The sequence below is a fragment of the Streptomyces sp. NBC_01571 genome, assembly GCF_026339875.1.
Classification (GTDB): Bacteria; Actinomycetota; Actinomycetes; order Streptomycetales; family Streptomycetaceae; genus Streptomyces.
Window position 1 is genome coordinate 1,655,610 of the sequence record NZ_JAPEPZ010000001.1, and the last position, 230,686, is coordinate 1,886,295.

Sequence of the window (230,686 nt, forward strand, 5' to 3'; positions counted from 1 at the left end):
CCCGCACCCGGCGACGCACGCGAGGGGCCGTGCCGGTACGTCGCAGCCCGTCGCTTACGCCCGGATCGAGCAGCGGCTCCCGCCCGGCCCACGCCTGATCCAGCGGCGACGGGCTCGACGTACCGGCACGGCCCCGCCCCAACACCGCCCACACCGGCCCGGCACGGCCCACACCGGCCCACACCGGCCCGGCCCGGCCCAGCCCAGCCCGGCCCAGCCCAGCCCGGCCCAGCCCGGCTCCGCCCCGACCGCGTCCCGCCCGCGTCCCGAAAGCGTTGGGCTGCCCCCGTCACTGAAAGTCGGGGCCCGCTCGGCGGGTCCGTTCCGCGCCCCCGGGAGCCGGGCGCGACCCGGGTCCCGGACTGCGTGGTCGCGAGTTCACCGGGGTGCCCGGCGCCCGGGGTGAGCGTGATCCCGGCGGCGCGGGCGGTGACCGTGTCGGGCCCGGAGGGCGTGTCACGGGACGCGTTGGTCCTGCTCCCACAGGGCGTGCCAGAAGGCCGTCTCGTAGGTCTGGAGCATTCGGCCGTGGCGGTGTGCCCGGTCCTCGTCGACCCGGTCGGCCCCCAGCCCCTCCTGCACGGCGGCCAGCGCCCGCCGCCGCAGCTCCGGCGCGGGCCCGGCGAAGTGGTCGAAGAAACCGCAGGCCTCGTCGTCGAAACCGTAGTGGCGGCGCAGGGCCTCGGCGATCGTCGCGCAATAGCCACCCCAGGCGGCGAAGTTGGCGGTCAGGGCGAGGACCGCGTCGGCGGGCGAACCGTTCATGGCGAGCCAGGCGACGTACGCGGGATAGCTCTGACAGCCCGCGAGCGGCTCGTACGCCGCCCCGAGCGCCTCGTCCGCCCCGCAGGCGTCCGCATAGGCGGCCAGCCGGTCCAGGGCGAGCGCCTCACCCTCCGCGAGCTCGGTGAAGAAGGCCGCCGCCTCGGGTCCGGTGTCCGGCCGTTCGGCCAGATGCAGGAACGCCCGGCGGTCCGCGGGGATCACATGGCCCTGTTCCAGGGCGAGGGCGGCGAGGGTGGAGCGCTGTGCCGCGCCCCGGGCGATCAGCGGCAGCAGCCGGTTGGCATGGGGGTCCGGGGCGAGTTTCCCTGCGGTGCTCTCCAGCAGTTCCCTGGCCGTGCGCGCCATGACGTACTCCTTCGATTCGCCTGTCCGGGGGACCTTCCATAAGGATCCCACTTCGTCCAGAAATTCCCCGCAATGGAGTAGTTCGACGCGATATCCCCACGCTTCCGGGTGATCGTGGAGGGACCACCCCTTCGCATCGTGGGTGATCCATCCTTCCGCCGGGGGACGCGAGTTCCCCGGAAGGCGAAAGAAGGCGCGCTCAATGGCGACTTTGTGCAAACCCTCGGTCTCCGTCCCGGAACACGTGATCACGATGGAGGAGACGCTGGAACTGGCGAGCTCCCGCCACCCGGACCACCCCCAACTGCCGCTGGCACTTCGGCTGATCGAGAACACCGGTGTCAAGACCCGGCACATCGTGCAGCCCATCGAAGAGACGCTCAAGCACCCCGGCTTCGAGGACCGCAACAAGATCTACGAGAGTGAGGCGAAGGCCCGCGTCCCCGCGGTCGTGCAGCGTGCGCTGGACGACGCCGAACTCCTCACCACCGACATCGACATGATCATCTACGTGTCGTGCACCGGGTTCATGATGCCCTCGCTCACGGCCTGGCTGATCAACACGATGGACTTCAACAGCGACACCCGGCAGATGCCCATAGCGCAGCTGGGCTGTGCCGCCGGCGGCGCCGCGATCAACCGCGCGCACGACTTCTGCACCGCTTATCCCGAGGGCAACGCCCTCATCGTGGCCTGCGAGTTCTGCTCGCTCTGCTACCAGCCGACCGACCTCGGCGTCGGCTCCCTGCTGTCCAACGGACTGTTCGGCGACGGCATCGCCGCGGCCGTCGTCCGGGGCCGCGGCGGCACCGGGATCAAGCTCGAACGCAACGGCTCGTACCTGATCCCCAAGACCGAAGAGTGGATCATGTACGACGTCCGGGCCACCGGTTTCCACTTCCTGCTGGACAAGCGGGTGCCGGGAACGATGGAGCCGCTGGCTCCCGCCCTCCACTCGCTCGCCCGGCAGCACGGCTGGGACGCCTCCGACCTGGACTTCTACATCATCCACGCGGGCGGCCCGCGCATCCTCGACGACCTCAGCAAGTTCCTCGAAGTCCCGCCGGACGCCTTCCGGTTCAGCCGGGCCACGCTCACCGAGTACGGCAACATCGCCAGTGCCGTCGTCCTGGACGCCGCGCGCCGGCTGTTCGACGAGGGCGGCGCCGAGCACGCCTCGCGCGGACTGCTCGCGGGCTTCGGACCCGGCATCACGGCGGAGATGTCTCTGGGCCGCTGGCAGAACCACGACGGGGAGCCGGCATGAGCGGCATGACCGAAGAGACGATCACCGAGGCGGTGCCGGCGGTCCGCGACTGGCCCGCCGTCGACCTGACCGGCGTGGAGTTCGACCCCGTGCTGGCCGAGCTGATGCGTGAGGGCCCCGTCACCCGGGTCAAGCTGCCCAACGGCGAGGGCTGGGCCTGGCTGGTGACCCGCCACGACGACGTGCGCATGGTTGCCAACGACCCCCGGTTCAGCCGTGAGGCCGTCATGGACCATCCGGTCACCCGGCTCGCCCCGCACTTCATCCCGGCCCGGGGAGCGGTGGGCTTCCTCGACCCGCCCGACCACACCCGGCTGCGCCGGTCGGTGGCCGCCGCCTTCACGGCGCGCGGGGTGGAGCGGGTCCGCGACAAGTCCCGGCGGATGCTCGACGAGCTGATCGACGAACTGCTCCAGGAGGGTCCGCCCACCGATCTCACCGAGAGGGTCCTCGGCCCCTTCCCCATCGCGGTCATCTGCGAGCTGATGGGTGTGCCGCCCATGGACCGGCAGAGCATGCACACCTGGACCCAGTTCATCCTGTCCTCCTCGCACGGCGCCGACGTCAGCGAGAAGGCCAAGAACGAGATGGGGTCCTACTTCGCGAAACTCATCGGCGACCGCGGGGGCAGTACCGACGAGGACGTCACCTCGCTGCTCGGCGCGGCCGTGGGCCGGGACGAGATCACCCTGGAGGAGGCCGTCGGACTCGCCGTCCTCCTCCAGATCGGCGGCGAGGCGGTCACCAACAACTGCGGGCAGTTGTTCTTCCTCCTCCTGACCCGCCCCGACCTGGCCGAACGGCTGCGGGCGGAGCCGGACATCCGCCCCCGGGCCATCGACGAACTGCTGCGCTACATCCCGCACCGCAGCGCGGTGGGCCTCTCCCGCATCGCTACCGAGGACGTGGACATCAAGGGCGTACGGATCCGGGCGGGCGAGGCGATCTACGTGTCGTACCTGGCCGCGAACCGCGATCCGGAGGTCTTCTCCGACCCGGAGACCATCGACTTCTCCCGCAGTCCCAACCCGCACGTGGCGTTCGGCTTCGGCCCGCACTACTGCCCGGGCGGAATGCTGGCGAGGCTGGAGTCGGAACTCCTGGTCGACGCGTTCCTCGACCGGATGCCGGGCCTGCGGCTCGCCGTGGCGCCGGAGCAGGTCCCGTTCAGAAAGGGAGCGTTGATCCGCGGCCCCGAGGCCCTGCCCGTCAGGTGGTGAGCGGACGATGACCGTGCCCGAAGGGCTCCTCGTACCGCCCGGTCACGGCCGGGTCGTGCGCACGCCCGCCCAGCACGTGACGTTCAAGGTGACCGGCTCGCACTCCCGCATGGCGTCCACCTTCGAGGTGGTGGTGCCGCCCGGATTCGACGTGGGCGCCCATGTGCACACGCGCAGCGAGGAACTGTTCTACGTACTCGAAGGCGAGCTGGACGTGCTCGCCTTCGAACCCCGGATCCGCACCCCCGACAACTGGCAGAAGTGGGAGTCGAGTTCGGGCACCCGGGTGGTCAGGGCGACACCCGGCACGGTCATCGTCGTCCCGCCGGGCTGCCCGCACGCCTTCTCCAACCCCACCGAGACGCCGGCGAAGATGTTCTTCCAGGCGTCACCGCCGCCGGACCACGAGCGCTACTTCGAGGAACTGCTGGAGATCCTGGGCAACGGCGGCCCACCGGATCACGCGGCGATCGAGGAACTGCGCTCGCGGTACGACATCGAGCAGCTCACCCCTCTGAAGCACCGGTGAGGCCGGTGCCCTGCCGCTACCGGATCGGCATGCCGGAGAGCGTCCGGGCGATCACCAGCCGCTGGATCTCGCTCGTGCCCTCGAAGATGGTGTAAATAGCGGCATCCCGGTGCATCCGCTCCACCGGGTACTCACGGGTGTAGCCGTTGCCCCCCAGGATCTGGATCGCCTGGCCGGTGACCTTCTTCGCCGTCTCGCTGGCGAAGAGCTTGGACATCGATCCCTCCGCCGCCGTGAACGGCCTGCCGTTGACCGCCATCCACGAAGCGCGCCACACCAGCAGACGCGCCGCATCGATGGAGGTACGCATATCGGCGAGCTGGAACGCGACACCCTGGTTGTCGATGATCGGCCGCCCGAACTGCTCACGGGTCGTCGCATAGTCGAGGGCGACCTCGTACGCGGCACGGGCGGTGCCCACCGCCATCGCGCCGACGGCCGGACGGGACGCCTCGAACGTGGCCATCGCGGCGTTCTTCACGCGCTCACCGCCACCCGCCCTGGCCCGCTCACGGGCGCGGGCGAGACGCTCGTCCAGCTTCTCCTTGCCGCCGAGCAGGCAGGAACCGGGGACACGGACGTCCTCCAGGACGACCTCGGCGGTGTGCGAGGCACGGATACCGTGCTTCTTGAACTTCTGGCCCTGCGAGAGGCCGGGGGTGTTCGGCGGCACGATGAAGGAGGCATGGCCCTTGGAACCGAGGTCCGCGTCGACGACCGCGACGACGACGTGGACGTTGGCGATGCCGCCGTTGGTCGCCCAGGTCTTGGTGCCGTTGAGGACCCATTCGTCCTTGGCCTCGTCGTACACGGCCCGGGTGCGCATGGAGGCGACGTCGGAGCCGGCGTCGGGCTCGGAGGAACAGAAGGCCGCGACCTTGACATCGTTGGCATCCCCGTACATCTGGGGGATCCAGGTACCGATCTGCTCCTCGGTGCCGTTGGCGAGGACACCCACGGCGGCGAGGCCGGTGCCCACGATGGAGAGGGCTATGCCCGCGTCACCCCAGAACAGTTCCTCCATGGCCATCGGTATACCGAGGCCGGTGGAGTCGAAGTACTGCTGGGCGTAGAAGTCCAGGGAATAGATGCCGACCTTCGCGGCTTCCTGGATGACCGGCCAGGGAGTCTCCTCGCGCTCGTCCCACTCGGCGGCCGCGGGGCGGATCACATCGGCGGCGAACCCGTGGAGCCAGTCGCGGACCTCCTTCTGTTCGTCGTTGAGCTCCATGGTGAACTCGGCCATGTCCCCTCCAGCGGTGCACTAAAATGTTACTTGCGGTAACTGGAGTCTGTTACCGACCAGTAGAGAAAGTCAACTCCCGAAGCCCGCTCGGCAGCCCGTTCGATGTGCATGGGCTGATGAGTGTTAGTTTGCGCAGGCGTCACCGAATCACCATGGGTGGGGAGAGATCATGGACACCACACAGCGGACCGATCAGCAGAGGTCCGCCGACCGCCGCCGGCGAGAGCTGCTGGAGGCCGCGGACAGAGTGGTGCTCCGCGACGGCCCCGGCGCCTCGATGAACGCCATCGCCGCCGAGGCGGGCATCACCAAGCCGATCCTGTACCGGCACTTCGGTGACAAGGGTGGTCTCTACGCGGCGCTCGCCAAGCGGCACACCGACGCACTCCTCGGTGCGCTGCGGGCCGCGCTGGACGCGCCCGCCGAGCGCCGGGAACGGGTGGAGTCGACCCTCGACACGTATCTGGCGGCCATCGAGGCACGCCCCCAGGTCTACCGCTTCCTGATGCACCCCTCCGAGGGCGGACAGCCGGGCGACCCCGGCTTCGACGTCGGCAAGCACTCCGCGCCGCTGCTGCGCCGCATGGGCGAGGAACTGGCCGAGGTCATCGAGGAACGGGTGGATCTCGGCCCGGGCAGTCAGCAGCTGGCGCGGGTGTGGGGCCACGGGATCGTCGGCATGATGCATGCCGCCGGGGACTGGTGGCTGGGCGAACGGCCGTGCACGCGCGCCGAATTGGTGCGGAGCCTCGCCGATCTGCTGTGGGGCCGGCTGGCCGCGGCGGGAGATCGCGTCGGCGGCCCCGGGTTCTGAGGGCGGCGGTCCGGGTTCCGAGGCCGGATGCCCGCTGCCGGCCGGTCTCGGCCGAGCGCGCCCCTACCGGGCGTCCAGATCGGCGGACCTTCGGGAGCGCGGGAACCGTCCGGCCGGTCGCGACACTTCCGCGCCGGCCGGCGGAACTCAGCGCCCCCAGGACGCCCGCGCCGCCTGCCGCATCACCCGGCGCCGGCGCCACCCGCTCAGCCGGTCCACGTACAGGCCGCCCTCCAGGTGGTCGTACTCGTGCTGCAGGCACCGGGCGAACCATCCCGTGCCGTGCACACGCACGGGCTCCCCGTCCGCGGTGAATCCCTCGACGACGGCGTGGTCGTACCGTTCGGTACCCGCCTCCAGGCCCGGCAGCGAGAGACAGCCCTCCGGACCACGCAGGACCACGCCGTCCGCCTCGACGAGACGTGGGTTCACCACATGTCCCAGATGGCGGACCTCGTCGTCGTCCGGGCAGTCGTACACGAACACCCGCAGCGCCGCACCGACCTGGTTGGCGGCGAGGCCGACGCCCCGCGCCGCGTACATCGTCGCGAACATGTCCTCGACGAGCCGGGCGAGTTCGGGACCGAAGTCGGTGACCTCCTCGCACGCCGTGTGCAGAACGGGGTCGCCGAGCAGGGTCACCGGGCGGATGCGCCCTCGGGAGCCGGGGATGGAGCCGTGTCGCATGGCGGCAAGGGTACGGTCCTTACTGGCGCGCGAACGTCGCGCGGGCACCGTCGTGGTGCCGCGATTCGGGCACGTGAGTGGATCTCGATAGGCTGAGGCCCACACGGTGCCGGGGGCAGAGGCGCGGCGCGTACGCAAGGAGGATCGAGAAACGATGTCAGGCAACTCGGACCCGCTGACGCCGCGGGCCAAGCTGGCCGTGACGGCGGGCAAGGCGGCGGCGGCCGTCTCGCGGGCCGCCGGACGCGGCAGCGGATCGGTGATCGGCGGCCGGGTGGCACTCAAGCTCGACCCCGACCTGCTGGCCAGGCTCGCCACGCACCTGGACGTGATCCTGGTGTCGGCGACCAACGGCAAGACCACGACCACCCGGCTGATCGCGGAGGCGCTGCGCGCCGCGGGCCCGGTCGTGTCCAACGCGCTCGGCGCCAACATGCCCGCGGGCATCACCTCGGCACTGGCCGGCGGCTCGGACGCCAAGTTCGCGGTCATCGAGGTCGACGAGAAGTACCTCTCCGGTGTGGCGCGCGACACCGACCCGAAGTGCATCGCGCTGCTCAACCTCTCCCGCGACCAGCTCGACCGCGCCGCCGAGACCCGGATGATGGCCGAGCACTGGCGCGAGGGACTGGCCGGCTCCAAGGCCGTCGTGGTCGCCAACGCCGACGACCCCCTGGTCGTGTGGGCCGCCTCCTCCTCGCCGAACGTCATGTGGGTGGCGGCCGGTCAGATGTGGAAGGACGACGCCTGGTCCTGCCCGTCCTGCGGCGGTGTGATGCAGCGCCCCGGCGACGACTGGTTCTGCGGCGACTGCGGTTTCCGCCGCCCGACGCCGACCTGGGCGCTCTCCGGCGACCACGTGCTCGACCCGCACGGCTCCGCCTGGCCGATCCACCTCCAGCTGCCCGGCCGCGCCAACAAGGCGAACGCCGCCTCGTCGGCCGCCGTCGCCGCCGTCTTCGGGGTGCCCCCGCAGGTCGCCCTGGAGCGCATGTACCAGGTGCAGGCGGTGGCCGGACGCTACGACGTGGTGCAGTTCATGCAGCGCGACCTGCGTCTGCTGCTCGCCAAGAACCCCGCGGGCTGGCTGGAGACGTTCTCCCTGATCGACCCGCCGCCCACCCCGGTCATCCTGTCCGTGAACGCCCGGGGAGCCGACGGCACAGACACGTCCTGGCTGTGGGACGTCGACTACACCCGGCTGACCGGGCACCCGATCTTCGTCCTCGGTGATCGAAAGCTCGACCTCGCGGTGCGCCTCGAGGTCGCGAACCAGTCCTTCCAGGTCTGCGAGACCCTCGACCAGGCCGTGCAGCTCGCGCCGCCCGGCCGCATCGAGGTCATCGCGAACTACACCGCGTTCCAGGATTTGAGGCGTCGTGTCGGCAACTGAGCCACGGAGGACGAAGAGAATGAGTGACAACAGCCTGCGTCTGGTGTGGATCTACCCGGACCTGCTGAGCACCTACGGTGACCAGGGCAACGCGCTCGTCGTGGAACGCCGGGCCCGCCAGCGCGGACTCGACGTCGCCCGCCTCGACGTGCGCAGCGACCAGCCGATCCCCACCTCCGGCGACATCTACCTGATCGGTGGCGGCGAGGACCGGCCGCAGCGCCTCGCCGCGGAGCGCCTGCGCCGCGACGGAGGCCTGCACCGCGCGGTCGGCAACGGCGCGATCGTGTTCTCGGTGTGCGCCGGCTACCAGATCCTCGGCCACGAGTTCATCAACGACCTCGGGCAGCGCGAGCCGGGCCTCGGCCTGCTCGACGTGGTCTCGACGCGCGGCGAGGGAGAGCGGTGCGTCGGTGACGTGCTCGGAGACATCGACCCGCGCCTGGGCCTGCCGCAGCTGACCGGTTTCGAGAACCACCAGGGCGTCACCCACCTCGGTCCCACCGCGCGCCCGTTCGCGCAGGTGCGGCTCGGCAAGGGCAACGGCACGGGCGACGGCACCGAAGGCGCGTACAACGACACGGTCTTCGGTACGTACATGCACGGTCCCGTGCTCGCCCGTAACCCGCAGATCGCCGACCTGCTGCTGAAGCTGGCGCTCGACGTGAACGCGCTGCCGCCGATCGACGACCGCTGGTACGAGGCGCTTCGGGGCGAGCGCATCGCCGCCGCCCAGCAGCCGGCCTGAGCCGACACGCCACCACCGGGACGCGCACGCCACCGCGTGACCGGTGCACCGGCGGTCCGGGCACGACGTCCACAGGGCGCGCTTGAGGCATACCTCAAGCGCGCCCAAGGTGTTTGCGGCACGGTGTGCACGAGAGCCCGCCTGACAGCTTGTCCGCTCACTTGTGCGGCCGAGTCCACCAGGCGGACGCCTGCTACGGCACGACCCCGTCCCGCCGGTAGGGTGATCGGGATTCCAGCCGGACAACGTGGTCCGGTCCCCGGCCCACGTTGAGAAGGTATTTCGGGCTATGCGCATTGGTGTCCTCACGTCCGGCGGCGACTGCCCCGGCCTGAACGCCGTCATCCGGTCCGTCGTGCACCGCGCCGTCGTCGACCACGGCGACGAGGTCATCGGCTTCCGGGACGGCTGGAAGGGGCTTCTGGAGTGCGACTACCTGAAGCTCGACCTCGACGCGGTGAGCGGCATCCTGGCCCGCGGCGGCACGATGCTCGGCTCCTCCCGGGTCCAGCCCGCGCATCTGCGTGACGGCGTGGAGCGGGCCAGGGGCCATGTCGAGGAGCTCGGCCTCGACGCCATCATCCCGATCGGCGGCGAGGGCACCCTGAAGGCGGCCCGGCTGCTCTCGGACCGCGGTCTGCCGATCGTCGGCGTGCCGAAGACCATCGACAACGACATCGCCGTCACGGACGTGACCTTCGGCTTCGACACGGCCGTCGGCGTCGCGACCGAGGCCCTGGACCGGCTGAAGACCACCGCCGAGTCCCACCAGCGGGTGCTGATCGTGGAGGTCATGGGCCGCCACACCGGCTGGATCGCGCTGCACTCCGGCATGGCGGCCGGCGCGCACGCCATCGTCGTACCGGAGCGCCCCTTCGACATCGAGGAGCTGGCGGCCAAGGTGGGCGAGCGGTTCGAGGCGGGCAAGCGGTTCGCGATCGTCGTGGCCGCCGAGGGCGCCAAGCCGCGCGCGGGCACGATGCCGTTCGACGAGGGTGTGAAGGACGTCTACGGGCACGAGCGCTTCGCCGGCATCGCCCGGCAGCTCTCGCTCGAACTGGAGGAGCGCCTCGGCAAGGAGGCCCGTCCGGTGATCCTCGGACACGTGCAGCGCGGCGGGACGCCGACCGCGTACGACCGCGTGCTCGCGACGCGTTTCGGCTGGCACGCCGTGGAGGCGGCGCACCGGGGTGAGTTCGGCATGATGACCGCGCTGCGCGGGACCGACATCGTGATGGTGTCCCTCGCGGAGGCGGTGGAGACGCTGAAGACCGTGCCCGACGAGCGGTACGCCGAAGCGGAGTGCGTGCTCTGAGACCCTGAGGCGCCCGTCCGGCCGCGGGTTCGTGGTGCCTTGTCCGCCGGTTCCCCGCGCCCCCTGCCGGGGCGCGGATGCCGACCCCGGCCATAGCGGCGACCGGGGCCGGTTCTACTCTGGTGCGGACAGACAGCACAACCCGTACTAATCAGGAGCCGGCGGATGGAACACAGCGGGCACGGCATGACCATGGATCTGCCGCCGTTCACGCTGGGGCGGGGGCTCGAATGGTCCGCGGACCCGTTCTTCCTCATCGCCTGCCTGGTGGGGCTCGGGCTGTACGGCTGGGGGGTGGTGCGGCTCGTCCGCCGCGGTGACAAGTGGTCGGCGGGACGGACCGTCTCGTTCGTCGTCGGTGTGCTGACCGTGCTGCTGATGATGTGCACGAGGCTGAACGACTACGGCATGGTCATGTTCAGCGTGCACATGGTGCAGCACATGGTGATCAGCATGCTGTCGCCCATCCTGATCCTGCTCGGGGCACCGATCACGCTCGCGCTGCGGGCCCTTCCGGTGGCGGCCAGGCGGGGCACCAAGGGGCCGCGTGAACTGCTGCTGATGTTCCTGCACAGCCGTTACATGAGGATCATCACGCACCCCGCGTTCACGATCCCGCTGTTCATCGCGAGCCTCTACGGCCTGTACTTCTCCCCTCTCTTCGACTTCCTGATGGGATCGAAGTCGGGGCACACCCTGATGATGTGCCACTTCCTCGCCGTCGGCCTGGTCTTCTTCTGGCCGATCATGGGCGTGGACCCCGGACCGCACCGGCCGGGCTACCTGATGCGGATGCTGGAACTGTTCGCCGGCATGCCGTTCCACGCGTTCTTCGGTATCGCGCTGATGATGGCGTCCACGCCGATGGTCGACACGTACAAGAACCCGCCCGCCTCGCTCGCCATCGACGCGCTCACCGACCAGAACGCGGCGGGCGGCATCGCCTGGGCCTTCAGCGAGATCCCCTCCGTCCTCGTGCTGCTCGCGCTGCTCTTCCAGTGGTACGGCTCCGAGCAGCGGCAGGCCCGCCGCACGGACCGGGCGGCGGACCGCGACGGCGACAAGGAACTCGAGGCGTACAACGCCTATCTGGCCTCGCTCAACGCCCGCAGTCACTGAATCACCTTCCGACCACTGAACCAGCCCTGGCGAACCGTCTCCCGCCGGGTGAAAATGGCCGCAGGCCACGGCCCGCGTAGCGGACCCGCCGGGAGAAGGGTGTGCCGCGATGCCCGGTTCGACGAAGACCATGGGGGTGCTCACCGTCGGTGGGCTGGTTGTCGTGACGGCCTATACGGTCGCGCTCGGCAGCAACGGCTGGCTGTGGTTCGGCTGGGTGGTGCTCGGCCTGATCATGATCGCGATGGTCGCCGCCCGCGGAGCGTGACGGGCGTCGCGCTCACTGCCGGGGCAGCCGTCCCGCCGAGTGCACGCCCGGCTGGTACTTGGGCAGCCGGGCCGTGATCCTCATCCCCGCCCCGACGGCGGTCTCGATGACGAGGCCGTAGTCGTCCCCGTAGACCTGCCGCAGCCGGTCGTCGACGTTGGACAGACCGATGCCGTCCGAGGGGCTGACCTCGCCGGTGAGGATGCGGCGCAGCCGTTCGGGGTCCATCCCGGTGCCGTTGTCCTCGATGACGACCAGCGCCTCGGCGCCCGCGTCCTGCGCGGTGATGCTGATGTGGCTCTTGTTCGACTTGCCGGTCTTGCCCTCCAGGCCGTGTTTGACGGCGTTCTCCACCAGGGGCTGGAGACAGAGGAAGGGCAGCGCGACCGGCAGCACCTCGGGCGCGATCTGCAGGGTCACCGAGAGCCGGTCCCCGAAGCGGGCCCGCACGAGCGCCAGGTAGTGGTCGATGGCGTGCAGCTCGTCGGCGAGGGTGGTGAAGTCGCCGTGCCTGCGGAACGAGTAGCGCGTGAAGTCCGCGAACTCCAGCAGCAGTTCGCGGGCACGCTCCGGATCGGTGCGGACGAACGAGGCGATCACCGCGAGCGAGTTGAAGATGAAGTGCGGGGAGATCTGGGCGCGCAGGGCCTTGATCTCGGCCTCGATCAGGCGGGTACGGGACCGGTCGAGGTCGGCGAGTTCCAGTTGCACCGAGACCCAGCGGGCGACCTCGCCGGCGGCCCGGACGAGCACGGCGGACTCGCGGGGCGCGCAGGCCACGAGCGCTCCGTGCACCCGGTCGTCCACGGTCAGCGGCGCGACCACGGCCCAGCGCAGCGCGCAGTCCGGCTCGTCGCACCGGAGCCGGAAGGCCTCACCGCGGCCGGTCTCCAGCGGGCCGCCGAGCCGGTCCATGATCTCGGTGCGGTGGTGCTCCCCCGCGCCGTCCCAGGCCAGGACGGTGTCCTGGTCGGTGAGGCAGAGCGCGTCGGTGCCGAGCAGGGTGCGCAGCCGGCGCGCGGACCTGCGGGCGGTCTCGCCGGTGAGGCCCGCGCGCAGCGGGGGTGCGGCGAGCGAGGCGGTGTGCAGGGTCTCGAAGGTGGCGTGCTCGACGGGGGTGCCGAGTCCGCCGAGGTTCTCGGGCCGCGCGGTCCGCCTGCCGAGCCAGAACCCGGCGGCGAGCAGGGGGAGCACGGCCACGCACAATCCGGCCAGGAATCCGCTCACGCCTCGGCCTCCTTCGTGTGGGCGGCCGCGCGCACCTGGCCGTCGGACAGTTCCTCGGGAAGGTGGAACCGGGCCAGGATGGCCGCCGTGCCCGCCGGTACCCGGCCGGGCGTCGCCAGCGACACCAGGATCATGGTGAGGAATCCGAGGGGAACCGACCAGAGCGCGGGCCAGGCGAGCAGCGCGTGCAGCGCTCCGGAGCGCGGGTAGCCCGCCATGGTCGCGGCGACCGCCACGAAGGCCGCGCCGCCGCCGACGAGCATGCCCGCGCCCGCGCCCGGCGGTGTCAGCCGTCGCCACCAGATGCCGAGGACGAGCAGGGGGCAGAAGGAGGAGGCGGACACGGCGAAGGCGAGTCCCACGGCGTCGGCGACCGGCAGTCCGCCCACGATCACGCTGGCGGCGAGTGGCACCGCCATGGCGAGCACGGTGCCGAGCCTGAAGTGGCGCACGCCGCGCGAGGGCAGTACGTCCTGGGTGAGGACCCCGGCCACCGCCATGGTCAGTCCGGACGCGGTGGACAGGAACGCCGCGAAGGCGCCGCCCGCCACCAGCGCGCCCAGGAGGTCCGCGCCGAGTCCCCCGATCACCCGGTCCGGGAGCAGCAGCACGGCGGCGTCCGCGTTCCCGGTGAGGCTGAGTTCGGGGGCGTACAGCCGGCCCAGCGCCCCGTAGACGGGCGGCAGGAGGTAGAAGGCGCCGATCAGGCCGAGGACGGCGACGGTGGTGCGGCGGGCGGCGACTCCGTGCGGGCTGGTGTAGAAGCGGACGACCACGTGCGGGAGTCCCATGGTGCCGAGGAAGGTGGCGAGGATCAGTCCGTAGGTGGCGTAGAGGGGGCGTTCCTCGCGGCCGGCCGCGAGCGAGGTCGACATGCCGCCGTTGTCGGCGCGGTCGGCGGCCGGTACCGGGTCCCCCTTCTGGAAGGTCAGCCGGGTGCCGCGCGCGATGCGGTGGACGCCGGCCGGGAGCCGGACCCGCTCGCTCCGGTAGTGGTGGCCGTCCACGGTTCCCGTCGCGGTGACGGCCAGTGGGTCCGACAGTTTCAGGTCGAGGGTGCCGTCGATACGGACGACCCGCTGCGCGCGGAAGGCCGCCGGTTCGTCGAAGGCGTCGCGCGGGGCGCCGTCGCTCTGCCAGGCGAGGACCAGGAAGATCGCCGGGACCAGCAGGGCGGTGAGCTTCAGCCAGTACTGGAAGGCCTGGACGAAGGTGATGCTGCGCATGCCGCCGGCCGCGACCGTGGCGACCACGACGACCGCGACGAGCACACCGCCGAACCAGCCGGGCGCGTCGGTCAGTACCGCCAGCGTGAGTCCCGCGCCCTGGAGCTGGGGCAGCAGGTAGAGCCAGCCCACGCCGACGACGAAGGCCCCGGCGAGCCGTCGGACCGCCTGGGAGCCGAGCCGCGCCTCGGCGAAGTCGGGCAGTGTGTAGGCCCCGGAGCGGCGCAGCGGGGCCGCGACGAACAGGAGGAGTACCAGGTAGCCCGCCGTGTATCCGACGGGGTACCAGAGCATGTCGGGGCCCTGGACGAGCACCAGGCCCGCGATGCCGAGGAAGGAGGCGGCGGAGAGGTACTCCCCGCTGATCGCGGCCGCGTTCAGCCGTGGGCCGACGGTGCGCGAGGCGACGTAGAAGTCGGAGGTGGTCCGGGATATGCGCAGGCCGAACGCCCCGACCAGGACGGTCGCGACGACGACGAGGGCGACGGCGGGCACGGCGTAGTTCTGGTTCACCGGGCGGGACCTCTCGCGCCACGATCACCGGGAGCCGTCGTCGCGCGTCCCGCGAATCCCCTCACGCCACGCCCCTCGACGGTCCGCGACCGTGCTTCGCCGGCCTTCGACGGTCCTCGCCGCACGTCGGTGGTCCAGTTCTTCAACGGTCCTCGACCAGACGCACGAAGTCCCTCTCGTTGCGCTCCGCGCGGCGCACGTACCAGCGGGCCAGCAGGACCAGGGGCGGGTAGACGCAGAACCCGAGCACGGCCCATTCCAGGCCGGCGCCGTCCGGGATCGCGGCGAAGACCAGGGGCAGCGGTCCGACCAGGAGGACCAGGACGGCGAACACCACTAGAGCGACGCGGAGTTGACTGCGCATCAGCGAACGGACGTAGGTGTGGCCGAGCGTGGTCTGTTCGTCGATCTCGGTCCTGGGCCGGTAGTAGCCGGACGTCCTGCGGGTGCGCCGGGGCGCTCCGGTGACGACCACGCGGCGTTCGGTCGGATCCTGCGGCACGCCGTTCCCTCTCAGCTGGTGGTCCGGCGCATCAGCAGGTCACGCAGTTCGCGCGTGTGCCGACGGCTGACCTGGAGTTCGACGGAGTCCACGAGAACACTCACCGTACCCGCGTCCAGGCGGAGTTCGCCTATGTGGCGCAGGGCGACGAGGTGGCGCCGGTGGATGCGGACGAAGCCGCGGGACCGCCAGCGTTCCTCCAGGGTGGACAGCGGTATGCGGACCAGGTGGCTGCCCTGCGCGGTGTGCAGGCGCGCGTAGTCGCCGTGCGCCTCGACGTGGGTGATGTCCTCCACGGCCACGAAGCGTGTCACCCCGCCGAGTTCGACGGAGATGTGGTCCGGGTCGGGTTCGTGGACGGGGATCAGCGGTGCGGTGCGCCGGAGTTGGTCCGCCCGCCGGACGGCCTCCGCGAGCCGCTCCCGGCGCACCGGCTTCAGCACGTAGTCGACGGCCTTGAGGTCAAAGGCCTGGACCGCGAAGCCCTCGTGCGCCGTGACGAAGACGACGAGCGGCGGATGGGCGAATCCGGTGAGCAGCCGGGCCAGGTCGAGTCCGTCGAGTCCGGGCATGTGGATGTCGAGGAAGACGACGTCGATCGCCTCGGGCCCGTCGGGTCCCAAGGCGAGGGCCCGGTTGATCCGGCGCAGCGCCTCGGTCGAGTCGCTCGCGCCCTCGGCGCCGGCGACCCGGGGATCGGCGTTGAGGAGATAGAGAAGCTCCTCCAGGGACGGTTGTTCGTCGTCGACGGCGAGCACGCGCAGCATGGAAGTGGAGTGTAAGAGCGAATCGTACGTCTGGACATGTGCGGGGCATGGACGTTCCCGCTGGATACAGTGCCGCCATGAACAGCAAGTCCGGGATGTTCGACGAACTCGACCGCAAGATCATCACAGCCCTGATGGCCAATGCCCGGACGAGCTTCGCCGAGATCGGCGCGGCGATCGGGCTGTCGGCGACCGCCGTCAAGCGGCGTGTGGACCGGCTCCGCGAGACCGGCGTGATCACCGGGTTCACGGCGACGGTGAAGCCGACGGCGCTCGGCTGGCGCACGGAGGCGTATGTCGAGGTGTACTGCGAGGGCGCTGCGCCGCCCCGGCGGCTCGCGGAGGTGGTGCGCAACCATCCGGAGATCACCGCCGCCATGACCGTGACCGGGGGCGCCGACGCGCTGCTGCATGTGCGTGCCACCGATGTGGACCACTTCGAGGAGGTCTTGGAGCGGATCCGCACCGAACCCTTCATCCGGAAGACGATCAGCTACATGGTGCTGTCCCATCTGCTGCCGGAGGCCCCCGAGGCGGGCGCGACCCATGCCGCCCCGGAAGAGGCCCAGGACGCATCAAACGTGCGCTGACCACCGCAATTGCGCAGCGATACTGCGTACACACGCAGCTCTCCTCGCTTGTCGCCCGTATCCCCCGTTTCCTACCTTTGAGGCACCCCCGTCAACACCGCAGGAAGCGGAGGAACCTCTCTGTGCCTGACAGCCGTGTGCCGCGTCCCCGGCGCTTCCTCGTCTGCGAACCCAGACACTTCGCCGTGCAGTACGCGATCAACCCCTGGATGCACCCCGACACCCGGGTGGACGTCGATCTGGCCCATGGCCAGTGGAAGGCGCTGATCAGCGCCTATCGTGCCCATGGGCACACCGTGGACACCGTGGAGCCGGTGGCGGATCTCCCCGACATGGTGTTCGCGGCGAACTCCGCGCTCGTCCTCGCGGGCCGTGTCTTCGGTTCGCTCTTCCACGCGCCCCAGCGCCGCCCGGAGTCCATCGCCTACGAGACCTGGTTCAAGGCCGCCGGCTTCGACGTCTACCGTCCCGAATCCGTGTGTGAGGGCGAGGGCGACCTCGTCCCGGTGGGCCGCTACCTCCTGGCGGGCACCGGCTTCCGTACGACCCCGGAGGCACACCGCGAGGTCCAGGAGTTCTTCGGTGTCCCGGTGATCACCCTCCAGCTGGTGGACGCGCGCTTCTACCATCTGGACACGGCCCTGTTCGTTCTGGAGGAGGGGCCGCGGGCGAACATCGCCTACTACCCGGAGGCGTTCTCGCCCGGCAGCCGCGAGGTGCTGGCACGGCTCTTCCCGGACGCGGTGGTCGCGACCCGCGAGGACGCGATGACCTTCGGTCTGAACTCCGTCTCCGACGGCCGTCACGTCTTCATCTCGCCACGTGCCGAGGCCCTCGCCGACCAGCTCGCCCGGCACGGCTACGTCCCCGTCCCCGTCGACCTCTCCGAGTTCCACAAGGCCGGCGGCGGCATCAAGTGCTGCACCCAGGAGATCCGCTCATGACCGCTCCCGCCCGTACGCGTACCTCCGCCGAACTGATCCGCGCCGAGGCCCCGGTCCTCGCGCACAACTACCACCCGCTCCCCGTCGTCGTCGCCCGCGCCGAGGGCACCTGGGTCGAGGACGTCGAGGGCCGCCGCTACCTCGACATGCTGGCGGGTTACTCGGCCCTCAACTTCGGCCACCGCAACCCCGTGCTGATCGAGGCGGCGCACCGCCAGCTCGACCGGCTCACCCTGACCTCCCGCGCCTTCCACAACGACCAGCTGGCCCACTTCGCCGCGTCCCTGGCCGGGCTGACGGGTCTCGACATGGTCCTGCCGATGAACACCGGCGCCGAGGCGGTGGAGAGCGCCGTCAAGGTCGCCCGCAAGTGGGCGTACGAGGTGAAGGGCGTCGCCCCGGACCAGGCCACGATCGTCGTGGCCGCGGACAACTTCCACGGCCGTACGACCACGATCGTCAGCTTCTCCACGGACGAGACGGCCCGGAGCGGCTTCGGCCCCTTCACCCCGGGCTTCCGGATCGTTCCGTACAACGATCTCGCGGCGCTCGAAGCGGCCGTCGACGAGACGACCGCGGCCGTGCTGATCGAGCCCATCCAGGGCGAGGCGGGCGTCGTCATCCCCGACGACGGCTATCTCGCCGGGGTGCGCGAGCTGACCAGCCGGGCCGGCTGTCTGTTCGTCGCGGACGAGATCCAGTCGGGTCTGGGGCGGACGGGCACCACCCTCGCCGTCGACCACGAGGGCGTCGTCCCGGACATGCTGCTGCTCGGCAAGGCGCTCGGCGGCGGCATCGTGCCGGTCTCGGCGGTGGTGGCGCGCCGCGACGTGCTCGGCGTACTGCGGCCCGGTGAGCACGGCTCCACGTTCGGCGGCAACCCGCTCGCCGCGGCGGTCGGCTCGGCGGTCGTCGAGCTGCTGGAGACGGGTGAGTTCCAGCGCCGGGCGGCCGAGCTGGGCATGGTCCTGGAAGGCGGCCTCAAGGGGCTCGTGGGCAGAGGAGTGGACGGCTTCCGCTCGCGCGGGCTGTGGGCGGGCGTCGACATCGACCCGGCCATCGGGACGGGCCGCGAGATCAGCGAGGGCCTCATGCGCGAGGGGATCCTGGTCAAGGACACCCACGGTTCGACCATCCGGCTGGCCCCGCCGCTGACCATCACCGCCGACGAACTCCGCTCCGCTCTCGCGGCCCTGGAGAAGGTGGTGACGCAAGGGGTCTGATACCGGCCACGGGGCCACAGAGAGTGATACCCGAACGGTTACCCCCGGCGACGGGCACGCCTAAACTGATCGCTCCCCGGGGAGGACCCGGAGGAACAGAGGAGCGCCTCAGGTGTTTTATTACGTGCTCAAACATGTGCTTCTGGGTCCGCTGTTGAGGCTGGTGTTCCGGCCTCGGATCGAGGGCCTTGAGCACATACCGCCGTCGGGGGGCGCCATCGTGGCGGGCAACCACCTGTCCTTCTCGGACCACTTCCTGATGCCCGCGATCCTCAAGCGGCGGATCACCTTCCTCGCGAAGGCGGAGTACTTCACCGGGCCGGGCATCAAGGGCCGTCTGACAGCCGCGTTCTTCCGCAGCGCCGGGCAGATCCCGGTGGACCGCTCCGGCAAGGAGGCGGGACAGGCCGCGATCCGGGAGGGGCTCGGTGTGCTGCGCCAGGGCCAGCTGCTCGGCATCTACCCGGAGGGCACCCGCTCGCACGACGGGCGCCTCTACAAGGGGAAGGTCGGCGTCGCGGCCATGGCCCTCAAGGCCCGGGTGCCGGTCGTCCCCTGCGCGATGATCGGCACCTTCGAGGCGCAGCCGCCGGGCCAGAAGATCCCGAACCTCCACCCCGTGGTGATCCGCTTCGGCGAGCCCCTCGACTTCTCCCGCTACGCCGGTATGGAGAACGAGAAGGTCATCCTGCGTGCCGTCACCGACGAGATCATGTACGCCATCCTCGCCCTCTCCGGGCAGGAGTACGTCGACCGGTACGCGGCCGACGTCAAGGCCGAGGCGGCCGCCGAGAGCGCGGACAAGGCGCGCAGGTTCCCGCGGATGCCGCTGAGCTGACGGTCCGGTGGGACCGGTGGGACGCGGGTGGGAGCGCCACCGACGCGCCACCGACGCGAAAGGGGCGGCCGGAGGACCGGCCGCCCCTTCGTGTGCGGTGTGTTACGGCGCCGGCGTGGCGTGCGGCGCGCACGTCACATCGGCCTTGTCCGTCCTGCCGGTGAGCAGGTAGGTGTCCACCCGCGTGTTGATGCACGGGTTGACCAGGCCGGTCACACCGTGCGAGCCCGCGCCGTTCTCGGTGATGAGACGGGAGCCCTTGAAGCGCTTGTGCAGTTCGACCGCGCCCGGGTAGGGGGTGGCGGCGTCACGCGTGGACTGCACGATCAGGACGGCCGGCAGCCCCTTGCCGGTCCTGACCTCGACCGGGGTCTGCTGCTTGACCGGCCAGGTGGCACACGGCAGGTTCATCCACGCGTTGGCCCACGTCATGAACGGGTAGTCCTTGTTGAGCCGCGTGTTGTCCTTGTCCCACTTGTTCCAGCTGGTGGGCCACTTGGCGTCGGTGCACTCGACCGCGGTGTAGACCGCGTTGCCGTTCTCCGAGCTGATGTTGCCCGCGGTGTCGGACAGGTCCGGAGCCGCGGCGTCCACCAGCGCCTGGGTGTCACCGGCGACGTACTTGCTGAACACCGACGCGACCGGTACCCACGAGGAGTCGTAGTACGGGGCGCTCTGGAAGAAGGAGATCAGCTCGGCGGGTCCGACGACCCCGCCCAGCGGGCTCTTCTTCGCCGCGGCGCGCAGCTTCAGCCACTGGTCCTGCACCTTGGCGCGGGTGTCGCCGAGGTGGAAGGCCGCGTCGTTCTTCGCGACCCAGTCCTCCCAGTCCTTCCAGCGGCCCTCGAAGGCCACGTCCTGGCCCAGGTTGGCCTCGTACCAGATGTTCTCCCGCGCCGGGTTGACGACGCTGTCCACGATCATGCGGCGGACGTGCCCCGGGAAGAGCGTGCCGTAGACGGCGCCGAGGTAGGTGCCGTACGAGACGCCCAGGTAGTTGAGCTTCTTCTCACCGAGTGCGGCGCGGATGACATCCAGGTCGCGGGCGGTGTTGGGCGTGGTCATCTGCTGCAGGACGGCCTTGCCGCTGCGCTCGGCGCAGCCGTCCGCGTACTCGGCGGCGAGCTTGCGCTGGGCGCGCTTGTCGGCCTCGGAGCCCGGGACCGGGTCGGCCTTGGGCGCCTTCACGAACTCCTGCGGGTCGATGCAGGAGATGGGTGCCGAGTGGCCGACACCGCGCGGGTCGAAGCCCACGAAGTCGTAGGCCTTCGCGGTGTTGGTCCAGAGCGGGTTCTTGCCGGTGACCCGGGTCGGGAAGCGCATGCCGGAGCCGCCGGGGCCGCCCGGGTTGTAGACGAGGGCGCCCTGACGCTCGGCCTTCGTCCCGGTGCTCGCGATGCGGTCAACGGCGAGCTTGAGCTTCTTGCCGTTCGGGTGGGCGTAGTCCAGCGGAACGCTGACCCAGCCGCACTGGATGGGCTTCACGAAGCCCCAGTCGGCCGGGCACTCCTGCCAGTCGATCCCCGCCTTGGCGGCCCGGTCCGCGGCGACCGCGGCACCGCGCTGCTCGCGGCTCTGCCCATGGCTCCGGCCCTGACGTGAGTCGGCGGTGGCCGACGGGGCCGCCACGGCTCCGGCTATCAGGGTCGCCGTGACGAGCACGCCGGCCGAACCGAGCGCCGTCACCCGCTTCGTCGGTCTCTTGGACCTCAAGTGGGACCTCCCCGTACATCGTTGCGATTGGTACGGGGATCCTTTCGGCTGTGAGGTCCCTGAGAACAGGGGTGACCGGGCTTCTTTACTAATCCGATAAGCGGTGTGCAGCGCCCCGTTGAGCGGATACTCAGCCGAACGACACCAACGCGTCGTCCAGAACCCGCCTCAGTTTGAGCGCATCCGGCGCCAGCGCGCTCACCAGAACAGCCGGTCCGGCCAGCGGATGGACGGCCACGCACTCCCCCAGCAACCGCGCCGACGGCATCTGCTCCGCGAACTCCGGCCGCACGACGAGAAGTTGTCCGAGGGCACGGTGGCCCCCAAGGACTGCCGGCCCGTCCCAGCCGCCCGGCGCACCGGGGCCGCACGCCAACTCCTGGTCCAGCAGCGTCCGTCCGCCGAGCCGCAGGGTAAGACGGCTGGTGAGCCGCCCCGGTTGCTCTCCCGCACGCCCGAGTACCTGCTCCTCACGGAACACGAGTCGCGCGCCGCGCTCCAGGTCGATTTCCGAGGCGACGTGAAGGTCACTCCCGTTCGCCGAGATCAACTGCTCCGGGAGCCACCGCAGTTCGCCTCCGGAGGCGACGCGCAGCCGTACGTCGTAGCGAGCCTCACCCTTGGCCTGCCCCGGGAGGGCGATGGTCGCGGCGGCCGAACCGACGTGCAGGCATGCTCCTTCGCCGACGGTCGCCTCCACGGCGAAACGGTCGTTGCCGAGCGGGCCGCTCATCGCGCCGACGAGCATCACCCGTGCCTCGTCGCCGTGTCCCCGGGTGCGGCGCGGCGCGATCGGTCCCTCGCCGTCCAGCACGGGCAGCGAGGTGCCGCCCCGGCCGTCGGCGCGTGCCCCGATCCGCGCGGTGGCCCGCACGCCCGTTGCCGTCATGCCGTCCACGCGGCGAGCCGTTCCCGCACCCAGTCCGCGACGGCCGTGACGCCGGCCTCGGTCCTCAACGACTGCAGGACGACGGGAAGTTCGGCTCGCTGCGCCTTGGCGTCGGCGGCCATCCGCCCCAGGTCGGACCCCACGTAGGGGGCGAGGTCGGTCTTGTTGACGACGAGCAGATCGGCGGTGGTGACTCCCGGGCCGCCCTTGCGCGGGATGTCGTCGCCGCCCGCCACATCGATCACGAAGGTCTGCGCGTCGACCAGCCCTCTGGAGAACGTCGCCGTGAGGTTGTCGCCCCCTGACTCGACCAGGATCAGGTCCAGCGGCCCGACCTCGTCCTCCAGGTCCTCCACCGCTTCGAGGTTCGCCGAGATGTCGTCCCGGATCGCGGTGTGCGGGCAGGCCCCCGTCTCGACGGCGGTGATCCGCTCGGGTGGCAGGACCGCCTCCCGCAGCAGGAACTCGGCGTCCTCGCGCGTGTAGATGTCGTTCGTCACCACCGCGAGCGACAACTCGTCGCGCAGGGCCCGGCAGAGCGCCGCGACGGTCGCGGTCTTGCCGGATCCCACGGGTCCGCCGAGCCCGATCCGCAGGGCCCGACGCGAGCCGTCGGGACGCCGGGCGTCGGCGCTCACGGCGGACGCCCCGTCGTGACCGTGACGATGGTCGAGATGCATGATTGCGGCTCCGTTTCCCGGCCGAGACCGAATTCTCCGACGTTTTCGAACCTTCCGGCGCCCGGGCCATCCGGACGCCTCGGGCCTTCTCCTGTGCGTGGGGGTTCCCTTGTCGTGGGCCTTCCGGCTCCGGCCCGCACACCCAGCCCGCCCGGCGTTCGAGGACGAGCCCTTCGGGCGACCGGGGGTCCGGGACCCGGGGGCGGAGCCCCCGGGGGACGCGGACGGCAACGCCCACCCCGAACCCATTACGACGCGAACAACCGCACAGCCCAAGCGGCATGCGCCTCCGCACTGATCTCCAGCAGCGGAGCACCCCCCGCGGGCAACGCGTCGACACCCTCGACCACCACGCGCCGCGCCGCCTCGGCCGCCTGGTGAGCCACCTGGTCCAACTCCGGTGCCAGCCGGGCCAGTACCGCCGTGGCGTCGAAGGGGTCCAGGCTGAGCAACCGCACGGTCGCCGTCGCCGGCCCGCTGACACACTCGTACACGGAGCAGTACGCGGCGTCCTCGGGCCCGAGCCCGGCACCCCGTGCCGCCACCCCGAGCACCACGGGCTGGTGGGCACCCTTGGGGAACTCCCTGGCCAGCGCGTCGAGTTCTCCGGACGGCCAGGCCGCCCGTGCCGCCCGCGTCAACTGCCGCCCGAGCCGCCGCGCGGCCCCGCGCAGGGCGGGCGAGGGCGTCCGGGCGTCCGCGGCCGAGTCCAGTGCCACCGGGTCGACGCCGAGCGCCGCCGCCGCGGCGAGGGCGGCGGACACCAGCCCCGTCGTGTGCAACCGCCCCAGGCAGAAATCCTCCAGGCTCGCCGCCCCGGTGATCCGCCCCGCCTTGACCGCCGCCTCGGCGCCGCCGGAGTGGGCGTGCCCTCCGGCGGGGAAGCGGCCGTCCGCCAGGACGAGAAGTGCCGCGCGGGACATCAGAAGAGGAAGTAACGCTGGGCCATGGGCAGTTCCGCAGCCGGGGTCGCCTCGACCAGTTCTCCGTCGATGTGCACGGCGAAACTGTCGGGATCGACCCGTACGCGCGGCCGGGCGTCGTTCTCCCGCATGTCGGCCTTGGTCACGCCTCGGGTCGAGTCGATCGCCATGAACCTCTTGCTCAGCGAGAGCCGTTCCGGCAGCCCGTCCTCGATCGCGAGCGGTGCGACGAAGTTGAACGAGTTCGCGGCGGGCGCCCGCCCGATCGCCCCGAACATCGGCCGGGGCAGAATCGGCTGCGGTGTCGGAATGGACGCGTTGGCGTCGCCCATCTGCGCGTACGCGATCTGGCCGCCCTTGATGACGAGTTGCGGCTTGACGCCGAAGAACGCGGGCTCCCACAGCACGAGGTCGGCGAGCTTGCCGGTCTCGACGGAGCCGATCTCGCGGGCGAGGCCCTGCGCGAGCGCCGGGTTGATCGTGTATTTGGCGACATAGCGACGTACACGGTGGTTGTCGGCGCGTCCGTCGCCCGGCAGGGCCCCGCGCCGCCGCTTCATCACGTGGGCCGTCTGCCAGGTCCGCAGGACGACCTCGCCGACCCGGCCCATCGCCTGGGAATCGGAGGAGATGATCGAGATCGCCCCCAGGTCGTGCAGGATGTCCTCGGCCCCGATGGTGGACGGCCGGATACGCGACTCGGCGAAGGCCAGGTCCTCGGGGACGGCCGCGTTGAGGTGGTGGCAGACCATCAGCATGTCGAGGTGTTCCTCGGCGGTGTTGACGGTGTACGGGCGGGTCGGGTTGGTGGAGCTCGGCAGCACGTGCGGCTCGGAGACCACCGTCATGATGTCCGGTGCGTGCCCGCCGCCGGCGCCCTCCGTGTGGTACGCGTGGATGCCGCGCCCACCGATCGCGGCGAGCGTGTCGCCGACGAACCCGGCCTCGTTCAGCGTGTCGGTGTGGACGGCGACCTGGATGCCGGTGCGGTCGGCGACGGTCAGCGCGGCGTCGATGACGGCGGGCGTGGACCCCCAGTCCTCGTGCAGTTTCAGTCCGAGGGCGCCACCGCGGATCTGCGACAGCATCGCGTCGTGCGAGACGGTGTTGCCCTTGCCGAGCAGCCCGAGGTTGAGCGGATACCCCTCCATCGACTCCAGCATCCGGGCCAGATGCCAGGGGCCGGGCGTGACGGTGGTGGCCTTGGAACCCTCGGCGGGACCGGTGCCACCGCCCACCAGGGTCGTGATGCCGGAGGCGAGTGCCTCGTCGGCGATCTGGGGGCAGATCAGGTGGACGTGCGCGTCGATGGCACCCGCGGTGACGATCCGTCCGTTGCCCGCGATGACCTCGGTCTCCGGACCGATGACGAGGTCGGGGTGGACACCGTCCATGGTGTCGGGGTTGCCGGCCTTGCCGATGCCGGTGATCCGGCCGTCGCGGATGCCGATGTCGGCCTTGACGATCCCCCAGTGGTCGATGATCACGGCGCCGGTGATGACCGTGTCCGGAGTGCCCTCCGCGCGCGTGGCGCGCGACTGGCCCATGGACTCGCGGATGACCTTGCCGCCGCCGAACACGGCCTCGTCACCGGCGAGCCCGGGGCCGCCGGAGCGGTCCTCCTCGATCTCGACGAGCAGGTCGGTGTCGGCGAGCCGGATACGGTCGCCGGTGGTGGGGCCGAACAGATCGGCGTACGCGCCGCGCGAGAGCTCAGGCATCGAGGGCACCTCCGGTCTCGCCGCGCAGGCCGGGTACGACCCGGGCACCGGCGAGCGGTACGAGTTCGACGTCGACGGGGATCCCGGGTTCGAAGCGCACGGCGGTGCCGGCGGCGACGTTGAGCCGCTTGCCGCGGGCGCCGGCGCGGTCGAACTCCAGGCCGGGGTTGGCCTCCGCGAAGTGATAGTGGGAGCCGACCTGCACGGGTCGGTCGGCGGCGTTGAGGACGGTCAGCCGGGTGACTTCGCGGCCTTCGTTGAAGGTGACGGGTCCCTCGGCGAAGAGGATCTCTCCGGGAATCACGGTGCTCGCTCCCCCGTCAGACGATCGGGTCGTGGACGGTGACGAGTTTGGTGCCGTCCGGGAAGGTCGCCTCGACCTGGACGTCGTGAATCATTTCGGGGATGCCCTCCATGACGTCGTCGCGGGTGAGGATCTTGCGCCCGGAGGACATCAGCTCGGCCACGGTGCGGCCGTCCCGGGCGCCTTCGAGGATGTGCGACGTGATGAGGGCGACGGCCTCGGGGTGGTTCAGTCTCACTCCACGGGCCCGGCGCTTCCCGGCCACGTCGGCGGCCACGTGGATCAGCAGCCTCTCTTGCTCGTGCGGGGTCAGTTGCACGGCGTCCCACCTCACAGTCCTCGCTCCGGACCGTGCGGGGTCCGGTGGCCGCAGCCACCAAAACCCCTGGTGGCATGGATGCGCACGCTAGTTGGCCGTCGTTTCGTGGACGTTAACCGGCCTGTGGTCCACACGTGCCGACCCGATGGGCGCCCCCGGGCCCGCCCGGGGGTCCGGTGACCGGTGGACCCCGACGATCTTCACTCGGACCGCCCGCACCTCGGCGGAGCGGCACGCCGGGTCACGGCGGGCGCCGTGCCGCCCGGCGTTCCGGCTCACCTCGCGACGAGCGGCCGGCCGCCTCGGGGGCCGGAGCGGCCCGCCCTGGACACCCTCGGGAACCGGACCGTATACGGCGCGCCCTCGGTTCGCGATACGGCGCGCCCTCGGTTCGCGCGGGTCGACGCCGGGCACGACAGGCCGCACCGGGCTTCACCACGCACGAGACACCCTCGGGCCCTTCGCCACGCACGGCATACCCCCGGTCCTTCGCCACGCACGGCATACCCCCGGTCCTTCGCCACGCACGGTATGCCCCGGGGCCTCCCACCGCGTGCGGCACTCGCCGGGAGATCGCGGCGCCCGGCCCGCGGCTGTCGGCTGTCGGCTGTCGGCCGGCGTGCCCGATCGCCCTTCCGCTACGAGACGTTGGGCCCCCGGTGCTCCGCGGCGATGCCGAAGCGCTGGCGCTCCCGCGGCGCGGACGTGACCTCGCGGACGCTGGAGAGGGAGCTGACCACCTGCTCCTCTGCGGACTCCCGGAGCTCTTCGAGCCGCTCCAGGTCGGCGGCGGAGACGAGGGCGACGAGAGGCTTCCCGTGACGCGTCACGACGACACGCTCGCCCCCGTACACCACCCGGTTGATCAGATCGGCGAGCTCAGCCCTGGCTTGCGTCACCGGAATCTCGTAGGCCATGCCCACCAGCTTAGACCGGTCCCCCCGCACTCTCCCGAAACGGATGATCTCCGCCGGATCCTCCGAAAGCGACCCCCCACCCCCGTACGGCACCCGCCCGCGCGACCGGCCCGCACCGCCGGTGCCGCCCTCGCGGAGCAGCTCCCTCCTCTTCTTCGCGGGGTTTTTCGCTGTCGGCCGATTCCCTCGACATGATCTGTACGTCCTGTACATTTTTTACAAGGGGCGGCACACTGGGGAGTCGCCCGGAGGAGGCGCCAGCCATGTACGAACCGTCCGCCCGCCACGTCCTGCCCGAGTTCACCGAGCGCACGACCACGGCACACCGGACCCTCGACCCGTACTCCAAGCTGTTCGACGAGCGCATCGTGTTTCTCGGGACACCGATCGACGACACGTCGGCGAACGACGTGATGGCCCAGTTCATGCACCTCGAACACCTGGCGCCGGAGCGGGACATCTCGCTCTATGTCAACTCCCCGGGCGGCTCGTTCAGCGCGATGACGGCGATCTACGACACGATGCGGTTCGTCACCTGCGACGTGGAGACCGTGTGCCTGGGGCAGGCCGCTTCGGTCGCCGCCGTCCTGCTGGCCGGCGGCACTCCGGGCAAGCGGTTCGCCCTGCCGGGCGCCCGGGTGCTGATCCGTCAGCCCTCGCTCCCGGGACCGGTCCAGGGGCAGGCGAGCGATCTGGCCCTCCAGGCAGCGGAGTTGACGCGCACTCGGAAGCTGCTGGAGGACATGCTCGTACGGCACACGGGGCAAAATCCCGAACAAGTCGCCGCCGACATCGAGCGGGACACGATTCTGGACGCGCAGGCCGCGCTGGCGTACGGGCTGGTGGACGGGATCATCCCGAGCCGCAAGAACTCGCGCACCGCGCCCGGTGCGGGGAACGCCACACCCGACGCGAGGTGATCCGCCGATGGTGCCCGAACTGCCTCCGCTGCCCGCACTGACACACGCCGAGGCCGAGCTGATAGACCGCTACCTCGACGTGGTCGACCTGGTCGGCCGTATCAACCCGGCCCGCCCGGGAGACACCTATCGCGGGCTGCGCGCCGCCCAGGCACTCGTCGGCAAGGCGACCGCGCTGCGTGACGCCCTGGCCCTGATGCACCAGCGGGGCGAGAGCGAGGTGCACGCGCCGACCCTGGCGCAGGCCCTGCGAGTTCTGGACGGCGAGCGGCGGGCCGCCCGCGTCACCCTGCCGCCCGACTCCGGCAGTTGAGGCGTCCACGCCCGGGCCGACGCTCACGCCGATCTGCGGAGCGCCCGGCCCGGGTTTCAAACGGACCAGTCGGCGTACCCCCCAATGGCGTAGACGCGCGTCCTTCCGGGTGGCCCCGGAAGTTGCGCAACACGCGTAGCCAAAAGGCGGAATGAAACGTTCCGTTGCTGGTAAGGGCGTTGCCGACGTCCCCAAAACCCCTCGAACAGAGGAGTGTCCACCCGAACGGGTGAGTGGTGAGTAACCCCACAAATCACCGGTTCCGCTCGGATTTTCCGACACCCATGCGTGAAGATCCCTTCCGACGACAAGCCCCCGCCACACCGGCGGGGCGGTCCGGGCGGACGCCGAGTCCTGCCGCCGCCCGGATGACCGGTCGACAGATGTGCATCGGCAGGAGTGGAGGACCCAGCAAGACGGGCCGCCGGAGAGATCCGGGCGGTCCTTGGGGTGAAGCCGCGTACGCGGCCGGGCTACTTCGCCAGCCCGAATCCGACAGGTCATCCTTCACAGGCGGTTGACGAAGGGTTGCGCATGACTGCGCTGAATCGTGTCCCGTCGCTGTTGACCCGGGCCGGTACGGCCTCGGCTCTGACCATCGCCGCCGTGGGCGGCAGCCTGGTGGTCCCTGGCGTCGCAGCCGACGCCGAGGCGGCCACACCGGCCACGAGGGCACTCCAGGTCGCGGCATCCAAGAAGGGCGCCCCGTACAAGTACGGTGCCACCGGGCCGCGCCGCTTCGACTGCTCCGGGCTCACCCTGTACTCGTACAAGAAGGCGGGCAAGAAACTGCCTCGTACGGCCGCGGGGCAGTACAACAAGAGCCACCACATCTCCGCCTCGCACCGCAAGGCCGGTGACCTCGTGTTCTTCCACTCGGGCCGGAACGTGTACCACGTCGGCATCTACGCCGGGAAGGGAAAGATCTGGCACTCCCCGAAGAGCGGGGAGGTCGTGAAGCTCCAGAAGATCTGGACGAGGAGCGTCTGGTACGGCCGGATCAGCTGAACCTGACCGGGTGGGGCGGCGGCGCCGGGGCCGCCGCCCCCGGGGGCACGAACCCTGGAGGCCCTCAGGCCGTCAGGGGCTCCAGGAGGAGCACCAGGCCGAGCACCGCGAGCGCGCTCCCGGTGACCGCCTCCACGGCGCGGGCGGCCCGCGGCCCGCGCAGCCACCGGCCGAGCCGGTCGACCAGCAGGGTGACCGCCGGGAACCACACCAGGGCGAGGGCCACCACGATCAGGGCCAGCACCAGGGTGCGGGGCATCGCGGGGCTGCCCGCGGGCACGAACTGCGGCAGCAGGCTCAGGAACGTGATCGGCGCCTTCGGGTTGAGCGCGTTGGTGACGAAGCCCTGCCGCAGCGGCCGGCTCCCCTCCCCCGGCACGCCGGGCCCGGCCTCGCCGGGCGGCGTCCCGCCGGACACCGCCGAGCGCTCCCGGTCCGGCTCCCGGTCGCGCCGCCGTCGCAGACCGCCCAGAGCCCGCGCACCGAGGTACAGCACGTAGCCGCCGCCGAGGAGCTGCAGCGTCCGGAACAGCGCGGGCACGGCCGCGAGGACGGCGGCGACGCCGGCGACGGCCAGCGCCGTGTGCAGGAGCAGGCCGCCCGCGACCCCGAGCGCGCACGCCACTCCGGCCCGGCGGGAGACGAGGGCGTTGCGTACGACGACGGTGAAGTCCGCGCCGGGCATGGCGACCATTCCCGCGGCCACTCCGGTGAAGGCGATGAGCTGTGCGTCCATGGCACCAGCCTGTCTGTATCAGGCCTTCAGCAGGTATGCCGAATATCCTGGGTCCGCCTTAAGCAACCGTTTAGACCTGGGCTCCCCCGCGGGCCCCGGACCTGGGGAGCCGTTCCATGTACGACCCGACCCGGCTGGCGGCCCTGGTAGCGGTGGCCGAGGCGGGATCCATCACCCGGGCGGCCGAACGGCTCGGCTACAGCCCGCCCGCGCTCTCCCAGCAGCTCGCCAAACTGGAACGGGAGGCGGGCGCGCCGCTGCTGGTGCGGTCCCATCGCGGGGCGCGGCTGACGGACGCGGGCGAGCTGCTCGTGGCACGGGCCCGCCGGGTGCTCGACGAGATGGAGCGGGCCCGGCACGAACTGGCCCGCCTGACCGGCCTGTCGGGCGGCACCCTGCGGCTCGGCACCTTCCAGACGGCGGGCATCCATCTGCTGCCGCCGGTGCTCAGCGCTTTTCGGCGGGCCCACCCGGACGTGGAACTCACGGTCGCGAACTACGAGCCCCCGGACGGCGTCGCGGCGGTCGCGGCGGGCGAGGTGGACCTCGCGCTGACCCACACCTACGAGCCCGCGGACCCGGTGCCCCTCCCGTCGTCGGTACGCGCGGAGCCGGTGCTGGTCGAGGAGCTGGTGCTGGTGACCGCCCCGGGACACGTCCTCGCGGACGGCGCGGCCCGGCTGCCGCTGGACGGACTCGCCGGGCAGCCGCTGATCAGCATGGCCCCGGACCATCCGCCCCGGCAGGGTGTGGAGGCCGCGCTGGCCCGGGTCGGGGCCACTCCGGCCGTGCGGGTCGAGAGCCCCGGGTACGCCCTGGTGTGCGCGCTGGTCAGTGCGGGGCTCGGGGTCGCCGTGGTGCCGGAGATGGTGGCCAGGACGGCGGCGACCCCGGTGGGACTGAGGCTGCTGGAACCAGGAGATCTGCGCCGTACGATCTCCGTCGTCCACCGGACCGACCGGCAGGCACCCGCGGCCGAGGCCTTCCGGGCCCTGCTGCGCGGCGTGTTCGGACGTGCCACGCGGTAGGGAGACGCGGGAGGGAATCGCGGCAGAGGCGCGGCAACTGATCGTTTCCTCACGGCTCTTGCGGGCCGCCGGCCGCCACCGGCTGGGCCGACACCGTCCACGGCAACTCGATGGAGACCGTCTTGCCGCCCTCCCGGGTGGGCCGCACGAGGACCCTGCCGCCGCACTCGGCGGTCAGCCAACGGATGATCACCATCCCTCGGCCGTTGTCCTGTTGGACGGCGGCGGGCAGACGCTTCGGGAAGCGCGGATGGCTGTCGGTGACGCCGATGCGCAGTTGTTCGTCCCGGACGAGCCGGACGTCCACCGTGAAGGTGGGCGACTGACCGAAGGTGTGCTGGACGGCGTTGGTGGCTAGTTCGGACACGATCAGGCGTACGGTGTCCGCGACTTCGGCGTCACACGGCAGGCCCCATTCGGCCAGCACGTCGACGACGAACTTCCGGGCCGCGGAGACCGAGGCGGGATCGCTCGGCAGGGTGACGGATGCTTCCTGGTGATCTGCCATGGCGACGTCGTCCCTTTCCCACGGGACCGGAGTCCGACACGGAGCGGATGGTTCGAGTACGGTCCCGGACTGGTGCTTCGCGCCAGACTGCCATCACTGGGCCGGTCACGGGCGCGATCCACCAGGATATGCATATATCTGTCGCTCGAAGCGGTGAACTCTGCGGAGCAGGCCGTATTTGGGCGGCTCGGAAGGAGTAAGGAGTACGGCCATGCAGCACGGTCCCGCGGTACGCCGCCGCAAACTCGGTGCCGAACTGCGCGCGCTGCGCGCCGGTGCGGGCCTGACCAGTGGTGAGGCGGCCCGTCTCGTCGGCTGGCACCAGTCGAAGGTGAGCCGGATCGAGACGGGGATCAGCGGGGTGAAACCGGCCGACGTGGAGCACCTGCTGGACGCGTACGGCGTCCGGGAAGCCGGGTTACGGGAGCTCCTGCTCGGGCTGGCCGGATCCGAGGGCAACGGGCGCCACCACTGGTGGCACGCCTACCGGGGGGTCCTGCCGCCCGCCTACCGGGACTTCATCAGTCTGGAGTCCCAGGCCAGCGGTATGCGCACGCTGGAGACGTCCGTGGTGCCGGGTCTGCTCCAGACCCCCGAGTACGCCCGGGCAGTGACACGGGCGGCCGTGGGCGGACTCGAGGACGACAAGCTGGACGCGCTCGTCGAGGTGCGCCTCGCCCGGCAGGACGTGCTGCGTTCGCATCCGCCGCTGGAACTGACCGCCGTCCTGGACGAGGCCGTGCTGCGTCGTGAGGTCGGGGGACCCGAGGTCATGGCACGGCAGCTGGCCCGGTTGCGGGAGGCCGCCGTCCTCCCCCAAGTGCGCCTCCAAGTGCTTCCGTTCGCCGCCGGAGCGCACGCCGGAGTGACCGGGCCTTTCGTTATTTTCTCATTTCCGAACACAACTGATCTGGACGTGGTTGTTCTCGACCACTTGACGAGTAGCCTCTACCTCGAGCGGAAAGAAGACCTTCAGGCCTACACCGAGGCCTTCAACACCCTTCGGTTTAACGCCCTTTCACCCGAGGACTCGTTGGACTACATCGCCGCGATAGGTGACGGCGTGTAAGGAGGCACCCCCATGACCGCACTGCCTCGGTACGTACCTTCCAGTACTTCACTCCGTGATGTGCGCTGGCTGCGCAGCAGCCGCAGTACGGGAATGAACAACTGCGTCGAGACCGCACGACCGGGCCCCGGCCCCTGGGCCGGACTCGTCGCGGTGCGCGATTCCAAGAACAAGGCAGGCCCCGCCCTGCTGTTCACCCCTGCCAGCTGGGAGGGGTTCATCGCCGGACTGAGCTGACCGCCGCCTCGTTCACCGGTTCTCGGAGATCACCCGTACGGCCTGCTCGATCTGGGCGTCGGTGAGATCCGCGCGGGCGGTCAGCCGCAGCCGGGAGATGCCGTCGGGCACGGACGGGGGGCGGAAGCAGCCTACGGCGAGCCCCGCCTCCCGGCAGTCCGCCGCCCACCGCACGGCCCGCTCGGGGGACGGCGCGCGCACGGAGACCACGGCGGCGTCCGGCCGTACGGCCTCCAGGCCCTCGGCGGTCAGCCGGGTGTGCAGCGCCGTCGCCACCGCGCGGGCCCGGTCGGCGCGCGCCGGCTCGCGGCGCAGCAGTCTGAGCGCCGCGAGGGCCGCTCCCACCGCCGCCGGTGCCAGACCGGTGTCGAAGATGAAGGTGCGCGCCGCGTTGACCAGGTGGTCGATGACCGGTGCGGGCCCGAGGACGGCACCGCCCTGGCTGCCGAACGACTTGGAGAGCGTGACGGTCACGACGACGTCCGGAGCGCCGGCGAGCCCCGCGGCGTGCGGAGCGCCCCGGCCACCGTTGCCCAGCACCCCGAGTCCGTGCGCGTCGTCGACGAGCAGCGCCGCCCCGTGCGCGCGGCAGGCGGTGGCCAGTGCGGCCAGCGGTGCCGCGTCGCCGTCCACCGAGAAGACCGTGTCGGAGACGACGACAGCGGGGCCCTGGTGCGTCCCGAGCGCCTTGCGCACGGCGTCGGGGTCGGCGTGCGCGACGACCTGCGTGGCGCCGCGGGCGAGCCGGCAGCCGTCGATGAGCGAGGCGTGGTTGCCCGCGTCCGAGACGACGAGCGAGCCGTGCGGCGCGAGCGCGGTGACCGCGGCGAGATTGGCCGCGTACCCGGAGGAGAGGACGAGCGCGGCCTCGAAGCCGCAGAAGTCGGCGAGCTCGCGTTCGAGTTCGCCGTGAAGTTCGGTAGTGCCGGACACGAGCCGCGATCCGGTGGCACCCGCTCCCCAGCGGTGGGCGGCGTCCGCGGCGGCGGCCGTGATCTCGGGGTGGCGGGCGAGGCCGAGATAGTCGTTGCTCGCCAGATCGAGCAGGGCCGAGTCGGCCGGGCGCGGGCGCAGGGTGCGGACGAGTCCGGCCTGTCGGCGCTGGTGCGCCTGCTCGTCGATCCATGCGAACGGCGATCCGGCCATGCTGGCGCCTCCGGGCCCTGAGGGTGGTGGTTTTGTAGGCAGTGCACAGACCCTAGCGGGACTGCCCGGCACCCAGGATGTGGCAATACCCACACGTCGAACCGACTCTCTTGTGCGATCTCTCCTTGGCCGCACCCGCCCGGATACGTCAGGATCGGATCTCATGGACCTGCTGAACACGCTGGTGGACAAGGGGCTTCGGCGCGAGCTGCCGACCCGTGACGAGGCGCTGGCCGTGCTGGCCACGTCCGACGACGACGTGCTCGACGTGGTGGCCGCGGCCGGGAAAGTCCGCCGGCACTGGTTCGGCCGTCGAGTGAAGCTCAACTATCTGGTCAACCTGAAGTCCGGGCTGTGCCCCGAGGACTGCTCGTACTGCTCGCAGCGGCTCGGCTCCAAGGCCGAGATCCTGAAGTACAGCTGGCTCAAGCCCGACCAGGCCTCGCAGGCCGCGGCGGCGGGGCTGGCCGGGGGCGCCAAGCGGGTCTGTCTGGTGGCCAGCGGCCGCGGTCCGAGCGACCGCGACGTGGACCGGGTCTCCGACACCATCAAGGCGATCAAGGACCAGCACGAGAACGTCGAGGTGTGCGCCTGCCTCGGCCTGCTCTCCGACGGTCAGGCCGAGCGGCTGCGCCAGGCGGGCGCGGACGCCTACAACCACAACCTCAACACGTCCGAGGGGACGTACGGGGACATCACGACCACGCACACGTACGCCGACCGGGTGGACACCGTGCAGAAGGCGCACGCGGCGGGTCTGTCCGCCTGCTCCGGTCTGATCGCGGGCATGGGCGAGAGCGACGAGGACCTCGTGGACGTCGTCTACGCGCTGCGCGAGCTCGATCCCGACTCCGTTCCGGTGAACTTCCTGATCCCCTTCGAGGGAACCCCGCTCGCCAAGGAGTGGAACCTGACACCCCAGCGGTGTCTGCGCATCCTGGCGATGGTCCGCTTCGTCTGCCCGGACGCCGAGGTCCGCATCGCGGGCGGCCGTGAGGTCCATCTGCGCACGATGCAGCCGCTCGCCCTCAACCTGGCCAACTCGATCTTCCTCGGCGACTACCTGACGAGCGAGGGCCAGGCCGGCAAGGCCGACCTGGAGATGATCGCTGACGCCGGGTTCGAGGTGGAGGGCGCGGGCGAGGTGACGCTGCCGGAGCACCGGGCGACGGCGGGCGCGGGCTGTGGCGCGCACGCGGACGCCGGGTGCGGGTCGCACGAGGGCGGTGGGTGCGGGTCGCACGCGGGTGGTGGTGTGTGCGGTTCGGCCCCGGCCGAGGCGCCCGCCGAGGCCCGTACGGATCTGGTGGCCGTGCGCCGCCGAGGTGCCGGAACGGATCTCGCGCCCAATGCCTGACCTGTCCCTGCGGGAGCTGCTCGACCTGGACCGGCGCCACGTCTGGCATCCGTACGGGCCGATGCCGGGCCGGCAGGAACCGCTCGTCGTCGAGTCGGCCAGCGGGGTGCGGCTGCGGATGGCGGACGGCTCGGGTGATCTGGTCGACGGGATGTCGTCCTGGTGGTCGGCCATCCACGGCTACAACCACCCGGTGCTGAACGACGCGGCGCGCGAGCAGTTGGAGCGGATGAGCCATGTGATGTTCGGCGGGCTCACGCACGAGCCCGCCGTGCGGCTGGCCAAGCGCCTGGTCGACATCTCCCCCGAGGGACTGGAGCACGTCTTCCTCGCCGACTCCGGTTCGGTGTCGGTCGAGGTCGCCGTCAAGATGTGCCTCCAGCACTGGCGTTCGCTCGGACGACCGGCCAAGCAGCGGCTGCTGACCTGGCGGGGCGGCTACCACGGGGACACCTGGCAGCCGATGTCGGTGTGCGACCCCGAGGGCGGGATGCACGAGCTGTGGCAGGGCGTGCTGCAGCGCCAGGTGTTCGCCGACGCCCCGCCGCCCGGCTACGAGGAGTCGTACGCCGCGCACCTGCGCGAACTGATCGGGCGCCACGCCGACGAACTGGCGGCGGTGATCGTGGAGCCGGTGGTACAGGGCGCGGGCGGGATGCGCTTCCACTCCCCCGCGTATCTGCGGGTGCTGCGGGAGGCGTGCGACGCGCACGACGTGTTGCTGGTGTTCGACGAGATCGCGACCGGCTTCGGCCGTACGGGCACGCTGTTCGCGGCGGAGCACGCGGGCGTGACGCCGGACGTGATGTGCGTGGGCAAGGCGCTGACCGGCGGGTACCTGACCATGGCGGCGACGCTGTGCACGACCCGGGTGGCCGAGGGCATCTCACGCGGCGAGGTCCCGGTGCTCGCGCACGGCCCGACGTTCATGGGCAATCCGCTCGCCGCCGCGGTGGCCTGCGCCTCGATCGACCTGCTGCTCGGGCAGGACTGGCAGACCGAGGTCAAGCGGGTCGGGGCGGGACTGCGGCAGGGACTGGCGGAGGCCTCCTCGATGCCGGGGGTCCGGGACGTACGCGTGCTGGGCGCGATCGGTGTCGTCCAGCTCGACCACGAGGTGGACATGGCGGCGGCGACGGCAGCCGCCGTCCGCGAGGGCGTGTGGCTGCGGCCGTTCCGCGACCTCGTCTACACGATGCCGCCGTACGTCACGGGCGACGAGGACGTGGCGCGGATCGCCCGCGCGGTCCTCGCGGCGGCGCGGGAGGGATGACATGGCTGTCCTGGTGATCACGGGGACGGGCACGGAGGTGGGCAAGACGGTCACCACGGCCGCCGTCGCCGCCGCCGCCGTCGCCGCCGGACGGTCCGTGGCCGTCCTCAAGCCCGCGCAGACGGGGGTGGGTCCGCACGAGCGCGGGGACGCCGACGAGGTGGCCCGGCTCGCGGGGGACGTGACCACGCGCGAACTCGGCCGCTACCCCGAGCCCTTGGCGCCCGCCACGGCCGCGCGGCGGGCCCGGCTGGCTCCGGTGCGGCCCCGTGAGGTGGCGGAGGCGGCGGCCAAGCTGGCCACCGACCACGACCTCGTGCTGATCGAGGGGGCGGGCGGTCTGCTCGTCCGCTTCGACGACGAGGGCGGCACGCTGGCGGACGTGGCGACGCTGTTGGACGCTCCGGTGCTGCTCGTCGTGGCGGCGGGACTCGGCACGCTGAACACGACCGAGCTGACCGCGCGTGAGATCCGGCGCCGGGGACTGGACCTGGCCGGGCTCGTCATCGGCAGCTGGCCCGACTCCGCGGACCTCGCGTCCCGTTGCAACCTCGCCGACCTGCCGGTGGTGGCCGAGGCCCCGCTGCTGGGAGCGCTGCCCGCGGGGGCCGGCGCCCGTCCGCCCGCCGAGTTCCGGGCCGGGGCGCCGGGTTGGCTGGCACCGGGGCTGGACGGCACCTGGGACGCGGACACCTTCGCGGTCTCCTGCTGAGAGGTTTCCGAAGGGTGTGGCGGGCCTCCACGGGGGACAATCACGGTAGGTCCCGTCCTCCTGGGAGGTCCGTCATGGCGTTCAGGTCGGCCGACTCCGGCAAGGTGCCACGGGATCCGGTGCACCACCCGCTGTTCGCCCGCTACTACGCCCGCGTCAGCGTGGCCGCCGAGACCCGGATGGGCATGGGCGGCGTACGCGACCGGCTGCTCTCCGGGCTCTCCGGCCGGGTCATCGAGATCGGCGCGGGCAACGGCCTGAACTTCGCGCACTATCCGGGTGCCGTCTCGGAGGTCGTCGCGATCGAACCGGAGCGGCGGCTGCGGCAGCTGGCCGTTCGGGCGGCGCTGCGCGCGGAGGTCCCGGTCGACGTGGCACCGGGCGCGGCGGAGGCGCTGCCGGTCAAGAGCGAGGCCTTCGACGCGGCGGTGGTCTCGCTGGTGCTGTGCAGCGTGCGCGATGTGCCACGGACCCTGGCGGAGCTCCGGCGCGTGCTGCGTCCCGGTGGCACCCTGCGGTTCTTCGAGCACGGCACGGGCGGCGGTCGCGTGATGGCGGCCGCCCAGCGCGGCCTGGACCGTACGGTGTGGCCGACGCTCAACGGCGGCTGCCATCTGGCCCGTGACCCGGTCGCCGCGCTGCGCGACGCCGGGTTCGAACTCGGCCCGTACCAGCGGCTGCTGATGCCCGAGAAGGGGCCGCGGCTGCCCACCTCGTACTGCGTGCTGGGCTCCGCGCGCCGGCCCGGCGTGCGGGAGGCCGGCGCGCCGTAGAGACCGGCGCGTCACGAGGGGTCGGCGCGTCACGAGGGCGGCACGTCACAGGGCCCGGCGCGTCACAGGCTCCACTGGCGCAGTTCCTGCGCGATGTCGTGCACGGTCGCCTCGCCGCCCTTCACCAGGCGGGCGAGTTCGCGCACCTGCTCGGGGGAGGTGACGACCTTGAGGCCGCTGGCGACGAGATAGGCGTACGCGACGGCCGAGGCGAACATCGCGTTGGAACGTTCGAGCGCCGGGACGTGCAGCAGGAGCTGGAGCAGTGCGGCGGCGCGGGCGTGCGGACTGTCGTAGACGGGAATGCCGAATATCTCCGCCTCGTGCCGGCTGACGGCGGCGACGAGGGCTCCCCAGTCGGTGACCTGGGGGTCTCCGGGCGTCTTCTGTTCGGCGATCATGAGAAGCCAGGCAAGGTCGACTCTGAGACTGCTCAAGGGATCAACGACGACCTTCGCGGGAGCCTTCACGGGCGCCTTCGCGGTCCGCGCCGAATTCCTCGGCGAAGACGGACTCGTACTGCTTCATGAAGTCGGAGGCGGCGTCGACGAAGGTGTGGCCCACCTCCCCGGTGTCCTGTCTGACCAGCTCCTCGATGTAGCGGTTCACGCTCATGCCGCGCGCCAGGGCCCGCTCGCGGGCGGCCCGGGCCGTGCCCTCGTCCACCCGCACGTTCAGTTGAGTCTTCGCCATACCTCGAAGCTAGCGCCGAAGTGCTAGCACCCGCAAGGGCCCAAGGACGTCCGACCCAATAACCCGGAGGGATACCCCCTGTGGGCGGGATCACATTACGCTCGGCCGGGACACGGATGCCGGGACACCGACCACCCAGGAGGCGGCCTTGCCCACATCAGCTGCGGAGCACGCCGTCGGCCACGGGGAGGCCGACGGGATCGCGGCCCGCGCCCGCGGCCTGACGAAGGCGTACGGCTCGGGCGAGACGACCGTCCTCGCCCTCGACTCGGTCGACGTGGCCATCGCGCGCGGCCGCTTCACCGCGGTCATGGGCCCTTCGGGCTCCGGCAAGTCCACGTTGATGCACTGTCTGGCGGGGCTCGACACCGTTTCGGCCGGACAGGTCTGGCTCGGCGACACCGAGATCACGGGGCTCAGGGACCGCGAGCTGACCCGGTTGCGCCGGGACCGGATCGGGTTCATGTTCCAGTCGTTCAACCTGATCCCGACGCTCGACGCGGCCGAGAACATCACGCTGCCGATGGACATCGCGGGCCAGAAGCCGGACCAGAAGTGGCTGGACCAGGTCATCGACACGCTCGGGCTGCGCGACCGGCTCAAGCACCGTCCCGCACAGCTCTCCGGTGGTCAGCAGCAGCGCGTCGCCTGCGCGCGGGCGCTCGCCTCGCGCCCCGAGCTGATCTTCGCGGACGAGCCGACCGGCAATCTCGACTCCCGCGCGGGCCTTGAGGTCCTCGGCTTCCTGCGCGAGGCGGTCGACGAGCTCGGCCAGACCGTCGTCATGGTCACGCACGACCCCGGCGCGGCCGCCCACTCGGACCTGGTGCTCTTCCTCGGGGACGGGCGGATCGTGGACGAGATGGAACGGCCGACGGCGGAAGCGGTGCTGGAGCGCATGAAACAATTCGACACGGTCCGGGCGAGCTTCGAGGGCTCCGCACCTCGCGAGGAGGGCTCCCACCCGCGGCAGGGCGAGGCGGGTGCCGTACCTCCGCAGGCGAGCGCCGACCGCGCCGCGCCCCCCGGGGCGGACTCCGCGGCCGATTCCGGGGCGGACTCCGCGGCCGGCTCCGAGGCCGGCTCCGGCGGTGTGACGGCCGACGGCGGCGCCGGCCACGTCCCCCACGACAAGGACTGAGGCGGCCGTGCTCAAGGCGACTCTGCGCAGCTTCCTCGCCCACAAGGGGCGGCTGCTCCTCTCCGCGCTGGCCGTCGTGCTGTCCGTGGCGTTCGTCGCCGGCAGCCTCATCTTCTCGGACACGGTCACCCGTACCTTCGACCGGCTCTTCGCCTCCACCTCGGCGGATGTGACCGTGTCGCCCAGGAACGATCTCGGCTCACGGATTCCGACCGGCGCCACCCCGACCCTGCCCGCCTCCCTCGCGGCCCGGCTGGCCGAGGTCGACGGTGTCGCGGCCGCCCACGTCGACGCGGCCGTCGAGAACCTCACCATCGTCGACCGCGGGAACGAGTCGGTCGGGCCGACCTCGGGCGCACCGACCATCGCCACCAACTGGCAGCCCAGCGAACGCAGTCCGGTGAAATTGACCTCCGGCCACGCCCCGCACGGCGCCGGTGAGGCACTGCTCGACGCGGACACCGCCGAGCACAAGCACGTCCGCATCGGCGACACCCTGACGGTGCAGGCGCAGCCCGGCACGTTCAAGGTGCGGATCGTGGGCATCGCCACCTTCACCACCACCAACCCCGGTGCCGCGCTGCTGTTCCTCGACACCCCGACCGCGCAGACCAGGCTGCTGGGCAGCACCGCCGCCGCCACGAGCATCTCGCTGGACGCGGCGCCCGGCGTCGACGACGCCCTGCTCAAGCAGCGCGTCGCGGCCGAACTCGGCACCAGGGCGTACGACTTGAAGACGGCCGACGAGCAGGCCAAGGACGCGGCCGCACAGCTCGGCGGCTTCCTGGACGTCATCAAGTACGTGATGCTCGGCTTCGCCGGGATCGCCGTGCTCGTCGGCGTCTTCCTCATCGTCAACACCTTCTCGATGCTCATCGCCCAACGCACCCGCGAGCTGGGCCTGTTGCGTGCGCTGGGCGCCGACCGGCGGCAGGTAAGACGGTCCGTGCTGACCGAGGCGCTGCTGCTCGGGCTGGTCGGCTCGACACTCGGTCTGGCCGCGGGCATCGGGCTCGCGCTCGGGCTGATCAAGCTGATGACCGCGTTCGGGATGAACCTGAAGTCGACGGAGATGGTGATCAGTTGGGGAACCCCCGTCGCGTCGTACGTCGTCGGGGTCGGCGTCACCTTCGTGGCCGCGTACCTCCCCGCCCGGCGCGCGGCCGGCGTCTCCCCGATGGCGGCCCTCTCGGATGCCGAGGTCGCGGGCCTGGGACGGCCGTTGCGGGTACGGGCCGTCGCGGGCTCGGTCGTGGGGCTGGCGGGCGTCGCCGCGCTCGGCGGGTGCGTCGCGGCGTCGAAGACCTCGACGGCCGGCTCGCTGCTGGGACTCGGGGTCGTACTGACCCTCGTGGCGACGGTGATCGCGGGCCCGCTCCTGGTCCGACCGGTGATCAAGGTCCTGGGCGGGGCCTTCCCGGCCCTGTTCGGGTCGGTCGGCCGGATGAGCCAGCGCAACGCGCTGCGCAATCCCCGGCGTACCGGTGCCACTGCCTCCGCCCTGATGGTGGGCCTGGCCCTGGTCGGCGGGATGTCCGTGGCGAGTGCCTCCATGAGCAAGTCCTTCGACCAGCAGATCGACAAGACACTGGGCGCCGACTTCGTCATCCAGAACAGCAACTTCGTGCCGTTCTCCCCGGAGGTCACCGACAAGGTACGGGGCACGGAGGGCGTCGCCCTCGTCGTCCGCCAGCGGTTCACCCCGGTCGCGGTGCGGCTGCCGGACGGCAAGCGGATCGAGACGACCGCCGCGGGCTACGATCCGCGGCTCGACGACGTCGCCCACCTCGCGTACGCCCAGGGGGACACCGCGGCGGCGCTGGGCGCCGGGCATCTCGCCATGGACGCGAAGTTCGCGCGGGAGCACGACGTGCGGGTGGGCAGCACGGTCCCCGTCGAGTTCCCCGCCGGGCGCCACGCCGAGCTGACGGTGGCGGCCCTCACCGACCAGGAGTCCGCCGAGGGGTTCGGCATGCAGGGCGGCCTGTACATGGGCTTCGGCACCATCGAGAAGTACGTCCCGGGCGGACAGGACTCCACGCTCTACGTGAACGCGGCTTCGGGCACGGACGCCGACCAGCTGCGCCCACGGCTGGAGAAGACGCTCGAGCCGTATCCGCAGGTGCAGGTACGCGATCAGGCCGACTACAAGAAGCTGGTCCACGACCAGATCGCGGTACTCCTCTATCTCGTGTACGCCCTGCTCGGACTCGCGATCGTCATCGCGGTGCTCGGCGTGGTCAACACCCTGGCCCTGTCGGTCGTCGAGCGCACCCGGGAGATCGGACTGCTCCGCGCGATCGGCCTCGGACGCCGCCAGCTGCGCCGGATGATCCGTCTGGAGTCGGTGGTGATCGCCGTGTTCGGCGCGATCCTCGGACTCGTGCTGGGGCTGGTCTGGGGCGTCTGTGTACAGCAGGTGCTCGCCCTGCAGGGCCTGACGGCGTTCGCGGTTCCCTGGGCCACCATCGTCGCGGTGGTGGTGGGTTCGGCCGTCGTGGGCATCGTCGCGGCGCTGCTGCCGGCGCTGCGGGCGTCGCGCATGAACGTACTGGCGGCGATCGCGCACGAGTGAGGTGCGCGGGCCCGCTCCGCGCCGTTGAACCCAAGTCGCCCGTGAGTGAGGAGAGTTCGTGTCATCGTCCGCGCGCCCCTTCCGTTTCGGCGTCAACCTGCTCTCCCCCGCGCCCGCCGACGCGTGGCGCGCGAAGTGCCGCCGGGCCGAGGAACTCGGCTACGACGTGATCCTGGTCCCCGACCATCTGGGCACGCCCGCCCCGTTCCCGTCCCTGGTGGCCGCGGCGGAGGCCACCGAGTGCCCCCGCCTGGGCACCTTCGTGCTCAACACCGGCTTCTGGAACCCCACGCTGCTGGCGCGCGAGGTGGCCGGCGCGGACGCCCTCACGGGCGGCCGCCTCGAACTCGGGCTCGGCACCGGGTACATCCGGGCGGAACACGACACAGCGGGCCTGCCCTGGGGCTCCGCGGGAGAGCGCGTCGCCCATCTCCTGCGCACGGTCGAGGAGATCGACCGGCTCCTCGGTTCGGACGACCACCAGCCGCGGGCCGTGCAGAAACCGCGCGTTCCCCTGCTGATCGGCGCGAACGGCGACCGGATGCTGCGGCTGGCCGCCGAGCACGCGGACATCGTCGCGTTCACCGGAGCGCGCACCACGCCGGGCGGGGCGCTGGAACCGCTGACCGCCGAGGAGCTCGACGAACGCGTCGCCGTGTACCGGGAGCACGCCGCGGGACGCGAGGAGCCCGCCGAGTGCAACCTGCTGATCCAGATCGTCGCCGTCACCGACGATCCCGGCGCCGCGATCCGGCCCTGGCTCTCCCGCCTTCCGGGGCTGACCGAGGACCGGGTCCTGGAACTGCCGATCGTCCTGGTGGGCACGTCGGAGCAGGTCGTGGAGCGGGTGCGGGCGCTGCGGGAGCGGTACGGGGTCTCCTACCTGACGGTGCTGGAGCCGGACATGGAGGTGTTCGCGCCTGTCGTGGAGGCGCTGCGCGGAACGTGAGACCGGCGGTCGGCGCCCGCCGGGGCGCGTCCGCGGCCATGTCCCGCGGCCTGCCCTCGGGCCGGTCCCGACGGACATGTCCCCGGGCGCGGCCGAGACATGTCCTTGCCCGCGCCCCGAGGCACGTCCTCGACAGGCCGCCCGGACCCTGCGTCCCAGATCGTGGAATTCCGGGTGGCCCCGCGGGGCGCGTGATGGGATCGGCGCATGACCGACCTGCTGATCCGGGCCGCGGCGCCCGAGGACCTCGACACCGTGCTGGCCTTCTGGAAGGCCGCCGCCGAGGGCACGAGCATCAGTGACGACCGGGACGGTGTGGAGCGGCTGATCGCCCGTGACCCCGAGGCGCTGATCCTGGCCGAGCGCGAGGGGGAGCTCGTGGGCACGGTGATCGCGGGCTTCGACGGCTGGCGCTGCCATCTGTACCGGCTGGCGGTCCATCCCGGGCGGCGGCGTCTCGGCATCGGCTCGGCGCTGCTCACCGCCGCCGAGGAACGGTTCGTACGGCTCGGGGGGCGGCGCGGGGACGCGATGGTGCTGCGACGGAACGAGACCGCGCAGCATGCGTGGCGGGCGGCCGGGTACGCGCCCGAGGAGGCATGGCGTCGGTGGGTGAAACCGCTCACCGGCTAGCCCCCACCGGAGGGACGCTTTGCTCATCCTTTACCATTGGAGGATCGTCAGATCACCACATCCTCCAACGGCTCAGTCGGTCCGCCGGCTCAGTCGGTCCAGTGAAAGGTGTGAGCGTCCGCCCATGGGCGAGCCTCCCAGTACCCGGCATCCCGGAGCCCGACATCGCGCGATCCCCCCGCCCCTGGCCGATCATGGGACGGAGGTGACCCGATGACCGAAGTGCTCCTCCTCCTGGTGGCAGTACTGCTCTCCCTGGCCTGCGGTGCCTTCGTCGCGGCGGAATTCTCGCTGACCACGGTCGAGCGCAGCGAGCTGCAGCGTGCCGTCGAACGCGGCGAGCGCGGCGCCTCGGGCGCCCTCAAGGCCGTACGGAACCTCACCTTCCAGCTCTCCGGCGCCCAGCTCGGCATCACCGTCACCAACCTGGTCGTCGGCATGCTCTCCGAGTCGTCGATCGCCAAGCTCATCTCGGGGCCCCTGGAGTCGGCCGGTATCTCCCCCTCCACGTCGATGTCGGTGGCCCTGGTCATCGGTACGGCGCTGTCGACCCTCTTCCTGATGGTCGTCGGCGAGCTGGTGCCCAAGAACTGGGCGATCTCCGCGCCGCTCGCCATGGCCAGGCGGGTGGCGACGCCGCAGCGCTGGTTCAGCGCCGCGTTCCGCCCGTTCATCACGCATCTCAACAACACCGCGAACCGTGTCGTACGCCGTTTCGGCCTCGAGCCCGCCGAGGAGCTGGCCTCCGCGCGCGGGCCCCAGGAGCTGGCGGCCCTCGCCCGGCACTCCGCCAAGCAGGGCGCCCTGGAGGCGGACACCGCGGAGCTCTTCGTGCGCACGCTGAACCTCGCCGACCTGTCCGCGGAGAACGTGATGACCCCGCGCGTCCAGGTCATCGCGCTGGACATCCAGGCGACCTGCGAGGACGTGGCGAACGCGACGCGGGCGACCGGCCTGTCCCGCTTCCCGGTCCACCGCGGCAGCCTCGACGCCGTCGTGGGCGTCGCGCACATCAAGGACGTACTGGCGCTGCCCGCCGAGCGCAGGGCCCGCACCGCCGTCTCCCAGATCATGCGCGAGCCCCTGTTCGTACCGGAGTCGCTGACCGTCGACCGGCTGCTCGACCGGCTCTCCGGCAAGCGCACCATGGCTGTGGTCATCGACGAGTACGGCGGCACGGCCGGGGTCGCCACCCTGGAGGACATCGTCGAGGAGGTCGTCGGCGAGGTCCGCGACGAGCACGACCCCCACGAGACCCCCGACCTGGCCCCGGCCGACACCGACAGCGAGGGGCGCAGCCTCTACTCGGCAGACGGGGCCGCCCGCACGGACCAGCTGGCCCGCCTCGGGCTGCGGGTCCCGGACGGCCCGTACGAGACGCTCGCCGGCTTCCTCGCGACCGAACTGGGCCGCATTCCGGCCGTCGGGGACAGCGTGGAGGTCGACGGGTGGTGGCTCCAGGTGGTGGACGCCTCGGGGCGGCGGGCCGCACGGGTGCTGCTGCACGCACCGCTCGACCGGCACGAGGAAGGGACGCGATGACCGCCGTACAACTGCTGATCGGCCTGGCGACGCTGGTCGTGAACGCCTTCTTCGTCGGCGCCGAGTTCGCGCTGATCTCGGTGCGCCGCAGCCAGATCGAACCCCATGCCGAGCAGGGCGACCGCAGGGCGCGCAGTGTGCTGTGGGGGCTGGAGCACGTGTCCGCGCTGCTGGCGGCCGCGCAACTGGGCATCACCCTGTGCACGCTGGTCCTCGGCATCGTGGCCGAACCCGCGATCGCGCACCTGCTGGAGCCGGTGTTCCACGCCGTGGGCGTGTCGCAGGGCGCGGGCCACGTGGTCTCGTTCGTGATCGCGCTCACCCTGGCGACGTATCTGCACATGCTGTTCGGCGAGATGGTCCCGAAGAACATCGCGCTCGCGGAGCCGGTGCGCACCGCGCTGCTGCTCGGTCCGCCGCTGGTCGCGCTCTCCCGCGCCCTGCGTCCGGTGATCTTCACCGTCAACGCCTTCGCCAACGGCCTGCTGAAGCTGCTGCGGGTCGAGACGAAGGACGAGGTCGCCGCGGCCTTCTCCGACGACGAACTGGCCCGGCTGGTCAAGGACTCCGGAGCGGCCGGGCTCATCGACGACCGCGCCCAGGAGCGGCTGCACGACGTCCTGGAGCTCGGACGCCGGCCCGTGCGCGATGTCGTCCTCCCGCTGGAGCGCGTCGTGTACGCGAGCGTGGGCGTCACCCCCGAGGGGCTGGAGCGGCTGTCCGCCGAGTCCGGGTTCTCGCGCTTCCCCGTGGTGGACGAGGGGCGCCGCATCGTCGGCTATCTGCACGTCAAGGACGCGCTGGACGCGATGCCGCGCGATGTGCCGTTCCGGGTGCAGGACATGCGGCCCATCGCGCGTGTCCGGGAGAGCACCCCCCTGGACGACGTGCTCACCGCGATGCGGCGCAGCCGGACGCATCTCGCGGGGGTCATGGGCAGCGACGGACGTCTGGCGGGGCTGGTGACGATGGAGGACGTGCTGCGGGAGCTGTTCGATCAGGTGGTGTGACCCGTCGGTCGGTGCGGGGCGGCCGAGAGGCCGGCCCGCACGCCGGGCGTCTCATACCGGGCGCCAAGCGCCGTGAGGCCCGACCGACCGACGAGTATGCGTGCGGGTTACCATCTTTTCCGCCATGCAGACGAATGCCACCTACACCAGTCTTGTCGCGGTCGGCGACTCCTTCACCGAGGGCATGTCGGACCTGTTGCCCGACGGCTCGTACCGCGGCTGGGCCGACATCCTGGCCGGCCGGATGGCCGCCCTGGCCCCCGGCTTCCGCTATGCCAACCTCGCGGTGCGCGGCAAACTCATCGGGCAGATCGTGGCCGAGCAGGTGGACGTGGCGGTCGCGATGCGTCCCGACGTGATCACCCTGGTCGGCGGCCTCAACGACACCCTGCGTCCCAAGGTCGACATGGGGCGGGTCCGCGGGCTGCTGGAGGAGGCCGTGGAGCGTCTCGCCCCCGCCTGCGAGCAGCTCGTCCTGATGCGCAGCCCGGGCCGCAACGGTCCGGTGCTCGAACGGTTCCGGCCGCGCATGGAGGAGCTCTTCGGCGTCGTCGACGACCTGGCGAAGCGGCACGGCGCGCTGGTGGTCGACCTGTACGGGGCACCGTCGCTCTCCGATCCCCGGATGTGGGACGTGGACCGGCTGCATCTGACGGCCGACGGGCACCGCCGGGTCGCGGAGGCCGTCTGGCAGACGCTCGGCCTCGCGCCGGAGGACCCCGACTGGCACGCGCCGGTGCCGCCCACGGCACCGCCCGGCTGGACGGCCCGCCGCACCGCCGACGTCCGCTTCGCCAAGCAGCACCTGCTGCCGTGGATAGGCCGCCGGCTCACGGGCCGCTCGTCGGGGGACGGACGCCCGGCCAAACGGCCGGAGCTGCTGCCGTACGAGGGCCCGCTGGGGTAGGCATGCCGTTGCCGTACGACGGCCCGCCGACGTAGACATACCGTTGCCCTACGAAGGCCCGCCGACGTAGACATACCGTTGCCCTACGAAGGCCCGCCGACGTAGTCCGTCGTCGTACGGAGGCCGGCGGGCGTGGGTGTACCCCGTGCCCCACGAAGATCCGCCGGGGCGGAATCCCGCTCGGGCCGGCCGGAGCGCCGCCCAGGGCGGAAGGGAGTCCCGTGCCCACCACCGTGATCAGTCTCAAGGGCCGCATCCACGAATTCGGCCCCCGGCTCGAACACGCCCCCGCCGACCTCGTCCATGTCGGCCGCCGCTGGACCATGGGCCACTGGGACCTCCCGCGGCACCCGCTCGCCAACCCGTTCGTCTACGACACCGCCACCCGCAGGCGCGACGGAACCCGCGCCGAGGTCATGGAGAAGTACCGGGCCCATCTGCTCGGACACCCGGAGCTCCTCGACCGGGTGAGCGCCCTGCGCGGCATGATCCTGGCATGCTGGTGCGCGCCCGAACTGTGCCACGGCGACGTCCTCGCGGAGCTGGCCGACGCCCGGTAGCACCGCGCGGCCGGCCCGGCCCAAGGCGCTCTCGTAGCTTCCGCCAACAAACCCCCCGGCGCTGGCCTGCAGGAATCGCCAGTAGAATCCATCCACTGTTCTACAGGCTCAGTCATGTGTGCAGGTCAGACGTGGTGCTATTGCCCTTCCGGAAGATCAAATCTCACAGATTCTCACAACAGGGCTTTTTGATCTCCGGTATGGAACACGTCGAGCGCATTGGCCGCAGCCCGCATGTCCTCCGGGGCGATGTGCACGTACTTCTTCTTCGTGAAGGCCGCGTTCGTGTGGCCGGCCCACGCGGCGAGGATGACGTCAGGCACCCCTGACACGGCCAGTGCCGTGAGGACGGAGTGCCGCGCGTCGTACAGCCGCACTCTTCTGAGGTCGTGCTCCCGCATCAGCCGGTAGGCGTGCTCACGCAGCTGCCGCGTGTTGAGCGGCATCCCGAGTTCGTTGACGACGACGTAGCCGGTATCCGTGTACGCCTCGCCGGCCGCCAGCTTCTCCGCAGCCTGCCGGGCGCGCAACTGCCGCAGCGCCTCCCATGGACCGTTCGGCAACGGCAGGGCCCGCTCCCCGGAAGCCGTCTTCGTGTCCTTCTCCAGCACGATGTGATTGCCGATCATCGTCCGCGTGTTCTCGATCGACAGCAGCCCGTCGACCAGGTTCACGTCCGTCCACCGCTGGCCGCACACCTCGGCCGGGCGCAGCCCCATCAGGCTGAGCAGCAGCGGGGCGAACAGTCGGTCGCCGGAGATCCCGCGGATGAACGTCTGCACCTCGGCCACAGACCAGGGCTTCGGCTTGTCGCGCTCCCGCTTGTCGGTCTTCTTGTCGGCGAGCGACGGCCGCACCGCGGCGGCCACGTTCACGCTGACCAGCCTGCGGACCACAGCCCGACCGAGGGCGCCCCGTAGCCGGATCAGGATCCCCTCGACGGTCGAAACCGCCAGACGCGTACCCGGCTCCCCACCCTTCCGACGTCCGGCCGCGACCAGCTCGTCGACGAAGTCGCGCACGTGATCCTCAGTCAGCTCCTGCAGCCGGATGTGCCCGAGGTCGTCGTAGACGTGGATGAGGGCGAGCCGGTACGCCCGGATCGTCGTCTCCTCGACGTCACGCCGCTTGAACTCCAGCCACTGATCCAGCCACTCCCCCAGCGTGATTTTGCTGGGGGTGACGAACGAGCCGGCCTTCCGCTCGTGGGCGATCCGGTCCCGCTCCTCACGGCACGCCTTCGCCGTGTCCCGCGTGACGGTGAGCTGCACCCGCTTGCCGTTCTCGTCGCGGCCCGCGTCGACCATCAGGCGATAACGGACCTTGCCGTTCGCCAGGACGATCCGCTTCGGCTCAGCCATCGGTACCCCTGTTGGGCGGGTACTTCCACACCGGCTCGCCCTTCTCATCCCAACTGAAGGAGCCGCGCACGTTCCCCTCTTCGCGGTAGGCCTTCATCTGCTCGGGGCTGTACTGCTCACCTCCGGGACGGAGCGGACGCAGCCACGCCGGACGGCCGTACAGGTTGTACTCCATCCACTGATCCTCGGGGTGCCGCCCCGGCGCGAACTTCAGGGGCGTTCGGCCGTCCGCCCACTCCCACGCCGCGAGCGCTGGCACCTGGCCGGCACCGCTGACAGCGACAGGGGTGTCGGGCTTCTCGGTGAAGGGCAGCAGGAGCGCGGAAGGGCTCACGCCGAAAACCACCGCCAGGGCAACCAATTCATCTGCGGTGACAAGCCGTTCCCCTTTCTCCATCCGGGTGACCCCAGAGGCAGGGATGGCACGGCCGGCACGCTCAAGGGCGCCGGACAGCTGACGGGTGGTGAGGCCTCGACGCTCCCTCAGACGCGCGATGTTCGCGGCCACGGTCTGGCCGGTGGGTCCTACCTCGATGGCGCGTCGACCGCGCTGCTGCTCTGCCATGGAAGACAGATTAAGCAACAAGCGTGACCTTGTTGTGGGCCCGGTGTCGGGTGCTACAGTCTCCATAGATCCAGCATAGGATCATTTGGTCCCAGTAAGCAACACACGTTCTTAGAAGGGAGTAGACGGTGCAGGAAGAGTTCCTGTCTCCCAAGGAAGTCAGCGAGCGCTACCCCGTCCTCGGAGGCGTGCACGCGCTCGCGGAACGACGGTGGCGCGGTGAAGGCCCCGCCTACATCAAGACCGGCAAGGGCCGAGGAGGTCGCGTCTTCTACCGGATCAGCACCATCGAGGACTTCCTCACGGAGTGCACGGTCAGCCCGAGGAGTGCCGCATGAGGAAGACACAGCCCACCCTCGCCGACGTCCGGAAGTGGCCTGCCACGGTGAGCCTGCCCAAGGCGGCCAGTGCGCTCGGCTGCAGCCCCCGGCATCTGCAAGAGCGCGTCCGTCGAGGCGACAGCCCCGTCAAGACGCTGCCCTTCGGCAACCGAAACGTAGTCATCACAGCCGACCTGATCAGGCTGCTGTCCGGGGAGGCCAGGGAAGCCGCATGAACCCGGAAAACAACGAACCCCGACACGTCGCAGGTGCCGGGGGTCGTAGAAGCAACGCGGTCGTCGCTGACGACAGCATGCCACAGGGCACCGACAGGTCGCGACAGGCCGGCAAGGGTCCGCAGAAAGTGCGTACCCCTGGAACAGGCCGACAGACTGTCGGCCTGTCGGCCTGGCCCGTACTGATCATCCCGTCAGGCCGCAAGATCCCAGACCCGACTGGAGAGACCTTCGGTCTGTTGACGGTCGTCGCCTATGCGGGCCACAACGCTGCACACAGAGCCATGTGGGACTGCGCCTGCGAATGCGGCGAGAAGGTGACCGTCCGCTGGGATCACCTTCGCGACGGCGGTACCCAGTCCTGCGGGTGCCTGTCGAAGCGTCGGATGGCTGTCCTCAACCGCACGCACGGCAAGTCGGGTACGCCCCTGTACCGGGTGTGGCGCGGCATGATCGACCGCTGCGAGAACAAGAATAATGCGAACTTCCAGCACTACGGAGGCCGCGGGATAGTGGTCTGCGCCGAGTGGCGGAAATCCTTCGAGGCGTTCGAGCGGGACATGGGGCCGGGATACCGCGCCGGCCTGTCGATCGACCGGATCAACAACTCCCTCGGCTACTTCGCGAGCAACTGCCGCTGGGCAACGGACACCGAGCAGAACCGAAACCGGCGCTTCAACCGGCTGATCACGTTCGAGGGAGAGACGCGCTGCCTGGCCGAGTGGGCAGAGCTGGCCGGGATCAAGTACAGCACCCTCTCGCAACGCCTCAACCGGGGTTGGTCCGTGGATCGTGCATTCGCAGAGCTCCAGCCGCGACGAGCGAAGGGTGCGCACTCTGTACGCACCCCTGCCGGAAAGGGGTGATCAGGTTGGGAGTTCGCCTGATCGTCGAGATCCTCGACCACTGGCAGGACGTCGGCCTGACGCCTGGCGAGCGCGGCGACCTGATCGTGCTGGCCGAGAACGCCAACGACTCCAGCCGCGAGACCTGGGGTGCCGTCCACGCCCCGCACATCCTGAAGCGCGCCGGCAAGACAGCTCCGTCCTGGCGGATCTCCGTCAACCGACTGATGAAGAAGAAGGCCCTGGAGTTCGCCAAGCGCGACGGCAAGGAGGTGCGCGGCTACACCGGCCAGCACGCCGTGTACCGGCTCGTCGAGCTGTGCCCCGACCCCCCGCACAGCGGCTACAAGGGCCACTGCACCAAGCCCGTTGCGGGGTCCTCCGAGGACCTTGCAAACGGCGACAGAGGTCCTGACGGGACCTCTGTGGAGGACAGCCCGCCCTCCCCGGAAGAGGGTTATCCCTCAGCTAACGCAGTCGGTGAAGATCCAGAAGAGGGTTATCTGACAGCTAACCCTGAGGGTTATCTGACAGCTAACGCAGTCGACGGACTGGGTTATCTGACAGCTACAGAGAGGGTTAGCGGACAGCTAACCCCTACTCCTCTTGTCTCCTCTTTTGATCTCTCCTCTAAAGACTCCCCCTCCTCCTCCGCGGCTGAGGAGTCCGGAGACGTGACCGACACGGTCACGACCGAGGAGGGAGGCGGAGGCGGGAATCTCTCTTCTTCAGAAGATCAAGAACAAGACAAGCCGATCGCCCGCGCCGAGTCCTTCGTCGACAGCCTCGACTACCGAGGCAAGCAGCCAGGACAGACACGGCGAGCCAAGCTCTCCATGCGCGTCGTTGCCGCCTTCAAGGACGGATGGACCGAGAGCGGGCTCCGCCGCTACCTCGACATCAGCGACGACCCCACCGTCCGTTCGCCTGCCTCCGTGTACCTGCACCGGCTGTCCGACGAGGAACTGCCGGACGCAGCCGTGGGCGTATCCCAACAGCTACCGCCCGCCTGCTGGGACTGCCTCGGCCGCAACCCGGCAGCAGCCACCGATCTGGCCCTGCGCGTCAACCCAATCACGTGCGACCCGTGCACCAACTGCCACCCGGCAGCGACCGAGCAGGCTGCCGAGGTGCCGGACGCCTGCCAGCCCTGCCTCGAAGAGAACCCGGCCGCCAGGACCAACGTCCGCATGCGCTACCGGATCATCGACGGCACCCACCAGGCCTGCCCCGACTGCAACCCGAAGCGGATCGCGATCCTTGCCGCCCAGAACGGCCAGCAGGACGGCGCCGACGGCGGCATGTGGGACCGGGCCATGGACCGAGCCCAGCAGCGCATGCAGACCGGCCAGACGCTCACCGGCACCGACGCGAAGGTCGCCGGCTGGATGGCCATCAGCCGCCAGCTGGCGGCTGAGGAGAAGCGGCCGAAGCTCGGCCGCAACTACGACAACAGCGTCTGGCGGCAACCCGCCGACCCCGTCAAGGCGGCGAAGATCCCGCACTGCGGCAACCCCAACTGCGACCCCGTCACACGCCTGAAGACCGAACCCGACTGGACCGGCGAGGAGCACACCGCCATCTGCGGCAAATGCCACCCCGCCATGCAGATCTGAACGGAGCACCAGTGACCAGCCACGTCGAGCAGCAGGTGCAGGCCCGTATCGCCGCGGCCAAGCAGCGGCAGGAGGACATGCGGCGCCGGCGTGCCGAGCTGGATGCAACGCGGCGCCGCGGGCTGGCGGCACGCCACGCTCAGAAGCTCCGCAACCTCAGTCGTGTCGATACGGCCACGACTGCCGACTCCAACCGTGGCGATATGAACACGGTTGACGAGGGCCAGCTGTGAGCGCCCGGTCCCGCCACCGGTGCGTGGTGTGCGACCGCCCGCTCAAGGCCGGCAAGGGCAGGCCGTGCGTGCGTGGGTGTGGTGCCCGCCTATGCCGTGCCCCGCACCTACCCCAGTGCAGTGACGTACACGGGGGCCAGTGCCCCAACCACGACATCCCCCAGGAGGTAGCAGCATGACCAACCAGGAGCGCATGCGTGCCCTGCTCGACCAGCGCGCCCAGCAGGCAGGAAGGCGCAGCGAGCAGCAGCACAGCAAGCAGGCCAACGCCCTTGCCCGAGACATGTGGTGGGCGACCAGGCGCAGCAGCAAGATGCGCAGCCGTCAGCGGAGGTGCGCGTGAGCCGGCCTCGCGTCGTCGACGTCCCGATGAGCCAGCCGGGCCAGCTCGCCGCGTTCGTCGCCCGGTTCGCGGTGGACCCGACGTGCCCGGAGTGCGGAGGACCCGCCGAGCTGGACTCTGGACCGGACGGCACTGTCGACGTGGCCATCGAGCACCGCGACGGCTGCAAGCTGCTCGGTAAGCGGTAAAACCGCAGGTCAGGGGCATGATCGCTAGAAAAAGTGGATCTTTGAGTGGATCATGAACGACCCCGCCCACCGTGAACTCAATCTATCCCCCCGCAAAAACCACAAGGGCCCCAAGATGATCTTGGGGCCCCGAATTAAGGCGAAAGGTTCCGAGTTATGCCCGACTCCGAGCGTTACCCCTACGGGGCCGGTCACCGCAAGGCCCGCACGAAGGCGCTGGGTCAGTTGCAGGAGGGGGAGCCGTGTCCGTTCTGCTCTCGTCCGATGTACTTGGACCAGGATCTCGACTTCGACCACATGGTACCGCTGGTGGAGGGCGGTGCACAGGGGCCGCGCAGGTTGACTCATGCTTCGTGTAACCGTGCTGCGGGGGCGAGGTTGGGGAATCGGCGCCGGAGGCAGGGGAAGCGGCCTGTAGCGGCTCCCGTGACCCCCGTGGCTCCTGCGGCCCGCACGACGGATCCTCCGGTGCCTGGCGCTCTCTGCTATCGCTGCGGGCAGCCGTTGTTGGCTGGGCAGCCGTTGCGGTCGGGAGCGGCTGCCTATGGCGACGCCGCGGTGTGGTGGCACACCCGTTGCACCGTCTGGGGCGTGTCGGTTCCCGTGGATCGCCTGTAGCACTTCCGTGCTAGCACATTCCGGCGTACCGTGATCGATAGCTCCATCTGGCGCGGCCTCTGGCACTGAGGCTTGACGCTGGCGGCCTGGCACTGGCCCCGCAGATGAGATGCAAGTCCTGGCACTGGACGACACCACGTCAACCAGCGACGCCTTCGCCCCTGGCACTGGAGCGCGCGACGCGCACACCCACCAGGGGAAACCTGTGTCTTCCACGTCCAATTCGCAGACGGCTGCGATGTTCCAGCGGCTGATCGGCAAGCGCGAGCAGACCGCGAGGGATCGCGAGAACGTCATCGCCAGGCGCGCCGCCATAACGGCCGTTGCCGAAGAAGAGGCCCGCGACTACCTGCATCCGGAAGAGGATGCGGAGTTCCGCGAGCTCACCGGCTACGTCAAGCGCCTCGACGAGGATCTGAAGCGCCTCGATCAGCGGATCGCCGAGCTTTCCGACGAGGCGGAGCGGTCCGCGACCATCTCTGACGGCGCGGCAGCTGTGCAGCGGGCCCGTACCCGCGTCGAGACTGTTCGTGAGGGCCGCACCTACGAGCAGGGCAACGGCCGCTCGTATCTCCAGGACATGATGCGTGTCCAGCTGAACATGGACGTTGACGGCGGTTCTCGCGAGCGTCTGCAGCGTCACGCGCGGGACGTCGCGGAGGCTGCCGCGAGTCCCGAGTACCGGGATCTCACACGCACCGATGGGGCCGGCGGTTTCGCGGTCCCGCCGCTGTGGCTGATGTCGCAGTACGTCGACCTCGCCCGTGCCGGCCGCGCCTACGCGAACGTCTGCAACACGCAGCCCCTGCCCGCGGGTACGGACTCCATCAACATCCCGAAGATGTCGACGGGTACGGCCACCGCGGTGCAGACCGCGGACAACGGCGCGGTCCAGGAGACCGATCTGACGGACACGTCCGTGACGGCGCCGGTTCGCACGATCGCCGGCCAGCAGGACGTCGCGATCCAGTTGCTGGATCAGTCGCCGGTCAGCTTCGATCAGATCGTGTTCCGGGACCTGGTCGCCGACTTCGCGACGAAGCTGGACGTGCAGGTCATCGCCGGTACCGGAACGTCCGGGCAGGTGACCGGGATCCGGTCGACAGCGGGCATCACGACGATCGCGTACACGTCGGCGACGCCGACCGTGGCCCAGCTGTACTCGAAGCTCGCGGACGCGGTGCAGCGCGTGCACACCCTGCGGTTCATGCCGCCGACCGTGATCGTGATGCATCCGCGCCGGTGGGCGTGGTTCCTGGCCGCTTCCGACTCCGCGGGCCGCCCTCTGGTCGTTCCGGACGCGGGCAACCCGCAGAACGCTGTGGCGACGCTCGGCGCGGTCGCGGCCGAGCAGGTGGTGGGCCAGATGCACGGCTTGCCCGTGGTGACGGACCCGTCGATGCCGACGACGCTCGGCGCGGGCACGAACGAGGACGTCATCCACATCGTCCGCGCTTCGGATCTGCTGCTGTTCGAGTCGGGCATCCGCTCGCGGGTCCTCCCCGACGTCGGCTCCGGCAACCTCACGGTCCGCCTCCAGGTGTACGGCTACCTCGCGTTCACTGCCGGCCGGTACCCGACTTCTGTGGTCGAGCTGGGCGGAAGCGGCCTCGCGGCACCATCGTTCTGAGCCCCTGAGCTGCGGGTTTGGGTGTCGAGGACTGACGGGCCTCGGGCCGCTGGAGTGCCACCCGGTCCTAGACCGGGTCCGGCGGCAACACCCGCTCGCATGGCCGCGCCGCCTGTCGCGCGGCCCCTGCTGGCCGGGGGTCCCTGAGGGTCGATCCCCGGCCAGCTCATAACTGCATTTGCGCATGTTGTCGGAGTGACGTTGCGTGTTACCGTCATTTCAGGTAGGCGTTCTCGGTCTTGGACCGCGTAGCCGGACTGTCACGGCGTTGACTTGGGGGCACCCGGTCGGCGAACCGCTCTGGGTTCGGTGAAGCACACAACGGACTGTGGCGTAACGCGGAAGTTGACATTGCTCGGCCGCCGGTCGCGAGAAGGCGCCGGTCCCGGGCAGGTGTCTGAATTTCAGACACCTGTGGTGGCGAGCGAACTCCCGTCGAGACAACAGCGCAGCAGCGCGGTCTTCGATGAGGAGCCTTCCCTATGTCCGATCCATCCCGTACCGCAGCGGCCAGGGCCGCCACGAAGCGCTACGCGGCCGAACGCAACGCCTCCGACCCGGTGAAGCTGGGGAAGGCTGTGCGCGTCGTACAGGCCGCCCTGGAACGCCGCACGCTCGATCTGACGGACCTACTGCCGTGGGACGGTGCGGCGCCCGTCGAGACGCGTTCCGGTGGCGGTGAGCGCCGATGAACTGGAACGAGTACCTGGAAGCGTGCAAAGCGTGGGAGGCGGGCCGCCGCGAGGCGGTGATCGAAGCCCACATGGCTATGCGCAGGAAAGCGGGCAACACCAACCATGTCCTGCAGTACGAGGACTTGGGGTACCGAGCCGGCATTGCTGCCGGCGCTGAGTATGAGCGGCAGGTTCTCCGTCCGGCGTGGGAGGGCGTTCCCGGGTTCTGCAACACCGCCCGTCTCCTGTACATACGCGAGGCGGATCTTCCGCTCGCCGCACGATCGGATCTCGTCTCGTGAGCCGGGTCGAGTACGCGGCGGGCGACGATCCGCTGTACGGGCCGAACCCGCTCACGGTGCGTGGAGTGTTCCCTCCGAGCTGGGGCGAGATGCCCGACGGCGATGTGGCCCTCCGGCGGTGGGTTGAGGCGAACGCGCTGCGGGACGGGGCCGCCAAGGGCTGCCTGTCGTCGATCCGGATCGTCTTGGAGCGGCGCCGCGAGGATCCGGCGGCTGTCCGGGAGCGGGCCGCGGTCGAGGCGGCGATCCGGCTTCGGCGTGAGCATCTGGCGGCAAGGATGCTGCCCGCTTCTGACGGTCGGGGGTGATCCGGCGTGGCCACAACGAGCATCAAGTACGACCTGATCGCCCGCGATAGTGCGTCTCGCACGTTCGACAAGATCGGCCGCTCGGCGTCGACGACGGAGAAGGTCTTCGGGAGGCTCGGTAAGGCCGCGATGGTCGCCGGTGCGGCAGTCGCAGGTGGCCTTGCCGCGGGCCTCGCCAAGGGAACCAAGGACGCGATCCGCTTCCAGGCGGAGATGACCCGCATCTCCACGCAGGCCGGCGGCACCGCGAAGGACGTGAAAGTCCTCTCGGACCAGGTGTTGAAGCTGGGCACGAGCACCCAGCAGGGCCCCCAGCATCTCGCCGAGTCGCTGTACCACCTGAAGAGCGTCGGCATGGACAACGTCCAGGCGATGAAGGCCCTGAAGGAGAGCTCTGACCTCGCGGCGGTCGGTCACGCGAACCTCGAAGAGACCACGAACGCGCTCGCGGGTGCGTGGCGGACCGGAATCAAGGGCGCCACCTCGTTCCATGAGGCCGTCTCTACGGTGAACGCGATCATCGGCGCGGGCAACATGTCGATGGACCAGTTCAACGCGGCCATCGGTACCGGCATCCTCCCGTCGGCGAAGACGTTCGGCCTGTCGATGAAGCAGGTCGGTGCCGCCCTGGCGCTGATGACGGATGAGGGCATCGACTCCGCGTCGGCTGCGACCCGCCTGCGCATGAGCTTCTCGCTGCTGGGCGCCCCGTCGAAGGCGGCAGAGAAGCAGCTCGGGAAGATCCATCTCACCGGTTTGCAGCTCGCCGACGCCATGCGCGGCCCCAAGGGTCTGATCGGCGCCATCGGACTGTTGAAGGAGCACCTCGACAAGTCGGGGATGTCCGCCTCGAAGCAGTCCCAGCTGCTGTCCCGTGCGTTCGGTGGCGGCCGGTCCTCCAGCGGCATCCTGCTCATGCTCAACAACTTGGACGTGCTGGAGAAGAAGCAGGAGCAGATCAACCACAGCGCCGGCAAGTTCGACGACGCGGTCAAGATGCAGCGGAAGACCGCCGAAGCGCAGTGGCACCTGCTCACCTCCAACCTGGAGGTCATGGGCATCCGGGTCGGCACGAAGGTGCTACCTGTTGTGACGGACTTCGTGCATTTCCTGGCGACGACCGCTATGCCGGCGGCGGCCGGCTTCGGCAAGGTGATGCGGGATCTGATCCCGGTCGGGGCGATCAAGCGGAGTGTCGGTGAGGCGCAGTCGACGCTGTCCGGGTTCTTCTCCGGGCTGACGGGCGGCAAGTCGCCGACCGCGATGCTCGGCGACTTCATGGACGGCTTGTCCGGCGGCGGGAAGAAGGGCCCTGCAAGTCCGAAGGGGCCTCTAGTGGCGCTGACGGTCCCGCAAGCGCCACGGCTGCTCGCGAAGCCGCAGAAGGCCGTGTCTCTCGCCCCCAAGGCTCCCGCGCTGTTCAAGCAGAAGTCCGACCCCGGAATGCTGGCCATACCGAAGGCCGCGAAGGCTGCGATGTCGCCGGCCGAGAAGTTGGGCAAGCAACTCCGTGACGCGGTCTCCAGCGGCATCGGCAACGCCGACTTCTCGAAGATGGGCGCCCAGCTGGGCACCGCCCTCGGCAAGGCATTCCAGTGGATCGCGAAGAACGCGGGGAAGCTCACCAAGCAGCTCGCCGACGCGCTCGGCGGCCTCGACTGGGTGGACATCGGCAAGCAGGTCGGCGGGAAGTCGCTGGGCTTCGCGATCGGCTTCATAACCAGCTTCGGCACGGAGCTGCTGAGCCCCAGCTTCTGGAAGAAGCACTGGTGGGACACGGTGCTCGCCGCGCTCTCCTTCATCGGCATCGGGAAGTTGGCCGGCCCGCTCGAAAAGGTCATCAGCAAGATCCCGATCCTGAAGATTTTTGCCCCCGTCCTCCGGGGCCTCGACAAGCTCGGCGGTCCGTTCTCGCGGGCTTTCGACCGGGTCGCGAAGTTCTTCGGCAGCCACGCGTGGGCGGGGTTCGCGAAGGTCTTCCCCGAGGGCGCGAAGGTCATCGAAGAGGAAGCCGGGGTGATCACGACCCGCATCGGTGTGTGGGGCATCAAGTTGATGGAGAAGGGCAAGGGCGCCGCCCACCTTCTCGGTACCGGCATCAGCAAGGGGTTCGGCTGGGTCACCTCGAAGGCTGCTGAACTGGCCGCGCTCGTGCTGAAGCCGTTCGTGAAGGCGTCCGGCTGGCTGGTCGGCAAGGGCCGCGGTATCGCGATCGGCCTGAAGGACGGTGTCGTCAGGGGCGCGAAGGGGCTCGGCGGCTGGATCGTTGACCATATGGTCACGCCGGTGACGTCCAGGTTCAGTCGGGCGGGCTCCTGGCTCGTCGGCAAGGGGTCGGCGCTGGTGTCCGGCTTCAAGTCCGGTGCCGTCGGCGGGGCCAAGGCGATTGGCTCGTGGACGAGCTCGCACATCATCAGCCCCGTGACGAGCCGCTTCTCGAAGGCCGGCACCTGGCTGACGAGCAAGGGCTCCGCCCTGATTTCCGGCTTCAAGTCCGGGGTCGTCGGGACGATGAAGGGGATCGGCGGCTGGATCAAGAAGACGATCGTCGATCCTGTCGTCGGCGCCGTGAAGAAGTTCTTCGGGATCCGCTCGCCCTCGCGCGTCTTCATGAGCATCGGCGGCCACCTGGTCTCCGGCCTGATCAAGGGCATGGCCAAGACCAACGGCACGAGCATCGCGAAAAGGATTTTCGGTTCGCTGCCGAAGGCCCTCGGGTCGATCGTCAAGAAGGGCCTGGTCAGCGTCACTAAGCTGCCCGGCAAGGCGCTGAAGGCGCTCGGTGGGCTCGGTGGCGACCTGCTCGGTCTCCTCGGGCTCGGCGGTAGCGGCGGTGGCTCGTCGGCCAACCAGAAGATCGGACAGGCGTTGGCTGCGGCCCGCGGCTGGTCCGGCCCGCAGTGGGCTGCCCTGAAGAACCTGTGGAACGGCGAGTCCGGTTGGAACGAACGCGCCCTGAACAAGTCCTCGGGCGCCTACGGCATCCCGCAGTCGCTGCCAGCGAGCAAGATGGCGTCGGCCGGCGGCGACTGGAAGACAAACGCTTCCACGCAGATCAAGTGGGGCATGTCCTACATCGCGTCCCGGTACGGCAACCCGGTCAACGCGTACTCGCAGTGGCTCGCCCGCTCGCCGCACTGGTACGCGAAGGGCACGGGCGGCGCCGCCAGGGGTCTGGCGTGGGTCGGCGAAAAGGGCCCGGAGCTGGTCAACTTCAAGGGCGGCGAGGACGTCCTGTCCAACCCGCAGTCGATGGCGTTCGCCAAGGCCAACGGCATCAAGCTCCCCGGGTACGCGTCCGGCACCATCCTCAACGCAGCGGACCGGGTGCACCGAGACCGGCAGCGCGTCGAGGACGCGAAGAACGCAGTCGCCTCGGCCAAGCGCCGGCACAAGGGTGTCGCCGCGGCCGAGACGCGGCTCCGGGCTGCTCAGAAGGAACTCGCCGCAGCGAACATCGCGCTGAAGAACGCCCAGCGGTCGGCGAAGACGTCGATCGCGAACACGATCGCGACGGGACTCTCGAAGACGCTGTCGACGGGCACGTCGGCGGCGATCGCCTCGGCGGTCAAGTCGCTGGCCACGAAACTGCTGAACGCGGGCTTCAAGGGCACCGCGGCGAACGTCCAGAAGAAGGGGGGCCAGCTCCAGTCCCTCGCCACGAAGAAGGCCAGCATCGCCAGCCAGATCGCGGCGGCCAACCAGTACGCCACCGACCAGGCCGGCGGCATCAAGGACTTCCTGGCGATCTCCGGCACGTCGGCGATGAACATCGGCGACCTCATCTCGCAATCGACTGCCCAGCAGAAGACGGCGGGCAATTTCGTCGCGCTGTCGAAGTCGTTGAAGGCGCGCGGCGCATCGAAGGATCTGCTTCAGCAGCTGTCCGATGCCGGGCCGGGCAGCCAGCTCGCGTCAATCCTCGGCGCGAAGAACGTGACCACCGCCGACATCGGCAAGCTGAACAGCCTGATGGCGTCCGGCGGAAAGCTCGCGACGAGCTTCGGCCGGGACATGGCCGACCTGATGTACGACTCCGGGAAGGACGCCTCGAAGGGCTTCCTGGCCGGGCTGAAGTCGCAGGAGGCCGCGCTCGCCAAGCAGATGGCGAAGCTCGCCAAGGACCTGATCACGCAGATCAAGAAGGCCCTGAAGATCAAATCCCCGTCGGGGGTCATGCGCGACGAGGTCGGCAAGAACGTCGTCCTCGGCATGGTCCACGGCATGGACATGCACGGCCACCTCGTCGGTAGCGCCGCCCAGCGGCTCGCTGACACGGCATCCGGCGTGTCCGTGCGCCGCCGCTACGTCCCGACCCAGGCCGGGCAGGGCCGGGGCGGGCCGAGCCAGGACGAGATCTGGGCGCGGCTGTCGGCGGCCATCGAGGCGTCCGGCAGCGAGGTCCACGTCCGCTTCAACGACGACCGGCTCCGCGACCTCATCGAAGTCACGGTCCAGCCGAAGATCAAGGCTGCGACGGACAGGCAGGCGCACCGGGCCAACGTCGGACGGAGGAGCGCCAACTGACGGAACGCAAAGAAGCCCCGACCGGAGACGATCCGGCCGGGGCTTCACGCGCTTCTGCCTGTCAGCTGCCCGGATAGTCCGGGTCGTCCTCGGCCCGCGGAAGGGTCGTGGACCCCTGCGACCAGTGGTTGACCCAGCCGCACAGCGGGCAGGCGTAGCGCCCGTTCAGGCCGTGCACCTCGGCTCCGCAGTCACGGCACTCAGTCACCGTGATCTCCGAGTCGGCCAGCCTCGCGGCCGGATCAGTGCCTGGTGCGGCTTCCGGTGGCCATTCCTGCTTCATGCGCCGAGGGTACCCGCGGGGCGGGCGTGTACCCGCTCGACCATCCGCAGTTACCACAGGACCAGGCCCCGCCAGGTCCCTGCGAGGTTTGTGCACCACAGTTCGGACAGTTCATTTCTGCCTCCTATCCCCGGGCTGATCCCGGTTTCCCAGCCGCATCTGTTGGAGCAGATCCAACGGCCGAGGTTGTCCTGGAAGGTCGAGGCTCCGCAGTTCGAGCAGTTCATTGCACAGTCCTCCGTCACTGTCATTGCACGGTCCGGCCGGCGCCCCGCTCGAGGTCTGTAGCGATCGCTACTCGCCTCGAGCGGGGTCCCTGCCGCTTCAGGCGGGCGTGTCCTTCACCCAGTCGACGAACCCTTGCCAGGCGGCCGGCCCGACCGGTACGTGAGCCCGCTCCCGGCACTTCGTATCCCGGACCAGGGCGCCCGCCGCGGGTCGCGCCCACTCCACGCACGATCCGCTGTCGGTGTACGTCGACGTCGTCCAGATCAAGGCTTCGTTCTGAGCCTTCTGCACAGCGCCCCCTTCGTGCCGTCGATCAACTCCAGTGACTGGCGCGGCGACAGGGCCAGGCCCTCGAGCCGCTCCCACGCAGAAACATAGGCGGCGACATCATCGGGGCGAGTGGTGATCTCGGAAGACGTCAACGACTCGACGAACACGGCCCGCTGCCCGGCCGCCCGGTACAGCGTGAACGGCCCGGCGAGACCCGGGTGGGCCTCGGCGCCCTGCGGCAGGATCCGCAGCGTCAGACGCGGCTGTAGCGCCTCGACGGCGAGGAGCCGCTCCAGCTGGTCGACGAGCGCCGCGGTCCCGCCCACGGGCCGGTACAGGGCGCCCTCGTCGATGATGAACGTGGAGGCCGCGCGCAGCTGGTCGATGCGCCCGCGGCGGACGTCCGCCCGCTCGCCGACCGTCTCCAGCGGCAGGGCCGGGCTCGTCGACCGGATCGCGCCGCACGCGTAGGCGTAGCCCTGCAGCGCGCCCGGGATCAGCAGCGGCTGCCAGGTGTGCACGGTCTCGGCCGCGGCCTCGATGGCGGTCAGGCGTTGGATGTGCTCGCCGAGCGTCTCGCCCGGCGGCTCCCAGATGGTCGTCACGATGTCCTTTCGAAGAGGGGGAGGGAGGCGGCAGGAGGGAGGCCTAGCCCCCAAATCCGGGGGGCTGAGCGCTCCTTCGCCCCTGCCTCCCTCGCCTCCCTGACTGGCCATTTCCGCAGGTCATGTACAGGGAGGCGGGTTAGGGAGGCGGTGAGGGAGAACTCCCTCGGTCCTCGCGGCTCCCTCTACGCGGCTTCTCGCCGGGCGAGGGCGGCACGGACCTTCTCGCGGTCGACGACCATCACGCCACTCTTGTGCGGGGCGGCCTCGAACTGCTCGAGGTACTCCTTCAGCGTGCTGTGGTTCCACTCCCGGTAGACGGGCTCGTTCAGCTGGTACAGCCGGTGCAGCACCTCCGTGGTCGGCACCCGCGGCTCGAGCCCGAGAACGTGCGCGATGTCGGCGAGGTGGTCGACGTCGCGGACCGGCGCCAGCTGCCGGACAGCCGCGCGGCCGTTGCGAGACTCCAACGCGCGGGCGGCGACCTCCTTCGCCGGGTCGGTGTCGATGAAGTACGTCCGGACCGTGATGGACGGCTCCCCGTCCGGGATCCGGATTCCGTCCGAGGCGACAACGACCGTGCCCTTGTCCTTGCCCTGCCGCAGCAGGTGCGGGGCGGCGCCGGCCTCGACCGGCGCGTCACCGAGCGCCATCTTCGCCTGCGACTCCGTGCCCAGGACCAGGGAGGCGCGGGTGTGGGCACCCTCGCGGACCAGCTTCGGCAGGTTCTCGTCGGTCGGGTCCTGGGTGCCCTGCCACAGGGTGACGTTCACCGCGCGGCCCTGGTTGTGGATGCGACGGCACGCCATGAAGTACCGGGACGTCGCCTTCTTCCCGCCATACGGCCGGCCGTCGAGCCCCTTGAGCGGGTTCATGAACGCCACCTGCGCCTCGTCGACGATGATGACGAGCGGGTGGTGGTCACCGGTCGGGTCCTGCAGACGGCGCTCCATCTCCTGCACTCCGGCCTCGACCATCTCCGTGACCGCCGCGGCGTGCTCGTCGGTCGGACCGTAGATGTACACCGAGGCCAGGCCCTCGAACATCCCCCAGTCGCCGATGCCCTTCAGGTCGCCGATCCAGAACTCGACGGACGCATCGAACGCCAGCCACAGGGCGATAGATCGCAGGCTGGCAGTCTTGCCCTGGTTGGACAGACCGGTGATGAGCAGGTGCCGCTGGTAGACGCTCAGTTCGGCCTCGTCGCCGCGCAGGGACTGGCCCCACGGGGCACGGCCGAGCTTGTAGTCGGCGCGCACGTCCTCGCTGGTGAGCAGCGGAGACATGCCGATCGGCTCGTCGAGCGCACCGGAGTCGGCGATCCACAGGCGGACGGTACGGGCGGCCTCCGGGATGGAAATGAACACCTCGTGCTCGTGCCTGCCCAGGTTCTCGGCCAGCTTCCGGCGACGGTTCTGGATCTCCTCGGTCGACACCCCGGACGGCAGGGTGACGTCGACCTCGACACCGCAGCCCGCCATGGTGATCGGCGACAGCAGGGCCGCGCCGGCGTCGCCCATGTCCTCGATGGCCTTCCGCAGCGCGGACACCCCGAGATCCCGGAAGGCGACCACAACGACCGAGGGCGTGATCGCAACCTCGTCCCGCTGCGATGCGGGCAGCGCCCACTGCGGAGCGGCGTGCCGGCTGCGGCCAACCGACCAGGCACCGGCGAGAGCGAGCCAGGGAGCGGCGTACAGCAGCGGGCCCCAGATGAGACCCGCGAGGACGGCCGCCCAGCGGACGGCTTCCACTGCGGCTTCGAGCGGGACGAGAACATCCCGAACATCCTTGTTCGCCCAGGCCAGAAGGATTCCGACGAACAGCAGCAGGCCCGTTCCGGCGAGGGCCGCGGAGCCGATCGCCTTCGGCAGCGCGAGCATCGCCTGCAGCGTGTCCATCCGCCTGCGGTGGCGGGCCATGCGGAAGGCGTGCCCGCGCTGCTCCCACTCGGCGACCTTGTCCATCAGGCCCGCGGCTTCGGCGGCACGGATCATCCGCTCGTACCGGGCGGCGCTGCGGCCGTCCCAGGTCCGGCGGGCGAGGACCCGGGCGCCACCGACCGTGTAAGAGGAGTGCCGGACGGCCAGGCGGCCCACGGACCGTACCCGCTCGTCGGCGAGGGCCGCACGGGCAGCTGTACGGAAGCGGGCCCGGCGCCGCTCCTGCTGGCTGCCGTCGCCCTGTGGCGGCTTGATCAGGGTCACTGTCATGCTGGTAGTTCCTTCTCTCTGATGAGGGTTGGGAGGCCCGGGGACGGCCGTTCTGCTTGGCGGCGGGATGCCGTCCCCGGGGCGTGGCTACTGGTAGCGGCGGAGCTCGCGTTCGATGCGGCGGGCGGCCTGCTCGTGGTCGCTCATCTCGCGGCGGGCGGCGGCACGTTCGGGCCCGCGGCTGGTGCGCATGGTGACCTTGGCGTTCGCGGCGGCCTGGCGGGTCTCGGAGAGGCGGCGCTGCAGGGCGTCGACCTCGCGAGCGCCGCGCTCCTCGGCCCGCTGCTCGATACGGTCGGCCTCCCGCTTGATCCGGTCGTCGATGGTGTCGACGTCCCGCGGGCCAGCCATGGACTGCTTGCCGGCCTTCAGGGCGAGCCAGGTCAGACGGCGCTTCTCGGCTCCGGTGTACGAGGTGGGCATGGTCAGTCCTCCTGTGATGCGTCGACCTGCGCCTGCATGAGGGCGGCCTCGACTGCGGCGGCGCCCTGGATCTCGCCGCGCTCGTATGCCTCGCGGACGGCCTCAGCGCCCATGAACATGCGGTCCTGGAACGTGTCGCTCATGTCGTCGTCCTCGCTCACAGGTAGGGACCGGACTGGCGGTCATCGAGACGGCCGGCCTCGCGGCGGATGGTGGCCTTTACGGACTCCGTCTTGGCCTCCGGGACCAGCCGCAGGATTGCGTCGAACGCTTCCGTCTTGGAGGCGCCAGCCGTGAGCTGCTGCCGTGCGAGCTCGGAAATGTTCGCCACCGGTTCGACGTCCTTCCGAACCGTGTTCGGCCTGGCCAGAGGCGGGATCTCGACGCCTTGGATAACATCCAAGGCAGGCTGTTCGGCCGTGTTCGCGGTCAGTTCGCCGATCTCCCCGAGGGCCTGCTCCGCGGCGAGCAGCTGCAGACGGGCGTGGACCTCGGCAGCTGCGGCCTGGCGACGGACACCGGCCACAGCGAGCTTCGCGTTGGCCTTCGAGATCTCCGCCTGAACCCACTGGCGGTCATCCTCGGACAACGGCTTCTCAACATGCTTGAAGATCGCCAGCCACAGGGCCTTCGCGACGACCGACACCGCAGCACCGACCACAGCGAGCGCGGTCGAGCCGAGCAGCATCCCGTGCCAGAAGATCGCCCCGGCCGTCAGGGCGACGAGGACGAAGCCCATGTTGCGGGCGAACGCCCGCTTGTTCGGGTCGAAGCGGCCCAACCACTCCAGGATCAGAACGGTCAGCCACGAGATGTCGAAGACGACGGCCGCCGCGTACCCGGCGCCGCCGTGCAGCAGCGAGCCGATGGAGACGGTGCTCCACACGATCGCGACGACCGTGAGAGCGAGGACCAGGCCGGACGCGGCCTTGATGGCGCGGGCGTCCCAGTCGGCCGGCAGGATCGGCGTCCGCACGCTGTACGGCCGCTCGACCTGGTGCGTGACTCCCTCGACCGTGTGGTCGACGAGCCGCTTACGGATCTCTTCCTTGAACTTCACTTCGTGCCGTCCTCTCGGAAGGTGGCGTAGTCGCCGGGCGGATAGACGTAGTTGGACAGGGCGCATTCGGCAGCCACGGCCGCGACGCCAAGCCCGGTGATGACAGCGGCGGTGCCGTTGTGTCCGTGCTCGGAGGCGGCGTTGGCGAGGGTCGACGCGACCTGGCTGGCGCGCCGGGCGGACGCGGGCGAGCCGTCGTCCGTGTGCATCGCCCCGTACAGGGCTTCGCGGGCTCGGTCTCGGAGGCTCACGGCTGGACCACCTCCGGGGCGGCGGCCCGCACCACGCGGTGCGAGGCCAGGCAGATGCCTTCTCGGTCGTGGCGGTCGACTGCTTCGACCAGCGCGGCCATCAGGGCGGGTACAGGGGGAAGCCGGCGGGTGCTGCGGTCGCAGGCCCTCAGCGCGGCATGCTCGGTCGGGCGGGGGATCGGCCATTTCGCGGTCACGACTCACCCCGCAGGCGGATCGCCTCGGCCGCGACGAACGCGACGACGCGCTCGACGGACCGGAACGCCTCGAACAACTGGGGGACGTCATCGGCACGCAGGTCGCCGTTGTAGTCCAGCTGCACGGAGACGACCGGATACGGCTCCGGAGAGCCGACCAGGTACGGGGCCTGGCTGAGGTGGACCGTGAGCATCCCCGCGGCGCGGGCCGTCACGCTGCGGTGCGTGACGTCCGTGTACCGCTGCGGCGGCTCACCCTCGTGCCCCCGGCACCAACCCGGCTCCAGGATCGTGACCGTGCCGCGGTCGACCGTCTCCAGCGTGACCGTGCGCGCGCTCACCGGTCCTCACCGGCCTTCCAGGTACGGCCGAGCAGGTCCCGGTGGTCGACGTGCGCCGACCGGTTCCAGATGCAGGGAAAGGCGGGCTGGTCGGGCTGCGGGGCCCCGCACACCGCGGGGTCGCCCTCGATGGCGCCCTGATGCCAGGCCAGCACCTCCGGGTCGACCGGCCGCTCCCGCTCCTCGGCAAGGAACGCCGCGACCACAGGGAAGGCGCGGTCGACGGAACGCTGTACGTCGGCCTGCTCGGCGACCGCGAGGGCCGCGCGCATCGTGGCCCGCAGCTCACCGATCCGGCCGGCCAAGTCGCGGACGTAGGTGGTGGGGTGGCCGGGCTGACCCAGGGCCTCCGTGAGGAGACCCCGGATCAGCTCCAGCGCTTCGCGCTCATTCACGCAGCACGCCCCTTACGGCGGGCCTCGCGGTTGATGCGACGGACGGTCTGGGTGGTGAGGTCACCCAGGAGGTCGGGGCGCCTGTCGGCAGCCACGTTGCGGTTACGGCGCGGCATCAGCGCACACCACCCTCGCGGGCGTCGTGCCAGGCGAGGAGCGCGCGGCGGGTCTCGTCCTCCCGCAGCTGCTGCGAGACGTCCGGGTAGACGCGGACCTCCATGGCGCCCGGCTCGCCGTACAGGGCGAGGACCGCCCGGCGGCCGGTGTCCTCCGTCTCGACGACCGTGATGCCGAAGACCTTCAGCAGGTAGGCGATCGGCAGCGTCGCCAGCTCGTCGGAGCCGAGGGACAGCCACGGCTCGTGCGCGAACTGCGTGTTGGTCGCGTGGTCGGCCGCCTGTGCGTCGGAGAGCCGGTCGCCCAGCCGGACCAGGGCGCCCAAGTGGGCGCGGACCCGGCGGATCTGGTCGTTGAGCTCCAGCCGGCTGCGGCAGATCATGCTCTCGCCGGTGCTGGCCTCCGGCACGAAGTCGATGTGCGGGGCCGAGTCGCCCTCCGGGGCGAACGGCCACTGCACCAGGCGGGCTTCGAGGATGGTGTCGCGTCCCCCGTCGACGTCGAAGCCGAGGTTGATCGCGTCGCCCATGTGCTGCAGATCCTCGGGGGACGTGAGGCCCACCTCGGCCTCGTCGCTGTGGTCGAAGGTGCACCAGGCGGGGCAGGCGTGGGCGAGGAAGCCGCCCGAGCGCAGCCGGTAGGTCACCGTCCGGTCCGACTCGGCGGCCGGCTTCTGCGTGGGGATGCCGGCGAGCGCGGCAGCGTGCTGAGCGATGGCATGATTCGCCATAGCGGTTCTCCTGTGCAGTCAGGTGATCCGTCAGGCCCCGTTCCGGCGCTACCAACGCCGGGATGGGGCCGCTCCCTTTTCCGGGAGCCGATGGGACTATTTAACACCACGTGGTCCTACTTAGCAACAGACCGCAGGACTCGCTTCGCCGCGTATCTGTCTCACATTCGTCTCACGCGCCCGGCGACTCGGGCCCCGAGGCAGTACGTCTGACCTGCACTTCGACCGTGCTCGTGCGCGGAACGGACCCCCTGTGCGCGTGCACTAAACTCCATCCACGTGACTGCCGCGCCCGCAAAGCCCCGTATCCCCAACGTCCTCGCCGGACGCTACGCCTCCGCCGAGCTCGCCACGCTCTGGTCCCCCGAGCAGAAGGTGAGGCTGGAGCGTCAGCTCTGGCTCGCCGTTCTGCGGGCGCAGAAGGACCTCGGGATCGAGGTGCCGGACGCCGCCCTCGCCGACTACGAGCGTGTCCTCGACCAGGTCGACCTGGCCTCGATCGCCGAGCGCGAGAAGGTCACCCGGCACGACGTGAAGGCGCGGATCGAGGAGTTCAACGACCTCGCCGGGCACGAGCAGGTGCACAAGGGCATGACGTCCCGGGACCTCACCGAGAACGTCGAGCAGCTGCAGATCCGGCTCTCGCTCGAGCTGATGCGCGACCGCACGGTGGCCGTGCTGGCGCGGCTCGGCAAGCTCGCGGGCGAATACGCCGAGCTGGTCATGGCGGGCCGCTCGCACAACGTCGCGGCGCAGGCGACCACCCTCGGCAAGCGTTTCGCCACCGCCGCGGACGAGCTCCTCGTCGCGCACGGCCGGGTCGAGGAACTGCTCGGCCGCTACCCGCTGCGCGGTATCAAGGGCCCGGTCGGCACGGCGCAGGACATGCTGGACCTGCTGGACGGGGACGCGGCGAAGCTCGCGGACCTGGAGCAGCGCGTCGCCGGACACCTCGGGTTCTCGCAGGCCTTCACCTCCGTGGGCCAGGTCTACCCGCGCTCGCTGGACTACGAGGTCGTCACCGCGCTGGTGCAACTGGCGGCGGCTCCGTCGTCGACGGCCAAGACGATCCGGCTGATGGCCGGGCACGAGCTGGTCACCGAGGGCTTCAAGCCGGGCCAGGTCGGCTCGTCCGCCATGCCGCACAAGATGAACACCCGCTCCTGCGAGCGCGTCAACGGTCTGATGGTCGTCCTGCGCGGCTACGCCTCGATGACCGGCGAGCTGGCGGGCGACCAGTGGAACGAGGGCGACGTCTCCTGCTCGGTGGTGCGCCGGGTCGCGCTGCCCGACGCGTTCTTCGCGCTCGACGGTCTGCTGGAGACCTTCCTCACCGTCCTCGACGAGTTCGGCGCGTTCCCGGCCGTCGTCGCCCGCGAGCTCGACCGCTACCTGCCGTTCCTCGCCACCACCAAGGTCCTGATGGGCGCGGTGCGCGCGGGCGTCGGCCGCGAGGTCGCGCACGAGGCGATCAAGGAGAACGCGGTCGCCTCGGCCCTCGCGATGCGCGAGCAGGGCGCCGAGCGCAACGAGCTGCTGGACAAGCTCGCCGCGGACGAGCGCATCCCGCTCGACCGCGCGCAGCTCGACGAGCTGATGGCCGACAAGCTGTCCTTCACGGGTGCCGCCGCCGACCAGGTCGCCGCCGTCGTCGCCCGTGTCGAGGAGATCGTGAAGCAGCACCCGGAGGCCGCGGGCTACACGCCGGGGGCGATCCTCTGACGCGGCTGACCCCCGCGGACCTGGAGGCCGCCCGCGACCGGCTCGTGCCGGATGTCGTCGCGGACGGCCTCCACGTTCTGTTCTGCGGTATCAACCCCTCTTTGATGACGGCCGCCACGGGCCATCACTTCGCGCGCCCCGGCAACCGGTTCTGGCCCGTGCTCCACCTGTCGGGCTTCACACCCCGCCTGTTGAAGCCCTCCGAGCAGGACGAACTGCTGTCGTACGGGCTCGGCATCACGAACGTGGTGGCGCGGGCGACGGCACGGGCCGACGAGCTGACCCCGGACGAGTACCGGGAGGGCGGCCGGCTGCTCAGGGCGAAGGTGGAGCGGCTGCGGCCGCGCCGGCTCGCGGTGGTGGGGGTGACCGCGTACCGGTCGGCGTTCGGCGAACGCGGTGCGGTGATCGGCCCGCAGGAGCGGATGATCGGGTCCAGCCGGGTGTGGGTGCTGCCGAATCCCAGTGGGCTCAACGCGCACTGGACGGCCGCGACGATGGCGGAGGAGTTCGGACGCCTGCGGTCGGCCGCCGCCGAGGACCGGCAGAGTTAGTTCCCGGGCTCACGCGTCCCGGCGGCGCACACTCCACGCGCCCGCGAGCAGTGCGCCGGCGGTCCACAGCGCCGTCACCCCGAGTCCGGCCCAGGGCCCCGGACCGCCGTCCGGCGATTCGTGCAGCACCGCCTGTCCCGCCTTGTCCGGCAGGAAGTCGGCCACGGTGCCCGAGGCTCCCCCGACGACGAAGGACACGATCAGGAGGAACGGGACGAGGATGCTCAAGGTGGCGACTCCGCTGCGCAGAACGGCCGCGAGTCCCACCGCGAACAGCGCCATCAGCGTCAGATAGACGGCGCAGCCGACGACTCCGCGCAGTTCCTCCTTCCCACTCAGCCCGCTCGCCCTGTCGCCCAGCACCGAGGTGCCCACGACCAGGCTCGCACCGCCCGTGACCAGACCGGTCACCAGCACCGGTCCCGCGACGGCCACCGCCTTGGCGAGGAACCACCGCACCCGGTCGGGGACCGCGGCGAGCGAGACGCGCAGGGCGCCGCCCTGGAACTCGGCCGAGACCGCCTGCGCGCCGAAGGTGATCGCCGCGATCTGCCCGAAGCTGACGCCGAAGAACACCGAGAACAGCGGGTCGAAGTCCTGGTCCCCCGAGTCGTCGAGGCCCGCGAGCGCGGAGAAGGCCGTGGTGGCCAGGAGGACGGCGACCAGTCCCCCGACGAGCGACCGCAGCGTACGGATCTTGATCCACTCGGCGCGGAGTGCGGGTACGAACGTCATGGTCAGGCCTCCTGAGACTGCGTCAGGGTCGGCGTGGCGGCGAACTCGGTCTCGTCCGTCGTCAGATCCAGGTAGGCCTGTTCCAACGTCGCCTCCTCCGCCGCGAGTTCGAGGATCGGCAGGTTCGCGGCCGCCGCGAGACGCCCGATGTCCTCCACGCGGGCGTCGAAGGCGGTCCAGCGTCCGTCCTCCCCCGGCACGGCCTCGATGCCGTGCCGGGCGAGCAGGCTGCCCAGCGCGGCCCCCTCCGTGGTGCGCACCCGCACGCGGGGCTGTACGCGCGCGTCGATGAACTCGCGCATGGGGGTGTCGGCGAGGAGCCGGCCCCGGCCGAGGACGACGAGGTGGTCGGCGAAGGACGCGGTCTCGTTCATGAGGTGGCTGGAGACGAGGACCGTGCGGCCCTCCCGGGCGAGCCCGCGCATCAACTCCCGGATCCAGATGATCCCTTCGGGGTCTAGCCCGTTCGACGGCTCGTCCAGCAGCACCACGGGCGGGTCGCCGAGGAGCGCGGCGGCGATGCCCAGACGCTGGCGCATGCCCAGGGAGTACGTCTTCACCCGGCGCCGCGCGACCGACGCGAGTCCCGCCTCCTCGAGGACCTCGTCCACACGCCGTTCGGGGACGCGGTTGCTCGCGGCGAGCGCGCGCAGATGATCGCGGGCGGTCCGCGAGCCGTGCGCGGCCCCCGCGTCGAGCAGGGCACCCACGCGCCGCAGCGGCTCGTGGAGGCCGGCGTAGGCGCGGCCCCCGATGCGGGCGCTGCCGGACGTGGGCCGGTCCAGGCCCAGGACGAGCCGCATGGTGGTCGACTTTCCGGCGCCGTTGGGGCCGAGGAATCCGGTGACGCGGCCCGGGAGAACACGGAAGGTGAGGTGGTCCACGGCGCGCCTGCCGCCGTACTCCTTGGTCAGGTCCTGGACGTCGATGCTGGTCATGTGCTCAGCGTGGCCGCCCCTGACCGGACGTCACCTCCCCCGCGGGTGGAGATCGTCTCCCCCGCCCGGGGGAGGCCGACGGCCGGTGCCGCCTGGCACGATGGCGCGATGGCCCGCCTTCTGCGCCCGCTGTGCCGGGGGACGACGTACACACGCCTGCTGCATCTGTGGGTGCCCATGCTGTTCGTCAGCGTGTGGCTGTTCATCGACATGTCGAAGCCCTGGGTGCCCGCGGCACTGCTGATCCCGCTGGGGCTCATCCCGGCCGTGCGGCGCGGCGAGGGGGTGCAGGCGCGCCACATGCTGGCGCGCGACAGCGAGGACACGGCGCTCTCGGTCACGCCCTCGGCCACGTGGCGGGACAGATGGCGGACCGTGCTGTGGCTGGAGGCACGGATGGCCATGGGTGCGGCGGCCTGCGTGCTGACCGTCTGGTTGCCGGTGATCGCCATCGACGTGCTCAGGGCTGCGTGGAGCCCGGTCGACGGCCCGGTCGTGTCGGTGTCCCATCCGCACTGGGCCTACGCACTCCTCGTCCCGCTGCCCCTGCTCGCTCTCTACGGCGGCGTGGTCGGCCTCGGCGAACTGACCACGGCCGTCGCGCGCCGTCTTCTCGGTCCGTCCCCCGCCGAGCGGCTCTCCGCCCTGGAGGAGCGCACCGAGCAGCTTCTGGAGCGCACGCGCATCGCCCGTGAGCTGCACGACTCGATCGGTCACGCGCTGACGGTGGCTGTGGTGCAGGCGGGCGCCGCGCGGGCGGCCGGCGATCCCGCGTTCACCGACCGGGCCCTCGGTGCCATCGAGGACACCGGCCGGGCCGCCCTGGAGGATCTCGAACGGGTGCTCGGTGTGCTGCGCGAGCCGGGGCGGCCGGCGAGCGGCAGACCGACGCTGACCGAGGCCGACCGGCTCCTGGACTCGGCGCGCGCCTCGGGGGCGAAGGTCGACGCCGAGGTGACGGGTCCGCTGGAGACCGTGCCGGGGCCTGTGTCCCGCGAGGGGTACCGCATCCTCCAGGAGTCCCTCACCAATGTGCTGCGGCACGCGGGCGGGGTGCCGGTCCGGGTGCGCATCGCGGTCGACGGCGGCAGCCTCGGCCTGGAGGTCCGCAGTCCGCTGAACGGGGAGGTCCCGGGGCCCGGCCGGGGCAGCGGTCTGCGCGGCATACGCGAGCGGGCGGCGCTGCTCGGCGGACGGGCGCGCACCGGACCCGACGAGGGCGACTGGCAGGTGCGCGTGGACCTGCCGCTGCGCTGACCCGTGCCGGTCCGCGTCCACGGACCCGTGCCGCTCGGCCACCAGCCGATCCGTGCATGGACATAGGCATAGGCATACACATACACATACACATCGGCATCGGCATCGGCATCGGCATCGGCTGCGCACGGTGGTCCGGACCGGTGCCGGGCTACGCCCCTGACGGTCCGTAGGACGTGATCTACGCTGGGCCGATGCCGGTCACCGTTCTCCTCGTCGACGACGAACCCCTCGTACGAGCCGGGCTGCGCGCCGTACTGGAGTCGCAGCCGGACATCGAGGTCGTCGGAGAGGCGGCCGACGGTGCCGCGGTGATCCCGCTGGTACGGCGGTTGCGACCGGACGTGGTCGCGATGGACGTCCGTATGCCCCTCATGGACGGCATCGACGCCACCCGCGCGGTGCTGCGGACCGTCAGCGATCCACCGAAGATCCTCGTGGTGACGACGTTCGAGAACGACGAGTACGTCTACGAGGCGCTGCGCGCGGGTGCCGACGGATTCCTGCTGAAGCGGGCACGGCCCGCCGAGATCGTGCACGCCGTACGGCTGGTCGCCGCGGGCGAGTCACTGCTCTTCCCCGCTTCCGTACGGCAGTTGGCCGCCGCCTACGGCAACGACGCGGGCAGTCCCGCGGCACGGGCGGCCATGGAGCGGGCCGCGCTGACCGAGCGCGAGGCGGACGTGCTGCGGCTGATGACACGGGGGCTGTCGAACGCGGAGATCGCGGCGCGGCTGGTTGTCGGCACGGAGACGGTGAAGTCGCACGTCAGCGCCGTACTGGCGAAACTGGGCGCCCGGGACCGCACGCAGGCGGTCATCGCGGCGTACGAGTCGGGGTTCGTGACCCCGGGCTGAGAACGACCGGCCGGTGGCGAAGAGGTCCCCGGCCCTCGCCGGAGCGCGCCGCGCCGAGTACGATCCGGCCAACACGCGCGCTAGCTGGGAGGACGGACGTTGGGGCGGTTGACCGGCGGGGACCCTTCTCTGCTGCGACGGATCAATTCGGCGGTGGTGCTGCACGCGCTGCGGGCCACTGAGTGCGCGACCCTCACCGAGATCACCCGGGTGACCGGGCTGTCGCGGCCGACGGTCGAGGGTGTCGTCGAGGGGCTGATCGAGGCCGGGCTCGTGGTCGAGAAGGCTGCCGAGGAGGGCGCCGCACGGCGCCAGGGCCGCCCGGCACGCCGGTTCAGGTTCCGGGCGGAGGCGGGGCATCTGCTGGGTCTGGAGATCGGTCCGCACCGGGTCGCCGTGCTCCTCGCCGATCTGGACGGGCGCGTACTGGGCGCGCTCTCCAAGGAGGTCGACGAGACAGCGCCCGCGGACGAGCGGCTCGACCGGCTGCGCACCGCGGTCGCCGAGCTGCTGCGCCGGGCCGGCGTCGCCCGCAGCTCCCTGCGCGCGGTGGGCGTCGGAAGCCCCGGGATCGTCGAGGCGGACGGCACCGTACGGCTGGGCACGGCGCTGCCGGAATGGACGGGGCTGCGGTTGGGCGAGCGGCTGAGCCGTTCCTTCAAGTGCCCGGTGCTGGTGGAGAACGACGCCAACGCGGCGGCGGTCGCCGAGCACTGGAAGGGTTCGGCGACCGAGTCGGACGACGTGGTGTTCGTGCTGGCCGGGTTGAGCCCCGGCGCGGGTTCGCTGATCGGCGGGCGGCTGCACCGGGGATACGGAGGCGCCGCCGGAGAGATCGGGGCGCTGCATCTGCTGGGCAGCGAGGCGACCCCCGAGACGCTGCTGTCGACCACGGACGAGCCCCTGCACCCGCTCGACGAGCAGGCCGTCGCCGAGGTCTTCGCGCTCGCCAAGGGCGGCGACCAGCGGGCCCGCGCGGCGGTCGACCGCTTCATCCAGCGGCTCGTGCACGACGTGGCGGCCCTGGCCCTCGCCCTCGATCCCGAACTCGTCGTGATCGGCGGCTGGGCGGCCGGTCTGGACGGTGTACTGGAGCCGCTGCGACGCGAGTTGGCCCGCTACTGTCTGCGGCCGCCCAAGGTGACGCTCTCCCTCCTCGGCGAGGCCGCCATCGCGACGGGTGCCCTGCGGCTGGCCCTTGACCATGTGGAGGAGCAGCTGTTCGCGGTGGAGGGGACCGTGACGGCGCGCCGCTGAACGACGGTCGACGCCGGTCCGGCTCGACGCCGGGGACCGCGCACCAGTGGCCGGGCGTCGGCTCCGCACGCCGATGACCGCACGCCAAGAGCCGGTCGCCGAGGCCCGGTTGGCGAAAAGCCGTCGCGCCCCGGAGTGTCCGGGGCGCGACGGCTACGGCTCGGCGGCGGCCCGAGCTTCAGGGCTTCGGACTTCAGGGCCTCATGAGGCCCGGCGTTCGGGATCGTGGTGGATCTCCACGCGGCCGGAGTCCCCGAAGGTCAGCCGGCAGGTGTCGGCACGGTACGTGGCCACGGAGACCGCCGCGGTGCGTCCCCGGGCATAGAACCGGGTCGTGACGACGAGGACGGGCGCCCCTGGCAGCCGGTCCAGCTCCTTGGCATCGTCCGCGCGGGCCGAGCCGAGCTCGACGGCGCGGTCCTGGCCGTCCAGGTCGAGGCGCTGCAGTTCGCGCAGCACGGCACGGGCGCGTGCCGCCCCCGCGGGCGCGTCTATCGCCGAGAGGTCGGGCACCGACGCCGCCGGCACGTAGAGCAGCTCGGCGGCGACCGGCTGGCCGTGCGTGCCCCGCGAGCGTCGGATGGTGTGCACCGCGACGCCGTGGCCCGTCTCCAGGGCGTCGGCCACCGCGGCGGGCGGCACCGTCGTCGCGCAGTCCGTGGGCTGCCAGGCGTCGCCGACGGCCCCCGGCCACACGTGCTGCTCGGATCCGACGGCCACACCCACGCGCGGCGGGGCCACAGTGGTACCCACCCCGCGTCGCCGCTGCAGACGTCCCTCCAGCTCGAGCTGTTCGAGTGCCTGGCGCAAGGTGGCCCTGGCGACCCCGAACCTGGCCGCGAGATCTCGCTCGTTGGGCAGGATCTCACCCACCGAGAACTCGGAGTCCAGTGCCTCACTGAGCACCGTCCTGAGATGCCAGTACTTAGGCTCCGGCACCGTTTCCAGCTGCGTGGTCCCCACCCTGTCCTCCGCAATCGCCGTGACCCGGCGGCGTTTAGCGCCCTTGTTTATTAAAGGTTCCTGCACTATCTCTGCGACCATAAAGCCGCCCTCACCCTTGGTCAAGACCAATCCTCGATCCCTTACGGATTGCATAGGCGGGGTGCCGCGGAGCGTTCACAGACCGTTCGCGCTGGGCGATGTTCGTGACATGACGCCGAAAGCCCCCGTCCGCAGAACAGGGGCTTTCGGCTGGTAAGGGGGCGGTGCGACTACCGGTCGCCCAGGGACACCAGCTTCTCCGGGTTGCGCACGATGTAGACGCACTGGATCCGGCCGTCCACGACGTCGAGCTGGAAGACGCTGTCGGGCTTGTCGCCGGACAGGGCCAGCAGCGCCGCGCCGCCGTTGAGCTCCAGGAGGCGGAACGAGAGGTCGGGGGCGCCCTTCCGCGCGGCGCCGAGCAGGAAGCGGGCGACCTTGTCGGCCGTTTCGATGACCCGCAGCGGCGCCTTGGACAGACCACCGCTGTCGCCGACCAGCCGGACGTCCGGGGCCAGCAGGGACATGAGCCCCTCCAGGTCCCCCTCCGCCGCCGCGGCGAGGAACCGCTCGGTCAGATCACGGCGTTCGGCCGGGTCGACCTCGTAGCGCGGGCGCCTTTCCCCGACGTGCTTGCGGGCCCGCCCGGCGAGCTGGCGCACGGCCGGCTCGCCGCGGTCCAGGACGGCGGCGATCTCCGCGTACGGGAAGCCGAATGCCTCCCTGAGTACGAACACGGCGCGTTCCAGGGGTGACAGGGACTCCAGGACGACGAGGACGGCGAGCGACACGGAGTCGGCGAGCACGGCCCGCTCGGCGGTGTCCTCGACGCTGTTCCCGAAGTCGGTGACGTACGGTTCGGGGAGCCACGGGCCCACGTACGCCTCCTTGCGCGCCTGAACCTGGCGCAGCCGGTCGATGGCGAGCCGGGTGGTGACGCGCACCAGGTAGCCGCGCGGTTCGCGGACCTCGCTCCGGTCCGCGCCCGACCAGCGGAGCCAGGCCTCCTGGACCACGTCCTCCGCGTCGGCCACCCGCCCCAGCATGCGGTAGGCGACGCCCGTGAGGACGGAGCGGTGTTCTTCGAAGACCTCGGTAGCGGCATCGGTGGTCACTGCTCCATCCCAGCCGACGCGTCCCGTCCTGTCCAGGCGGCACGGGCTCCGCCGGTGCGGCGCGCCGGCAGGCCGATCCGGAGCTGTGCGGGGGGAGTTGACGGGCGTGCTCGGGACGGCGGTACGGCGGACACGCGCGTGTGTCGCGCGGTTCCCGGCCACCGGGGGCTACCCGTCGGTAGCGGTTGCTGACAAGCTGTCTACGACGTTGGTTCCGGCAGTGTGCCACCAGACGAGGAGCAGCATCATGTCCGCCACGGTCTCCTTCAGCCTCCCCTCCGCGCACGGCCCGAAGACCGTGACCGTGTCCTACGCGCGCGTGGGCACCGGAGAACCGCTGCTCCTGCTGCACGGCATCGGTCACCACCGGCAGGCCTGGGACCCGGTCGTCCACATCCTGGCCGCCGAGCGCGAGGTGATAGCCGTCGACCTGCCCGGATTCGGCGCGTCCCCCGCGCTGCCCGACGGACTCACGCACGACCTCGGCACGGTGGTACCCGTGCTCGGCGCGCTGTGCGAGGCGCTGGAGCTCGACCGTCCGCATGTGGCGGGCAACTCGCTGGGCGGACTCCTGGCCCTGGAACTGGGCCGCGAGAAGCTCGTACGGTCCGTCACCGCCCTGTCGCCCGCCGGTTTCTGGACGACGGCCGAGCGGCGGTACGCCTTCGGAGTGCTGATGGCGATGCGGCTGGGCGCGCGACGCCTGCCGCTCCCCGCGGTCGAACGCCTCTCGCGCACGGCGGCCGGGCGGGCCGCCCTGACGAGCACCATCTACGCCCGGCCCGGCCGCCGTTCACCCGAGGCCGTCGTCGCCGAGACCCTTGCGCTGGCCCATGCCGAGGGATTCGCCGAGACGCTGCGGGCCGGTATCAGCGTCCAGTTCACGGACGACGTCCCGGGACTGCCCGTCACCGTGGCCTGGGGTACCCGGGACCGGCTGCTGGTGCGCCGGCAGGGGATCCGCGCCAAGCAGATCATTCCGCGGGCCCGGCTGGTGCGGCTGCCCGGCTGCGGGCACGTCCCGATGAACGACGACCCCGCGCTCGTCGCCCGCGTCATTCTCGACGGCAGCCGCTGACCACGGCGCGTCGGCGGCCGGGACGCGTCTCCCGGCGCGGAGCCCCCGTGCTCCGGAGCCGAGGGCGACCCCCGTACCGACCAGCACGCTGCCGACGGCCTGCGCGGCGCCGTACGTGCCCGTGCCGACGAGCGGCGCGGTCCAGGCCGCCGCGACGGGGATGAGGCCGGAGAAGAGCGTCGCGCGCTCCGCGCCGATGCGCTGCACGCCCATGTACCAGGCCACGAAGCCGACGACCGTGACCACCACCGCCTGCCACAGCAGCGCGGTGGCCTCGGCGGCGTCCGGCGTCCGCAGCCATCCGCCGCCGCTGGTGAGGATCCCGGCCGCCGCCGACCCGAGTGCGGCGATCCCGCACACGGTGGCCGACAGGAGCCGTGGGCCCAGCGGGCGCAGCACGGGCACGGCGAGGACCGCGAAGCCCACCTCGCCGGCCAGCGCGCACACGGACCACGCGACGCCCACGCCGTCGGTACGGCCCCAGCCCTGGACGGTGGCGGCGCCCAGCGCGACGAGCGTCGCCCCGGACAGGACCCGGCGCCGCGGACGGCGACCCTCGGCGAGGGGGACGAGCACGGCCACGACGACCGGGGCACAGCCCACGAGGACCCCGGGGACAACCGGTTCCGCCGTGTGTTCCGCCGCGAGCACGGCGAGGTTGAAGCCGACCATGCCCACGGCCGCGAGCAGCGCGAGCCGCACCCACTGACGGGGCGCGAGACGGCGCAGCGGTGCCGTGCCGTTCCGGCCGGCCAGGGGCAGCAGCAGCGCGCAGGCGAGGCCGTAGCGCAGGAACTGGCCGCCCGCGTACGGGTAGTGGCCCAGAACACTGTTGGCGGTGAAGGACCCTCCGACGAGGACACAGGCGAGGGCGGCGAGCAGCGACCCCTTGGTGGTGGCGTTCATGGCGGTGACGCTACGAAGGACCGCGGTCCGGTTTAAGGTCCACTTCCATGACGCCATCGGGGACCAGTCACGGCGAGTCGGACGACGCCGCCCCGGGTGCCCCCGCCCCGGCGGGTCCCGCCCTGTGGACCGCCGCCTGGGAACTGCTCCTGCCGGCCGCTTCGGCACCGGCACGCGCGCGTGGCCGCGCTCTTCAGGCCGCGCTGCGGGAGGCGGTCCGTACGGGCCGGCTGGCGCCGGGTACCCGGTTGCCGTCCAGCCGTGAGCTGGCCGTCGATCTCGGTGTGTCGCGGGGGCTGGTCACCGACACGTACGAACAGTTGACCGCGGAGGGGTATCTGCGCAGCGACCGGGGCGCGGGGACCTGGGTCGGCGACGCCGTGCGAGCGGGCCTCCCGGCCGCCCGCGATCTCGCCCCACGCCCCACCGGGGCCGGCACCGACTTCCTTCCCGGGACACCGGACCTGTCCCTCTTCCCGCGCGCCGCCTGGGCCGCCACCCAGCGCGGGGTGCTCGCCGAACTGCCGCACCACGCCCTGGGCTACCCGGATCCCCGGGGTCTGCCCCGGCTGCGCACCGCCGTGGCGGAACTGCTCGTGCGACGCCGTGGCGTGGTCGCGGACCCGGAGCGCGTCGTCGTGGTGTCCGGGGTCGCGCAGGCGATGACACTGCTCGGATTCGCGCTCCACGCGCGCGGGGTGCGCGCCGTCGGCGTCGAGGACCCCGGCAGCCCCGAGCACGGTGCCCTGTACGCCTCGGCCGCGGTCGGCACCGTACCGCTGCCCCTGGACGGGGAGGGGCTGGCCATGGGACCGCTGCGGGCGTCGGGCGTACGGGCGGTGGTGACGACGCCCGCCCATCAGTTCCCTTCGGGGATCGCGTACTCCGCGCGGCGCCGCGCCGAACTCCTCGACTGGGCACGCTCGGTGGAGGGGCTGGTCATCGAGGACGACTACGACGGGGACTTCCGCTACGACCGGGCTCCCGTAGGGGCACTTCAGGGGCTCGATCCCGAACGGGTCGCCTACACCGGGTCGGTCAGCAAGTCGCTCGCGCCCGGTCTGCGGCTCGGCTGGCTGCTCGTACCGGCGTCACTCGCCGCGGAGGTCGTCGCCCGCAAGCGCACCATGGATCTGGGCAACCCCGTCGTCGACCAGGCGCTCCTGGCCCGTTTCGTGGAACGGGGCGACTACGACCGGCAGTTGCGCCGCTGCCGGCGCGCCTACCGGGAACGGCGGGACGCCCTCGTCGCCGCCCTCGCGGAGCACTTTCCCGGCACGGAGGTGTCCGGGGTCGCGGCGGGTCTGCACGTCATCGCCGCGCTGCCCGAACGGTACGGGCCGCCGGACGAGTTCCTGCCGCGGGCCACCGCGGCCGGGGTGGCGGTGCGTCCGCTGACGGACTACGAGCGGGTCGTGGAGGCGGGTGGCCTGCGTCTGGTCCTCGGTTACGCGCACCGGTCCCCCGCGCGGATCCGCGAAGGCGTACGGCTGCTGGCGGAGGCGGTGCGGGCCGGGACGGCCGGGTGAGCGGCTCGGGCGGGGAGGTCGGACGCGGGTTCGCGTGAGAGTCCCGGCTCACCTGCCTGCACAGGTACGGGTCGATGCACGTGGGACCGGGGGACGGCAGCCGACCCCCTTGCCCGCAGGGCCAGTTGTTCACTCGCGGTTTCCGTACGCGCTGCGGCGCACCAGTAGTTGTGGCCTTGCACACCGGCCGAATCCGTCCCTGGAGGCGCATTCATGTCACACCGTACGCAAGGCCCCCTTCCGCTCCCCGGCCGCCGCAGCGTGCTGCGCGGCACGCTGGCCGCCTCGGCCGCACTGACACTGCCCACCGCGCTCGGCGCCGCCCCGGCGCTGGCCCTGTCCGGACGGCCGAAGGCCGGGTGGGGCGTCCAGGCCGGGGACGTGACCGCCGACTCCGGTCTGGTGTGGGTCCGTTCCGACCGGCCGGCCCGGATGATCGTCGAGACGTCCGCCACCGAATCGTTCCGCAACCCGCGCAGATGGCACGGTCCGCTGCTCGGCGCGGACACGGACTTCACCGGTACGACACGGCTGCGCGGGCTGCCCGCGGGCGAGCAGATCCACTACCGCGTCCTGCTCGCCGACGCCGACGACCCACGGCGTACCGGCGAGCCGGTGACGGGCACCTTCCGCACCGCACCCGCGAAGCGGCGTCGGGACGTGCGGTTCGTCTGGTCCGGCGACCTGGCCGGACAGGGCTGGGGCATCAACGAGTCGATCGGCGGCTACCGGATCTTCGACGCCATGGCGAAGGTGGACCCGGACTTCTTCCTGTGCAGCGGCGACAACATCTACGCCGACGGCCCGATCGCGGCCACCGCACCGCTTCCGGACGGCAGCGTCTACCGCAGCGTCACCACCGAGGAGAAGTCGCACGTCGCGGTCACCCTGGCCGACTACCGGGGCAACTTCCGCTACAACCTGCTGGACTCCGCGCTGCGCCGCTTCAACGCCCAGGTGCCGAACATCATCCAGTGGGACGACCACGAGGTCCGCAACAACTGGTACCCCGGGGAGGTCATCGGGACCGGCACGCCCTACCCGGCCGGTACCGCTCTCGACGACCTGGCGGTCCACTCCCGGCGTGCCTTCTCCGAGTACTTCCCGATCTCCACGATCAGCGGGCGCCCGGACGGCAGGATCTACCGGACCGTCCACCACGGCCCGCTCCTGGACGTGTTCGTGCTGGACATGCGCACCTACCGGAACGCCAACTCGCCCGACGGCCAGACCACCGACCCGCAGGGCATCCTCGGGCGTGCACAGCTGGAGTGGCTCAAGCGCGAACTGGCCGCGTCGCGCGCGGTGTGGAAGGTGATCGCCAACGACATGCCGCTCGGGCTGGTCGTGCCCGACCCGAACGAGGGCAAGCCGAACTTCGAGGCCGTCGCCCAGGGCGACCCGGGCGCTCCGCTCGGCCGCGAACTGCAGATCGCGGAGCTGCTCCGGTTCATCAAGCACCGCGGGATCACCGGAACGGTGTGGCTGACGGCCGACGTGCACCACACCTCGGCACAGCACTACCACCCGTCGCGGGCCGCGTTCAAGGACTTCGAGCCCTTCTGGGAGTTCGTCTCCGGACCGCTCAACGCGGGCGCCTTCCCGGCGAGCGCCCTCGACGGCACCTTCGGACCGGACCGGGTCTTCGTCAAGGCGCCGACGGCCTCCAACGTCTCGCCGGCCGAGGGCTACCAGTTCTTCGGTGAGGTCGACATCGACGGCGACAGCGGGGAGTTGACGGTGCGTCTGCGGGAACAGGACGGCAGCGTGCTGTTCACCCAGGTGCTCCAGCCGGGACGTGTGGGGCAGTAGCTCCACGGCCCCTCCATACTCCCGTACCCTCGACATGTCGGGTCGCGCACCGGAGTCATCCCCCGGTGCGCGCCCGCGTGGCCGCCCCCACGCGACGGGCCCGTCCCGGGCGGCGCGCCCGGGACTCGAGACCTCGCGCAGCGCACCCCCGCCCGGCTCCGAGCGCCAACCGCCGCTCCCCGCAGGCTTGCTGACCTTGCCTCAGATGATGCCTTCCGAGCTTCTCCCGGTCGCGGAGGTGCGGCCCTCCGGTCGCCGCCGGTTCGCCCGGCCGTTCGCCGTGGAGTCCGCCGAGCGGTCCGGGGCGCGAGGTGATCGCGTCCAGCTCGCGCAGACGGCTGACCGAGGTGACTCGTCCAATGGTGTGACACAGGCTCGTCGGCGCCGGACCGCACCGGCCCCGCGGTGGGCCGAATGACCAGGTGCGTAACTCAGGTGCTCCGAAGGAGGCAAAACAACCGCAAAAAGAACTACAAAAGGGATAGAAGGACACTTTACCGATCAGTCACAGACCGTTCGTGATCACGCAACACCACTCCTTCACAGTGGCTCCATGACTCCAGACATGTCTGATGTGACCCGTGCGAAGCACGGTCGTCCTGTGCACCACTGGCGGCGGGACCTCGTCGAGCTCGCCGCGCTGTTCACGGCCGTCGCGGTGGCGGACGCCGTCGCCAACCTGATCGGGCACGGCCCCGACGGGCCGGCCCTGCTGGTGATCTCGGCCGCCGCCCTGGTCGCCACGGCCGGATTCCACACCTGGTGGGCACGCCGCCACGGTCACGCGCCGCCGCCGGACCATACCGGTGCCCGGACGCCCGCCGACGGGCGGCGGTCCGGGCGGCCCGAGAAGGCCGAGGAGAGCGAGGAGGCCGAGGAGGCCAAGCGGTCCGGGGCGGCGCCGGAGGCCGCCGTCGGGGCGACCGTGCTGTGGCGGATGCGGACGACGGTCAAGGACGAGCCGGGTTCGCTGGCCGCGCTGTGCACGGCGCTGGCGCACCGGCAGGTCGACATCCTCAGCCTGCAGACACACCCGCTCGCGGAGGGAACGGTGGACGAGTTCCTGCTCCGCGCGCCCGCGGGGCTGGCCGCGTCCGAGATCACCCGCGCGCTCTCCCGGGCGGGCGGCACCGGCACCTGGATCGAGCGGGCCGACGCCCACGACCTGGTGGACGCGCCCACCCGCGTACTCGGCCTGGCCACGCGCACGGCTCTGGACGCGGCGGAACTTCCACTGGCCCTCCGGCAGTTGCTCGGACGGTGCACCATTCGTTCGCTGCCCGCCAGGTCTCCTGGGTCGGGCCGGGCGGAGGAAGGCGCGCCGGTCGAAGGAGCGCTGGAGGACACGGTGATGCGGTTGCGCGCACCGGAAGGTGGGGTGATCACCGTGGAGCGGCCGTACCTGCCGTTCACGCCGACCGAGTTCGCGCGGGCACGGGCCCTGGTCGAGCTGGACGCGCGCCTGGGTCCGCGTATCCCCAGGGGCCAGGACATGCTGACGCTGCCCGAGGGCAACGAGATCACCGTGCGCCGCGCCGACGTGTCCGACCTGGAGGCCGCGAAGGCGATGCACGAGCGCTGCTCGTCGCGCACGCTGACCATGCGGTACCACGGGCCGGTCGGGGACGCGGACCGCTATCTGAACCACCTGCTCAGCCCGCGCTTCGGCCGCACTCTCGCCGTCCGGACGCCGTCGGGGCGCATGGTCGGGCTCGGCCATCTCCTCTGGGACGGTGACGAGACCGAGATCGCACTGCTCGTGGAGGACGACTGGCAGCGCCGCGGTATCGGTGGCGAACTGCTCGGCCGTCTGGTGGCGATGGCGGTCGAGGCGGGGTGCGAGAGCGTGTACGCCGTCACGCAGGCCTCCAACACCGGGATGGTCGCCGCGATGCGGAGCCTCGACCTCCCTCTCGACTACCAGATCGAGGAGGGCACCCTCGTGATCACCGCGCGCCTGGACACGGCACCGGTGACGTCCCCGCTCCCGTACGTCCAGGGGCAGGAGCAGGGCCGGCACGGGTCACCGCGCGGTGAGCGGGTCACCCGGGACTAGGGCCACGACAGGCAGCCTTCCCCACCACCGGTCCTCGCACCTCTCGGGAGGCCCCGGGCACCTCGCCCGGGGCCTCACCCCGTCACCCGGTGGCCGAACCCGCGTGTTCCGCCCGCAGGTTCCGGCCCTCTCCCCCCGCCGTACGTACCTCCGTCGCGCGTCCCAGCGCGTCGTCCAGGTCGGCCCACAGGTCCTCGACGTCCTCCAGCCCGACCGACAGGCGCAGCAGGCGGTCGCTCACGCCCGCGCCGCGACGGTCGCCCTCGGCGACGATGCGGTGGCTGATGGACGCCGGGTGCTGGATCAGGCTGTCGACGCTGCCGAGACTGACCGCGGGGGTGATCAGCCGGACCCCGGCGATGACCTCGTGCGGGTCACCGTGCACCTCGAAGGCGATCATGGCGCCGCCGATCCGCGGGTAGTGGACGCGGGCGACGCGGGGGTCGGTGCCGAGCCGGCCGGCGAGTTCCGCGGCGCTCGCGGAGGCGGCCCGGACCCGTACCGGCAGGGTCGACAGTCCCCGCAGCAGCAGATACCCGGCCAGCGGATGCAGGACGCCACCGGTGGCGAACCGCACCTGGCGCAGCCGCCCGGCGAACTCCTCGTCGCAGGCGACCACTCCGGCCATGACGTCCCCGTGCCCGCCCAGGTACTTGGTGGCGCTGTGCAGGACCAGACGCGCGCCCTGCTCGGCGGGGCGTTGCAGCACCGGCGTGGCGAAGGTGTTGTCGGCGAGGAGCGGCACGGAACCGCAGGCGTGCGCGACGGCGCGCAGGTCGATCTCGGCGAGCGTCGGGTTGGCCGGGGACTCGACCATGACCAGTCCGGTGTCGGGGCGCAGGGCGTCCTCGATGCCCGCCGGGTCGACCCAGGTCACCTCGGAGCCGAGCAGCCCGGCGGTGAGCAGGTGGTCGCTGCATCCGTACAGGGGGCGCACCGCGACGACGTGGCGCAGGCCCATCGCGTTGCGTACGAGCAGGACGGCGCTCAGCGCGGCCATACCGCTGGCGAACGCGACCGCGCTCTCGGTTCCCTCGAGCCGGGCGAGGGCGGTCTCGAAGCGCGCGACGGTCGGGTTGCCGAGGCGGCCGTAGACGGGCGGACCCTCCGGTTCGGCGCCGTCGGCCGCGAACGCGTCGATGCGGGCGGCTTCGCCCCGGCTGTCGTACGAGGGATAGGTGGTCGACAGATCGATCGGTGCGGCGTGCAGCCCCTTCCGGGCGAGGTCCTCCCGCCCCGCGTGCACGGCCTCGGTGGCCAGAGCGCGCGTACGGGTGCGGGAATCACCCCGCGGGCCGGGGATCCCCGTGCCGGTGAGCCCGGGGCCGGTGAGCCCGGGGCCGCTGCCGGAACCGATGCCGGTGTCGCGCGTGCCGCGTATGTCCGCGTCCATGTCATCTCCGCCGAAGTCCATGCACAGCAGCCTGAACACCGACCGGGGACGCGGCGCCGGAACCCGTGTTACGTTCGGGCCATGGCCGATTCCGTCGTACTCGATCCGGTGGATCTTCATCTGCTGCGACTGCTGCAGAACGACGCCCGGACGACGTACCGCGATCTCGCCGCGCAGGTCGGGGTCGCGCCCTCGACCTGCCTGGACCGGGTGACGCGGCTGCGCCGCGCGGGAGTCATCCTCGGCCATCAGCTGCGGCTCGATCCGGCGAAGCTCGGCCGGGGCCTGGAGGCGCTGCTGTCCGTACAGGTCAGGCCGCACCGCAGGGAGCTGGTGGGTCCGTTCGTGGACCGGATCAGGGCGCTCCCGGAGTCGCGGACGGTCTTCCATCTCACCGGTCCCGACGACTACCTCGTGCAGGTCGCGGTCGCGGACATGGCCGACCTGCAGCGCCTGGTTCTCGACGAGTTCACCTCCCGGCGTGAAGTGGCCCGTGTGGAGACCCGGTTGATCTTCCAGCAGTGGGACTGCGGTCCGCTCCTGCCGCCTGCCGGGCCGGGAGCGACGCCCACAGCGAAATCGGGCTGATGCGGACCAAAAGCCCGCTGTGACGGGCTGACGTGACGCCTGTTCCCGTATGAGGATGTCGGCATGTCAGAGACGAAGAATCCGCTGCCCCGCGAGGTCGCCGACGCGTATGTCGACGACCTCATCGCCCTCGACCCGGTCCTCGGTACGTACCTCGGTGTGAAGGAGAGCGCAGGCAGGCTCCCTGATCCCTCGCCCGCGGGGCAGCAGGCCCTCGCGGAACTGGCGCGGGCGACTCTCGCCCGCCTCGACGAGGCGGAACGGCAGCCGGGCGCGGACAGCGATTCCGAGCGCCGCTGCGCGCGGCTGCTGCGCGAGCGCCTGACCGCCGAACTGGCCGTGCACGACGCCGAGGAGGGGCTGCGGGCCGTCGGCAACATGCACACCGCCGCGCACGCCGTCCGGCAGGTGTTCAGCATCGCGCCGACCGCGACGGACGAGGACTGGGCGGCGATCGCCGAGCGGCTGCGCGCCGTGCCGGCCGCGCTGGCCGGGTACCGCGAGTCCCTCGCCCTCGGCCTGGAGCGCAAGCTCTACGCGGGTCCACGCCCCACCGCGACCTTCGTCGACCAGCTCACCGAGTGGTCCTCCCCGGACGAGCACGGCCGCGCCTGGTTCGAGGACTTCGTGTCCGCGGGCCCCGACTCCCGGCGCGACGAGCTGGACACCGCCGCGCGGACGGCCACCCGGGCCCTGGTGGAGCTGCGCGACTGGATGCGCGACGTGTACGCGCCCACGATCCAGGGCGCGCCGAACACGGTGGGCCGGGAGCGGTACGCGCGCTGGGCGCGCTACTTCAACGGTACGGACCTCGATCTCGACGAGGCGTACGCGTACGGCTGGGCCGAGTACCACCGGCTGCTCGCCGAGATGAGGACCGAGGCCGAGAAGATCCTGCCCGGTGCCGGGACGCCCTGGGTGGCGCTCGCGTACCTGGACGAGCACGGCAGGCACATCGAGGGTGTCGACGAGGTCCAGACGTGGCTGCAGGGCCTGATGGACCAGGCGATCGACGCTCTCGACGGCACGCACTTCGAACTCGCCGAGCCGGTACGGAGGGTGGAGTCCCGGATCGCGCCGCCGGGCGGTGCCGCGGCTCCTTATTACACCGCGCCGTCGTCGGACTTCTCCCGGCCCGGCCAGACCTGGCTGCCCACGATGGGGCAGACCAGGTTCCCCGTGTACGACCTCGTCTCGACCTGGTACCACGAGGGCGTTCCCGGGCACCACCTCCAGCTCGCGCAGTGGGTGCACGTCGTCGAGGACCTCTCCCGCTACCAGGCGACCGTCGGCCTCGTGAGCGCCAACTGCGAGGGCTGGGCGCTGTACGCGGAGCGGCTGATGGACGAGCTGGGCTTCCTCGCGGACGCCGAGCAGCGCCTCGGCTACCTGGACGCGCAGATGATGCGCGCGGCCCGGGTGATCGTCGACATCGGTATGCACCTGGAGCTGGAGATCCCGGCGGACTCTCCCTTCCACCCCGGCGAGCGCTGGACGCCCGAACTGGCGGAGGAGTTCTTCGGCGCGCACAGCAGCCGGCCCGCGGACTTCGTCGAGAGCGAGCTGACCCGCTATCTCTCGATCCCCGGTCAGGCCATCGGCTACAAGCTCGGTGAGCGGGCCTGGCTGCAGGGCCGCGCGAACGCGCAGCGGCGCCACGGGGACGACTTCGACGCGAAGGCGTGGCACATGGCGGCACTGTCGCAGGGCTCGCTGGGCCTGGACGACCTGGTGGACGAGTTGTCCCGGCTCTGACCGCCACCGACGGCAGCCGGGCACGGACTCACGGCGGCTCGGTCCCCACAACCCGGGGCCATCGCCGGGGCCCGGCCGCCGTCGGCGGTCTCAGGCGGGCCGGGCGGATCCGCCCCCGCTCAACAGCCGCAGTCCTCCGCGCCCACGGGCGCTGTCAACGGGTCCGGCGCGTGCCGCTCCCGCCCCTCCCAGGTCTCGAACTCGAAGCCCTCACGCACCCAGTACTCGAAGCCGCCGAGCATCTCCTTCACCTGGAAGCCGAGTTCGGCGAGGGTGAGGGCGGCGCGGGTCGCGCCGTTGCAGCCGGGTCCCCAGCAGTAGGTGACGACGGGCACCGACCTGTCGAGGAGCCGCTCGGCCTGCTCGGCGACGAGCACGGTCGGCAGATGGATCGCGCCGGGTACGTGCCCCTGGTCCCACGACTCGGTGGAACGGGAGTCGAGGACGACGAAGCCGGGGTCCCCGCCGGCCGCGAGCGCGGAGGCGACGTCGGACACGTCGGCGTGGAAGGCGAGGCTCGCGCCGAAGTGGGCGGCGGCCTCGGCCGGAGAGGCCGGGGCGACGCGCAGCACGGCGTTCGTCGTGGCCGGCGGACCGCTCGTCAGGGATGCCACAGGTGTCACGGGTGTCAGGGGTCTCATGACCGGAAACCTACGTGTGGTGATCCCGTTCCTGAAGTGGTGATCCACGGCCTCCCTCTTGATCCGCCGGGGATCTCCCTGCTATTCCTCGCTGATGACCACGTATTCCCCGGACGCCACCGACTGGCGCATCCTCGACGTCCTCCAGCGGGAGGGAAGGGTCAGTTTCGCGGAGCTGGCCCGTGCCGTCTCGATGTCCGCGAGCGCGGTCACCGAGCGGGTGCGGCGGCTGGAGGAGGCAGGCGTCATCCAGGGGTACGCGGCCGTCGTGGCCCCGGAGAACATCGGCCTGCCGATCCTCGCCTTCGTCCGCCTGCGCTACCCGAACGGCAACTACAAGCCGTTCCATGACCTCGTCGACGCGACGCCCCAGATACTGGAGGCCCACCACGTCACCGGCGACGACTGCTTCGTCATCAAGGTCGCGGCCCGCTCGATGAGTCACCTGGAGGAGATCTCGGGCAGGATCGGCACGCTGGGTTCGGTGACGACGAGCGTCGTCTACTCCTCGCCGCTGCCCCGGCGCCCTCTGGGGCACTGACCCGGCGCACTGCCCCACCGACCAGGCACGGCGGTGACAACCCGGCGCACTGCCCCACCGACCAGGCACGGCGGTGACAACCCGGCGCACTGCCCCACCGACCAGGCACGGCGGTGTCGACCCGGGGCACTCGCCACGGGACCGGCGTCTCAGTCCTGGACGCCCCGCTGCCGTACGACCGATCCCGTTCTCCCCTTCACGACCTCCAGCTGAGCGTGGATACGGCGCCGCAGGTCGGCGACATGGCTGACGATGCCGACGCTGCGGTCGCGCTCCCGCAGCGAGTCGAGCACGTCGAGGACCTCGTCGAGGGTCTGGTCGTCGAGGCTGCCGAAGCCCTCGTCGATGAAGAGCGTGTCGAGCCGCACCCCGCCGGCCTCGTCCGTGACGACGTCCGCGAGGCCGAGGGCCAGCGCGAGCGACGCGAAGAACGTCTCGCCCCCGGAGAGCGTCGCCGTGTCCCGCTCCCGGCCGGTCCACGCGTCCACCACGTGCAGTCCGAGCCCGCTGCGGCCGCGGCCCGCACGGTCGTCCGAGTGGACGAGGGTGTAGCGCCCGGAGGACATGCGCTGAAGCCGTACGGTCGCCGCGGCGGCGACCTGTTCCAGGCGGGCGGCGAGGACGTACGACTCCAGGCGCATCCTGCGTTCGTTCTCCGCCGAGGTGCCCGCGGCCAGCCCCGCCATGCGCGCCACCCGGTCGTATTCCTCGCGCAGCGGTCCCAGGCGGCGTACGGACGTGGTCGCGCGCGCGGACAGCCGGTCCAGTTCGGCGCAGCGCCGGGCGGCCGCGTCCTGGGCGGAGGCGGCGTCCCGCAGCCGCCGGGCGGCGGCCTCGGCGGACCGTTCGGCCGCCCGCAGATCGACGGCCGGGCGCCGGGCCGCGGCGGTCGTGTCGGCCTCGGCGAGCACGGCGCGGACCGCGGCCTCCTCCGACTGCCAGGCGTCGAGACGGCGTTGCAGCTCTCGGTGGGCCGCGTTGTCGAGCAGCGCGGCGGCCGCGGCCTGTGGTGTGGAGAACCCGGCGCGGAAGGCCGCGTCGGCCAGGCGCGCGTCGGCGTCCTTGAGCCGCTGCGCGGCGTCCTCGGCCGCGCGGACGGCGTCCGCTGCCTCGGTGAGCAGGGCGGCCCGCCGCTCAAGCTGCGCGGCGCGTGCGGCGACACTCTCGGCGGCGCCCCGGGCCTGGGTCAACTCCTCCTCCAGCAGGGCCCGTTCGCGGTCGAGGGTGTCGCGGTGGGACACCCGGGCCGCGGCACGCAGTTCGGCCTTCTGCCGGGCGGCGACCCGTCGTTCGTGTTCGAGTTCGGCCTGGGCGAGACGCTCGCGGGCGGCGTGCAGCCCGGAGGCGGCGGCGCGTGCCTCGCCGTGCTCCCGCTCCAGTTCCGCTTCCTGCTCGGCGAGTCGATCGGTCGGTGTGTCGCCCGCCTCGGCGGAGGCGGCGGCGAGCGCCTCGCGTACGACGCCGAGCCGGCGCTCGTCCTCGGTCGCCTTCTCGTCGGCGCGCTGATGGACCGCGAGGGCGCGCTCCTCCGTCTCCCGGTCGACATGTCCGGCGATCTTCCGCGCGGGCGCCGGGTGTTCGGTGGCGCCGCAGACGGCGCAGGGATCCCCGTCGACGAGTCCGGCGGCGAGCTCCGCGGCGATGCCCTTGAGCCGCTCCTCCTTCAGGTCGAGCCAGTGGGCGCGCGTCTCCGTCGCGTGGGCGCGGGAGGTGAGAGCGCGCTCGTGGGCGTCGTCCGTGTCCCGGGCGAACTGGTCGCGCTCGCGGGCGGCCCGCAGCCTGGCCCGGGCGGGGTCGCGCCGCACGGCCAGCTGCTCGGCGCGGGTGGCGGCCTCCTGCGCGGTCTCGATGCGTGCCTGGAGGCCGGCGCGGGTGGTCTCCCAGGTGGCGAGCCAGCTCTCGGCGTCCTGCAGGACGTCCTCGTCGGCACGCTCCTGGCGGTCCAGGCCGGCGCGCTCTTCGGTGAGTTCGCCGAGCCGGCGCTCGGCCCGGCGGGCCGAGGCCAGGCCGCCCAGTTCCTCGGCCGCCCTGCGCGCGTCCGCCGCGAGCCCGGGGGCGCCGGCGTCGGCGAAGGACGCCGGGAGGGCGGCACGCGCGTGTGCCTCGGCCGTGACAGCGCGCCGGTGCTCGGCCTCACCCGCGTCACGCAGGTCGAGGGCGGGGGCCACCGCCTCGGCCTTGCGGCCCCGCTCCATGCGTTCCTGCGCCTCCCGGTGGGAGTCCGAGCGCTCCTCCAGCCGCGCGGCGCGCTCCCGCGCCTCGGTGAACCGGCGCTGCAGCCGGGCCACTTCCCGTACGTCGTCGAGTACGCGGTCGGCGGCGGCCTGCGCGGACTCGGCGGCCGACACCGCGCTGTGCGCGAGGGTCAGCCGCTCGCGGGCCGTGCCGCGGGCGACGGCGGCCCAGGCCAGGACGGCCTCGGCGAGGCCCGGGTCGCCGGGCGCGAGGTCGGGCAGTGCCACCTCCGCGATGTCCCCGGCGGCCTGCTGCATGCGGTGGGCGTCTGCGAGCAGCGCGGCGTCCCCGTCGCGCACCTCGGCCTCGGCGGCACGCCGGCGCTCGGTGAGGCGTTTCTCGACCTCGGCGAAGCGGTGGGTGTCGAAGAGGCGGCCGAGGAGCTTGCCGCGGGCCTCGGCGTCGGCCCGCAGGAAGCGGGCGAAGTCGCCCTGGGGCAGCAGCACGACCTGACAGAACTGCTCACGGCTCATGCCGAGCAGCTGGGTGATCTCCTCGCCGATCTCCTGGTGGGAGCGGCTGAGGTCCTTCCAGGTGCCCGCCGGTCCCTCGTACTCGCGCAGCCAGCTCTGGGCCTTTTCGGTGGTCGTGCCCGTGCCGCGCTTCTTCGGACGGGCCCAGGGGGGCTGCCGGGTGATCTCCATCCGGCGTCCGGCGACGGTGAGTTCGAGACGGATCTCGGTGCGGGTGGAAGGGGCCGCGTGATCGCTGCGCAGGGTGAGTCCCTGGCCGCTCTGGCGGGCGCCCGGGACCGCTCCGTACAGCGCGTAGCAGACGGCGTCGAGGACGGAGGTCTTGCCCGCGCCCGTCGGTCCGTGCAGCAGGAAGAGTCCGGCGGCCGACAGCTCGTCGAAGTCGACCTTCTGGGTGGTGCCGAAGGGCCCGAAGGCGGTGATGTCCAGACGGTGCAGCCTCATCGGCCCCCCTTGCTGTCGTCGAAGCGGTCCCCGCCGAAGTCGTCCCGGTCGGTGCGGACGGCGGGGAGGTGGGCGGCGTCGACGCCGGACCCGCGCGGTGGTGGTGTCACCGGGCGACCTCCCGTACGGCCTCGTCGGCGTGGACGGCGTCGAACGCGTCCCGCAGCACGGCCCGTTCCCGGGGGTCGGGACCCGTGCCGCGCACATGGGTCACGAAGTCCTCGGCGATCTGCTGTTCGCTGCGGCCCGCCAGCCGCCGGGCGTACGAGACGTCCGGGTCCTCGGGAGCCCGCTCGGGATCGAAGACCAGGCTGAGGGTGTGCGGGAAGCGCTCGGTCAGCCGGGCCATCGGCTCGGCCGGGCGCACCGGATCGGTGAGGGTGGCCTCGACCCACGCTTCCTCGTGACGCGTCAGCTCCGGGTCGGCGAGCAGGTCCTCCAGCCGCCCCCGGACGCGGGCGAGTGCCCGGGGCACGGGGCAGTCGACGCGTTCGGCGTCGAGCGAGCCGTCCGGGCCCAGGTCCACCAGCCACATGCTCTTGCGGTGGTCCGCCTCGGAGAAGGAGTACGGCAGCGGGGAGCCGGAGTAGCGGACCCGGTCGGTGATGGTCTGGCTGCCGTGCAGGTGGCCCAGCGCCACGTAGTCGACGCCGTCGAAGACTCCGGCGGGGACGGCGGCGACGCCGCCGACGGTGATGTCCCGCTCGCTGTCGCTGACCGCCCCTCCGGTGACGAAGGCGTGGGCGAGGACCACGGAACGGGTGCCCGGCGGCCGCGTGGCGAGGTCGGCGCGGACGCGGTCCATGGCGGCGGCTAGCACGGACTCGTGTCCGGCCCTGTCCACCCCGAACTCGTCCTTCACCAGGGCCGGTTCGAGGTACGGCAGGCCGTAGAGGGCGACGTCGCCGTGGGCGTCGCGGAGGACCACGGGCGTGCCGGCCGCGGAGGGCTCGGTCCGCAGGTGGATACCGGCCCGCCCGATCAGCCCGGCTCCGACGCCGAGTCGGCGCGCCGAGTCGTGGTTCCCGGAGATCATCACCGTGGGCACCCCGAGGTCGGCCAGCCGGTGCAGGGCGTCGTCGAAGAGCTCCACGGCCGCCAGCGGCGGGACCGCCCGGTCGTACACGTCCCCGGACACGACCACCGCGTCGACGCCGCGCTCGCGCACGGTCGTGACGAGATGGCCGATGAACCCGGCCTGGGCGCCGAGCATGGTCACCCGGTGGAATGCCCGGCCGAGGTGCCAGTCGGACGTGTGCAGAAGCCTCATGATCCCCGAGACTAACGGGCGGGTCGGACATCACGGGCGGCTACTCCCGTATCGGCCCGCGCTGCCCGTCTATGCGTCCCCGTACGCCTCTCCGCCCAGTTCGAACCCGGCCGTCCCGGCCGTCGCGTCCGCGAGCCAGGCCCGGAACGCCGTCACGTCGGCGTCCGGCAGTCCGACCTCGATCGTGACGGCCTCGCCGTAGCGCACGTCGCGCACCTCGCGCCCGGTGGCGCGCAGGTCGTTCTGGACCTTGCCCGCGCGCTGGTGGTCCACGGTGACCGTGGCCAGCCGGAAGCGTCTGCGTGTCAGTGTGCCGAGCGAGTCCAGCGCCTCGCCCACCGAGCCGCCGTACGCCCTGATGAGTCCGCCCGCGCCGAGCTTGACCCCGCCGTAGTAGCGAGTGACGACGGCGACGACGTACCGCATGTCGCGGCGGAGCAGCATCTGGAGCATGGGAACGCCCGCGGTGCCGCCGGGTTCGCCGTCGTCGCTCGCCCGCTGGACGGCGGCGTCGGCTCCGATGACGTACGCGTAACAGTTGTGGGTGGCGTCCGCGTGCTGCCTGCGGACGCCCGCGATGAAGTCCTGGGCCTCCTGCTCGGTGGCCGCCGGGGCGAGCGCGCACAGGAAGCGGGAGCGGTTGATCTCGGTCTCGTGCACACCCGCGCGGGCCACGGTGCGGTACTCGTCCTGCATCCGGCCAGCGTATGCGCTGCACGCGCGCGTGCCGGACGGCGCAGGCCGCGGGTGACGTCTTCCGGCGCGGTCGCCCCGGCGCGGGCCCTCGCGACGCCGTGGTGGATACTCGCTCCTCGTTGCCCGAAGCCGGACCGCCGGCCCGACCGATCGCGGGGAGATCGCAGCATGACCGGCACGCAGGTGGACAAGGCAAACAACGCGGACCCGGCCGGACCCGCGGATCGCGGGCCCTCCGCCGCCGCGCCCCGCTGGCGGGCGTGGCTCCTGGAGGGGCTCAGTGAGCAGTCGGCCCGGCACCCGGGCCCGCACGCCACCCCGGACACGGAACACCAGGGCCACACATGGTGGCGGGTGATGTGTCTCACCGGCGTCGACTACTTCTCCACTCTCGGCTACCAGCCGGGCATCGCCGCCCTCGCGGCCGGTCTCCTCTCCCCGCTCGCCACCCTCGTCCTGATCGCGCTGACCCTGCTCGGCGCGCTGCCGGTCTATCGCCGCGTCGCCAAGGAGAGCCCGCACGGCGAGGGTTCGATCGCGATGCTGGAGCGGCTGCTTCCCTGGTGGGCGGGGAAGGTCTTCGTCCTGGTGCTGCTCGGCTTCGCGGCCACCGACTTCCTGATCACGATCACCCTGTCCGCGGCGGACGCCTCCGCGCACGTCGTGGAGAACCCCTTCGCGCCGCACTGGACGCACGGCGCGAACATGTGGATCACCCTTCTCCTGGTGGCTGCGCTGGGCGCGGTCTTCCTGAAGGGCTTCAAGGAGGCCATGGGCATCGCCGTGGCGCTCGTGGCCACGTATCTCACCCTCAACGTCGTCGTCCTGGTCACCGCCGCCTGGCAGGTGCTGAGTCACCCGCACAAGGTCGGCGACTGGACCGACGCGATGACGGCGGAGCACTCGTCCCCGCTCGCGATGATCGGTGTGGCGCTCCTGGTCTTCCCCAAGCTGGCGCTCGGCATGTCCGGCTTCGAGACCGGTGTGGCGGTGATGCCGCAGGTCAAGGGCGATCCCACGGACACGTACGCGAAGCCGGCGGGCCGGATCCGCGAGACCCGCCGACTGCTCACCACGGCCGCCGTGATCATGAGCTGCTTCCTGCTGCTGTCCAGCCTGGCGACGACGATCCTGATCCCGCAGGGCGAGTTCGAGAGCGGCGGCTCGGCGAACGGCCGCGCGCTCGCCTACCTCGCGCACCAGTACCTGGGCGAGGGATTCGGCACGGTCTACGACATATCGACCATCGCGATCCTGTGGTTCGCCGGAGCCTCCGCGCTCGCCGGCCTCCTCAACCTCGTCCCGCGCTATCTGCCCCGCTACGGCATGGCTCCCGAGTGGACACGTGCCGTCCGTCCCCTGGTGCTCGTCTTCATGGCGGCCGCGGTGCTCATCACCGTGTGGTTCGACGCGAACGTCGACGACCAGAGCGGCGCGTACGCGACCGGTGTGCTGGTCCTGATGCTCTCCGCGTCGTTCGCCTCGGCGGTCGCCGTGCACCAGCGCGGCCACCGGGCCGCGGCGATCGGCTTCGGCGCGATCACCGCGGTGTTCGGCTACACGCTGGTCACCAACGTCATCGAGCGCCCCGACGGCATCAAGATCGCGCTGATCTTCATCCTGGCTATCCTGCTCACCTCGTTCGCGTCCCGCGTCCGCCGCGCCTTCGAACTGCGGGCCGCCGAGGTCACGTTCGACGAGGCGGCGGCCCGGTTCGTCGACGAGGCCGCCGCGAGCGGTCCGCTGCTGCTGATAGCGAACGAACCGCACGAGCACAGCACCCGGGAGTACCGCGCCAAGGAGTCCAGCCAGCGCGAGCAGACGCACATACCGGACGGCCGTCCCGTGCTGTTCCTCGAGGTGTTCGTGACCGACTCCTCGGACTTCACGGCCGACCTCGCCGTGCACGGCGACGAGAAGCACGGGGTGCGCAGGCTGCGCGTCGAGGGTGCCACCGTGCCCAACACCATCGCGGCCGTCATGATGCGGTTGCGCGACCGCACCGGCCAGGTCCCGCACGCCTACTTCAACTGGACCGAGGGCAACCCGATGAGCCATCTGGTCCGCTTCCTCGTCTTCGGCGACGGCGAGGTCGCCCCCGTCACCCGCGAAGTGCTCCGCCGCGCCGAGCCCGACCCGGAACGGCGGCCGCGCGTCCACGTGGGCTGATCCTCAGGGCTTCTTCCTGCCCCGGGGCACGATCATGTCCGTCAGCAGGGCCGCCCCCGGGGTGAGCGCGTCCCAGGAACTTCCGTGCCAGGCCAGGACAGCGATGGCGGAGGTCGGGAACTTCGTCCGTACGTCGTCCAGCGTGTCGTCGAGACTGTCCTCGGCCAGGTCGAGGACCAGTTCCTGGAGCCCCGGGTTGTGCCCGATCAGGAGCAACGTCATCATCTGGTCGGGGACTTCGTGCACGACCGCGAGCAACTCCGGTGCGCCGGCGCCGTACAGCCGCCGGTCGAACCGCGCCGGCGGCGGGGTACCCCACTGCTGCGCCGCCAACTCCCACGTCTGGCGGGCGCGTACGGCGGTGGAGCACAGGGCGAGGTCGGGCAGGCAGTCGGCGTCCGCGAGGGCGCGACCGGCCGCCGGGGCGTCGCGGCGGCCGCGGGGGGCGAGGGGCCGGTCGTGGTCGCCGATGCCCGTGGGCCAGGCGGACTTGGCGTGTCTGAGGACGACGAGTCTGCGCAGCGGGCCTGCTCCGGCGCGTGTGATCACCACTGCGTCCCGATGTCACGGGTGAGTTCGAGTCCGAGCAGCCGGTCCGCGTAGGCGTACGTCTCGAAGCGGGCGCCGTCCGGCACGTCCTCGGCGTGCTCGACACGTCGCAGCGCCTCCAGCACGGCGGGTACGTCGAGGTCGTCCTCCCATGCGGCGCGCAGCTCCTGGCGTACGTGCTCGGGAACGGGCCTGGACGGCCGGGTGGCCCAGCCGGCGACGGCCTTGCGCCAGCGCCCGAGCGTCTCGCGGGCACCGTCGAGGTCCGCGGCGGCGAGGTCGAGGGGCTGCCGGCGCGGGGTCGCGAGCAGGATCATCCGCAGCAGCGAGTGATCGGCGGTGCCGCTCACCGGGGCGACCTCGACACGGACGCCGTCGGGGTCGGCGTTCGAAGTCCCCGGGATCACGGGGTCCTGGTCGGTGATGGCCGGGTCCGTGGGCGCCTGGTCCGCGGAGGCTGTTCCTCCTGCGTCCGAGTTCCCGGAGGCCGACTGTCCGGGGGCCGGGTCCTCAGGGGCGCCGCCCGCGGACACGAGCACGTGCAGGGCCGGGCCCGCGCCGCCCCGCTCGCCCTCGGCCCGGCGGATGCCGAGCGCATCCGCGCGCGCCCTCAGTCCCGCGGGTGGGTCGGCCACCGTGACGACGGGGGTTCCGCCGAGTTCCAGGGCCCTGGCGAGGACGTCGGCGACCAGCAGGACCCGCAGCGCGGACAGGTCGTCACGCTCCACGTGCGCCTCGACGCGGGTCAGGCCCCGGCGGGCGCGGACGGCGTCGACGGTCTCGCCCGTTCGGGCGTCGGTGATACGCAGCACGAGGTGAGCGTAGGCGGCCGGAGGGCCGGGCGCAGGAAGGTGGCCCCCATTCCGGACAGTCGGCCCGCCGACCACCGGGCGGACCGGGAGGCCGGCGGGGGCGGCGAGGTCACCCGCCTGCCGCTCCTGCCCCCGGCCGGCCGGGGTGGGTCGGGTCAGGCGTCGAGGTCGTCGGCGAAGTGCCGGTATCCGTGCCGGTCCCGGTGGATGGTCCACAGGGCTTCCGCCAGGGCGTCGGGGTCCTTCCTCGGGTGCCCGGGGATGATCGCGCCGGGGATGACGAACTGCGCGACATGGATGCCGTCGGGGGCGAGCGCCTCGTGCAGCAGATGGCCGTAGGCGCTTTCGGCGGCGAAGGCGATGGAGGTGCCGGCGCGCTCGGTGTGCGGAATCGCGGCGGTGCCGCCGTTCACGAAGAGTACGGTGCCGCGGCCCAGCTCCCGCATGCCGGGCAGCACCTGGCGCACGGCGACGACCGGCCCGTACACCGAGAACTCGATCGGGCCGACGAGGTCGGCGGCGTCGGTCTCCAGGACGGGTCGCATGAAGTCCCGGTGCGGGACCGGGCTGTACTGCAGGACCTCGATGGGCCCCAGCGTCGCGGTGGCGGCGTCGAGAGCCGCCTCCAGCGCGGCCGGGTCGCGGACGTCGGCGGCGAAACCACTCGCCGTGAGACCCTCGCCGGCCAGCTCGGCGGCGAACGCGCGCGTCCGGTCCGCGTCGCGCGAGATGAGGGCGACGTCGAAGCCCGCGCGGCCGAACCGCCGCGCGACCGCGGCTCCGAGACCGGGTCCGGCTCCGACGATGGCGATGGTGGTCATGGTCTTCCTCGGGTGGTCTCGGTGCGGGCGGGCGGATCCGGGCGAGCGTACAAGTCCGAGCGGGGAGAGGCGGTGCGCGCCTCGCGTCAGCCCAGGGTCGAGGTGTCGATCACGAACCGGTAGCGCACGTCCGAGGCCATGACCTGCTCGTACGCCTCGTTGATCTTCCCGGCCGGAATGACCTCGACCTCCGCGCCGAGGCCGTGCCCGGCGCAGAAGTCGAGCATCTCCTGGGTCTCGGGGATGCCGCCGATCAGCGAACCGGCGTACGACCGGCCCCGCATGATGAGCGAGAACACGCTGATCGACAGGGGCTCCGCCGGGGCTCCGACATTGACCATGGCTCCGCCCACGGCCACCAGCGAGAGGTACGCGTCCAGGTCGAGCTTCGCGCTGACCGTGTTGACGACGAGGTCGAAGGAACCGGCGAGCTTCTCGAACGTCTCCGGGTCGCTGGTGGCGTGGTAGTGGTCGGCGCCCAGACGCAGGCCGTCGTCCATCTTCTTCAGCGACTGCGACAGCACGGTGACCTCGGCCCCCATCGCGTGGGCCAGTTTGACGGCCATGTGCCCGAGGCCACCGAGGCCGATGACGGCGACCCTGCTGCCGGGGCCCGTCCCCCAGCGCCGCAGCGGCGAGTACGTCGTGACGCCCGCGCACAGCAGGGGGGCCGCCTCGTCCAGACCGATGCCCTCGGGGATGGCGACGACGAAGTCCTCGGTGACGACCATGTGGGTGGAGTAGCCGCCCTGGGTGAGGGTGCCGTCCCTGTCGACGGAGCCGTAGGTGAGCGTGTTGCCCTCGAGGCAGTACTGCTCCTCGCCCCGCCGACAGGGCGCGCAGGTACGGCAGGAGTCGACCATGCAGCCGACGCCGACGCGGTCGCCGACGGCGTGCCTCGTGACCTCGGCTCCGACCTCGGTGACGATGCCGGAGATTTCGTGGCCGGGGACCAGGGGGTAGGCGGCCGGGCCCCATTCGCCGCGGACGTTGTGGATGTCCGAGTGGCAGATGCCGCAGTACCTGATCTCGATGAGGACGTCGTGGGGACCCACGTCACGGCGCTCGACGGTGACGGGACTGAGCGGTCCGGTCGCGGACGTGGCGGCGTACGCGTGAGCGGTGAGCACGATGTCTCCAGGATGGTGTGGGGGAAGTGACCACGAAGAGTCCCGGCGGGAACGGGGCACGTTCCCGAGCTTCCAGCCTGCTGTCCCTGCCCGCATCCCGGCAGACCGCGGGGTGCCGGGGAAGGACGTCCGGGGGTGTGACACGGCCCTTCGCCGTCCTGCCGCGCAGGTCACAGGACTGCCACACTGGTGCCCATGGCACGTGAGCGGCAGAACGGCATCAGCGGCGGCACGGATCTGGGGAGCTTCCTGCGCGCCCGTCGTACCCATGTGTCCCCGGAGGAGGCCGGTCTCCGGATCGGCCCCGCCCTGCGCCGCGCGCCCGGACTGCGCCGTGAGGAACTGGCCATGCTCGCCGGGGTGAGCATCGACTACTACACACGACTGGAGCGCGGCCGGGAGACCCGTCCCACCCCCGCGGTCGTGGACGCCCTCGCCGGTGCCCTCCATCTGGACACGCAGGAGCACGAACACCTGCGCGACCTCGTCGCGCGCGCCGCCCGCGGTGCGCCGCGGGCACCGGCGACACCCAGCCGCTCCGTGCGGCCCGGCGTCAGACTGCTCCTGGAGAACCTGCGGCCCAACCCCGCACACGTGGTCAGCCGTACGTCGGACCTGCTCGCCTGCAACCCTGGCGGGATGCGGCTCCTCGCCGGCCTGGACAAGTGGCCGGTGCACCGGCGCAACGTGGCGCGCTATGTGTTCCTGCACCCGGACGCGCCCTCGCTGTTCGACGACTGGGACGAACAGATCCGCGCCTGCGTCGGCCGGATGCGCGCCCTCGCCGGCACCGACCCCGACGCCCCCGACCTGGCCGAACTCGTCGACGAACTCCTCCTCAAGAGCCCCGATTTCGCCCGTCTGTGGGACCACTACGACGTACGGCTGCGCTCCCACGGCCACCGTACGTTCCACCATCCGGAGGTGGGCGACCTGACCCTCGGCTACCAGTCCATGCACCTCGAAGGCACCCCCGGCCACCGGCTCGTCGCGTACTACGCCGAGCCCGGCACTCCCGGCTACGACGCGATGGCCCGGCTCGACCGTCCGGGACCACCGTGCGGTTGAGGACACGGCCCGGCTCGACGGTGCCGTCGAGGACGTCCGGCACGAGTTCCTCGATGCGGCGCGGGCCGGAGCCCTGCCGTACTTCCCCGGGCCGTCGGGGAATCACCGTGTGCCCTCCGCTGTTTCCCGGCTGAACGCGATGAATTCCGCGGCAGGCACCCCAGGAGGACGACCGTGTACGGCGACCAGGCGACGATCCGCAAGATCCTGAACGAACTCGGCGACACCTGGGCGATCGTCGGCCTCTCCTCGAACGAGGGGCGTGCGGCGTACGGAGTCGCCGACGTCCTGCGGCGTCACGGCAAGCGGATCGTCCCCGTGCACCCGAAGGCCGAGACCGTCCACGGCGAGAAGGGTTATCCCTCGCTCGACGCGATCCCGTTCGACGTCGATGTCGTCGACGTCTTCGTCAACAGCGACCTCGCCGGGGCCGTGGCAGACGAGGCCGTCGCGATCGGCGCCGAGGCCGTCTGGTTCCAGCTCGGCGTCGTGGACGAGGCCGCGTACGACCGCACCCGCGCTGCCGGGCTCGACATGGTCATGGACCGCTGCCCCGCCATCGAGATCCCCCGCCTCGGCTGACCGGCCCCGCACCAGCCCGGTCCCGTGCGGTCGAACCCGGTTGACGCCGCGCGCCGCGGCCGGGTTTGCTGCCGCGGTGTCCACTCTTCTCTTCCGGCGGCCGGTCGACGAACCCGCCCTCGAAGCCTGGCGTCACGTCCACAACGTGATCGTCCCTCCCGCCGCCCTGTCGCTCGACGAGGTCCGGGAGCGGGCGGGCCGCAACCTCCTGGAGGTCGCCCACCTCGGCGACGTCCTGGTGGGCTGCACGACCGTGCGCCCGCCGAAGGACGACACCTCACCGGCGACGGTGATCGCCCGGGTGCTGCCCGAGCACCGCGGGCGGGGGTTCGGCGGGGAGCTTTACGAGCGGGGGCTGGGTCAGGCGCGGGCGCTGGGCGCCGAGGTGATCGAGACGGTCGTCCTCGCCTCGAACGAGGACGGGCTGCGCTTCGCCCTGAAGCAGGGATTCACCGAGATCGAGCGCTACGTGCTGCCGGGCGACACCACGGAGTGGATCGACCTGCGGCTGAACTGACCCGGCGCGTCACCCGACGAGGCCTTCGCCCGTCACCGGTCCCGATCGAGACACGCCATGACGGTCTCCGTGAGGAACGCAGGGGTGTGCCGGGCAGGCAGAGCAGCGGCTCGCCCTCCCCCATGACGTGGTGGGCGAGCGTGGTCCCGTCGGGGCGGAGAAGGCCGGCCCGACGTCATCCTCATGGCCGCGCGCGGACCACGGCAACCGGTTGACGCGGGGGTGGGCCGGGGTCCGGTCCGTCAGGCGACTCCGAGCCCCTCGATCACCACGGCGTTCGGCAGTTCGCCGAACGCCTTGCCCGGCACCAGCAGCTTGCCGCGCCGCCGGCCACTGCCGACCAGGACGTACGGCAGCTCGACGACCGCCGAGTCCACCAGCACGGGCCAGTCACCGGGCAGCCCGACGGGTGTGATGCCGCCGTACTCCATGCCGGTCTCACCGGTCGCCATGTCCATCGACGCGAACGAAGCCTTGCGGGCACCGAGTTGGCGGCGGACAACACCGTTGACGTCGACCCGGGTGGTGGAGAGGACCAGACACGCGGCCAGCGTGCTCTCCCCGCCGCGCCTGCCCGCGACGACCACGCAGTTGGCGGACTGCTCGAGCAGTTCCCTGCCGTAGTGCTCGACGAAGGTCGCGGTGTCGGCCCAGGCCGGGTCCGTGTCGACGTACACGATCTGCTCGGCGGGGACGGTGCCCCGCCAGGCGCGTACGGCGTCGGCGACCGGGCCGACGAGTTCGCCGAGGCACTCGGGAGCGGGCGTGGCGTGGTCGAAGTGTCCGATGGGGGCGCGCATTCCCGCACGGTAACAGCCGTTCGGGGGCACCCGGTCGGGGGTCTCAGTGCACGAGCGGGACCGATACCGCCATGACCATCTCCACGGGTACGGCGCCGTCATTGCCGTACCGGTGCGGGGTGTTGGCCTCGAAGGAAGCGCTCGCCCCCTCCGGCACGAGGTGGGGCACGCCGTCGACGGTGAGGGTCAGATCGCCGGCCGTGACATGGACGAGCTCCACGGTGCCCGTGGGGTGCGGGTCGGAGGGGCTGCCCTCGCCCGGCATCAGGCGCCAGTCCCACATCTCCAGCGGGCCGGGGGCCTCGGTGCCCGCGAGCAGCCGGTTGTAGCTGCCGGCGTCCGTGTGCCACAGCCGTACGGCCTGCTCGGCCGGGACGATCCGGACCTTGGGACCCTGTTCGTAGTCGAGGAGCGTGGTGATGCTGACGCCGAGCGCGTCGCCGATCTTGACGACGGTGCCGAGGCTGGGGTTGGTCCTGGCCTGCTCGATCTGGATGAGCATGCCGCGGCTGACTCCCGCGCGGGCCGCGAGCGCTTCCAGGGTGAAGCCGCGCTCGGTGCGCCAGCGCTTCACGTTGCGCGCCAGGGACTGGGTCAGCAGGTCGAGATCCGACACTTTTCGTCCAATATTCTGAATGACAGAGTTCAATAAAGTGAACTATGGTGTGGTGCACCCGATCGTTCACCGAACTGTACTGCGAGGCGACTCATGACAGCGCTCTTCGCCCTGGCCACCAGCCTCCTGTGGGGCCTGGCCGACTTCGGCGGAGGCCTGCTGACCCGGCGGACCCCCGCCCTCACCGTGGTCGTCGTCTCGCAGGCGGTCGCTGCGGGCGTCCTCGGCGTGATCGTGGCCGCGACCGGCGCCTTGAGCGAGGCAGGACCGAGGCTGTGGTTCGCGGCCGCGGCCGGCCTTGTGGGACCGGTCGCGCTGTTCTCGTTCTACAAGGCCCTCGCCCTGGGCCCGATGGGCGTGGTCTCGCCGCTCGGCTCCCTGGGCGTCGCCGTCCCCCTCACCGTGGGCCTCGCCCTCGGCGAGCGTCCCGGGCCGCTGCAGTTCGCGGGCATCGCGGTCGCCGTCGCCGGCGTGGTGCTCGCGGGCGGCCCGCAGTTCAGGGGCGCCCCCGTGCAGCGGCAGGCGATCCTGCTGACGCTGCTCGCGGCGCTCGGCTTCGGCACGGTGTTCGTCCTGATCGCGGAGGCGTCCTCGTCGGTCACCGGCCTGTTCCTCGCCCTGTTCGTGCAGCGGGTGACCAATGTCGTCGCGGGCGGCACGGCGCTGTGGACCTCGGTCCGGCACGGCTCCGCCGGGCTCCCCGAAGGCGGCTTCCCCTGGCGCGCTCTCCCGGCGTTCGCCTTCGTCGGCCTCGCCGATGTGGCGGCCAACGGCACCTACTCCGTCGCCGCCCACCACGGCCCGGTGACGGTGGCCGCCGTGCTCGCCTCGCTCTACCCGGTGGTCACGGCCCTGGCCGCGCGCGGCTTCCTCAGCGAACGGCTGCGCGGCGTCCAGGCGGCGGGCGCGGGCCTGGCGCTGGTCGGCACGGTCATGCTCGCGACGGGCTGAGCCAGGGACGGCCGCGCTCGCGACGAACCGGGGCGGGCCAGGCCGGTCGTCGGGTGAGCCGGGGCGGGTGGGCCGGGGCGGGCCCGGGTCGGCACGGTCATGCTCGCGACGGGCTGAGCCAGGGACGGCCGCGCTCGCGACGAACCGGGGCGGGCCAGGCCGGTCGTCGGGTGAGCCGGGGCGGGTGGGCCGGGGCGGGCCCGGGTCGGCACGGTCATCCTCGCGCGACGGGGCGGATCAGGACTCGGCGCGTACGTCCCCGGCGGCTTCCCCGGCCGCGAGGTCCAGCTCCGCGAGCCGGGCCACGGCCTCCTCGTCCAGCCCCGACAGCGCGAGCAGCTGCTCCGGCGTGACACCGTCGGGGATCGGCACGGGCGCCGGCGTGCGCAGCGGCGGCTGCCATCCGGCCGCCGGATCCCAGCGCCGTACGACCCGGGCCGGAGCGCCCGCCACGACCGCGTGGTCGGGCACCGCGCCCCGTACCACCGCGCCGGCCGCCACCACCACGTTCCGCCCGATCCGCGCTCCCGGCAGGATCACCGCCCCGGTGCCGATCCAGCAGCCGGGACCGATCTCCACCGGCTCCATCCGGGGCCACTGCTTGCCGATGGGCTCGTGCGGATCGTCGTAGGAGTGGTTGGTGGACGTCACGTACACGTACGGCCCGAAGTAGCAGTCGCTGCCGATGGTGACCGTCGTGTCGGCGATGACATGGCTGCCGCGGCCGAGCACCACGCCGTCGCCGAGGCGAAGGATCGGGTCGGGGCCGAGGTCGAGGTCGGGCATCAGCCCCGCGGTGAGGGTGACCTGCTCGCCGACGATGCAGTGGTCGCCGAGGTGGATCCAGGGCTCTCCGAAGACGGTGCCGAGCGGGAAGGCGAGTCTGGTACCCGTTCCGATCGCCCCGAAGCGCAGCCGCCCCGGGTGCTCGGCCGTGACCGAGGCCGTGCGCTGCATCCACGCCCAGCCCGCGTGGACGGCGCGCTGCACGAGGCGGCGCCGCCATGACGAGAACGCGTTCCTGTTGCTGGGCACTCGCTCACGGTACTCAGGGGGAGAACGGGCCAGCAGAGATCACGGCTGTGATCTTCGCCCCACCGGGTCGGGGATCATGGCATACGGTGCCGGTGTACCGACGACGAGGAGGCGGCGATGACGCAGCAGGCGCTGATCATGGGGATCGGCGGCAAGGATCCGCAGGTGGACCCGGAGGCCTTCACGGCACGCACGGCGGTGGTCATCGGGGACGTCACCCTGCGGACGGGCGCGAGCGTCTGGTACGGCGCGGTGCTGCGGGCCGACTGCGGGCCGATCGTCATCGGCGCCGACAGCAACATCCAGGACAACTGCACCCTGCACGTCGATCCCGGTTTCCCCGTCACCGTGGGCGAGCGGGTCTCGGTCGGGCACAACGCCGTGCTGCACGGGGCCACCGTCGAGGACGACTGCCTGATCGGGATGGGGGCCACGGTCCTCAACGGGGCGGTGATCGGCGCCGGTTCGCTGGTCGCGGCCCAGGCCCTGGTCCCGCAGGGGATGCGGGTCCCGCCCGGTTCGTTGGTGGCGGGCGTGCCCGCGAAGGTCAAGCGCCCGTTGACGGAGGAGGAGCGCGAGGGCCTCACTCTCAACGGCACCTTCTACGTGGAGCTGGCGAAGGCCCACAAGGACGCGGCGGAGAACACCGGGAGCTGATACGCACCCCTCGGGGGCGCGGGGAACGGCGTGACCGGTCGCGGCCGGGTCGCCGGTGCCGCGGCACCGGTCCCGGTGACGGGTCCTACTCGGCGGCGGCGACCGGCTCCGGCTGTGCCTCGTCCAGCTCGGCGGACACCCGCTTCGCCCGGCGCTTGACGACCAGCATCGAGGCGAGCCCGATGAGCACCGCCATCGCCAGTCCGACCCACGAGAACCGCTTCAGCCAGGACTCGGCGACGACACCGACGTAGTAGATGACCGCGGTGGTGCCCCCGGCCCAGATGATCCCGCCGAGCACGTTGGCGATCAGGAACTTCCAGTACGGCATCTTCAGCACACCGGCGAGCGGCCCCGCGAAGATGCGCAGAAGGGCGATGAAGCGGCCGAAGAAGACGGCCCACATGCCCCATTTCTGGAAGGACCGCTCGGCCGTCGCGATGTGTCCAGGACCGAAGTGCCGGGGGAACTTCCCACCGAGCCAGGCCAGCAGCGGCCGTCCGCCCTTGCGGCCGATCGCGTAGCCGATGGAGTCGCCGACGACCGCGCCGAGGCTGGCGCACGCCCCGAGGATGACGGGGTTGATCCCCGAGTGCTGGGAGGACAGCAGCGCCGCCGAGACCAGGATGATCTCGCCGGGCAGGGGTATACCCAGGCTCTCCAGGCCGATGACGAGGGCCACCAGCGCGTAGATGCTGACCGCGGGCACCGTCTCGAGCCAATCCTGGACGTGCAACGCCGGTTCCTCCCCGTCACGTGTATCCCGGCATGCGCTCGTGCGAGCGCATGCCGGGAAGCCTACCGCTCGGCCGAGCGCGACGGACTCCCACAGTTGGCACCGGTGCTCCTGCCGTACAGCCGCGCTCCCCCGGCAGCGGACTCGCTACCACTGATAGGGCAGGTACTTCCCGTCGAGGGTGATGACGACCCGGTCACCCTCTGGGTCGGGCACCCGCCGCACGTCGAGGCGGAAGTTGATGGCGCTCATGATGCCGTCGCCGCACTGCTCGTGGATGAGCTCCTTGATCGTCGGACCGTAGACCTGGACGACCTCGTAGAGCCGGTAGATCGTGGGGTCAACGGGGACGGCGGTCTCCAGGGCGCCTCGGGTCGGCTGGAGCTGGAAGGCGAGGACGGCGTCGTCGCCGAGTTCGAGGAGCGCCGCGGCCGTCGCCGCCTCCTCCTCGCGCATGGGGTGCTGCCCCAGCAGCGCGGCCGTCGTCCACGCGAGCGGCTTGCCGACGGCTTCGGCCAGTTGGGCCCAGGTGACCCCGGTCTTCACTTTGGCCTGACGGACGGCTTCGGCGGCCTCGCGCTTGCTGAGCATGTACATCTCCGTTCCCGGGCAACGACGTCGACACGTGGGGTCAGCCTAGGAGAACGCCATTCTCAGACAATGGCGCCGGGCGGGCACCGACTGCGCGGGATCCCGAGGGAGATGCCGTGAACGGCGGCACAGCGGGACGCGGCCGCACGGCGGAACAGCGGACGGCCCCGGCCGGCTCGGTGCCGGTGGGGCCGTCCGCCGTCGCGGGTGGTCCGCTCAGCCGTTCGGGCGCAGGGTCCAGACGACGGTCATCTCTCCGGTGACAGCGCCGTCCGCGCGCTGGATGGCGACGGCGACGGAGAACTCGGGCCGCATGCCCGCGTCGAGTTCTGCCACCACGTCGGCGGCCGGACGGCCGAGGGTCGCGGTGGCGGTGACCGGCCCCATCGCCAGCTTCTTGTAGGCGATCTCGGCGCGCACCGCGAGGGGCACGGCACGCGAGAGCTGCTCCCCGAAGGCCGCGAGGACGATCGCCCCGCTCGCCGACTCACCCAGGGTGAACATCGCTCCGGCGTGCGGGCCGCCGACATGGTTGTGGTACTCGCTCTGGTCCGGGAGGTTGACCACAGCCTTCTCCGGGGTGGTCTCCACGAACTCGAGATTCAGGGTCCGGGCCATCGGGACCGTGGCGGCGAGCATCTCGCCGATCGTCATCTGGTCTGCGCTCATACCCGAATGTTACCCGTGAGTAGAAAATCTTGGCCAGCACCCGGGCATGTGAAGAAAACGTAAAAATCCGCTCCCGATTCCTGACCGGTACATGGCTGAAGGTGAGCAGTGACCGAAACGTGGCACAGCCGCTACTAGGGTGACTGCCCATGTGGCCAGGACAGCAGCCGCCCGGGGGCGAGCAGAATCCGCAGAACCAGAATCCGCAGCAGCCCAACCCGTACCAGCAGCCGGGGTACCAGCAGCCCAACCCGTATCAGCAGCCGGGGTACCAGCAGCCCAATCCGTACGGGCAGCCGCAGTGGGGCGCCGGGCCGGAGTCGCCCGGGGCGCCCACGGTGCCCGGCGGACCGGGGGGCGGAAACGGGGGCGGCAACCGGACGAAGATCACCGCCATTGTCGCGGCCTCGGCCGTCGTGATCGCGGCGGGCGTCACCGGCTTCCTCGTCCTGGGCGGCAAGGACAAGGACGACAACGCGGGCGGCGATCCGTCCACGTCCGCGTCCCCGAAGACGTCCGCACCGACGTCCCCGAGCACGGGCGGGAGCGACGACAACCCGCGCGGCGGCGACGACGAGAAGCCGACCGTCGCGGGCTGGAAGGTCGTCGTCAACCCCAAGTGGGGCACCGCGTTCGACGTGCCGGCGGACTGGAACGTCGAAACGCCCGGCACCTTCATCGGCTTCGAGGACAAGAAGAAGGGCGACGGTTCCGCGCTCATCGGCATGTCCGCGCCCGCTTTCCTCAAGGAGAAGTGGTGCACGTCCGACGACGACAAGGACGGTCGTACGGACGACACGGCGCTCGCCGCCGCGGGCACCAAGGGACAGAGCGGCGCCAAGAACACCGACGACGTCGCGCGCAACGACTCGGCCTGGTGGGTCTTCGGCGGCTACACCGACCAGAAGGACGCGTCGAAGAAGCTGCTCAGAATCGGCAAGCCCGCGGCGTACACGACGGCTTCCGGGATCACGGGCAGCGTCGCCACGACGTATTCCGCCGGCGTCCCGAAGAAGGGCAAGTGCGACTCGGACGGCAAGGCGACCACGTTCGCCTTCAAGAACTCGGCCGGCGACTTCGTGTCCTGGACGCTCTACAGCGCGAAGGGGGTCGGCGAGGAGGTCCCCGACGCCACGGTCCGGAAGATATTGAGCACGGTCCGGCTGCACGGTGAGCCGACGGGGTCGTGAGCGCTGCACGGTGAGCCGACGGGGTCGTGAGCGACCCCGGGGAGCCCTGAGCCGCCGCGCGGGTACGTGAGCGGTGTGCGGAGGGCGTGCACCGGGTTTGGCAAGTCGGGCACCGGGCGGCGAAAGTGGCCCGGTGACCTCTGCCGCCGACCTCCGTCGACACCCGCGCCGTCCTTCCTGGGCGGGCCGGAACTACACCCTGCTGACCGCCGCCGCGGTCGTCACCAACCTGGGCAGCCAGGGCGCGCTGATCGCCGCGGCGTTCGCGGTGCTCGCAACGGGCGGCGACGGCGGTGACGTCGGCCTGGTGGCGGCGGCGCGGACCCTGCCGCTGGTCCTCTTCCTGCTGATCGGCGGCGCGGTGGCGGACCGGCTGCCGCGCCATCGGGTGATGGTCGCGGCCAACGCCCTCAACTGCGTCTCGCAGGCGGCGTTCGCGCTTCTGGTGCTGTCCGGCGAACCGCGGCTGTGGCAGATGCTCCTGCTGTCCGCGCTCGGCGGCACCGGGCAGGCGTTCTTCAGTCCGGCCGCCGAGGGCATGCTGATGTCCTCGGTCGACGGAGAGCAGGCGAGCCGCGCCTTCGCCATGTTCCGGATGGCGATGCAGGGCGCGGGGCTCGGCGGGGCGGCACTCGGCGGCGCGATGGTGGCGGTGATCGGGCCCGGGTGGGTCCTCGCGGTGGACGCGGTGGCGTTCGCCCTCGCCGGGGCACTGCGCTCGTTCCTCGACGTGAGTCACATACCCCCGCGCCGGCCCGGCGACGGGCTGCTCTCCGATCTCCGCGAGGGCTGGCGGGAATTCGTCGGACGGCCCTGGCTGTGGACGGTCGTCGCGCAGTTCTCCGTGGTGGTCGCCGTCGTGGGCGCCGCCGACGCGGTCTACGGTCCGCTGGTCGCCCGGGACAGCCTCGGCGGGCCGGGGCCCTGGGGTCTGGCCCTCGGCGCGTTCGGTGCGGGCACCGTCGGCGGCGCGCTGCTGATGACCCGTTGGAAGCCGCGCCGGCTGCTGCTCGCGGGCACCCTCTGCGTCTTCCCGCTCGCCGCGCCGGCCGCCGCGCTCGCGGTCCCGGTGCCGTTGGTGCCGCTGTGTGCCGTGATGTTCGTCAGCGGGGCGGCGATAGAGGTGTTCGGTGTCTCGTGGATGACCGCGCTGCACCAGGAGATCCCCGAGGACAAGCTCTCCCGTGTCTCGGCGTACGACTGGTTCGGGTCGATCGCGATGGTCCCGCTGGCCACGGCCCTGGCGGGTCCGGCGGAGCAGGCCTTCGGCCGGACGGCCGCCCTGTGGGGCTGCTCGACACTGGTCGTCGTGGTCACGGCGGCGGTGCTTTTCGTACCGGACGTACGGAATCTGACCAGGCGGACCAGGCCGGTGGCGCAGGGATCGCCGTCGGTGGACGTCGAACGCGTGTCAGCCGATGCCGAAGGCGCCGCCGGGCGGTTCGGGTGAGGGGACCGCGTCCTCGTCGCGGACGGGTGCGGCACCGCCGATGAACCTCCGCAGCGCGGAGCCGTGTTCCACCCGCGCCGGGAACGCGTCCGAGGCGGTGCGGCGGGCGAGAGCGGCCGTGTCGAGCGGGTGGTGGGAGGCCACCAGCACCGCGTTGCCGAAACGCCGTCCGCGCAGCACGCCCGGTTCGGCGATCACCGCCAGTTCCTCGAACACCTCCGAGAACGTGGCGAGTTGGGAGCGCAGGAAGGTGAAGGGGGCGGAGTCGGCGAGGTTGGCCAGGTAGACGCCGTCGGTGCGCAGGACCCGCCCGGCGGCCTGCGCGTACGCCGTGGACGTCAGGTGCGCGGGGACGCGCGAGCCGCCGAAGACATCCGCGATCACGATGTCGACGGAGGCGGGCGCGGCGGATTCGAGCCACTCCCGGGCGTCCGCGCCGTGCACGGTGACACCGGCGTCGTCGGCCACGGGCAGGTGCTCGGCGATCAGGGCCAGCAGACCCCGGTCGGCCTCGACCACGTCCTGACGTGCGCCTGGCCGGGTCGCGGCCACATAGCGGGGCAGTGTCAGCGCGCCCCCGCCGAGGTGCAGCACGTCCGGGCTGTGTCCCGGCGCGACGACGGTGTCCAGCACGTGCCCGAGCCGTCGCGCGTACTCGAACTCCAGATGCGTGGGCTCGTCCAGGTCCACGTACGACTGCGGTGCCCCGTCGACCGTCAACAGCCAGGCCCGCTTCCGGTCGACGTCCGGCATCAGTTTGGCGGTCCCGTGATCCACGGCCCGCATCACGGGTATCGGCTCGTCCACGCGTCCATTGTGCCGCCCCTGCCGCCGCCCACGGCCCGGTGCCCGTATCCGGGTGATCTCCCACCACGGCACAGCCCCCAGCGACCGGTCCCCCGGCGCCCTGGCCGCGCGGCACGGCCGGCCGCCCCGCCGCGGCCCCGACGCCCGACCACCGGCCGACTCCCCGCCCACCGAACCACCCACCGATCCGCCCGCCGACCGGCCCGGGACCGGGCTGCCTACCGGCCCCCGACCCGAGCCACCCGGCCCGCACCGCACCCGCCGGACGCCCGGCCCCCGAAGCACGCCCGATCCACCCGCGCGCGCCCGGCGCCACGACGCCCGGTCCCCTCGCGCGCCCGGCACCACGACGGTGGGCGCCCCCGCGTGAGCCCTCGGCGGCCAGGCTCACCAGGGGCGCCGACGCCGGACGAACCGGGTGCCCGCTCCTTTCGCAGCGGGCACCCGTACCGCCCGTACCGCCCCCCGGCCGTCAGCCGACCGAGGTCACCGTCCCCGCGCCGACCGTCCGGCCGCCCTCACGGATCGCGAAACCCAGGCCGGGCTCCAGCGGCACGTCGCGTCCCAGCTCGACCGTCATCGTGACGGTGTCGCCGGGTCGGGCGACCGTCCGCTCGCCGAGGTCGACATCGCCGACCACGTCCGCGGTACGGATGTAGAACTGCGGCCGGTACCCGGTGGCGACCGGCGTCGTCCGTCCGCCCTCGCCCGACGACAGGACGTACACCTGCGCCGAGAAGCGGCGGCCGGGCACGACGCTGCCGGGCGCGGCGACGATGTGCCCGCGCCGTACGGCGTCCCGGGGCACCCCGCGCAGCAGCAGCGCCACGTTGTCCCCGGCCTGCGCCTCCGCCATGGGCTTTCCGAAGGTCTCCAGACCAGTGACCACCGTGTCGACGGCGGCCCCGAGCACTTCGACGCGGTCGCCGACCCGGATCGTGCCGCGCTCGACGGCGCCCGTGACGACGGTTCCGCGCCCGGTGATGGTGAGCACGTTCTCGACCGGCAGCAGGAACGGCGCGTCGACGTACCGCTCGGGCATCGGCACGTACGTGTCCACCGCGTCGAGCAACGCGTCGATCGCCGCGGTCCAGCGGGGGTCCCCCTCCAGCGCCCTGAGACCGGAGACCCGGACGACGGGGACGGACTCGCCTCCGTAGCCGTGCGCGGAGAGCAGTTCGCGGACCTCCAGCTCCACGAGGTCGGTGAGCTCCTCGTCGCCCGCGTCGGCCTTGTTCAGGGCGACGACGATGTGGTCGACGCCCACCTGCCGGGCGAGCAGCACGTGCTCGGCGGTCTGCGGCATGATCCCGTCGAGCGCGGAGACGACGAGGATCGCCCCGTCGAGCTGCGCCGCGCCGGTGACCATGTTCTTGATGTAGTCGGCGTGGCCCGGCATGTCGACGTGCGCGTAGTGCCGGGTGTCGGTCTCGTACTCGACGTGCGCGATGTTGATGGTGATGCCGCGCGCGGCCTCCTCCGGCGCGCGGTCGATGCGGTCGAAGGGCACGAACGTGCCGGAGCCGCGGTCGGCGAGAACCTTGGTGATGGCGGCGGTCAGGGTGGTCTTGCCGTGGTCGACATGACCCATGGTGCCGATGTTCAGGTGCGGCTTGGTGCGCACGTAAGCCGTCTTGGGCATGGCTGTACCTCGAAGCCTCTTGGATGTCAGCGGAGCTGAGTGAGGGCCCCGGCGCTCACGGCCGGGACGGGGACCCCGAGGATCTGCCGACCCTCCCCCTGCGGGGTCCGCCGGACAATCCGGGAAGGGTCAGCTTCGGGCGCCGTCGACGGCTGCCACGATGATCGGGACGGCAGCCTTCGGCGCATCCGCGACTGCGGATGCTGCGAAGAGGAAGGCGTGCCGGAACATGAGGCGATCATCGCCGACATGTCCGGCCGCGTCGAATGGTTTTCCGCGCCACCGGGTCGCGTGCCGGTGCGTGGTGCTGCCGGTGCGTCAGGAGCGCACGGCCCAGGGGTCGATGCGGGGGCGACGGGCCATCGGCGGGCGCCCGGAGGAGAGTTGTCTCACACGGCGGCGCGCCGGGTCGACGGCGCGGCGGGGGAAGCGGTGCTTCGCCGGCGGCCGGCCCAGCGGGGCCGCGGTGACGGGGTCCGCGTCCACCGGGGCCGCGGCGCTGGGAAGGACCGTGCGGGACGGCGTGCGGCGATCGCGCGTGGTCAGACCGCGGAAGGGGCGACGTCGCTCATGTACGGCCGCTCGGCCATGGCCCGTTGCGGATCGTCCGCCGCGACGCCGGCGACCGTGAACCGTGCCGGCACCATGTCCTCGAGGTGCCGTCCGGCATCTCGAACCGGGCATCCGGCGTTCCGGAAGCTGTGACGCCCATGAGACGAACCATACGGCGATCACACGCACGGGTCGGTTAGTGTCGCCGAATGCTCGATGCCACCACCCGCTCTGGGGGCACCGCCACGGCCGTCCCCGCGGCCCCCGCCACGGAGCTCCCCCTCGCCGCGGAGCTCGCCGTCTCCACTCCCACGGGCCTCGCCGCCCGGTGCACGAGAGTCGTGCTCTCGCCCTGGTCCCGGCTCTCCCTGTTGCTGGTGCTGCTCGCGGCGTCCGCGGCGAGCGTGCTGTTCCTCGAACCGCAGCGACTGCTCTCGGACGGCTGGCCACCGCAGCTCAGCGGTGCCGCCGCCGCCGTGGTCTTCGGGGTGGCGTACGGGCTGTGCACGGTGGCGTTCGTGCCCCGGCCGTTGCTCAATCTCGCCGCCGGCGCCCTGTTCGGCTCCCAGCTCGGTCTCACCACGGCGCTCGCGGGTACGGTGCTCGGCGCCGGGATTGCCTTCGGGCTCGGCCGGATCCTCGGGCAGGACGCACTGCGGCCGCTGCTGCGCGCCCGTTGGCTGAAGGCGGCCGACGGACAGCTCAGCCGGCACGGCTTCCGCACGATGATGATGGCCCGTCTGTTCCCCGGAGTGCCCTTCTGGGCGGCGAACTACTGCGCTGCCGTCTCCCGTATGGGCTGGCTGCCGTTCCTCCTGGCCACGGCCCTGGGTTCGGTCCCGAACACCGCCGCGTACGCCGTCGCCGGCGCCCGCGCCTCGGCACCGACCTCGCCCGCCTTCCTGATCGCGATGGGCTTCATCGCGGTGCCCGCGCTGGCGGGCGCCGTCGTGGCCTGGCGCAAGCGCCACCACCTGCGCGGACGCTGACACCACGGACCCAGGACGCTCGCGAAGACCGCCGAACGCGCCGGATCCGCGACTGCACGGACGCCCCGGACGCCCGGGAATCCGCGGCCCGTACGGGACGCCGCCCGAACGCCCCGGGGCCCGGGGCCCGCACGGACGCCGCAGACCACCCCAGACCCGGCGCCCGCACGGACGCCGCAGACCACCCCCGGACCCGGGGCCGGTACGAGCCGAGCCTGCCCGTCCGCGCTACACCGCCTCCAGCACCATCGCGTTGGCGAGGCCGCCCGCCTCACACATAGTCTGCAGTCCGTAGCGGGCTCCGCGGGCGCGCAGGGCGTGCACGAGGGTGGTCGTCAGCCGGGCGCCGCTCGCGCCGAGCGGGTGACCGAGCGCGATCGCGCCGCCGTGCACGTTGACCCGGGAGAGGTCGGCACCCGTCTCCTGCTGCCATGCCAGGACGACGCTCGCGAAGGCCTCGTTGACCTCGAAGAGGTCGATGTCACCGAGTGAGAGCCCAGCCCTGCGGAGCACCTTCTCGGTGGCCGGGATGACGCCCGTGAGCATCAGCAGGGGGTCGGATCCGGTGACGGCGAAGCTGTGCAGGCGCGCCAGCGGGCGCAGACCGAGGCGGGCCGCTGTCTCGCTCGACATGATGAGCACGGCCGACGCGCCGTCGTTGATGGGGCTCGCGTTGCCCGCCGTGACGGACCAGTCGATCTGCGGGAAGCGCTCGGCGAGGGCCGGGTGGTAGTAGGCGGGCTTGAGCCCGGCGAGTGTCTCCGTGGTGCTGGCGGGGCGGACGCTCTCGTCGCGGGTCACACCCTGAAGGGGGGCGACCTCCGCGTCGAAGAGGCCGTTGTCCCAGGCGGCGGCCGCCTTCTGGTGCGAACCCACCGCGTACGTGTCCAGCTGCTCGCGCGACATGCCCCACTTCGCGGTGATCAGTTCGGCACTGATGCCCTGCGGCACCAGGCCCTCGGGGTAGCGCTCGGCGATCCCGGGACCGAAGGGGCCTTCGGTCCCGAGGATGTTGGACCCCATCGGCACGCGGCTCATGGATTCCACTCCACAGGCCACCGCGATGTCGTACGCCCCCGACAGAACCCCCTGTGCCGCGAAGTGCACGGCCTGCTGGGAGGAGCCGCACTGCCGGTCCACGGTGGTCGCGGGCACCGTCTCCGGGAAGCCGGCCGAGAGCACCGCGTACCGGGTGAGGTTCGCGGCCTGTTCCCCGACCTGGGTGACGGTGCCGCCGATGACGTCGTCGATCAGCGACGGGTCGATCCCGGAGCGCTCGACGAGGGTGCGCAGCGTGTGGGCGAGGAGCTCCACCGGGTGGACATGGGCGAGAGAACCGTTCGGCTTGCCCTTGCCTACGGGCGTGCGGACGGCTTCGACGATCACGGCATCACGCATGGCTGCTCTCCAGGGTCGTGGAGTTTGCTTTCCCAACTCACTAAGTGACTCCAGAGTAACCTAGTCAGTTTGGTATTCCAACCCACCCGGTAGACTGGGGGCATGAAGGACGCCCGCCCCTGCTCGATCGCCGAGACCCTGGCCCTCGTCGGCGAGAAGTACTCCCTCCTGGTCATGCGGGAGGTGACACTCGGAGCCACCCGCTTCGACCAGCTCGCCCGCAACATCGGCGCGCCGCGCGACGTGCTCGCCGCGCGTCTGAAGCGACTCGTCGACATCGGCGTGCTGGAGAAGGCCGAGTACAGCGACCGCCCGAAGCGCTACGAGTACCGGGCCACGCGAGCCGGCCTGGAACTCCAACCGGTGCTGCTGACGCTGATGGAGTGGGGTGACCGTCATCTTCAGGAGGACGGTTTCCGCCCGATGGTGATGGAGCACACGTGCGGCCATGAACTGGTCCCGCAGGTGGTCTGCAGGGAGTGCGGTCAGGAGATCGAGCACGGCGGACTGACGGCCCACCCGCAGTCCCCGGGCTGGACGGTGACGGGGCCCGCGGTGGCGTAGACACGGGGCCCGGTGGCGGCCCGTCGGCGCGGGCACGGGTTCCTCACGGTGCGGAGGCCCTCGCCCCCTGCCCCGTGTCCCCTGCGCTCCCTGTCCCTTGCGCTCCCTGTCCCCTGTGCTCTCTGTCCCCTGCTGCCTCCCGCCTAGTCGTTCCCCTTGTAGACGTCCAGCCGTCCGCACATGCCGAACCGGCCGTACGCCGCGGGCTGTTCGGCCCGAACGAGGGCCTCGTCGAGGTGGGACGTGTCGCCCCGCTCCAGCCGGGCGAGCTGCTCACCCGTGACCGCGGCGGCGGCCTCGGCACCGCGCCGCCACCGCTCACGCCACTCGGCGAGCCGGGGCCGCACCAGCGCGGCCGCGGCCCGGTGGAACGCGGCGAGCCGCTCGGGGCCTTGTGCGGCGCGGAGCGCGCGGTAGCCCTCGACGGCCAGATCGCGTCGGGCCCGGACGATCCGTTCGCGCTCGTCCTCGGGCGCGTCGTCCGGGACGACCGTCGCCGCGGCGTACGTCCCGGGGTCGGCGAGATACTCCGGGGGCAGGGTGAGCACGGCGTCGCCCGCCTCCGGAAGCCCACTGTTCTGCATCAGCACGGTGATGCGCAGACCGTCCTCGTCGACGAGCCGGTGGATGGTGCCGGGCGTGAACCACGCGACCGTGCCCGGCGTGAGCGGCGTGACCTCGTACCCGGACGCCGTCAGCGTCTGGACGGCACCCCGCCCGCCGGTGACGACGTACGCCTCCGAGCAGGTGAGGTGCATGTGCGGGGTTCCGCCGGACACGCCGTCGGCGGCGGGCCAGTCGTAGACGCGGAGGTGGGAGACGGCGACGGCGCCGGGCAGGCCGGTGAAGCCCGGGATCTCCTGGAAGCCGTTCACCACGGGTGCTCCTCCAGGTACTTGGCGATCTCCTCGCGTTCCCAGGCCCCGTCTGCCACGACGACCCGGTAGCGGCGGGTCAGGGTGTCCCCGGGGGCGAGTTCCAGTTCGTCGAAGAAGGCGAGCGACGGGGCGACGGCGGCGAACGGCTCGTTACGTACGAACCAGTGGGCCGGGTGGCCGCCGGACTCCCCGGCGTGGTCGTTCTCGGGGGCGTGCGCGAAGACGAGGGTCGCGTGGCCGTCGGCCCCGTCGTGCTCGCCCGAGTACGCGAGCCAGGGTGCCCGCCGCCCCATCAGTCCGGGCCCCTCGCCGTCGGGTCCGACGATCCGTCCGTTGCGGAAGGCGCGCGGTCCGCGCCAGAACAGCCCCGTGTAGCCGGCCATCTCCCGTCCCGCGGTGGTCGGACTGCCGAAGCGCAGCGGTTCGTTCCGCCGATTGGTGACCGCCGTGGTCCAGGTGAGCGCCCAGGAGCCCGACCCGGGGTCGAGGTCGTGCACCTCGACCCGGCGCTCCTCCTCGGCCCACAGGTCACCGTCGTGCGGATGCCAGGTGAGGCGCTCGGCGATGACCGCACGGTGACCGTCGGACCCGACCTCGTCGAAGCCCGCGTGCGCCATCGACCCGACCCGTTCGGGGAGTGCGAGGTATCCGCGCCCGTGGACATAGGTGTTGCCGCCCCACAGGTTCTGGCCGGACAGGTGGGAGGCCGTCATCTGCAGGCCCTTGTGCCAGCGGTGGTCGTTGGGCCGGTAGTCGGTGACGACGGCGCCCGCCGGCGTCCTGAGCGGGTGCAGATACGGTTTCGGGGCCTCCCACGCCGCCTCGGCACGGTAGACGTAGCTCAGCAGCTCGACCCCGGTGCCGGCGTCGGCGATCGTGACGCGGTCGCCGTGCGCGTGGACGATCCGCAGGCCGTCCCGTGCGGACGGGGTCATGCCGTCACCTCCTGGCTCGCGCCGGGCACGGACGGCCCGGTGGACGGCCCGGCCGCCACCGCGGCGGGCGGCGCCCAGCCGGGGGCGCCGCCGTGCAGCGCCGTGTAGTACGGATCGCCGGGGCCGACCTCGCCCGCGCGGACGGTGGTGTCCGTGAACGCCGACTTGTAGAGCGCGGTGATCAGCTCCAGGCCGGCGCGTCCGTCGGCGCCGCTGCTGCGCGGCCGCTCGGCCGCGCGCATGCTCGCGACCAGGTCCCGCAGCTGGGCGAGATGCGAACTCGGCACGTCCGCCCCGAAGTTCCGCCACACCGCCACGTCGTCCCGCGGCACGTCCGGTGCCGGGGTGATGCGCCAGTCGGCGTTGCCGTGCCCGTACAGATGGGTGAGTTCGACGGTGGCGCGCTCGCAGTCGATGCGGATGCGGCTCACTTCGTCCGGGCTCAGGACGCTGTTGACGACGGTGGCCAGCGCCCCGCTCCCGAAACGGACCAGGGCGGTCGAGACGTCCTCGGTCTCCACGTCGTGCACCAGGCGGCCGGCCATCGCCCGCACCTCGCTCCACGGCCCCATGAGATCGAGCAGCAGGTCCATCTGATGGATACCGTGTCCCATCGCGGGGCCGCCGCCCTCCGTCTCCCAGCGGCCGCGCCAGGGCACCGCGTAGTAGTCGGCGTCGCGGTACCACGTGGTCTGGCAGTGCGCGACGAGCGGGCGGCCCATGGCCCGCTCGCCGAGCAGCCGCTTCACGTGCCGAGCGCCGGAGCCGAACCGGTGCTGGAAGACCACGGCCGCGTACGGGCCGCCGTCCTGGCCCTCCTCCGCCTCGACGGCGTCGAAGTCGGCCAGGGTGAGCACCGGCGGCTTCTCGCACCAGACCCAGGCTCCGGCGCGCAGCGCGGCGACGGTCTGGCCGCGGTGCAGGGTCGGCGGGGTACAGACGGCGACCAGGTCGGGCCGCTGCTCGGCGAGCATCCGGTCCGGATCGGTGTACGCGTGCGGGATACCGGCCTCGGCACAGAACTCGCGGACGGTGTCCTCGGCGATGTCGGCCGCGGCCACGATCTCCGTCTCGCCCTCCTCGGCGAGCCGGGCCAGCGCGGGCACATGGCTCCCGCGCGCGATGGCGCCCGTACCGATGACCGCGACCCTGATGCGGCGGCCGTCGAACGGGGTCGCGGGACGGCTCGGGGAGGTCCCGGGCCCGTTCGAGGAGGTCTCGGGGCCGGCGGTCGCGTGGCGGGATGTGCTCATGTACCTGATCAGCGCTCCATCGGACGTGCCGTCGGACGATGGCCAGCGCGTGTGTCCCCCGAGGCGGAACCGGCGACAGCAAGCGCTTTCCCCTGCAAGGAAACGTAGGCGGCGACGCGGCGACCGGTCAACACCGCGGGCCGCCGGGACCACCGAGGCCACCGCCCGCACGGGACGCGCCCACGTTCGTACGGCCAATCGAACAGTTCCTCTAGTAAAGGCAAACCCCCGTGGCCGGACAGCCTCGACGGGGCGCTACGCTGCCTCCAACACCCGTGATCGCCGCGCACCGCGAACCTCCACACGGCGTGCCCGCCGGCCCGTCCTCGATCAGCGCTTGGACCACCTCACTTCATGTCTTGGTTTGAATCCCTCATCCTCGGACTCGTCCAGGGGCTGACCGAGTTCCTCCCCGTCTCCTCCAGCGCGCATCTACGCCTGACCGCGGCGTTCTCCGGCTGGCACGACCCGGGAGCGGCCTTCACCGCGATCACGCAGCTCGGCACGGAGGCCGCGGTACTGATCTACTTCCGCAAGGACGTGGGCCGGATCCTCGCGGCATGGTTCCGCTCGCTCACGAGCAAGGCCATGCGGGAGAACCATGACGCCCAGATGGGCTGGCTCGTCATCGTCGGCTCCATACCGATCGGCGTGCTCGGGGTGACGCTCAAGGACCAGATCGAGGGTCCGTTCCGCGATCTGCGGGTCACCGCGACCATGCTGATCGTGATGGGCGTGGTCATCGGTGTCGCCGACCGCCTCGCGGCACGCGACGAGTCGGGCGGCAAGCACCGTGCCCCCAAGCAGCGCAAGACCATCGAGAACCTGAACACCAAGGACGGCCTGCTCTTCGGGCTCTGCCAGGCGATGGCCCTGGTCCCCGGTGTCTCCCGGTCCGGCGCGACCATCAGCGGCGGCCTCTTCATGGGCTACACCCGCGAGGCGGCGGCCCGTTACTCCTTCCTCCTCGCCATGCCGGCCGTGCTCGCCTCGGGAACCTTCGAGGTGAAGGACGCCACCGAGAGCGGTCACGTCTCCTGGGGGCCGACCATCTTCGCGACGGTCATCGCGTTCGTGGTCGGGTACGCCGTGATCGCGTGGTTCATGAAGTTCATCTCCCACAAGAGCTTCATGCCGTTCGTGATCTACCGAATCCTGCTCGGAATCCTGCTGTTCGTGCTGGTGGGAGCAGGTGTCCTGAGCCCGCACGCGGGCGAATCCGGCGGCTGAACCAGGGCCGCACAGGTAGCGCTGTCGAGCATTTCCTAGCGCCTGATTGCAGCACCACGCCATGATCATCTCCCACTTGTCTCCCACTCATCTCCCACCGGGGAGGCGGGATACGCCCCACTAGGGCGTGTGCGTCCGCAAAGTAGGGGATGACGCAGAAGGGCCCGCACGTCCGTGTGGGCCCTTCCGTACGGAGGGTGGAGCGGGTCAGCTGGGGTTCATGTCCGGCCTAGGCCGCGACCCTCGCCACGAGGAAACGCAGCCGCTCATCCACCGTGTCCCAGGCATCGCCGGTGAGGTCGTCCAGTGCGGCGGCGGCAGTGAGGATGAGCTGGCCGAGGCGCGCCTCCACGTCCTCCCAAGTGTGCGTGATCTCAGCCACCTCACCGCGCGGGCCGGTGCCCAGCGCGCCGTACACGGCGGTGGCGATGGCGCCCATGTCGCCGCTGATCGCGAGGACCTAGAGGAACCGGGTGTCCCCGGCCGCCGTGATCTCCTCCTCCACGCGGCCCTGGAGCTGCGGCTCCACCACGGTCGCGCCATCCCCGCTCACGGTGTCCAGGGCGACCATGGCCGTCACGATGACGTCCGCGAGTTCCTTCGCCACGTCCCCCAGTCGTGGGACGCACCCTTGCGCGGGTTGGCGCCGAGCGCCCCGTGAAGGGGCCTCCGCGACCTCCCCCAGTTCCTCAGAAATCTTGAGCACGCGCAGGAGCCGCGCGTCCTGCACCGACGTCGGGGCCGCGTCCGCGTCGAGCCACTTCCGCAGCCGCGTCACGTGGTCCCAGGTGTCAACCTTCATGCCGTCCTCCTCGGGTGGATTCTGCAGCGGGGTCAGAACAGCTCCAGCGCCGCGGCTTCCACGGCGGCCGGGTCGGTCACGTCCAGCGGCGCCCTGGCGTTGAGCGCCAGGGCGACCGTCAGGGCGGAGTGGTCGGTGAGCCGGTCCTCGTCGGTCCGCGGCTCGTGCACGTACCGGCAGTCGGCCAGGCACCCGGCGAGGGGGCCGGAGACGTGGGCGAGGGTGGCGGAGACGCCGTCGCCGGAGCCGTTGACCACCAGGACGGCGGCCTCGTCGAAGCCGCTGGGGTGGAAGGCGGAGGCGGCGTGCGCGAGGTGGTGCTCGACCAGGGTGACCTGCCGGGTCCGGTGGTGGCCGAACAGGGCGGGCGCGAGGAGTTCGGCGATCAGCTCGGCGTCCGCGCAGATGTCGCTCGGCGTAGGCCAGGCCGGGTTGAAGGCGATGGCGATCTCGTCAACGTCGGCCAGGGTGATGCTGGCCTCGGACAGGCAGTAGGCCGCGGCCACCGCGCAGGAGCGGGAGTCCTTGTGGTGCTTGCGGCGGGAGAAGCGCTCCTCCTCGGCGAAGACGACCACCTTCCCGTCGATGACCAGGCAGGCGGAGGGGTGGAAGCAAAGGGGGAGGAGGGGGCGACGGTACGGGCCGATTCGGCTGGTGCCCGTCGTCCCCGATCGGCGACCGGTGTTTCCCCTCCACGATCCCTGCCACAGCAGCCTCCTCAAGGCCTGGGTTCTCCACTGCAGAAGCGGAGGCCCGCGATGCACGAGGGCGCACATGCGCCTGTACGCCTGTAGGCCTGCTGCATACAACCCAGCGACTGGGTCGCTCGTCAGCCTTCGAGCGGGCGGCCCTGTGCTGCCCGCAGGCAGGCCAGACCGGAGATCCGCGTGCGGCCAAGTGGCAGTTCGTCTTCGGTGTCGGGAGCGTGACGGGCATGGACCACACACCGCTGGTCTGGGAGGCGATGCCGATCGTGGTCCGCGAGGGAGAGCGACGCCGGCGCAGCGGATGTCGACGGACACCGACGGCCGTCAGCACGGTGTCCGAAGCCCGCGCCGCCCACTCGGCGATCTCGTCCGTGCTCCTCGCTCCCGACACGGCCGCGCAGGCACAAACGAGGAGGATCGCGGTCAGCGAGTACCAGCGGCCCCGTCTTGCGCGCGGGTCGGGCACCCAGTCCAGGAAAGGCCGCAGGTCAGCGACTTGACCGATGTCCAGCGGACCCAGCTGCACCAACACCGGCGGGAGGGGAGAAGATACAGCGGCAGGCAGGGGCTACCTCATGATCGTTGAGCTTCGACAACCCAATGATCACGAAGCCCGTGCCTGCTCTGCTCTGCACCCCAACCGGTCACGGCGCGACCAACCGCCCAACTCCGGAACTCGCCCAAGCCCTGGGGCCTGCCGATCAATAACTCTTCGGTTTTCGTGGGCTGTTGGGTCGTAGGATGCGGGGGTGTCGGAGGGGACGAAGGCAGAGCTGGTGGACGTGTTGGGGCTGTTGTTGCCGCATCTCGATGAGCGGCAGCAGCGCCTGACGCTGGGCGCCGCGGCCCGCGTTCTGGGCCACGGCGGGATCCGCATGGTGGCCGGAGCGGCTGGGGTGGCGGAGTCCACGGTGTCGCGCGGGAAGCGGGAGCTGGAGCACGCGGAGGAGCCCGCTGGCCGGGTCCGGGCACCGGGCGCGGGTCGGAAGCCCTTGCGGGAGGCCGATCCGGGGCTGGTGCCCGCGTTGCTGGCGCTGGTCGAGCCGGACCAGCGCGGCGACCCGGAATCTCCGCTGCTGTGGACGGTGAAGTCCACCCGGAATCTGGCGGCCGAGCTGACGCGCCGGGGGCACCGGGTCGCTTCGGACACGGTGGCCGCGCTGTTGAAGGCGGAGGGCTTCTCCCTGCAGGGCACCTCGAGGACCACCGAGGGGGCCCGGCATCCGGACCGGGACGCCCAGTTCCGCTACATCAACGACCAGGTCACGGCGTACCTCGCCGATGGGCAGCCGGTCATCAGCGTGGATGCCAAGAAGAAGGAGACGCTGGGCAACTACGCGGTCATCGGACGCGAGTGGCATCGCGCCGGGCAGCCGGTGCAGGTCCGCGCGCACGACTTCCCCGAGAAGGGTTCCCAGAAAGCGGTGCCGTACGGGATCTACGACATCGGCGCGGATACCGGCTGGGTGTCGGTGGGCTGCGACGGGGACACCTCTGCCTTCGCGGTGGCCACTTTGCGCCGCTGGTGGAACGGTGAGGGGCGCCGCCGCTACCCGCACGCTTCTCGCCTGTTGGTCACCGCCGACGCCGGAGGCTCCAACGGCTACCGCGTGCGTGCCTGGAAGAAGGAACTCGCGGACTTCGCCTACGAGTTGGGCCTTGATGTGACTGTCTGTCACTTTCCGCCGGGAACATCGAAATGGAACAAAATAGAGCACAGGCTGTTCTCGCAGATCAGCATCAACTGGCGTGGCAGGCCCCTGACCAGCCACGAAGTCGTCGTCAGCACCATCGGAGCGACCACGACACGCAGCGGGCTGTCCGTCCACGCCGAGCTCGACCCCGGCGCCTACCCCACCGGCATCACCGTCCCCGACACCGTCATGGAGCGCCTGCCCCTGACGCCGCACGAGTGGCACGGCACGTGGAACTACACGTTGCGCCCCGAACCGCTCGCTCCCGAACCACCCCCGCCCAGCGCCGAGTTCGGACGCTTCCCCACCGGGGACAAGCTCCCCATCTGGCTGCGGCACCCCAGCCTCACCGGACTCGAGCCCGCCGCCTTCGACGATCTCGCCGTCCGCTACCGAGCCTGGTGTGCCGAGCACCCGCCGATCTTCCTGCCCGGGAAACGCCCCGACGGCGGCCCCGGCGCCGGCGGCAGACGGCTCTCCGTCTCCGACCAGCTTGTCGTCTTCCTCCTCAAGAGGCGCTGGTCCATGACGAACGCCGTTCTCGCCGAGGCGACCAGCCTGGCCAAGAGCAGAATCGGCGCGACCCTCCAGGAGGTCACCCCCGTGCTCACCGCGCTCGGGCACAAGATCCCGGCCGGCGCCATCACCGTGACCACAGCACACCAACTCGCCGCGATCGCCGGGCACGACCCCACCCTCCCCTAATCCCCACCAAGATCGACGAGTTATTGATCGGCAGGCCCCTGGGGAGAGACCGGGCAGTGCCCGCAGGAAGGGAAACCGAGATCCTCAGTCTTGCAACTTCGGAAGGCGAAGGCGGATGACGGCCGAAACGGGAAACTCGTCAACCGGCGCGCTCGGCGAGCAGGGTGTGCGGGTTACTGGATTCGTACCAGCCGAGGAATGGAGGACAGACGTCGTAGCCCAGCAGACGCTGCAACTCTTCGGGGTACTCGCGGACCACGTCCATCGGCACCGCCAGATACTGATTCTCCTCCTGTCGCATGTTCCCGGCGATATACGACAGGGTCAGCCCGGTACGCGGCTCGGTGGACGCATTACACCCGCCACCGTGATAGAGGCCACCGAACCAGATCATCGCGGATCCGGCCGGCATCTCGGCCGGCACCGCCTCGTCGCGCTGCGGTGCCCGCTCGTCGTCCCAGCGGTGACTTCCCGGGATCGTCATGGTCGCGCCGTTCTCCGCAGTGAAATCGGTCATCGCAACCATGACCTGGACCCGGGTGGTGGGCGCGGGGTAGGGCCGTAGGTGAGAGGTATCGTCGCGGTGCAGCCACTGCGCACCCTCGTCGGGCCAGATCTGGATCACCTGGGTTGCGCTGACCTGGATGTTGGGTGAGATGTTCACCTGCTGACCGCTGAACCACACCGGCACGGGCTGCTGAATGAGCCGGCGGGCGGCACCGAGGAACAACGGATGCAGCGCAACGGCGGCCATGTGCCGACTACGGGCGAACAGCGAGGACATCCGTTTGGTCTTGTGGCCGGAGAAATCATTGTCGCCGTAGCCGAACTTCTCCAGCGCGGGACCCAGGTCGGCCCAGAGGGCCTGTCGGGTGTCGGGGTCCAGGAACTCCTCCACGACGACTGCACCATCCTGTTCGAGGAGATTGCAGACTCGGTCGAGATCGGCGTCGGAGCGGACCGTGACGAGGTTTTTGTCGGTCATTTGTTTCCCCTCCATGAAGGCGTGCGGTTCAGGACGCGATGTCCTTGAGGCTCTGGGCGCGCTCGGTGCTCTCCCAGTTCAGGTCCGGCTGCTCCCGGCCGAAGTCCCCGTACGTCGCGGTCTGCTGGTAGATCGGGCGCAGCAGCTCTAGGTCGCGGTCGCGTACGGGCACGTGGTGTCTCCTCGTTCAGCGGGGATGGCCGGTCATACGAGTTCCCGGTCTCGCGGTGACTCCGTCTGCCGGAAGCGGTTGATCGCGTCGAGATGCTTGTCGCGCATCGCGGTGTTGCGGACGCCCAGCCCCTCGTGCGGTGCCAGGGCCAGCACGCCGACCTTGCCGATGTGCCGGTTGCGGTACACGTCGTCGACTGCCTGACCGGCGTGTTCCAGGGCGTACGTTCGGGAGAGGGTGGGGTGGATCTTGCCCTTGGCGATGAGGCGGTTGGACTCCCACGCCTCCCGGTAGTTGGCGAAATGCGATCCGACGATCCGCTTGAGCGACATCCACAGGTAGCGGTTGTCGTACTCGTGGCGGTAGCCGGAAGTGGACGCACAGGTCACGATGGTGCCGCCCTTGCGGGTGACGTATACCGAGGCGCCGAAGGTGTCCCGGCCGGGATGTTCGAAGACGATGTCGGGATCCTCCCCGCCGGTGAGCTCCCGGATCCGGCGGCCGAACCGTTTCCATTCCGCCGGGTCCTGGGTGTATTCGTCCTTCCAGAACGTGTAGCCCTCGTCGGCGCGGTCGATAACCGCGTCGGCGCCCATCGCCCGGCAGATGGCGGCCTTGGCCGGGCTGGACACCACGCAGATCGGGTTCGCGCCGCCGGCCAGCGCGAACTGCGTCGCGAACGCCCCCACACCACCGGAAGCGCCCCAGACGAGCACGTTGTCGCCCTGCTTCAGCTGGGCGCCGTTGCGGGAGACCAGCTGCCGGTACGCGGTGGAGGCGACCAGACCGGGCGTGCTCGCCTCCTCCCAGGTCAGGTGCGCCGGCTTGGGCATCAGCTGGTTTGCCTTGACCAGCGCCAGCTGGGCCAGGCCGCCGAAGTTGGTCTCGTACCCCCAGATGCGTTGGTCCGGGTCGAGCATCGTGTCGCTGTGCCCGTCGGGCGCCTCCAACTCGGCCGACAGACAGTGCGCGACGACCTCATCGCCGGGCTTCCACGCGAACACGCCGGGCCCGGTACGCAGCACGACTCCGGCAAGGTCGGAGCCGATGACGTGGTAGGGCAGGTCGTGCCGCCGGGCCAGGGGTGAGCGGCGGCCGTACCGGGCCAGGAACGTGAAGGTCGGCAACGGTTCGAAGAGCGAGGACCACACGGTGTTGTAGTTGATCGAGCTGGCCATCACGGCCACCAGCGCCTCCCCGGGCCCGACTTGGGGAACGGCGACCTCGTCGAGGTGCACCGACCGGCGCGGATCGCGGTCCTCCGCCGCGACTCCGTCGAACATCTCGACCTCGTCCGCGTGCAGGGTCACCGCGCGATAGCTCTCCGGAACCGGCAGTGCGGCGAAGTCCTCCGGCCGGGTGTCCGGGTCGAGAACGGCGCTGATGATGTCTTGCATCTGTGCTCCTCCGTGTACGCGACTGCGGAAGCAGGGGGACCGGCGGGCCGCCGCCCGGGTCAGTGCACGAGCCGTCCCATCAGGCGCTTGAGCTCGGCGGCCGGATCGGTGGTGAGTCCGCCGTGCACGGGACTGGTCTGGATCACGGTGCTGCGGGGTGCGGTGAGCCAGCCGAAGCGCGACCCGCGCGTGCCGAATCCGGCCGGACCGCCCTCGGGCCCACCCGCGCACACCGCGCGGATGGTGTCCAGGGCCGCGGTGACCACGTCGATGTCGACGTCGGGGTCGAGCGCGCGGAGCCGGTCGGCGTCGATGTGGACCGCGGCGCCGAGGAAGTCCGCGCCGGGGCAGTAGAGCAGCGCACCGACGTTGATCTGTTCGCTGCGGTCGACTCGCGGGACGGCGCGCAGCAGGGCGTAGTCGAAGCTGAGAACGGACGGGGTGGCGGTGCTCATGCGTCCTCCTCCGGCCACCACGCGCGGGTTCCGGCGCATCGGGTGAGCAGGTATTCCACGTAGCGCTGCCGTAGGTCAGCCGGATTCGCATCCTGCGGAACGGAGTTCATGCCCAGCAGGAAGCTGTCGGGGACCAGGGCGGTGATCTCGGTCAGCGCCTCGGCGGTCACCGTCTCGGCGAGTTCGGCGTCCAGTTTGGCGAGCACGGCCGGGTCGAGAGAGGCGACCAGGTCGGCGAGCACGTGCTGGGACAGGTCGTACCGGCGCTCGGCCCAGGCGGCGACGGCCGGCCAGGAGTGCTGGAACAGCAGTGCGGCACCGTGGTCGATGGCCCAGAGCTGGCGGTGCCAGATGATCAGGTTGGGGTTGGACCAGGTGCGGTCGACGTTGGCGGTCAGCGCGTCCAGCCAGTAGATCCTGGCGGCCTCCTCGGCGGGCGGCTCCCATCCGACTCCGTCGTAACCGACCGACCCGGGCAGGAAGTCCATGCCCAGGTTCTCGCCGGCGCTGGCCCGCAGCAGCTCCTGGATCTCCTGGTCGGGGTCGCGGCGTGCCATCTCCGGGTCGATGTCGACGGTGACGAGCTCGGGGACGCGGATGCCCAGTCGCCGGCCGAGTTCGCCAACGACGATCTCCGCGACCAGGGCCGCGGTGCCCTGGCCCGCGCCGCGGAACTTCACGACGTAGACGCCGTCGTTGTCGGCTTCCACCAGGCCGGGCAGCGATCCGCCCTCACGTAGAGGGGTCAGGTACTGCGTTCCTAACACTGTTTGCAACAAAACTCATCCTGCTGTTCGTTGTCGGGCATGGAAACGGTGGTCACACGAGCCGGACGGGCAGTCGTGTGACGGCTTTGAGGAATCGAGGGCCGACGTCGTCGGGGTCGGCGGCCAGGCGGATGTCGGGGAAGCGCGCGAACAGCTTGTTGAGCGCGATCTCGGTCTCCGCCGTGGCCAGCGACGCCCCCGGGCAGAAGTGGTCGCCGGCGGCGAAGCTGAGCTGGGGGTTGTCGGCGCGGGTGACGTCGAGCACGCGCGGGTTGGTGAAGCGCTCCGGGTCGTTGTTGGCTGCGCCGACCACGAGCTGGATCTGGCCGTCCTTGGGGATGGTCACCCCGTCGATCTCGATCGGCTCTGCGGCGAAGCGCGGCAGGGCCATCTTGATCGGGCCGGAGTAGCGCATCAGCTCGCGCACTGCTCGGACGGTGTTCTCCGGCTGTGTCTTGACCAGCTCCAGCTGGTCGGGGTGGGTCAGGAGGTTGAAGAAGCTGAGCGAGATCGAGTGCCGGACCGTGTCAAGGCCGGCCTGCACCAGGACCAGGACCAGGGCGACGAGTTCGACCTCGTCGAGCTTCTCGGTCTCGTCGCTGACCTGGACCAGGTCGGAGATCAGGTCGTCGCCGGGCTGGGCACGGCGCGCGCCTATCAGCCGGATGACCGTGTCGACCATGCCGTGCAGCGCGGGCGGCAGGATCTCCGGGTCGGGGCGGACGAAGGTGGTGAACGCCTCGGACCACTTCAGCCACTGGTCGCGGTACTCGTCGTCGACGCCGAGGAGTTCGCAGATGACCGTGGTGGAGATGGGGTGGGCGTACTCGGCGACGAGGTCCGTCTCGCCTTCGGGATCCATCCGGTCGAGCAGCTGGTCCGCAAGCAGCTCGATCCGGGGGCGCAGGGACTTGACCCGGCGCACCGAGAACGCCCGGTCGATCAGGGACCGCACGCGCCGGTGGTCCTCCGGCACCATCGTCATGATCGTCGAGTCGAAGTACTTGAGCAGTTCCTCGGGCACGCCGCGGCGGCGCATGCTGTCGAGGTGGACGCCCTCCGGCGGGTGGTTGCTGACCCGGCGGTCGGCGAACAGGCTGCGGACCGCCTCATATCGGGTGACGACGTAGACGTCGTTGCCGTCGGAGAAGCGGCCCGGGCACACCGGTCGGGGCGCGCCTGTCCAGCGCTCCCCCGCCTCACGGTCGGTCACGAAATTGACGTCGGACAGGTCGAACTTGACGTCCGTCCAGTCAAATGTTCCGGTCACCAACATCCCCATTCACTAGCTTCGCCACGCTGATCCGGGTGTTGACGGGGGCCGCCGACGAGCCATGCGACACACCCCGGGTTGAACCATGCAGTATTGAGATACAGGACTGTATCAGAATGCGGTACTGTATCTGAGTTCTCGGAAGGAGGCCGATCATCAGCAAACGACTCACCCGCCAGGAGAGCCGGGAAATCACGCGCCAGGAGCTGCTGCAGGCGGCGGCCGACCTGTTCGCCGAATGCGGCGTCAACGGCACCTCGGTCGAACAGATCGTGGAACGCGCCGGGTACAGCCGGGGCGCCTTCTACGGCAACTTCGACGGCAAGCAGCAGCTGATCCTGGCCCTCCTGGAGCAGCGCACCGAGCGCGAACTGGCCGAGGTACAGGCACTCAGCGCCAACGCCGGCTCGTTCGAGGAGACGATCGAGCACCTGCGCAACTGGCACCGCGAGCGGGACAAGAACTTCGCGAGCTGGCTGGCCCTGCGCACCGAACTGTGGCTCTACGGCATGCGCGATCCGGCCGTGCTGTCCGTGCTGGCCGACCGCGAGCGCCGTTCCCGCGAGGCGATGACTCAGGCCCTCACGCAGGGTTTCGCCGCCCGGTCGGTCACCCCGCCCGCGCCGGTGGAGCTGCTCGCCCTGATCGTGCACGCCCTGGACGACGGGCTCTCCATCCAGCGCGTGCTGTCGGCCGGCGAGAGCCCGGCCGGGGGCGTCATGGACGTGGTGGACCTGCTGATGCGGTCGTGGACCGCGCTGGCCCGCGCCGGGACCACCGAACCCACCGGCCCGCCCGCCCCGGAGAGCGGCACCACCCCCTGAGCCGTCGGCCGGTCCCTTCTCCCGGCCACGCCATACCCAAGAACTGGAGTACTCCCCATGATCGAGGAAGCGAAGTCGACGACGGCGGAAGCGGCTCTCGGACCGCCCGTCGCCGCCGACGGTCCGGACTCCAAGCGCTGGCTGGCGCTGATCGTCCTGCTTGCCGCGACTTTCATGGACCTGCTCGACGTCAACATCGTCACCGTGGCGATCCCGAGCATCCAGGAGGACCTCGGCGCCTCCTCGGCCGCCGTCCAGGCGCTGAACGTCGGTTACACCCTGTCCTTGGCGGTCACCCTGATCACCGGCGGCCGTCTCGGCGACATCTTCGGCCGCAAGCGAGCCTTCCTGTTCGGCGTCGCCGGCTTCGTCGTGGCCTCGGCCCTGTGCGCCTTCGCACCCAGCGCCGAAGTCCTGGTGATCTCCCGGGTCCTGCAGGGCATCGCCGCCGCGATCATGGTGCCGCAGGTCCTGGCGATCATCTACGTAACCTTCCCGGCGGAGGAGATCGGCAGGGTCGTCAGCCTGTACGCCAGCATGATCGGCTTGGCCATCGTCGCCGGACCGCTGCTGGGCGGCGTGCTGATCTCCTGGGATCCGGGCGACCTGGGCTGGCGGACCGTCTTCGTGGTCAACCTGCCGTTCGGCGCGGCCGCCCTGATCGCCGGCGCGATGTGGATGCGCGAGTCGAAGTCGCCCCGCGCCACCCGGCTGGACCTGGTCGGCATGGTGCTGGCGACCACCGGCCTGCTGTTGCTGCTGCTGCCCCTGCTGCGCGGCCGCGAACTCGGCTGGCCGGCCTGGAGCATCACCTCGCTCATGGCCTCCGTGCCGGTCCTCGTGGCGTTCGTGTACTACGAGCGCTACAAGACCGCCAAGGACGGATCGCCCCTGGTCGTCCTCTCCCTCTTCAAGATCCGGACCTTCGGTGCCGGGGTCGGCGCACAGCTGCTGTTCAGCTGCATCCCGGCCGGCTTCTTCCTCAGCTGGACGCTCTACCTGCAGGGCGGTCTCGGCTGGTCGGCGCTGCACACCGGTCTCACCGCGATCCCGTTCTCGCTGGGCGTCCCGATCGCCGGCAGCCTCGCCGTCCGCAAGCTGTTCCCCCTCTACGGACGCAACTGCCTGTTCGCCGGGGCGCTGCTGATGATGGCCGGGCTCCTGCTGTACGCGTGGATCGCCGACCAGGCCGGTGAATCGATCACCTCCTGGCACGCCGTCGTCCCGATGCTGCTGCTCGGCTCCGGCATGGGCATGCTGCTGGCTCCGCTGACCGGCCTGACCCTGAACGATGTCGAGCCGCGGGAGGCGGGCGCGGCGTCCGGCCTGATCAACGCGGCCGGTCAGCTCGGCGCCGCCCTCGGTGTGGCCATCATCGGTGCGATCTTCTTCTCCGGCCTCGCCACCAACGCGGGGACGCAGGCCGACCGGGTGCTGCCGAACGTCCCGGCCGTCGCCTCGCAGCAGGCCGAGATCCGCGCCTGCGCCGTCGACGCCCACGACCAGGCCGACCTCACCGCCGTGCCCGACACCTGCCGCGCCCTCGGCACCGATGACCCCGCCCAGCAGGAGGCGATCGGAAACGCCCTGGCCGACATCAACTCCGGGACGTTCACGGCCTCCTTCAGCGAAGCCCTCTACTGGGCGTCCGCAGGCCTGGCCGCGGTGATCTGCCTGCTGTTCCTGCTGCCGCGGCAACCGCGGCGGCTGGGAGTGTCCTGACCGTCCCCGTCCCCCCGACACCTGAGGAGCACCACCACCATGCCCCGCAAGAATTACCAGATCATCGTCTACGGCAAATTCGCGCCGCTCGACGACGACCAGCGCGCCAAGCTGCTGGCCGTGGCCGACAAGCACGATCTGTTCCAGTCGAAGTTCACCGAGGAGGGCACCGTCACCTATGAGCGGACCCTGCTCACCTTCACCTTCCGCTGTGTCGTGAAGGCCGACGCCGAGGACAAGATCGACGAGGTCGTCGCCGGGACCGAGGAACTGGCTACGGCCGCCGTCCGAGACCTCGGCGCCGATGTGCGCGATCTGCGGTCCGTCTGCACCGACCTGGAAACCATCAAGATCAAGCGGCGGGGACGATGACGCCCGAGACATTCACCGTTCTCCTTTCCGACTCCGCTCTGCGGCGGGTTTTCTCGGCCATAGCCCTGGGCTCGTCGACGTCCGCGGAGATTCTCGCCGCGACCGGGCTCGCCGCCCCGGAGGCCGCCCCGGCGATCGGCCGGCTGCTGCGCGAAGGCCTGGTCGTCGCCCAGGGCCGGGGCCGGCTGGCCGTCGACGAGGCCGCCCTGGACGCCGCGGCCGAGATCGCCGGACGCCGCCAGCAGGAGCAGGCGGAGGCCGAACAGCCCGATCCCGGGCTGCGCGGCTACGTCCGTGGCACTGTGCTGGTCCGACTGCCGGAGGACGACGACGAGACCCGGCGGGCCGTGCTAGACCACGTCGCGGCGACGACCTTCGAGGCCGACCGGGAGTACGACGAGCGCACCGTGACCGATCTGCTGCGGCCGTGGTGCGAGGGCACCACCGTGGACCCGGTCTCGCTGCGGCGGTTCCTGGTCGACGACGGCTTCCTGCACCGCGCGTCGGGCGCCTACCGGCTCGTTTCCCTCGTCGGGCCCCGGCAGTCATCCTGAGCCCGCCGCAACCGGCGAGGGCCGCGGGCACCGGACGGCCTCCAGGACGGCGGCCTGGTAGGGCGTGAGCACCGGCGCCGGCGGGGCGGACGTCGGCCAGTGCGGGTCGCGGCCGTACGTGAAGAGCGTGCCGAGCGACGACAGCATGGCCCGGCGTTCGGTCCGCCGGCGGCCGGAGGGCAGCACCTCCCCCGGCCGTCCGGCGCTCTCCAGCGTCTGCCGCAGGCTGCTGAGCAGCACCGGATGGGTGCTGACCTCGACGAAGATCTCATGACCGTCCTCGGCCAGCCGGCCGGTGGCGGCGGCGAACCGGACCGGCTCCCGCAGGTTGCGCATCCAGTACGCCGGCCCGAGCTCGGTGCCGGGCACCGGCGCCGCGGTCACGGTCGAGTAGAACGGCACCCGTGACGGCACCGGGCTCAGCGAGCGCAGCGCCGTGGCCAGGCCGTCGCGGAGTTCATCGACGTAGTGGCTGTGCGAGGCGACCGTGCCCCGTACCATCCGGCAGTAGACGCCGCGCCGGTCGAGGTCCTCGACCACCGCGGTCAGCGTGTCGGTGTCCCCGGCCAGCACGGTCGAGCGGGGACTGTTCTCCCCGGCGACGCAGATACGGCCTCCGCTGGAGGCGGCCAGAGCGTGCGCGGCCTCGGGTGACAGCTCGGTGGTGGCCAGCGCGCCCCGGCCGACGATCCGCCGCAGCAGAGCGCTGCGGCGGCATGCGATCATCAGGGCGTCGTCGAGGGTGAGCGCTCCGGCCGCGTACCCGGCGGAGATCTCGCCCATGCTGTGCCCAGTCACCGCGTCCGGCTCCACGTGCCAGCTGCGCCACAGGGCCACCAGGGCGATCTGCAACGACACCATCGTCGGCTGCAGCACGTCGATCTCACCGAGCCGCGACACCGCCGGGCCGGCCCGTAGCTGCTGGATCACCGAGAAGCCGGCCAGCTCACGTACCCGTTCGTCGCAGCGCCGCAGCGCCGCGCGGAATACCGGCTCGGTGGCAAGCAGCTCCAGGCCCATGCCGTCCCACTGAGCGCCCTGACCGGCGAAGACGAACACCAGTCCCGGCCGGCGGGACGGCGACGGAGCCGACGCCCGGTCGGCCCACCTCTGCACCAGCTTGTCCAGGCCCTCGGCGAGGTCGTCGTACGACTCGGCGGCGACAGCGGCCCGGTGTGCCAGACCGGTCGTCCCGGCTGCCGCGTCGTGGCAGTACCGGGCCAGCGAGGGCAGATCCCGGCCGGAGCGGATCCGGGCGGCGTGCCCGCGGATCGCGGCGAGCAGGCCGTCCTCGGTCTCGGCGGCGACGGCGAACAGCTGTACGGTCACTTCTCCCCCTCACACTCGGACGGCGACCTGGTGCCGATAGCTCTCCATCGGCAGGCCGCTCATCCACGGCACGAGGCCCAGCCGGCTGAGCACCTTGATCGAGGCGGGCGGCTGGTAGTCGGCGAACATGCCACCGAACATCAGGATCTGACTGTGCGTGGCGATCGTGCGCACCAGCGGGTTCATCCGCTGCCGGTCCAGCGTGCGGCGGAAGCGGCTGCCCGGGGCCATCCGGCGGCGCACCGCGGCGCGGACCTCACCGGAGACGTCGTGATCGCTGATCCACTTCAGCTGGGGCATCTCCTCGGTGATCCCCCGCATCGTCCGCAGCCGCTGACGGGTGAACACATCGATGTGGGACAGCGTCCCGCCCGGCCGCAGCACCCGCGCGGCCTCGTGCAGAAAGCGGCCCAGATCGGGATACGTGTGCGAGCTCTCGATGTTGATCAGCACATCGACCGAGGAGTCTTCGAACGGCAGCTTCTCGGCATCGCCGTGCACGAAGCGCAGGCTCTCGCCCCGGGCCAGAGTGGCCTCGGCCCGGGCGATCGCCTTCGGCGACAGGTCCAGGCCGGTCATCCGGGCGCCGGGAACGAGCCGGGACAGGAAGTTGAGCCCCTCGCCCGTCCCGCAGCCCACCTCGAGGACCGCCCGGCCGGCGCACCCGTCCAAACCGTCGGGAAGATCGCGCAGGGCCAGGTAGTAGAGCTGCTCGCTGAAACCGTCGGTGCCGAACTCGGTGAACCCGGGCAGCCGGGCCTCGATCTCGGCTGCCAGATCAGGGTCGTACATCCCCCAGTTCCACAGCTCGCCGCGACCGGACAGGGTGGCCGCCATGTCGTAGATGGAGGAACTGGCCGACTTCATCCCGGCGGCCTTCACCCCCGAGCTGGGTGCTCTGGACTCGTCGAGGTTGATGTCCGCCAGACCGGCGGTGAAGGCGGTCATCACATCGGGTTGGCTCATTGTGGTCTCCGAGTTCGCCGGATCAGTGCGGTCACGCGTTGACGGTGTCGCCGCGCATCAGGTCGTCGGCGCCGTCGGGTGCCTCGGCCGGGTCGGAACCGACGTTCTGCGGTCGGTTGCCGCCGTCGACGAAGACCACGCTCGGCCGGTAGGAGCGAGCCTGTTCCTCGGTCATCGCCGCGTACGAGATGATGATCACCAGGTCGCCGGGGCTGATCAGCCGGGCCGCCGCGCCGTTGATGCCGACCACGCCGCTGCCGGCCGGCCCCTCGATGACGTAGGTGCTGAGCCGGGCGCCGTTGTCGATGTCGACGACGTCGATCTTCTCTCCGGGCAGCAGGTTCGCGGCGGCCATCAGCGTCGAGTCGAGCGTGAGCGAGCCGACGTAGTGCAGTTCCGCCTGCGTCACCGTGGCACGGTGAATCTTCGACTTGAGCATCTCTCGGTACACCGGGTGGTCTCCGTTCACCATGTCACCGGCAGCTCGTGGACGCCGTAGATGATCGATTCGGGGTTCGTGCGGACCTGGTCCGCGGGTGTCGCCAGACGCAGCTCGGGCAGCCGCCGGGCCAGCGCCTCGAACGCGATCCGCAGTTCCAGTCGCGCCAGTTGCTGCCCGACGCACTGGTGGATGCCGTAACCGAACGAGAGATGCGCCACCGGCAGCCGGGTGATGTCGAGGCGGTCCGGGTCGTCGCAGAGCGCCGGGTCCCGGTTCGCCGCGGCCAGCGACAGGGACACGGCGTCACCTGCGGTGAGGTGGTGCCCGTCGAAATCCATGTCGGTGCCTGCCGCACGGATCGAGCCGGCGTGCATGACCGTCACGTAACGCAGCAGTTCCTCCACCGCGCCCGCGCCCAGGCCCCCCGGGTCCGCGGCCAGTGCCGCGTACTGGTCCGGATGTGCCAGCAGGGCGAAGGTGCCCAGCGCGATCATGTTCTTGCTGGTGTCGTAGCCGCCCACGAGCAGCACGCTGCCGATGGTCGCCAGTTCCTCGTCGGTAAGATCGCCGTCGGCGACCAGCGTGCCGAGCAGATCGTCGGTGGGCTCTTCGCGTTTGGAACGGATCAGCTCCATCAGCTGCCCACCGACGTTCTGCCAGCCGGCGATCGCCTCCTCCGCGCTGGAGTGAACGGTCAGCAGCGCCTTGATGCCCTTGACGAACACGTCCCGCCGGTCGGCGGGGACACCGAGCAACTCGCAGATCACCAGCCCGGCGACCGGTTCGGCGAACGCGGCGACCAGATCGGTGGGGCCGCCTTCCTCGATCATCTTGCCGAGATATAGCTCGACGTGCTCGGCCAGCCTCGGCTCCATGGTCCGGGTGCGGCGGGCCGAGAACCAGGCGGTCAGCCGGCGCCGGTAGTGGGTGTGCTCCGGCGGGTCCATCGCCGTGAACATCCCCGGCGCCAAGTCGGTCCGGTCCCCGGCCATCGGCAGCGGAATGGGGGTGCGCAGCAGGTCGCCGCGCGAGCTGATGCCCCGGGCGGCGAGGAGCCGGCGGACCTGGTCGTAGCCGGTGATCAGCCAGCCGAGGTGGCCGTCCGGGAAGACCATGCGGGCCACCGGCTGCTCCGCGCGCAGCTCGGCGAGCTCGGGTGCGGGGTCGAACGGGCAGGTGCCACGGGTCATGGGCAGGCCGTCGACGGGACGAACAGTCTCGGACACAACGCTCTCCTTTGCTAGACGCCGGCGGACCCGACGATCTCGGCGGCTTCGGTGATGAGTCGGTCGGCCAGCTCGTCGGCGTGCCGGTCGCGCCAGGCCTCGTACGGGGTGCCGCGCAGCCAGTGGTTGCAGGCGCCCAGCGCCGGCCCGCAGGCCACCTGGTAGTCCGCGACGCGCTCCGGGGTGCCCTCGATCGCCCACCGCTGGGCTTGGGCGCAGTACCAACGAAAGACCAGGGCCATCCGGCGCTTGGGGTCGGCCGACTCGCCGGCGGGGACGACCCGCGACGCCAGTTCCTCGAAACCTGCGCCGAAGTAGTCGCGTTCCACCCGGGACCGGATCCGGCCGGGCACGGCGTCCCAGGAGTCGTAGGTACGCCACAGGTCGTAGAGCTTGCCGGCGCGTACGTGGAAGAGGACGCCCTTCCGCAGCACCCGGGCCCGGCCGCCGAGCTCGAACAGCGCGCCGTACGGGGCGTACGCGGTGTCGTGCACGTCGAGGTTCGGCAGCAGGTCCTTGGCAGATTCGCTGAGCCCGCTCTCGGCGGTGCAGAGGTTGATCGATCCGGTAAGGATGAAGTCGGCACCCAGTACGAAAGCGGCTGCGGCCGACTCCGGAGAGCCGATGCCTCCACCACCCCCGACGCGTACGCCGGAGGCGACCCCGCCGAGCTGCGCCCGCAGCCGGCGCACCGAAGGCAGCAGCGCGGGCAGTGCGCCCTGGTCGGTGTAGTCGGCTCCGTCGCCGACCGCGCAGATGTCGTCGGCCAGGGCGATCCGCTCGCCGACCGCGGCCTCCTCGGCGGTGAGCAGTCCGTCGTCGACCAGCCGTGCCACGAAGGAGCGCGGCGGCGGCGCGAAGAACAGGCGGGCGGTGTCCAGGCGGGTCACCTTGGCCAGCAGCTTGCGTGGGGCGTGCACGGTGCCGTCCGCCAGGATGCGGGCCCCGGTCAGACGATGCCTCACCAGCGCGGGGGTCACCTCGACGTACGTGGCCGCCTCGACGAGACGAACATTCTCACGGACCAGCAGGTCGACCAGGTCGACCTCAGCGCGCGGGTTGAACGGGTCATGGGTGAGGTTGACCCCGAACGGCGCGGCAGCCCCGGCTGCCGCCCGGATGCCGCGGATCGCGCCGACGACGTCCGCGAGCGGGAGCCCGGCCGCACCGAAGCAGCCAAGCAGGCCGGAGCGGGCGAGCCGGGCGACCAACTCGACGGAGCTGACGCCGTGGTGCATGCCGCCAGCGACGTAGGCGTGCCGAACCCCGTGGTCGCGCCGGAACGCCGCCGACCCAAGCTCCGCGCACCGCGGCGCCGCAGCACTGACCGGCTCGGTCAGCGCCACGATCCGTTCCGGCTCGGGTCGGAGCGGTGTGGCCTCCTCCCGGATCCGGGCGATCAGCTTGGTCAGCACCTGCCCCGGGCCCAGTTCACGGACCCGGAAGTCACCTCGGCCCATCAGCAGCCGGATGCTGTCGGTCCACCGCACCGGGGAGACGATCTGGCGGCGCAGCGTGGCGGCCACGGCGTCCGGCGCGTACGGCCGGGCGTCGACGTTGCTGATCACGGGGATCTTCGGGGCGGCGAACGTCGTGGCATCCAGCAGGCGCCCGAACTCCTCCGCGGCCTGCGCCATGTAGCGGCTGTGGAAGGGGGCGCTGACGTTGAGCGGGGCACAGCGGGCGCCCTTGTCCTTGAACACCGCAAGCGCACGGTTGACCGCGTCGGCCGGGCCCGCGATGACTGTCTGGGTCGGCGCGTTGTAGTTGGCGATGTCCAGTCCGGACAGCTCGGCGTCGCGCAGCACCTCCCGGACCAGGTCGGCGTCGACGGCCGAGACCGCCGCCATCGTGCCGCCGGTGACCTGTCCCATCAGCCGGCCGCGTTCGGCGACCAGGCGCAGCCCGGTCTCGAAGTCGTACACGCCCGCAGCGAACAGGGCGGCGAACTCACCGAGGCTGTGCCCGAGCAGGTAGTCGGGCAGGCGGCCGCCCTCTTGCAGGGCGGCCAGCCAGGTGAGGGTGTCGACCACGTACAGGGCGGGCTGGGTGTACCGGGTGTCGCGCAGGTTGCGGCCGGGGTCCTCCAGGCACAGCTCACGGATCGAGTACCCCAGGACGGCGTCGGCCCGTTCGACCAGCTCGGGGAACCGGTCGAACAGGTCTCGGCCCATTCCCTTGGCCTGAGCGCCCTGGCCGGGGAAGACATAGACGTCGAAGCCGTCGCCCGGGGTGGCGGGGTCGGCCACGGGCGTCTCAGCGGTCATGGTGGTCACCTCGGTTCGTCGAGCCGGTGCGGCGATGAGCGAGCGGGTGTCGAGCACCGCCTGGTACAGCACCTCGTCCCGGGCGTACGGGGAGAGCAGCGGCAACACCCGGGACCGGCTGCCCTCGGGAAGCCGCGCCCGCACCAGGTTGGCCATCGACCCGGACGGGCCCAGGTCCAGGAAGAGCAGATCGTCGCGGGCCAGCAGCGGTTCGAGGGCTCGTGTCAGGTCGAACGGCTCGCGCAGGACCTGCCAGAAGTGGTCCGAGTCGGGGCGGTGTATCTCGGCACCGGTCGTTCCGGAGATCAGCGGGATCGTGGCGGGTCGCGGGGTGAGACCGCCCACGAGCTTCGTGAACGCGTCGCGCACGCCGTCGATCAGCGGTGAGTGGAACGGGTACAGCACCGGAAGCCGTTGGCAGAGCACACCTGAGGCGTTCAAGTGGCGCTCGATGTCGTCGAGCCGGTCGGCCGTGCCCGCGAGCACGAAGTTGTCCGGCCCGTTGATCGCAGCCAGATGTGCCCCGGCCAGCGCGGGATCGCGGTCGACGAGGGCGGCATCGGCGAGGACCGCCAGCATTCCGCCGCGCGGGCACTCCGCCTCGAAGAGCGCCACTTGGTCCAGCAGCGAGCGCAGGCATTCCTGGGGGTCGAAGATGCCGGCCACCGTGGCGGCGACGACCTCGCCCAGGCTGGCGCCGAGCACCAGCTCCGGCTCGAAGCCGCGGGCGCGCAGCATGCGGGCCAGCGCGTACTCGACCATGAAGATGGCCGGCTGCGTGAGCGACAGGCGGGTCATCGCCGTCTCCGCGCCGCGGCCGTCGCCGTGGATCGCGGCGACGACCGAGTCGCCGTGGACATCGCGCACCACCGCGTCCAGAGAGTCCAGAGCATCGCGGAAGACCGGGTCGGCACCGTAGAGCCACCGGCCCATGCCGTGGTACTGGGAGCCCTGGCCCGCGAAGAGGAAGACCGGTGTCAGCATGGTGAGGGGTCCTCTTCGGTCGCTCACGCGAGCCCGCGCAGGCGGCCGGCCAGCGCGGCGGGGGTCGGGTTCTCGAACACGTCGGTGAGAGCCAGCCGGACGCCGGTCTCGTCCTTGATGCGCTGCGCGAGCGAAGCGGCGAGCAGCGAGTGGCCGCCGCTGGTGAAGAAGTGGGCGTCGGCGTCCAGGTCCGGCCGACCGAGCAACTCGGCGAAGAGCTTGGTCAGGGTGGCGGTGAACGCGTCGCCGCCGGCCGCACCCGCGGTGTCGCCGCCGGCCGCGGCCGGCTGTCGCGCGGCGAGGTCCGCCAGTGCCAGGTAGTCGACCTTATCGCTTCCGGTGCGCGGGAACGCCTCCACCGCGAGGAACCGGTGCGGCACCACCGAGCGTGGCAGCCGCTGCCGGGCGTGCTCCCAGAGCTCGTCCACCGCCTCGGGCCGGTGCGGCACCTGTACGAAGGCGGCCAGGCTGCCGTCCGCGGCGGGGTCGCCGACCACCAGCACGGCGGCCGCCTCGACGTCCGGATGATCGGACAGCACCGCCTCGATCTCGCCCAGCTCGATCCGGTTGCCGCGCAGCTTCACCTGCCGGTCAATGCGGCCTAACAGGTCGATGCGGCCGTCCGGCAGCCAGCGCGCCACATCTCCCGAGCGATAGAAGCGTCCCCACGGGGAGTTCACCCCGAAGCGCTCGGCGGTGAGGCCGGGCCGTCCGTGGTAGCCGGAGGCGACACCGACTCCGGCGACGCACAGCTCGCCGCGCAGGCCGATCGGCAACGGTTCCCCGTTCGGGCCGGCGATGAAGACCCGGGTGTTGGCGATCGGCGTCCCCACGTCCACTCGGTCGCCGAGATCCGTCGGTACCCGGCCCGCGGTCGCCCAGATCGTGCTCTCCGTCGGGCCGTAGACGTTCCACAGTTCGGCGCCCGCCGCGGTCAGGGTCGCGGCCAGCCCACCGGGCAGGGGCTCACCACCGCTGAGCAGCGTGCGGCCAGCGACCAGATCGGTGATGCGGTCGGCGACCAGTCGCCAGGTGGTCGGTGTCGCCTGGAGGAATCCGATGTCGTGGGCGCGTATCTCCTCGGCCAGCAGGGCTCCGTCGGTGCGGGCCTCGTCGGGCAGCACGACCGTGTGGCCGCCGTGCAGCAGCGGCATCATCAGTTCCAGCGACGAGGTGTCGAAGCTGTATGTGCTGAGCCAGCCGGTGGGCCGCGCCGTCGTGGCGACGCCGAAGCGCACCGCGTAGTCGGTGATGTGGTTGACCAGGCTCCGGTGCGTGATCGGGATGCCCTTCGGCCGTCCCGTCGATCCGGACGTGTAGATCACGTACGCGAGGGCGTCCGGCCCGGCCACGCCCGCCATGCCGGCGTCTACGGGGACGGTGGGGGCGGCGTCGACGTCAGGGGCCGGGATCGTGCGCCGGTCGCCGGGCGCGGTGAGCCCGTCGCCGGTCACCACCACCCGGGCGCCCGCGTCGTCGAGCTGGTAGGCGATCCGCTCCGCCGGGTGGTGCGGGTCCAGCGGCAGGTACGACGCTCCGGCAAGCCACGTGCCGAACACCGCGGCGGCCAGCGCCGCACCGCGCGGCACGAGCAGCGCGACGACGTTGCCAGGGCGGACACCGGCCGCCGTCAGTCGCTCGACGGTGTGCACGGCGGCGCACCACAGGCGGCCGTAGCTCACCAGCTGATCGCCGTCCCGCATCGCGATGGCGTCCGGCTCGGCCGCGGCGCGCTCGGCGAATCCGGCGAGCACCGACGTCAGGTCGATCGGCTGGTGGGTCGTGTTGGCGGCTTCGATGATCGCGTGGTCCTCGGGCGACCAGATCGACAGCGAGCCGACCGGCGTGTCCAGGGCGGCGCCGACGGCGACCAGCAGCGCGTCATAGCGACGGACCATCAGCTCGACGTCTGCCCTGTCCAGGACTCCGGTGTAGAACGCCGCGCGCACGGTTGCGCTGTCACGGTCGGAGGTCACGAAGAATTCCAGGTCGAACTGGCTGAACCCGTTCTCGACCACGACCAGTTCCGCTGCGGCGCCGGCCACCGTGAAGGTGCGCTGGTCGGCGGTGAACGGCACGTAGTTGAACACATGGCGGAACAACACGTTGCGCCAGCCGGAACCGTCGCGCTCGATCACGTCGAGCAGTTCGTCGGCGGGCATGTCCGCGTGGGCCATCGCCTCCATGAACACCCGGCGCGCCCGGCCGACTAGCTCCCGGAAACCGGCCGTGCGCTCGGTCAGCAGGCGCAGCGTGACCAGGTTGCTGTGGTAGCCGACCGCCCCGGCCGCCTCCCGGCCGCGCGAGTTGACCGGCGATCCGATGGTCAGGTCGGGGCCGGCGCCGTGCCCGGCCAGCAGCACCGCGTACGCGGTGAGGAGGACGACCGACTCGGGCGCGCGCAGCTCGCGTTGCAGCCGCCGGACGACCTCGTGCGCCTCGGGCGACAGGACGTGGGTGACCTCGTCGCCCTCCAGCGTGGTGGTGGCCGGGGCCGGCTTCTCGCACCACAGCTCCAAGCCGGACGAGCGGAACCCGGCCATGGTGTCGCGCCAGAACGTCACGCTCTGCTCGGAGGGTTCGGGCTCGTGCCAGGCGGGCACCGGGGCCGGCTCGGGGGTCCGGCCGGCCAGCGCCGCCTCGTAGAACTCGACGAGCTGGGCGCGCAGGAGGGCGGTGGACTGCACGTCGGCGATGGCGTGGTGCAGTGCGAGACAGAAGACGTCTTCGTCGGGGCCGTGCAGCAGCAGGGCGCGCAGCAGCGGGCTCCCGTCGGCCCGGAACGGGCGGGCCACGAAAGCGGTCAGCGTGCCGCGCTCGTCACCGTGCCCGGCGGCCTGCTCCGGCTCGATGCCGATGCTGGGCAGGATGGTCCTGGTCAGGGCGTCGTCGGTGCGGTGGAAGACCGTGCGCAGCACCTCGTACCGGCGTGGCAGCAGGTCGAGTGCCGCGGCCAGGGCCGTCGGGTCGAGGCGGCCGGCGACACGGAAGGCCAGCGACAGATTGTTGGCACCGCTGCCGGGCACGAGGTCGTCGAGCAGCCACAGGGCGGTCTCCTTGCGCGAGGCGCGCATGTGGGCGTCCGCGGCTCCGGCCGTCATCGGCGGGCCTGCGAGCCGGCGCCGAGCAGGCCGGCCACGGTCGTGGCGACCTCCGGGGTGCGCAGCAGGTCGCGGTGCTCCACGTCGAACCGGACCTCGTCGGCGACTCCGATCGGTGCCAGGCCGGGGGTGGCGCGCATCCGGTTGAGTCCGCTGGCCGGGCTCGCCGAGGTGATGACGGTGGCCCGGGACCAGCCGGGCCGCGGGTCCAGTCCGGCGGCGACGCCGAGATAGGTCATGAACGAGCCGACCAGTGCCACCAGTTCACCGGCGTAGCCCTCGTCGAGGCCGGCGCGGCGCAGCGCGGCCGAGCCGATCGGCTCGAAGATCGCGTAGAGCTCGGCGGCGAACTCGGCCGGTGTGATGCCCGGCCGGGCGGCCAGGCGCTCCGCCGCGCCGGCCAGCTCGTCGGCCTCGGCCGGGGTCAGCACGGCGGTCATGTTGCCGATGACCCGGCCGAACTGCAGGTGGACGGTGGGCACGTCGACGAGTTCGGGGTCGAAGACCACCACCTGCGGGGCCGTCGGCTGCCGGGCGGCGATCCGCTCGGCCAGGGCACCGGCGAAGACCGATCCGGCGCAGTAGCCGAGGACCGCCCGGACCGTACGTCCGCTCGCGGCGACCTCGGCCAGCCAGGGCGCGAGGTACTCGTCCTGGTCGATGCCGGGGCCGGGGACCCGGGCCGGGGCGACGGTCTGCCACAGGGCGCAGTCCAGTTCCAGGCTGGGCGTCAGGTCGGTGAAACCGCCCTCGTTGCGGCCCGTCACCGGGAAGTCGGTGGCGAGCACGACGTCGGCGTCCGATGCTGCGTCGAGCACCACATTCCACACGGCAGGGCTTGGCATCTGGCAATTCTCCTGAATATCGAAAGGTCAATGCCGGGCAATTTTTCACGCATCGCCGGAGCCGTTCTTCGCCGATGCTATTAACCAATCGGGGCGTTGTCTACCTCGATTTTCTGGGCATTTTTCGAGCAATTTTTGGCATGCCCCAACAGGCAAGGCCCGGTGCGGACCTCGCCGAAATAAATGATTCGTCCGTCAGCCGACCGGCTATTCCCCCTCACTCATTCGCGCAACCACGAGATCCGCGAGAGCCTGCGGAGTGGGGCATTCATAAAGCACATCCGCCGCCCATTCCAGACCGGTCAGCGTGCCCAGGTGATCACGCAGTTCCAGCGCGGTGACCGAGGACAGTCCCAGATCGAAGAACTCGTCGCCGGCGCCGATCTCGGCGCCCGAGTCGTGCCCCAGCACGGCCGCTGCCAGCTCCCGCACTCCGGTCAGGACCTCGGCGTCCCACCGGTCGCGGGGCAGCCGCGCCAGCGCCGCCCGCAATCCGCCGGACGGACCGGACCCGGCGGGCGCAACCGAGGGCTCGGCGCCCGCGGGTGGCTCGGGCGCCGCCTCGCTCAGGAGCGCCGGAGCAGACGGATCCTCGTCCCCGTACTCGGCGGCGAACACACCCTCCGGCCGGATCCGTGCCGCGGTGTACCCCTGCCCGATCACGGCGCACAGCCGGGCCCGGGCCCGGGCATCCATCTCCGGCGGAAGGTCGACGACGTGATCCGCGGCCGGCAGCGAGCCGTCCCGGGTGAGAACCCACAACGGCACCTCGGGCGTCCCGGCCGGTTCGGCACCGGGCAGGACGATCACCAGATCGGGCCGCTCGGCGGCGTCGACCGTCACCCGGGCGCCGTGTCTGGCCAGCGCGCCGGCGAGCGCATCGGTCAGGTCCTGGTCGTCCCCGGGCGGTGGCACCAGCGCTACGGTCATGTCCAGGACCGGGGGCACGCCGTCCGGGACCAGACGCCACCGCACCGGTCGCCGGGTCGTACCGGCGCCGGGCCGCAACCGTGCCACGGCCGCGAGAACCTGGTGCGGTGTCTCGTCGCCGCGCAGGCCGAGCATGCTCAGCGCGGCTGCCGGGTCGCCGGAGTCCAGCACCGACCAGAGAGCGTCGGATGCCGGGGCCGGTGGTACCGGCTCGGGCCAGTACCGGCGGCCCTGGAACACATACCGCGGCAAGGGGCAGCGCCGCGGCTCACGGCCCGCGTACACGGCTGGCCAGTCGACGCGCACCCCGTATGTGTGCAGGGCGCCGAGCGCGCCGAGGGCGACCCGGGCGTCCGGGCGGTCCCGCCGGGCCAGCGCCACCGGGGGAACCGGCGCCGCGGGCAGGCAGGCGCGGACGGCCGGGGCGAGCACCGCGTCCGGGCCCAGCTCCAGGAACGCGGTACCACCCGCCCGGTCCGCCTCCTGCACCGCGTCGAGGAAGCGAACGGAGCCACGCAGCTGGTCCACCCAGTACGCCGGCGAGATCATCTTCTCGTCGGTCCGCACCGTGGAGACGATCGGAATCCGGGGCTGCTGGAACGTGACCGCCTCGGCGACCGCCCGGAACCCGGCGAGCGCCGGTTCTACCCGGGCCGAGTGGAACGCCGTCCCCACCCGCAGACGGCGGGTGCGATGCCCCCGATCGGACAGCACGCCGGCGATCTCCAGCACGGCGTCCTCGTCCCCGGAGAGCACGACCGCGTCCGGGCCGTTCACCGCGGCGATCGACACCCGGTCGGCGTACCCGGCCAGGAGCGGCAGGACCACCGCCTCGGCGGCACGGACGGACACCATCGCGCCACCAGCCGGCAACCCCGCCATGGCCCGCCCTCGGGCGGTGACGAGCGTGGCGGCGTCGTCGAGCGTGAGCATGCCCGCCAGGTACGCCGCGGACAGCTCGCCGATCGAGTGGCCGATCAGCATCTCCGGCCGCAATCCCCAGGCGCTGACCAGCCGGAACTGGGCCACCTGGAGCGCGAAGAGGGCGGGCTGCGTGTACTCCGTGCGGTCGAGCAGGCTGCCGTCGCCCCACACCACCTCACGCAGCGGGGTGTCCAGCGTGAAGTGCGCGCTCACCTCGTCGAAGGCCCGCGCGTACTCAGGGAATGTCTCGTACAGTCCGCGCCCCATCCCGGGCAGCTGGCTGCCCTGGCCGGTGAGGACCAGGACCAGCCGGTGCCGCGCGGCGGTGGCGCGCAGCACGGCCGGCCCGGTGTTCCCCTCGGCGAGGGCGGCCAGCCCGGTCCGCAGCGCGGTCTCGTCCGCGCCGGTGACCATCGCCCGGTGCTTGTGGACGGCGCGGGTGGTGGCCAGCGCGTACGCGACCGCCGACGGATCCGTGGCAGCGGTCGCCGCCAGGCGGGCGGCCTGCTCACGCAACGCCGCCTCGGACCGTGCCGACAGCAGCCACGGCACCCCGTCGAGGACCGGCCGTTCCTCCTCCGCGTCCGGCGCCGACGGCGCCTCCTCGATCACCACATGAGCGTTGGTGCCGCTGATGCCGAACGAGGACACCCCCATGCGCTGCGGCGCCTCGTGCCGTGGCCAGGGCTGCGCCGAGGCCAGCAGCGCCACGTCGCCGGCGGTCCAGTCCACGTGCGGAGACGGCTCGTCGATGTGCAGACTGCGCGGCAGCACGCCGTGCCGCAGCGCCAGCACCGCCTTGATCACCCCGGCCACACCGGCCGCGGCCTGGGTGTGCCCGAGGTTGGACTTGATCGAGCCCAGCCAGAGCGGTCGCGGGCGGTCGCCGCCGTACACCGCGAGCACCGCCTGCGCCTCGATCGGATCGCCGAGGACGGTGCCCGTACCGTGCGCCTCGACCGCGTCGACGTCGGCCGGGCCCAGCCCGGCGGCGGTCAGCGCCGCCCGGATCACCCGCTCCTGGGCCGGGCCGTTCGGCGCGGTGAGCCCGTTGCTCGCCCCGTCGGAGTTGACCGCGCTGCCGCGCAGCACGGCCAGCACCTGGTGACCGTGCTCGCGGGCCCGCGACAGCCGCTCGACCAGGACCACGCCGACGCCCTCGCCCATGCCGGTGCCGTCGGCGGCCGCGGCAAACGGTTTGCACCGGCCGTCCGCGGCGAGCCCGCGCTGGCGGCTGAACTCCACGAACACCGCGGGCGTGGCGAGCACGGTCACCCCGCCGGCGAACGCAAGGTCGCACTCTCCGGCCCGGATCGCCTGTGCGGCCAGGTGCAACGCGACGAGCGACGACGAGCAGGCAGTGTCCACGGTGACGGTCGGCCCCTGCAGCCCGAAGGTGTACGCCACTCTTCCGGACAGCACGCCGCCGCCGACGCCCGGCGCGAGGAACCCCTCGGCCGCGGCGCCCTCCAGCAGCCGGCCGTAGTCCTGGTACATGGCGCCCATGAACACGCCGGTGCTGGTGCCGCGCAGCGTGTCCGGGTCGATGCCGGCGTCCTCGCACGTCTCCCAGACGGTCTCCAGCAGCAGCCGCTGCTGCGGGTCCATCGCCACGGCCTCCCGCGGCGACACCCCGAAGAAGGCGGCGTCGAACTCGGCCACACCGGAGACGAACCCGCCGGACCGGGCGTACGAGGTGCCGGGCGCGTCCGGGTCCGGGTCATGCAGCTCCGCGAGGGGCCAGCCGCGGTCGTCCGGAAACGGCACGATCGCGTCCCGTTCGGAGACCAGCAGGTCCCACAGGTCGTCCGGGCCGCGGACGCCGCCGGGCAGCCGGCAGCCGATGCCGACCACCACCACCGGGTCGTCCGCGGTGCCCGCGGTCACCGGGGCGGCGCTCGGCTGCTCCGCGCCGGCCAGACGTTCGCCGAGGTGCCGGGCCAGCGCGGCCGGGTTGGGGTGGTCGAACACGAGCGTGACCGGCAGCCGCAGCCCGGTCGCACCGGAGAGCCGGTTGCGCAACTGAACCGCGCTGAGCGAGCCGAACCCGGCGTCCTTGAACGCCCGGTCCGGGTCGATCGTGTCGGGTGAGGCGTGCCCCAGCACGGCGGCGGCGTGCCCCAGCACCAGATCAAGCAGCACCCGGTGCCGGTCGGCCGGGCTCTTGCCGGCGAGCCGGGCCACCAACTCGGAGTCGGCGACACCGCCGCGGGTGGCCGTACGCCGCGCCGGCGTCCCGGCGAGGGCCCGCATGACCGGCGGCACGGCGTCGCCGGTGGCACGCAGCGCGGCCAGGTCGAGCCGGATCGGCACGAGTACCGGCTCGGCGACGGTCAGGGCGGCGTCCAGCACGGCCAGGGCGGCGTCGCGCGGGAGCGGCGGGAACCCCGAGCGGCGGAATCGGGCCAGGTCGGCACCATCGGTCATGGTGCTCTCGTCGGCCCACAGGCCCCAGGCCAGCGAGACACCCGGTAGCCCGGCGGCCTGGCGTACCCGGGCCAGCGCGTCCAGGGCGGCGTTGGCCGCGGCGTAGTTCGCCTGGCCGAGACTGCCGAGCACACCCACCGCGGAGGAGAACAGGACGAGCCGGGCCTGCGGGAGCAGTTCGTGCAGGAGCCAGGCCGCGTCGACCTTGGGGCGCAGCACCCGGGCCAGCCGCTCCGGCGTGAGGTCGGCGACCAGCCCGTCGTCGAGCACCCCGGCGGCGTGCACCACCGTGCCGACGTCGGTCGTGTCGAGCAGCGCGGTCAGCTCCGCCCGGTCCGCGACGTCGCACGCCACCACGGCGACGTGCGCGCCAGCGGCGGTCAGCTCCGCGGCCAGGGCTGCCGCCTCCGGGGCCTGCGGCCCCCGCCGGCTCGCCAGCACCAGGTCGCGGACGCCCAGGTCGTGCACCAGGTGCCGGGCGACGATCCCGCCGAGCGTGCCGGAGGCACCAGTCACCAGGACGGTGCCGAAGTCGCCGGCCGGTTCGCTCGCCGGGGACACCCGGACCAGCCGCAACTCCCGCGCGGCGCCGGCGGCGAGGCCCACCTGCGGCTCGCCGGCGGCCAGCGCGGCCGGCACCGCTGCGACGGTGGCGTCATCGCCGTCGGCGAGGTCGAGCACCGCGAAGCGGTCCGGATGTTCCAGCTGGGCACAGCGCACCAGCGCCGCGGTCGCGGCCTCGCCGGGATCGTCGAGCACCCGCCGGGTCACCACGACGAGAGTGGACGTGGCCCGGCGCTCGTCGGCCAGCCACTCCTGCACCAGGGCGAGCGCCCGCTCGGAAGCCGCGGCGGGCGGGCCAGACGGTGCCGGGACCAGGACGAACGGCGCGACGTCGTCGCTCGGCGACACCCGCAGCAACCGGGCGAGGGCGGGATCGCGGACCGCGTACCCGGCGGCGGGACTGTCCGGCAGCGTCAGGGGCGCCCACTGCGGAAGCAGCAGGTCACCGCGGTCCGGCAGGCCGAGTGCGCCGTCCGGGAGTGGGCTGAGCACCAGGGACCGCACCGACGCGACCGGCGTCCCCGCCGGGTCGGTCAGCTCGATGCGGACGGCGCCGTCCCGGGCGCCGGTGAGCGTGGCCCGGACGGTGTCCGCGCCCACGGCGTGCACCTGGACCCCGGTCCACTCGAACGGCAGCGCGGGCCGGTCCTGCGCCCCGGTGCGAAGGTCGCTGAGCGCCAGCGGGTGCAGACAGGCGTCCAGCAGCGCGGGGTGAACGCCGAACCCGCCCGGCTCGGCGCCGGGCAGCGCGACCTCGGCGTACAGGTCCCCGGCCCGGTCGCGCCACAGTGCGCGGACGCCGCGGAACACCGGCCCGTACCGCAGTCCGGCACTGTCCAGCCGTTCGTACAGCTCGTCCACGTCGAGCGGCTCGGCGCCGGCCGGTGGCCAGGCGGTCGCCGCGGGCGGCGGCGGATCACCGCCGGGCGTGAGGACGGCGGTGGCGTGCAGGGTCCAGCCACCGGCGCCGACCCGGCCCTGCACGGTCACGTCCCGTGACCCGTCCGTACCGGGCTCGCCGGCCTCGATCAGCAGCCGGACCTCGGCGCCTTCCGGCACCACGACCGGGACGAGCAGGGTCAGCTGGTCGATCACCGGGCAACCGGCCTCGTCACCGGCCCGGGACACCAGGTCCACCATGGCGGCGCCGGGGAGCACGACATGCCCCTCGACGGTGTGGTCCGCCAGCCACGGGTGGGTCGCGGCCGACAGCCGTCCGGTCAGCACGAGCCGGTCGGCCCCGGGCACGGCGGCCCGCAGGACCGGATGCTCCACGGCGTCCAAGCCCAGGGCGGACGGGTCTCCGCCGCCGGCCGGCAGCCAGTACCGCTCGGTCACGAACGCGGTGGTGGGCAACTCGATCGGCCGGGCCCCGGGCCACACCGCGGACCAGTCCGGACGGACCCCCTGCACATGCAGCTGCGCCAGCGCCCGGACCAGCTGGTCCAGTCCGCCCTCGTCACGGCGCAGCGTGTGCAGGACGGCGACCTCGGCGCCGATCGCATCCACCGTCTCCTGGGCGCCGGTGGCCACCACAGGGTGCGGGCTGACCTCCAGCAGCGTGGTGCAGCCGTGGCCGGCGAGTGCGGTGACGGCCTCGTCGAAACGGACCGGCTCGCGCAGGTTGCGGTACCAGTAGTCGGCGTCGAACGTGTCGTCGCCGTCGATCCACCGGCCCTCGACCGAGGAGAAGAACGGTACGGCCGGCGGGCGCGGGACCACCGGGGCCAGCGCGGCGCGGACCCTCTCCTGTACGCGTTCCACGTGCGCGCTGTGCGAGGCGTAGTCCACGTCCACCCGACGGGCCCGTACCCCCGCGGCCTCCAGCTCGGCGAGCAGCTCGTCCAGGGCGTCACCGTCACCGGAGACCACGACCGAGGAGGTGCCGTTGACCGCGGCCAGCGACAGCCGCCCGCCCCAGGCGCGCAGGCGTTCGCGGACCTGCTCGGCGGGCAGCGCCACCGACATCATGCCGCCGAGGCCGGACAGCTCCACCAGCGCCTGGCTGCGCAGCGCCACCACCCGGGCGGCGTCCGGCAGGGTCAGCGCACCGGCGACGTACGCGGCGGCGATCTCCCCCTGGCTGTGGCCGGCGACCGCAGCCGGGGTCACGCCCACCGAACGCCACACCTCGGCCAGAGCCACCATCATCGCGAACAGCACCGGCTGCACGATGTCGACCCGGTCGTAGTCCTGCTCGCCGCGCAGTACGGCGGTCAGCTCGAAGTCGACGTACGGCGCGAGCGCGGCCTCGCACTCGGCGATCCGGTCCCGGAAGACCGTGTTGCTCCCCAGCAGCCGCACCGCCATATCCCGCCACTGCGATCCCTGGCCGGGGAAGAGGAAGGCCACCGGACCGGGCGCTCCGGTGACGCCCTCCACCACCGTCGGTGACGGCCGTCCGGCGGCGACGTCGGCGAGTCCGGCCAGCAGTCCGTCACGGTCGGCGGCGCAGACCACGGCCCGGTGCTCGTGCGCGGTCCGCGTCGTGACGAGGGACGACGCGACGTCCCGCGGGTCCTGGTCGGGCCGGGCGGCGAGATCGGCGGCGAGCGCGGCGGCCTGGGCGCGCAGCCCTGCGGGCGACCGGCCGGACACGGCCCAGGCACACGGCCATGACTCTGCGGGCTCGATGCCGGGTGCCGGGGTGGCCGCCGCGGGCTCCTCCAGGATGACGTGCGCGTTGGTGCCGCTGACGCCGAAGGACGAGACGGCCGCGCGGCGCGGTTCGTCGCCGGCCGGCCACGGCACCGGCTCGGCCAGCAGCTCGACCGCTCCGGCCGACCAGTCCACGTACGGCGTGGGCCGGTCCAGGTGCAGCGTGCGCGGCAGCACCCCGTGCCGCATGGCCAGCACCATCTTGATGATCCCGGCCACGCCCGCCGCGGCCTGGGTGTGCCCGAGGTTGGACTTGATCGAACCCAGCCACAGCGGTCGCGGGCGGTCGCCGCCGTACACCGCGAGCACCGCCTGCGCCTCGACCGGGTCGCCCAGCGGGGTGCCGGTGCCGTGCGCCTCCACCGCCGCGACCTGGGCCGGGGTGAGGCCGGCGTCGACCAGGGCGTCCTGGATCACGCGGCGCTGCGCGGGGCCGTTCGGGGCGGTCAGGCCGTTGCTGGCCCCATCGGAGTTGACGGCGACGCCGCGGACGATCGCGTGCACCCGGCGGCCGGCCGCCACCGCGGCGGAGTGCCGTTCCAGCACCAGCACGCCGACGCCCTCGGACCAGGCGGTGCCGTCGGCAGCCGCCGCGAAGGGCTTGCACCGCCCGTCCGGGGCGAGCCCGCGCTGCCGGCTGAACTCGACGAACGCGCTCGGCGTGGCCATCACGGTGACCCCGCCGACCAGCGCCATGTCGCATTCGCCGCGTTGCAGGGCGCGGACCGCCTGGTGGAGCGCGACCAGCGACGACGAGCACGCGGTGTCCACGGTGACGGCCGGGCCGCGCAGCCCGAGCTGGTACGCGACCCGCCCGGACACGACGCTGCCGCCGCCCTGGGCGCCGTGGTAGTCGTGGTGCATCACCCCGGTGAACACCCCGGTACGGGTGTCCCGCAGCACCGCCGGGTCGAGACCGGCCCGCTCCACCGCCTCCCACGAGGTCTGCAGGATCAGCCGCTGCTGCGGGTCGGTGTACAGCGCCTCCTTCGGCGAGATGCCGAAGAAGCCGGCGTCGAAGGCCGGGGCGTCGTGCAGGAATCCGCCGTCACGGACCGTGGAGGTGCCGGGGTGGTCGGGGTCGGGGTGGTACAGCCCGTCCACATCCCAGCCGCGGTCGCGGGGGAGTCCCGTGATGCCGTCGCGGCCCTCGGCAACCAGCGACCAGAGGTCCTCGGGCGACTCGACGCCGCCCGGGTAGTGGCAGGCCATGCCGACCAGGGCGATCGGCTCGGCGGACCGGCTCTCCGCCTCCCGCAGCCGCCGGCGGGTGACCTGCAACTCCGCAGTGACACGGCGCAGGTAGTCACGGAGTTTGTCCTCGCTGCTCATCGGTCCTCCTGACCCGGTATGGGGCTGCCGAGCTCGGCGTCGATCAGGGCGAACACCTCGTCGTCGGTCGCGGTGGCGAACACATCCAGGGGCGCCTCGGCGGTCTCCGGGCTCAGGGCCGTGAGCAGCTCACGCACCCGTTGCACCACCCGGCCGCGAAACACCTCGTCGGTGGCCGCCCCGGTCAGGCCGGCGGCGAGGCGGTCGAAGTCGGCGAACAGCGCCGGCAGGTCGTCGGCCCCACCGGTGTCGCCGTTGAACCGCCCGGCGAGGTGCTCCACCAGATCGCCGGGGGTGGGATGGTCGAAGACGAGGGTCGCCTCCAGCGTCAGGCCGAGCGCCGCGCCGAGGCGGTTGCGGAACTCCACCGAGCTCAGCGAGTCGAAACCCAGTTCCTGGAAGGAGCGCCCCGGGTCGATCGCGGCGGCACCGGCGTAGCCGAGCACGGCCGCGGCCTCGCCGCGGACCAGGCCGGAGAGGTGAGCGCGCAGCTCCGCGGATCCCAGCCCGGCCAGGCCCGGGTCGGCGACGACGGCCGGTGCGGCGCTCAGCAGGCCGCCCAGTATCGGGGGGACGACCGCCGGGGTGTCCGGGCCCCACCGCAGCGCGACCACCTCCGGTTCCGTACCGGCCAGGGCGGCGTCCAGCAGGCGCAGTCCCGCCTCGGCCGTCAGCGGTGCGAGACCCGCGCGGGCCAGGCGTTCGCGGTCGGCGGTCATACCGTCGTCGAGGTCCCACGGCCCCCAGGCCACCGAGACCGCCCGGCCACCTGCCGCGACCCGGTGCCGGGCCAGCGCGTCCAGATACGCGTTGGCCGCGGCGTAGTTGCCCTGGCCGGGCCCGCCGAGCACGCCGGCCGCCGAGGAGAAGAGCACCAGCTCGGCCTCGGGCAACAGCTCGTGGAGGTGGTGGGCGCCATCGGCCTTGGCCCGCCACACGGTCTCCAGCCGGCCGGTGTCCAGCGCGGTCACCACCCCGTCATCGAGCACCCCGGCGGCGTGCACCACGGTGCCGATCGTCCGGCCGGCCAGCAGCGCGGCCAGCGCGTCCCGGTCACCGACGTCGCAGACGACCGGCTCGATCCGCGCGTTCAGCCCGGAGAGGCCCGCGGGGACGCGCCCGCTGCGGCTGACCAGGAGCACGTCGGTGAATCCGTGTTCGGCGACCAGGTGATGTACCACCGGGGTGGCGAGGCCACCGCTGCCGCCGGTGACGAGCAGCGTGCCCGGCCGGCGCGGCGGCGGCGCCTCGGTGGCCGGAGCGCGCACCAGGCGCGCCGCCAGCACCCGCCCGTCGCGGACCGCCAACTGCGGCTCGCCGGTGGCCAGGGCACGCGGCAGAATCTGCGCCGCGTCCTTCCCGGACAGCTCGACGAGACCGAAGCGGCCGGGGTGCTCGGACTGCGCCGAGCGCAGCAGCCCCCATGCGGCGGCCGTGGCCGGGCCCGGATCGGTGGCGACGAAGACCAGGCGGGCGCCGCCGAAGCGGGTCTCGCCGAGCCAGTGCCGGGCCTGGGCGAGGACGTCACGGGTCAGCTCGAACGCGGCGGACGCCGACGTCCCCGTCGCGGTGACCGGCACGATCACCACCTCGGCGGGTTCGGTCAGCGCCGCCGGAGTGTCGGCTCGGGTCACGGTCACGTCCGCGGCGGTGAGCGCGGCGCCGATGCCGTCCCGGTCCGGGCCCACGACGGCGTACCGGCCGGGCGAGCCGGGACCGATGTCGTCGAGAGGCACCCAGTCGACGCGGTAGAGCGGGTCGGCCGAAGCTCCGGCGGGGCGCAGGGTCACCGCGTCCACCGAGGCGACCAGCCCGCCGGCAGCATCGGTGAGCCGCACCGAGACGACACCGGGCCGGACCGGGGCGACGCAGGCCCGCGCGGCGACCGCGCCGCTCGCCGCGACCCGGATCGCAGACCAGGCGAACGGCAGGTGGGCGCGGCCGCCGGGGACGAATCCGCCGAGAGCCACCGCGTGCAGCGCCGCGTCGAGAAGAACCGGGTGCACGGCGTACGGGCCGGCGTCACCGCCGGGCACGGTGACGTCCGCGTACACGGTGTCGCCGGCCCGCCAGGCGCAGCGCAGTCCCTGGAAGGCGGGACCGTAGCCGGGCAGCCGGTCGTAGAAGCCGGTGAGGTCGAGTTCCTCGGCGTCGCCGGGCAGCGGTGGCGGCTCGGTCGCGACGCCACCTGCGGGGGCGAGCGCGCCCGTGGCGTGCCGGGTCCAGGCCGGTTCTCCGGCGGCGCGGGCGTGCACCTCGAAGGCGCACCGCCCGTCGTCGCCGGGCCGGGCCGCGGTGAGCCGCAGGTCGGCGTCGCCGAACGGCAGCGGCGCCTCGATCACCAGCTCGGCCACGACCGGCCGGCCGAGCCGGGCGCCGGCCTGCAGGGCCAGGTCGGCGAAGAACGTGCCGGGCACCAGCGTGTTCCCGTCGACGGCGTGGTCGGCCAGCCAGCCGTGGCCGTCCCGCGAGATCTGGGCCGACAGCACATGTCCGCCGGGCAGCTCCACCAGGTCGGCCCGCGCCCGGCCGGGGTCCGTGCCGGTGGTCACCCAGTGCCGGTCCCGGGCGAACGGGTAGCCGGGCAGCGACAGCCGGCGCGCTCGCGCCGGCATCGGCGGGGCGATCTCGGCCCCGGTGACCCAGGTGGCGGCGAGCGCGTCGAGGTCGTCACCGGTCACCGCGGCGGCCGGTTTCCGCCGGCGGCCGCGGTGGCAGCCGACCCCGGTGCGCAGCGCCGTCAGGAGTTCGGCGTTGGTCGTGGCCACGACGGCGAGCCGCTCGTCCAGGTGCTCACGCCCGGACCACAAGGTGTACGCCAGCGCCGCCGGGTCCACCGCAACGGCGGCCGTGGGCAGGGCGGCGGCCAGGCCCTCGGCGGTGGTCTCGCCGTCGATCGCCGGGCGGGTTCCGAACACCGCCTGAACGCGGTGGGCGAGGTCGGCCAGTTGCGGGAAGTCCAGGCCCAACTCGGCGAACGGCTCGTCGGGCCGTGCCGCGGTCGCACCGACCTCGGTCAGCAGCGCGGTCACGGCCGCGGCCACGTCCCCGCCGGTGCCCTCCAAGTGGGTCACCAGCCGGGCCACGCTCTCGTCGAGGCGGGCGGTGTCCCGGGCGGACACCACGAACAGCCGCGGCTCGGTCGGTTCCGGCACGGCCGGCGGCTTCGGCCACTCGGCGAGGACGACGTGCGCGTTGGCCCCGCCGGCACCGAAAGAGCTGATCGCCGCGGTCCGCGGCGCGTCCGCACGTCCCGGCCACGGCGCCCGTTCGCGCTGCACCCGGAACCGAGCGGTCTCCCACCGCACCGCGCTGGACAGCAGGTCGGCGTGCAGGGACGGGACGAGTTCCCGATGACGCAGTTGGAGTACGACCTTGGTGAGCGCCGCGACGCCGGCCGCGGACTCCAGATGCCCGATGTTCGACTTGACCGACCCGATCGGCCAGGGGCCCGGGCCGGCGCCGATCCGGTCGAAGGCGTCCTCCAGCGCGGCGACCTCGATCGGGTCGCCGAGGCTGGTGCCGGTGCCGTGCGCCTCCAGGTAGCCGAGGTGGTCGGGGTCTACCGCGGCGCGCCGCAGCGACCCGGCGATCAGGGCGGCCTGCGATGCCGGGTTCGGCACGGAGAATCCGGCGGTACGGCCGCCGTGGTTGACCGCGGTACCACGGATGACGGCGTGCACATGGTCGCCGTCCCGCAGCGCGTCCCGCAGCGGGCGCAGCAGCAGCACGCCGACGCCCTCGCCGGGCACGTAGCCGTCCCCGCCCTCGCCGAAGGCGCGGCAACGCCCGTCGGTGGACAGGAAGGAGGACTGGCTCAGCAGCAGGTACTTGTTCGGGTGCACGGCCAGGTTGACGCCACCGGCCAGGGCCGCCTCGCACTCCCCCTGCCGGATGGCCTCGACGGCCAAGTGCAGCGCGGTCAGCGAGGACGAGCACATGCTGTCCAGGGCGATGCTCGGTCCGCGGAGGTCCAGGAAGTACGACACCCGGTTGGCGATCGACGCGCTGAACGACGAGGGCACCGGGCCCGGCTCCGCGCCGACGCCGTACAGCTGGTACTGGTTGTACATCACCCCGGCGAACACGCCGACGGACCGGCCGCGCCAGGCCGACGGCGCATGGCCGGCCTCCTCGAACGCGTGCCACGCCTCCTGCAGGAACAGCCGCTCCTGCGGGTCCAGCACGGCCGCCTCGTTCGGCGAGATGTGGAAGAACCCCGCGTCGAACTCATCCACCCCCGAAATGAACCCGCCCCATTTGCCGTACGAGCGTCCCGGCGTGTGGCGGTCTTCGGAGTAGATCGCCGCGTGGTCCCAGCGGTCGGCCGGCACCGTGCTGATGCAGTCACGGCCGTCGCGCAGGTTTGCCCAGAACTCGTCGAGGTCACGGGCCATCGGGTAGCGGCCGCTGATGCCCACCACGGCGATCGCGTCGTCGTCGGTGCCGACCGGCTCGGGGTCCGCCTGCGGCGGGGTGAACTCGGCCGTGATCCGGGCCGGGTCCCCGTTCAGGACCACGACGTGGGAGCGGCCGCTGCCCACGGCGGCCAGCAGTACGTCGACGGCGGCCGGGGTCTCCAGCTCCCGCAGGCCCATCCGGCGCAGCGCGGCGTCATCGACCGGCATGCCGCCTTCCGCCCAGGCCGGCCAGCCCACCGACACGATGTCGCGGCGGGTGCCGGCGAGCAGGTCCAGGTACGCGTTCGCACACGCGTAGTCGGCCTGCCCCGGATTGCCCCAGGTGCCGGCAGTGGACGAGCAGAGCACCAGGAAGTCCAGGCTCAGGCGCCGGGTGGCTGCCTCGAGGTGACGGGCGCCGTCGACCTTGGGGGCGAGCACCGCCCGTATGTCATCGGCCTTCTTCCCTGCCAGCAACCCGTCACGCAGCACGCCGGCGGCGTGCACCACCCCGTGCAGCACTCCGAAGCGGTCCACCGCGGTGCGCACCGCGCGGTCCACATCGTCCGCGCGGGTCACGTCCATCACCACGGTGACCGCCTCGGCGCCGAGGGCTGTCAGCTCGGCGGTCACGGACGGATCGGCCGGGGTGCGGCCGCCCAGGACGAGCCGGGCGTGCACCGACCGGGCCAGATGCCGGGCCAGGGCCAGCCCGACCCCGCCGAGCCCTCCGGTGATCAGGTAGACGCCGCGCTCTCGCAGGGACGCCCGGTCCGCCGGTGCCGGCATGGGCCGGGCGAGTCGGATCCGGCGGGTGCCGTGCGCGTAGCGCACCTCCACGTCCGGTGCCCCGGCCGCCAGTTCGGCCAGCGCGTCGGCCCGGCGTGGCGAACGGACCACCGCGGCCCGTATGCCCGGGTTCTCCCGCACCGCGGTGCGGAACAGGCCCGCGACAGCGGTGACCGGCGCGTCGTCGTCCTCGACGTGGCAGACCAGCCGCAGGGTGCTCCGCCCCGCGCGGATCGCGGCTGCCAGGAACTCGCTCAGCGCGACCGCCTCACCGGTGAGGTCGGCCGGATCGGCGGGCTGCCACAGCACACCGGCCGCGGCGGTGTCCGCGAGCGCGGACGGCCAGTCCGCCCGGTTGTGCGCGCCGGTGGTGACCCAGTGCGTCTCAGGCACTCCGGGCGGCGGCAGCGCGGCCGTGTGCCAGTGCGCCTCGAACCACACCACCTCGGCGGGCACCTCGGTGTCGGCGGTCGTCGTGGTCTCGGCGGTCGTCTCGGTCACCGGTTCCGCGGGCGGGGTCGCCACGACCTCGTACTGCTGTAGGTGGTCGGCCAGCAGGGTGAACGTGTTGTGCTCGAACAGCAGGGTCGGGGAGAAGTCGACGCCGAAGACCCGTTCCAGGTCGGCGGCGATCCCCAGCAGCGCCGTCGAGTCCAGGCCGAGCTCGTAGAACCCTGCCGTCTCGTCGAAGTCGGCGCGGCCGGTCCTCGCCTCGATCAGCTCACGGACGATCCGGTCGCCGTCCTGCGCCGCCGGGGGGCGTGCCTCAAGGCGGGTGATCGCCGCGGCGTCCCGGATCCGTTTGGAGGTCAGGCCGTGCAGCCAAGCGACGACGGTCCCGTCCGGGGCGTGGAACTCCAGGTCACACGTGGTCAGGTCGCCGTCGGGCCCGGCCGGGCGCGGCGGGGTGGCGTGCACCAGGGTCTGCGAGCCCAGCGGTCCTGCGGCCCGGACCGATTCGATCAGCATCGGGATGTACGGGCGTGCCTCGTCGCCCGGCACGGCCTCGGCGAACTGGGTGGGCAGCAGCGTCGAGGAGTCCAGCGCCGCGGGATGGAGGTGGAAGTACTCGGCGTACTCGGCGGCCTGGGCGCTCAGCGAGAGGTCCGCTAGCAGTTCGTCCGGCCCGGCGTGCAGGGTGCCGAGGGCCCGCATGAACTCGCCGTGCTCGATACCGGTCGCGCGGACCGTCGTGTACAGGTCGGCCATGTCGACGGTCTGCCGTGCGGCGGCGCGCAGGGCCTCCAGGTCCCGCCGGCGCTGCGGGAACGGCAGGCTCAGGTACAGCTGGCAGTCCAGGACCGGTTCGCTCTGCCCGGAGGGGCGGCGGGTGCCGGTGACCGACACCCGGAAGTGCCCGTCGTCGCGGGCGAAGCGCAGCGTCAGCTCGGTGTCGAAGTCCGGCCCGGCGGCGACCGGGTTGCGGAACAGCACACGGCGCAGCTCGACACCGCCGGGATCGGCGCCCCGGGCTCGCACCACCCGCAGGATGATGTCGAGAAACGACACCCCGGGCAGGATCCGGGTGCCGTGAACACGGTGGTCGCGCAACACGGGGTCGCTGCCCCGGATCACGACGGTACAGGTCAGCCCGTCTAAGGAGTCCATCAGGTTCTCTTCCCCGCGCATCAGAACTGGATCTGGAAGAACGGCGCCGGCGGCGTCGGGCCGCCGTGGCGCCCGTTGCCGTTGGCGGAGGCCGGCACCGGCACGTCGAACCAGAACCGGCGCCGCCGATACCGCGGCGGGTCCAGCGGTTCACGCCGCGGGACATAGCCGTCCGGGGCCTGGCGCACCACCATGTGGGCGTTCGTGCCGCCGAAGCCGAACGAGCTGACCCCGGCCCGGCGTACGCCGTCCCGCGCGGTCCACTCCCGCAGCTCGCGGACCGGGAACAGCGGCGACCGGTCGAACTCGAAGCGCCGGTTGAGCGTCGCGCAGTGCAGGGTCGGCGGCAGTTGCCCGTGGTGCACCGACAGCACCACCTTGATCAGGCCGGCGATCCCGGCCGCACTGAGCGTGTGCCCGATGTTGGTCTTCACGCTGCCCACACCGCAGAACCCGACCTCGTCGGTGGCGCCGCGCAGGACCTCGGTGAGCGCCTTCAGCTCCATCGGGTCGCCGATCATGGTGCCGGTGCCGTGCGCCTCGACGTAACCGAGCTGCGCCGGCGACACCTCGGCCGCGGCAAGTGCGGACTCGATGACCTCGCTCTGCGCCCTTGGGTTCGGCGTGGTGATGCCCATGGTGCGGCCGTCGTTGTTGACGGCGCTGCCCTCGATCACCGCGTACACCCGGTCGCCGTCGCGGATCGCGTCCTCGACCCGCTTGAGCAGCAGGGCGCCGACGCCCTCGCCGAGGACGATGCCGTCGGCGCGCTCGTCGAAGGTGTGGCACCGGCCGCTGGGCGACAGTGCCCTGGCGCCGCTCATGCCGACGAACGGCACTTCGTCGAGCAGGATCTCGACGCCGCCGGCGATCACCAGGTCGGACTCGCCGGTGCGCAGGCTCTGCGCGGCCAGGTGCACCGCGACCAGCGCCGAGGAGCAGGCGCTGTCGACCACCACGGCGGGGCCGCGCACGTCGAGGTAGTGCGAGAGGTGGGCGGCGATGAAGTTCTGCGCCATGCCGCTGATCGAGTGGGTCGTCGCGGCGGCATGGTGCGCGCCGAAGTTCGCCGCCCGGGCGCCGGCGAAGACCCCGACCCGGCGACCGGCCACGTCGGCGGGCGTCAGGCCCGCGTCGGCCAGGCACTCCGCTCCGGCCTCGAGGAACTGCCGCACCAGCGGGTCGACGTGGGCGGCTCCGGCCGGGTCGAGCCGGAAGAAGTCCGGGTCGAAGTCCTCGATGCCGTCCAGGAATCCGCCCCACTTGCTGACGGTCCTGCCGGGCTGCGGGGCGGGGTGCCAGAAGCGATCGGCATCCCAGCGCGACGGCGACACCTCGGTCACCGAGTCCACGCCGCCGACCAGGTTGCGCCAGAACGTGGCGTGGTCGGGCGCTCCGGGGAAGTGGGCGGCGATGCCCACCACCGCGATGCCCCGCTCCGGCTCCCTCACCCGCGCGAGTTGCGGCTCCGGCGTGCGCACCGGCTCCGGCTTCTCGGGCACCGGCTGATCCGGTAGCCGATCATCGAGGGCGGCCGCCAGCTGGGCGATGGTCGGGTTCTCCAGCAGCGCCGAAGGTTCGGCGACCACCCCGAGGTCACGTTCCAGCGCGGCGAGCAGCTGGGCGATCATGATGGAGTCCACACCGAGGTCGGCGAAGTCGGCGTCGGGCCGGATCTGCGCGGCGTCCAGGCGCAACGTCGCCGCGAAGACCTCGGTGAGCCTTCGCACGCCGTCACCGGTCCGCATCCCGTACGCAGTGGGCGTGTCCGCGGCGGCGACCGGCGCGGGGGTCTCGGGCGCGGCGACCGTCAGGAGGGCGCCGGCGTCGAACCGGGTGGTGTCCACCAGGCACGGCAGCACGACCGGGTCGGGCCCGGCCAGCGCCGCGTCCAGCAGCGCCACGCCGTCCTGCGGGCTGAGCGTCCGCAGCCCCAGCTCCCGGTACGCCGGGGTGTCCACCTCCGGCATGCCGGCCGCCTGCCAGCTCGGCCACTGCACCGACCGGAAGACCGGCGTGTCGGTGCCGGTGGCGCTCCGGTACTCGGCCACCCGGTCCAGCACCGAGTTGGCCAGCGCGTAGTCGCTCATCCCGGCCGCCAGCGCGGGCACCTGGCCGGCCACCGACGAGTACAGCACCACGAAGCGCAGCGGGTCGTCCGCGCACGCGTCCAGCAGCGCCTGCAGGCCGGTGGTCTTCGGTTCCAGCACCCGCCGCATGTCGGCGGTGCGTTTGCCGACGAAGGCCGGGTCGGTCATCACACCGAGACCGGCGCAGTGCACGATCCCGGCGATCGGTCCCCACTCCTGGCGGATCAGGTCCAGCACCTCCCGGGCGTGCTCCAGCGGGACGCTCTCGATCAGCAGGCGCACCCCGGGGCGTTCGAGCGCGGTGAGGTCGCGCAGCCGGGCCGCCAGCGCCGGATCGGTGTCGGGCGCTGTCAGCAACTCCGCCCAGTTCTCGCGGGCGGGCAGCGGGGACTGCCCGAGCAGGACCAGCTGGTCCGCTCCCCGCTCGACGAGCTCGGCGGCCAGCAGGCGGCCGAGCGCGCCGGTTCCGCCGGTGATCACCACCGGATGTCCGGCGAGATCGTCCGACCACCGGGCGGGCGCCGAGGCGTTGCCGGTGGGACGCAGCGTCGGCGTGTACCGGGCGCCGTCACGCACGCACACCTCGGTGACCGGGTCGGTCGCCGCCAGCTCCGCGGTGGCCACGTCCCGCAGCGCGTCCGGATCCATGACGTCGACGTCGACGGTACGGGCGAACACCCCGCGGTACTCGGCGGAGAGCATCCGGACCAGCCCCGCGAACGCCGCTCCTCGGAGCGTCGGGCTGTGCGCGCGGAAGGACACCAGTCCCTGGGTCATGTGCAGATACGCGAAGCCGGCGGTCCGGTTCGCCGTGATCAGCTCGCGGGCCAGCACGATGCGGGCCCAGTCGACGCGTACGTCGGACACCGGCACCGCGGACAGGTCGACGAGGTCGATCACGACCGGCGCCCGGCCGATCGACGCGGCGGCCCGCAGACCGGTCTCCTCGTCCGTGTTGTCCAGGCGGACCACCCGGGCCGCGTCCCCGAACGCCGCCGTCGCCAGCGCCTCGGTCTCGGCCCGGACCAGGACCACCGGTGCGTGCGGCGCCGGCCCGGACGGTGCCGGCGCCGGTTCCCATGCCTTGACCAGCAGGCGTCGCGCATCGTCCGGCGGCGGCGGTGCGGACGGGCTCGTCAGCCAGTGCCGTTCCCGTGCGAACGGGTATGTCGGCAGGGAGGTCAGGGCGGGCCGATCGGTGCGCAGCGCGGCCCAGTCCACGGCCGCACCGTCCTGCCAGAGCCGGGCGATCCGGTCGAGCCGCCCCTCCCGGGCCAGCCGGCGCAGGTAGCTGACGCCCTCCGGCTCGGTGAGCCAGTCGTGGGCGCCGGTCACGGTGGTCGCCTCGATGTCGCTGGCCAGGAAGGCGGCCAGCCGGTCCCGTAATTCGGCTACGGATGTGACGACCAGCGCCAGGCGCACCGGCATCGGAACGCGGCCCACCTGCGAGGTGTGGGCGAGTGAGGTGAGCGCGGGCTGCTGGTCGCCGAGGAAGGTCCAGTATGCCCGGGCGTACCGGTGCAGGGCGGCCTCGTCCCGCGCCGACAGCAGGAAGATCTCCGGCCCGGCCGGCTCCACCGGCGCGGACGTTGCGGGCGGCTCCTCCAGGACGACATGGGCGTTGACCCCGCCGAAGCCGAACGAGCTGACCCCGGCGCGCAGCGGCACGGGCGTGCCGTCGGCGTCGTTCGGCGCCCACAGCCGGGTCGCGCGGACCGGCTCGAACGGTGTGCCGTCCAGCTCGATCAGCGGGTTGAGCCGGGACAGATGCAGAGTCGGCGGCAGCTGTCGGTGCCGCATGGCCAGCACTACCTTGATCACGCCGGCTATGCCCGCAGCGGGCTCCAGGTGCCCGATGTTGCTCTTGACCGTGCCGATGCCGCAGGTGACCGCGGGCCCGGCGGCCAGCGTGCGATGGGCACGGATCAGGCCGTCGATCTCGACCGGGTCGCCCAGGGCGGTGCCGGTGCCGTGCAGCTCGACGTAGGACACCGTCTCGATCGGCACATCCGCGTCCCGATATGCCTCGACCAGCAGCTCCGCCTGCGCGAGCGGGTTCGGTGAGGTGAGCGACGAGGCGCGGCCGCCGTGGTTGACCGCGCTGCCGCGGATGACCGCGTGCACCTGGTCGCCGTCGGCGAGGGCCCGCGACAGCGTCTTGAGCACGACGACGCCGACACCCTCGCCCTTGACGTATCCGTCGGCCCGCTCGTCGAGCGCCTTGCACCGTCCGTCGGGCGCGAGCACGCCGAGCTGGTTGCCGGCGACCACGGTCTGCGGGGACAGCACGAGGCTCACCCCACCGGCGATGGCCAGGTCGCTCTCCCCCGCGCGCAGCGACCGCACGGCGCGGTGCAGGGCGACCAGCGAGCTGGAGCAGGCGGTGTCGACGCTCTCGCTCGGGCCACGCAGGTCGAGCAGGTACGAGATGCGGTTGGCCAGCATGGTGCGGGCCAGACCGGTGCCGGCGTGAGCGTTGACGTGCTCGCCGCGCAGCACCATCGACTCGTAGTCGGTGAACTGCACCCCGGCGAAGACACACACCCGGCCGCCCGCGAGCCGGTCCGGGCGGCACCCGGCGTCCTCCAGCGCGGCCCAGGTGTGCTCCAGGAAGAGGCGGTGCTGCGGGTCCATGGCCTGCGCCTCGGCCGGTGAGATGCGGAAGAACAGCGGATCGAAGAGGTCCACGCCGGTCAGGAAGCCACCCCAGCGCGCGGTGCCGCCGAAGCGGCGGGCAACCTCCCGCCAGTCCCATCGGTCGGCGGGCGTCTCGGTGATCAGGTCCCGGCCGTCGGCGAGGTGCCGCCAGAACGATTCGAGGTCGTCCGCGCCGGGCAGCCGCCCGGCCAGGCCGATGATCGCGATCGGCTCGTGACCGAACGGATCCGCGGACCGCGAGCCGCTCGCGGGCACGGACACGCCATGCGGCACGGACAGCGGTGCGGGCGTGGGCTCGGCCGGTGCGAGTGCGGGGACGGGTGCCGACTCGGACCACGCGGGGCCGGACTCGGCCGGCGCGGACGCGGGCTCGGACGACGCGGGCGCGGACTCGGCTTGCGGAGCGACCGGGGCCGCCGGGGGCAGCTCGTCCGCCAGGAACGCGGCGAGCTTGGTGATCGTGTTGGCACCGAACAGCGTCGTCGTCGGCACGGTCACGTCGTAGCGGGTGGCCAGCGCCGCGGCCAGGTTCTGCAGGCCGAAGGAGTCCAGACCGTACTCGCCGAAACCGGCGTCCGGGTCGAGAGCGGTCGGGGCGATCCCGAGGATCTCGCAGATCAGCTCCCGGACCTGTGTGGCCAGTTCCGGGGGGACGACGTCGGCCGGCGCGACAGGCCGCGGCGGCGCCGGGAGGGCCGGCACGCCGTCATCGCGCAGGCGCATCCCGGCGACCAGATCGCGCATCCGGGCCGGGTCACCGGGCAGGACGGCCACCTGCGGGCGGTCCAGGCGCAGCGCCAGGTCGAGCGCCTGCTCGCCCTCGGCCGTCTCCAGGTAGCGGAAGCCGGTGCCGGCCAGGTAGCGGCGCTCGTCCTCGGTGTTCACGTGCATGCCGCCGGCTCGCCACATCGGCCAGTCCACCGACACGGTACGGCCGTGCCGACGGCCGGCGAGACGCTCCCGCTCCCGGAAGTCCGCGAACCCATCGAGGTAGCGAGCGCCGACCGCGTAGTCCACCAGGCCGTAGTCACCGAGCTGCCCGGCCAGCGAGGAGTACAGTACGAACAGGTCCAGGGGCAGGTCGCGGGTGACCTCGTCGAGCACCCTGGTTCCGGTGATCCGGGCGCGCAGGTGCGCCCGGAGCTCGTCGACGTCCTTGCCGGGAAGCGGGTTGCGCGACGCGGTGCCGGCCAGGTGGAACACCCCGTCGAGGCTGCCCAGGTCGGCGATCACCTCGGCCACGACGCGGGTCATCGCGTCGCGGTCCTCCACAGCCGCCTGGTAGTACTCGACGGTGCCGTACGCGCGCAGCTCCGCCAGCTGCTCGGCCCGCTCGGCAGCCGGCGAGCGGCCGGTCAGCGCCACCCGGGCGCCCCGTGACAGCAGCGTCCGGGCCAGCAGCACACCCAGCCCGCCGAGGCCGCCGGTGATCAGGTAGACGCCGCCGTCACGCAGCGGCGAGGGCAGCACCGGACGGGCGGGGATCTCGCTCAGCGTCCGCACCGTTCGGCCCGACGCCGACAGCCGCACGGCCGGGCCCGACAGCCGGTGCGCGGCGATCTCGGCGAGCAATGCGGAGGTGTCGCCCGCACCGTCGACCCGGACGACGCTGAACGTCGTGCCCGGCAGCGCGGCCCGCAACGACGCGTCGAACCCGCCCCACGCCTCGGCGAGCGCGTCCTCCTGCACCAGCACCTGGATCCGGATCGGGGTACGGGCGCCGCCGGCCGTCAGCTCCTTCGCGATCCGGAACATCGCCTCGATCCCCAGGTCGTCGCGGCCGGGTGCGAGAAGCGGCCACTGGTGGACGATCCGGGCCGGCGTCTCGGCGAGCAGCCGCGTATAGTCGTCCTGCTCGCCGGGCCGGATGGTGATCACCGAGCCCTCGTCGCGGTACTCCGTGCCGACGCGGACGTGCACCGCGCCGGGCACCGGCAGATCGCCCAGGACCAGCACCCGGCCCGGGTGCTCGCCGGCCGCCGGGACCGGCTCGTCCTCCCAGGTCGCCGTGAAACAGCTGACCGGCCGGGCCGTCGTGCCCTCGGTGAACCAGTGCCGTTCCGGCGCGAACGGGTAGGTCGGCAGCGACCGCCGGCGCGGCGGGGCGGCCCACCGGCGATGCCAGTCCACCTGTGCGCCCCGGGCCCAGGCGGCTGCGGTCTCCTCGTCGCCGTGGCCGTCGTACGGAGTGCGGTCCGCGTCCCGCTCGACCCGCCCTGTGTGCATGCCGGCGGTGTCACCGGCGAGGAAACGTCGCAGCGTGGCGACGGCGTGTTCGGCGGAGTCGGTGACGAACGCCAGCCGCTCGGGGTAGGCCCCGCGCCCGGTCTGCAACGTGTAGGCGGTGTTCACCAGGTCGTGCGCCCAGCGGTCCGGCCGGTCGGCGAAGGACCGCACGTACGCCCGCAGCCGTTCGGGGTCTCGGGCGGACAGGACGAACACGACCGGTCCCGGCGCCGGAATCGGCTCTTCGGCCGGGTACTCCTCGAGTACGACGTGTGCGTTGACTCCGCCGTACCCGAAGGCGCTCACCCCGGCCCGGCGCGGCACCCCGGGTGCGGGCGGCGCCCACTCCCGCGGCCCGGTCGCGAGTTCGAAGGGGGTGCCCTCCAGGCCCAGATGCGGGTTCGGCCGCGGCCCGTGCGGGTCGCCGCTGATCCGGCCGTGCCACATCGACAGCAGAACGCGCAGCACCGCGGCGATGCCGGCGGCCGGTTCGAGATGGCCGATGGTGTTCTTCAGCGCGCCGAGCGCGCAGTGCGGCTTGTCGGGCGCGTCGTGACCCCAGTCCTGGTAGAGGTCGGCGAACGCCTCGCGCAGCCCGTTGGTCTCGGCGGGGTCGCCGATGACCGTGCCGGTGCCGTGCGTCTCCAGGTAGCCAATCGTCGCCGGGTCGACCGCCGCCTCCCGGTGGGCCTGCCGGATCACGTCGGCCTGTGCCCGCGGGTTCGGCGCGGTCAGCGAGTTGGCGCGGCCGCCGTGGTTGACCGCGGTGCCGCGCAGTACGGCCAGGATCGGGTTGCCGTCGGCGCGCGCCCGGCTGAGCCGCTTGAGGACGACGGCGCCGACCCCCTCGCCGCGTACGTAGCCGGTCGCGTCGGCGTCGAAGGCCCGGCCCACGCCGTCCGGGCTGAGCATCCCCGCGCGTTCCAGTGAGGCGAAGGTGACCGGGGACAGCATCAGGCTGACGCCGCCGACGATGACCGTGCCGCACCGTCCGAGGCGCAGCGCCTCCGCCGCCCGGTGCAGCGCGACGAGCGAGCTGGAGCAGGCGGTGTCCACGGGTTCGCTGGGACCGTGCAGGTCGAGCTGGTACGAGATGCGGTTGGCCAGCATCGACGGGGCCAGGCCGGTCGACGAGTAGGCGTCGGTGGCAGCGCCGGAGCGCTGGATGAGTTCGGCGTACTCGGAGGAGCCGACGCCGACGAAGAGCCCGGTGTCGCTGCCGGCCAGATCACCTGGGTCCATGCCCGCGTCCTCCAGCGCGGCCCACACCGTACGCATCAGCAGCCGCTGCCGCGGGTCCATCCAGCGGGCTTCGCGCGGGGAGATGCCGAAGAACAGCGGGTCGAACTGGTCAATGCCGCCGATGAAGCCGGCCCGGGTCACCCGGGTGCGTTCCGGGTGCGCAGCCGGGTCGCCGTGATGCTCCCCCGCGACCCACCGGTCGGCCGGTAGCTCGGTGAACAGGTCGCCGCCGCGTTCCAGGGCGGCCCAGAACTCGTCCAGGTCGGTGGAGCCGGGCAGCATCCCGGCCATGCCGACGATGACCACCGGGTCGTCCGGTTCCGGCGTCCCGGGGTGCGCGGGCACGTCCTGCGGGTGTTCGCGGGCGAGCCAGTCGGCCAGGGACGCTGCCGTCGGGGTGGCCAGCAACTGGTCGGGGCCGACGGGAGCCTCGAACGCCGCGGCGACGTCACCGGCCAGCCTCAGCAACGCCAGCGAGTCCAAGCCGTGATCGTGGAACGAGGCGGCCGGGTCCAGGTCGGTCACCGGGTAGCCGCTGACCCCGCTGACCAGCCGCAGCACGGTGGTCAGCGCGGAACCGGAGGAGCCGGGCGGCGGCGTGGCGGCCGGCGGCGCCGCTGCACGGATCCAGCAGCGGACCGGCTCGAACGGGTACCCGGGCAGTGACAGCGGTTCCGGCGTGCTGCCGGGCGTGCCCGCCCAGTCGATCACCTCGCCGTGCACCCAGCGGCGGGCGGTGTCGTGCGGATCCGCGCTCGGCGCGACCGGGGCGCCCGGTTCCGTGGTCACCACACCGGTCCAGCCCGCGGGCCGCCCGGCGAGGAATGCGTCGAGCTGGTCGATCAGCTCGTCCGTGCGGTGGGCGACCACGGCGAGCCGGTGTGCCATCGCCTCACGCCCTATCTGCAACGTGTAGGACAGGCGGCCGAGGTCGATGTCCGCCGCGTCCGGCAGGGCCGCGGCGAGCTGTCGCAGGGTCGATCCGCTGTGCACGGCACCGGGGTGCAGGGCGGTGTCCCGCCCGGCCAGCCGCATGATCGTGGCGGGGTCCAGGCCGAGCTCGTCGAGCGGCTCGTCGACGGCGCCGACCGGCACCCCGGCGGCCGCGGCGATCTCTGCCAGGCCGGTCGCGCCCGGCTCGCCGCGCAGACGGCTCAGCATCCGCTCGACGACCCGGCGCAGCGCCTGCGCGTCGCGCCCTGAGAACGGGAACACGGCTGGCACCGGCACGACGCCGGGCCGCGGCTCGGCCCGGTACTGCTCGACCACCAGGTGGGCGTTGGAGCCACCGGCGCCGAAGGCGCTGACACCGGCGCGCAAGGGTTGCGGGCCGGTCCACGGCGCCGTCTCCCGCTGGACACGGAACGGGACGTTCGCCCAGTCGACGGCCGGGTTCAGCTCCTCGGCGTGCAGTGACGGCGTCAGCTCCCCGGCGCGCATCTGCAGCAGCACCTTGGCCAGGGCGGCGATGCCGGCCGCCGACTCCAGGTGCCCGATGGACGACTTCACCGAGCCGATGGCGATCGAGCCGGCCGGACGGTCGCCGAACGCCCGGGCCAGTCCGGCGACCTCGGCCGGGTCACCCAGCGCCGTGCCGGTGCCGTGCGCCTCCACGTACGACACGCCGGCCGGTTCGACGCCGGCGGCCCGCAGCGCGCTCGTGATGACCTCGCTCTGGGCGCTGGGGCTGGGCACCGCGTACCCGCCGGTCTTGCCGCCGTGGTTGACCGCGCTGCCGAGGATCACGCCGAGGATGCGGTCACCGTCGCGCTCGGCCGCGGCCAACGGCTTGAGCAGGACCGCGCCGACGCCCTCGCCGGGAACCATGCCGTCGCCGCCGGCCGCGAAGCTGCGGCACCGGCCGGTCTCGCCGGTGAAGCCGCCGGCCGCGAGCTGCCGGTACTTGCGGGGGTGCGGGGTGAGGTTGACGCCGCCAGCCAGCGCGTAGTCCGCGCTTCCGCCGGCCAGTGCCTCGCAGGCCAGATGGATGGCGGTCAGCGACGACGAGCACATGGTGTCGACCGCCAGGCTCGGGCCGTGCAGGTCGAGGGCGTACGAGACCCGGTTGGCGATCGACGCGTAGCCCATCCCGCCGGCCAGGCCGCGCTCGTCCTCGAAGAGCTGGTAGTGGCCGTACATGACGCCGACGTAGACCCCGACGCGGCTGCCCCGGAGCCGGATCCGCGGGTAGCCGGCGTCCTCAAGGGTGTGCCAGGCGGTCTGCAGGAACAGCCGCTCCTGCGGGTCGGTCCGCTCCGCCTCGTGCATCGACATCTGGAAGAACCGTGGGTCGAACTCGTCGATGCGGTCGAGGAAGCCACCCCACCGGCTGACCGGTGTGCCGTTCACCTCGGGCGCCACCGGCGGATCCCAGCGCCCGGCCGGCACCTCGCGGATGCAGTCCCGCCCGGTTCGCAAATTGCTCCAGAACGCGTCGAGGTCGTCGGCGAGCGGGTACCGGCCGGCCACGCCGATGACGGCGATCCGGGTGTCCGCGGCGGGCGCCGTCTCCGCCGGCCGTCCGGCACGCTCGGTGACCACGGCCGGCGCGGGCCGGGGCTGGTCGGGTACGAGGGTCCGCACGCTGTCCGGATACCGCTCGACCAGGTAGTCGGCGACTTCACGGATGGTCGGGCGTTCGAACAGCAGAGTGGTCGGCAGATCGCCCATGCGTTCGGCGAGCAGGTCGGCGATCCGGGGCACGGTGAGCGAATCGACCCCGAAGTTCTCGTACGTCTCGTCCAGCCACAGCCGGTCCCGGGGCACCTGGAGCACCTGGACGAACGCGTCCTTAACATACTCACGGGCGGCCTCGACGAGCCGGTCCGCGCCGCCGGCGTGCGGCTCCGCCGTGGGTGCGGCGACGGGCGCCGGCCCGGCCGGGCCGGTCTCCGCGACGACGACGTGCTGGGTGAGCCCCTCGTCGGCGGGGAACGCCCGGCTGCGGGCGAATCCGGCCAGGTCGAGCGCGGTGCGCCAGCCGGGTGCGGACAGCAGCGGCGAACCGGGCAGGCGCAGGCCGGCGTCGCGGTGCAGCCACCAGCCGTCGAGCAGACCGAAGGTGAGCGTGGCGGTGACGACGTTGCTGGTGGCCTCGTTGAGCACCAGTTGCCCGCCGGGTTTGAGCAGCGTCGCGACCGCGCGCAGGGTGTGCGTCAGGTCCGGGGTGGCGTGCAGGACGTTCGCCGCGACCACGATGTCCGCGCCGCCGGGCGGGAAGCCCTGCGTGAGGGGGTCGCCGGAGATGTCAAGCTGCTGGAAGCGCACCATCGGGTAGCGCTCGGCGAACCTCTGCCGGCCGTGCTGCAGGAAGGCGGGCGAGATGTCGGTGTAGACGTACGTCAGTTCCGCGCCGGTGGCGGCCAAGGCGGGCAGCAGGCTCGCGGTGGTGCCGCCGGTTCCGGCGCCGACCTCGACGACCGTGACCGGTCCGCCGAGCCGGCCCACCCGGTCCAGCAAGGCGGCGACCACGAGTTGGTTGGCGCGGTCGACCACCGGGCTGCCCCGGTACGCGCCCTCCACCAGCTCCGTGGATCCGCCGGGGAACATCACCTCGGTCGCGCGGACGGTGCCGCGGAGCACCCCGAACAGGTGGTGCATGCAGGGCCTGAGCAGCCGGTCGATGCGGTTCAGTGCGGGTTGCCCTTCGCAGAGCGCGACCAGCTCGTTCTCCGGGTCAGTGGGGGCCGGGCGGTCCGTGGCGGTCAGCGCGCTGCCGTCGTCGTCGTACAGGAAACCGGCGACGGTGAGCACGCGCAGCAGTTCGGCGAAGAGCCGGGACTGTCCGTCGGCGATCCGCAGACGCCGCCGCAGTTCGTCGGCGGTCCACCGTTCGCCGCCGGTCCGGAACACCCCTTCGCCCCGGAACAGTTCCCAGAGCCAGCCGAGCACGACCTTGTCCAGACGCGCCTGGTCGCTCTCGGTCAGCAGCCGGGCGACCGGCGGCAGCGCTGCCGCCGAAGGTGCCAGTTCGTCGCCGGCCTGCTCGGCGGCGGGCCGTTCGACTCCGGCGGCGGCGAGCACGGCGGCGGTCGCCTTGATCACCACGACCTGCCGATCGGTACGGCCCAGCACGTCGTGCACGGCTGCCATGCCCTCGGCCGGGGTGATGGAGTGGATCCCGGTCCGGGCCAGGCGCTCACGGTGCCGGTCGTCGGCGACGATGCCGACGGTGCCCCAGTAACCCCAGTTGATGACGGCCGAGCGGGCCGCCAGCACATCGTCGAGGTGGTGTGCGAACGCGTCCTCGAACGTCGATCCGGCGGCGTAGTTGGCCTGCCCGGCGCTGCCCGACAGGGCCACCGCCGAGGAGAAGAACAGGACGAAGTCGAGCCCGTCGGCGGCGCCCAGGGCGCAGTGCAGGGCCACCGACGTACGGGTCTTGGCGTCGAGAACGGCCCGGAAGGTGTCCTCGGTCATCGTGGCGACGGTCTGGTCGCGCAGCACAATCGTGGCGTGCACGACCCCGTGCAGCGCGCCATGCTCGGCCCGGACCGCCGCGACCACCTCGCCCAGCGCCGCCGGGTCGGTGGCGTCGGCCCGCCGGTACGAGACGAGCTCGCCGGCCGGGTCGAGGCGGCGCAGCCGGTCGCAGCGGTCGGCGTCGAGTTCACTGCGCCCCACCAGCACGACCTTGGCCCGGTAGCCGCGCACCAGCCACTCGGTGAGCTCCAGGCCGAGTCCTCCGGCACCGCCGAGGATCAAGTAGACCCCGCCCTGGCGTATCGCCTCGCGCGTCGTCGTCGTGGTGGCGGGGACCAGGCTCCGCCGGTGCAGGACACCGGCGCGCAGGGCGTACGGGCCGCCGGCCGGCACGTCGAGGACATCCGGGGAGATCGGGTCGGCCGAGGAGCGGTCGACCACGGCCACCCGCCAGCGCGGATGCTCCTGGGCCAGGGACAGGGCCAGCCCGTGCAGGCTCGCCGCGTACGGGTTGCGGACCGGTTCGGTGCCGGTGCTCAGCGCGTCCTCGGTGACCACCGTCAGCCGTACCGGTGCGCCGGACCGTTGCAGCGCCTTGGCGACGCGGAACAGGGCCAGGACGCCACGCTTCTGCGCGAGGTCGAGGGCGGCGGGGTCGTCGGTGCGCCCTTGCGCCGGACCGGAGAGCACGATCACGTGGCCGGGGCGCCCGGCCGGTGCGACGAAGTGCTCGGGCTCGATCTCGGTGACGGAACCGCCGAGCCGGGTGGCGAGGGCGGCGGCGAGGGGCGCGGCGGCGGACGGACGGATTAGCCAGGTGTCCGAGCCGGGCGCGGTCAACGGCGCGGTGAACGGCTCGGCCGGCGCCGGGGACCAGCGGGGCAGGTACATCAGGTCGTCCACCGGTCGCTCGGTGACGGCGGGGCCGGCGGTCACTGCAGGCCCGGTGGTCAAAGCAGGCCCGGTGCCGGATGTCCGCGGTGCGGGAGCCGGGCGCAGGGACAGGTCGCGCAGCCGGACGTGAACGTTGCCGGCCAGGTCGGTCAGGGTCAGGTCGTACCGGTCCGGGCCGACGGCGCGCACATGGGCGTACACCTGCTCGGGCAGCGGCCCGAACACCTCGGCGGCGGCGAGCGCGAACGGCACCATCGGCGGGCCGCCGGCGCGGTCGCGCAGCACCGCGAAGGTGTGCAGGGCACCGTCGATCAGCGCGGGTGGCAGGGCGCAGCCGGCGAACCGGGCGGCTTCGGCGGGCACGCGCAGACTCGCCAGCGCCTCGTCGGCGCCGGAGGCGATCCACTCGACGGCACGCAGCGCCGGTCCGTAGACCAGGCCGGCCCCGGCCAGGTCGGCGTAGAGGTCCGCGCCGTCGTGCCGGTGCGGCAGGGCGGCCCGAATCAGCTCGACCGGTACGGGCTCCGGCACATCGTCGGCCAACGCCTCGACAACGCCCTCGGCAAGCCGGTCGCCGGTGTCGCCGAGCAGCGTGAAGGCCAGGCCGGCGCCGTCGCGGCGCAGCCGGGTCCGGGCGGAGGCCGCGGCCTCGGTGACCACGAGCGGACGCAGCCACCGGACGTCGCGCAGCCGAGCCGGCACCGGGTACCCGGCGTGCGCGGCGGCGGCCCGGGCCATCTCCAGGACCGCTGCGGCGGGAAGCAGGCGCAGGTCGCCGACGCGGTGCCCGTCGATCAGTGGGTGCGCGGGGGCGAAGGCGGTGCGGTAGGTCAGGCCGTCCACGCTGTCGGCCGGCTCGATCTCGTCCAGCAGCGGATGCGTGGCCGGGCCGGCCGGCGACGGCGCCCACATCTGCTCGGTGAGCCAGCAGCGCAGCTCCTCGAACGGGTAGCCGGGCAGCGGCAGCCGCCGCCCGGTGCCCGGCCAGGCGACGGTCGCGCCGGAGGTCCAGGCGGCAGCCAGGCCGGCCGGGTCCGTGGCGGCCGGCGCGGCGGCGCGGGAGGCGGCACGGCTGCGGACGCTGCCCGTCCACACGCCGGTTCCGGTGCCCGCGCGCAGCCGACCGGCCAGCTCGTCCGCCGTGGAGGCGAGCACCACCATGCGGTCGGCCCAGGCCTCGCGGCCGTGCTGCAGCGTGTACGCCACGTCGGCGAGCCGGTCGGCGAGGCCGTTCTCCACTGCGTCGGCCAGCCGCTCGGCCAGCGCGCGCAGGCTCTCCGGGGTGCGGGCGGAGAGCGGGAAGAGCCAGGGGCCCGGTGCGGCGGCCGGCGCAGGCCCGGGAACGTACTCCTCGACGACCAGGTGGGCATTGGCTCCGCCCGCGCCGAACGAACTGATCCCGGCGCGGCGCGGCAGGCCGTCCCGGCGCGGCCACGGGGCCACCTCGGTCTGCACCCGCAGCGGCGTGGAGTCGAAGTCGATGTTCGGGTTGACCGGGTCGGCGTGCAGCGACGGCACCAGTTCCCCGTGCCGCATCTGCAGGAGCACCTTGCAGAGCCCGGCCATGCCTGAGGCCGATTCAAGGTGGCCGATGTTCGACTTCACCGAGCCGATCGGCAGGCTGCCCCGGGGCAGACCGGAGGCGCCCAGCGCACGGGCCAGGGCCCGGATCTCCACCGGGTCGCCCAGTGCGGTGCCGGTGCCGTGAGCCTCAAGGTAGCCGAGTGTGGCGGCGGACCCGGACTCGGCCAGTGCCCGCTCGACGAGGTCGCTCTGCGCGACCGGGTTGGGCACGGTGAAGCCATTGGTCTTGCCGCCGTGGTTGACGGAGCTGCCCAGGATGACGCCGTGGATGTGGTCGCCGTCGCGGACGGCGGCCAACAGGGGCTTGAGCAGCACCGCACCGACGCCCTCGCCGGGCACGTAGCCGTCGCCGTCCGCGCCGAAGCTGCGGCAACGGCCGTCGCTGGAGGTGAAGCTGCCCTGGCCGAGGAACCGGTACTTGTACGGGTGGACGTGCAGGTTGACACCCCCGGCGAGGGCCATTTCGGCCTCACCGGAACGCAGGTCGCGCACGGCGAGGTGGATGGCCGTCAACGACGAGGAGCACATGGTGTCCACCCCCAGGCTGGGGCCGGTCACGCCCAGGGTGTACGAGACCCGGTTGGCGATGGACGCGTGCGACGATGCGCCGATACGGCCGTCGGCGGCCTCGTGGAGCTGGTAGAGGCCGTACATAGCGCCGGCGTACACACCGACGCGGCGGGCGCGCAGGTCGGCCCGGGTGAGGCCGGCGTCCTCCATGGCGTGCCAGGCGGTCTGCAGGAACAGCCGCTCCTGCGGGTCGATGATCTCCGCCTCTCGCGGGGAGATGCCAAAGAAGAGCGGGTCGAACCGGTCGATGCCGCGCAGAAAACTGCCCCACCGGCTGTACTCGGCGGCGCGGTCCGCCGGGGTGGCCTCGTCGTAGTCGCGCCAGTCCCAGCGGTCCGCCGGAATCTCGGTGATCAGGTCACGGCCGGCTCGCAGGTTCGCCCAGAACTCATCGAGGGTGTCGGACTCGGCGAACCGGGCCGCGACGCCGATGATCGCGATGGGCTCCGGGGCGTCCGTGGAGGGTGGCGTGGGACGGTCGCCGCTCGGGGCGGCTTCCGGTACGGCCGCCACGGCGGCCGGGACGACCGACCCCGGTGCCTGAGCCGGTGCCGATTCCGGTGTTGATACCGGTGCCGATTCCGGTGCCGGTGTGAGTTCGGCGAGGCGGCCGCCGTGCTGCTCGGCGAACCAGCCGGCGAGCCCGCGCAGTTCCTGGTATTCGAAGAAGAGGGTCTTCGGCAGTGATCCGAAGTGGTCCTCCAGCCGCCGGGTCAAATCCATGATCAACAGCGAGTCGATGCCGTACTGCTCGAACGCGGTGTCCGCGTCGATGTCCTCCGGCGGGTATTCGAGGACGTTGGCCAGCACGCCGCGCAGAAAGTCCTCGGCGGCCGCAGTGGCCGGCCCGGTGGCGGTCGCCGGTTCCGGCGCCGGTGCCGGAACCGGCGCTGAAGCCGCCGGCGCGTCGAGCAGGCCGCGGATGCGGTCCAGCTCGCCGTGCGCCACGAGCACGTGATCGCCGTCGTGGCCCAGCGCCCGGTCCCAGGCGCGCAGGGCGTCCGCGGTCGGCAGCGGCCGGAGCCCGGCGCGGCGGGCGGTGCGGGCCTGTGTGGCGTCGTCGGCGTCCATCCGGATGCCGCCGTCGGCCCACAGCGACCACAGCACGCTGAGGCTGCGGCCGGGCCGGTCGCTGCCGCGACGCCAGGCCGCGAACGCGTCGAGGAAACGATTCGCGTACGCGTAGTCGGCCTGGCCCGGGCTGCCCGCGCCGGACATCGAGGAGAAGCAGACGAAGAAGTCGAGCGGGTCCGCAGCCGTGGCCCGGTCCAGTGCGAGGGTGCCGTCGACCTTCGGCCCCAGCACCGCGGCGATCTCCTCGTCGGTCTTGCGCAGCAGGAACGAGTCACGGGTGACCCCAGCCAGGTGCAGCACCCCGCGCAACGGGCCGAACTTCTGGTGGACGCGCTCGACCAGCCGCTCGGCCGCGCCCAGTGCGCCCAGGTCGCAGGGCAGGTAGTGGACATCAAGCCCGGCGGCGCGCAGGGCGGTCAGGTCGGCGTCGGCGGACCGGCCGGTGAGCACGTAACGGGCCGACGGGCCCAGGTGGGTGACTAGGTGCCGGCCCAGCGCGCCGGCGCCGCCGGTGACCAGCACCGTCCCGACAGGCGTCAGCGGCGCCGGTACGGGGGCGGGGACGATCGGCTCCCAGCGGGCCACCTGCCGGCCGGCGGCGGTGTACCGGACCCGGAACTCGTGGTCCGCCGCAGCCTCGGCGTCCGCGACTGCCCGCAGGTCGGCGCCCTCGGTCGTGATCACCGCGGCGCGGAAGTCCGGATGCTCGTTGGCGATACTGCGCGCCATGCCGTCCAGAGCCAGCAGACGGGCGTCGGCGGCCGCACCGGACGGGCGGAACACGTGCAGCACCCGGATCGGCTGCCGGTCCGGCTGCGCGGCCCAGGCCCGGAAGAGCCGGACCAGGCCGGGCAGCGGGTCGTCGTCGCCGAGGCGGACCACCACGATCGGGCCGGAGCTCGGGAAGGGCCCGTCCTCGCCGGTCGCCAGGATCACCGTGCAGCCGGCGGGGGCGCCGCCGCGGGCGGGGGCGTCCTGCCAGCGCTGCGCCAGCAGGTGGGTGTCCACCGCGTCGGCCGGGTCCTTGACGGCGCGGGTGACCACACCGTGCAGCCGGACGGCGATGCGGCCGTCGGCGTCGGCGAGTGCGATGTCGTGGCCTGTCGCGGTGGCGACGGCATGGACGTACCCGTGTTCCGGCAGCGGCCCGAGGATCTCCACCCGGTCGATGGAGAAGGGCAGTTCGCGGGGCCGGGGCGCGGACGGGTCGGCGGCGGTCCAGAGCGCCGCCTGCAGCATGGCGTCCAGCAGGGACGGGTGCAGGGTGAAGTCGTCGAACGGCAGGTCCGCGGCGTCGGGCACGGCGACCTCGGCCAGCGCCTCGCCCTGGACGGAACGCATGGACCGCAGCCCGCGCAGGCTCGGTCCGTACCCACCGCCGAGCGCGGCGAAGACCGCGTAGCAGTCGTCGGCCGAGGCGGTCCGCGGCAGACGGGCGCGTACCGCGGCCAGGTCGAGGGGCGGGGCCGGCTCGGTGGCGCCAAAACGCAGGGTTCCGGTCGAGCACAGCTCCCCGTCCGGGCTGCCGTCGACGCGCCGCAGCTCGTAGGCGACGCCGTCGGTGGCGGGCGTGAACCGCAGCTGTACCCGGACCGGTTCGCCGGTGAACAGCACCGGCCGGGCCCAGAGGACGTTCTCGACGCCGGTGGCGCGACCGTGCCCGGCGCGGGCGGCGGCGTCGACGGCGAACTCCAGGGCCGCGACGGCCGGCAGGATGCGCACCTGCCCCAGCGCGTGGTCACGCAGGAAGAACTCGTCGCCGGTGAGCAGCCGCTCGGCCGGCTCGGCGGTGAGGGCGGCGGGCGGTTTGATCCAGTACCGGCGGGTCACCGGCGGCGGCTGCGGCAGTGACAGCCGGGCCGGGCGCGGACCCGCCTGCTCCGGCCAGAGGACCGGGGTACCCGCGACCCAGAGCCGGGCGGCCTCGTGGAGATCCGAGGCCTGGACGGGCTCGCCGGTGGCCGGCACTGCGGTGCCGGTGACCACCCCGGTGCCGTCGCGCAGCCGCTCGGTCAGCTCGGCGACGCTGGTCACGACCACGGTGAGGCGTTCGTCCAGTTCCTCGCGGCCGGTGCGCAGGGTGCTCTCGATCCGGTCGAGGGCCGCCTCCGGGTGCTCCTGCAGCCAGGTGACCAGCTCGGCCCGGTACCGGTCGAGCTGGTCGCGGCCGCCGGCCGACAGGACGATCAGCCGGGTGGCACGGTCCTCGGTGCTGTTACCCATCAGTGCTTCTCCGCTTCCGCCACGACGACGTGTACGTTGCTGCCACCCATGCCGAAGGAGCTGACGCCGGCGCGTGCCGGCACGCCGTCCGGCGGCTCCCAGGGCTGCGTCTCGGCCTGGAGCCGGAACGGGCTGCCGGCCAGGTCGATCATCGGGTTGGGGGTGCCCAGGCCGGCCAGGCCGGGCATCAGGCGGTGCCGCATGCTCAACAGCACCTTCACCACTCCGGCGACGCCGGCGGCGGCCTCCAGATGGCCGATGTTGGACTTGACCGAGCCGAGCCCGGTGCGTCCCGCCACGACAGGCAGCCCCCAGTCGCGGTAGAGCTGCCCGAACGCCTCCCGCAGCGCGTCCACCTCGATCGGGTCGCCGAGTGGCGTCCCGGTGCCGTGCGCCTCGATGTAGCCGATGGTGTCGGGCGGCACCGCCGCCGCCCGGTGCGCCGTGAGCAGGACGTCGCGCTGGGCCTGCGGGTTGGGCACGGTCAGCGAGTGGGTGTGGCCGCCGTGGTTCTCGGCCGAGCCGATCAGGACGCCGTGCACCGGGTCGCCGTCGGCGATCGCGCGCTCCAGCAGTTTGAGCGCCAGCAGGACCACGCCCTCGCCCCGGCCGTAGCCGTCGGCGCGCTCGTCGAAGGTCTTGCACCGCCCGTCGGGGCTGAGCATTCCGGCGCGGCTCAGGCCGGTGAAACCGTGCGGGGACAGCAGCAGGTTCGCGCCGCCGGCCAGGGCGAGTTCGCAGTCGCCGAGGTGCAAGGCGCGGGCCGCGCGGTGGATGGCCACCAGGGAGCTGGAGCAGGCGGTGTCGAAGACCGCGCTGGGGCCGTGCAGGTCGTACACGTAGGAGATGCGGTTGGCCGCGATCGAGGCGACGTTGCCAATCAGGAAGTGATCGCCCATCTCCGGCGAGCCCGGGCCCAGCAGGCTCAGGTAGTCGGCGCCGCTGAGACCGACGAACACCCCGGTACGGCTGCCGACCAGTGCCGCGGGCACGAGCCCGGCGTCGAGCAGGGCCTCGTCCGCGGCGTGCAGCAGGAGCCGGTGCTGCGGATCCATCTGGGCCGCCTCGCGCGGCGAGATCCGGAACCGCCCCGCGTCGAAGGCGTCGACGTCGCGCACGAACGAGCCGCGGAAGCGTTCCGGGAACACCCGGGCGGAGAAGCCGCGCTCCAGCGGGTACGGCGCGGTGAGGTCGCGCCCCTCGGCGAGGTGGGTCCAGAACTCGTGCAGCGACCCGGAGGCCGGCAGCCGGCCGCCGACGCCGATGATCGCCACGGGCGGGTAGCCGAGGGCCTCAGGAGGTACGGCGGGCCCGGAGGCCCGGACGGTGGCCGCCGCCCGGGCCCGCTCGGGCTCGGCTGCGGTCTCGGTGAAGGTGTCCAGGCCGCTGGCGCCGAGGTGCGCCGCGAGTGAGCTGAGCGCGGGGTGCGCGTAGAAGAGCGTGGGGCTGATCGGTACGCCGAAGCGGGTGCGGACCGCCATCGCGAGCCGGGTGAAACCGACCGAGTCGAAGCCCGCCTCGCCGAGCGGCCGGTCCACCGGGATGTCCTGCGGCGCCACCCCGGCGACACCCGCGGTCAGCTCCCGCAGGGTGGCCAGCAACCGGCCGCTGTCGCTCGGCCGGGGCTCCCGCGGCCTCTCGGCGTGGCCGAACTCACGGATCAGTTCGTCCAGGGAGGCGGTGGCGAGCCGGACCGCGTCGATCTTGGCGTTCGGGGTCATCGGCAGGCCGGTCATCGGCACCGTCCGGGACGGGATCATGTACGCCGGAAGCCACTCCTCGATTCGCCCGGCGATCGTCGCGACCGCCGCGGGCTCGGCGACGACGAAGGCGACCAGGCGCGGATGCCCGGGCCGCTCTTCGCGCAGGACCACCCGCGCCTCGCCGGTCGCACCGGTACGCCGGATCGCCGCCTCGATCTCGCCGAGCTCGATCCGGTGCCCGCGCAGCTTGATCTGCCGGTCGGCGCGACCGAGCAGCAGCAGCTCGCCGGTCTCGGTCCACCGGGCCAGATCTCCGGTGCGGTAGCGCCGCTGCCCGTCCTGCTCGACGAAACGCTCGGCGTTCAGTTCGGGGCGGCCGCGGTAGCCGCGGGCGACGCCGTCACCGCCGATCAGCAGTTCCCCGGTGGCGCCGAACGGGACCGGGCCGCCGTCCGGGCCCGCGAGGTGGAACGTCGTGTTCGCGATCGGCGTGCCGACCGTGATCGGCCGGTCGCGGCGTACCCGCAGCGCCGAGGACCAGATCGTGGTCTCGGTCGGTCCGTACATGTTCCATAACTCGCCGGAGCGGTCGAGCAGGTCGGCCGCCAGCTCGGCGCTCAGCGCCTCCCCGCCGCAGAGCAGCCGGGGTACCCGTCCGCTCCAGCCGGCGGCGAGCAGCATCTGCCAGGTGGCCGGTGTGGCCTGCACTATGGTCGCGCCGCTGCTGTCGAGCAGGCCGGCCAGCGCGAAGCCGTCCCGGGTGACCTCGGCCGGCGCGATGTGGACGGCCGCACCCTGGGTGAGCGGCAGCAGCAGTTCTAGGCCGGCGATGTCGAACCCGGCCGTGGTGACGGCCAGCAGCACGTCGTCGGCGGCGCACCCGGGCCGGTTCGCCATCGCGGTGAGGAAGTTGACCAGGTTGCCGTGGGTGACCTCGACGCCCTTGGGTCGGCCGGTGGATCCGGAGGTGTAGAGCACGTACGCGAGATCGTCGTCGTGGCAGGCGACCGGCGTGCCCGGGGCGGCGTCGCCCGAGTCACCGAGCGGGATGCGGGCGCCGGGTGTCCCGGCCGGCAGGCGGTCGGCGTACGCTGGGTCGACGAGGACCGCGGCGAGACCGGCGTCGGTGCAGATGTGCGCGAGGCGGGCGGCCGGGAAGCCCGGGTCGAGCGGTACGTAGGCCGCGCCTGCGGTGTGCGCCGCCAGCATCGCCACGATCATGGCGGCTCGCCGGCCGGACAGCACACCGACCAGGTCGCCGCGGCCCACGCCGGATTCGCCGAGGGTTCGCGCCAGTGCGTGCACCCGCCGGGCCAGTTCGCCGTAGCTGGTGGCACCGTCGGCGTCCACCACCGCGACGCGCTCCGGGGCCGATGCCGCGCGGGCCAGCACCAGGCCGGCCGCGGTCACGTCGCGCGGCCGGGCGACACGGGTGTCGTTGGCCCGGTCGACAAGGGCGCGTTCCGCCGCGGTGATGAGGGGCAGATCGCCGATCGGCCGGCGCGGATCGGCGGCCACGGTTTCCAGCAGCAGCCGGTAGTGCTCGGCCAGCCGGTCGGCCGTGGCCGGGTCGAACAGGTCACGGTCGTACTTGAGGTAGACCAACGCCTCCGACCCGCGCACCACCACCTCGACGACCAGCGGGTTCTCACCCTCCTGGGTCAGTTCGAGGGCGTCCTGGAAGACGGTCTGCCCGGCGGCCATGTCCTGGTCGCCGCCGACGCCCTGTTGCAGGTAGAAGCCGATGTCGAAGGAGACCGCGGCGCCGCTGGCGCGGCGCAGGTCACCGACCACGGCGGCGAACGGGTAGGAGCTGTGCTCCTCGGCCTGCGCCATGTGGTCGTGCACGGCGGTCATCAGCTCGGCGAGGCTGCGCTGCGGGTCGCAGTCGATCCGTACCACCACCGCATTGATCAGGTACCCCACGGTGCGGTCGAACCGCTCGGAGATCCGGCCGTCGGTCGGCACCATGACGCTGATGTCGCGGTGGCCGGAGTGCCGGTGCAGCAGTGCGACGAAGGAACTCAGCAGCACGCTGAACGGGGTCAGCCCGGCCGCTCCTGCGACCTGGCGGAGGGCCGCCCAGGTCGCCTCCGGCAGCCGGAACTGCACCATCGCGCCGGTGTCGGTGGTGGGCGGCTCGACCCGGTGCCGATCGGTGATCGCGTCGAGGACCGGACCGCTGGAGGCACCGGCCAGCTGGTCGAGCCACCAGCGGCGGTGCTTCTCGGCCTCCGGCCCGTCGAGCAGTTCCTGCTGGCGACGGACGAACTCGCGGTACGGGGTGGCCGGCTCGACCGGCGGCAGAACGCCTCGACCGGCCAGTGCGTCGTGGCAGGCCACGATGTCGCGCAGCAGCAGGTGGCTGGAGATCCCGTCGGTGATCATGTGGTGGAACACCAGGAGCAGCAGTGTCCGGCCACCGGGCGCCGCGATCAGCCACATCCGGTGCAGGGGGTCGTGCTCCAGGTCGAACGGGGTGTGCACCAGGCGCCGGATGCGCGCGGCGAATTCCCCGTCGGTGACATGCCCGAGGTCGAGCCGGACCACCTCGGCGGGGCGCTCGGTGATCTCCTGCACCGGCGTGGTCCCGTCCAGTCGGACGGCGATCCGCAGACCCGGCTGCCGCTCCACGACGGCGATCAGGGCCCGGGTGAGCACGTCCGGGTCGATCCCGTCGCCCAGCCACAGCCCCAGCGGCAGGTTATAGGAGGTGGTGCCGGGCCGGCTCGCGTGGATCGCCCAGAGCGCCGCCTGGCCGCGGCTGAGCGGGTACGGCCCCGGCTCCGGTGCCGGAGCGGTCAGGCCGCGCAGCAGCGACTCGGCGATCTCGTCCGGCAGCTCACCGGAGGCGACCGCGGCGAGGACGTCGCGCAGTGCCGGGCTCATCGGACACTCCCCTGCCGCAGCTCGGCCAGCGCGTCGTCGACCGTGACCGATCCGTCGCGCAGCCCGGCCAGCAGGGCGCCGACTCCGTTGGCGGCGGCCGGGGTGGGCGTCGGCTCGGGCACGGCGGCCGACGTGGGTGTCGGCTCGGGCGCGGCGGCCGCGGGCAGGGGGCCGTACGTGTCGTGCACGGCCCGGGCCAGAGCGCGCACGGTCTGCCCGACGCCGAACATGCGGGCGGGTATGTCGACGCCGTAGGCGGCGCCGAGGCGGCGGCTGAGGCGGCGCAGGCCCAGCGAGTCCACACCGACGTCGGACAGCACCCGGTCGGGTGGCAGACGGTCCGGTGCCATGCCCAGGTGCGCGGCGAGCAGGGTGCGGACGTGGTCGCGCACAGCTGCCTCCGGGTCGCCTTCGGCATCCGTTCCGGCCGGTGTCGGCACCGGCTCGGACGGGGGTGCCGGCTGGGACGGGGGTGCCGGCACAGACGGGGATGCCAGCTCGGACAGAGGTGCCGGTACGGCCGCCGCGGGCTCGGGCCATGTGTCGGTGGCCTGATCCTGATCGATTCCGGCGAGCCCGGCCGCGGCGGCCTGAGCCTGGTCGAATCGTGGCCCGGGGGTGATCCAGTAGCTCTGCCGGGCGAAGGCGGAGGTCGGCGCCGGAACCCGGCGGATCGGTTCCCCCGGCCACAGCTCGGCCCAGTCGATCGCGACGCCGTCCACCCACAGCCGGGCGATCTTGTCGAGCTTGCCGGCCGCCACCACGGTGCGCAGGTACTGGCGTCCCTCGGGGCCGTCCAGCAGCAGCGCCGTGCCGGTCCCTTGCCCGTCGCCCGCGCTGACGCCGTCGGCGGTCACACCGGCCAGCCACTCCTCCAGGCGTTTCACCAGCCCGGCGAGGTCGTCCGCGACCACGGCGAGCCGCTCGGCGAAGACCTCCCGGCCGGTCTGCAGCGTGTAGGCCAGGGCGGCCGGGTCCACCTCGTCGGCGTCCCGCGCCCAGCGGACCAGGTTCTCGGCGTTGCCACGCAGCCGTTCGGCGTCGCGGGCGGACAGCACGAACAGGTACGGCCCGGTACGACCGGCGCTCGGCCGGGTGCGGAACTCCTCCAGCACAAGGTGCGCGTTGACACCGCCGAGACCGAATGAGCTCAGCCCGGCACGCAGGGGCGCCTCGGTGCCGTCCGGGCCGGTGACGCGCCGCCACGGCTCACGGTCGCGCAGCACGTGCAGCGGGCTGCCGTCGAGACGCAGGTACGGGTTGAGCGTCTCTAGGTGGGGACTGCCGGGCAGCTCGCGGTGCCGCATGGCGAGCAGCACCTTGATCAGCCCGGTCACGCCGGCGGCCGCCTCCAGGTGGCCGGTGTTGCTCTTCACCGCGCCGAGCGCGACCCGGTGCCCGGTGCCGTCGGTGCCGTGAGCGGCGTACAGCCGCCGGAAGGCGGTCTTGAGGCCTTCGATCTCGACCGGATCGCCCAACTCGGTGCCGGTCCCGTGGGTCTCCACGTAGGTCACCGTGCGCGGGTCGGTCCCGGCGCGGTGGTGCGCCGCCACGATGCAGGCGGCCTGGGCGGCCGGGTTCGGCGCGGTGAGCGAGTTGCTGCGCCCGCCGTGGTTGATCGCGCTGCCGCGCAGTACGCCGTGGATGACGTCTCCGTCCGTGAGGGCCGCGCTGAGCCGCTTGAGCACCACGACACCCACTCCCTCGGCGCGGGCGATGCCGTTGGCGCGGGCGTCGAAGGCGCGGCAGCGGCCGTCGGGGCTGAGCATGTCGGCCTGGCTCATGTCGACGAACAGCGTCGGCGACGCGATCACGTTGACGCCGCCGGCCAGCGCGACCGTGCACTCCCCCCGCTGGATCGCCTCCGCCGCGTGGTGCACGGCGACCAGCGACGACGAGCAGGCGGTGTCGATCGTCTCGGACGGGCCGTGCAGGTCCAGCAGGTACGACACCCGGTTGGACAGGATGGCGTGCGCCCGGCCGACGGTGTTGTACCCGTCGAGCGGCACCCCGAGCGCGTGCTGGAGCTCGAAGTAGTCGTAGGTGCTGCTGCCGACGAAGACGCCGGTGTCGGTGCCAGCCAGGTCGGAGGGCCGGATACCGGCGTCCTCAATGGCCGTCCAGGTCGCTTCGAGCACCAGCCGGTGTTGCGGGTCCATCGCGACCGCCTCGGTGGGCGAGATGCCGAAGAACTCCGCGTCGAACAGGTCCACTCGGCGCAAGAACCCGCCCCAGCGGGCGGTGGTGCGGAATTCCCCCGGCTCGGGGTCGCCGTGGATGCGCCGCCAGTCCCAGCGGTCCGCGGGGATCTCGGTGACCAGGTCGTCGCCGGCGGCCAGGTGGGCCCAGAACTCGTCCAGGTCGTCCGAGCCGGGCAGCAGACCGGCCATGCCGACGATGGCGACGCCGTCGACACGGGCGGGCTCCGCCACCCCGGCGGCTCCGGTGCCCGCGACCGGCCCGGAAGACGGGACGGGCCCGGAGGCAGGGAGGAGCCCGGAAGGCGGGACGGGCGCGGAAGACGGGAGGAGCCCGGAAGTCGAAGCCGGAGCGGCGACCGGAGTGGTGGGTGCCGCAGGAAGGTAGTGGCGAGCCAGCTCTTCCCCGTACTCCTCGATGATCTTCGCCACCAGCTCGCCGGCGGTGGCCACTCCGAAGAACGCCGCCGGGGTCGCGTCCAGGTCCCAGCGCACGTTCACCTGGTGGCTGAGCTTGGTGTACATGATGGAGTCGAAGCCGAACCGGCTGAGCTGGTCGCCCTCGGTCAGCTCATCCCCCCTCAGCCCGGCCACGCCGCGCAGCAGAGCCAGCAGGTCGGCGGCCACCGCCGCACGCCACGGTTCGGAGCCCGGCGCAACGGGCTGCGGAACGGCCGGCGTGACAGCCGGCGGAGCCGGCTCCTGGTCGGGCGTCCGCACGCCGAGTTCGGCCAGAGCCTGCTCGGTACCCGACACGACCACCACCTGAACCTCCTGTCGGCCGAGCACGTCGGCCAGTGCCTCGATGCCCGTGCGGGGCGGGAGCGGATGAAGACCGGCCGCGGCCAGCCGGCCCCCGTGGCGCTCGGTGAGCGCCGAGCCCGACCACGGCCCCCAGTTCAGGACGCGGACCGGGAAGGGCAGACGGGCGGCGAGTGCCTGCCCGATCGCGTCCTGGGCCGTGCAGGCGGCGGCGTACGCGGCCTGGCCCGGATTGCCCAGGAACGACTGCAGCGAGGAAAAGATCGCGAAGAAGTCCAGGTCCCGGCCGTCGATCGCCTCGGCGATCGCCAGCGTGGTGCGGGTCTTCGCGGTCAGCCCCTCGGCGAACCAGTCCTCGTCCAGCGCCGCCAGTGACCGGTCCCGCGCCACCGTTGCCGCGTTCACCACTCCGTGGATCACGCCGACCCGGTCGAACACCGCCCGTATCCGTTCCGCGTCGCGAGCGTCCGCCTGGTGGAACTCCACGGACGTGCCGGTTGGGTCGAACGCGGCGATCCGGGTGGCCCGGGCGCCCTCCGGGCGGGTCCGGCCGATCAGCACCACCCTTGCGCGGTGTTCCCGGACCAGGTGCTCGGCCAGGTCCAGGCCGACGTCCCCGGCGCCGCCGACCAGCGCGTACGTCCCGCCGTCGCGGAACACCGGCCGGGTACCGGTGTCGTCGAGCGGCCGGAGCACCCGCTGGTACCAGCGGCCCGAGCGCAGCGCATAGTCGCCCGGCGTGGCGGCGGCGACGGTGGTGGCGTCGCCGGGGCCGACGTCGATCGCGCTGATCCGCCATCTCTCGCACTCCCGGCGGGCCGACTTCACCAGTCCGTGCGCGGCCGCCGCGACCGGGTCGGTGATCGGCCCGTCCACCGCCGCGGCGGCGCGGGTGACCACGGTCAGCGTGAGCTCGCCCGCGCCGGCCGGCCGGGTCTGCAGATGCCGGATCACCCGGAACAGCTCCCGGACCGCGGGCTCGCCGCCGGTGACGACCGCGTGCACGACGGCGGGCGTGGGCAGCGACTCCAACGACGTGGAGGTGACCCGGTGCACGTCGCTCGCCGGGTAGTCGTCGCCGCCGAGCAGCCAGACCGGTCCGTCGGCCGGCGGGCGGGTGCCCACGTCCGCGATGCGCTGCCAGCGCGGCGCGTAGGCGCCCACGGGCTCACCGGGTACGGGAGGCTCCTCCAGCCGTGCGCCGATCCAGCACCGGCGTCGCTCGAACGGGTAGGTGGGCAGCGGGATCAGCGTGCCGCCGGTGTCCGGCCAGACGGCCTCGGCTCCGGCCACCCACCGGTCGGCCGATGTGACGCCATCGGGGCGGGCCAGCGCGGGGTGGCCGGTGCCGTCGATCGCCGCGCCGAGGGCCGCGACGAGCGTCGACCGGTCGGCGGCGGTCACCGCCAGCCGCTCGGTCATCGCGTCCCGGCCATGCTGCAGCGTGTGGGCCACGTCCACCAGTTCGACGTCCGAATCCAGGGCGGCACGCAGGGCGGTCGCGTAGCGGCGCAAAGCCTCGGGGGTCCGGGCCGAGAGCGGGAACACCAGCGGACCCGCCGACGCCGCCGGGACCGCCAGCTCGTCCGGCTCCTCCACCACGACGTGGGCGTTCACCCCGCCGTAGCCGAAGGAGCTGACCCCGGCGCGGCGCCTGCCGCCGCCCGGCGGGCGGTGCCAGGGTGTCGCCTGCCGGATCAGCTGGAACGGGCTGCCCTCCAGCCGCAGGTGCGGGTTCGGCTCCCCGAGTCCGGCCACCGGCGGCAGGATGCCGTGGCGCATCGCCAGCAGGACCTTGAGCAGCCCGGCGATGCCGGCGGCGGACTCCAGGTGCCCGATGTTCGCCTTGACTGCGCCCAGCCCGCAGAACGGCTCGCCGGGCAGCCCGCCGTGACGGCGCGCCAGTTCATCGAAGGCCATCCGCAACCCGTTGATCTCGACCGGGTCGCCCAGCTCGGTGCCGGTGCCGTGGGTCTCCAGGTATCCCACGGTGGCCGGGTCGACGCCGGCCTCCGTGTAGGCGCGCACGATCATCGCGGCCTGTCCGGCGGGGTTGGGCGCGGTCAGTGAACGGGCCCGGCCGCCGTGGTTGACCGCGGAGCCGCGCAGCAGCCCCCGAACGCGGTGCCGACCCGCCGCGCCGGCCCGGGTCAGCACGACCAGGCCCAGCCCTTCTCCTCGGACGAACCCGTCCGCGCGGGCGTCGAACGCCTGGCACCGGCCGGACGGGCTGAGCATGCCGGTGCGGCTGAGCAACAGGTGGTTGTGCGGCGACAGGATCAGGTTGATGCCTCCGGCGACCGCGATGTCGCACTCCCCGGAGCGGATCGCCGCAGCGGCGCGGTGGATCGCGACCAGGGAGCTGGAGCAGCCGGTGTTGACCGGCTCGCTCGGCCCGCGCAGATCCAGCAGGTAGGACACCCGGTTGACCAGGATGGAGTGCGCGGTCGCGGTGGCCGCGTGCGCGTCGACGGGCACGTCCGAGCGGCGCCGGATCTCGTCGTAGTCGCTGGATCCCGCGCCGACGAACAGCCCGACCGACCGGCCGGCGAGTGTGCCGGGCGGCAGGCCGGCGTCCTCCAGCGCGGTCCACACGCCCTCCAGCAGCAGCCGCTGCTGGGGGTCCATGCCGGCGGATTCCTCCGGCGAGATCCCGAAGAACAGCGGATCGAACATGTCGGCGTCGCTGATGAAGCCACCGCGCCGGGCGTGTACGTCGGCGGGCAGGGACCGCCAGTCCCACCGGTCCGCGGGCACGTCGGTGACCAGGTCGTCCCCGGCGACCAGGTGGTTCCAGAAGTCGTCCAGGTCGCGGCTGCCGGGCAGCCGCGCGGTCATTCCGATCACCGCGATCAGGTCGTCGGTCGATGTCCGCGGCGCGGGGCTCGGCGGCGCCTCGGCTTCCGCCGTCTCCGGTACGGGCTGCGCATACCGTTCCGGCAGGGTGGCGCCGTAGTCCCGTTCGAGCCGGGCGGCCAGTGCGCGCAGGGTGGCGGTCTCGTAGAACAGGGTGGGCGTCACGTCGATGCCGAAGGTGTCGTTGAGCCGCCCGGCGAGCAGGCTGTAGCTGACCGAGTCGAACCCGTAGTCACCGATCTCGGTGTCCAGGTCGAGATCCTCGGCGGGGATGCCGGAGGCCTCGGAGGTCAGTGCCAGCAGCTCGGCGGTGAACGAGGCGCCGTCGTGTGCCGGGGCCTGCGCCGTGTCCCGCCCGGGTGCCAGCGCCGGTGCCGGTTGGGTGGCTCGCGCCGCGGCGGTGGCCACGACGACGTGCTGGAAGTTGCGGCTGGTCTCGCCGTCCGTGGGCAGCGCCTGGAAGCGGTCGTAGCCGGCGCCGGTCAGCACCGCGTTCCAGCCGGCCACGTTCAGCAGCGGTGATCCGGGCAGCCGCAGGTGCGTGTCGGTGTGTGCCCACCAGCCGTCGAACAGCCCGTAGGTGACGGTGGCGGCCAGGGTGACCGTGGTCAGCTCGTTGAGCAGCAATTGCCCGCCGGTGCGCAGCACGGTGCGCAGGTGCCGCACGGCGCGGCTCACGTCCGAGGTGGCGTGCAGGACGTTCGCGCCGACGGCGAGGTCGAAGCCGTCCGTGGGGAAGCCCTGGGCGACCGGGTCGGTGTCGAGGTCCAGGCGCTTGAACCGTACGAACGGGTACCGCTTGCCGAACTCGCGGCGGCCGTGGGCCAGGAACGCCACCGACAGGTCGGTGTACCAGTACTCCAGGTGCTCGCCGTGCGGAGCCAGGGCGCGCAGCAGGCCAGCGGTGGTGCCGCCGGTGCCGGAGCCGACCTCGACGATCCGGATCCGCTCACCGGGACGCAGTTGCGCCCGGCGGCGGCCGACGTGCTCCAGCAGCCTCGCGGTGAGCACATCGTTGTAGAGGTCGCTGATCGGGTTGTCCCGGTAGATCCGCTCCATCGCGGAGGTGCCCGAGGCAGGGAACAGCAGGTCGGTGGCGAGCAATTCGCCGCGGAGCAGCATCGGGTAGCGGTCGAGGCAGCGGCGCAGCAACTCGACGAAGACCGCGGACGCCGGATGGGCCGCGGCCAGTTCGCCGAGGCGCGCGGCGTGACCTCCGGCGAGGGCCTCGGCCAGCGCGTCCCGATCCGGCCGGAACCGGTTCTGGTGGACGGTGAGCACGCCGTCGTCGGCGAGCATGGTCAGCAGGGTGTGCAGCAGGCGTTCGTAGCGGGGGGTGACACCCACGCGGCGGGCGACCTCAGCCGCATCCGGGTCGGGTCCATGCCAGGCGCCGATCTCGTGCAGCACGGCCAGCAGTGCGCCGCGGGCGATGGCGGTCATCTTCTCGTCGACAACGTGGAAGTCGTCGACGACCCGCAGGTCGGCGCTGGTCAGCAGTCCGTCGGCAGGTGTCACGGCCGGTGTCGTCCCTTCGCTGGGGGTCATCCGCTCCCGCAGTGCGACGCTGCCGGGCGCCACCACGAGCTGCGGGGCCGGCCGGCGCAGCGCCTCGGTCAGCTCGGTGAAGCCGGGGTCCGGGGTGATGGAGTGGAATCCGGCCGCGGTCAGTTCGGCGCGGTGCTTCTCGGTGGCGACCGCGCCGACCGTGCCCCAGAAGCCCCAGTCGACCGCCCGGACCGGATACGGCAGGCGTTCGTCGAGGCTGTGCGCGTAGGCGTCCAGGAAGGTCGATCCGGCCGCGTAGTTGCCCAGGCCGGGTTCGCCGAGGAAGGACTGGGCGGAGGAGAAAAAGAGCAGGAAGTCGAGTTGCGTCACGCCGATCGCGTCCACCAGAGCGGCGGCGACGCCGGACTTGGCCGCCAGGCTCTCGGCGAGATCGTCGTCGGAGAGGTCCCGGACCAGACGGGAGCGCTGCACCATCGCCGCGTGGATGATCCCGTACACCTGGCCGGCCTGGTGCAGCGCCGCGGCGAGCTGCCGGGCGTCGGCGGCGTCGGCGCGGAGGTAGCGGATCCGGTGCTCGGCCGCCAGGTCGGGACGCTCCCGGCGGCCCACCAGCACCACCTCCGCGTCCCACTCCGCGACCAGCTTGCGGGCCAGGGCCAGGCCGATACCGCCGCCGCCACCGACGATCAGGTAGCGGCCGCCCCTGCGCAGTGGCTCGGGGCCGTGCGGGGCGGGGGCCTCGCTCAGCGCCTGCCGGTGCGCAGTCGTCCCGGTGTAGGCGATCCGGGTTCCGCGCCGCGCCGGGGCCGGCAGGTCCGCGGTCAGGTGGGCCGGGTCGAGGTCGACGACGGCGACCGACCACCTGCGGTGTTCGTTCTCCAGGACCCGGGCGAAGCCGAGGACCCCGGCCGCGTACGGGTCGGTGAGCCGCCGTCCGGGCGGGGCGGCCGCCCCTGCGGTGACCACGACCCAGTCGATCTCGGGCAGCCGGGCCCAGCGGCGGGCGTAGGCGGCCAGCGCCCGGACCCCGGCCGCTTCCCCGCCGGCGACCCGCGCGGCTTCGGATCCGGCCGTGGGCGCCGGGCCGGTGAGCAGGTAGACCACCCGCGGGTCCCCGGTCACCGGGCCGCCGATCTCGACGAGTTGCGCGCCGGGATGCCGGGAGGCCAGTTCGGCGGCCAGTGTCATCCGTTCCGGTGCGTAGAGCACCACGACCGGACCGTCCGGTGTCACCGGTTCGGGGGCGGGACAGGGCTCCCACCGTGGAACGTCGGCGCCCAGGGACACCGGCTCGGGGCGCGGCACCGCCGCGCCGGGCGCATCAGCGGTGCCCGGGCCGGTGGCGCCGGTTCCGTCGGTGTCCGTCCCGACCCAGCAGCGCACCCGCTCGAACGGGTAGCCGGGCAGGGAGATCTTGCGGGCCCGCCGTTCGCGGTGCAGCGCGGTCCAGTCCGGGGCGGCGCCGTTCACCCAGGCCGCGGCCAGCGTGTCCGGGTCGGCCGAGGCGGGCGCGTCGGCCGGCTCGGTGGCGCGTCCCCGGTGGACGCGCGACTCGTCACCGTTCAGGAAGGCCCGTAGCGCCGCGCGGAGTTCCTCGACGTCGGCGGCCACCACGGCCAGCCGCTCGGTCATCGCGTCGCGCCCGACCTGCGTGGTGTGGGCGATGTCCGCCAGCGAGACGGTGCCGCCCAGCGCCGCGGCCAGGGCGGACAGGCTCGACTGGGCGTCCACCCGGGGCGGTTGCCCTTCGCTGCGGGCGGCCACGGCCTGCATCAGCCGGTGCAGATCGTCCGCGTCCAGGCCCAACTCCTCGAAGGAGGCGTCCCGGTCGGCGCCAGCGAGCCCGGCCGCGTCGGCCAGGTCCGCCAGCTGGTCCCCGGCGGGCAGCTCGGCGTAGCGCTCGGCGAGCAGGCGCAGGGCCCGCGGGGTACGCGCGGACAGCAGCACCACCTGTGGGCCGTCTCCGGTGCCCGGTGCCGGTGTCGGGTACTCCTCGACGACGAGGTGGGCGTTGCTGCCCCCGGCGCCGAACGCGCTGATGCCGGCGCGCCGGGGCGCGTCCCCGGTGGTGCGCCACGGGCCGACGTCCTGCTGGACGCTGAGCGGGGAGTGCTCCCAGTCGATCGCCTCGTTCGCCGGTCGCGCGTGCAGCGAGGGCACCAGGGTGCGGTGCCGCAGTTGCAGCAGCACCTTGGTCAGTCCGGCGATGCCGGCCGCGGACTCCAGGTGCCCGATGCCGGACTTCACCGAGCCGAGCCGGGTGCCGCCGGTTCCGAAGACCTGGCTGAGCGCGGAGATCTCCACCGGATCGCCGAGGGCGGTGCCGGTGCCGTGCGCCTCCAGGTAGCTCACCGTGGCCGGGTCCACGCCAGCGCGGTGCAGCGCCTGCCGGACCACGTCCGCCTGCGCCGCCGGGTTCGGTACGTAGAAGCCGCCGGCGCGCCCGCCGTGGTTGACCGCGCTGCCTTTGATCACCGCGAGCACGCGGTCGCCGTCCGCCACGGCGGCCGCCAGGGGTTTGAGGACGACGACACCGACGCCCTCACCGGGGACGTACCCGTCGCCACCGGCGCCGAAGGCCCGGCACCGCCCGTCCGTCGAGACGAACCCGACCTGGCTCAGGTGCAGATATTTGTACGGGTGGACGATCAGGTTGACGCCGCCGGCCAGCGCCAGCTCGCTCTCTCCGGAGCGCAGGCTCTCGCAGGCCAGGTGCAGCGCTGTCAGGGACGACGAGCACATGGTGTCCAGCGCGAGGCTGGGACCGCGCGCGTCGAGGAAGTAGGAGACCCGGTTCGCGACCGCCGAGGTGAACGACGTCGGCAGCACCGGCAGCCGGTCCTCGGCGCCGAGGCCAAGCATCTGGTACTGGGTGAACATGACGCCGGCGAACACGCCCACGGGCCGGCCGGCGACCGCGGCGCGGGGGATGCTGGCGTCCTCCAACGCGTGCCACGCGGTCTGGAGGAACAGCCGTTCCTGCGGGTCCATGCCCTCGGCCTCGCGCGGGGTGATCCGGAAGAACGCGGGGTCGAACTCGTCGATCCCGTCCAGGAAGCCGCCCCATTTGCTGTACGAGCGCCCGGCGGCCCGCTCCGGTTCGAAGAAGCTGGCCAGCCGCCAGCGCCGTTCCGGGATCTCGGTGACGCAGTCGCGTCCGTCGAGCAGGTTCGCCCAGAACCGGTCCAGGTCTGGAGCCATCGGATAGCGGCCCGCCACGCCGATCACGGCGATGTCCCGGCCGGACGGCTGCGCATCGCCCGCAGGTGCCGCGAGGGGTTCCCGGACGGGGGTCGCAACGGAGCGGCGGACCGCGCCCATGGCTGGTTCCGGGACCGTGGTCACGGTGTCGGTCTCCGGCTCGCGCAGCTCCAGAGCCCGGCGGGCGTGCTCGGGTCGTCCGTGTAGTACGACGACCTCGCTGCCCCGGTGGTCCCGGATCGCGTCGAGGATCGCAAGGCCCTCGTCGGTGGGCAGCGGCACCTGGCCCTGCCGCCGGAACACCGCCTCGGTCGCCGCGTCGGTACGCATGCCCCCGTCCGCCCACAGCGGCCAGGCGACCGAGGTGAACCCGTACTCACGGGCGCAGGCGTCGACGAAGGCGTTCGCCGCGGCGTAGTCCGCCTGTCCGATATTGCCCGCGACCCCGGTCACCGACGAGAAGGCGACGAAGAAGTCCAGGCCGAGATGCCGGGTCGCGTCGTGCAGCAGCAGCGTGCCGCGCACCTTGGGCGCCAGGACCGCCGACAGGTCGTCCGGTGACTTCCCGGCCAGCAGGCCGTCCCTGAGGACCCCGGCGGTGTGCACCACCCCGTCGAGGCGGCCGTGCCTGGCGAGGATCCCGTCGACCAGGGCTTGGACGTCCGCAGACACGGTGACGTCGGCGCGTACGAACTCGGCGTTCGGCGACTTGCTCGGCGGGGTACGCCCGGCGAGTACCACCGTGGCGCCCTGCGCGGTGAGGGACGCGGCGAGCGCACGGCCCAGGCCGCCCGCGCCACCGGTGATCAGGTAGACGCCGCCGGGCCGGAGCGGCCGCGTTCCGCCGGGCGCCGCGTCGCGGTAGCGGCGCACGAACCGGCCGCCGTCGTACCGGACCCAGGTCTCGCTGGGGGCGGACAGTTCGGCCAGCACGGCCCGGGGATCGGGGTCGCCAGCGCATTCCACCACGGTCACGGCCAGGCACGGCTGCTCCAGGCGGATGGTGCGGGCCATTCCGGCCACCGCCGCGGCGACCAGCGGCTGGGCGACGTGCACCACCGGCACCGGGGCGTCCAGCAGCACCTGGGCGAGCGCCAGCATCTCCCGGCACGCGGTCTCCACGCCCTCCGGTAGGTCGTCGCCGGCCCGCGGGCCGAGGTGCACGACCGAGTCCGGGGCGCCGGGCAGGTCGGCCAGCAGGGCTCGCAGGTCGTCCGGCGCGTCGGGGCGCAGCTCGTACTCCCGCTCCCCCAGCCGCCGGAAAGCCGGGCCGCGCCGGGCGGTGATCTGATCCGGCCGCAGCCGGGCGTCGCCGATGATCAGCAGGGACCCGATCGACGGCGGGTCCGGCCAGGCCGTCGGCTGCCATGTGCCGGTCAGGCAAGCCGTGGTCGCCGGGGTGTCGTCGGGCGGCGGCGCCTCGGTGCGCGGCCGGTCCGGGATCAGGCCGGCCAGGTGGTCCGTGACCGCGTCGACGGTGGGGTACTCGAACAACAGCGTCGGGTAGAGCGTGATGTTCCACCGCTTCTCGAAGGAGCGGACCAGGGAGAGCAGGTCCGTCGACTCCAGACCGAGGTCGTAGAAGCCGCGGTCACCCTCCACCTCCAGCAGGTCCGGGTCGGCCGCGACCTGCCGGACCAGCTCGACGATCTCGGCGCGCAGCGAGGCGCCCGGCGCGGGCGTAGGAGCGGCCACGGGCGCGGGTGCCGCGGTCGCCGAGGCGGTGAGCCGGGTGATCGCCTCGGTAGAGCGGACCCGCTTGAGAACCAGGCCGGCGAATCGGGCGGCCGGCGCGCCCGAGGCGTCGTACAGGTCGATGTCGGCCTTGACGATGTCGGCGGCCGGGCCCGCCGGGGTGAGCCGCATCTCCACCGTGCACGTGTCGCCGAGCGGCCGCACCGCGCGGAACTCTCCGATGTGCAGGGGAATCAGCGGCCGTTCATCGGCTCCGGCCCCGGTGAACGCCAGCGCGTACGCCTGCATGGTCGACCCGTCGAGTAGGGCCGGGTGCAGCATGAAGTCGTCCGCCGTGGCCCGCGCCTCGGCGCCGAGCGCGAGCCGCGCCCGTACCGCATCGGCCTCGACCCGCATCGTGCCGAGACAGCGCATGAAGTCACGGTGTTCGATCCCGACCGACCTGCCGATCGTGTAGACCTCGCCGACGTCGCGCGCTGGTACGGCTCCCGCCGGTGTCGGGGATCCGGTCAGGGCCGGCAGGCCGACGCGGAGGATGGCCCGCAGATGCGTGGTCTGCGCGTCGTCGGCCGGAGCGCCGTCGCGAACGCGCCGGCTGGTCGCGGTGACACGTGTTATGGCGCCGTCCGGCTCCAGCAGGACCGTGACCTCCCGGTCGAAGCCCTCGGTGGTGGTGAGCGGCTCGACGAAGAGAACGTCGCTAAGCCCGGCGCCGCCCGGCTTGATACCACGCTCGGCGAGCAGGCGATACACGATGTCGAGGAAGGTCACCCCGGGCAGCGTGCGCACCCCGTGCACGCGGTGATCGTCGACGATCGGGTTGTCCCCGGTCAGCCGGAGAAGGCAGCGAACAGCCAGACGGCTCACGTGTTCTCTCCCGGTGGTTTCGCAGCTCAGCGGTGGGAACGGTCGAGCGCGGCGGCCGCGACCGGCGTGACGGTGAGATCGAGGCGCGCCGACCGGACCGGTGTCGCGGCGGGGCGGGCGGGTCTCGTGGGGATCTCGGCGCGGCGAGGCCAGTACCGGCGACGCCGGTACTCCGGTGCCGGGAGCGGAGCCCGGCCGGTCCCCTCGGGCGTGCCGGGGCCGAGTACGACGTGGGCGTTGGTTCCGCCGAATCCGAAGGCGCTGACCGCGACTCGGCTGCCGGCGGGCAGCTCGGTCGTCGTACGCGCGGGGAAGAACGGTGACTCGGCGAACGCGAACCGCGGATTGGGCCGCTCGCAGTGCAGGGTCGGGACGATCAGCCCGTGCCGGAGCGTCTGCACGGCCTTGATGAATCCGGCGATCCCGGCCGCGCTGAGCAGGTGTCCCATCGAACTCTTGACACTGCCGATCCCGCAGTACTGCTGGTCGCCGGTGTGCTGCCGGTAGACGGCGGTCAGCGCCTGCAACTCGATCGGGTCGCCGATCATCGTGCCGGTGCCGTGCGCCTCGACGTAGCCGATGGTGCGGGCGTCGATGCCGCCGCGGGCGAGCACATCGGTGATCAGCGCCCGCTGGGCGTGCCCGTTCGGGGTGGTGTGGCCCATCGTGCGGCCGTCGTTGTTGACACCGGACGCTTCGATAACCGCGAGGATCCGGTCGCCGTCGCGTTCGGCGTCGTCGAGACGCTTCAGCATCACGAGCCCAGCGCCCTCACCGGGGACGAAGCCGTCGGCGGACTCGTCGAAGGTGCGGCAGCGTCCGGTGGGTGACAGCGCCTTGCCGGCGCTGAGCATCAGATACGGCTCCTCGTCCAGCAGCAGGTCCACGCCGCCGGCCAACGCCATCTCGGACTCGCCCAGCATCAGACTCTGCGCCGCCAGGTGCACGCTGACCAGCGCCGACGAGCACGCGCTGTCGACCACGAGGTTCGGCCCGGCGAGGTCGAGGAAGTGCGACACGTGCGCCGCGATGTAGTTCTGGTTGATCCCGACGATGGACTCGCGGGTCAGCGGCCGCAGGTGTTCGCGGTGGTTGCCGGTCCGGCCACCAACGAAGACGCCGACTCGGCGGCCGCGCAACTCCTCGTCGGTGTACCCGGCGTCGCGGACGCACTCGACGGCGACCTCCAGCGTCTTGCGCACCAGGGGGTCGAGCTGCCGTGCCGTCTCGTCGTCGAAGCCGAAGTAGTCCGGGTCGAACAGGGCGGCGTCGTCGAGGAAGCCGCCCCACCGGCTCTGGCTGAACCCGGGGCCGCCGTCCGGTCGGTAGAGCGCCGTGGTGTCCCACCGATCCGCCGGCACGTCGCCGACCATGTCCCGCCCGGCGAGCAGTGCCTGCCACAGCTGTCCCGGGTCGGCGGCGCCGGGCAGCCGGCAGCCCGTCCCGATGACCGCGATCCGCATCGGCGCGCCGTCAGGGGCGGGCGTGCGCGCCGGCGCGGCGGACGCCACCGGGCCGGTGGCCGAGGCGGGCACCCCTGCGGCGGTGAGCGCGGCGGCAAGCCGGGCCAGTGTCGGATGCTCCTGGAGCAGGCTGGGATCCACGACGTCGCCGAGCGCCGCCTCCAGATCACGGACCAGCTCGGCCATCAGCAGCGAGTCCACGCCGAGGTCGACGAGGCGGGTGTCGGGCCGCAGCAGGGAACGTTCGGTGCGAGTAGTCCGGGCCACCACGTCGGCCAGCCAGTCGATGCCGGCCGGCTCCAGCTCATCCGCCGGGGCGACGACCGGCGCCGGAGCCGTCTCGGGGGCACGCCGCGGCGCCCGGAACAGCTCGTCGGCCGGTACTGCCATCCGGCCAGTCAGACAGGGCAGCAGAATCGGTTCACCAGGCACCCGCAGCGCCAGGTCAAGCAGACGCAGCGCGTCGGCCTCCGCCAGGTCGGGGATGCCCAGCTCGTTCCCGGCGCTGGTGCGCCGCTCGCCCATCCCGACGTCCCGCCAGAGCGGCCACCGCAGCGACCGGACTACGCACCCGGGCTCTTCCGCGTGCGCCTCGGCGAAGTCGTCGAGGACGTTGTTGGCCGCGGCGTAGTCCAGATAGCCCCCGGCCAGCCGGGGCGACCCGGCCGCGATCGAGGAGAACAGCACCATGAGCCGCGGCAACCGGCTGCCGAACGCCGCCCATAGTGTCTCGACGGCAAGTTTGGGGCGTAGCACGTCATCGATCTCGTCAGCCGTCTTGGCCAGGAACGACCGGGGTCGGCGCATGACCCCCGCGCAGTGGAAGACCGCCGCGATCCCGTCGGCGCGGCCTCGATGCCGGTTGATCAGCCGGCGCAGCGTAACCACGTCGTTCAGCGCATGGGTGTGGACGGAAAGCTTCACGTCCCGTTCGGCGAGGGCCAGCAGGGCGGTGAGGCGCGCGCGCAGCAGCGGGTCGGTCGACGGATCGGCGACCAGGGACGTCCAACGGTTGCGGGCAGGCAGCTCGGAGCGACCGATCAGGACGAGGTGCCGCGCGCCCCGGTCGACCAGGTGCTCGGCGAGGCGCAGGCCGATCCCGCCAACGCCCCCGGTGATCAGAACGGCGCCCCGGTCCAGACCGGTCAGCGGGTCGAAGTCGCCGGGCTGGGCGAACCCGGCCACGCGGCGCCGCCGCCGGGAGCTGGTGTACCGGATCTCGGTCTCCTGGTCGTCGGCCGTACTCTCGGCCGCGACCGCGGCGGCCAGGTCGGCCAAGTCACCGTCGACCCGGACGGTGCGGGAGATCACCGTGGGCAGTTCTCCGGAGACGGCACGGTAGAAGCAGGCCAGCGCCGAGCGGCGAGCGCCGCTGATGTGCAGACAGCGCAGGCCGGTACGCGGATACCGGCTGAGCACCTCGCGCAGTGCCTCAATCCGCTCGGTGACCAGCGCGCCCGGTTCTTTCCAGTCGACCAGATCGGCGACGCCGGTCAGGCCCTGCACGGCGGGCAGCGGATCACCGGGTCGATGCGCAACGGCGTCGTCGCCGAACAGCGTCGGCGCCAGGCTCGGGTCCGTCGTGAGGACCAGGAAGCGGCCGCGCTGAGCCGACGCGGGTGGCGGCGCGTCCTGCCAGTCCGCAGTGAGGAACTGAGGGGCAGCGGTGGGCGCCGCCCAGTGCTGGTCCCGGCGGAACGGGTAGGTCGGCAGCGACACGATGGGGGCGACCGGCACTGGGCCCTCGATCCCGGCGTCGCCGGTGAGCGGCTCGGCCTCGACGGCGGCGGCCAGCGCCTCCGCGAGCTCGCCGAGGTCGGCCGCCGTGACGGTGACGCGGCAGGCCAGCGTGGCCCGGCCGGTGCTCATCGTCCGAGCGATCGAGGCGAGCGGAGGCGCTTGCGGTGACCGCACCACGTTCAACAGCGCGACGAGCGCGTCCCGCAGGGCCTGCGGGGTGCGAGCCGACACCGGCACCGCCACCCGGCCGGTCGGCAGCGCCTCGGCGGCGGGCGGTGCCTCCTCCAGGACCACGTGCGCGTTCGTGCCGCCCATGCCGAACGAGCTGACCCCGGCGCGGCGGGGGCCGCCTCCGGGCGGCGGCTCCCATGCGGCCTGTTCCAGCTGGAGCCGCAGCGGCGACCCGGACAGGTTGATCATGCGGTTCGTCCGGCGCACATTGCGGGTGGCCGGCAGGGTCCGGTGGCGCATCGCGAGAATGACTTTGATCATTCCGGCGATACCGGCGGCGGCCTCCAGATGACCGATGTTGGTCTTGAGGGATCCGATGCCGCAGTGCGGCGCGTCCGGCATCGGGTGCCGGCTCCGGTCGTACAGCCGGCGGAACGCCGCCACCATGGCCGACACCTCGATCGGGTCGCCCAGCCGGGTACCGGTGCCGTGCGCCTCAATGTAGCCGACGGTGGTGGGGTCGACTCCCGCCGTGGTGTACGCGCTGACCAGCAGGTCGGCCTGGGCTTCCGGGTTGGGCGCGGTGAACGACTGCGCCTGCCCGCCGTGGTTGACCGCCACCTCGCGGATGACCGCGTGCACCTGGTCGCCGTCGGCGAGCGCCCGGTCGAGGGGTTTGAGCAGCAACGCGCACGCCCCCTCGCCGCGGACGTAGCCGTCGGCGCCGTCGTCGAACGTGTGGCAGCGGCCGCGTGGGCTCAGCACGCCGGCCCGCTGGTACGCCGCGTGCCGTCCCGGGTCGCACAGCACGTTCACGCCGCCCGCGAAGGCCTGGTCGCATTCTCCGGCCCGCAGCGCCGCGATGGCCTGGGCGACCGCGACCAGCGACGACGAGCAGAGGGTGTCCACGGTGACGCTCGGGCCGCGCAGGCCCAGGGCGTACGAGACCCGGTTGGCCACCAGCGACGGGGAGACCGCGACGCTCAAGTGCGGTTCGTCGCGACCGGCGTGCTCGGCCAGAACGGTGGCGTAGTCGGAGTGGCACACCCCGGTGAAGACGCCGGTCAGGCTGCCCGCCAGCGTGGTGGGATCCTGTCCGGCATCCTCGGCCGTCGCCCACGCCACCTCGAGCATGAGTCGCTGCTGGGGATCCATCAGCGCAGCCTCGCGGGGACTGATGGTGAAGAATTCGTGGTCGAAGCGGCGGATATCGTCGAGCAGCGCCGCTCGGCCCACCAGATCCGGGTGCGCGGCGGTGTCCCAGCGGTCGACCGGGATGTCGCGGATCGCGTCCTCGTCGCGGCCGAGCAGGTCCCACAGCTCACCCACGCTGTCCGCCCCGGGGAAACGTCCGGCCATGCCGATCACCGCGATCGGCGCCGCGGCGTCCGGCTTCGGTACGGCCGTGGCGGCGACCGGCGAGGGCTCGTGGCCCTCGCCGCGGATCACCCGCGCCATGGCGGCGGTGGTGAAGGCCTGGAACATGGCGCTGGGATCGATCTGCCGGCCGTGTTCGTCGTGGGCCAGCGCCACGACCTCGGCCAGCGCGACGCTGTCCAGGCCGTACCGGCGCAGGTCGTCGTCGGCGGTCAGGGAGCCGGCGGGCCGGCCCAGCGCCCGTTCCAGCAGAGGCAGCAGCACCGCGTCCAGGTCGTCGGTCGCGGGCGCCGGGTCCGGCGGGGCCGTCGCGGCGCGGGTGGTGACGGCGTCACCCCAGAGTCCGCCGAACACGCTGGGCCCGCGCAGTGCCTTGACCGTCTCGATCCGGGCCAGCGGCCTGTTGTCATCCTCGCGCAGCAACGTCGAGGTCAGCACCGCCCGGTGACCGTCCTCCAGGCGCAGGTCGTCGAGCCGGTATCGCACGGTGTCCTCGGCGCCGCAGTTCGCCAGATACACGACGTCGCGGCTGACGGCGGCGGCCGCGGTGGCCCACTCGCCGCCTGGCGCCAGCGAGTGCAGGTACCGGCGCTCGCCGTGGTCGTTGATGTGCGGGTAGGAGGCGAAGTAGAGCAGGCCGAGGGCGTTGACGTCGACGACCGGGTTGAGTTCGTAACGCTCGGTGTGCAACCCGGGGCCGTCCGGGTGGTGCCTGCTCCGCGCCTGGAAGTCGTGCAGGAAGGCCAGTTGGTCGGCGTCCGGCTCACGGGCCGGCAGGCGGCCGGGGAACTGGGGCACGCCAGGGACCAGCCAGTTGCGGTCCGAGCGGCGGACGAAGACGGTGAGCAGCCGGACGTCGACGTGTGCCGTACCGGTGGCGAACCGGATGTCGGACAGGAACCGCCGGTCGTCCAGTCTGGTCAGTTCACCGCTCATCTTGCCTTCGTCGAGCTCGGCGAAGGAGGCGAGCGAGGCACTCGCGGTGTGCCGGACCCGAACGAAGGCCGGCAGTAACCGGGTGCCGTCGGCGTCGGCAAGTTTGTTGACCGAGGTGCCGAAATACTCACCGATCAACGACCAGTGCAGGTCGCCGGACTCACGTAACAGCCAGTTCTCGGAGAGGCCACCGGTGGCGAGCGTCGGCAGCCCCAGAACGACGCGCCGGGCGGTCACGAGGCAGAACCAGAGGCGTGGTGACCGGGGAGCTGCACGTAGCCGTGCTGCCACCTATCTGGCCCCGATATTCGGTGATATAACGGGCCAGAACTCACACTCATCTGCATCAGTAAACTCCCGCGTGTCATCCGTTGCATACAGAACGTAACCCAGTGGATCACTCCCGTCTACAGCGCCTTGCGATCATTTTTCGCCTTACCGAGCGTGACCAACTGCCACTGAGGGAACGGGCAAGACGGTCATTCGTGCAGCACACACCGAAGAATGCCGGGACCCCCACTACCCACCTCGTGAGTCGAATTTGGAGGATGCAGTGGACAAGACTTGCGACATTCGTCATACCGAGCAAGCGGGTGGTCACCCGTGATCGCCGGAGCCGACGGCACCGGATTGCTGAACGCCCTCCTTCCATCCGGTGTCGCCGTTTCCGAGCTGTTCACCGACCCACTGCACATCCACCTGCACCCACAGGAGGCGGCCGTCGTGGCCCGCGCAGTCGACAAGCGCCGCCGCGAGTTCGCCGCCGTCCGTCTCTGCGCACGCACCGCGCTGAGACGGATTGGAGTGACCCCCGGACCGATCCTGCCGGGGCCCAAGGGTGCACCGCAGTGGCCGGACGGAGTGATCGGCAGCATGACGCACTGTGACGGCTACCGGGCGGCAGCGGTAGCTCATCGCGCCACGTTCGCCTCGATCGGGATCGACGCCGAGCCGCACGCCGCTCTGCCCGACGGCGTGGAAAAGCTGACTGCGCTGCCCGAGGAGCGAGTGGCCCTGACCCGGCTGGCCGTCACCCACCCTCGTATCCACTGGGACCGGCTGCTGTTCAGCGCGAAAGAGAGTGTTTACAAAGCGTGGTTCCCATTGACCGGCCGCTGGCTGGACTTCACGGAATGCATCATCACGCCCGATCCGGAACGTCACACCTTCACGGCCGACCTGACCGTGCCCGGACCAGTCGTCGCCGGAAACCGGATCAGCCGGTTCACCGGACGCTGGCACGCCGGGGGTGACGCTCGACACGTCGTTACCGTTGTCACCGTGCCGTGGCCCGCATGACGGACCCCACCGGCCACGCCGGAAAACCCCCGACGTGATCGCTCGCGACCCTCAGTCGTGTCGGCCAGGGCGGGTACGTGCTCGGCCGGTTGATCCGCTCCAGCGGGTTCGTCGACTGGATCAGCCAAGGTGGTCTGGTCGTCCTTGGCTTCCAGCAGCATCTGTTTGCCCGTGGGGAACTGGCTGCCGAGCATGTCGGTGACGGTATCGACCTGGGCCCTCACCGCGCTCTGGCTGAGCTGGGTGATCGTGCGGATCGTCGCGGCGACCATCTCACCGGCGTCCTTCAGGACCACGCCGAGGACCTCCCGGCCGCCGTCCTCGGTGATGCCGGTCGCGAAAACCACGGCCCGGGAGGCGATCTGGTGGTGGCCCCGAGCCTTGCAGTAGGTGACGCCGAGGTAGCTGTAGGGGAAACGGGTGCGGAACGCGGTCAACGGCTCGTCCGGGGCAGCGCAGATCCGGGAGACCTCGCTCTTGGACATCCCCGTGTCCAACCCCAGAACTTTGACCAGGTCGTTGACTCTGCTGCGCAATTCGCTGCGGGGGTGAGGGCGGGGCGGCGATGATCGTTCCAGAGGCCGCTTCCTCTGTCGTGCGGCCGTGGAGGCGGTAGGACGTGTCGATGCGGCCGGTGGGGCTGTCGGAGGTCCCGGAGCAGACCGTGATGGTGGCCCGGGCGGCGTTCCCGAAGGGGAGCCTGGCGATACGGGTGCGGGACCGCCTCGCGGAGGTCTTCGCTGATGAGCCGTTCGCGGAGGCGTTCGGGGTGCGCGGGGCGCCGGGACTTCGCCGGGGGCGTTGTCGCTGGTGACGGTGTTGCAGTTCACGGAGGATCTGACGGACCGGCAAGCCGCGGCGATGGCGGTGCGGGCGATCGACTGGAAGTACGCGCTCGGGATGGAACTGACGGACATCGGCTTCGACGCCAGTGTGCTGTGCCGGTTCCGGGCACGGCTCGCGGACAACGGCATGGAACGGGTGGTCTTCGACCGGCTCCTGGAGCACTGTAAGGACGCCGGTCTGGTGGCGGCCGGGGGTAAGCAGCGAACCGACTCCACCCATGTGATCAGCGCGGTGCGGGACTTGAACCGCCTGGAGTTGGCCGGCGAGAGTGTGCGGGCGGCTCTGGAGGCCCTCGCGGTCGCGGCCCCGGCCTGGCTGGCCGGGCAGATCGACGTGACGGAGTTCGCCGAGCGGTACGGGCCCAGGATCGACGGCTGGAAGATGCCTCCCTCGCAGACCAGGCGCGATCGCCTCGCCCAGGTCTTCGGCCAGGACGCCCTCGCCCTGTGCCGGGCCGCTTGGGCTGCTGACGCCCCGGCGTGGATCCGTGAGATCGAGGCCGTGGCCCTGCTGCGGCAGGTCCTGGTGCAGACCTACATCATTCGCAGCGACGCCCGGGGACGGCAGGTGATCAGGAAGCGGGACGCCGACGACGGCGTCCCGCCCGGTCAACTCCGCCTGGCTTCCCCCTACGACGGGGACGCACGCTGGGCGGCCAAGGGTAACGATCTCTTCTGGTGCGGCTACAAGATCCATCTCACGGAAACCTGCACCACCGACACCGACACCGACACCGACGCGGACACCGGGACAGGGGTGATGCCGAACCTGATCACCGATGTGCACACCACCGACGCGACGGTGCCGGACGTGCAGGCGACCGCGCCGATCCAGCACAAGCTCACCGAGCACGGGGTGAATCCGGCCGAGCACTACCTCGACTCCGGCTACCCGTCGGCCGACCTGATCACCAAGGCCATGAAGCAGGGCGTCCACATGGTCACCCCGGTCCTCCTGGACCGCTCCGCGCAGGCCAAGGCCGACGCCGGCTTCGACAAGACCGCCTTCACCATCAACTGGAAGACCCGCCAGGTCCGCTGCCCCGCCGGCCGGACCAGCTCCCACTGGAACCCCGTCAAGCAGCATGGCAAGGACGCCATCGTGATCACCTTCAGCGTCCTGACCTGCCGCGAGTGCCCCTTCCAGCAGCAGTGCACCGCCTCGAAACTCGGACGCCGCATGCTCACCCTGCGGCCCGAGGAACTCCACGAGAACCTCGCCCGGGCCCGCGCCGAACAGAAGACCGACACCTGGAAGAACAAGTACACCCTGCGCGCCGGCGTCGAGGGCACCATCAACCGTGCGACACGAAGGCGCACGATACGAGTGAACTCACCGTTGGAGGTTCGATGTTGAAGGTGTAGTTCCGGACCAGTGTCCAGGGTCTGTCCTCACCCTGACGTGCGTCGCGGGTAACTGCGGGGTGCGGAGCTCAGGGGGTCAAGCCCAAGGGTGCCCATGCCATCTGGGGACCACAGGTGAAGGGGAAGGCTGGACGGGCGAACGATGAGTGAACCCCTGGTTGATGTCTCGTCAGGTATCAGCTCCGGACGATGGATCGCTTTGCCGGAGTCCAGGAACCGGCCGTTGAGAGGCGGCAAGCGGCGGCTGTAAGAGGTGAGTTGCAGTCGTAGGACACCGCTGTTCCCGGGGCATAGGGGGCGCCCATCCCAGTCGGATCTCGTACGTGTGCAACGCGGAAACCCCGTCGGGGTCCGGGGGCCGGTCATCCGGTGCCCGGTCGGCCGACCGCGAGGAGAGCTCAACTCCCTGGCGGGAACAGGAGGACCCAAGAAGCGAATGCCGGCGGCCGAAAGGTAGCGGGAAAGCGGGACACGATGACCGGCCCCTCCGCTGGTCGTCTCGTATAACCGGCCGGATACGGGCCGTTGCCTGGACCTGAAAGGGTGCTGACGTGGGTCTGGTGGGCCTGTGGAGTGCAAACGACCGAAGACGACGGAACCGAGGGACAAGTTGGACACCAAGGCGGTGAAGGAGGCCGGGGCGGCAGATGCCGCTCCGGTTGTCGTCGCGGCGGTGAACGGACCCGAGGGCGACGTCACCGACTGGCTGTCGATCGACTGGCAGCAAGTGGATGACGACGTACGGCGGCTGCGGCAGAGAATCTTCACGGCATCACAGGCAGGGGACCTGAAGAAGGTCCGCAACTTGCAGAAGCTAATGCTCCGTTCCCGCGCCAACGCACTGCACGCGGTGCGGCGGGTGACGGAGGTCAACGCTGGCCGCGAGACGGCGGGCGTCGACGGCAAGGTGGTGCTGACCGCGCCCGGCAAGGCCGAGGTGGCCGACTGGGTGCAGCACCGCTCCAGGTCGTGGACGGTCCGGCCCGTCAGACGGGTGTACGTGCCGAAGCCTGACGGGCGTCGGCGGCCGCTCGGTATTCCCGTGATCTTGGACCGCTGTCTTCAGGCTGTGGTCCTTGGGGCACTGGAGCCCGAGTGGGAAGCACGGTTCGAGCCGAGATCCTACGGATTTAGGCCCGGCCGTGGCTGCCATGACGCGATCGAGTCCATCTTTCTGACCTGCCGGGGCCCCAACCCTGGTCGGCCGTGGGTACTTGATGCGGACCTGGCGGCGGCATTCGACCGAATCGACCATGATCACTTGCTCCGGCAGCTCGGCACGTTTCCCGCACGGGAACTGGTCGCGCAGTGGCTGCGGGCCGGTGTGGTCGAGAACGGTCGGCTCACCGCGACCAGGAAGGGAACTCCCCAGGGCGGTGTGATCAGCCCCGCGCTGATGAACGTGGCTCTGCACGGAATGGAGGAGGCCGCCGGGGTGCGATATCACGCGAGCGGCATCCACGCCGGGACCGTGATGCGCAAGAGCCCCGTGCTGGTCAGGTACGCAGACGATCTGGTGGCGATGTGCTACAGCCGTGAGCAGGCCGAAGAAGTCAAGCAGCGGCTCGCCGCCTGGCTGGAACCCAGAGGGCTCGCCTTCAACGAGGACAAGACGCGCATCGTCCACCTCACTGAGGGCTTCTGCTTCCTGGGCTTCCACGTCCGGCTGTATCGCAACCGGAAACTGCTGATCAAACCCACCGGAAACTGCTGATCAAACCCAGCAAGGCGTCCGTGAAACGGATCCGGAAACGGCTCGCCGCCGAGATGTGGGACCTGCGCGGGTCCAACGCCGAGGCGGTGATCAGGACCCTGGCCCCGATCATTAGGGGCTGGTCCGCCTACTTCCGGATCGGGGTGTCCAGCCGGGTCTTCAGCTCGCTGGACTTCTATGTGTGGCAGCTCGCCTACAAGTGGGCCAAGCACGAACACGCGAACAAGCCGAGGGACTGGATCGTGCACCGCTATTTCGGAGCGTTCAACCCCCGCCGGGGTGACCGGTGGGTCTTCGGAGACCGCGGCAGTGGACGGTTCCTCCCCAAGTTCGCGTGGACGAAGATCGTCCGGCACCAGCTGGTCAAGCTCGGGGCGTCTCCGGACGACCCGGCACTGACCGAGTACTGGGCCCGGCGGCGCCGCAAAGAAGTGATCCCGCTGATCGACAAGACCGACTGGCAACTGCTCAACCGCCAGAACGGCCACTGTCCGCACTGCGGGACTCTCCTGCTGCACGCCGACCACCCGCCCACCAGCCCCACCGAGTGGGAGCAGTGGATACGGGCGACCCGCAAAGCGATCACCCGCAAGGCGATCGTCACCACCGGGCCGGGCAAGCCGGACGAACCACCCGCCCAACTCCTGCACGCCCACTGCCGACGACAGCTCATCGCCGACACCGGCAATGGGACCGTACTTCTGCCTGCCAGTGAGCCATAGGGCCTGCTTGAGCCGTGTGCGGGGCCAACCCGCCCGCACGGTTCTTAGGGGCGGCGGCGCGGCAACGCGCCGCCGCTACCCGACAGGCCCTCGACATCACCGGCATCCGCCGGGCCCGCTACCGCGGCCTGCCGAAAGTCCGCCTCCAACACGCCTTCTCCGCCACCGCACTCAACATCGTCAGACTCGACGCCCACTGGACCACCGGCCCCCTCGACCGCACCCGCCGCAGCAGCAGGCTCGAACAACTCAGCTACCGACTCTCCGCCTGAACGAATTACGCAGCAGAGTCCCCGACGCCATGCCAGGGGCCTGCCGATCAATAACTCGTCGATCTTGGTGGGGATTAGGGGAGGGTGGGGTCGTGCCCGGCGATCGCGGCGAGTTGGTGTGCTGTGGTCACGGTGATGGCGCCGGCCGGGATCTTGTGCCCGAGCGCGGTGAGCACGGGGGTGACCTCCTGGAGGGTCGCGCCGATTCTGCTCTTGGCCAGGCTGGTCGCCTCGGCGAGAACGGCGTTCGTCATGGACCAGCGCCTCTTGAGGAGGAAGACGACAAGCTGGTCGGAGACGGAGAGCCGTCTGCCGCCGGCGCCGGGGCCGCCGTCGGGGCGTTTCCCGGGCAGGAAGATCGGCGGGTGCTCGGCACACCAGGCTCGGTAGCGGACGGCGAGATCGTCGAAGGCGGCGGGCTCGAGTCCGGTGAGGCTGGGGTGCCGCAGCCAGATGGGGAGCTTGTCCCCGGTGGGGAAGCGTCCGAACTCGGCGCTGGGCGGGGGTGGTTCGGGAGCGAGCGGTTCGGGGCGCAACGTGTAGTTCCACGTGCCGTGCCACTCGTGCGGCGTCAGGGGCAGGCGCTCCATGACGGTGTCGGGGACGGTGATGCCGGTGGGGTAGGCGCCGGGGTCGAGCTCGGCGTGGACGGACAGCCCGCTGCGTGTCGTGGTCGCTCCGATGGTGCTGACGACGACTTCGTGGCTGGTCAGGGGCCTGCCACGCCAGTTGATGCTGATCTGCGAGAACAGCCTGTGCTCCATTTTGTTCCATTTCGATGTTCCCGGCGGAAAGTGACAGACAGTCACATCAAGGCCCGACTCGTAGGCGAAGTCCGCGAGTTCCTTCTTCCAGGCACGCACGCGGTAGCCGTTGGAGCCTCCGGCGTCGGCGGTGACCAACAGGCGAGAAGCGTGCGGGTAGCGGCGGCGCCCCTCACCGTTCCACCAGCGGCGCAAAGTGGCCACCGCGAAGGCAGAGGTGTCCCCGTCGCAGCCCACCGACACCCAGCCGGTATCCGCGCCGATGTCGTAGATCCCGTACGGCACCGCTTTCTGGGAACCCTTCTCGGGGAAGTCGTGCGCGCGGACCTGCACCGGCTGCCCGGCGCGATGCCACTCGCGTCCGATGACCGCGTAGTTGCCCAGCGTCTCCTTCTTCTTGGCATCCACGCTGATGACCGGCTGTCCATCGGCGAGGTACGCCGTGACCTGGTCGTTGATGTAGCGGAACTGGGCGTCCCGGTCCGGATGCCGGGCCCCCTCGGTGGTCCTCGAGGTGCCCTGCAGGGAGAAGCCCTCCGCCTTCAACAGCGCGGCCACCGTGTCCGAAGCGACCCGGTGCCCCCGGCGCGTCAGCTCGGCCGCCAGATTCCGGGTGGACTTCACCGTCCACAGCAGCGGAGATTCCGGGTCGCCGCGCTGGTCCGGCTCGACCAGCGCCAGCAACGCGGGCACCAGCCCCGGATCGGCCTCCCGCAAGGGCTTCCGACCCGCGCCCGGTGCCCGGACCCGGCCAGCGGGCTCCTCCGCGTGCTCCAGCTCCCGCTTCCCGCGCGACACCGTGGACTCCGCCACCCCAGCCGCTCCGGCCACCATGCGGATCCCGCCGTGGCCCAGAACGCGGGCCGCGGCGCCCAGCGTCAGGCGCTGCTGCCGCTCATCGAGATGCGGCAACAACAGCCCCAACACGTCCACCAGCTCTGCCTTCGTCCCCTCCGACACCCCCGCATCCTACGACCCAACAGCCCACGAAAACCGAAGAGTTATTGATCGGCAGGCCCCAGGGCCGCTTCAAGTTCCCGGTAGGAGCGAACTGTCGATGATGCACCAGATTCAGATGGCATGTTCCGGTGCGTCCCGGATCGCTCGGGTGGTCTTGGCAAAGTTGTCCCCTCTCGGCATCCGCAGCCTGCTGATGGCCAGGCTCCGCGGGGGGTGGACGATCTACACGATTCCGGAACTTGCAACCGCCCTGACGCCATGCTCATCTGCGCATTCAAGCGGGAGACCGCGCTCTGCGACCCCGGGCCAGGAGCAACAGCCCCACGGCAGTACGCCTGCCAATCCGGTTGCGGCAACACAGTTCGAACCGACTCCCATGCCCGGCAGCTGCGGGAACGGGCCGACGAGATCGACCAACTCGCGGCATACTCGCCCGGCCCGCTCGGCAAACGCTTGCGGCACAACGCTGACAAGCTCCGCACCATCGCCGACACACACGACGCTACCGCCCGACCTGCCGAGGCTGCCGCGTGAACCAACAGAACGAACGCACCCGCATCCGCGAGGCCATGGACCGGCTCTTGAACGGGCAGCCCACAGTCTCCAGCGGGAGTCTCACCATCGTCGCGCTCGCCGTCGAGGCTGACGTCCACCGCATGGCTCTCATGAAACGGCATGCCGATCTCAAGAACGAGTTCTACGAGCGCGTCCGCACCGAGACCAAGCAGATGCCGGAAAGCGAAAAGCGACTCCGCGAAACCGTCTCCAAACTGAAGAAGACTCCGGCCAATAAGGAAGCAGAGCTCCAGGAGCTTCGTCAGCAGGTGACCCTGCTGACCCTCGCCAGCGCAGTTCTCACCCGGGAGAAGGAATCCGAGAGCGAGCCTTCTCCCGTCGCGGACAACGTCGTCCCATTCCGACCACCGAACCGCTGACCACTCCGCCTACAGAGCCGCCCCGGCCACCGTCACACCGGGGCGGCTCCTCTGCGTCTGGCACGTTGGAGGATTCCGAGGTCGATACCTAGGGCGGCTGCGTGCTCGACGAAGTGCTTGCGGTAGCCGCCGTCGACCCAGATTTGCGAAGGCTGGGGTGGTCGGCGGCGGCCTGCTCCAGGAGGGTGCGGCCGGCGGTGGAGTCCTGGTCACCGCCGCCAGCGCCTCCGACACCGCGGCCGGTGTCACCTTACTCACCCGCATCGCCGCCGCCCACCCGCGCGTCACCAAGGTCTGGGTGGACGGCAGCTACCGCACCACCGCCATCGACCACGGCGCCCGCCTGGGCATCCACGTCCACCCCGTCTAACGCCCCGGGGCGCGTCAAGGGGTTCACGGTCATTCCCAGACGCTGGACGATCGAGAGGAGCATCGGGTGGCTCATGCACCACCGCCGACTCGCCCGCGACTACGAAACCCACCCGCACCGGTTCGAAGCCATGGTCCACTTCGCGATGATCGACCTCATGGCCCGCCGCCTCACCGGCGAAGCCACCCCCAACTAACGCGGAACCTGACCTGGGATCAAACACACCTCACAGGGCGAAACGCTCAGTCAGTCATCCGCGAGCGGATGTCGCCTCCGTCGGGTTCAGCGATGGTTCCTTGGCCGTCCGAAGCATCGTTCACGCTGCTGCGGGAGTCGTAGTAATGAACTCGCCAGGTGGCGTTGGAGTAGTTCCTACTGCCCCCGTAGACGTTGTCCCTGTTACCGGTCTCACAGTAGAGATAAAGCTCCTTGTTGTGGCTGTTGACCTCCAGCTTGATGCGGTCACCGGCGCGGATAGCCCGCTTGCCGCCGACGGTGAGATTGTCAGTGATGGTGACGTTGTTGCCGGGCAAGACGTTGATGTGGCTGTTGATTTTGAGCGGTTCGCCGTACGGGCCGCGGAGGTCGGCGATTCGGACGGTCCCTGTCCCGACGGCGTTGAGGTTGCCGTTGGCGGTGAGCGTGCCCCCGACGGTGACGTCGCCGATGGTCGTGATGCTGTTGTTGAAGGTGCTCGCCCCGGTGACGTTCAGGACCGCGTCGACCTTCAGGCCCGCGGGCTGGCTGACCCGCAGCGGGTTGCTGCCCGCGCCGCGCACCGATCCGGCGACCGTCAGGTCCTTGGCGGCGTTGGTGAGGCTGACGCTGTTGGCGAACGTACTCGCCCCGGTGACGTTCAGGGCCGCGTCGACCTTCAGGCCCGCGTTCTGGCTGACCCGCAGCGGGTTGCTGCCCGCGCCGCGCACCGATCCGGCGACTGTCAGGTCCTTGGCGGTGTTGCTGAGACTGACGCTGTCGGCGAATGTGGCCGGGCCCTGGACGGTGAGGTTCCTGACGACGAGGTCAGGAATGCGTACGGTGACCGCCGTGGTCAGGGTGTGGGTGAGGGTGACGCCGCCGGCTGTGACTTCGGCGCGGAGCATGAAGCCGGTGACGGTGGTCAGACCGCGCGGGGTGGGCCAGACACGTTCCTTGTCGAGGGAGACTCCGGCGGGGGTGTCGCCCCAGTGCATCGTGTACTTCGCGTCCGAGCCCTCCCAGCGGAGCACGGCGACCTCACCGTTCTCCACCATGATCTTCTCGGGCGCGAAATTCCGGAACACGAACCCGGCCGGGAACTTGTCCACCACGACCTCGGCGTCCTTGTTGGTGAAGCTCCCGTTCGTCCTTGACGAACTCTCGACGATGGCGATGGAGACCTGACCCGCCGTGCGGTTGACCGCGATGTTGGACAGGGTGAGGGTGACGATCTGCCCGGTGAACTGCACCGCGCGGGCCGGGGTGAAGGTGATGACCGCGAAGCCGCCGGAGACGGTGGGGGCGGACGGCGTCCAGCCGGTGCTGGCACCGGTCTTGATGTCGGCGCCCTCGGTGGTGAGGTGCTCGGCCCCCGCTCCGACCGGTACCCGGACGGTGATCTTGTTGCACCAGGCCGACGTGGTGATTCCGCCGCCGACATTGATGTTGACGGAGCCGTACTCGGTTTCCTCGGCGGAGCTCACCCGCAACGGCGTCGGGTCGGTCGACGGTTCGTACGGCAGCAGGTTGGTGGCGTTCACCATGACAACGCTCATGCAACAGCCCTTCTGTTAACGGAGGTTCAGGACTACTTCTCGGTCGCGTCGAGCAGCAGGTATCCATAGCGGGCCTCCGCCTGCGGATCCCCGAAGTGCGCCCCGGAATCAGCAGGAACGATCGGCAGCTCCACCCACTCGGTCTCCGACCCGCGCGGCTCGGCCCAGCTCCACGCTCCGTGCCACGACGCGGGCTGCGGCAGCACCACACCCGCCTCCGTCGGCTCCTCCCCCGCCCGTGCCCGCCGGGCTTCTTCGGCCTTGTCGACCCGCTCGGCCGCGAGCAGTGGGCCGAGCCGGAAGGACGCCCGGATCCGCCGCATCGCCTCGGACACCAGGTCGTCGGGCAGCTGGACCTTGGTCACCGGGAGGATGTCCGTGGTGGCATGCACCGCCGCGTACGGATCCATCAGCAGCGTCAGGTGGTGCGTCACCGGCTGGTCCGGGGTGCGCGCGGGCACGGCCAGGCCGTGGCCTTTGTCGATCGGGGTCAGGTAGCCCCCGCCGCCCTTCGGCATGACCGCGTGGAAGCGCTCGTACGAAGTCTCCTGGTCGGGTCCGGTCGCCCCGGCGAAGTATCCGATGAGGCCGTCGCCGAGCCGCTTCTCGTTGCCGAGCCGGACCGGCCAGCGGTAGCCGTCGTACTCCTCCTCGGACACCCCGAGCACCTGGTCCCAGCTCGGATTGCTCAGCAGCGGTCCTTCGAGCTCGACGCCCAGATCGGCGCGCACCAGGGCGAGCGGACGGCCGATGAGCCGTAGCGGGGAGCCGTCCTCCTGGGCCGCGTCGTCGTGGATGGTGTCGAGGGTCTGGTCGATGGTGTCGAGCAGACCGGTCAGTGCGGCGGCGGGTTTGTCCTTCAGGGTGCGGACGAACCGGGCCAGGTGCGGCATGGCGTCCTCGAACTCCGTGGCGTCGACGTCGGGATGGGGCGAGCCGGGGAGCGGTAGCCACACGCTGTCGTCCGCGCCGTCGATGTCCTTGACGACGCGGAGTTCGCCGAGACAGACGCCGTCGGGTCCGTGGACGACGAGGGTCTGGTCGAGATGGTTGAGCAGCAACCAGCCGGCCAGGGGGTTTTCCGTCGTGGCCGCGCGGGCCATCGGTGAGAGCCGCTGTCCGTCCATGGCACGTACGGTCTCCAGCCGCAGGCGGGCTCCCTGGAGGAGACGCGGGCCGAGCTGGACGAAGCGGGCCGTGCCGATGAGGTCCTCGTGCAGGACCTCATCAGGGGCAACGCTCTCCGCGAGGGTGAGGGAGACCTGTTCGTAGTTGCCGCTGTTGACGATGTCGTAGGTGCGGCCGAAGCGGTCGACGATGCGCAGGTCGTGAAAGGTGAACTGGCCGGCGCGGACGGGCTGGAACGGTGTTCCGGGGTCGTCGGCGGGCGGTTCGAGCGGGCCGCCTTCCGGGACGCTCTGGATGTCGCCGACGAGCCTGGCGGTGGCCTCGGGGACGTGCACGGTGGTCCTGGCGGCGCCGTCCTGCTGGACGAGCCAGTCGTGGAAGCCGTCGAGGCGCTGGGAGAGCATTCCGGGGTGGCCGAGTTCCTCGCGCAGGGCGAGGAGGCCTTCGGTGGGGGCGCCGGAGTAGGTGTCGAGGTAGCGGTCGATCTGCTTCTGCAGGACGAACGGCGCGCTCGGGGTGAGGAACGCCCGGTTCTTGAAGGTGAGCCAGCGCAGGTCGGCTTCGCCGCCGCCGGGCTGGGCTCCCCGGCCGGACCATTCGTAGCGGCTGCCGTTGAAGGTCCAGTAGGTGGTGTCGTCGGCCTGGAAGGGTGTGGGGCAGTACTTCAGTTCGTATTCGAGGTGCATGGGCAGCCAGGGCTGCCGCCACGGCGCGGTGTGCTCGGGGACGGGCCCGGTGACGGCGGCAGGGTCCTTCAGCGCCGCGTCGAGAGCGCCGGGGACCCGGGCCACCTGGTCCAGGAGGGCGAACTCCGCGAGGAGCGGGGCGCAGGCGTCGGGGAGTCCGGCCAGTCCCGGGCTGGGCGGAGTCGTGGGCCGGTCGTAGGTCGTGCCTCCGACGGTGATCCGGGTGATCAGGGCCTCGGGAAGGCGGCAGGGCAGCGGTGTGTCCCGGGTGAGGGGTTCCTTGGCGCCGGTGTCCTTGATGAGCACGACCGGGTCGGCGGGGCGGTAGTAGGACTCGCGGGCGGTGCGCTCCAGCTGGTAGCGCGGGTCGAGTCCGCGTTCGGTCGCGTACTTCCCGATGGCGGCCGCGAGTTCCTCCGGGATGCCGCCGGTGGGCAGTTGCCTCGACAGCACGAACTGTTCGTCGAGCAGAGCCTTGGTCCGCCCGGCCAGACTCGTCGCATCGCTCTCGTTGAGCTGGACATCAGCTGCGGCGTCGAACCCGGCGGGGTGCTCAGGGGTGAACGGGGGAACCGGCTTGTTGCGCAGCCACCAGATGTTCCACAGGCGCTGCTGGGAGCGGCGGAGCCTGGGCGTGAGGTCGTCGTACTGCCGTTGGACCTCGTTGAGTTCGGTCAGCCATCCGGGTTCCGGCGGCGGGGGCGGCAGCTCGTCGTCGCCTTCGACGGGGCGCGCGGTCACCTTCCACACGTAGCCGCCGTCGGAGCCGGAGAACCAGGAGTGATGGGTGAGGGTGTCAAGGTCCTCTTCGCCGTCGGCGGTGTCGAGTGTTTCGAGGGTGCCGTGGAAGAGCGAGCGTACGAGGTCTCCGGTGCGCGCGGACCGGGTCTGGCGGGCGGCCAGCCGGCTGAGGGCTTCGGCACTGCTGCTGCCCAGCGTGAGGATCTTGCTGAGCTCGATGTTGCTCGGTTTGTCGGACTCGTGGGTGCCGCCTTCGCGCTGCCAGTCGACTCCCAGCGCCGAGCCGCTGTAGAGGGTGCGGTCCAGGGCATCGGCGGCGGTGCCTTCGGGGGTGGCCCAGCCGAGGGCTTCGAGGAGGTCGGCCGTCCCGTCCGCGTCCGGCGGGAGCAGGCCGGGCACGGACGCGGCGCGGTTGAGGTAGTCGAGGGCGTCGTCGCTGTACCAGCCGACGACGAAGTAGCTCAGCGTCGCGTCGGGCGGGTAGTTGTCCAGGTCGCCTTTGAGGTCCTCAAGGGTGTCGTGGAGGGAGAACACGTCTTTGTTGTACGGCTGGTAGGCCGCGAAGCCGGGCAGTCCGGGCCCGGCCGCGGTCAGGTGCGGTTTCTGGGCGGGTGGTTCGGTCCACGGCGCCTGGGCGAGGTCGTGGCGGCGGCCGAGGAAGGTCAGCTCCAGCGGAGCGCCCGCCGGTGAATCGGGGTTCGGGTGCTTGTTGGTGCCGTAGATGTCGTTGCCGTCGGCGTCCTGGACCGGGCGGCTCTCAAGGTAGTCGCTCTGCACGATCCAGCCGACGGCCTTGCGGTCCGCCGCCGCCGCCGCTGTGGTGCTGTAGCGCACGACCAGCCAGCGGTTGGGGACAAAGGGGAAGGTCGTCTCCCCCGTTGTCTGGTCGTAGTGCCCGTTGGCCAGCGCTTCGGGCAGCTGCCACTGGACGTAGACACCTTCGCTGTCCGGGCCCATGGTCTCGGTGCCGACGCCGGGGGGCGGTTCCGCGCCCGTGCCCTCCTCGATCATGGCGTCGAAGTTCGGTGTCCACCGGTTGAACGTCTCGGCGGCGCGGGTCAGCCGGTTGACGACAAGGGCGTTCACCTTGACGGGGACGATCAGGTCCGTGGCGCTCATCAGGCGGTCTCCGTCCGGGCAGCGGTGCCGGTGGGGCTGAGGATTTCCTGTTCCAGCGGGGCGTTGACGAGTTCCAGGGCCAGTTGTCCGGGGTCCAGGTCGGTGAGCCCGAACTCCCGGGCCAGGGCGGGCACCAGGCCGCCGGTGCCGAACATCTGGAGCACCGCGGGTCCGGTGTCCGGGTCGGAGCGCAGGTGGAGGTCAAAGAGGCTGCCGGTGGCGGGGTAGAAGGTCTCCAGCGGGGTGCCGATCGGCGGGTCGGCGGCCAGGCTGCGCAGGCCGAGGCGGTTCCCGGTGTCGATGCCGTAGTGGATGCCCTGTCCCGGTTCGCGGATGACGACCTTGTCGGGAACGCCGTCCCAGAGGACGAGCAGGATCCTCTCGTCCGGTGTGGCGCGGCGCAGCTCGGTGAGGACGGTGCCGTCCTTGAGGTAGGCATTGACCTTGATGTCCGGCCAGGCGGGAATGAGTTCGGAGTGGATGAGCAGCCCGCCGGCGGCCCGCTTCGTGCTGCCCGACCGGGCGGTGGCCCGGTTGAGTTCGGGGGCGAGGCGGCTGTCGACGGAGGTGTGCACGCCGACGTCGGCGGCTCCGGCGACGAGCGCGTCCAGCCAGCCCTGGTCGAGGCGGAACATCCGCAGGGATTCCAGAGGAAGCATGCGCGGGTCGGGCACGAGGTGGTGAAACGGCACGCCCTGGAGCAGGCCGAGGCGGGCCTGCCAGGCGGCGATGGCCCCGGCGTTGCGTTCCGCGGTGGTCCGCAGCAGGGAGACAGCGCGTTCTTCTGCGAGCACGGACCTTGACTGTGTACGTGTCACTCTCGGCTGCGGCATCCTGCGTCCGGCGCCGTCCGGGAGCTGGGGGCTCTTGAGCCCGGTGCTGAGCCGCTCGCGGAAGCCGGCGGAGGCGAGTTCGCGCAGCGCGCCGAGGGCGGGCGGGGCATCCGGGTCGACCGAGGCGCGCTCCGGATCTCCGGCCAGCGCCATCAGCGTCGTCGCCCGGTTGGCGAGTTCGCGGCGGGCCCGGCCGACGGCGGTGGTGTATTCGGGGTCGGCCAGGCCGATGGTGCGACCGAGAGTCCAGGCGACGGCATAGCTGACGTCGAAGATCCCGTGCTCGGGCTCGTAGATGAGCGCGTGGTCGGAGGTGGTGTGCGGGCCGGGGCTGTGCTCGGTGGGCACGTCGAAAGCGGTGACCGGGGTGGCCGGGCCGCGGTACCAGGCGAAGGTGCGTTCACCGGAGAGGGCCAGCTGCGGAACGGCGGTGTAGCCGCGGGCAAGGCGGTCGCGGACGTAGTCGTCCTCGGGATCGTCGGTGACCGGTGCCGTCACCGGCAGCCGCAGGGCGAGCTCTTCCGGGTCCTCGGCACCAGGGGCGACGAGGTTCTCCAGCAGCGCTCCGGGGTCGGCGGCAGGCCCTTCGCTGCTGGTGAAGCTCCAGCTGTGCAGCGAGCACAGGCGAACGGCCGTGGTGCCGCCGGGCAGGGTGCCGGACAAGCGGCCCTCGAAGCCTTCGAGGGAGACGAGGTGGACGGCGTAGTTACCGGGGTTGTGAGGGAAGCGGTTGGCGTTGACGACAGCATACTCCCCTTCTACGAAGACTTCGCCGTCGGCCGCCCGGGGCTTGTTCGCGTCGACGACCTTGCGGACGTGGGCGAGGTAGTACATCTCGTCGTCGCGTGGGGCGATCGCGTTGAAGAGGTCTGCCGGGACGTCGATGGTCCGGCACTTGCTCCGGGCCTCGGCCTCGTCGACGCCGCCGGACGGCAGGTTCGGGCCCTTGACCCCCGCCTCGGCAGGGTTGCGGAGCTCCTCGACGGTGCGCAGCACGGTGTCCCCGGACGCGGCGGGGTCGTCGGGCAGTTCGTTCTCGCCGAAGACGAGCAGGGCGAGCCAGGGCGGGCGGGCCGGGGGCTGCTCGGCGCGGGTTCCGGCGAGGTTGCGTTCCCAGGGCAGGATCGACCGGCTGAGGGTGATGTGCGGCAGGGTCCTGGTGTAGGCGCCGGTGCTCTCGCGCGGCGGGTAGTGGGCGTGGACGGACGCTTCGCTGAGCACGAAGCGGACGGCCTTGATCTCGAAGGTCTCCTCGGACGGGAGCAGCTTGTCCTGGGCGTCCAGTTCGCCGCCGGGGTCGCTGAGGGTGTTCTTGACCACGACCCGGTAGTCGCCGGGGGTGGCACGCGGGATCAGGTGGTCGAGGAAGTGGATGCGCAGATCCGGTTCAGCGGGCACGGCCGGTCACCTCGTCGCGGTGGTGGTCAGGGGCGGGGTGGTCAGGCTGCGGCCGGCGAGTGCGGCGTAGCCGGTGAGCGGGCTGTCGGTGTCGGCGCCGGGTCCCGCGCCGAGCCGGGCGAGGGCGCTGAGCACGGCGGTGCGGCGGCCCCTGACGGTGGGGGCGGCGACGGTGTCGACGATGGTCCGGACGCTCTGGTCGTCGGGCCGCGGCTCGGGCCCGGCGGGGTCGGACACGCGCAGAGGCATGCGACCGTCAGGGAGTCCGTCGTACGAAAGCGCTTTTGAGGTGACGGGCCCGGTGTCGGTGCCGTAGTCCGGCTCGGGGAGGGTGATCCTCAGTCCGGTGAGGCGGTTTTCGAGCAGCTGGTCGCCGTCGAGCGCATCACCGGGTTTGGCCAGGGGCTTGCCCCACAGGCCGGGGGCGACCGTGCCGGTGACCGGCTTGACCACCCAGTGGTGGTCGGTGGGGTGGAAGGTCGTGCCGTCCTTGGTGATGGTGACCCGGTGGGCGGAGGTGACACCGGTCCTCCGCATGGGGCGGATGTCGATGGTCCCCTCGTCGGACTGCTTGATCAGCCGTTCGTTGATGTACAGGTGCGAGGCGGGGATGCCGGATTCGGTGGTGAAGGTGAATCCGGCCGAGGAGACGAGGGTCGGTTCCTTGGCGGCCGCACGCCGGGCGATCTCACCCTGATCGGCGTCGGCGAGCAGGCCCTCGTTGGGGATGACCCGGGCGGGTGCGGGGATCTGGGTGCGGAACTCGGGCCAGTCCACGGTGGGGGTGTTGTCGCGGGAGGAGCCGAAGCCGAAGCTGAAGGAGATGAACCAGAGTTTGACGGTGGCCCGGCCCCCGAAGGGCGGCAGCCACAGGTGGAGGTCGATGCCGACCTCGACGGAGATGCGGACCCGGACGAACCACACCTTGATGGTGGCCGCGACACCGATACTGATGCCGAGCCGGACATCGAGGTAGAAGGGTTTCCACTGGACCAGCACGTCGAGGTGTGCGGTGAACCACGCGGAGAAGATGCCCTTGTCGTAGACGGCGGCCAGGCGCCCGCCGAACATGAACGCGGCGGGGGTGATCGCGGCGTAGGCCTCGGCCCGCACGGTGATGTCACTGGCCGGCGACCACACGAACCCGAGGCGCTTGGGCCGGGGGTAGTGGGCGGGGACGTTGTAGTCGGGGTGGTAGCCGCCGAGGCTGATGGCGAAGTCCCCGGCGCGGCCGCCGCCGGTCCAGACGTAGACGGCGATGCCACCGGTGAGCTCGATGGACGGATCGAGCACATAGCTGCCGGGCAGCAGAGCCACGTCCATGGACAGGCAGTGCTCGGCGGAGCTGAAGCCGAGGCTCAGACCAATGTTCACCCTGGCGATGGCCCGGGCTTTCGGGTCGAGGGTGCGCGGCAGGCTGACGGAGGTGCGGCCGAGCAGCATGGCCTTGACGGAGTCGCCGAATTCGATGACGGCGAGGGCTTTGGTCTCGATGAAGCCGAAGCTGGTGAACTTCACTCCGGCGGCGATCCAGTACTGGCCCTCGGCGGGGCGGATCCAGCCGGTGGGTCCGGTGAGGGCCTTGAGCGCGTCTTCGGGGGTGTACGGCGTCGGGGCCGGCATGCCGGGCAGGGCCTGGGCCGCGTCCAGCCGTGCCACCAGAGGGAATTCGGCGATCTCGGCACCGGTGGGGACCTTCTTGAAGGAGCTGTTGATACCGAATCCGGCGGAGAAGCCGGTGACGGTGAAGGGCGGCGGGCCGAAGACGGAGGCGCCGCCGAGGAGGGAGATCTCGCCGTAGATGAAGACTGAGTGCCAGCCTTCGACGCTGCGTGCCCACACGGCCTGGGCACCGAGTTCCACCGCCATCGCCTGGACCAGGACCAGCCCGGCGAGTTCGAAGTCGAGGGCGGGGTCGTCGGGTGTCTTGTTGAGCAGGCCGCCCTTGAAACCGATGAGCCCGTCGGCGGCGGAGGCTTCGATGTTCATGCCGTGCAGGAAGGGCAGCAGCGGGAAGCCGCCGCTCATGCCGACGTAGAAGCCGAGTCCGGCGACCTGCCAGGTGAGAGAACCGATCGTGACCTGGCCCTGGAGCTCGATCAGCAAGCCTTTTTTGCGGTCGTAGCGGAAGACGATCGACGAGAGGTAGACCGGCCCGAACTGCTTGCCGATCACGAACTCGTATTCGAGCTTCGGCTTCTCCGGGCTCTCCGGAGCCGGTCCGAACTTCGGCGGGACGGTGATCACCAGTGCCGGCGTCGGATCGCCCATGACGGCGAGGTAGACCGCCGCACTCACGTTCTTGCCCAGCGGGACCCCTGCCGCCGCGTTCACCACGGGCAACTGCTGGAGCGGACCGAGGTTGTACTCCGTGACGACCCGGTTGATCTTGATGACGTCTTCGGCGCTGAGGTTCTCGGAGACGTACATGATCTGGAGCGCGGGCAGGGACAGCAGCCCGTTGCCGAGCATGGGTCCGACGACCGGCAGCCCGGAACCGTCCCAGTCCGTGCGGGCCCGGACCATGGCGACGGTGGTGGCCTTGGGTTTGCCGTCCTGGCCGGTGCGGCCGAGCGCCGTGGTCCGCAGTACCAGCAGTTCCACGGGGTTCGCGCCGGTGCCGTGGTCCACCGGCGCTTCGGCGGTGACCATCAGGTTGTCCGTCTTGCCCATCGGGTGCTGGTGCAGCTGGACCCGCTCCAGCCAGTCGACCAGCGGTCCGGGCAGTTCGACGCCGTACTCGCCGAGGGCTTCGAGCAGCGGGGTGATCAGCAGCGGCGGTCCGTCGAGGGGCTGGGCCGTGCCGATGGACTCCTTGCGCAGTTCGGCGCGGAACTCCAGCGGGTCGGCGACCGCCCCGCCGAGCTGGAAGCCCACCCAGGGCCCGGTGCCGGGGCACCGTCCGGCCGCGGCCGCGGCCTGTCCGGCGGCCAGCAGGACCCGCAGTGACCGGCCGCCGGACAGTCCGGACAGGTCGACGCGGGCGACGGCGGTCTGGAGCAGCCAGGTCGCCGGGCTCGCCTCGAAGAGCAGCGCGTCGACCGCCGTGCCGGTGGCGAAGAACCGGGCGCTGGCCGGCATCTCCTCACCGGCCAAAGTGACTTTGCCGGTCACCGTCAGAGCGGCGCTGTCGGCAGTCGCCTCAGTGAGGGTCAGAATGCCGCTGGGCAGGTGCTCCAGAGACTCGGCCTCGCCGGTCAGCCCGAGCCGCCCGGTGTCGAGCTCGAACGTACCGGCACCCCCTGCCGGGAACAGTGCAACCAGTTCGTTGACCGTCAGCGCCATGGGTGACCCCCGCCTGTGGACACGGTTGGGTGAGGCGCCCGCGGAAATGCGGGGCCCCTGTGCCGTTACGGAAAATAAAGTAGGCGTGGGGCACGGAAACATCAATACGGAACGTGCGTGTGGCACAGCCATCCGGCCATAATGTCCGGAAAACACCGACCAGGAACCTGGAAATGGTCACCTCTCGCCCGTCAAACGCGCTTTCATGTGCGGGGATTCAGGTATTTTACGGGCCGCCGAAAGCGGACACCTAATCGAAGGGCCATTCGGAGAATCGATTTAGCCGGCGCATTTGTAGACGACCGAGCCCGCTGCCCGCAGCCCGCTCCACTTCGCCATCCGCCGTCTCGACTGAATAGCCGAATCGCGGAATTCGGCCATGTGCCCCCAGGGCGACCCTGTTGCCCATTCGGTTACGCGGCGAGGCTGAGTTCGAGTCGGGCGAGGTGGCTGGTGTGGCGGCGGTCGAGTGGCCTGCCGTTCCACCAGGCGTTCAGGCGGATAAGGTTGAGGGCGACGGCGCTGTGGACGTGCTCGAGGTGGGTCTTGGCCAGGCCGCGGTAGCGGGCCCGGCGGCTGTCGGTTACGGCGATCGCTTGTCGCATGGTGCCCTCGACACCGGCGCGTAGGGCGTATGCGTCCTGCCAGTCCCGGTCGGCCTGTTCGGCGCGTGCGGTGCGCAGGGCCTCGGTCAGCGGGCGAGGGTTCAAGGTGAGCTGCCGGAAGCCCCGGCGGCTGGTGGTGCATAACTCGCGGACCGGGCAGGGGCCGCAGGTCGGCTTGGTGAAGGCGACCACGATCATCGGGTGGCCGTGCTGGGTGCACGGGCTCCAGGAGGAGCTGGTCTGTCCCTGGGGGCATGTGACCTGCTGGTACTTCCAGTCGATGGTGAACGCGTCGGCCTGGAAGCTCTGGGCGGCGCGGGTCTGGCGGGACTGGTCGAGCAGAACCGGGGTGATCAGCGTGATGCCGTAGGTCTTGCGGGACTTCACGATCAGTTCGGCGCTGGGGTAGCCGGAGTCGAGGTAGTGCTCGCCCGGAGGCAGGCCGCGGCGCTGAAGCTGCTGGTGGATGCCGTCCAGGGCCTTGGTGTCGGGGACGGTGGAGGCGGTGGTGGCCACGTTCGTGATCAGGTTCGGGGCGGTGCGCTCCTTCTCGGGCGCATCCGTGCAGCTCTCACTCACATGCAGCTTGAACCCGTTCCAGAAGGTGTCGCGCTTGGCGGACCAGCGGGCGTCGAGGTCGTAGGGGGAAGCGATGCGCAGATGGCCGGGCGGCAGCCCGTCACCGCCCTCCTCGGTCCTGGTGCGGCGGGCCACCGCCTCGCGTCCGTTCTGCGCGGTGGTGCGGGTGTAGTTCTGCAGCAGCACGGTGCGCAGGGTCTGCACCGCGGGCAGCTCGCGCAGCCAGGGTTCGGAGCGCGGATCGTAGACGGAGCTGAGCAGGGCGAGGCCGTCGCGGGCGTAGGTCAGCGCGAGCTGGTCGCGCTTGGTGGCGGAGGAGGGCATGCGCCAGGTGTCGATGCGGGTGTCGTAGCGACGCGACCAGCCGGGCACGTCCAGCACGCCGGCGACCCAGTGCGGGGCCGCCACCGTCAACGCCTCCACTGCCGCGCGTACCGACTCACCCGCCAGCTCCAGGCGGTTCAGGTCCCGCACCGCGGAGACGATACGGGTGGAGTCGGTGCGCTGCTTGCCCCCGGCCCCGACCAGACCCTGCGCTTTCAGACGGGTCAGCAGCAGGTCCAGGACCTTCTCCTCCAGACCGTGCTCAACTACCCGAGTGCGGAACTGGGACAGCACGGTGAAGTCGAAGCCGGTGTCTTCCAGCCCCAGCCCCAACGCGTAGGCCCACGAGAGCCGGTCACGCACCGCCTCAGCGGCCTGGCGGTCCGTCAAGTTCTCCGCCATCTGGAACACCGTCACCAACGCCAGGCGCCCCGGAGACCAACCCGCCGGCCCCGTCTTGCCGAATGCAGCCGCGAACTCCTCGTCCGGGAACAGTTCCCCGAGCCGGTCGCGCACCGCCACCGGCAACGGCACCGCGCGTCCGTAGTTCTTCGCCCGGACCGCCCGCGTCACCACGGGATCCGGCTCCGGCCACGACCGCGGCTCCAACGACACGACCACTCCCACCCCGCGACCGGGGATCAGGAAGGAACCGGCCGCAGCACCAACCGTGCCAGCACAATCAAGCCGCTGTCAGCCCACAACCCGAATGGGCAACAGGGTCCAGGGCAGCGTCAAAGTCAGTTGATCAGGTAGCGGGGCAGTCCAGACCGACGAGCGGATGATCCGACCGGGAACGCTCGGTTTGGACGTGCTCCTCCGCTTCGGGGACCGCGGGTGGCAGAACTGCGTGGACCCAGGCGAGCGGGGCCGCCTGGTCGCCCTTGGCCGACAGGGCGCAGTCGGCGTGACGCTGTTCCAGCAGGTAGACGACGGTGCCGCGCAGGTGGTGGGCGGGGTCGACGTTCTGGAACCTCCGTCGGGGTGCTGCTACAGGTCAAACTCCAGGTGCTCGATGCCCGTGAACCGGAACCTCGTCCACGCTGTCAGCACTACCTTGGGTGCGAGAGATGCGACAGGCGCGTGGGAGGTAAGTAGCCCGCAGCGAACCGTGCCTGACAGGCATCTACTGATTGATCAGGGGTTCTGCAGTACTCGACTTTCGACGTTTTCGCGGGTCGCTCTGGCGAGTGTGGCTGTTGGCGTTTGGGTCCTGCGGTCTTGGCGGCGGTCGTAGGGTGAGGCTGTGGATGAGCGGCTTGTAGAGCAGGTACGGCAACTGGACCAGCAGGGTCGGTCGGTGAAGGCGATTGCCAGGACGTTGGGGGTGGGCGTCAGGGATGTTGGCGGGGTGCTCAACGGTGCCGTGCAGGTCTCGGCGTCGGTGCGTGACGAGCCGCGTTGCTGGGTGAACGCCGGCTGGAGCCGCAGCGTGGATCTTGAGGGCGCGCCGCAGTGGGCGGCCTTGGACCCTGGGGCTTCTGACGCCGAGGAGGTGCGTGGCCTTGTCGCCGTGCTCGTCGCCGCGGACAGTACGCGCTCCGCGAAGGCGCAGGTCGCCGGGTTCCTGCTGGATGTGTGGTGTCTGGGGGTGAAGAACGCGCTTGCCCCGGAGTCGATGGGCGAGAGGCAACTGAGCGGGCACCGGGCGGTTTACTTCGGCGCCTTCGAGGGGCATGTGCCGGTTCCTGCCGAGCTTGCCCGCGCCCTGGTGTTCGGTGCCGCCGCCTACGCTCGCGGCCTCGGGTTCGATCCCGAGGCGGACTTCGAGGCCGCCGCCGCTGTCCTCGGTGAGCCCGCCGGTCCCTGCCCGATCCGCTTCGGCCGCGATGGCAAGCCCTTCTACGTCAACGGCCCCTATGACGATCCCGAGGCGGTGGCGCGGACGTTGCGGCGCGCCGTAGGTGACGACGGCTTCCACTGTGCCATTGCCTTCCCCGAGCAGCCGCGGCGTCGGTTGTCCTGGTCGCGCCGGTAGGCCGGACCCCGGGGCGGGGGAGCCCGGTGGCTATCACCTTGACGGGTGAGGCACCGGGTGTCCGGGCCCGTGGTGGGCGGGGCCGCGGCAGCATCGGTGGTGTGGCGACCGCGCCCGGGGAGGGATACCTGCGATGCCGACTGTGCCCGCTTCGCTGTTCGCCGTACTGGAGTTGGTACGGGGCAACTTCACCGCGCCGACGTTTCGAACCTTCACGGCGCTGGTCACGGGTCTGATCGCGCAGACCGGGCGGTGCACGGTGACCGGGATGCTCACCGGTGTCGGGTTGACGCGCGCATGGTCCCACGACCGCGCCCACACCTTCTTCTCCCGCGCCCCGTGGAACCCGGACATCCTGGGCATCTCCCTGTCCCACCTGGTCGTGCGCCAACTCCTGCCCGCAGGTGCGGTGTTGACGGTGGCGGTGGACGACACGCTGTTCAAGCGGCGCGGGAAGAAGGTCTTCGGTGCGGCCTGGCAGCACGACGGCGCGGCCACCGGACCCCGGGGTGTCGGGCGCGGGACCTGCTTCGTCGTCATCGGCCTGGTCGTCGACCTGCCCTTCCTGGCCCGGCCGGTGTGCCTTCCTGTCATGGCCCGGCTGTGGCGACCCGGGCAGGAAGGCAGCAAAGTCGACATCGCCGCGTCCATGATCCGCCTGCTGGCCGCCTGCCACCACGGCCGGCGCGTTCATGTCGTCGCGGACGCCGCCTACCACGGCAAAGCCTTACGCGATCTGCCCGCGACCTGCACCTTCACCACCCGACTGCCCGCACCCTCGGTCCTGTTCGCCCAGGCCCCGCCCAGGACCGGCAAACGCGGGCGCCCCGCGCTCAAGGGCGCGCGACTGGGCACGCCCGCCCAGCTCGCGGCCACCGCCGACTTCGCTCCCGTACAGGTCACGCGCTACCAACGTACCGAGCAGGTGCATCTGGCCGAGGTCACCTGCCTGTGGTACGGCTCCTTCCACACCCGCACCGTGCGCGTGATCCTGCTCCGCGACGACACCACCGACACCGGCTACGACCTGGCCCTGGTCACCACCGACCTGACCAGCAGCCCGGCCGAGCTGATCACCCGTTACGCGCGGCGCTGGTCGATCGAGGTCACCTTCGCCGAGGCCCGCGGCCTGCTCGGAGCCGGCCAGGCCCACAACCGCACCCGGGCCGCGGTGGAACGCACCGTGCCCTTCGCCCTGTACTGCTACACGATCACGGTCGTCTGGTACGCACTGCACGGCCACCAGCCCGGCGACGTGGCCGAGCACCGCGAGCGCGCCCCCTGGTACACCACCAAGACCGACCCGTCACTGTCCGACATGGTCGCCAAGCTCCGACGGGTGATCATCGCCGCCCGATTTATGCCCACCCGCCCAGGTCAGCCCACCGAGCAGGAAATCCGCACCGTCCAGCAGGCATGGGCCGCGGCCAGCACCGACGCCGCCGCGTGACTCCCCGAGCCTGTCAGAACGTCGAAAGTCGAGTGCAGTATCCGCGGCGATCAACCGGCCGTTCTCGACCATCAGCCGCTGGTTGACGTTACGGAGTGCCTGCATGGCAGTCTCTGCTTGACGGCCGGTTGCGAGTGCTGCGTCTCGTTGCGCGCGCAGTTCCTCCATCTCCGAGTCCCGCGGCGAGGGGGCGTTCATGCCGTCGCGGAGGCGGGCACCTAGGTCGTTGGCGCGTAGCGTACGTAGCTCGTTCTGGATCTCGTGAAGGGTCCGTTGCAGGGCGGCGTTCTGTTCCAACAGCATGCGGTTTTCGACTTCGAGTGCTGTCTCCTTACGGGCGGTTGCAGTTGCCGCAGCTCGTGACGGGTCCTGAGCGAGATGGGCGCGGACGGCCTCGGCTGCGACTTTAGCCTCGATCGTTCATGAGCCCGGATCCACCGGCCTACTTCGTGAGTGATCGTTTTCGGTGATCGGGGCGATGCGTCTGGCGGCGGGCATGGGGTGGCCGCTGGTCTGCCCAGCTTTTCCACATGTCGACAGCTCTCGGGCCCCGGCGGGCGGGTTGGATACGACCTGGTCAGGCTGATTGGGGCGGGGTATGCACGGCGTGGAAGAGGGCTTCGAAGGCGTCGTGCCAGGGCCAGTGTTCCGGCAGGTGCAGGGTGAGCCGCCGGGCCGAACGGGCCAGCCGGGCGGGCACGTTGATGAGGTGGTCGCGGATGGTCGCGCATGTCGCGCGGGTGTGGACGGTGCCGGCGAGCGTCCCGCAGGCGCGGGTCAGGTTGAAGGCGAGGGCGGCCAGCGCGAGCCAGGCCGCGTTCGCCTGGAAGTTGCCCGAGGGGGCGTGCGCGAACGGTCCGTTCTTCAGCTCACAGATCACCTGTTCCACGATCGCGTGCTGCCGGTGGTCACGCTCGGCGTCGATGAGCGGCAGCGTGCTGTCGGTGAATGCGGCGTGGTAGCGCCAGGTGGTGAACAGCTCACCCTGGCCCTCGGGCACCGCCGCCGGGTTGAGCCGTTTCACGCGGCGCACGATGAGGCGGGCGGTGACCTGCTGCTTCTTCGGTTTCGAGGTGAAGGCGGTGTAGGGGATCTCGGCGATTTCGGCGTCCGATATCCAGCGTTCCTCCTCATCGTCCCAGACCGCCTGGGGATACTTGATCGCTCTCCAGGCCGTCTCGTCGATGGCGGCGATGGCCTGCTTGATGGAGGCGTTCATCCGCACGGTGACCGAGAAGCGGGCGCCGGCGGCCCGGCAGGCGGCGATCACCTCGGCGGCGTAGTAGGCCGAGTCGGCCCGCACGATCAGCATGCCCCTCGCACCTGATGCGCGGGCGGTGCGGATCGCCTCGGCGGCGAACGACCCGGCTCCGCGCACCGAGTTCACGCTGCCCTTGCGCAGCCGCGTTGCGGCGATCACCGGGGCGGCCAGCGGCGTGCACAGTGTCGCGATCAGCGCGTTCAGGCCCTTGACCGTGTTGTAGCCGTAGCCCACGCCCTGCTTGGCATAGCCGTGGACTGGCTTGATCGTGTCGTCCAGATCGAGGTAGGCGACCGTTC

Annotated in this window: 168 protein-coding genes, 5 pseudogenes and 1 riboswitch (1 of these 174 running past the window's edge); of the genes and pseudogenes, 81 read left to right on the top strand and 92 right to left on the bottom strand. The window is 71.8% G+C overall.

All coding sequences use genetic code 11. The annotated features are described in order from the left end of the window. Positions 1–456 precede the first annotated feature (456 nt). Positions 457–1,131, bottom strand: coding sequence for a thiaminase II/PqqC family protein (locus OHB41_RS07485; RefSeq protein ID WP_266697162.1), 675 nt, complete (start codon positions 1,129–1,131; stop codon positions 457–459). A 145-nt stretch (positions 1,132–1,276) separates the two neighbouring features. On the opposite strand from OHB41_RS07485, the gene OHB41_RS07490 reads away from it, so the two are divergent. From OHB41_RS07490 to OHB41_RS07500, 3 genes are read left to right on the top strand one after another with little or no spacing between them, the layout of a single operon-like run. After that, positions 1,277–2,398, top strand: coding sequence for a type III polyketide synthase (locus OHB41_RS07490; protein WP_266705722.1), 1,122 nt, complete (start codon positions 1,277–1,279; stop codon positions 2,396–2,398). Positions 2,399–2,403: 5 nt separating this feature from the next. Beyond that, positions 2,404–3,618 carry a cytochrome P450 gene (locus tag OHB41_RS07495; RefSeq protein WP_266705724.1) on the top strand — a complete coding sequence of 405 codons (1,215 nt, stop codon included), beginning with the start codon at positions 2,404–2,406 and terminating at the stop codon, positions 3,616–3,618. 7 nt (positions 3,619–3,625) lie between these two features. Next, positions 3,626–4,147 carry a cupin domain-containing protein gene (locus OHB41_RS07500; RefSeq protein WP_266697163.1) on the top strand — a complete coding sequence of 174 codons (522 nt, stop codon included), beginning with the start codon at positions 3,626–3,628 and terminating at the stop codon, positions 4,145–4,147. A gap of 16 nt (positions 4,148–4,163) precedes the next feature. Here the strand turns inward: OHB41_RS07500 and OHB41_RS07505 are convergent, their stop codons facing one another. Further along, the gene (locus OHB41_RS07505) at positions 4,164–5,393 is read right to left on the bottom strand and encodes an acyl-CoA dehydrogenase family protein (RefSeq protein ID WP_266697164.1); all 1,230 of its coding nucleotides are present in this window, start codon (positions 5,391–5,393) and stop codon (positions 4,164–4,166) included. 169 nt (positions 5,394–5,562) lie between these two features. Here OHB41_RS07505 and OHB41_RS07510 point away from each other — a divergent pair, with 169 nt between their 5' ends. Next, entirely contained in the window at positions 5,563–6,207 is a 645-nt protein-coding gene (locus OHB41_RS07510; protein WP_266697165.1) for a TetR/AcrR family transcriptional regulator, read from the top strand. 147 nt (positions 6,208–6,354) lie between these two features. On the opposite strand, the gene def is transcribed toward OHB41_RS07510, so the two are convergent. Beyond that, positions 6,355–6,894: a peptide deformylase gene (def, locus tag OHB41_RS07515; RefSeq protein ID WP_266697166.1), complete on the bottom strand. Its 540-nt coding sequence runs from the start codon at positions 6,892–6,894 to the stop codon at positions 6,355–6,357. Between the two features lie 154 nt (positions 6,895–7,048). On the opposite strand from def, the gene OHB41_RS07520 reads away from it, so the two are divergent. From OHB41_RS07520 to OHB41_RS07540, 5 genes are all read left to right on the top strand, one after another. Beyond that, the gene (locus tag OHB41_RS07520) at positions 7,049–8,287 is read left to right on the top strand and encodes a MurT ligase domain-containing protein (RefSeq protein WP_266697167.1); all 1,239 of its coding nucleotides are present in this window, start codon (positions 7,049–7,051) and stop codon (positions 8,285–8,287) included. A gap of 19 nt (positions 8,288–8,306) precedes the next feature. Further along, positions 8,307–9,035 carry a type 1 glutamine amidotransferase gene (locus tag OHB41_RS07525; protein ID WP_148008030.1) on the top strand — a complete coding sequence of 243 codons (729 nt, stop codon included), beginning with the start codon at positions 8,307–8,309 and terminating at the stop codon, positions 9,033–9,035. 289 nt (positions 9,036–9,324) lie between these two features. Further along, on the top strand, positions 9,325–10,350 hold the full coding sequence (locus OHB41_RS07530; protein ID WP_266697168.1) for a 6-phosphofructokinase: 1,026 nt from the start codon (positions 9,325–9,327) through the stop codon (positions 10,348–10,350). A 165-nt stretch (positions 10,351–10,515) separates the two neighbouring features. After that, positions 10,516–11,469, top strand: coding sequence for a cytochrome c oxidase assembly protein (locus OHB41_RS07535; RefSeq protein WP_266697169.1), 954 nt, complete (start codon positions 10,516–10,518; stop codon positions 11,467–11,469). Between the two features lie 109 nt (positions 11,470–11,578). Further along, complete coding sequence (locus OHB41_RS07540) at positions 11,579–11,737, top strand: hypothetical protein (protein ID WP_266697170.1); 159 nt, start codon at positions 11,579–11,581, stop codon at positions 11,735–11,737. A gap of 12 nt (positions 11,738–11,749) precedes the next feature. On the opposite strand, the gene OHB41_RS07545 is transcribed toward OHB41_RS07540, so the two are convergent. The 4 genes from OHB41_RS07545 to OHB41_RS07560 form a co-directional block, all read right to left on the bottom strand. Next, on the bottom strand, positions 11,750–12,964 hold the full coding sequence (locus tag OHB41_RS07545) for a sensor histidine kinase (RefSeq protein WP_266697171.1): 1,215 nt from the start codon (positions 12,962–12,964) through the stop codon (positions 11,750–11,752). Next, positions 12,961–14,703, bottom strand: a complete 1,743-nt coding sequence (locus OHB41_RS07550) for a sodium/solute symporter (protein WP_266697172.1) — start codon at positions 14,701–14,703, stop codon at positions 12,961–12,963. Before OHB41_RS07550 ends, OHB41_RS07545 begins: the two co-directional genes overlap by 4 nt. A gap of 142 nt (positions 14,704–14,845) precedes the next feature. After that, positions 14,846–15,205 (bottom strand): hypothetical protein, encoded by a 360-nt coding sequence (locus OHB41_RS07555; RefSeq protein WP_266697173.1) that lies wholly within the window; start codon positions 15,203–15,205, stop codon positions 14,846–14,848. 11 nt (positions 15,206–15,216) lie between these two features. Further along, positions 15,217–15,972 (bottom strand): LytR/AlgR family response regulator transcription factor, encoded by a 756-nt coding sequence (locus tag OHB41_RS07560; RefSeq protein ID WP_266697174.1) that lies wholly within the window; start codon positions 15,970–15,972, stop codon positions 15,217–15,219. Positions 15,973–16,049: 77 nt separating this feature from the next. Here OHB41_RS07560 and OHB41_RS07565 point away from each other — a divergent pair, with 77 nt between their 5' ends. The 4 genes from OHB41_RS07565 (at position 16,050) to OHB41_RS07580 (ending at position 19,567) form a co-directional block, all read left to right on the top strand. Next, on the top strand, positions 16,050–16,562 hold the full coding sequence (locus tag OHB41_RS07565; protein WP_266697175.1) for an Lrp/AsnC family transcriptional regulator: 513 nt from the start codon (positions 16,050–16,052) through the stop codon (positions 16,560–16,562). Between the two features lie 122 nt (positions 16,563–16,684). Further along, entirely contained in the window at positions 16,685–17,506 is an 822-nt protein-coding gene (gene ddaH, locus OHB41_RS07570) for a dimethylargininase (RefSeq protein WP_266697176.1), read from the top strand. Then, positions 17,503–18,729 carry an ornithine--oxo-acid transaminase gene (gene rocD / locus OHB41_RS07575; RefSeq protein ID WP_266697177.1) on the top strand — a complete coding sequence of 409 codons (1,227 nt, stop codon included), beginning with the start codon at positions 17,503–17,505 and terminating at the stop codon, positions 18,727–18,729. Before ddaH ends, rocD begins: the two co-directional genes overlap by 4 nt. 112 nt (positions 18,730–18,841) lie before the next feature. Then, complete coding sequence (locus OHB41_RS07580; protein ID WP_266697178.1) at positions 18,842–19,567, top strand: lysophospholipid acyltransferase family protein; 726 nt, start codon at positions 18,842–18,844, stop codon at positions 19,565–19,567. A 102-nt stretch (positions 19,568–19,669) separates the two neighbouring features. Here OHB41_RS07580 and OHB41_RS07585 read toward each other — a convergent pair whose 3' ends face one another. The 8 genes from OHB41_RS07585 to OHB41_RS07620 form a co-directional block, all read right to left on the bottom strand. Continuing rightward, a complete protein-coding gene (locus tag OHB41_RS07585) occupies positions 19,670–21,280 on the bottom strand; it encodes an alpha/beta hydrolase (RefSeq protein ID WP_266697179.1) in 1,611 nt (536 codons plus the stop codon). Between the two features lie 130 nt (positions 21,281–21,410). Continuing rightward, positions 21,411–22,169, bottom strand: a complete 759-nt coding sequence (locus OHB41_RS07590; protein ID WP_266697180.1) for an urease accessory protein UreD — start codon at positions 22,167–22,169, stop codon at positions 21,411–21,413. Beyond that, positions 22,166–22,849 carry an urease accessory protein UreG gene (gene ureG, locus OHB41_RS07595; RefSeq protein ID WP_266697181.1) on the bottom strand — a complete coding sequence of 228 codons (684 nt, stop codon included), beginning with the start codon at positions 22,847–22,849 and terminating at the stop codon, positions 22,166–22,168. Before ureG ends, OHB41_RS07590 begins: the two co-directional genes overlap by 4 nt. 248 nt (positions 22,850–23,097) lie before the next feature. Beyond that, on the bottom strand, positions 23,098–23,772 hold the full coding sequence (locus tag OHB41_RS07600) for an urease accessory protein UreF (RefSeq protein WP_266697182.1): 675 nt from the start codon (positions 23,770–23,772) through the stop codon (positions 23,098–23,100). Continuing rightward, positions 23,772–25,493 (bottom strand): urease subunit alpha, encoded by a 1,722-nt coding sequence (locus OHB41_RS07605; protein ID WP_266697183.1) that lies wholly within the window; start codon positions 25,491–25,493, stop codon positions 23,772–23,774. The genes OHB41_RS07600 and OHB41_RS07605 overlap by 1 nt, the downstream gene beginning before the upstream one ends. Beyond that, positions 25,486–25,797 (bottom strand): urease subunit beta, encoded by a 312-nt coding sequence (locus OHB41_RS07610; RefSeq protein WP_266697184.1) that lies wholly within the window; start codon positions 25,795–25,797, stop codon positions 25,486–25,488. Before OHB41_RS07610 ends, OHB41_RS07605 begins: the two co-directional genes overlap by 8 nt. A 16-nt stretch (positions 25,798–25,813) precedes the next feature. Then, entirely contained in the window at positions 25,814–26,116 is a 303-nt protein-coding gene (locus OHB41_RS07615) for an urease subunit gamma (RefSeq protein WP_266697185.1), read from the bottom strand. A gap of 638 nt (positions 26,117–26,754) precedes the next feature. Beyond that, on the bottom strand, positions 26,755–27,033 hold the full coding sequence (locus tag OHB41_RS07620) for a type II toxin-antitoxin system Phd/YefM family antitoxin (protein WP_266697186.1): 279 nt from the start codon (positions 27,031–27,033) through the stop codon (positions 26,755–26,757). A gap of 263 nt (positions 27,034–27,296) precedes the next feature. Here OHB41_RS07620 and OHB41_RS07625 point away from each other — a divergent pair, with 263 nt between their 5' ends. The 3 genes from OHB41_RS07625 to OHB41_RS07635 all read left to right on the top strand — a co-directional run bounded on the left by OHB41_RS07625 (position 27,297) and on the right by OHB41_RS07635 (position 29,274). Beyond that, the gene (locus OHB41_RS07625; RefSeq protein WP_266697187.1) at positions 27,297–27,953 is read left to right on the top strand and encodes an ATP-dependent Clp protease proteolytic subunit; all 657 of its coding nucleotides are present in this window, start codon (positions 27,297–27,299) and stop codon (positions 27,951–27,953) included. A 7-nt stretch (positions 27,954–27,960) separates the two neighbouring features. Further along, complete coding sequence (locus OHB41_RS07630) at positions 27,961–28,266, top strand: hypothetical protein (RefSeq protein WP_266697188.1); 306 nt, start codon at positions 27,961–27,963, stop codon at positions 28,264–28,266. Between the two features lie 367 nt (positions 28,267–28,633). Then, a riboswitch (cyclic di-AMP (ydaO/yuaA leader) is annotated at positions 28,634–28,797 on the top strand. 3 nt (positions 28,798–28,800) lie between these two features. Next, positions 28,801–29,274, top strand: coding sequence for a C40 family peptidase (locus tag OHB41_RS07635; RefSeq protein ID WP_266697189.1), 474 nt, complete (start codon positions 28,801–28,803; stop codon positions 29,272–29,274). A gap of 64 nt (positions 29,275–29,338) precedes the next feature. On the opposite strand, the gene OHB41_RS07640 is transcribed toward OHB41_RS07635, so the two are convergent. Further along, positions 29,339–30,010 carry a LysE family translocator gene (locus tag OHB41_RS07640; RefSeq protein WP_266697190.1) on the bottom strand — a complete coding sequence of 224 codons (672 nt, stop codon included), beginning with the start codon at positions 30,008–30,010 and terminating at the stop codon, positions 29,339–29,341. A gap of 116 nt (positions 30,011–30,126) precedes the next feature. Between OHB41_RS07640 and OHB41_RS07645 the strand changes: the two genes are divergently transcribed. Then, on the top strand, positions 30,127–31,038 hold the full coding sequence (locus OHB41_RS07645; RefSeq protein WP_266697191.1) for a LysR family transcriptional regulator: 912 nt from the start codon (positions 30,127–30,129) through the stop codon (positions 31,036–31,038). 49 nt (positions 31,039–31,087) lie between these two features. On the opposite strand, the gene OHB41_RS07650 is transcribed toward OHB41_RS07645, so the two are convergent. Next, positions 31,088–31,546: an ATP-binding protein gene (locus tag OHB41_RS07650; protein ID WP_266697192.1), complete on the bottom strand. Its 459-nt coding sequence runs from the start codon at positions 31,544–31,546 to the stop codon at positions 31,088–31,090. A gap of 211 nt (positions 31,547–31,757) precedes the next feature. On the opposite strand from OHB41_RS07650, the gene OHB41_RS07655 reads away from it, so the two are divergent. Together OHB41_RS07655 and OHB41_RS07660 are read left to right on the top strand one after the other, a co-directional pair. Next, on the top strand, positions 31,758–32,615 hold the full coding sequence (locus OHB41_RS07655) for a helix-turn-helix domain-containing protein (protein WP_266697193.1): 858 nt from the start codon (positions 31,758–31,760) through the stop codon (positions 32,613–32,615). Positions 32,616–32,627: 12 nt separating this feature from the next. Then, positions 32,628–32,852 carry a DUF397 domain-containing protein gene (locus OHB41_RS07660; protein WP_266697194.1) on the top strand — a complete coding sequence of 75 codons (225 nt, stop codon included), beginning with the start codon at positions 32,628–32,630 and terminating at the stop codon, positions 32,850–32,852. 12 nt (positions 32,853–32,864) lie between these two features. Here OHB41_RS07660 and bioF read toward each other — a convergent pair whose 3' ends face one another. Next, complete coding sequence (bioF, locus tag OHB41_RS07665; RefSeq protein ID WP_266697195.1) at positions 32,865–33,998, bottom strand: 8-amino-7-oxononanoate synthase; 1,134 nt, start codon at positions 33,996–33,998, stop codon at positions 32,865–32,867. A 163-nt stretch (positions 33,999–34,161) separates the two neighbouring features. Between bioF and bioB the strand changes: the two genes are divergently transcribed. The 4 genes from bioB (at position 34,162) to OHB41_RS07685 (ending at position 38,113) form a co-directional block, all read left to right on the top strand. After that, entirely contained in the window at positions 34,162–35,355 is a 1,194-nt protein-coding gene (bioB, locus tag OHB41_RS07670) for a biotin synthase BioB (protein WP_266697196.1), read from the top strand. Next, the gene (gene bioA / locus OHB41_RS07675) at positions 35,348–36,628 is read left to right on the top strand and encodes an adenosylmethionine--8-amino-7-oxononanoate transaminase (protein ID WP_266697197.1); all 1,281 of its coding nucleotides are present in this window, start codon (positions 35,348–35,350) and stop codon (positions 36,626–36,628) included. Before bioB ends, bioA begins: the two co-directional genes overlap by 8 nt. Before the next feature lies 1 nt (position 36,629). Beyond that, positions 36,630–37,340, top strand: a complete 711-nt coding sequence (gene bioD, locus OHB41_RS07680) for a dethiobiotin synthase (RefSeq protein WP_266697198.1) — start codon at positions 36,630–36,632, stop codon at positions 37,338–37,340. Between the two features lie 74 nt (positions 37,341–37,414). Beyond that, a complete protein-coding gene (locus tag OHB41_RS07685) occupies positions 37,415–38,113 on the top strand; it encodes a class I SAM-dependent methyltransferase (protein WP_266697199.1) in 699 nt (232 codons plus the stop codon). Between the two features lie 62 nt (positions 38,114–38,175). On the opposite strand, the gene OHB41_RS07690 is transcribed toward OHB41_RS07685, so the two are convergent. Both OHB41_RS07690 and OHB41_RS07695 read right to left on the bottom strand, forming a co-directional pair. Then, the gene (locus OHB41_RS07690; protein WP_168526997.1) at positions 38,176–38,550 is read right to left on the bottom strand and encodes a fic family toxin-antitoxin system, toxin component; all 375 of its coding nucleotides are present in this window, start codon (positions 38,548–38,550) and stop codon (positions 38,176–38,178) included. 4 nt (positions 38,551–38,554) lie between these two features. Then, a complete protein-coding gene (locus OHB41_RS07695; RefSeq protein ID WP_266697200.1) occupies positions 38,555–38,806 on the bottom strand; it encodes a toxin-antitoxin system HicB family antitoxin in 252 nt (83 codons plus the stop codon). 148 nt (positions 38,807–38,954) lie between these two features. On the opposite strand from OHB41_RS07695, the gene OHB41_RS07700 reads away from it, so the two are divergent. The 8 genes from OHB41_RS07700 (at position 38,955) to OHB41_RS07735 (ending at position 48,123) form a co-directional block, all read left to right on the top strand. Beyond that, positions 38,955–39,947 (top strand): ABC transporter ATP-binding protein, encoded by a 993-nt coding sequence (locus OHB41_RS07700; RefSeq protein ID WP_266697201.1) that lies wholly within the window; start codon positions 38,955–38,957, stop codon positions 39,945–39,947. A 7-nt stretch (positions 39,948–39,954) separates the two neighbouring features. Continuing rightward, positions 39,955–42,522, top strand: coding sequence for an FtsX-like permease family protein (locus OHB41_RS07705; RefSeq protein WP_266697202.1), 2,568 nt, complete (start codon positions 39,955–39,957; stop codon positions 42,520–42,522). 58 nt (positions 42,523–42,580) lie between these two features. Beyond that, positions 42,581–43,471 (top strand): LLM class F420-dependent oxidoreductase, encoded by an 891-nt coding sequence (locus OHB41_RS07710; RefSeq protein WP_266697203.1) that lies wholly within the window; start codon positions 42,581–42,583, stop codon positions 43,469–43,471. 207 nt (positions 43,472–43,678) lie between these two features. Beyond that, a complete protein-coding gene (locus OHB41_RS07715) occupies positions 43,679–44,104 on the top strand; it encodes a GNAT family N-acetyltransferase (protein WP_266697204.1) in 426 nt (141 codons plus the stop codon). 213 nt (positions 44,105–44,317) lie between these two features. Beyond that, positions 44,318–45,646, top strand: a complete 1,329-nt coding sequence (locus OHB41_RS07720; protein ID WP_266697205.1) for a hemolysin family protein — start codon at positions 44,318–44,320, stop codon at positions 45,644–45,646. Continuing rightward, complete coding sequence (locus OHB41_RS07725; protein WP_266697206.1) at positions 45,643–46,656, top strand: hemolysin family protein; 1,014 nt, start codon at positions 45,643–45,645, stop codon at positions 46,654–46,656. The genes OHB41_RS07720 and OHB41_RS07725 overlap by 4 nt, the downstream gene beginning before the upstream one ends. 124 nt (positions 46,657–46,780) lie before the next feature. Then, on the top strand, positions 46,781–47,563 hold the full coding sequence (locus OHB41_RS07730; RefSeq protein ID WP_266697207.1) for an SGNH/GDSL hydrolase family protein: 783 nt from the start codon (positions 46,781–46,783) through the stop codon (positions 47,561–47,563). A gap of 221 nt (positions 47,564–47,784) precedes the next feature. Further along, on the top strand, positions 47,785–48,123 hold the full coding sequence (locus OHB41_RS07735) for a DUF4326 domain-containing protein (protein ID WP_266697208.1): 339 nt from the start codon (positions 47,785–47,787) through the stop codon (positions 48,121–48,123). A gap of 173 nt (positions 48,124–48,296) precedes the next feature. On the opposite strand, the gene OHB41_RS07740 is transcribed toward OHB41_RS07735, so the two are convergent. After that, a complete protein-coding gene (locus tag OHB41_RS07740) occupies positions 48,297–49,484 on the bottom strand; it encodes a tyrosine-type recombinase/integrase (RefSeq protein ID WP_266697209.1) in 1,188 nt (395 codons plus the stop codon). After that, complete coding sequence (locus OHB41_RS07745) at positions 49,477–49,992, bottom strand: helix-turn-helix domain-containing protein (protein ID WP_266697210.1); 516 nt, start codon at positions 49,990–49,992, stop codon at positions 49,477–49,479. The genes OHB41_RS07740 and OHB41_RS07745 overlap by 8 nt, the downstream gene beginning before the upstream one ends. Positions 49,993–50,177: 185 nt before the next feature. On the opposite strand from OHB41_RS07745, the gene OHB41_RS07750 reads away from it, so the two are divergent. The 12 genes from OHB41_RS07750 to OHB41_RS07805 all read left to right on the top strand — a co-directional run bounded on the left by OHB41_RS07750 (position 50,178) and on the right by OHB41_RS07805 (position 61,889). After that, a complete protein-coding gene (locus tag OHB41_RS07750; RefSeq protein WP_266697211.1) occupies positions 50,178–50,387 on the top strand; it encodes a DNA-binding protein in 210 nt (69 codons plus the stop codon). After that, on the top strand, positions 50,384–50,605 hold the full coding sequence (locus tag OHB41_RS07755; RefSeq protein ID WP_266697212.1) for a DNA-binding protein: 222 nt from the start codon (positions 50,384–50,386) through the stop codon (positions 50,603–50,605). Before OHB41_RS07750 ends, OHB41_RS07755 begins: the two co-directional genes overlap by 4 nt. Then, positions 50,602–51,471, top strand: coding sequence for a hypothetical protein (locus OHB41_RS07760; protein ID WP_266697213.1), 870 nt, complete (start codon positions 50,602–50,604; stop codon positions 51,469–51,471). The genes OHB41_RS07755 and OHB41_RS07760 overlap by 4 nt, the downstream gene beginning before the upstream one ends. Before the next feature lie 5 nt (positions 51,472–51,476). Continuing rightward, positions 51,477–53,066 (top strand): hypothetical protein, encoded by a 1,590-nt coding sequence (locus OHB41_RS07765; protein ID WP_266697214.1) that lies wholly within the window; start codon positions 51,477–51,479, stop codon positions 53,064–53,066. 11 nt (positions 53,067–53,077) lie between these two features. Beyond that, entirely contained in the window at positions 53,078–53,299 is a 222-nt protein-coding gene (locus OHB41_RS07770; protein ID WP_266697215.1) for a hypothetical protein, read from the top strand. Positions 53,300–53,474: 175 nt separating this feature from the next. Further along, positions 53,475–53,642, top strand: coding sequence for a hypothetical protein (locus OHB41_RS07775; protein WP_266697216.1), 168 nt, complete (start codon positions 53,475–53,477; stop codon positions 53,640–53,642). Then, positions 53,639–53,830 carry a hypothetical protein gene (locus OHB41_RS07780; protein ID WP_266697217.1) on the top strand — a complete coding sequence of 64 codons (192 nt, stop codon included), beginning with the start codon at positions 53,639–53,641 and terminating at the stop codon, positions 53,828–53,830. Before OHB41_RS07775 ends, OHB41_RS07780 begins: the two co-directional genes overlap by 4 nt. An 823-nt stretch (positions 53,831–54,653) precedes the next feature. Then, positions 54,654–56,078 (top strand): phage major capsid protein, encoded by a 1,425-nt coding sequence (locus OHB41_RS07785; RefSeq protein ID WP_266697218.1) that lies wholly within the window; start codon positions 54,654–54,656, stop codon positions 56,076–56,078. A gap of 482 nt (positions 56,079–56,560) precedes the next feature. Further along, positions 56,561–56,770 carry a hypothetical protein gene (locus tag OHB41_RS07790; RefSeq protein WP_266697219.1) on the top strand — a complete coding sequence of 70 codons (210 nt, stop codon included), beginning with the start codon at positions 56,561–56,563 and terminating at the stop codon, positions 56,768–56,770. After that, the gene (locus OHB41_RS07795) at positions 56,767–57,054 is read left to right on the top strand and encodes a hypothetical protein (RefSeq protein WP_266697220.1); all 288 of its coding nucleotides are present in this window, start codon (positions 56,767–56,769) and stop codon (positions 57,052–57,054) included. The genes OHB41_RS07790 and OHB41_RS07795 overlap by 4 nt, the downstream gene beginning before the upstream one ends. Further along, entirely contained in the window at positions 57,051–57,362 is a 312-nt protein-coding gene (locus OHB41_RS07800; RefSeq protein WP_266697221.1) for a hypothetical protein, read from the top strand. Before OHB41_RS07795 ends, OHB41_RS07800 begins: the two co-directional genes overlap by 4 nt. Positions 57,363–57,368: 6 nt before the next feature. Beyond that, a complete protein-coding gene (locus tag OHB41_RS07805; RefSeq protein WP_266697222.1) occupies positions 57,369–61,889 on the top strand; it encodes a phage tail tape measure protein in 4,521 nt (1,506 codons plus the stop codon). A gap of 61 nt (positions 61,890–61,950) precedes the next feature. On the opposite strand, the gene OHB41_RS07810 is transcribed toward OHB41_RS07805, so the two are convergent. The 12 genes from OHB41_RS07810 to OHB41_RS07865 all read right to left on the bottom strand — a co-directional run bounded on the left by OHB41_RS07810 (position 61,951) and on the right by OHB41_RS07865 (position 69,002). Beyond that, positions 61,951–62,172, bottom strand: a complete 222-nt coding sequence (locus tag OHB41_RS07810) for a hypothetical protein (RefSeq protein ID WP_266697223.1) — start codon at positions 62,170–62,172, stop codon at positions 61,951–61,953. Positions 62,173–62,496: 324 nt separating this feature from the next. Continuing rightward, complete coding sequence (locus tag OHB41_RS07815) at positions 62,497–62,691, bottom strand: DUF397 domain-containing protein (RefSeq protein WP_266697224.1); 195 nt, start codon at positions 62,689–62,691, stop codon at positions 62,497–62,499. Continuing rightward, positions 62,664–63,275: a DUF5753 domain-containing protein gene (locus OHB41_RS07820; protein WP_266697225.1), complete on the bottom strand. Its 612-nt coding sequence runs from the start codon at positions 63,273–63,275 to the stop codon at positions 62,664–62,666. Before OHB41_RS07820 ends, OHB41_RS07815 begins: the two co-directional genes overlap by 28 nt. A 185-nt stretch (positions 63,276–63,460) precedes the next feature. Then, positions 63,461–65,488, bottom strand: coding sequence for an ATP-binding protein (locus tag OHB41_RS07825; RefSeq protein WP_266697226.1), 2,028 nt, complete (start codon positions 65,486–65,488; stop codon positions 63,461–63,463). Positions 65,489–65,575: 87 nt separating this feature from the next. Further along, the gene (locus OHB41_RS07830; RefSeq protein ID WP_266697227.1) at positions 65,576–65,911 is read right to left on the bottom strand and encodes a hypothetical protein; all 336 of its coding nucleotides are present in this window, start codon (positions 65,909–65,911) and stop codon (positions 65,576–65,578) included. 2 nt (positions 65,912–65,913) lie between these two features. Beyond that, on the bottom strand, positions 65,914–66,054 hold the full coding sequence (locus tag OHB41_RS07835; protein ID WP_266697228.1) for a hypothetical protein: 141 nt from the start codon (positions 66,052–66,054) through the stop codon (positions 65,914–65,916). A 14-nt stretch (positions 66,055–66,068) separates the two neighbouring features. Further along, the gene (locus OHB41_RS07840; protein WP_266697229.1) at positions 66,069–66,971 is read right to left on the bottom strand and encodes a hypothetical protein; all 903 of its coding nucleotides are present in this window, start codon (positions 66,969–66,971) and stop codon (positions 66,069–66,071) included. Beyond that, complete coding sequence (locus tag OHB41_RS07845; protein ID WP_266697230.1) at positions 66,968–67,222, bottom strand: hypothetical protein; 255 nt, start codon at positions 67,220–67,222, stop codon at positions 66,968–66,970. The genes OHB41_RS07840 and OHB41_RS07845 overlap by 4 nt, the downstream gene beginning before the upstream one ends. Next, positions 67,219–67,419, bottom strand: coding sequence for a hypothetical protein (locus OHB41_RS07850; RefSeq protein ID WP_266697231.1), 201 nt, complete (start codon positions 67,417–67,419; stop codon positions 67,219–67,221). The genes OHB41_RS07845 and OHB41_RS07850 overlap by 4 nt, the downstream gene beginning before the upstream one ends. Next, positions 67,416–67,760: a DUF6907 domain-containing protein gene (locus OHB41_RS07855; protein ID WP_266697232.1), complete on the bottom strand. Its 345-nt coding sequence runs from the start codon at positions 67,758–67,760 to the stop codon at positions 67,416–67,418. The genes OHB41_RS07850 and OHB41_RS07855 overlap by 4 nt, the downstream gene beginning before the upstream one ends. After that, positions 67,757–68,155, bottom strand: a complete 399-nt coding sequence (locus tag OHB41_RS07860; RefSeq protein WP_266697233.1) for a hypothetical protein — start codon at positions 68,153–68,155, stop codon at positions 67,757–67,759. Before OHB41_RS07860 ends, OHB41_RS07855 begins: the two co-directional genes overlap by 4 nt. Positions 68,156–68,270: 115 nt before the next feature. Further along, entirely contained in the window at positions 68,271–69,002 is a 732-nt protein-coding gene (locus OHB41_RS07865) for a DUF6907 domain-containing protein (RefSeq protein WP_266697234.1), read from the bottom strand. 279 nt (positions 69,003–69,281) lie between these two features. Between OHB41_RS07865 and purB the strand changes: the two genes are divergently transcribed. Next, positions 69,282–70,724, top strand: coding sequence for an adenylosuccinate lyase (gene purB / locus OHB41_RS07870; protein WP_266697235.1), 1,443 nt, complete (start codon positions 69,282–69,284; stop codon positions 70,722–70,724). Next, entirely contained in the window at positions 70,721–71,278 is a 558-nt protein-coding gene (gene mug, locus OHB41_RS07875) for a G/U mismatch-specific DNA glycosylase (protein ID WP_266705726.1), read from the top strand. Before purB ends, mug begins: the two co-directional genes overlap by 4 nt. A 9-nt stretch (positions 71,279–71,287) precedes the next feature. Here mug and OHB41_RS07880 read toward each other — a convergent pair whose 3' ends face one another. Continuing rightward, a complete protein-coding gene (locus OHB41_RS07880) occupies positions 71,288–72,013 on the bottom strand; it encodes an ABC-2 transporter permease family protein (RefSeq protein WP_266697236.1) in 726 nt (241 codons plus the stop codon). 2 nt (positions 72,014–72,015) lie between these two features. Beyond that, entirely contained in the window at positions 72,016–72,951 is a 936-nt protein-coding gene (locus OHB41_RS07885) for an ABC transporter ATP-binding protein (protein ID WP_266697237.1), read from the bottom strand. Positions 72,952–73,059: 108 nt separating this feature from the next. Between OHB41_RS07885 and OHB41_RS07890 the strand changes: the two genes are divergently transcribed. The 3 genes from OHB41_RS07890 (at position 73,060) to OHB41_RS07900 (ending at position 76,322) form a co-directional block, all read left to right on the top strand. Then, a complete protein-coding gene (locus OHB41_RS07890) occupies positions 73,060–74,208 on the top strand; it encodes a sensor histidine kinase (RefSeq protein WP_266697238.1) in 1,149 nt (382 codons plus the stop codon). 194 nt (positions 74,209–74,402) lie between these two features. Beyond that, positions 74,403–75,065: a response regulator transcription factor gene (locus tag OHB41_RS07895; RefSeq protein ID WP_266697239.1), complete on the top strand. Its 663-nt coding sequence runs from the start codon at positions 74,403–74,405 to the stop codon at positions 75,063–75,065. Positions 75,066–75,164: 99 nt separating this feature from the next. Further along, positions 75,165–76,322, top strand: a complete 1,158-nt coding sequence (locus OHB41_RS07900; RefSeq protein ID WP_266697240.1) for an ROK family transcriptional regulator — start codon at positions 75,165–75,167, stop codon at positions 76,320–76,322. 201 nt (positions 76,323–76,523) lie between these two features. Here the strand turns inward: OHB41_RS07900 and OHB41_RS07905 are convergent, their stop codons facing one another. Further along, positions 76,524–77,285: a GntR family transcriptional regulator gene (locus tag OHB41_RS07905; protein WP_266705728.1), complete on the bottom strand. Its 762-nt coding sequence runs from the start codon at positions 77,283–77,285 to the stop codon at positions 76,524–76,526. 251 nt (positions 77,286–77,536) lie between these two features. Further along, positions 77,537–78,421 carry an RNA polymerase sigma-70 factor gene (locus tag OHB41_RS07910; RefSeq protein WP_266697241.1) on the bottom strand — a complete coding sequence of 295 codons (885 nt, stop codon included), beginning with the start codon at positions 78,419–78,421 and terminating at the stop codon, positions 77,537–77,539. A gap of 247 nt (positions 78,422–78,668) precedes the next feature. Here OHB41_RS07910 and OHB41_RS07915 point away from each other — a divergent pair, with 247 nt between their 5' ends. After that, positions 78,669–79,499, top strand: coding sequence for an alpha/beta fold hydrolase (locus OHB41_RS07915; RefSeq protein WP_266697242.1), 831 nt, complete (start codon positions 78,669–78,671; stop codon positions 79,497–79,499). Between the two features lie 555 nt (positions 79,500–80,054). Here OHB41_RS07915 and OHB41_RS51990 read toward each other — a convergent pair. Beyond that, positions 80,055–80,462: pseudogene (locus OHB41_RS51990) on the bottom strand (EamA family transporter); the annotation flags it as partial. Between OHB41_RS51990 and pdxR the strand changes: the two are divergent. From pdxR to OHB41_RS07935, 3 genes are all read left to right on the top strand, one after another. Then, positions 80,453–81,934 carry a MocR-like pyridoxine biosynthesis transcription factor PdxR gene (gene pdxR / locus OHB41_RS07925; RefSeq protein WP_266697243.1) on the top strand — a complete coding sequence of 494 codons (1,482 nt, stop codon included), beginning with the start codon at positions 80,453–80,455 and terminating at the stop codon, positions 81,932–81,934. The pseudogene OHB41_RS51990 and the gene pdxR overlap by 10 nt on opposite strands. 213 nt (positions 81,935–82,147) lie before the next feature. Next, positions 82,148–83,746, top strand: coding sequence for an alkaline phosphatase D family protein (locus OHB41_RS07930; protein WP_266697244.1), 1,599 nt, complete (start codon positions 82,148–82,150; stop codon positions 83,744–83,746). Positions 83,747–84,311: 565 nt separating this feature from the next. Continuing rightward, on the top strand, positions 84,312–85,802 hold the full coding sequence (locus tag OHB41_RS07935) for a GNAT family N-acetyltransferase (protein WP_266697245.1): 1,491 nt from the start codon (positions 84,312–84,314) through the stop codon (positions 85,800–85,802). Between the two features lie 82 nt (positions 85,803–85,884). On the opposite strand, the gene OHB41_RS07940 is transcribed toward OHB41_RS07935, so the two are convergent. After that, positions 85,885–87,315: a trans-sulfuration enzyme family protein gene (locus OHB41_RS07940; RefSeq protein WP_266697246.1), complete on the bottom strand. Its 1,431-nt coding sequence runs from the start codon at positions 87,313–87,315 to the stop codon at positions 85,885–85,887. Here OHB41_RS07940 and OHB41_RS07945 point away from each other — a divergent pair. Continuing rightward, entirely contained in the window at positions 87,277–87,783 is a 507-nt protein-coding gene (locus OHB41_RS07945) for an Lrp/AsnC family transcriptional regulator (protein ID WP_266697247.1), read from the top strand. The genes OHB41_RS07940 and OHB41_RS07945 overlap by 39 nt on opposite strands. Positions 87,784–87,846: 63 nt before the next feature. Next, positions 87,847–89,538 carry a DUF885 domain-containing protein gene (locus tag OHB41_RS07950; protein ID WP_266697248.1) on the top strand — a complete coding sequence of 564 codons (1,692 nt, stop codon included), beginning with the start codon at positions 87,847–87,849 and terminating at the stop codon, positions 89,536–89,538. A gap of 119 nt (positions 89,539–89,657) precedes the next feature. On the opposite strand, the gene OHB41_RS07955 is transcribed toward OHB41_RS07950, so the two are convergent. Next, a complete protein-coding gene (locus tag OHB41_RS07955) occupies positions 89,658–90,179 on the bottom strand; it encodes a rhodanese-like domain-containing protein (RefSeq protein ID WP_266697249.1) in 522 nt (173 codons plus the stop codon). A gap of 94 nt (positions 90,180–90,273) precedes the next feature. Between OHB41_RS07955 and OHB41_RS07960 the strand changes: the two genes are divergently transcribed. Next, the gene (locus tag OHB41_RS07960) at positions 90,274–90,720 is read left to right on the top strand and encodes an Lrp/AsnC family transcriptional regulator (protein WP_266697250.1); all 447 of its coding nucleotides are present in this window, start codon (positions 90,274–90,276) and stop codon (positions 90,718–90,720) included. A 149-nt stretch (positions 90,721–90,869) separates the two neighbouring features. Here the strand turns inward: OHB41_RS07960 and OHB41_RS07965 are convergent, their stop codons facing one another. The 3 genes from OHB41_RS07965 to OHB41_RS07975 all read right to left on the bottom strand — a co-directional run bounded on the left by OHB41_RS07965 (position 90,870) and on the right by OHB41_RS07975 (position 95,838). Then, on the bottom strand, positions 90,870–93,872 hold the full coding sequence (locus tag OHB41_RS07965; protein WP_266697251.1) for an AAA family ATPase: 3,003 nt from the start codon (positions 93,870–93,872) through the stop codon (positions 90,870–90,872). A 106-nt stretch (positions 93,873–93,978) separates the two neighbouring features. Next, positions 93,979–95,142 (bottom strand): exonuclease SbcCD subunit D, encoded by a 1,164-nt coding sequence (locus tag OHB41_RS07970; protein WP_266697252.1) that lies wholly within the window; start codon positions 95,140–95,142, stop codon positions 93,979–93,981. Positions 95,143–95,211: 69 nt separating this feature from the next. Then, on the bottom strand, positions 95,212–95,838 hold the full coding sequence (locus tag OHB41_RS07975) for a YigZ family protein (RefSeq protein ID WP_266697253.1): 627 nt from the start codon (positions 95,836–95,838) through the stop codon (positions 95,212–95,214). Between the two features lie 168 nt (positions 95,839–96,006). Between OHB41_RS07975 and OHB41_RS07980 the strand changes: the two genes are divergently transcribed. After that, the gene (locus OHB41_RS07980; protein WP_266697254.1) at positions 96,007–98,007 is read left to right on the top strand and encodes an APC family permease; all 2,001 of its coding nucleotides are present in this window, start codon (positions 96,007–96,009) and stop codon (positions 98,005–98,007) included. A gap of 3 nt (positions 98,008–98,010) precedes the next feature. On the opposite strand, the gene OHB41_RS07985 is transcribed toward OHB41_RS07980, so the two are convergent. From OHB41_RS07985 to OHB41_RS08000, 4 genes are all read right to left on the bottom strand, one after another. After that, on the bottom strand, positions 98,011–98,556 hold the full coding sequence (locus OHB41_RS07985; protein ID WP_266705730.1) for a SixA phosphatase family protein: 546 nt from the start codon (positions 98,554–98,556) through the stop codon (positions 98,011–98,013). Then, complete coding sequence (locus OHB41_RS07990) at positions 98,553–99,368, bottom strand: cysteine--tRNA ligase (protein ID WP_266697255.1); 816 nt, start codon at positions 99,366–99,368, stop codon at positions 98,553–98,555. Before OHB41_RS07990 ends, OHB41_RS07985 begins: the two co-directional genes overlap by 4 nt. Before the next feature lie 155 nt (positions 99,369–99,523). Beyond that, entirely contained in the window at positions 99,524–100,189 is a 666-nt protein-coding gene (locus OHB41_RS07995; RefSeq protein WP_266697256.1) for an SDR family NAD(P)-dependent oxidoreductase, read from the bottom strand. 86 nt (positions 100,190–100,275) lie between these two features. Further along, entirely contained in the window at positions 100,276–101,319 is a 1,044-nt protein-coding gene (locus tag OHB41_RS08000; RefSeq protein WP_266697257.1) for an NAD(P)-dependent alcohol dehydrogenase, read from the bottom strand. A gap of 195 nt (positions 101,320–101,514) precedes the next feature. On the opposite strand from OHB41_RS08000, the gene OHB41_RS08005 reads away from it, so the two are divergent. The 3 genes from OHB41_RS08005 (at position 101,515) to OHB41_RS08015 (ending at position 103,486) form a co-directional block, all read left to right on the top strand. Continuing rightward, positions 101,515–102,387 (top strand): helix-turn-helix transcriptional regulator, encoded by an 873-nt coding sequence (locus tag OHB41_RS08005; RefSeq protein ID WP_266697258.1) that lies wholly within the window; start codon positions 101,515–101,517, stop codon positions 102,385–102,387. A gap of 174 nt (positions 102,388–102,561) precedes the next feature. Continuing rightward, positions 102,562–102,969 carry a CoA-binding protein gene (locus OHB41_RS08010; RefSeq protein ID WP_266697259.1) on the top strand — a complete coding sequence of 136 codons (408 nt, stop codon included), beginning with the start codon at positions 102,562–102,564 and terminating at the stop codon, positions 102,967–102,969. A 76-nt stretch (positions 102,970–103,045) separates the two neighbouring features. Then, on the top strand, positions 103,046–103,486 hold the full coding sequence (locus OHB41_RS08015; protein ID WP_266697260.1) for a GNAT family N-acetyltransferase: 441 nt from the start codon (positions 103,046–103,048) through the stop codon (positions 103,484–103,486). A 242-nt stretch (positions 103,487–103,728) separates the two neighbouring features. Here the strand turns inward: OHB41_RS08015 and OHB41_RS08020 are convergent, their stop codons facing one another. Further along, positions 103,729–104,286, bottom strand: coding sequence for a YbaK/EbsC family protein (locus tag OHB41_RS08020; protein WP_266697261.1), 558 nt, complete (start codon positions 104,284–104,286; stop codon positions 103,729–103,731). 43 nt (positions 104,287–104,329) lie between these two features. Beyond that, on the bottom strand, positions 104,330–104,902 hold the full coding sequence (locus OHB41_RS08025) for a helix-turn-helix domain-containing protein (protein WP_266697262.1): 573 nt from the start codon (positions 104,900–104,902) through the stop codon (positions 104,330–104,332). 93 nt (positions 104,903–104,995) lie between these two features. On the opposite strand from OHB41_RS08025, the gene OHB41_RS08030 reads away from it, so the two are divergent. Further along, a complete protein-coding gene (locus OHB41_RS08030; protein WP_266697263.1) occupies positions 104,996–105,853 on the top strand; it encodes an EamA family transporter in 858 nt (285 codons plus the stop codon). 237 nt (positions 105,854–106,090) lie between these two features. On the opposite strand, the gene OHB41_RS08035 is transcribed toward OHB41_RS08030, so the two are convergent. After that, positions 106,091–106,888, bottom strand: coding sequence for an acyltransferase (locus OHB41_RS08035; protein WP_266697264.1), 798 nt, complete (start codon positions 106,886–106,888; stop codon positions 106,091–106,093). A gap of 117 nt (positions 106,889–107,005) precedes the next feature. Here OHB41_RS08035 and OHB41_RS08040 point away from each other — a divergent pair, with 117 nt between their 5' ends. After that, the gene (locus OHB41_RS08040; protein WP_266697265.1) at positions 107,006–107,545 is read left to right on the top strand and encodes a gamma carbonic anhydrase family protein; all 540 of its coding nucleotides are present in this window, start codon (positions 107,006–107,008) and stop codon (positions 107,543–107,545) included. Positions 107,546–107,630: 85 nt separating this feature from the next. Here the strand turns inward: OHB41_RS08040 and OHB41_RS08045 are convergent, their stop codons facing one another. The 3 genes from OHB41_RS08045 to OHB41_RS08055 all read right to left on the bottom strand — a co-directional run bounded on the left by OHB41_RS08045 (position 107,631) and on the right by OHB41_RS08055 (position 109,541). Then, positions 107,631–108,281, bottom strand: a complete 651-nt coding sequence (locus OHB41_RS08045; protein WP_266697266.1) for a DedA family protein — start codon at positions 108,279–108,281, stop codon at positions 107,631–107,633. A 147-nt stretch (positions 108,282–108,428) separates the two neighbouring features. Next, positions 108,429–108,872: a cyanase gene (gene cynS / locus OHB41_RS08050; protein WP_266697267.1), complete on the bottom strand. Its 444-nt coding sequence runs from the start codon at positions 108,870–108,872 to the stop codon at positions 108,429–108,431. Between the two features lie 216 nt (positions 108,873–109,088). Then, positions 109,089–109,541, bottom strand: a complete 453-nt coding sequence (locus OHB41_RS08055) for a DUF4442 domain-containing protein (protein ID WP_266697268.1) — start codon at positions 109,539–109,541, stop codon at positions 109,089–109,091. Between the two features lie 149 nt (positions 109,542–109,690). On the opposite strand from OHB41_RS08055, the gene OHB41_RS08060 reads away from it, so the two are divergent. Both OHB41_RS08060 and OHB41_RS08065 read left to right on the top strand, forming a co-directional pair. After that, positions 109,691–110,731: a DUF8017 domain-containing protein gene (locus OHB41_RS08060; RefSeq protein ID WP_266697269.1), complete on the top strand. Its 1,041-nt coding sequence runs from the start codon at positions 109,691–109,693 to the stop codon at positions 110,729–110,731. A gap of 133 nt (positions 110,732–110,864) precedes the next feature. Continuing rightward, positions 110,865–112,181 carry an MFS transporter gene (locus tag OHB41_RS08065; protein ID WP_266697270.1) on the top strand — a complete coding sequence of 439 codons (1,317 nt, stop codon included), beginning with the start codon at positions 110,865–110,867 and terminating at the stop codon, positions 112,179–112,181. On the opposite strand, the gene OHB41_RS08070 is transcribed toward OHB41_RS08065, so the two are convergent. Next, positions 112,143–112,988: a spermidine synthase gene (locus tag OHB41_RS08070; protein ID WP_266697271.1), complete on the bottom strand. Its 846-nt coding sequence runs from the start codon at positions 112,986–112,988 to the stop codon at positions 112,143–112,145. The genes OHB41_RS08065 and OHB41_RS08070 overlap by 39 nt on opposite strands. Positions 112,989–113,460: 472 nt before the next feature. Continuing rightward, on the bottom strand, positions 113,461–114,630 hold the full coding sequence (gene tuf, locus OHB41_RS08075; RefSeq protein ID WP_266697272.1) for an elongation factor Tu: 1,170 nt from the start codon (positions 114,628–114,630) through the stop codon (positions 113,461–113,463). Between the two features lie 761 nt (positions 114,631–115,391). Here tuf and OHB41_RS08080 point away from each other — a divergent pair. After that, on the top strand, positions 115,392–116,171 hold the full coding sequence (locus OHB41_RS08080) for a TVP38/TMEM64 family protein (RefSeq protein ID WP_266697273.1): 780 nt from the start codon (positions 115,392–115,394) through the stop codon (positions 116,169–116,171). A 228-nt stretch (positions 116,172–116,399) separates the two neighbouring features. On the opposite strand, the gene OHB41_RS08085 is transcribed toward OHB41_RS08080, so the two are convergent. After that, on the bottom strand, positions 116,400–117,569 hold the full coding sequence (locus OHB41_RS08085; protein WP_266697274.1) for a thiolase family protein: 1,170 nt from the start codon (positions 117,567–117,569) through the stop codon (positions 116,400–116,402). A gap of 102 nt (positions 117,570–117,671) precedes the next feature. Here OHB41_RS08085 and OHB41_RS08090 point away from each other — a divergent pair, with 102 nt between their 5' ends. Then, entirely contained in the window at positions 117,672–118,133 is a 462-nt protein-coding gene (locus tag OHB41_RS08090; protein ID WP_266697275.1) for a winged helix-turn-helix transcriptional regulator, read from the top strand. Positions 118,134–118,276: 143 nt separating this feature from the next. Here OHB41_RS08090 and OHB41_RS08095 read toward each other — a convergent pair whose 3' ends face one another. From OHB41_RS08095 to OHB41_RS08105, 3 genes are read right to left on the bottom strand one after another with little or no spacing between them, the layout of a single operon-like run. Beyond that, positions 118,277–119,011: a cupin domain-containing protein gene (locus OHB41_RS08095; protein ID WP_526024898.1), complete on the bottom strand. Its 735-nt coding sequence runs from the start codon at positions 119,009–119,011 to the stop codon at positions 118,277–118,279. Beyond that, on the bottom strand, positions 119,005–119,946 hold the full coding sequence (locus tag OHB41_RS08100; protein WP_266697276.1) for a DUF6807 domain-containing protein: 942 nt from the start codon (positions 119,944–119,946) through the stop codon (positions 119,005–119,007). Before OHB41_RS08100 ends, OHB41_RS08095 begins: the two co-directional genes overlap by 7 nt. Further along, positions 119,943–121,199, bottom strand: coding sequence for a Gfo/Idh/MocA family protein (locus OHB41_RS08105; RefSeq protein ID WP_266697277.1), 1,257 nt, complete (start codon positions 121,197–121,199; stop codon positions 119,943–119,945). The genes OHB41_RS08100 and OHB41_RS08105 overlap by 4 nt, the downstream gene beginning before the upstream one ends. Before the next feature lie 354 nt (positions 121,200–121,553). Between OHB41_RS08105 and OHB41_RS08110 the strand changes: the two genes are divergently transcribed. Further along, positions 121,554–122,429: an undecaprenyl-diphosphate phosphatase gene (locus tag OHB41_RS08110; RefSeq protein WP_266697278.1), complete on the top strand. Its 876-nt coding sequence runs from the start codon at positions 121,554–121,556 to the stop codon at positions 122,427–122,429. A gap of 229 nt (positions 122,430–122,658) precedes the next feature. Here OHB41_RS08110 and OHB41_RS08115 read toward each other — a convergent pair whose 3' ends face one another. The 4 genes and pseudogenes from OHB41_RS08115 to OHB41_RS08130 all read right to left on the bottom strand — a co-directional run. After that, the gene (locus OHB41_RS08115) at positions 122,659–122,868 is read right to left on the bottom strand and encodes a hypothetical protein (RefSeq protein ID WP_266697279.1); all 210 of its coding nucleotides are present in this window, start codon (positions 122,866–122,868) and stop codon (positions 122,659–122,661) included. 21 nt (positions 122,869–122,889) lie between these two features. Next, positions 122,890–123,231, bottom strand: a complete 342-nt coding sequence (locus OHB41_RS08120; RefSeq protein ID WP_323138359.1) for a MazG-like family protein — start codon at positions 123,229–123,231, stop codon at positions 122,890–122,892. Positions 123,232–123,263: 32 nt separating this feature from the next. Continuing rightward, positions 123,264–123,806, bottom strand: coding sequence for a carbamoyltransferase N-terminal domain-containing protein (locus OHB41_RS08125; protein ID WP_266697280.1), 543 nt, complete (start codon positions 123,804–123,806; stop codon positions 123,264–123,266). A gap of 406 nt (positions 123,807–124,212) precedes the next feature. Continuing rightward, positions 124,213–124,470, bottom strand: a pseudogene (locus tag OHB41_RS08130) (transposase family protein); the annotation flags it as partial. A 244-nt stretch (positions 124,471–124,714) separates the two neighbouring features. Here OHB41_RS08130 and OHB41_RS08135 point away from each other — a divergent pair. Further along, complete coding sequence (locus OHB41_RS08135; protein ID WP_266705734.1) at positions 124,715–126,337, top strand: ISAzo13 family transposase; 1,623 nt, start codon at positions 124,715–124,717, stop codon at positions 126,335–126,337. Between the two features lie 139 nt (positions 126,338–126,476). Here OHB41_RS08135 and OHB41_RS08140 read toward each other — a convergent pair whose 3' ends face one another. From OHB41_RS08140 to OHB41_RS08165, 6 genes are read right to left on the bottom strand one after another with little or no spacing between them, the layout of a single operon-like run. Continuing rightward, positions 126,477–127,322 carry a phytanoyl-CoA dioxygenase family protein gene (locus OHB41_RS08140; protein ID WP_266697281.1) on the bottom strand — a complete coding sequence of 282 codons (846 nt, stop codon included), beginning with the start codon at positions 127,320–127,322 and terminating at the stop codon, positions 126,477–126,479. A gap of 28 nt (positions 127,323–127,350) precedes the next feature. Continuing rightward, a complete protein-coding gene (locus OHB41_RS08145) occupies positions 127,351–127,494 on the bottom strand; it encodes a hypothetical protein (RefSeq protein ID WP_526024899.1) in 144 nt (47 codons plus the stop codon). A 32-nt stretch (positions 127,495–127,526) separates the two neighbouring features. Continuing rightward, the gene (gene ccrA, locus OHB41_RS08150) at positions 127,527–128,891 is read right to left on the bottom strand and encodes a crotonyl-CoA carboxylase/reductase (protein ID WP_266697282.1); all 1,365 of its coding nucleotides are present in this window, start codon (positions 128,889–128,891) and stop codon (positions 127,527–127,529) included. A gap of 59 nt (positions 128,892–128,950) precedes the next feature. Continuing rightward, entirely contained in the window at positions 128,951–129,346 is a 396-nt protein-coding gene (locus OHB41_RS08155) for a DUF3037 domain-containing protein (RefSeq protein WP_266697283.1), read from the bottom strand. Beyond that, on the bottom strand, positions 129,343–130,113 hold the full coding sequence (locus OHB41_RS08160) for a HipA family kinase (RefSeq protein ID WP_266697284.1): 771 nt from the start codon (positions 130,111–130,113) through the stop codon (positions 129,343–129,345). Before OHB41_RS08160 ends, OHB41_RS08155 begins: the two co-directional genes overlap by 4 nt. A 52-nt stretch (positions 130,114–130,165) precedes the next feature. Beyond that, entirely contained in the window at positions 130,166–131,383 is a 1,218-nt protein-coding gene (locus OHB41_RS08165; RefSeq protein WP_266697285.1) for a cytochrome P450 family protein, read from the bottom strand. Positions 131,384–131,595: 212 nt separating this feature from the next. Here OHB41_RS08165 and OHB41_RS08170 point away from each other — a divergent pair, with 212 nt between their 5' ends. The 4 genes from OHB41_RS08170 to OHB41_RS08185 are packed head-to-tail and all read left to right on the top strand — an operon-like array spanning position 131,596 to position 134,858. After that, positions 131,596–132,210, top strand: a complete 615-nt coding sequence (locus OHB41_RS08170) for a TetR/AcrR family transcriptional regulator (protein WP_266705736.1) — start codon at positions 131,596–131,598, stop codon at positions 132,208–132,210. 57 nt (positions 132,211–132,267) lie between these two features. Then, positions 132,268–133,932: an MFS transporter gene (locus OHB41_RS08175; RefSeq protein WP_323138360.1), complete on the top strand. Its 1,665-nt coding sequence runs from the start codon at positions 132,268–132,270 to the stop codon at positions 133,930–133,932. 39 nt (positions 133,933–133,971) lie between these two features. Further along, the gene (locus OHB41_RS08180) at positions 133,972–134,304 is read left to right on the top strand and encodes a DUF6204 family protein (protein WP_266697286.1); all 333 of its coding nucleotides are present in this window, start codon (positions 133,972–133,974) and stop codon (positions 134,302–134,304) included. Next, on the top strand, positions 134,301–134,858 hold the full coding sequence (locus OHB41_RS08185; protein WP_266697287.1) for a DUF2087 domain-containing protein: 558 nt from the start codon (positions 134,301–134,303) through the stop codon (positions 134,856–134,858). The genes OHB41_RS08180 and OHB41_RS08185 overlap by 4 nt, the downstream gene beginning before the upstream one ends. On the opposite strand, the gene OHB41_RS08190 is transcribed toward OHB41_RS08185, so the two are convergent. The 13 genes from OHB41_RS08190 to OHB41_RS08250 form a co-directional block, all read right to left on the bottom strand. Further along, complete coding sequence (locus OHB41_RS08190) at positions 134,850–136,187, bottom strand: acyltransferase domain-containing protein (RefSeq protein WP_266697288.1); 1,338 nt, start codon at positions 136,185–136,187, stop codon at positions 134,850–134,852. The two genes, OHB41_RS08185 and OHB41_RS08190, sit on opposite strands and share 9 nt — an antisense overlap. 9 nt (positions 136,188–136,196) lie before the next feature. Then, entirely contained in the window at positions 136,197–137,153 is a 957-nt protein-coding gene (locus tag OHB41_RS08195) for a class I SAM-dependent methyltransferase (protein ID WP_266697289.1), read from the bottom strand. Positions 137,154–137,184: 31 nt separating this feature from the next. Next, positions 137,185–137,604 carry an aspartate 1-decarboxylase gene (gene panD / locus OHB41_RS08200; RefSeq protein WP_266705738.1) on the bottom strand — a complete coding sequence of 140 codons (420 nt, stop codon included), beginning with the start codon at positions 137,602–137,604 and terminating at the stop codon, positions 137,185–137,187. 14 nt (positions 137,605–137,618) lie between these two features. Next, complete coding sequence (locus OHB41_RS08205; protein ID WP_266697290.1) at positions 137,619–138,821, bottom strand: cytochrome P450; 1,203 nt, start codon at positions 138,819–138,821, stop codon at positions 137,619–137,621. 14 nt (positions 138,822–138,835) lie between these two features. Further along, complete coding sequence (fabD, locus tag OHB41_RS08210; RefSeq protein WP_266697291.1) at positions 138,836–142,072, bottom strand: ACP S-malonyltransferase; 3,237 nt, start codon at positions 142,070–142,072, stop codon at positions 138,836–138,838. Between the two features lie 23 nt (positions 142,073–142,095). After that, positions 142,096–145,173 carry a non-ribosomal peptide synthetase gene (locus OHB41_RS08215; RefSeq protein WP_266697292.1) on the bottom strand — a complete coding sequence of 1,026 codons (3,078 nt, stop codon included), beginning with the start codon at positions 145,171–145,173 and terminating at the stop codon, positions 142,096–142,098. Continuing rightward, positions 145,170–146,018, bottom strand: coding sequence for a hypothetical protein (locus tag OHB41_RS08220; RefSeq protein ID WP_266697293.1), 849 nt, complete (start codon positions 146,016–146,018; stop codon positions 145,170–145,172). Before OHB41_RS08220 ends, OHB41_RS08215 begins: the two co-directional genes overlap by 4 nt. 207 nt (positions 146,019–146,225) lie before the next feature. Beyond that, the gene (locus tag OHB41_RS08225) at positions 146,226–154,853 is read right to left on the bottom strand and encodes a type I polyketide synthase (RefSeq protein WP_266697294.1); all 8,628 of its coding nucleotides are present in this window, start codon (positions 154,851–154,853) and stop codon (positions 146,226–146,228) included. Continuing rightward, the gene (locus OHB41_RS08230; RefSeq protein WP_266697295.1) at positions 154,850–161,650 is read right to left on the bottom strand and encodes an SDR family NAD(P)-dependent oxidoreductase; all 6,801 of its coding nucleotides are present in this window, start codon (positions 161,648–161,650) and stop codon (positions 154,850–154,852) included. The genes OHB41_RS08225 and OHB41_RS08230 overlap by 4 nt, the downstream gene beginning before the upstream one ends. A 20-nt stretch (positions 161,651–161,670) precedes the next feature. Next, the gene (locus tag OHB41_RS08235) at positions 161,671–180,633 is read right to left on the bottom strand and encodes an L-histidine N(alpha)-methyltransferase (protein WP_266697296.1); all 18,963 of its coding nucleotides are present in this window, start codon (positions 180,631–180,633) and stop codon (positions 161,671–161,673) included. Continuing rightward, a complete protein-coding gene (locus tag OHB41_RS08240; RefSeq protein ID WP_266697297.1) occupies positions 180,633–185,225 on the bottom strand; it encodes a non-ribosomal peptide synthetase in 4,593 nt (1,530 codons plus the stop codon). The genes OHB41_RS08235 and OHB41_RS08240 overlap by 1 nt, the downstream gene beginning before the upstream one ends. After that, positions 185,222–198,313 (bottom strand): SDR family NAD(P)-dependent oxidoreductase, encoded by a 13,092-nt coding sequence (locus tag OHB41_RS08245; RefSeq protein ID WP_266697298.1) that lies wholly within the window; start codon positions 198,311–198,313, stop codon positions 185,222–185,224. The genes OHB41_RS08240 and OHB41_RS08245 overlap by 4 nt, the downstream gene beginning before the upstream one ends. Before the next feature lie 26 nt (positions 198,314–198,339). Further along, positions 198,340–204,237: a beta-ketoacyl synthase N-terminal-like domain-containing protein gene (locus OHB41_RS08250; protein WP_266697299.1), complete on the bottom strand. Its 5,898-nt coding sequence runs from the start codon at positions 204,235–204,237 to the stop codon at positions 198,340–198,342. A gap of 393 nt (positions 204,238–204,630) precedes the next feature. Between OHB41_RS08250 and OHB41_RS08255 the strand changes: the two genes are divergently transcribed. Further along, positions 204,631–205,299 (top strand): 4'-phosphopantetheinyl transferase family protein, encoded by a 669-nt coding sequence (locus OHB41_RS08255; RefSeq protein ID WP_266705740.1) that lies wholly within the window; start codon positions 204,631–204,633, stop codon positions 205,297–205,299. Between the two features lie 85 nt (positions 205,300–205,384). Here OHB41_RS08255 and OHB41_RS52570 read toward each other — a convergent pair. Further along, positions 205,385–205,823 (bottom strand): annotated as a pseudogene (locus tag OHB41_RS52570) (transposase); the annotation flags it as partial. Between the two features lie 95 nt (positions 205,824–205,918). Between OHB41_RS52570 and OHB41_RS08265 the strand changes: the two are divergent. The 5 genes from OHB41_RS08265 (at position 205,919) to OHB41_RS08280 (ending at position 210,217) form a co-directional block, all read left to right on the top strand. Further along, positions 205,919–206,113 carry a hypothetical protein gene (locus OHB41_RS08265; protein WP_266697300.1) on the top strand — a complete coding sequence of 65 codons (195 nt, stop codon included), beginning with the start codon at positions 205,919–205,921 and terminating at the stop codon, positions 206,111–206,113. Next, a complete protein-coding gene (locus tag OHB41_RS08270; protein WP_266697301.1) occupies positions 206,110–207,501 on the top strand; it encodes a transposase in 1,392 nt (463 codons plus the stop codon). The genes OHB41_RS08265 and OHB41_RS08270 overlap by 4 nt, the downstream gene beginning before the upstream one ends. Positions 207,502–208,077: 576 nt before the next feature. Next, the gene (locus tag OHB41_RS51995; protein ID WP_323138361.1) at positions 208,078–209,223 is read left to right on the top strand and encodes a reverse transcriptase domain-containing protein; all 1,146 of its coding nucleotides are present in this window, start codon (positions 208,078–208,080) and stop codon (positions 209,221–209,223) included. Between the two features lie 20 nt (positions 209,224–209,243). Then, positions 209,244–209,945 carry a group II intron maturase-specific domain-containing protein gene (locus OHB41_RS52000; protein WP_323138362.1) on the top strand — a complete coding sequence of 234 codons (702 nt, stop codon included), beginning with the start codon at positions 209,244–209,246 and terminating at the stop codon, positions 209,943–209,945. A 14-nt stretch (positions 209,946–209,959) separates the two neighbouring features. Further along, the gene (locus OHB41_RS08280) at positions 209,960–210,217 is read left to right on the top strand and encodes a hypothetical protein (protein ID WP_266697302.1); all 258 of its coding nucleotides are present in this window, start codon (positions 209,960–209,962) and stop codon (positions 210,215–210,217) included. A gap of 74 nt (positions 210,218–210,291) precedes the next feature. Here the strand turns inward: OHB41_RS08280 and OHB41_RS08285 are convergent, their stop codons facing one another. Next, positions 210,292–211,914, bottom strand: coding sequence for an ISAzo13 family transposase (locus OHB41_RS08285; protein WP_266705742.1), 1,623 nt, complete (start codon positions 211,912–211,914; stop codon positions 210,292–210,294). A gap of 596 nt (positions 211,915–212,510) precedes the next feature. Between OHB41_RS08285 and OHB41_RS08290 the strand changes: the two genes are divergently transcribed. Further along, positions 212,511–212,876, top strand: coding sequence for a hypothetical protein (locus tag OHB41_RS08290; protein ID WP_526025036.1), 366 nt, complete (start codon positions 212,511–212,513; stop codon positions 212,874–212,876). 62 nt (positions 212,877–212,938) lie between these two features. Here the strand turns inward: OHB41_RS08290 and OHB41_RS52005 are convergent. Then, a pseudogene (locus OHB41_RS52005) lies at positions 212,939–213,084 on the bottom strand (IS5 family transposase); the annotation flags it as partial. Between OHB41_RS52005 and OHB41_RS08295 the strand changes: the two are divergent. Then, a pseudogene (locus tag OHB41_RS08295) lies at positions 213,079–213,442 on the top strand (transposase); the annotation flags it as partial. The pseudogenes OHB41_RS52005 and OHB41_RS08295 sit on opposite strands and share 6 nt — an antisense overlap. A gap of 46 nt (positions 213,443–213,488) precedes the next feature. Here OHB41_RS08295 and OHB41_RS08300 read toward each other — a convergent pair. The 5 genes from OHB41_RS08300 to OHB41_RS08320 form a co-directional block, all read right to left on the bottom strand. After that, positions 213,489–215,000: a hypothetical protein gene (locus tag OHB41_RS08300; protein WP_266697304.1), complete on the bottom strand. Its 1,512-nt coding sequence runs from the start codon at positions 214,998–215,000 to the stop codon at positions 213,489–213,491. 32 nt (positions 215,001–215,032) lie between these two features. After that, positions 215,033–218,674, bottom strand: a complete 3,642-nt coding sequence (locus tag OHB41_RS08305) for a hypothetical protein (RefSeq protein WP_266697305.1) — start codon at positions 218,672–218,674, stop codon at positions 215,033–215,035. Then, positions 218,674–220,905 carry a hypothetical protein gene (locus OHB41_RS08310; RefSeq protein WP_266697306.1) on the bottom strand — a complete coding sequence of 744 codons (2,232 nt, stop codon included), beginning with the start codon at positions 220,903–220,905 and terminating at the stop codon, positions 218,674–218,676. Before OHB41_RS08310 ends, OHB41_RS08305 begins: the two co-directional genes overlap by 1 nt. A gap of 6 nt (positions 220,906–220,911) precedes the next feature. After that, positions 220,912–224,190: a DUF6603 domain-containing protein gene (locus tag OHB41_RS08315; protein ID WP_266697307.1), complete on the bottom strand. Its 3,279-nt coding sequence runs from the start codon at positions 224,188–224,190 to the stop codon at positions 220,912–220,914. 413 nt (positions 224,191–224,603) lie between these two features. After that, positions 224,604–226,313: an IS1182 family transposase gene (locus OHB41_RS08320; RefSeq protein ID WP_266697308.1), complete on the bottom strand. Its 1,710-nt coding sequence runs from the start codon at positions 226,311–226,313 to the stop codon at positions 224,604–224,606. Positions 226,314–226,944: 631 nt separating this feature from the next. Here OHB41_RS08320 and OHB41_RS08325 point away from each other — a divergent pair. Together OHB41_RS08325 and OHB41_RS08330 are read left to right on the top strand one after the other, a co-directional pair. Further along, positions 226,945–227,676: a hypothetical protein gene (locus OHB41_RS08325; protein WP_266697309.1), complete on the top strand. Its 732-nt coding sequence runs from the start codon at positions 226,945–226,947 to the stop codon at positions 227,674–227,676. Between the two features lie 133 nt (positions 227,677–227,809). Beyond that, the gene (locus OHB41_RS08330; protein WP_266697310.1) at positions 227,810–229,126 is read left to right on the top strand and encodes an IS701 family transposase; all 1,317 of its coding nucleotides are present in this window, start codon (positions 227,810–227,812) and stop codon (positions 229,124–229,126) included. Positions 229,127–229,703: 577 nt separating this feature from the next. Here OHB41_RS08330 and OHB41_RS08335 read toward each other — a convergent pair. Further along, positions 229,704–230,686 carry the 3' portion of an IS1380 family transposase gene (locus tag OHB41_RS08335; protein WP_266697311.1) on the bottom strand. The gene runs 409 nt beyond the window's last position, so only the last 983 of its 1,392 coding nucleotides appear in the window; its start codon lies off the right edge, out of view; it ends in the stop codon at positions 229,704–229,706.

Excerpts from the sequence above, each read along its gene's own strand:
- OHB41_RS07485 (WP_266697162.1), bottom strand. The coding sequence starts at position 1,131 with ATGGCGCGCACGGCCAGGGAACTGCTGGAGAGCACCGCAGGGAAACTC.
- OHB41_RS07495 (WP_266705724.1), top strand. The coding sequence starts at position 2,404 with ATGACCGAAGAGACGATCACCGAGGCGGTGCCGGCGGTCCGCGACTGG.
- OHB41_RS07500 (WP_266697163.1), top strand. The coding sequence starts at position 3,626 with ATGACCGTGCCCGAAGGGCTCCTCGTACCGCCCGGTCACGGCCGGGTC.
- OHB41_RS07505 (WP_266697164.1), bottom strand. The coding sequence starts at position 5,393 with ATGGCCGAGTTCACCATGGAGCTCAACGACGAACAGAAGGAGGTCCGC.
- OHB41_RS07510 (WP_266697165.1), top strand. The coding sequence starts at position 5,563 with ATGGACACCACACAGCGGACCGATCAGCAGAGGTCCGCCGACCGCCGC.
- def (WP_266697166.1), bottom strand. The coding sequence starts at position 6,894 with ATGCGACACGGCTCCATCCCCGGCTCCCGAGGGCGCATCCGCCCGGTG.
- OHB41_RS07520 (WP_266697167.1), top strand. The coding sequence starts at position 7,049 with ATGTCAGGCAACTCGGACCCGCTGACGCCGCGGGCCAAGCTGGCCGTG.
- OHB41_RS07525 (WP_148008030.1), top strand. The coding sequence starts at position 8,307 with ATGAGTGACAACAGCCTGCGTCTGGTGTGGATCTACCCGGACCTGCTG.
- OHB41_RS07530 (WP_266697168.1), top strand. The coding sequence starts at position 9,325 with ATGCGCATTGGTGTCCTCACGTCCGGCGGCGACTGCCCCGGCCTGAAC.
- OHB41_RS07535 (WP_266697169.1), top strand. The coding sequence starts at position 10,516 with ATGGAACACAGCGGGCACGGCATGACCATGGATCTGCCGCCGTTCACG.
- OHB41_RS07540 (WP_266697170.1), top strand. The coding sequence starts at position 11,579 with ATGCCCGGTTCGACGAAGACCATGGGGGTGCTCACCGTCGGTGGGCTG.
- OHB41_RS07560 (WP_266697174.1), bottom strand. The coding sequence starts at position 15,972 with ATGCTGCGCGTGCTCGCCGTCGACGACGAACAACCGTCCCTGGAGGAG.
- OHB41_RS07565 (WP_266697175.1), top strand. The coding sequence starts at position 16,050 with ATGAACAGCAAGTCCGGGATGTTCGACGAACTCGACCGCAAGATCATC.
- rocD (WP_266697177.1), top strand. The coding sequence starts at position 17,503 with ATGACCGCTCCCGCCCGTACGCGTACCTCCGCCGAACTGATCCGCGCC.
- OHB41_RS07590 (WP_266697180.1), bottom strand. The coding sequence starts at position 22,169 with ATGACGGCAACGGGCGTGCGGGCCACCGCGCGGATCGGGGCACGCGCC.
- ureG (WP_266697181.1), bottom strand. The coding sequence starts at position 22,849 with ATGCATCTCGACCATCGTCACGGTCACGACGGGGCGTCCGCCGTGAGC.
- OHB41_RS07600 (WP_266697182.1), bottom strand. The coding sequence starts at position 23,772 with ATGTCCCGCGCGGCACTTCTCGTCCTGGCGGACGGCCGCTTCCCCGCC.
- OHB41_RS07605 (WP_266697183.1), bottom strand. The coding sequence starts at position 25,493 with ATGCCTGAGCTCTCGCGCGGCGCGTACGCCGATCTGTTCGGCCCCACC.
- OHB41_RS07620 (WP_266697186.1), bottom strand. The coding sequence starts at position 27,033 with ATGGCCTACGAGATTCCGGTGACGCAAGCCAGGGCTGAGCTCGCCGAT.
- OHB41_RS07625 (WP_266697187.1), top strand. The coding sequence starts at position 27,297 with ATGTACGAACCGTCCGCCCGCCACGTCCTGCCCGAGTTCACCGAGCGC.
- OHB41_RS07630 (WP_266697188.1), top strand. The coding sequence starts at position 27,961 with ATGGTGCCCGAACTGCCTCCGCTGCCCGCACTGACACACGCCGAGGCC.
- OHB41_RS07635 (WP_266697189.1), top strand. The coding sequence starts at position 28,801 with ATGACTGCGCTGAATCGTGTCCCGTCGCTGTTGACCCGGGCCGGTACG.
- OHB41_RS07640 (WP_266697190.1), bottom strand. The coding sequence starts at position 30,010 with ATGGACGCACAGCTCATCGCCTTCACCGGAGTGGCCGCGGGAATGGTC.
- OHB41_RS07645 (WP_266697191.1), top strand. The coding sequence starts at position 30,127 with ATGTACGACCCGACCCGGCTGGCGGCCCTGGTAGCGGTGGCCGAGGCG.
- OHB41_RS07650 (WP_266697192.1), bottom strand. The coding sequence starts at position 31,546 with ATGGCAGATCACCAGGAAGCATCCGTCACCCTGCCGAGCGATCCCGCC.
- OHB41_RS07655 (WP_266697193.1), top strand. The coding sequence starts at position 31,758 with ATGCAGCACGGTCCCGCGGTACGCCGCCGCAAACTCGGTGCCGAACTG.
- OHB41_RS07660 (WP_266697194.1), top strand. The coding sequence starts at position 32,628 with ATGACCGCACTGCCTCGGTACGTACCTTCCAGTACTTCACTCCGTGAT.
- bioF (WP_266697195.1), bottom strand. The coding sequence starts at position 33,998 with ATGGCCGGATCGCCGTTCGCATGGATCGACGAGCAGGCGCACCAGCGC.
- bioB (WP_266697196.1), top strand. The coding sequence starts at position 34,162 with ATGGACCTGCTGAACACGCTGGTGGACAAGGGGCTTCGGCGCGAGCTG.
- bioA (WP_266697197.1), top strand. The coding sequence starts at position 35,348 with ATGCCTGACCTGTCCCTGCGGGAGCTGCTCGACCTGGACCGGCGCCAC.
- bioD (WP_266697198.1), top strand. The coding sequence starts at position 36,630 with ATGGCTGTCCTGGTGATCACGGGGACGGGCACGGAGGTGGGCAAGACG.
- OHB41_RS07685 (WP_266697199.1), top strand. The coding sequence starts at position 37,415 with ATGGCGTTCAGGTCGGCCGACTCCGGCAAGGTGCCACGGGATCCGGTG.
- OHB41_RS07695 (WP_266697200.1), bottom strand. The coding sequence starts at position 38,806 with ATGGCGAAGACTCAACTGAACGTGCGGGTGGACGAGGGCACGGCCCGG.
- OHB41_RS07715 (WP_266697204.1), top strand. The coding sequence starts at position 43,679 with ATGACCGACCTGCTGATCCGGGCCGCGGCGCCCGAGGACCTCGACACC.
- OHB41_RS07720 (WP_266697205.1), top strand. The coding sequence starts at position 44,318 with ATGACCGAAGTGCTCCTCCTCCTGGTGGCAGTACTGCTCTCCCTGGCC.
- OHB41_RS07725 (WP_266697206.1), top strand. The coding sequence starts at position 45,643 with ATGACCGCCGTACAACTGCTGATCGGCCTGGCGACGCTGGTCGTGAAC.
- OHB41_RS07730 (WP_266697207.1), top strand. The coding sequence starts at position 46,781 with ATGCAGACGAATGCCACCTACACCAGTCTTGTCGCGGTCGGCGACTCC.
- OHB41_RS07740 (WP_266697209.1), bottom strand. The coding sequence starts at position 49,484 with ATGGCTGAGCCGAAGCGGATCGTCCTGGCGAACGGCAAGGTCCGTTAT.
- OHB41_RS07755 (WP_266697212.1), top strand. The coding sequence starts at position 50,384 with ATGAGGAAGACACAGCCCACCCTCGCCGACGTCCGGAAGTGGCCTGCC.
- OHB41_RS07760 (WP_266697213.1), top strand. The coding sequence starts at position 50,602 with ATGAACCCGGAAAACAACGAACCCCGACACGTCGCAGGTGCCGGGGGT.
- OHB41_RS07775 (WP_266697216.1), top strand. The coding sequence starts at position 53,475 with ATGACCAACCAGGAGCGCATGCGTGCCCTGCTCGACCAGCGCGCCCAG.
- OHB41_RS07790 (WP_266697219.1), top strand. The coding sequence starts at position 56,561 with ATGTCCGATCCATCCCGTACCGCAGCGGCCAGGGCCGCCACGAAGCGC.
- OHB41_RS07795 (WP_266697220.1), top strand. The coding sequence starts at position 56,767 with ATGAACTGGAACGAGTACCTGGAAGCGTGCAAAGCGTGGGAGGCGGGC.
- OHB41_RS07810 (WP_266697223.1), bottom strand. The coding sequence starts at position 62,172 with ATGAAGCAGGAATGGCCACCGGAAGCCGCACCAGGCACTGATCCGGCC.
- OHB41_RS07825 (WP_266697226.1), bottom strand. The coding sequence starts at position 65,488 with ATGACAGTGACCCTGATCAAGCCGCCACAGGGCGACGGCAGCCAGCAG.
- OHB41_RS07830 (WP_266697227.1), bottom strand. The coding sequence starts at position 65,911 with ATGCCCACCTCGTACACCGGAGCCGAGAAGCGCCGTCTGACCTGGCTC.
- OHB41_RS07835 (WP_266697228.1), bottom strand. The coding sequence starts at position 66,054 with ATGAGCGACACGTTCCAGGACCGCATGTTCATGGGCGCTGAGGCCGTC.
- OHB41_RS07865 (WP_266697234.1), bottom strand. The coding sequence starts at position 69,002 with ATGGCGAATCATGCCATCGCTCAGCACGCTGCCGCGCTCGCCGGCATC.
- OHB41_RS07880 (WP_266697236.1), bottom strand. The coding sequence starts at position 72,013 with ATGACGTTCGTACCCGCACTCCGCGCCGAGTGGATCAAGATCCGTACG.
- OHB41_RS07885 (WP_266697237.1), bottom strand. The coding sequence starts at position 72,951 with ATGACCAGCATCGACGTCCAGGACCTGACCAAGGAGTACGGCGGCAGG.
- OHB41_RS07890 (WP_266697238.1), top strand. The coding sequence starts at position 73,060 with ATGGCCCGCCTTCTGCGCCCGCTGTGCCGGGGGACGACGTACACACGC.
- OHB41_RS07895 (WP_266697239.1), top strand. The coding sequence starts at position 74,403 with ATGCCGGTCACCGTTCTCCTCGTCGACGACGAACCCCTCGTACGAGCC.
- OHB41_RS07915 (WP_266697242.1), top strand. The coding sequence starts at position 78,669 with ATGTCCGCCACGGTCTCCTTCAGCCTCCCCTCCGCGCACGGCCCGAAG.
- pdxR (WP_266697243.1), top strand. The coding sequence starts at position 80,453 with ATGACGCCATCGGGGACCAGTCACGGCGAGTCGGACGACGCCGCCCCG.
- OHB41_RS07930 (WP_266697244.1), top strand. The coding sequence starts at position 82,148 with ATGTCACACCGTACGCAAGGCCCCCTTCCGCTCCCCGGCCGCCGCAGC.
- OHB41_RS07935 (WP_266697245.1), top strand. The coding sequence starts at position 84,312 with ATGTCTGATGTGACCCGTGCGAAGCACGGTCGTCCTGTGCACCACTGG.
- OHB41_RS07945 (WP_266697247.1), top strand. The coding sequence starts at position 87,277 with ATGGCCGATTCCGTCGTACTCGATCCGGTGGATCTTCATCTGCTGCGA.
- OHB41_RS07940 (WP_266697246.1), bottom strand. The coding sequence starts at position 87,315 with ATGAAGATCCACCGGATCGAGTACGACGGAATCGGCCATGGCCCGAAC.
- OHB41_RS07950 (WP_266697248.1), top strand. The coding sequence starts at position 87,847 with ATGTCAGAGACGAAGAATCCGCTGCCCCGCGAGGTCGCCGACGCGTAT.
- OHB41_RS07955 (WP_266697249.1), bottom strand. The coding sequence starts at position 90,179 with ATGAGACCCCTGACACCCGTGACACCTGTGGCATCCCTGACGAGCGGT.
- OHB41_RS07960 (WP_266697250.1), top strand. The coding sequence starts at position 90,274 with ATGACCACGTATTCCCCGGACGCCACCGACTGGCGCATCCTCGACGTC.
- OHB41_RS07965 (WP_266697251.1), bottom strand. The coding sequence starts at position 93,872 with ATGAGGCTGCACCGTCTGGACATCACCGCCTTCGGGCCCTTCGGCACC.
- OHB41_RS07970 (WP_266697252.1), bottom strand. The coding sequence starts at position 95,142 with ATGAGGCTTCTGCACACGTCCGACTGGCACCTCGGCCGGGCATTCCAC.
- OHB41_RS07975 (WP_266697253.1), bottom strand. The coding sequence starts at position 95,838 with ATGCAGGACGAGTACCGCACCGTGGCCCGCGCGGGTGTGCACGAGACC.
- OHB41_RS07980 (WP_266697254.1), top strand. The coding sequence starts at position 96,007 with ATGACCGGCACGCAGGTGGACAAGGCAAACAACGCGGACCCGGCCGGA.
- OHB41_RS07995 (WP_266697256.1), bottom strand. The coding sequence starts at position 100,189 with ATGACCACCATCGCCATCGTCGGAGCCGGACCCGGTCTCGGAGCCGCG.
- OHB41_RS08005 (WP_266697258.1), top strand. The coding sequence starts at position 101,515 with ATGGCACGTGAGCGGCAGAACGGCATCAGCGGCGGCACGGATCTGGGG.
- OHB41_RS08020 (WP_266697261.1), bottom strand. The coding sequence starts at position 104,286 with ATGCGCGCCCCCATCGGACACTTCGACCACGCCACGCCCGCTCCCGAG.
- OHB41_RS08030 (WP_266697263.1), top strand. The coding sequence starts at position 104,996 with ATGACAGCGCTCTTCGCCCTGGCCACCAGCCTCCTGTGGGGCCTGGCC.
- OHB41_RS08040 (WP_266697265.1), top strand. The coding sequence starts at position 107,006 with ATGACGCAGCAGGCGCTGATCATGGGGATCGGCGGCAAGGATCCGCAG.
- cynS (WP_266697267.1), bottom strand. The coding sequence starts at position 108,872 with ATGCTCAGCAAGCGCGAGGCCGCCGAAGCCGTCCGTCAGGCCAAAGTG.
- OHB41_RS08055 (WP_266697268.1), bottom strand. The coding sequence starts at position 109,541 with ATGAGCGCAGACCAGATGACGATCGGCGAGATGCTCGCCGCCACGGTC.
- OHB41_RS08060 (WP_266697269.1), top strand. The coding sequence starts at position 109,691 with ATGTGGCCAGGACAGCAGCCGCCCGGGGGCGAGCAGAATCCGCAGAAC.
- tuf (WP_266697272.1), bottom strand. The coding sequence starts at position 114,630 with ATGCCCAAGACGGCTTACGTGCGCACCAAGCCGCACCTGAACATCGGC.
- OHB41_RS08080 (WP_266697273.1), top strand. The coding sequence starts at position 115,392 with ATGCTCGATGCCACCACCCGCTCTGGGGGCACCGCCACGGCCGTCCCC.
- OHB41_RS08085 (WP_266697274.1), bottom strand. The coding sequence starts at position 117,569 with ATGCGTGATGCCGTGATCGTCGAAGCCGTCCGCACGCCCGTAGGCAAG.
- OHB41_RS08090 (WP_266697275.1), top strand. The coding sequence starts at position 117,672 with ATGAAGGACGCCCGCCCCTGCTCGATCGCCGAGACCCTGGCCCTCGTC.
- OHB41_RS08100 (WP_266697276.1), bottom strand. The coding sequence starts at position 119,946 with ATGACCCCGTCCGCACGGGACGGCCTGCGGATCGTCCACGCGCACGGC.
- OHB41_RS08105 (WP_266697277.1), bottom strand. The coding sequence starts at position 121,199 with ATGAGCACATCCCGCCACGCGACCGCCGGCCCCGAGACCTCCTCGAAC.
- OHB41_RS08110 (WP_266697278.1), top strand. The coding sequence starts at position 121,554 with ATGTCTTGGTTTGAATCCCTCATCCTCGGACTCGTCCAGGGGCTGACC.
- OHB41_RS08115 (WP_266697279.1), bottom strand. The coding sequence starts at position 122,868 with ATGGGCGCCATCGCCACCGCCGTGTACGGCGCGCTGGGCACCGGCCCG.
- OHB41_RS08120 (WP_323138359.1), bottom strand. The coding sequence starts at position 123,231 with ATGAAGGTTGACACCTGGGACCACGTGACGCGGCTGCGGAAGTGGCTC.
- OHB41_RS08140 (WP_266697281.1), bottom strand. The coding sequence starts at position 127,322 with ATGACCGACAAAAACCTCGTCACGGTCCGCTCCGACGCCGATCTCGAC.
- ccrA (WP_266697282.1), bottom strand. The coding sequence starts at position 128,891 with ATGCAAGACATCATCAGCGCCGTTCTCGACCCGGACACCCGGCCGGAG.
- OHB41_RS08155 (WP_266697283.1), bottom strand. The coding sequence starts at position 129,346 with ATGAGCACCGCCACCCCGTCCGTTCTCAGCTTCGACTACGCCCTGCTG.
- OHB41_RS08175 (WP_323138360.1), top strand. The coding sequence starts at position 132,268 with ATGATCGAGGAAGCGAAGTCGACGACGGCGGAAGCGGCTCTCGGACCG.
- OHB41_RS08180 (WP_266697286.1), top strand. The coding sequence starts at position 133,972 with ATGCCCCGCAAGAATTACCAGATCATCGTCTACGGCAAATTCGCGCCG.
- OHB41_RS08185 (WP_266697287.1), top strand. The coding sequence starts at position 134,301 with ATGACGCCCGAGACATTCACCGTTCTCCTTTCCGACTCCGCTCTGCGG.
- OHB41_RS08195 (WP_266697289.1), bottom strand. The coding sequence starts at position 137,153 with ATGAGCCAACCCGATGTGATGACCGCCTTCACCGCCGGTCTGGCGGAC.
- fabD (WP_266697291.1), bottom strand. The coding sequence starts at position 142,072 with ATGCTGACACCGGTCTTCCTCTTCGCGGGCCAGGGCTCCCAGTACCAC.
- OHB41_RS08215 (WP_266697292.1), bottom strand. The coding sequence starts at position 145,173 with ATGACGGCCGGAGCCGCGGACGCCCACATGCGCGCCTCGCGCAAGGAG.
- OHB41_RS08220 (WP_266697293.1), bottom strand. The coding sequence starts at position 146,018 with ATGCCAAGCCCTGCCGTGTGGAATGTGGTGCTCGACGCAGCATCGGAC.
- OHB41_RS08225 (WP_266697294.1), bottom strand. The coding sequence starts at position 154,853 with ATGAGCAGCGAGGACAAACTCCGTGACTACCTGCGCCGTGTCACTGCG.
- OHB41_RS08230 (WP_266697295.1), bottom strand. The coding sequence starts at position 161,650 with ATGGACTCCTTAGACGGGCTGACCTGTACCGTCGTGATCCGGGGCAGC.
- OHB41_RS08235 (WP_266697296.1), bottom strand. The coding sequence starts at position 180,633 with ATGGGTAACAGCACCGAGGACCGTGCCACCCGGCTGATCGTCCTGTCG.
- OHB41_RS08240 (WP_266697297.1), bottom strand. The coding sequence starts at position 185,225 with ATGAGCCCGGCACTGCGCGACGTCCTCGCCGCGGTCGCCTCCGGTGAG.
- OHB41_RS08290 (WP_526025036.1), top strand. The coding sequence starts at position 212,511 with ATGGACCGGCTCTTGAACGGGCAGCCCACAGTCTCCAGCGGGAGTCTC.
- OHB41_RS08300 (WP_266697304.1), bottom strand. The coding sequence starts at position 215,000 with ATGAGCGTTGTCATGGTGAACGCCACCAACCTGCTGCCGTACGAACCG.
- OHB41_RS08305 (WP_266697305.1), bottom strand. The coding sequence starts at position 218,674 with ATGAGCGCCACGGACCTGATCGTCCCCGTCAAGGTGAACGCCCTTGTC.
- OHB41_RS08315 (WP_266697307.1), bottom strand. The coding sequence starts at position 224,190 with ATGGCGCTGACGGTCAACGAACTGGTTGCACTGTTCCCGGCAGGGGGT.
- OHB41_RS08330 (WP_266697310.1), top strand. The coding sequence starts at position 227,810 with ATGCCGACTGTGCCCGCTTCGCTGTTCGCCGTACTGGAGTTGGTACGG.